This is a genomic window from Parasedimentitalea nitratireducens, assembly GCF_057444295.1.
The window spans coordinates 230,687-461,372 of sequence record NZ_JBYAXC010000002.1 but is presented as its reverse complement, the minus strand read 5'-3'; the positions used below and the strand labels follow the sequence as shown (position 1 = coordinate 461,372).

205 protein-coding genes and 2 tRNA genes (2 of these 207 cut by a window edge) are annotated in these 230,686 nt (G+C 53.0%); 106 read left to right on the top strand and 101 right to left on the bottom strand.

All coding sequences use genetic code 11. The features are described 5' to 3' along the window. Window positions 1-637, top strand: partial view of a helix-turn-helix domain-containing protein gene (locus AC2T28_RS07875; protein ID WP_486748425.1) — the 3' portion only. Its footprint begins 194 nt before the window's first position; the window shows 637 of its 831 coding nt (coding positions 195-831); its start codon lies off the left edge, out of view; it ends in the stop codon at window positions 635-637. 74 nt (window positions 638-711) lie between these two features. Here AC2T28_RS07875 and AC2T28_RS07870 read toward each other — a convergent pair whose 3' ends face one another. The 4 genes from AC2T28_RS07870 to AC2T28_RS07855 all read right to left on the bottom strand — a co-directional run bounded on the left by AC2T28_RS07870 (window position 712) and on the right by AC2T28_RS07855 (window position 4,299). After that, window positions 712-1,248 (bottom strand): bactofilin family protein, encoded by a 537-nt coding sequence (locus AC2T28_RS07870; protein ID WP_486748424.1) that lies wholly within the window; start codon window positions 1,246-1,248, stop codon window positions 712-714. Continuing rightward, entirely contained in the window at window positions 1,238-2,566 is a 1,329-nt protein-coding gene (locus tag AC2T28_RS07865; protein ID WP_486748423.1) for a DUF5930 domain-containing protein, read from the bottom strand. Before AC2T28_RS07865 ends, AC2T28_RS07870 begins: the two co-directional genes overlap by 11 nt. 202 nt (window positions 2,567-2,768) lie before the next feature. After that, window positions 2,769-3,611 carry a ferritin-like domain-containing protein gene (locus tag AC2T28_RS07860; RefSeq protein ID WP_486748422.1) on the bottom strand — a complete coding sequence of 281 codons (843 nt, stop codon included), beginning with the start codon at window positions 3,609-3,611 and terminating at the stop codon, window positions 2,769-2,771. A 223-nt stretch (window positions 3,612-3,834) separates the two neighbouring features. Beyond that, window positions 3,835-4,299 carry a peroxiredoxin gene (locus AC2T28_RS07855; RefSeq protein WP_486748421.1) on the bottom strand — a complete coding sequence of 155 codons (465 nt, stop codon included), beginning with the start codon at window positions 4,297-4,299 and terminating at the stop codon, window positions 3,835-3,837. Window positions 4,300-4,491: 192 nt separating this feature from the next. On the opposite strand from AC2T28_RS07855, the gene AC2T28_RS07850 reads away from it, so the two are divergent. The 5 genes from AC2T28_RS07850 (at window position 4,492) to AC2T28_RS07830 (ending at window position 11,831) form a co-directional block, all read left to right on the top strand. Beyond that, on the top strand, window positions 4,492-7,767 hold the full coding sequence (locus AC2T28_RS07850) for a YhdP family protein (RefSeq protein ID WP_486748420.1): 3,276 nt from the start codon (window positions 4,492-4,494) through the stop codon (window positions 7,765-7,767). Window positions 7,768-7,877: 110 nt separating this feature from the next. Further along, on the top strand, window positions 7,878-8,924 hold the full coding sequence (gene queA / locus AC2T28_RS07845) for a tRNA preQ1(34) S-adenosylmethionine ribosyltransferase-isomerase QueA (RefSeq protein ID WP_486748419.1): 1,047 nt from the start codon (window positions 7,878-7,880) through the stop codon (window positions 8,922-8,924). 63 nt (window positions 8,925-8,987) lie between these two features. Then, complete coding sequence (locus AC2T28_RS07840) at window positions 8,988-9,677, top strand: SDR family NAD(P)-dependent oxidoreductase (protein WP_486748418.1); 690 nt, start codon at window positions 8,988-8,990, stop codon at window positions 9,675-9,677. 163 nt (window positions 9,678-9,840) lie between these two features. Continuing rightward, window positions 9,841-11,115 (top strand): MFS transporter, encoded by a 1,275-nt coding sequence (locus tag AC2T28_RS07835; RefSeq protein WP_486748417.1) that lies wholly within the window; start codon window positions 9,841-9,843, stop codon window positions 11,113-11,115. A 137-nt stretch (window positions 11,116-11,252) separates the two neighbouring features. Continuing rightward, entirely contained in the window at window positions 11,253-11,831 is a 579-nt protein-coding gene (locus AC2T28_RS07830; RefSeq protein ID WP_486748416.1) for a DUF924 family protein, read from the top strand. A gap of 54 nt (window positions 11,832-11,885) precedes the next feature. Here the strand turns inward: AC2T28_RS07830 and AC2T28_RS07825 are convergent, their stop codons facing one another. After that, complete coding sequence (locus tag AC2T28_RS07825; protein ID WP_486748415.1) at window positions 11,886-12,302, bottom strand: hypothetical protein; 417 nt, start codon at window positions 12,300-12,302, stop codon at window positions 11,886-11,888. A gap of 196 nt (window positions 12,303-12,498) precedes the next feature. Between AC2T28_RS07825 and lpdA the strand changes: the two genes are divergently transcribed. From lpdA to uvrA, 4 genes are all read left to right on the top strand, one after another. Next, window positions 12,499-13,893: a dihydrolipoyl dehydrogenase gene (gene lpdA / locus AC2T28_RS07820; RefSeq protein WP_486748414.1), complete on the top strand. Its 1,395-nt coding sequence runs from the start codon at window positions 12,499-12,501 to the stop codon at window positions 13,891-13,893. 473 nt (window positions 13,894-14,366) lie between these two features. Then, window positions 14,367-14,555: a hypothetical protein gene (locus AC2T28_RS07815; protein WP_486748413.1), complete on the top strand. Its 189-nt coding sequence runs from the start codon at window positions 14,367-14,369 to the stop codon at window positions 14,553-14,555. Window positions 14,556-14,680: 125 nt separating this feature from the next. Next, window positions 14,681-15,844 (top strand): MFS transporter, encoded by a 1,164-nt coding sequence (locus AC2T28_RS07810; protein ID WP_486748412.1) that lies wholly within the window; start codon window positions 14,681-14,683, stop codon window positions 15,842-15,844. 81 nt (window positions 15,845-15,925) lie between these two features. Then, window positions 15,926-18,778, top strand: a complete 2,853-nt coding sequence (gene uvrA / locus AC2T28_RS07805; RefSeq protein ID WP_486748411.1) for an excinuclease ABC subunit UvrA — start codon at window positions 15,926-15,928, stop codon at window positions 18,776-18,778. A gap of 67 nt (window positions 18,779-18,845) precedes the next feature. Here the strand turns inward: uvrA and mmsB are convergent, their stop codons facing one another. Genes mmsB through AC2T28_RS07785 form a run of 4 tightly spaced genes read right to left on the bottom strand, consistent with a single transcriptional unit; the run spans window position 18,846 to window position 22,310 of the window. After that, window positions 18,846-19,718 (bottom strand): 3-hydroxyisobutyrate dehydrogenase, encoded by an 873-nt coding sequence (gene mmsB, locus AC2T28_RS07800; RefSeq protein ID WP_486748410.1) that lies wholly within the window; start codon window positions 19,716-19,718, stop codon window positions 18,846-18,848. 3 nt (window positions 19,719-19,721) lie between these two features. Further along, on the bottom strand, window positions 19,722-20,762 hold the full coding sequence (locus AC2T28_RS07795; protein WP_486748409.1) for an enoyl-CoA hydratase/isomerase family protein: 1,041 nt from the start codon (window positions 20,760-20,762) through the stop codon (window positions 19,722-19,724). Continuing rightward, a complete protein-coding gene (locus AC2T28_RS07790; RefSeq protein WP_486748408.1) occupies window positions 20,759-21,160 on the bottom strand; it encodes a hypothetical protein in 402 nt (133 codons plus the stop codon). The genes AC2T28_RS07795 and AC2T28_RS07790 overlap by 4 nt, the downstream gene beginning before the upstream one ends. A 10-nt stretch (window positions 21,161-21,170) precedes the next feature. Continuing rightward, window positions 21,171-22,310, bottom strand: a complete 1,140-nt coding sequence (locus AC2T28_RS07785) for an acyl-CoA dehydrogenase family protein (RefSeq protein WP_486748407.1) — start codon at window positions 22,308-22,310, stop codon at window positions 21,171-21,173. Window positions 22,311-22,739: 429 nt separating this feature from the next. Here AC2T28_RS07785 and AC2T28_RS07780 point away from each other — a divergent pair, with 429 nt between their 5' ends. Then, window positions 22,740-27,782 (top strand): Ig-like domain-containing protein, encoded by a 5,043-nt coding sequence (locus AC2T28_RS07780; protein WP_486748406.1) that lies wholly within the window; start codon window positions 22,740-22,742, stop codon window positions 27,780-27,782. A 742-nt stretch (window positions 27,783-28,524) separates the two neighbouring features. Here the strand turns inward: AC2T28_RS07780 and AC2T28_RS07775 are convergent. Both AC2T28_RS07775 and AC2T28_RS07770 read right to left on the bottom strand, forming a co-directional pair. Next, window positions 28,525-29,115 carry a hypothetical protein gene (locus AC2T28_RS07775; protein WP_486748405.1) on the bottom strand — a complete coding sequence of 197 codons (591 nt, stop codon included), beginning with the start codon at window positions 29,113-29,115 and terminating at the stop codon, window positions 28,525-28,527. A gap of 27 nt (window positions 29,116-29,142) precedes the next feature. Beyond that, entirely contained in the window at window positions 29,143-29,667 is a 525-nt protein-coding gene (locus AC2T28_RS07770; protein WP_486748404.1) for a phage tail tape measure protein, read from the bottom strand. 282 nt (window positions 29,668-29,949) lie between these two features. On the opposite strand from AC2T28_RS07770, the gene AC2T28_RS07765 reads away from it, so the two are divergent. From AC2T28_RS07765 to AC2T28_RS07755, 3 genes are all read left to right on the top strand, one after another. Further along, window positions 29,950-30,282, top strand: coding sequence for a hypothetical protein (locus AC2T28_RS07765; RefSeq protein WP_486748403.1), 333 nt, complete (start codon window positions 29,950-29,952; stop codon window positions 30,280-30,282). A gap of 291 nt (window positions 30,283-30,573) precedes the next feature. Next, window positions 30,574-30,852, top strand: a complete 279-nt coding sequence (locus AC2T28_RS07760; protein ID WP_486748402.1) for a hypothetical protein — start codon at window positions 30,574-30,576, stop codon at window positions 30,850-30,852. 185 nt (window positions 30,853-31,037) lie between these two features. After that, window positions 31,038-32,645 (top strand): VCBS domain-containing protein, encoded by a 1,608-nt coding sequence (locus AC2T28_RS07755; RefSeq protein ID WP_486748401.1) that lies wholly within the window; start codon window positions 31,038-31,040, stop codon window positions 32,643-32,645. Between the two features lie 980 nt (window positions 32,646-33,625). Here AC2T28_RS07755 and AC2T28_RS07750 read toward each other — a convergent pair. The 15 genes from AC2T28_RS07750 to AC2T28_RS07680 form a co-directional block, all read right to left on the bottom strand. Beyond that, window positions 33,626-34,321 carry an RraA family protein gene (locus tag AC2T28_RS07750; RefSeq protein ID WP_486748400.1) on the bottom strand — a complete coding sequence of 232 codons (696 nt, stop codon included), beginning with the start codon at window positions 34,319-34,321 and terminating at the stop codon, window positions 33,626-33,628. Beyond that, entirely contained in the window at window positions 34,318-35,013 is a 696-nt protein-coding gene (locus AC2T28_RS07745) for an alpha/beta fold hydrolase (protein ID WP_486748399.1), read from the bottom strand. The genes AC2T28_RS07750 and AC2T28_RS07745 overlap by 4 nt, the downstream gene beginning before the upstream one ends. Further along, window positions 35,010-36,128 carry a cobalamin-independent methionine synthase II family protein gene (locus AC2T28_RS07740; protein ID WP_486748398.1) on the bottom strand — a complete coding sequence of 373 codons (1,119 nt, stop codon included), beginning with the start codon at window positions 36,126-36,128 and terminating at the stop codon, window positions 35,010-35,012. The genes AC2T28_RS07745 and AC2T28_RS07740 overlap by 4 nt, the downstream gene beginning before the upstream one ends. Window positions 36,129-36,222: 94 nt before the next feature. Next, window positions 36,223-37,188 carry a cupin domain-containing protein gene (locus AC2T28_RS07735; protein WP_486748397.1) on the bottom strand — a complete coding sequence of 322 codons (966 nt, stop codon included), beginning with the start codon at window positions 37,186-37,188 and terminating at the stop codon, window positions 36,223-36,225. Between the two features lie 192 nt (window positions 37,189-37,380). Then, window positions 37,381-38,355 (bottom strand): nuclear transport factor 2 family protein, encoded by a 975-nt coding sequence (locus AC2T28_RS07730; protein ID WP_486748396.1) that lies wholly within the window; start codon window positions 38,353-38,355, stop codon window positions 37,381-37,383. Between the two features lie 5 nt (window positions 38,356-38,360). Further along, the gene (locus AC2T28_RS07725) at window positions 38,361-39,395 is read right to left on the bottom strand and encodes a LacI family DNA-binding transcriptional regulator (RefSeq protein ID WP_486748395.1); all 1,035 of its coding nucleotides are present in this window, start codon (window positions 39,393-39,395) and stop codon (window positions 38,361-38,363) included. Continuing rightward, the gene (locus tag AC2T28_RS07720; RefSeq protein ID WP_486748394.1) at window positions 39,395-40,159 is read right to left on the bottom strand and encodes an SDR family NAD(P)-dependent oxidoreductase; all 765 of its coding nucleotides are present in this window, start codon (window positions 40,157-40,159) and stop codon (window positions 39,395-39,397) included. Before AC2T28_RS07720 ends, AC2T28_RS07725 begins: the two co-directional genes overlap by 1 nt. Further along, window positions 40,159-41,211 (bottom strand): ester cyclase, encoded by a 1,053-nt coding sequence (locus AC2T28_RS07715; protein ID WP_486748393.1) that lies wholly within the window; start codon window positions 41,209-41,211, stop codon window positions 40,159-40,161. Before AC2T28_RS07715 ends, AC2T28_RS07720 begins: the two co-directional genes overlap by 1 nt. Beyond that, window positions 41,208-42,539 carry a histidinol dehydrogenase gene (gene hisD, locus AC2T28_RS07710; protein ID WP_486748392.1) on the bottom strand — a complete coding sequence of 444 codons (1,332 nt, stop codon included), beginning with the start codon at window positions 42,537-42,539 and terminating at the stop codon, window positions 41,208-41,210. The genes AC2T28_RS07715 and hisD overlap by 4 nt, the downstream gene beginning before the upstream one ends. Continuing rightward, window positions 42,536-43,081: an ester cyclase gene (locus AC2T28_RS07705; RefSeq protein ID WP_486748391.1), complete on the bottom strand. Its 546-nt coding sequence runs from the start codon at window positions 43,079-43,081 to the stop codon at window positions 42,536-42,538. The genes hisD and AC2T28_RS07705 overlap by 4 nt, the downstream gene beginning before the upstream one ends. A gap of 130 nt (window positions 43,082-43,211) precedes the next feature. Beyond that, window positions 43,212-44,234: an ester cyclase gene (locus AC2T28_RS07700; protein ID WP_486748390.1), complete on the bottom strand. Its 1,023-nt coding sequence runs from the start codon at window positions 44,232-44,234 to the stop codon at window positions 43,212-43,214. Then, on the bottom strand, window positions 44,231-45,112 hold the full coding sequence (locus AC2T28_RS07695) for a carbohydrate ABC transporter permease (protein ID WP_486748389.1): 882 nt from the start codon (window positions 45,110-45,112) through the stop codon (window positions 44,231-44,233). Before AC2T28_RS07695 ends, AC2T28_RS07700 begins: the two co-directional genes overlap by 4 nt. Before the next feature lie 10 nt (window positions 45,113-45,122). After that, window positions 45,123-46,154: a carbohydrate ABC transporter permease gene (locus tag AC2T28_RS07690; RefSeq protein WP_486748388.1), complete on the bottom strand. Its 1,032-nt coding sequence runs from the start codon at window positions 46,152-46,154 to the stop codon at window positions 45,123-45,125. A 74-nt stretch (window positions 46,155-46,228) separates the two neighbouring features. Beyond that, the gene (locus AC2T28_RS07685; RefSeq protein ID WP_486748387.1) at window positions 46,229-47,473 is read right to left on the bottom strand and encodes an ABC transporter substrate-binding protein; all 1,245 of its coding nucleotides are present in this window, start codon (window positions 47,471-47,473) and stop codon (window positions 46,229-46,231) included. An 89-nt stretch (window positions 47,474-47,562) separates the two neighbouring features. Further along, the gene (locus AC2T28_RS07680; RefSeq protein WP_486748386.1) at window positions 47,563-48,615 is read right to left on the bottom strand and encodes an ABC transporter ATP-binding protein; all 1,053 of its coding nucleotides are present in this window, start codon (window positions 48,613-48,615) and stop codon (window positions 47,563-47,565) included. A gap of 158 nt (window positions 48,616-48,773) precedes the next feature. Between AC2T28_RS07680 and AC2T28_RS07675 the strand changes: the two genes are divergently transcribed. Beyond that, a complete protein-coding gene (locus AC2T28_RS07675) occupies window positions 48,774-49,778 on the top strand; it encodes a nuclear transport factor 2 family protein (RefSeq protein WP_486748385.1) in 1,005 nt (334 codons plus the stop codon). Between the two features lie 557 nt (window positions 49,779-50,335). On the opposite strand, the gene metA is transcribed toward AC2T28_RS07675, so the two are convergent. From metA to guaA, 5 genes are all read right to left on the bottom strand, one after another. Next, complete coding sequence (metA, locus tag AC2T28_RS07670) at window positions 50,336-51,253, bottom strand: homoserine O-acetyltransferase MetA (RefSeq protein ID WP_486748384.1); 918 nt, start codon at window positions 51,251-51,253, stop codon at window positions 50,336-50,338. 43 nt (window positions 51,254-51,296) lie between these two features. Continuing rightward, window positions 51,297-52,172 (bottom strand): ATPase, encoded by an 876-nt coding sequence (locus tag AC2T28_RS07665; RefSeq protein WP_486748383.1) that lies wholly within the window; start codon window positions 52,170-52,172, stop codon window positions 51,297-51,299. A 142-nt stretch (window positions 52,173-52,314) separates the two neighbouring features. After that, complete coding sequence (locus AC2T28_RS07660; protein WP_486748382.1) at window positions 52,315-53,439, bottom strand: outer membrane protein transport protein; 1,125 nt, start codon at window positions 53,437-53,439, stop codon at window positions 52,315-52,317. 122 nt (window positions 53,440-53,561) lie between these two features. Next, window positions 53,562-54,449, bottom strand: a complete 888-nt coding sequence (locus AC2T28_RS07655; protein WP_486748381.1) for a DMT family transporter — start codon at window positions 54,447-54,449, stop codon at window positions 53,562-53,564. A gap of 164 nt (window positions 54,450-54,613) precedes the next feature. Then, window positions 54,614-56,176 carry a glutamine-hydrolyzing GMP synthase gene (guaA, locus tag AC2T28_RS07650; RefSeq protein WP_486748380.1) on the bottom strand — a complete coding sequence of 521 codons (1,563 nt, stop codon included), beginning with the start codon at window positions 56,174-56,176 and terminating at the stop codon, window positions 54,614-54,616. Between the two features lie 230 nt (window positions 56,177-56,406). Between guaA and AC2T28_RS07645 the strand changes: the two genes are divergently transcribed. Further along, window positions 56,407-57,951, top strand: a complete 1,545-nt coding sequence (locus AC2T28_RS07645; RefSeq protein WP_486748379.1) for a trimethylamine methyltransferase family protein — start codon at window positions 56,407-56,409, stop codon at window positions 57,949-57,951. 35 nt (window positions 57,952-57,986) lie between these two features. On the opposite strand, the gene AC2T28_RS07640 is transcribed toward AC2T28_RS07645, so the two are convergent. Next, window positions 57,987-58,322 (bottom strand): DUF6477 family protein, encoded by a 336-nt coding sequence (locus AC2T28_RS07640; protein WP_486748378.1) that lies wholly within the window; start codon window positions 58,320-58,322, stop codon window positions 57,987-57,989. Window positions 58,323-58,511: 189 nt separating this feature from the next. On the opposite strand from AC2T28_RS07640, the gene AC2T28_RS07635 reads away from it, so the two are divergent. Both AC2T28_RS07635 and AC2T28_RS07630 read left to right on the top strand, forming a co-directional pair. Next, window positions 58,512-59,627, top strand: a complete 1,116-nt coding sequence (locus AC2T28_RS07635; protein WP_486748377.1) for a DUF6456 domain-containing protein — start codon at window positions 58,512-58,514, stop codon at window positions 59,625-59,627. An 83-nt stretch (window positions 59,628-59,710) separates the two neighbouring features. After that, entirely contained in the window at window positions 59,711-60,676 is a 966-nt protein-coding gene (locus AC2T28_RS07630; protein ID WP_486748376.1) for a hydrogen peroxide-inducible genes activator, read from the top strand. A 7-nt stretch (window positions 60,677-60,683) separates the two neighbouring features. Here AC2T28_RS07630 and AC2T28_RS07625 read toward each other — a convergent pair whose 3' ends face one another. Then, complete coding sequence (locus AC2T28_RS07625) at window positions 60,684-61,232, bottom strand: redoxin family protein (RefSeq protein ID WP_486748375.1); 549 nt, start codon at window positions 61,230-61,232, stop codon at window positions 60,684-60,686. A gap of 284 nt (window positions 61,233-61,516) precedes the next feature. Between AC2T28_RS07625 and lipA the strand changes: the two genes are divergently transcribed. Further along, window positions 61,517-62,470, top strand: a complete 954-nt coding sequence (gene lipA, locus AC2T28_RS07620) for a lipoyl synthase (RefSeq protein ID WP_486748374.1) — start codon at window positions 61,517-61,519, stop codon at window positions 62,468-62,470. Beyond that, entirely contained in the window at window positions 62,467-63,612 is a 1,146-nt protein-coding gene (locus tag AC2T28_RS07615) for an amidohydrolase (protein ID WP_486748373.1), read from the top strand. The genes lipA and AC2T28_RS07615 overlap by 4 nt, the downstream gene beginning before the upstream one ends. Before the next feature lie 50 nt (window positions 63,613-63,662). Here the strand turns inward: AC2T28_RS07615 and hpt are convergent, their stop codons facing one another. After that, a complete protein-coding gene (gene hpt, locus AC2T28_RS07610) occupies window positions 63,663-64,211 on the bottom strand; it encodes a hypoxanthine phosphoribosyltransferase (RefSeq protein WP_486748372.1) in 549 nt (182 codons plus the stop codon). A 73-nt stretch (window positions 64,212-64,284) separates the two neighbouring features. Between hpt and AC2T28_RS07605 the strand changes: the two genes are divergently transcribed. Further along, window positions 64,285-64,731: a type II toxin-antitoxin system RatA family toxin gene (locus AC2T28_RS07605; protein ID WP_486748371.1), complete on the top strand. Its 447-nt coding sequence runs from the start codon at window positions 64,285-64,287 to the stop codon at window positions 64,729-64,731. Window positions 64,732-64,756: 25 nt separating this feature from the next. Then, the gene (locus AC2T28_RS07600; protein WP_486748370.1) at window positions 64,757-66,055 is read left to right on the top strand and encodes an MmgE/PrpD family protein; all 1,299 of its coding nucleotides are present in this window, start codon (window positions 64,757-64,759) and stop codon (window positions 66,053-66,055) included. Between the two features lie 154 nt (window positions 66,056-66,209). On the opposite strand, the gene AC2T28_RS07595 is transcribed toward AC2T28_RS07600, so the two are convergent. The 3 genes from AC2T28_RS07595 to AC2T28_RS07585 are packed head-to-tail and all read right to left on the bottom strand — an operon-like array spanning window position 66,210 to window position 68,322. After that, window positions 66,210-66,686 (bottom strand): CinA family protein, encoded by a 477-nt coding sequence (locus AC2T28_RS07595; RefSeq protein ID WP_486748953.1) that lies wholly within the window; start codon window positions 66,684-66,686, stop codon window positions 66,210-66,212. A 2-nt stretch (window positions 66,687-66,688) separates the two neighbouring features. Beyond that, window positions 66,689-67,189, bottom strand: a complete 501-nt coding sequence (locus tag AC2T28_RS07590; protein ID WP_486748369.1) for a phosphatidylglycerophosphatase A family protein — start codon at window positions 67,187-67,189, stop codon at window positions 66,689-66,691. Then, complete coding sequence (locus AC2T28_RS07585) at window positions 67,186-68,322, bottom strand: bifunctional 2-C-methyl-D-erythritol 4-phosphate cytidylyltransferase/2-C-methyl-D-erythritol 2,4-cyclodiphosphate synthase (protein WP_486748368.1); 1,137 nt, start codon at window positions 68,320-68,322, stop codon at window positions 67,186-67,188. Before AC2T28_RS07585 ends, AC2T28_RS07590 begins: the two co-directional genes overlap by 4 nt. A 181-nt stretch (window positions 68,323-68,503) precedes the next feature. Between AC2T28_RS07585 and dusB the strand changes: the two genes are divergently transcribed. From dusB to ntrX, 5 genes are all read left to right on the top strand, one after another. After that, a complete protein-coding gene (gene dusB / locus AC2T28_RS07580; protein ID WP_486748367.1) occupies window positions 68,504-69,490 on the top strand; it encodes a tRNA dihydrouridine synthase DusB in 987 nt (328 codons plus the stop codon). Next, window positions 69,487-70,563, top strand: coding sequence for a two-component system sensor histidine kinase NtrB (locus AC2T28_RS07575; protein WP_486748366.1), 1,077 nt, complete (start codon window positions 69,487-69,489; stop codon window positions 70,561-70,563). The genes dusB and AC2T28_RS07575 overlap by 4 nt, the downstream gene beginning before the upstream one ends. Before the next feature lie 7 nt (window positions 70,564-70,570). Continuing rightward, window positions 70,571-71,938: a response regulator gene (locus tag AC2T28_RS07570; protein WP_486748365.1), complete on the top strand. Its 1,368-nt coding sequence runs from the start codon at window positions 70,571-70,573 to the stop codon at window positions 71,936-71,938. A gap of 100 nt (window positions 71,939-72,038) precedes the next feature. After that, on the top strand, window positions 72,039-74,309 hold the full coding sequence (locus AC2T28_RS07565) for a sensor histidine kinase NtrY-like (RefSeq protein ID WP_486748952.1): 2,271 nt from the start codon (window positions 72,039-72,041) through the stop codon (window positions 74,307-74,309). Continuing rightward, window positions 74,306-75,715, top strand: coding sequence for a nitrogen assimilation response regulator NtrX (gene ntrX, locus AC2T28_RS07560; protein WP_486748364.1), 1,410 nt, complete (start codon window positions 74,306-74,308; stop codon window positions 75,713-75,715). Before AC2T28_RS07565 ends, ntrX begins: the two co-directional genes overlap by 4 nt. 21 nt (window positions 75,716-75,736) lie before the next feature. Here ntrX and AC2T28_RS07555 read toward each other — a convergent pair whose 3' ends face one another. Then, window positions 75,737-78,280: a caspase family protein gene (locus AC2T28_RS07555; RefSeq protein ID WP_486748363.1), complete on the bottom strand. Its 2,544-nt coding sequence runs from the start codon at window positions 78,278-78,280 to the stop codon at window positions 75,737-75,739. A 931-nt stretch (window positions 78,281-79,211) separates the two neighbouring features. Between AC2T28_RS07555 and trkA the strand changes: the two genes are divergently transcribed. The 4 genes from trkA (at window position 79,212) to hflX (ending at window position 83,768) form a co-directional block, all read left to right on the top strand. Next, window positions 79,212-80,588: a Trk system potassium transporter TrkA gene (gene trkA, locus AC2T28_RS07550; protein ID WP_486748362.1), complete on the top strand. Its 1,377-nt coding sequence runs from the start codon at window positions 79,212-79,214 to the stop codon at window positions 80,586-80,588. 79 nt (window positions 80,589-80,667) lie between these two features. After that, a complete protein-coding gene (locus tag AC2T28_RS07545; protein WP_486748361.1) occupies window positions 80,668-82,122 on the top strand; it encodes a TrkH family potassium uptake protein in 1,455 nt (484 codons plus the stop codon). Between the two features lie 135 nt (window positions 82,123-82,257). Beyond that, window positions 82,258-82,497, top strand: a complete 240-nt coding sequence (hfq, locus tag AC2T28_RS07540; protein WP_008204623.1) for an RNA chaperone Hfq — start codon at window positions 82,258-82,260, stop codon at window positions 82,495-82,497. Beyond that, complete coding sequence (gene hflX / locus AC2T28_RS07535) at window positions 82,497-83,768, top strand: GTPase HflX (protein WP_486748360.1); 1,272 nt, start codon at window positions 82,497-82,499, stop codon at window positions 83,766-83,768. Before hfq ends, hflX begins: the two co-directional genes overlap by 1 nt. Window positions 83,769-83,819: 51 nt before the next feature. Here the strand turns inward: hflX and AC2T28_RS07530 are convergent, their stop codons facing one another. Next, window positions 83,820-86,294, bottom strand: a complete 2,475-nt coding sequence (locus AC2T28_RS07530) for a penicillin acylase family protein (protein ID WP_486748359.1) — start codon at window positions 86,292-86,294, stop codon at window positions 83,820-83,822. Window positions 86,295-86,407: 113 nt separating this feature from the next. Between AC2T28_RS07530 and AC2T28_RS07525 the strand changes: the two genes are divergently transcribed. Then, window positions 86,408-87,280 carry an NAD(P)-dependent oxidoreductase gene (locus AC2T28_RS07525; protein WP_486748358.1) on the top strand — a complete coding sequence of 291 codons (873 nt, stop codon included), beginning with the start codon at window positions 86,408-86,410 and terminating at the stop codon, window positions 87,278-87,280. Between the two features lie 96 nt (window positions 87,281-87,376). Here the strand turns inward: AC2T28_RS07525 and AC2T28_RS07520 are convergent, their stop codons facing one another. Further along, window positions 87,377-87,952: a lipid-binding SYLF domain-containing protein gene (locus AC2T28_RS07520; protein ID WP_486748357.1), complete on the bottom strand. Its 576-nt coding sequence runs from the start codon at window positions 87,950-87,952 to the stop codon at window positions 87,377-87,379. Window positions 87,953-88,102: 150 nt separating this feature from the next. Continuing rightward, window positions 88,103-89,101: a porphobilinogen synthase gene (hemB, locus tag AC2T28_RS07515; RefSeq protein WP_486748356.1), complete on the bottom strand. Its 999-nt coding sequence runs from the start codon at window positions 89,099-89,101 to the stop codon at window positions 88,103-88,105. A 166-nt stretch (window positions 89,102-89,267) separates the two neighbouring features. Between hemB and AC2T28_RS07510 the strand changes: the two genes are divergently transcribed. Further along, complete coding sequence (locus tag AC2T28_RS07510) at window positions 89,268-89,789, top strand: component of SufBCD complex (RefSeq protein WP_486748355.1); 522 nt, start codon at window positions 89,268-89,270, stop codon at window positions 89,787-89,789. A 43-nt stretch (window positions 89,790-89,832) separates the two neighbouring features. Next, window positions 89,833-93,294 (top strand): transcription-repair coupling factor, encoded by a 3,462-nt coding sequence (gene mfd / locus AC2T28_RS07505; RefSeq protein WP_486748354.1) that lies wholly within the window; start codon window positions 89,833-89,835, stop codon window positions 93,292-93,294. An 11-nt stretch (window positions 93,295-93,305) separates the two neighbouring features. Here the strand turns inward: mfd and AC2T28_RS07500 are convergent, their stop codons facing one another. The 5 genes from AC2T28_RS07500 to AC2T28_RS07480 all read right to left on the bottom strand — a co-directional run bounded on the left by AC2T28_RS07500 (window position 93,306) and on the right by AC2T28_RS07480 (window position 99,298). Continuing rightward, window positions 93,306-93,983 (bottom strand): SH3 domain-containing protein, encoded by a 678-nt coding sequence (locus AC2T28_RS07500; RefSeq protein WP_486748353.1) that lies wholly within the window; start codon window positions 93,981-93,983, stop codon window positions 93,306-93,308. After that, window positions 93,980-95,641, bottom strand: coding sequence for a hypothetical protein (locus tag AC2T28_RS07495; protein ID WP_486748352.1), 1,662 nt, complete (start codon window positions 95,639-95,641; stop codon window positions 93,980-93,982). Before AC2T28_RS07495 ends, AC2T28_RS07500 begins: the two co-directional genes overlap by 4 nt. A gap of 68 nt (window positions 95,642-95,709) precedes the next feature. After that, window positions 95,710-96,933 carry an MFS transporter gene (locus AC2T28_RS07490; protein WP_486748351.1) on the bottom strand — a complete coding sequence of 408 codons (1,224 nt, stop codon included), beginning with the start codon at window positions 96,931-96,933 and terminating at the stop codon, window positions 95,710-95,712. Between the two features lie 191 nt (window positions 96,934-97,124). Then, window positions 97,125-97,784, bottom strand: coding sequence for a DsbA family oxidoreductase (locus AC2T28_RS07485; protein ID WP_486748350.1), 660 nt, complete (start codon window positions 97,782-97,784; stop codon window positions 97,125-97,127). Then, a complete protein-coding gene (locus AC2T28_RS07480) occupies window positions 97,781-99,298 on the bottom strand; it encodes a class I adenylate-forming enzyme family protein (protein ID WP_486748349.1) in 1,518 nt (505 codons plus the stop codon). Before AC2T28_RS07480 ends, AC2T28_RS07485 begins: the two co-directional genes overlap by 4 nt. Before the next feature lie 64 nt (window positions 99,299-99,362). Here AC2T28_RS07480 and AC2T28_RS07475 point away from each other — a divergent pair, with 64 nt between their 5' ends. Continuing rightward, on the top strand, window positions 99,363-99,986 hold the full coding sequence (locus tag AC2T28_RS07475) for a helix-turn-helix domain-containing protein (protein WP_486748951.1): 624 nt from the start codon (window positions 99,363-99,365) through the stop codon (window positions 99,984-99,986). Window positions 99,987-100,006: 20 nt separating this feature from the next. On the opposite strand, the gene AC2T28_RS07470 is transcribed toward AC2T28_RS07475, so the two are convergent. The 5 genes from AC2T28_RS07470 to AC2T28_RS07450 form a co-directional block, all read right to left on the bottom strand. Further along, window positions 100,007-100,228, bottom strand: coding sequence for a hypothetical protein (locus AC2T28_RS07470; protein ID WP_486748348.1), 222 nt, complete (start codon window positions 100,226-100,228; stop codon window positions 100,007-100,009). Between the two features lie 123 nt (window positions 100,229-100,351). After that, the gene (locus AC2T28_RS07465; RefSeq protein WP_486748347.1) at window positions 100,352-101,008 is read right to left on the bottom strand and encodes an aquaporin; all 657 of its coding nucleotides are present in this window, start codon (window positions 101,006-101,008) and stop codon (window positions 100,352-100,354) included. Next, window positions 101,005-101,481: an arsenate reductase ArsC gene (locus AC2T28_RS07460; protein WP_486748346.1), complete on the bottom strand. Its 477-nt coding sequence runs from the start codon at window positions 101,479-101,481 to the stop codon at window positions 101,005-101,007. The genes AC2T28_RS07465 and AC2T28_RS07460 overlap by 4 nt, the downstream gene beginning before the upstream one ends. Before the next feature lie 22 nt (window positions 101,482-101,503). Beyond that, on the bottom strand, window positions 101,504-102,337 hold the full coding sequence (locus AC2T28_RS07455; RefSeq protein WP_486748345.1) for an arsenate reductase/protein-tyrosine-phosphatase family protein: 834 nt from the start codon (window positions 102,335-102,337) through the stop codon (window positions 101,504-101,506). 51 nt (window positions 102,338-102,388) lie between these two features. Then, entirely contained in the window at window positions 102,389-104,206 is a 1,818-nt protein-coding gene (locus AC2T28_RS07450; RefSeq protein WP_486748344.1) for an extracellular solute-binding protein, read from the bottom strand. A 412-nt stretch (window positions 104,207-104,618) separates the two neighbouring features. Between AC2T28_RS07450 and AC2T28_RS07445 the strand changes: the two genes are divergently transcribed. Next, complete coding sequence (locus tag AC2T28_RS07445) at window positions 104,619-105,392, top strand: 3-hydroxybutyrate dehydrogenase (RefSeq protein WP_486748343.1); 774 nt, start codon at window positions 104,619-104,621, stop codon at window positions 105,390-105,392. A 39-nt stretch (window positions 105,393-105,431) separates the two neighbouring features. Here the strand turns inward: AC2T28_RS07445 and AC2T28_RS07440 are convergent, their stop codons facing one another. The 4 genes from AC2T28_RS07440 to AC2T28_RS07425 form a co-directional block, all read right to left on the bottom strand. Further along, window positions 105,432-106,124, bottom strand: a complete 693-nt coding sequence (locus tag AC2T28_RS07440) for a DUF502 domain-containing protein (protein WP_486748342.1) — start codon at window positions 106,122-106,124, stop codon at window positions 105,432-105,434. Window positions 106,125-106,199: 75 nt separating this feature from the next. Further along, window positions 106,200-107,114, bottom strand: a complete 915-nt coding sequence (locus AC2T28_RS07435; RefSeq protein WP_486748341.1) for a pseudouridine-5'-phosphate glycosidase — start codon at window positions 107,112-107,114, stop codon at window positions 106,200-106,202. Then, window positions 107,111-108,019, bottom strand: coding sequence for a PfkB family carbohydrate kinase (locus tag AC2T28_RS07430; RefSeq protein ID WP_486748340.1), 909 nt, complete (start codon window positions 108,017-108,019; stop codon window positions 107,111-107,113). Before AC2T28_RS07430 ends, AC2T28_RS07435 begins: the two co-directional genes overlap by 4 nt. A gap of 45 nt (window positions 108,020-108,064) precedes the next feature. After that, a complete protein-coding gene (locus tag AC2T28_RS07425; RefSeq protein WP_486748339.1) occupies window positions 108,065-108,829 on the bottom strand; it encodes a DUF4198 domain-containing protein in 765 nt (254 codons plus the stop codon). A gap of 46 nt (window positions 108,830-108,875) precedes the next feature. On the opposite strand from AC2T28_RS07425, the gene AC2T28_RS07420 reads away from it, so the two are divergent. Beyond that, on the top strand, window positions 108,876-110,021 hold the full coding sequence (locus AC2T28_RS07420) for a HupE/UreJ family protein (RefSeq protein WP_486748338.1): 1,146 nt from the start codon (window positions 108,876-108,878) through the stop codon (window positions 110,019-110,021). 8 nt (window positions 110,022-110,029) lie between these two features. Here the strand turns inward: AC2T28_RS07420 and AC2T28_RS07415 are convergent, their stop codons facing one another. After that, window positions 110,030-110,650, bottom strand: a complete 621-nt coding sequence (locus AC2T28_RS07415; protein ID WP_486748337.1) for a thiamine phosphate synthase — start codon at window positions 110,648-110,650, stop codon at window positions 110,030-110,032. A gap of 162 nt (window positions 110,651-110,812) precedes the next feature. Here AC2T28_RS07415 and AC2T28_RS07410 point away from each other — a divergent pair, with 162 nt between their 5' ends. From AC2T28_RS07410 to AC2T28_RS07400, 3 genes are read left to right on the top strand one after another with little or no spacing between them, the layout of a single operon-like run. Continuing rightward, complete coding sequence (locus AC2T28_RS07410) at window positions 110,813-111,562, top strand: RNA methyltransferase (protein WP_486748336.1); 750 nt, start codon at window positions 110,813-110,815, stop codon at window positions 111,560-111,562. Between the two features lie 60 nt (window positions 111,563-111,622). Next, window positions 111,623-112,768 carry a heme A synthase gene (gene ctaA / locus AC2T28_RS07405; RefSeq protein ID WP_486748335.1) on the top strand — a complete coding sequence of 382 codons (1,146 nt, stop codon included), beginning with the start codon at window positions 111,623-111,625 and terminating at the stop codon, window positions 112,766-112,768. A gap of 2 nt (window positions 112,769-112,770) precedes the next feature. After that, window positions 112,771-114,240 (top strand): carboxypeptidase M32, encoded by a 1,470-nt coding sequence (locus tag AC2T28_RS07400; RefSeq protein ID WP_486748334.1) that lies wholly within the window; start codon window positions 112,771-112,773, stop codon window positions 114,238-114,240. 378 nt (window positions 114,241-114,618) lie between these two features. Here AC2T28_RS07400 and gyrA read toward each other — a convergent pair whose 3' ends face one another. Further along, window positions 114,619-117,351, bottom strand: a complete 2,733-nt coding sequence (gene gyrA / locus AC2T28_RS07395; RefSeq protein ID WP_486748333.1) for a DNA gyrase subunit A — start codon at window positions 117,349-117,351, stop codon at window positions 114,619-114,621. Window positions 117,352-117,544: 193 nt separating this feature from the next. On the opposite strand from gyrA, the gene AC2T28_RS07390 reads away from it, so the two are divergent. The 10 genes from AC2T28_RS07390 to AC2T28_RS07345 all read left to right on the top strand — a co-directional run bounded on the left by AC2T28_RS07390 (window position 117,545) and on the right by AC2T28_RS07345 (window position 128,594). Continuing rightward, window positions 117,545-117,814 (top strand): usg protein, encoded by a 270-nt coding sequence (locus AC2T28_RS07390; RefSeq protein ID WP_486748332.1) that lies wholly within the window; start codon window positions 117,545-117,547, stop codon window positions 117,812-117,814. Window positions 117,815-118,008: 194 nt separating this feature from the next. Next, window positions 118,009-119,484 (top strand): glucose-6-phosphate dehydrogenase, encoded by a 1,476-nt coding sequence (zwf, locus tag AC2T28_RS07385; protein WP_486748331.1) that lies wholly within the window; start codon window positions 118,009-118,011, stop codon window positions 119,482-119,484. After that, entirely contained in the window at window positions 119,481-120,152 is a 672-nt protein-coding gene (gene pgl / locus AC2T28_RS07380; protein ID WP_486748330.1) for a 6-phosphogluconolactonase, read from the top strand. Before zwf ends, pgl begins: the two co-directional genes overlap by 4 nt. Before the next feature lie 273 nt (window positions 120,153-120,425). After that, the gene (locus AC2T28_RS07375; RefSeq protein ID WP_486748329.1) at window positions 120,426-121,031 is read left to right on the top strand and encodes a helix-turn-helix domain-containing protein; all 606 of its coding nucleotides are present in this window, start codon (window positions 120,426-120,428) and stop codon (window positions 121,029-121,031) included. Between the two features lie 320 nt (window positions 121,032-121,351). Then, a complete protein-coding gene (locus AC2T28_RS07370) occupies window positions 121,352-122,932 on the top strand; it encodes an ABC transporter substrate-binding protein (RefSeq protein ID WP_486748328.1) in 1,581 nt (526 codons plus the stop codon). 67 nt (window positions 122,933-122,999) lie between these two features. Next, window positions 123,000-123,941 carry an ABC transporter permease gene (locus AC2T28_RS07365; RefSeq protein WP_486748327.1) on the top strand — a complete coding sequence of 314 codons (942 nt, stop codon included), beginning with the start codon at window positions 123,000-123,002 and terminating at the stop codon, window positions 123,939-123,941. Next, window positions 123,938-124,807, top strand: a complete 870-nt coding sequence (locus AC2T28_RS07360; protein ID WP_486748326.1) for an ABC transporter permease — start codon at window positions 123,938-123,940, stop codon at window positions 124,805-124,807. The genes AC2T28_RS07365 and AC2T28_RS07360 overlap by 4 nt, the downstream gene beginning before the upstream one ends. Window positions 124,808-124,817: 10 nt before the next feature. Further along, on the top strand, window positions 124,818-125,810 hold the full coding sequence (locus tag AC2T28_RS07355) for an ABC transporter ATP-binding protein (RefSeq protein WP_486748325.1): 993 nt from the start codon (window positions 124,818-124,820) through the stop codon (window positions 125,808-125,810). Next, window positions 125,807-126,802: an ABC transporter ATP-binding protein gene (locus AC2T28_RS07350; protein ID WP_486748324.1), complete on the top strand. Its 996-nt coding sequence runs from the start codon at window positions 125,807-125,809 to the stop codon at window positions 126,800-126,802. Before AC2T28_RS07355 ends, AC2T28_RS07350 begins: the two co-directional genes overlap by 4 nt. Beyond that, window positions 126,795-128,594, top strand: a complete 1,800-nt coding sequence (locus tag AC2T28_RS07345; protein ID WP_486748323.1) for an aminopeptidase P family protein — start codon at window positions 126,795-126,797, stop codon at window positions 128,592-128,594. The genes AC2T28_RS07350 and AC2T28_RS07345 overlap by 8 nt, the downstream gene beginning before the upstream one ends. A gap of 139 nt (window positions 128,595-128,733) precedes the next feature. Here the strand turns inward: AC2T28_RS07345 and AC2T28_RS07340 are convergent. Both AC2T28_RS07340 and AC2T28_RS07335 read right to left on the bottom strand, forming a co-directional pair. After that, window positions 128,734-128,807 (bottom strand) — tRNA-Gly (locus tag AC2T28_RS07340). Window positions 128,808-128,868: 61 nt separating this feature from the next. Then, entirely contained in the window at window positions 128,869-130,911 is a 2,043-nt protein-coding gene (locus AC2T28_RS07335) for an ASKHA domain-containing protein (protein WP_486748322.1), read from the bottom strand. Between the two features lie 259 nt (window positions 130,912-131,170). Between AC2T28_RS07335 and guaB the strand changes: the two genes are divergently transcribed. The 3 genes from guaB to AC2T28_RS07320 all read left to right on the top strand — a co-directional run bounded on the left by guaB (window position 131,171) and on the right by AC2T28_RS07320 (window position 136,248). Further along, a complete protein-coding gene (guaB, locus tag AC2T28_RS07330) occupies window positions 131,171-132,619 on the top strand; it encodes an IMP dehydrogenase (RefSeq protein WP_486748321.1) in 1,449 nt (482 codons plus the stop codon). Window positions 132,620-132,670: 51 nt separating this feature from the next. Continuing rightward, window positions 132,671-133,849, top strand: a complete 1,179-nt coding sequence (locus AC2T28_RS07325; protein ID WP_486748320.1) for an RsmB/NOP family class I SAM-dependent RNA methyltransferase — start codon at window positions 132,671-132,673, stop codon at window positions 133,847-133,849. Window positions 133,850-133,941: 92 nt separating this feature from the next. After that, window positions 133,942-136,248, top strand: coding sequence for a hybrid sensor histidine kinase/response regulator (locus AC2T28_RS07320; RefSeq protein WP_486748319.1), 2,307 nt, complete (start codon window positions 133,942-133,944; stop codon window positions 136,246-136,248). 14 nt (window positions 136,249-136,262) lie between these two features. Here AC2T28_RS07320 and AC2T28_RS07315 read toward each other — a convergent pair whose 3' ends face one another. Further along, window positions 136,263-136,856, bottom strand: coding sequence for a gamma-glutamyl kinase (locus tag AC2T28_RS07315; RefSeq protein WP_486748318.1), 594 nt, complete (start codon window positions 136,854-136,856; stop codon window positions 136,263-136,265). Window positions 136,857-137,050: 194 nt separating this feature from the next. Here AC2T28_RS07315 and recA point away from each other — a divergent pair, with 194 nt between their 5' ends. The 3 genes from recA to AC2T28_RS07300 all read left to right on the top strand — a co-directional run bounded on the left by recA (window position 137,051) and on the right by AC2T28_RS07300 (window position 141,204). Next, window positions 137,051-138,112, top strand: coding sequence for a recombinase RecA (recA, locus tag AC2T28_RS07310; RefSeq protein ID WP_486748317.1), 1,062 nt, complete (start codon window positions 137,051-137,053; stop codon window positions 138,110-138,112). 147 nt (window positions 138,113-138,259) lie between these two features. Then, on the top strand, window positions 138,260-140,914 hold the full coding sequence (gene alaS / locus AC2T28_RS07305; RefSeq protein WP_486748316.1) for an alanine--tRNA ligase: 2,655 nt from the start codon (window positions 138,260-138,262) through the stop codon (window positions 140,912-140,914). 2 nt (window positions 140,915-140,916) lie between these two features. Continuing rightward, a complete protein-coding gene (locus tag AC2T28_RS07300) occupies window positions 140,917-141,204 on the top strand; it encodes a DUF1330 domain-containing protein (RefSeq protein WP_486748315.1) in 288 nt (95 codons plus the stop codon). 117 nt (window positions 141,205-141,321) lie between these two features. Here AC2T28_RS07300 and typA read toward each other — a convergent pair whose 3' ends face one another. After that, window positions 141,322-143,142, bottom strand: coding sequence for a translational GTPase TypA (gene typA / locus AC2T28_RS07295; protein ID WP_486748314.1), 1,821 nt, complete (start codon window positions 143,140-143,142; stop codon window positions 141,322-141,324). A gap of 123 nt (window positions 143,143-143,265) precedes the next feature. Beyond that, window positions 143,266-143,601: a DMT family transporter gene (locus AC2T28_RS07290; protein WP_486748313.1), complete on the bottom strand. Its 336-nt coding sequence runs from the start codon at window positions 143,599-143,601 to the stop codon at window positions 143,266-143,268. 264 nt (window positions 143,602-143,865) lie between these two features. Here AC2T28_RS07290 and AC2T28_RS07285 point away from each other — a divergent pair, with 264 nt between their 5' ends. Further along, a complete protein-coding gene (locus tag AC2T28_RS07285) occupies window positions 143,866-144,645 on the top strand; it encodes a class II glutamine amidotransferase (RefSeq protein WP_486748312.1) in 780 nt (259 codons plus the stop codon). On the opposite strand, the gene AC2T28_RS07280 is transcribed toward AC2T28_RS07285, so the two are convergent. The 4 genes from AC2T28_RS07280 to AC2T28_RS07265 form a co-directional block, all read right to left on the bottom strand. Continuing rightward, window positions 144,630-145,250, bottom strand: coding sequence for a TetR/AcrR family transcriptional regulator (locus AC2T28_RS07280; protein WP_486748311.1), 621 nt, complete (start codon window positions 145,248-145,250; stop codon window positions 144,630-144,632). The two genes, AC2T28_RS07285 and AC2T28_RS07280, sit on opposite strands and share 16 nt — an antisense overlap. Window positions 145,251-145,427: 177 nt before the next feature. Beyond that, on the bottom strand, window positions 145,428-146,582 hold the full coding sequence (locus AC2T28_RS07275; protein ID WP_486748310.1) for an HD domain-containing protein: 1,155 nt from the start codon (window positions 146,580-146,582) through the stop codon (window positions 145,428-145,430). After that, window positions 146,579-146,821: a hypothetical protein gene (locus AC2T28_RS07270; protein ID WP_486748309.1), complete on the bottom strand. Its 243-nt coding sequence runs from the start codon at window positions 146,819-146,821 to the stop codon at window positions 146,579-146,581. The genes AC2T28_RS07275 and AC2T28_RS07270 overlap by 4 nt, the downstream gene beginning before the upstream one ends. Continuing rightward, on the bottom strand, window positions 146,821-147,474 hold the full coding sequence (locus AC2T28_RS07265) for an alpha/beta hydrolase (RefSeq protein ID WP_486748308.1): 654 nt from the start codon (window positions 147,472-147,474) through the stop codon (window positions 146,821-146,823). Before AC2T28_RS07265 ends, AC2T28_RS07270 begins: the two co-directional genes overlap by 1 nt. 189 nt (window positions 147,475-147,663) lie before the next feature. Here AC2T28_RS07265 and iscR point away from each other — a divergent pair, with 189 nt between their 5' ends. The 9 genes from iscR (at window position 147,664) to AC2T28_RS07220 (ending at window position 155,497) form a co-directional block, all read left to right on the top strand. Continuing rightward, entirely contained in the window at window positions 147,664-148,125 is a 462-nt protein-coding gene (gene iscR, locus AC2T28_RS07260; RefSeq protein WP_486748307.1) for a Fe-S cluster assembly transcriptional regulator IscR, read from the top strand. Window positions 148,126-148,179: 54 nt separating this feature from the next. Then, window positions 148,180-149,229: a cysteine desulfurase family protein gene (locus AC2T28_RS07255; RefSeq protein WP_486748306.1), complete on the top strand. Its 1,050-nt coding sequence runs from the start codon at window positions 148,180-148,182 to the stop codon at window positions 149,227-149,229. A gap of 10 nt (window positions 149,230-149,239) precedes the next feature. After that, entirely contained in the window at window positions 149,240-150,763 is a 1,524-nt protein-coding gene (gene sufB, locus AC2T28_RS07250) for a Fe-S cluster assembly protein SufB (protein ID WP_486748305.1), read from the top strand. Window positions 150,764-150,793: 30 nt separating this feature from the next. Beyond that, window positions 150,794-151,108 (top strand): YbjQ family protein, encoded by a 315-nt coding sequence (locus AC2T28_RS07245; protein ID WP_486748304.1) that lies wholly within the window; start codon window positions 150,794-150,796, stop codon window positions 151,106-151,108. Window positions 151,109-151,175: 67 nt separating this feature from the next. Beyond that, a complete protein-coding gene (sufC, locus tag AC2T28_RS07240; RefSeq protein ID WP_486748303.1) occupies window positions 151,176-151,931 on the top strand; it encodes a Fe-S cluster assembly ATPase SufC in 756 nt (251 codons plus the stop codon). After that, a complete protein-coding gene (locus AC2T28_RS07235) occupies window positions 151,932-153,212 on the top strand; it encodes a SufB/SufD family protein (protein ID WP_486748302.1) in 1,281 nt (426 codons plus the stop codon). Further along, the gene (locus tag AC2T28_RS07230; protein ID WP_486748301.1) at window positions 153,212-153,697 is read left to right on the top strand and encodes a YIP1 family protein; all 486 of its coding nucleotides are present in this window, start codon (window positions 153,212-153,214) and stop codon (window positions 153,695-153,697) included. The genes AC2T28_RS07235 and AC2T28_RS07230 overlap by 1 nt, the downstream gene beginning before the upstream one ends. Beyond that, window positions 153,694-154,284: a YIP1 family protein gene (locus tag AC2T28_RS07225; protein WP_486748300.1), complete on the top strand. Its 591-nt coding sequence runs from the start codon at window positions 153,694-153,696 to the stop codon at window positions 154,282-154,284. Before AC2T28_RS07230 ends, AC2T28_RS07225 begins: the two co-directional genes overlap by 4 nt. After that, window positions 154,277-155,497 (top strand): cysteine desulfurase, encoded by a 1,221-nt coding sequence (locus AC2T28_RS07220; RefSeq protein ID WP_486748299.1) that lies wholly within the window; start codon window positions 154,277-154,279, stop codon window positions 155,495-155,497. The genes AC2T28_RS07225 and AC2T28_RS07220 overlap by 8 nt, the downstream gene beginning before the upstream one ends. 316 nt (window positions 155,498-155,813) lie before the next feature. Here the strand turns inward: AC2T28_RS07220 and AC2T28_RS07215 are convergent, their stop codons facing one another. Then, a complete protein-coding gene (locus tag AC2T28_RS07215) occupies window positions 155,814-156,662 on the bottom strand; it encodes a flagellin N-terminal helical domain-containing protein (protein ID WP_486748298.1) in 849 nt (282 codons plus the stop codon). Window positions 156,663-157,327: 665 nt separating this feature from the next. On the opposite strand from AC2T28_RS07215, the gene AC2T28_RS07210 reads away from it, so the two are divergent. Next, window positions 157,328-158,062, top strand: a complete 735-nt coding sequence (locus AC2T28_RS07210; protein ID WP_486748297.1) for an SDR family NAD(P)-dependent oxidoreductase — start codon at window positions 157,328-157,330, stop codon at window positions 158,060-158,062. Here AC2T28_RS07210 and AC2T28_RS07205 read toward each other — a convergent pair. Next, window positions 158,059-158,817 carry an N-acyl homoserine lactonase family protein gene (locus tag AC2T28_RS07205; protein ID WP_486748296.1) on the bottom strand — a complete coding sequence of 253 codons (759 nt, stop codon included), beginning with the start codon at window positions 158,815-158,817 and terminating at the stop codon, window positions 158,059-158,061. The genes AC2T28_RS07210 and AC2T28_RS07205 overlap by 4 nt on opposite strands. 40 nt (window positions 158,818-158,857) lie before the next feature. On the opposite strand from AC2T28_RS07205, the gene AC2T28_RS07200 reads away from it, so the two are divergent. After that, window positions 158,858-159,976, top strand: a complete 1,119-nt coding sequence (locus AC2T28_RS07200; RefSeq protein ID WP_486748295.1) for an aminotransferase class I/II-fold pyridoxal phosphate-dependent enzyme — start codon at window positions 158,858-158,860, stop codon at window positions 159,974-159,976. A 253-nt stretch (window positions 159,977-160,229) separates the two neighbouring features. After that, complete coding sequence (gene rpsU / locus AC2T28_RS07195) at window positions 160,230-160,436, top strand: 30S ribosomal protein S21 (RefSeq protein ID WP_164646362.1); 207 nt, start codon at window positions 160,230-160,232, stop codon at window positions 160,434-160,436. A 267-nt stretch (window positions 160,437-160,703) separates the two neighbouring features. On the opposite strand, the gene AC2T28_RS07190 is transcribed toward rpsU, so the two are convergent. Further along, window positions 160,704-161,579, bottom strand: a complete 876-nt coding sequence (locus AC2T28_RS07190) for a LysR family transcriptional regulator (RefSeq protein ID WP_486748294.1) — start codon at window positions 161,577-161,579, stop codon at window positions 160,704-160,706. Between the two features lie 110 nt (window positions 161,580-161,689). Between AC2T28_RS07190 and gstA the strand changes: the two genes are divergently transcribed. The 6 genes from gstA (at window position 161,690) to AC2T28_RS07160 (ending at window position 165,120) form a co-directional block, all read left to right on the top strand. Continuing rightward, a complete protein-coding gene (gene gstA, locus AC2T28_RS07185) occupies window positions 161,690-162,298 on the top strand; it encodes a glutathione transferase GstA (RefSeq protein WP_486748293.1) in 609 nt (202 codons plus the stop codon). Beyond that, entirely contained in the window at window positions 162,298-162,678 is a 381-nt protein-coding gene (locus tag AC2T28_RS07180) for a nuclear transport factor 2 family protein (RefSeq protein WP_486748292.1), read from the top strand. The genes gstA and AC2T28_RS07180 overlap by 1 nt, the downstream gene beginning before the upstream one ends. Window positions 162,679-162,681: 3 nt before the next feature. Next, window positions 162,682-162,903: a tautomerase family protein gene (locus AC2T28_RS07175; RefSeq protein WP_486748291.1), complete on the top strand. Its 222-nt coding sequence runs from the start codon at window positions 162,682-162,684 to the stop codon at window positions 162,901-162,903. Between the two features lie 424 nt (window positions 162,904-163,327). Next, on the top strand, window positions 163,328-163,873 hold the full coding sequence (locus AC2T28_RS07170; protein WP_486748290.1) for a YaeQ family protein: 546 nt from the start codon (window positions 163,328-163,330) through the stop codon (window positions 163,871-163,873). Window positions 163,874-164,715: 842 nt separating this feature from the next. After that, entirely contained in the window at window positions 164,716-164,868 is a 153-nt protein-coding gene (locus AC2T28_RS07165; protein WP_486748289.1) for a hypothetical protein, read from the top strand. Between the two features lie 96 nt (window positions 164,869-164,964). Then, a complete protein-coding gene (locus AC2T28_RS07160) occupies window positions 164,965-165,120 on the top strand; it encodes a hypothetical protein (protein WP_486748288.1) in 156 nt (51 codons plus the stop codon). A gap of 105 nt (window positions 165,121-165,225) precedes the next feature. On the opposite strand, the gene AC2T28_RS07155 is transcribed toward AC2T28_RS07160, so the two are convergent. After that, window positions 165,226-165,528, bottom strand: coding sequence for a hypothetical protein (locus AC2T28_RS07155; protein WP_486748287.1), 303 nt, complete (start codon window positions 165,526-165,528; stop codon window positions 165,226-165,228). 143 nt (window positions 165,529-165,671) lie between these two features. Here AC2T28_RS07155 and AC2T28_RS07150 point away from each other — a divergent pair, with 143 nt between their 5' ends. Both AC2T28_RS07150 and AC2T28_RS07145 read left to right on the top strand, forming a co-directional pair. After that, a complete protein-coding gene (locus AC2T28_RS07150; protein WP_486748286.1) occupies window positions 165,672-169,745 on the top strand; it encodes an ATP-binding protein in 4,074 nt (1,357 codons plus the stop codon). Between the two features lie 676 nt (window positions 169,746-170,421). After that, the gene (locus AC2T28_RS07145; RefSeq protein WP_486748285.1) at window positions 170,422-172,785 is read left to right on the top strand and encodes a calcium-binding protein; all 2,364 of its coding nucleotides are present in this window, start codon (window positions 170,422-170,424) and stop codon (window positions 172,783-172,785) included. Window positions 172,786-173,139: 354 nt separating this feature from the next. Here the strand turns inward: AC2T28_RS07145 and AC2T28_RS07140 are convergent, their stop codons facing one another. Then, window positions 173,140-173,301, bottom strand: coding sequence for a hypothetical protein (locus AC2T28_RS07140; protein ID WP_486748284.1), 162 nt, complete (start codon window positions 173,299-173,301; stop codon window positions 173,140-173,142). Window positions 173,302-173,689: 388 nt separating this feature from the next. Here AC2T28_RS07140 and AC2T28_RS07135 point away from each other — a divergent pair, with 388 nt between their 5' ends. Next, a complete protein-coding gene (locus tag AC2T28_RS07135; RefSeq protein ID WP_486748283.1) occupies window positions 173,690-174,313 on the top strand; it encodes a recombinase family protein in 624 nt (207 codons plus the stop codon). A 24-nt stretch (window positions 174,314-174,337) separates the two neighbouring features. Further along, window positions 174,338-174,724, top strand: coding sequence for a VOC family protein (locus tag AC2T28_RS07130; protein ID WP_486748282.1), 387 nt, complete (start codon window positions 174,338-174,340; stop codon window positions 174,722-174,724). Window positions 174,725-174,848: 124 nt separating this feature from the next. On the opposite strand, the gene AC2T28_RS07125 is transcribed toward AC2T28_RS07130, so the two are convergent. Both AC2T28_RS07125 and AC2T28_RS07120 read right to left on the bottom strand, forming a co-directional pair. Continuing rightward, window positions 174,849-175,754, bottom strand: coding sequence for a PD-(D/E)XK nuclease domain-containing protein (locus tag AC2T28_RS07125; protein ID WP_486748281.1), 906 nt, complete (start codon window positions 175,752-175,754; stop codon window positions 174,849-174,851). Between the two features lie 454 nt (window positions 175,755-176,208). Beyond that, on the bottom strand, window positions 176,209-176,997 hold the full coding sequence (locus AC2T28_RS07120) for an enoyl-CoA hydratase/isomerase family protein (protein ID WP_486748280.1): 789 nt from the start codon (window positions 176,995-176,997) through the stop codon (window positions 176,209-176,211). A gap of 288 nt (window positions 176,998-177,285) precedes the next feature. Here AC2T28_RS07120 and AC2T28_RS07115 point away from each other — a divergent pair, with 288 nt between their 5' ends. Continuing rightward, window positions 177,286-177,612, top strand: a complete 327-nt coding sequence (locus AC2T28_RS07115; RefSeq protein ID WP_486748279.1) for a DUF1330 domain-containing protein — start codon at window positions 177,286-177,288, stop codon at window positions 177,610-177,612. Window positions 177,613-178,113: 501 nt separating this feature from the next. After that, window positions 178,114-178,875 (top strand): hypothetical protein, encoded by a 762-nt coding sequence (locus AC2T28_RS07110; protein ID WP_486748278.1) that lies wholly within the window; start codon window positions 178,114-178,116, stop codon window positions 178,873-178,875. A 641-nt stretch (window positions 178,876-179,516) separates the two neighbouring features. On the opposite strand, the gene AC2T28_RS07105 is transcribed toward AC2T28_RS07110, so the two are convergent. The 5 genes from AC2T28_RS07105 to AC2T28_RS07085 form a co-directional block, all read right to left on the bottom strand. Beyond that, window positions 179,517-180,359 carry a tyrosine-type recombinase/integrase gene (locus AC2T28_RS07105; RefSeq protein WP_486748277.1) on the bottom strand — a complete coding sequence of 281 codons (843 nt, stop codon included), beginning with the start codon at window positions 180,357-180,359 and terminating at the stop codon, window positions 179,517-179,519. Beyond that, the gene (locus tag AC2T28_RS07100; protein WP_486748276.1) at window positions 180,356-180,919 is read right to left on the bottom strand and encodes a hypothetical protein; all 564 of its coding nucleotides are present in this window, start codon (window positions 180,917-180,919) and stop codon (window positions 180,356-180,358) included. Before AC2T28_RS07100 ends, AC2T28_RS07105 begins: the two co-directional genes overlap by 4 nt. Window positions 180,920-181,151: 232 nt before the next feature. Continuing rightward, the gene (locus tag AC2T28_RS07095) at window positions 181,152-181,364 is read right to left on the bottom strand and encodes a MerR family transcriptional regulator (protein WP_486748275.1); all 213 of its coding nucleotides are present in this window, start codon (window positions 181,362-181,364) and stop codon (window positions 181,152-181,154) included. A 92-nt stretch (window positions 181,365-181,456) separates the two neighbouring features. Further along, on the bottom strand, window positions 181,457-182,083 hold the full coding sequence (locus AC2T28_RS07090; RefSeq protein WP_486748274.1) for a hypothetical protein: 627 nt from the start codon (window positions 182,081-182,083) through the stop codon (window positions 181,457-181,459). Beyond that, window positions 182,064-183,299: a tyrosine-type recombinase/integrase gene (locus AC2T28_RS07085; protein ID WP_486748273.1), complete on the bottom strand. Its 1,236-nt coding sequence runs from the start codon at window positions 183,297-183,299 to the stop codon at window positions 182,064-182,066. Before AC2T28_RS07085 ends, AC2T28_RS07090 begins: the two co-directional genes overlap by 20 nt. A gap of 309 nt (window positions 183,300-183,608) precedes the next feature. On the opposite strand from AC2T28_RS07085, the gene AC2T28_RS07080 reads away from it, so the two are divergent. The 6 genes from AC2T28_RS07080 (at window position 183,609) to AC2T28_RS07055 (ending at window position 189,625) form a co-directional block, all read left to right on the top strand. Continuing rightward, the gene (locus AC2T28_RS07080; RefSeq protein ID WP_486748272.1) at window positions 183,609-184,892 is read left to right on the top strand and encodes a tyrosine-type recombinase/integrase; all 1,284 of its coding nucleotides are present in this window, start codon (window positions 183,609-183,611) and stop codon (window positions 184,890-184,892) included. Next, window positions 184,889-185,557, top strand: a complete 669-nt coding sequence (locus AC2T28_RS07075) for a hypothetical protein (protein ID WP_486748271.1) — start codon at window positions 184,889-184,891, stop codon at window positions 185,555-185,557. The genes AC2T28_RS07080 and AC2T28_RS07075 overlap by 4 nt, the downstream gene beginning before the upstream one ends. 583 nt (window positions 185,558-186,140) lie before the next feature. Continuing rightward, on the top strand, window positions 186,141-186,326 hold the full coding sequence (locus AC2T28_RS07070) for a helix-turn-helix transcriptional regulator (RefSeq protein WP_486748270.1): 186 nt from the start codon (window positions 186,141-186,143) through the stop codon (window positions 186,324-186,326). Then, window positions 186,326-186,817: a hypothetical protein gene (locus AC2T28_RS07065; protein ID WP_486748269.1), complete on the top strand. Its 492-nt coding sequence runs from the start codon at window positions 186,326-186,328 to the stop codon at window positions 186,815-186,817. Before AC2T28_RS07070 ends, AC2T28_RS07065 begins: the two co-directional genes overlap by 1 nt. After that, entirely contained in the window at window positions 186,817-187,983 is a 1,167-nt protein-coding gene (locus tag AC2T28_RS07060; protein ID WP_486748268.1) for an AAA family ATPase, read from the top strand. The genes AC2T28_RS07065 and AC2T28_RS07060 overlap by 1 nt, the downstream gene beginning before the upstream one ends. 427 nt (window positions 187,984-188,410) lie before the next feature. Further along, complete coding sequence (locus tag AC2T28_RS07055) at window positions 188,411-189,625, top strand: phage major capsid protein (RefSeq protein WP_486748267.1); 1,215 nt, start codon at window positions 188,411-188,413, stop codon at window positions 189,623-189,625. Window positions 189,626-190,911: 1,286 nt separating this feature from the next. Here AC2T28_RS07055 and AC2T28_RS07050 read toward each other — a convergent pair. The 5 genes from AC2T28_RS07050 to AC2T28_RS07030 form a co-directional block, all read right to left on the bottom strand. Next, complete coding sequence (locus AC2T28_RS07050) at window positions 190,912-191,847, bottom strand: adenylate/guanylate cyclase domain-containing protein (RefSeq protein ID WP_486748266.1); 936 nt, start codon at window positions 191,845-191,847, stop codon at window positions 190,912-190,914. Window positions 191,848-192,023: 176 nt separating this feature from the next. Beyond that, entirely contained in the window at window positions 192,024-192,737 is a 714-nt protein-coding gene (locus AC2T28_RS07045) for an adenylate/guanylate cyclase domain-containing protein (RefSeq protein ID WP_486748265.1), read from the bottom strand. Between the two features lie 4 nt (window positions 192,738-192,741). Then, window positions 192,742-193,635 carry a cyclic nucleotide-binding domain-containing protein gene (locus AC2T28_RS07040; RefSeq protein ID WP_486748264.1) on the bottom strand — a complete coding sequence of 298 codons (894 nt, stop codon included), beginning with the start codon at window positions 193,633-193,635 and terminating at the stop codon, window positions 192,742-192,744. A 672-nt stretch (window positions 193,636-194,307) separates the two neighbouring features. Continuing rightward, window positions 194,308-194,586, bottom strand: coding sequence for an acylphosphatase (locus AC2T28_RS07035; RefSeq protein WP_486748263.1), 279 nt, complete (start codon window positions 194,584-194,586; stop codon window positions 194,308-194,310). A 192-nt stretch (window positions 194,587-194,778) separates the two neighbouring features. Beyond that, window positions 194,779-194,868 (bottom strand) — tRNA-Ser (locus tag AC2T28_RS07030). Window positions 194,869-194,991: 123 nt separating this feature from the next. On the opposite strand from AC2T28_RS07030, the gene AC2T28_RS07025 reads away from it, so the two are divergent. From AC2T28_RS07025 to AC2T28_RS06995, 7 genes are all read left to right on the top strand, one after another. After that, entirely contained in the window at window positions 194,992-195,843 is an 852-nt protein-coding gene (locus AC2T28_RS07025; protein ID WP_486748262.1) for a DUF2059 domain-containing protein, read from the top strand. Window positions 195,844-196,042: 199 nt separating this feature from the next. Next, on the top strand, window positions 196,043-196,645 hold the full coding sequence (locus AC2T28_RS07020; RefSeq protein WP_486748261.1) for a 50S ribosomal protein L21: 603 nt from the start codon (window positions 196,043-196,045) through the stop codon (window positions 196,643-196,645). Between the two features lie 11 nt (window positions 196,646-196,656). Then, window positions 196,657-196,926, top strand: coding sequence for a 50S ribosomal protein L27 (gene rpmA / locus AC2T28_RS07015; protein WP_486748260.1), 270 nt, complete (start codon window positions 196,657-196,659; stop codon window positions 196,924-196,926). Between the two features lie 156 nt (window positions 196,927-197,082). Beyond that, the gene (locus AC2T28_RS07010; RefSeq protein WP_486748259.1) at window positions 197,083-197,619 is read left to right on the top strand and encodes a GNAT family N-acetyltransferase; all 537 of its coding nucleotides are present in this window, start codon (window positions 197,083-197,085) and stop codon (window positions 197,617-197,619) included. Window positions 197,620-197,746: 127 nt separating this feature from the next. Further along, entirely contained in the window at window positions 197,747-198,781 is a 1,035-nt protein-coding gene (gene obgE / locus AC2T28_RS07005; RefSeq protein WP_486748258.1) for a GTPase ObgE, read from the top strand. Next, complete coding sequence (gene proB / locus AC2T28_RS07000) at window positions 198,769-199,875, top strand: glutamate 5-kinase (RefSeq protein WP_486748257.1); 1,107 nt, start codon at window positions 198,769-198,771, stop codon at window positions 199,873-199,875. The genes obgE and proB overlap by 13 nt, the downstream gene beginning before the upstream one ends. A 75-nt stretch (window positions 199,876-199,950) precedes the next feature. Continuing rightward, window positions 199,951-201,216, top strand: a complete 1,266-nt coding sequence (locus AC2T28_RS06995; RefSeq protein ID WP_486748256.1) for a glutamate-5-semialdehyde dehydrogenase — start codon at window positions 199,951-199,953, stop codon at window positions 201,214-201,216. Between the two features lie 49 nt (window positions 201,217-201,265). Here AC2T28_RS06995 and AC2T28_RS06990 read toward each other — a convergent pair whose 3' ends face one another. Then, window positions 201,266-201,862: a histidine phosphotransferase family protein gene (locus AC2T28_RS06990; RefSeq protein ID WP_486748255.1), complete on the bottom strand. Its 597-nt coding sequence runs from the start codon at window positions 201,860-201,862 to the stop codon at window positions 201,266-201,268. A gap of 29 nt (window positions 201,863-201,891) precedes the next feature. On the opposite strand from AC2T28_RS06990, the gene AC2T28_RS06985 reads away from it, so the two are divergent. From AC2T28_RS06985 to tsf, 5 genes are all read left to right on the top strand, one after another. Then, entirely contained in the window at window positions 201,892-202,074 is a 183-nt protein-coding gene (locus tag AC2T28_RS06985; protein WP_486748254.1) for a DUF3553 domain-containing protein, read from the top strand. 110 nt (window positions 202,075-202,184) lie between these two features. Then, a complete protein-coding gene (gene olsB / locus AC2T28_RS06980) occupies window positions 202,185-202,946 on the top strand; it encodes an L-ornithine N(alpha)-acyltransferase (protein WP_486748253.1) in 762 nt (253 codons plus the stop codon). Then, entirely contained in the window at window positions 202,943-203,767 is an 825-nt protein-coding gene (olsA, locus tag AC2T28_RS06975; RefSeq protein ID WP_486748950.1) for a lyso-ornithine lipid O-acyltransferase, read from the top strand. Before olsB ends, olsA begins: the two co-directional genes overlap by 4 nt. Before the next feature lie 193 nt (window positions 203,768-203,960). Continuing rightward, a complete protein-coding gene (gene rpsB, locus AC2T28_RS06970; RefSeq protein ID WP_486748252.1) occupies window positions 203,961-204,728 on the top strand; it encodes a 30S ribosomal protein S2 in 768 nt (255 codons plus the stop codon). 78 nt (window positions 204,729-204,806) lie between these two features. Then, window positions 204,807-205,682 (top strand): translation elongation factor Ts, encoded by an 876-nt coding sequence (gene tsf, locus AC2T28_RS06965; protein ID WP_486748251.1) that lies wholly within the window; start codon window positions 204,807-204,809, stop codon window positions 205,680-205,682. A 404-nt stretch (window positions 205,683-206,086) separates the two neighbouring features. Here the strand turns inward: tsf and AC2T28_RS06960 are convergent, their stop codons facing one another. Beyond that, window positions 206,087-206,842, bottom strand: a complete 756-nt coding sequence (locus tag AC2T28_RS06960; protein WP_486748250.1) for an autoinducer binding domain-containing protein — start codon at window positions 206,840-206,842, stop codon at window positions 206,087-206,089. Beyond that, window positions 206,839-207,288, bottom strand: coding sequence for a type II 3-dehydroquinate dehydratase (gene aroQ, locus AC2T28_RS06955; RefSeq protein ID WP_486748249.1), 450 nt, complete (start codon window positions 207,286-207,288; stop codon window positions 206,839-206,841). The genes AC2T28_RS06960 and aroQ overlap by 4 nt, the downstream gene beginning before the upstream one ends. A gap of 401 nt (window positions 207,289-207,689) precedes the next feature. Here aroQ and AC2T28_RS06950 point away from each other — a divergent pair, with 401 nt between their 5' ends. From AC2T28_RS06950 to AC2T28_RS06940, 3 genes are all read left to right on the top strand, one after another. Further along, window positions 207,690-208,718: a phosphotransferase gene (locus AC2T28_RS06950; protein WP_486748248.1), complete on the top strand. Its 1,029-nt coding sequence runs from the start codon at window positions 207,690-207,692 to the stop codon at window positions 208,716-208,718. A 27-nt stretch (window positions 208,719-208,745) separates the two neighbouring features. Beyond that, window positions 208,746-209,960 carry a serine hydrolase domain-containing protein gene (locus AC2T28_RS06945; protein ID WP_486748949.1) on the top strand — a complete coding sequence of 405 codons (1,215 nt, stop codon included), beginning with the start codon at window positions 208,746-208,748 and terminating at the stop codon, window positions 209,958-209,960. Window positions 209,961-210,033: 73 nt separating this feature from the next. Then, window positions 210,034-210,897: an acyl-CoA thioesterase gene (locus AC2T28_RS06940; RefSeq protein ID WP_486748247.1), complete on the top strand. Its 864-nt coding sequence runs from the start codon at window positions 210,034-210,036 to the stop codon at window positions 210,895-210,897. Between the two features lie 491 nt (window positions 210,898-211,388). Here the strand turns inward: AC2T28_RS06940 and AC2T28_RS06935 are convergent, their stop codons facing one another. Further along, window positions 211,389-212,612 (bottom strand): acyl-CoA dehydrogenase, encoded by a 1,224-nt coding sequence (locus AC2T28_RS06935; protein WP_486748246.1) that lies wholly within the window; start codon window positions 212,610-212,612, stop codon window positions 211,389-211,391. Window positions 212,613-212,712: 100 nt separating this feature from the next. Between AC2T28_RS06935 and AC2T28_RS06930 the strand changes: the two genes are divergently transcribed. Next, complete coding sequence (locus AC2T28_RS06930; RefSeq protein ID WP_486748245.1) at window positions 212,713-213,624, top strand: LysR family transcriptional regulator; 912 nt, start codon at window positions 212,713-212,715, stop codon at window positions 213,622-213,624. A 29-nt stretch (window positions 213,625-213,653) separates the two neighbouring features. Here the strand turns inward: AC2T28_RS06930 and phoB are convergent, their stop codons facing one another. The 11 genes from phoB to AC2T28_RS06875 all read right to left on the bottom strand — a co-directional run bounded on the left by phoB (window position 213,654) and on the right by AC2T28_RS06875 (window position 224,404). Next, window positions 213,654-214,343, bottom strand: coding sequence for a phosphate regulon transcriptional regulator PhoB (phoB, locus tag AC2T28_RS06925; protein ID WP_486748244.1), 690 nt, complete (start codon window positions 214,341-214,343; stop codon window positions 213,654-213,656). Between the two features lie 2 nt (window positions 214,344-214,345). Continuing rightward, window positions 214,346-215,056 carry a phosphate signaling complex protein PhoU gene (phoU, locus tag AC2T28_RS06920; protein WP_486748243.1) on the bottom strand — a complete coding sequence of 237 codons (711 nt, stop codon included), beginning with the start codon at window positions 215,054-215,056 and terminating at the stop codon, window positions 214,346-214,348. Window positions 215,057-215,070: 14 nt separating this feature from the next. Continuing rightward, the gene (gene pstB / locus AC2T28_RS06915) at window positions 215,071-215,868 is read right to left on the bottom strand and encodes a phosphate ABC transporter ATP-binding protein PstB (RefSeq protein ID WP_486748242.1); all 798 of its coding nucleotides are present in this window, start codon (window positions 215,866-215,868) and stop codon (window positions 215,071-215,073) included. A gap of 13 nt (window positions 215,869-215,881) precedes the next feature. Then, window positions 215,882-217,210 carry a phosphate ABC transporter permease PstA gene (gene pstA, locus AC2T28_RS06910; RefSeq protein ID WP_486748241.1) on the bottom strand — a complete coding sequence of 443 codons (1,329 nt, stop codon included), beginning with the start codon at window positions 217,208-217,210 and terminating at the stop codon, window positions 215,882-215,884. Between the two features lie 8 nt (window positions 217,211-217,218). Continuing rightward, window positions 217,219-218,697: a phosphate ABC transporter permease subunit PstC gene (gene pstC, locus AC2T28_RS06905; protein ID WP_486748240.1), complete on the bottom strand. Its 1,479-nt coding sequence runs from the start codon at window positions 218,695-218,697 to the stop codon at window positions 217,219-217,221. Between the two features lie 88 nt (window positions 218,698-218,785). After that, window positions 218,786-219,841, bottom strand: coding sequence for a substrate-binding domain-containing protein (locus AC2T28_RS06900; RefSeq protein WP_486748239.1), 1,056 nt, complete (start codon window positions 219,839-219,841; stop codon window positions 218,786-218,788). A 215-nt stretch (window positions 219,842-220,056) separates the two neighbouring features. After that, window positions 220,057-221,094, bottom strand: a complete 1,038-nt coding sequence (locus AC2T28_RS06895) for a sensor histidine kinase (RefSeq protein WP_486748238.1) — start codon at window positions 221,092-221,094, stop codon at window positions 220,057-220,059. Between the two features lie 50 nt (window positions 221,095-221,144). Then, the gene (locus AC2T28_RS06890) at window positions 221,145-222,326 is read right to left on the bottom strand and encodes a trans-sulfuration enzyme family protein (RefSeq protein WP_486748237.1); all 1,182 of its coding nucleotides are present in this window, start codon (window positions 222,324-222,326) and stop codon (window positions 221,145-221,147) included. Between the two features lie 3 nt (window positions 222,327-222,329). Beyond that, entirely contained in the window at window positions 222,330-222,851 is a 522-nt protein-coding gene (locus AC2T28_RS06885; RefSeq protein WP_486748236.1) for a gamma carbonic anhydrase family protein, read from the bottom strand. Continuing rightward, window positions 222,848-223,489, bottom strand: a complete 642-nt coding sequence (gmk, locus tag AC2T28_RS06880) for a guanylate kinase (RefSeq protein ID WP_486748235.1) — start codon at window positions 223,487-223,489, stop codon at window positions 222,848-222,850. The genes AC2T28_RS06885 and gmk overlap by 4 nt, the downstream gene beginning before the upstream one ends. Before the next feature lie 18 nt (window positions 223,490-223,507). Then, window positions 223,508-224,404 carry a YicC/YloC family endoribonuclease gene (locus AC2T28_RS06875; RefSeq protein WP_486748234.1) on the bottom strand — a complete coding sequence of 299 codons (897 nt, stop codon included), beginning with the start codon at window positions 224,402-224,404 and terminating at the stop codon, window positions 223,508-223,510. A gap of 271 nt (window positions 224,405-224,675) precedes the next feature. On the opposite strand from AC2T28_RS06875, the gene AC2T28_RS06870 reads away from it, so the two are divergent. Next, window positions 224,676-225,485, top strand: a complete 810-nt coding sequence (locus AC2T28_RS06870; protein WP_486748233.1) for a PAS domain-containing protein — start codon at window positions 224,676-224,678, stop codon at window positions 225,483-225,485. A 190-nt stretch (window positions 225,486-225,675) separates the two neighbouring features. On the opposite strand, the gene AC2T28_RS06865 is transcribed toward AC2T28_RS06870, so the two are convergent. Beyond that, window positions 225,676-227,046 (bottom strand): class II 3-deoxy-7-phosphoheptulonate synthase, encoded by a 1,371-nt coding sequence (locus AC2T28_RS06865; RefSeq protein ID WP_486748232.1) that lies wholly within the window; start codon window positions 227,044-227,046, stop codon window positions 225,676-225,678. 179 nt (window positions 227,047-227,225) lie between these two features. Between AC2T28_RS06865 and AC2T28_RS06860 the strand changes: the two genes are divergently transcribed. Further along, complete coding sequence (locus AC2T28_RS06860; protein WP_486748231.1) at window positions 227,226-228,230, top strand: GlxA family transcriptional regulator; 1,005 nt, start codon at window positions 227,226-227,228, stop codon at window positions 228,228-228,230. A gap of 4 nt (window positions 228,231-228,234) precedes the next feature. On the opposite strand, the gene AC2T28_RS06855 is transcribed toward AC2T28_RS06860, so the two are convergent. Both AC2T28_RS06855 and AC2T28_RS06850 read right to left on the bottom strand, forming a co-directional pair. Then, the gene (locus AC2T28_RS06855) at window positions 228,235-228,645 is read right to left on the bottom strand and encodes a hypothetical protein (RefSeq protein WP_486748230.1); all 411 of its coding nucleotides are present in this window, start codon (window positions 228,643-228,645) and stop codon (window positions 228,235-228,237) included. Window positions 228,646-228,671: 26 nt separating this feature from the next. Continuing rightward, window positions 228,672-229,769 carry a PQQ-dependent sugar dehydrogenase gene (locus AC2T28_RS06850; RefSeq protein ID WP_486748229.1) on the bottom strand — a complete coding sequence of 366 codons (1,098 nt, stop codon included), beginning with the start codon at window positions 229,767-229,769 and terminating at the stop codon, window positions 228,672-228,674. 187 nt (window positions 229,770-229,956) lie between these two features. On the opposite strand from AC2T28_RS06850, the gene AC2T28_RS06845 reads away from it, so the two are divergent. After that, window positions 229,957-230,686: the 5' portion of an ABC transporter substrate-binding protein gene (locus tag AC2T28_RS06845; RefSeq protein WP_486748228.1), read on the top strand. It continues 464 nt past the right edge of the window; the window shows 730 of its 1,194 coding nt (coding positions 1-730); it begins with the start codon at window positions 229,957-229,959; the stop codon falls past the right edge of the window.

The window sequence follows — 230,686 nt, the reverse complement described above, 5'->3', positions numbered from 1 at the left end:
GGTGCGCGCGGGTTGGCCGGGGGCGTTGTGTGTGCTGCCCGAGGGGCACTCGTCAGAATGGGAGATCTCTGCGCCATTCCAGTTTGTGCATCTTTATGTGCCGGATGAGGCGCTGCGGGCGGCCTATGCGCGGACCCATGATCGCGATGCGCGGCTGCTGGATATGAGTGAGCGGACTTTTGCCACATCGGACGAAATTGGCCGTGCATTGCAGTCCCTAGCGGGGGCGGCGCAGTCCGAAGATGTACTGGCGGCGGATGAGGGATTCGCGGAACTAGTGGCCAGATTGCCGGATCATCAGGCGGGGCTAATGGGCGGACTTTCCCCCAAAGTGTTGCGCGATGTGGATGACTGGATAGAGGCCCATCTGGCTGAAGAGATCCGCCTGAAGGATCTGGCGAAATTGTCCGAGTTGTCCGAGTTTCATTTCCACCGCATGTTCAAGCTGTCGAGAGGGATGGCGCCGCATCGTTGGGTAATGCTGTGCCGGGTCTTGCGTGCAAAGATCCTGTTGCGAGATGTGCCAGTGGCCCAAGTGGCAGCTGCCTGTGGGTTTTCCAGCCAGAGCCATTTGACCCGCAGTTTTAAAGCGCAAATGGGGCTGACTCCGGGGCAATATTGCAAGGCAATTACCTGATACAAAAAAACGCCGCTGGATCTCTCCAGCGGCGTTTGAATTCTAAGAACAGATAAACCTGTTCTGCGTGGTGTTTAGCCTTCGGCTTTGGCCGGTGCGGGCTTGGCAGCTGGGGCAGCCGCTGGCCTGGCGGCTGGTGCCGCTGCGCGACCTGGGTTCAGGGGGTCGTCTTGACGCTGAACAGAGCCTTCGAAATGCGCACCGCTTTCGATTGCGATGGTCTTGTGGATGATGTCGCCTTCGACCCGTGCAGTCGATGTCAGACGCACCTTAAGACCACGCACACGACCTACGATTCGGCCATTGATGACCACATCGTCAGCGGTCACTTCGCCTTTGATTGTCGCAGATTCGCCAATGGTGAGCAGGTGGGCGCGGATATCGCCTTCGACTGTGCCTTCGACTTGAATGTCGCCGGAGGTCTTCATGTTGCCAGTGACGTGCAGGTCAGAGGACAGAATAGATGCCGGTGGCTTGGCCTTTGGTGCGCTGGCCTTGAAATCGCTTTTAGCCGGAGCAGCTGGGGCCGACGTCGGGGCCGTTGCTGCCGGATTTGCCGTAGCTTCTGGAGCCTTGGCGCCGGGTTCGTTGATTTTGCTTTTAGAAAACATTTCGTGCAGCCTTGATATAGATCATCGGGTTAACTGGGTTTCCATTGACCCGAACCTCGTAGTGGAGGTGGGTCCCGGTGGACCGTCCGGTGTTACCCATATCACTGATGTGATCCCCGCGCGAGACCCTTTGGCCGACGCGAACGCGGATATTCGAATTATGGGCGTATCGTGTTTCAATGCCAAAGGCATGTTGGATGGTGACGAGTTTGCCGTACCCCGATTGCCAGCCGGCCTGGGTGACAACACCATCGGCAGTGGCAAAAATATCGGTGCCAGAGCGACCGGCAAAATCAGAGCCCTTGTGCAGGCGTCGACCACCGGTTTTGGGGTCGCGGCGATAGCCATAGCCCGAGGTCTGGCGCACAAGCCCCAGATTGACCGGGGTGGCAAATGGCGCCTGCTGGGCGGCAATGCGATAGAGGTTCAACTGGTCCATCTGATTGAGCAACAGATTGGCACGCAACTCATCCGCAGTGGGTTCTTCACCGCGAGTGGACAGGGCTAAAGGGGTCAGCGGACCGCCCTGGCCGCTGTATCCGCGCCGCACCTGCTCCAGGATACGGTCGGTGGGCATTCCGGCAGAGCGGAACATCTTGTCGAGGGGTTCAACCGAGATCGCCATCGCCTCTTCGAGCTGGCGGAAAATCTGGTTGTTGCGTTCATCCATCAGCCGGATTTCTTTTTCCAGCGCGTCGCGTGCATCGAGGGCAGCCTGTGCGTCAGCCAGGATCTGATCCCGTTCCTGTGCGGTTTCTGCCAGAGCCGTTGCGACAAACTCGATTTGCTCAGGGGCCGCTGCGGATTGCGCATGGGCGTTCGGATCTGCGTCAGCCTGTTGCAGCTGGGTCAACTGATCGCGCGCGCTTTCGCGGTCTTGCATAGTTTCGCGCAGGGTTGCTTGGATCACCTCAATTCCGGTTTCCAACTCGCGGCGGCGGGTTTCGGACGCAAGAAGTTCGGACTGCATCAAGGAAATCTGAGCCAAAGCCGCATTAAAGCGACCCTGCGCGGCCAGAGCCTCGACTGCGCGATTGTCGCGCTCAACCGATAGTGCATTCAGGCGATCACGATAGGTTTGCTGATCCCGCTTGGCTTGCTCGCGAAAGTTGCCCGAGCCGATACCATCCATCAGTACAATGGCGGTGGCGACAATGCCCCAGGCCACAATGACACAGGTGCCAGCAACCGCAATAAGCTGCGTTTCTGGACGCAGGCGGATAAAGCGCGTGTCGGTGTCTGATTTCAGGAAAACGCGGCGCTCGGGAAAGCGGCGCTCGAGAAAGCTGTGAATTCGTATTGCCAGACGTGTGCGCACGCGCAGATCCTTGTCTCGTCCCAAGATAAAAGGTCCGTCGCCTGTGTGGCGTCAGCCCTTCGGTCGTCATGAATAGCCAGCCTGTGGCGATTGGGCAAGCCTGTTGACCAAACTCAGCCAAACGCAGCCGCAATTACACGGGAATAAGCGGTTTCCTGCCACATGGATTTTTACAGCCAAATCCACGGGTTGGCGGTTATCGCTAGGTGTTACCTGTATCCGGTTCGCGCTCTGTCAGGGGCCAGTAGAAGTCAGGCGGGATGCCAGCGTCGGCCCGTTTTTCTTCGTTGAATGGAGGTTTGAGGGTGCTGTGGAAGTAGCGGCGCACCAGCTTGTGAAAGATCTCTTTGGGATCGGCGTTTTCACGCCCGCACAGGAAATGGAACCACTTGCTGCCATAGGCGACATGGGCAACCTCTTCGGCATAGATCACTTCGAGCGCTTCGATCACCTGCGGCAGCTTGGCCTGTTTGAAAATATTGATCATGCCGGGGGTAACATCCAGCCCGCGGGCTTCAAGAACCATGGGAACAACCGCCAAGCGGCCCATTAGGTCCTCGGCGGTGTCTTCTGCCGCGCGCCACATGCCCGCGTGGGCGGGCAGGGCACCATAGTGGCTGCCCAGGCTTTCAAGGCAGTCACAGACCAGATTGAAGTGCTTGGATTCTTCGTCGGCGGATTTGACCCAGTCGTCGAAAAATCCCATTGGCATTGGCACATGAGAAAATCGAGCGATGATGTCCCAGTGCAGGTCTACGGCGTTTAGCTCGATATGAGCTACAGCATGCAGCAAGGCGATCCGGCCAGCCGGTGTCCCGGGTTTGCGCTTGGGGACATCCCGGGGTGACAGCAGTTCCGGGCGATCCGGCCGAGCAGGATGCATTGGTGGAGACGCGGTTCCAATCTCGATCGGCGCGCCAGATCCGGCGCGCGAGGCAAACCACTCGGCCGCATGGCGGCGTGACAGTGCGGTTTTTTCGTGCCCGTCGGCGGTGTTCAGAACTTCTGTGGCGCGCTTTGCAAGCGAAAGGTTGGTGTTGGTCATAGGTGTATTCCGGTGGTTTCAGCTCCGGCTTTCTTTGATTTCGACCGCTTTGTCCAGATCCCGACCGCGCCGCGCGTCTGCGCGGCGCCCGGCCCAACGGGAGCGGACTTAGAAAAAGTCCGCCGACGGGCGGGAGCTCCCGCGCCCACTGGGATCAGCAGAGCTGACCCCCGAATGGCCTTGGGCGTGGCGCTGAGCTTGCGCTCAGCGCGTGTGTGGCAAATTAGAGCGCTTGAACAGCGGCCAGGACGTCTTCGACATGACCGTCGACCTTGACCTTGCGCCAGATGCGGGCAATTCGGCCTTCGGCGTCGATCAGGAAGGTGGAGCGCTCGATGCCCCAGTGTTTCTTGCCGTACATGCTCTTTTCTTTCCACACGCCGTAGTCTTCGCAGGTGGTGTTGTCGGCGTCGGAAAGCAGCGGCGTGGTAAGGTTATGTTTGGCGACAAAATTGTCGTGTTTTTTTAGGCTATCCTTGGAGATGCCGAACACCAAAGCACCGGCATCAGCAAAAGCCTGCAACTGATTGGAAAATCCGATGGATTCCTTGGTGCAGCCCGGCGTATTATCACGAGGATAGAAAAACAGCACAAAGGGTTTGCCGCGCAAGCTTGCCAATGACACATCTTCTCCACCGCCATTTTGCGGTAAGCTGAAGTCGGGGGCTAAATCTGAGATATCGAGCATAAAACGTCTCCGTGGAATGGGCTGGGGACTGCCTGCCACAAAGCGGCGGGCGAAGGCAAAGGAAAAACTAGGATTACTGAGGTCAAGAAAATACCGGGTCCTGAGGCGGATCTAGACAGACCTGTCGCTGCGGACACAAAACCTTCCAAGCGCAGCTGGCGCAGGCGGATTCTGCGTGGCTGCATCTGGGTGGTGACACTGGTTTCTTTTGCGCTTGCGGGGCTGGTCTATTTTGGCATGGGGCGCAGGTTTGATGCGCCAGATTGGTTGCGGCAACGGGTCGAGGCCCGCATTGAGCGCAATCTGGCTGGCATGCAGGTCGAATTCGGCCAGATCTATTTTGTTGTCAATCAGGGCTGGCGCCCGCGGATTGGTCTGCGGGATGTCAGGCTGAGCAAGGCCGACGGGATCGAGGTAGCACAGCTTGCCGATGCGCAGGCCTCGTTGGCGATGCGGCCTTTGCTGAAGGGGGCTGTCCAGCCCAAGAATATTTCGCTGAGCGGGCTGTTTGCCACGCTGAGGCGTGAGGCTGACGGGGCGGTTGCACTGAGCCTGTCGGATGGCAATACCCCTTTGCGCCAAGCCTCTGGGCTGCCCCAATTGATTGAGCAGTTTGACAGCCTGTTGACCCGGCCAGAATTGGCAGCGCTGGTTGCTATCGAGACCGAGGCCTTGACGCTTCGATATGAGGATGCGCGGCAGGGGCGGCTTTGGACCTTGGATGGCGGCCATCTGCGGCTTGATCGCGAGGACCAAAAGGTCTCTATCTCTGGCGGGTTTTCTTTGCTGAGTGGGCGCAACTATGTGAGCTCGGTTGAGGCAAACTACACCTCGAAAATTGGCGATACGGCTGCGGAGTTTGGCGTACTGGTGAGCGATATCGCCAGCGAGGATATTGCGTCACAGGCGCCAGCATTGGGCTGGTTGCAGGCTCTGCGGGCGCCCATTTCGGGATCATTGCGCGGAGGTATCGACAGTGCTGGCCGGTTATTGCCGTTTTCTGCCAGTCTTCAGATTGATACGGGCGTTTTACAACCGACTGACAAGACCAAACCTATCCCGTTTCAAGGGGCCAGTAGCTATCTGAGTTTTAACCCCAAAACCCAAGTGTTGCGGTTTGATGAGTTGACCGTGAACAGCGGTTGGGCCGCCGGCACAATGGAAGGGCAGGCGCAGCTAACTGGGGTGGAAACTGGCAAGTTGACCGAACTTGTGGGGCAGTTGACCTTCTCGAATCTCTGGCTGAACCCCAAGGGCGTGTATAGCGAGCCATTGGAGTTGTCCGGGATTGCAGCGGATTTCAAGCTTGAGCTGGATCCGTTCCGGCTGCGGTTGGGTGAGATGCTGATCAAGGATGGCAATAGCAATATTCTGCTGAGCGGAGCCTTGCGTGCGGGTAAGATTGGTTGGGACTATGACCTGACAGGCCATGTTGACCAGGTGGATGCCGAGCGGGTGAAACAACTGTGGCCCGAAGCGGCACCGCCAAAACCACGCAAATGGGTGCGTGAAAACCTGTGGCAGGGAACCGGGCGGGACATCAACCTGGCCCTGCGCGGGCGCAATGGCGGCAAGCCCTTTGTTTACCTCGATCTTGGGTTTGAAGACGCGGTTGTAAAATTCCAGAAAAACCTGCCGCCTTTGCGAAATGCCTTTGGGCAGATGAGCATCTATGGAAACCGGCTGGTTTTGAAGGCGACTGCCGGAACGGTGACGGCGGACGTAGGCGGTGACATAGATGTCACCGGGACCTCCTTCATCATTGCTGACACAACCGTCAAACAAGGTGCGCCGGGTATTGCGCGGATCAAAGCCTCGGGGCCAGTGACGGCTGCTGTTTCTTTGCTGAACCGGCCGCCTTTGTCGGTGCTTAAGAACAGCAATCTGCCGGTTGAGCTTGCCGAGGGCGTGGTGCGCGTTGCGGGGAGCTTGTCGCTGCCGCTGCGTGAAAAAGTGCCTGTGGAAGAGATCGCCTATCACTATCAAGGCCAGATTGAGGGCGTAAGCAGCGCTGTGCTGGTGCCTGGTCATGAAATTGTAGCTGACAGATTGCGTTTGTCGGGTGATCAGGATGGGGTTGAGATTTCGGGCACCGGGCAATTGTCAGGCGTTCCAGTGACCGCCGGCTGGAAGATGGCACTGGGCAAAGATGTGGCAAAGGAAAGCCGGGTTGCCGGGCAAGTTGAGCTGTCACAGGGGGCGGTCGATGCGTTTAAACTGGGCCTGCCAAAGGGATCGATTAGTGGCCAGGCCGTCGGCGCGTTTACGGTTGACCTAGCGGCTGATCAACCGCCGCGTTTGGCGCTGCAATCTGATCTGGCTGGCGCTGGTTTGCGGATACCTTCGTTGGGGTGGGCCATTGGGGCCGACACCACCGGGAATTTAGAGCTTACTGCAGAATTGGGAGACGCAGCCCGGGTTGATCATTTTGAGCTGGTAGCGCCGGGCTTGTCTGCCAGTGGTGCCATAACCACAACTGCAGAAGGCGGGCTGCAGAGGGCTGCATTCAGCGATGTTAAAGTTGGCGGTTGGTTGCAGGGCTCGGCGGAACTTGTTGGACGGGGTGCAGGGGCACCGGCCGTTAATGTACTGGGCGGCGTTTTGGATATGCGCAAAATGCCGTTCTCGGGCTCAAGCGGCGCCGCAGGAAGTGGCGCCAGTGGGCCAATCAATCTGAAACTGGACCGGCTGCAGGTCACCGACAGCATCGCGCTTCGCCGTTTTAGTGGGCGATTTTCCACTTTGGGTGGCTTCAACGGTCAGTTTGAAGGGTTGTTGAACGGGCAGACCATAATCCGTGGCAACGTGGTTCCACAGGGGGGCGGTGTTGCAACCAGGATCCAATCGAATGATGCCGGAGGGGTGTTTCGTGCGGCAGGGGTATTGCGACATGGCCGAGGTGGTAGTTTTGATATGACGCTAACGCCCGCAAACAAGCCGGGTGAATACGATGGCAGCATCAAGGTTCTAAACACCCGGGTCAAAGACGCGCCAGCAATGGCAGCACTGGTCAACTCGCTAAGCCTGATTGGCTTGATTGACGAACTTGCCGGGCAGGGGATCCTATTCACCACGGTTGATGCGAAGTTTCGACTTGGGGCCTCCCATCTGATCGTTCACGAAAGCAGTGCGGTGGGACCCTCGATCGGGATTTCGATGGATGGGAATTACAATCTGGCGAATGGTGTGCTGAACATGCGCGGGGTGTTGTCACCGATCTATATGCTGAATGCGATTGGCCGTGTGTTTACCCGCAAAGGTGAAGGGCTGATTGGCTTTGCTTTTAAGCTGCGTGGAACAGCTGATGACCCTAATGTGCAGGTGAATCCGTTGTCTGGTTTGGCACCTGGCATGTTCCGCGAGATTTTCCGAGGACCTGCGCCACAAGTGCTCGGCCAAGAGCCTGCGCCGCGTACTTCTCCTGAATCGGAAGATGGTTCCCTTCAAAGCCGCAGCGAAGATCGGTAACGTCAAAAGGACGGCGGCAGAGATGTGCGTGTTTATCGATAGAATTTCGCTGGACGATGTTTGTTCAACGAGCATGGCCAAGTCGCCAAGAACATCTTATAGCGCGGGGCATGAAACTGAGTGATTTTGATTTTGAGCTGCCCGACAGCCTGATAGCCACCCGACCCGCCAGTCCGCGTAGTTCGGCGCGCATGTTGGTGGCCGAAGGCAATGCGATCCATGATGGAACCGTGACTGACCTGGTGGACTGGTTACGGCCGGGGGATCGGTTGGTGCTGAATGACACCAAGGTTATCCCGGCGCGGCTAAGCGGGCTACGGCATCGCGATAGTGCCCAAGGGCCGGTTGCGGCCAAGATCGAGGTGACACTTCTGGAGCCCCGCGCCGATGGCTGCTGGGGCGCGCTGTTGAAGCCGCTGAAGAAGATCAAGATCGGCGAGGATGTTGTGTTTTCAGACGGACTGAGCGCAACGCTTGAGGCGATCGAGGATGGCCAAGGGCAGTTGCGGTTTAATCTGACCGGCGATGATTTTGACGAGGCTTTGGCGCAGGCGGGGGCGATGCCCTTGCCACCTTATATCGCTGCGAAACGCGCGGCGGATGCGCAGGACAAAGAAGACTATCAGACTGTTTGGGCTAAAAATTCAGGCGCTGTTGCGGCACCAACTGCCAGTTTGCATTTTGATGATGCGTTACTGGCTGCGCTGGCCGCAAAAGGCGTTGAGTTCACCCATGTGACTTTGCACGTTGGGGCAGGGACATTTCTGCCGGTCAAGGTCGAGGATGTGACCACCCATAAGATGCACGCCGAATGGGGGCGGGTCAGCGAACAGGCCGCTGGTGAGATTGCCGCAACCAAAGCGGCGGGAGGGCGGGTGATTCCGGTTGGAACCACAGCCTTGCGTTTGATCGAGAGTGCGGCGCGTGGTGGCGACATTGCGCCTTGGGAAGGCGAGACGGATATCTTTATCTATCCCGGTTTTACCTTTCACGTCGCAGACGCGCTGATGACCAATTTCCACCTTCCAAAGTCCACCTTGTTGATGCTGGTTTCTGCCCTGATCGGGCAGGATCGGGTCAGGGCAATCTATGATCATGCGGTAAAAGACGGCTATCGGTTCTTTTCCTATGGCGATGCGTCGCTGTTGCTGCCCTAAGCGAGGGCACTTGCCGCGCAAGAGGAACCAGTGCAGGTTCACCCGCAAAAGGAGATTTGCGGAATGGGCGGAACAATTGTTGTTACTGGGGCCACCAGCGGCTTGGGGCTTGCTTTAATCAGCCAACTTAAAGATGCTGGCTATCAGCCTGTTCTGACGGGCCGAAATCACGGTAACGTGGACGAACTAGCCGCTGTGTTGGGAGTGCCGGGGTATCAGATGGATGTGGCGGATGCAGCATCCATACAGCACGTGAGCACCCAGATTATTGCAGAACTGGGGCCGGTGGACGGGCTGATCAACAACGCGGGTATTTGGCTGGAAGGCGACTTTGAAACTTACAGCCCTGAACAGATCCAGCAGGTTATGGATACCAACACCACAGGCACCATTCTAACCACGCATGCGTTTCTGCCTGAAATGCTGGAGCGGCAGGACGGGACCGTTATCAATACGGTTTCAACAGGCGCTTTGTATTGCCGCAAGCTGATCAGTGTGTATTCAGCCAGCAAATGGGCGATCCGTGGGTTCACCGGCTGTATGGAGGTTGAATGCGCGCCCAGAGGGGTACGGATGATGGGTTTTTATCCGGGCAAGATCAACAGCCAAATGTATGCGACGGCAGGGATTGAACGTGATCTAGAGATAGCCATGACGCCCGAGCAAGGCGCGGAGATGGTTGTGACCATGCTGCAGAATAAGGGCATGGTTTGGTCGCAGGTCTCGGGTCGCGCGATTTCGGATTACCAGTAACAATAAAGTATAGCGTGTTTGATTGCGTCGCTTTTGGTCCCTGAATGACGGAAAACTAACAGAACTGACGTTCGTTCTTGGCGACAAGCAGCCAACTGAGAGGCCGCAACCTGATTGGGTTGGGTCGGATGGTGCTGTCCCTAAATAAGAAGGAATGCCGGGGATGTTTCAGGTTTTGTCGAGCGCTTGGGCGTTGTTGCTTGGGATGGGGTTGCTGATGGTTGGAAACGGCCTTCAGGGGACCTTGCTTGGTGTACGCGGTGAAATCGAAGGGTTTACCACCCTTGAGATGTCTTTTGTGATGTCGGCGTATTTTGTCGGCTTTCTTGGCGGCTCAAAACTGGCGCCGGACCTGATTAAGCGGGTGGGGCACGTGCGGGTGTTTGCGGCGCTGGCTTCGTTTATTTCAGCCGTCATGATCCTGTACCCGGCGTTTACCCATCCGATGGCCTGGATTCTGGGGCGCGTCATCATCGGGTTCTGCTTTTCTGGGGTGTATGTCACCGCTGAAAGCTGGCTGAACAATGCGGCTGACAATCAAAACCGGGGCAAAGCGCTATCATTGTATATGATGGTGCAGATGGCCGGGATTGTTGGCGCGCAGGGCCTGCTGCTGGTGGGGGATCCGGCTGGCTACGAGACCTTTGTTATTGCCTCGGTGCTGGTGTCGATTTCATTTGCGCCCATTCTGTTGTCGATCTCTCCAACACCTGCCTTTGACACCGCCAAACCGATGACGCTGCGCCAGCTTGTCGACACATCCCCGCTGGGCTGTGTTGGGATGTTTTTGCTGGGCGGCGTGTTTTCGGCGCAGTTTGGTATGAGCGCGGTTTACGGTGCCGAGGCTGGGCTGAGCCTGCTGGAGATCTCGATCTTTGTGGCAACGTTTTATGTGGGGGCAACCCTGTTGCAATACCCACTGGGCTGGATTTCGGACCGGATGGACCGGCGTGTGCTTATTCTGGTCATTGCTGCGGTTGGCGCTGTTGGCGGCGTGATTGGCATGAAGTTCGGTTTGCAGTTTGAATTTCTTTTGGTCTCGGCGTTTTTGATCGGCGGTATGACCAGCCCGTTGTATTCACTGCTGATTGCGCACACCAATGACTATCTGGACCATGATGACATGGCAGCGGCCTCGGGTGGGCTGGTGTTCATTAACGGGCTGGGCGCTATTGCCGGGCCGGTTGTGACCGGTTGGTTGATGGGCGAGGGCGTGTTTGGCCCGCCGGGGTATTTCCTGTTCATGATCGTTTTGCTGGCCGCATTGGCAATCTATGCCGGTTACCGGACGACTCAGCGCGCTGCAATTCCACTGGAAGACACCGGAATCATGGCGCCGATGGTACCAACGGCGTCGCCGGTTTCGGTGGAGTTTGCGCAGGAATATGCCATCGAGACGGAGTTGGAAGAGCAGGAAACTGCCAGCGATTTAACATGATTGCGCTAACCCGCCCGAAAACTGCGCAAGATTTCACGAAATGTCACACCTGTTGCAATTTGTTATCTTAACAGGCTTGAAATAGGGGGGCAAAATCGACTGATGTTAAGGGACAGGCAAAAACTGGAGTATGACCCATGGTTGGTCCCGACGACGTTCTTAAGTTCTGGCTAGATGAGGCCGGACCCAAGAGCTGGTACATTCAAGACGAGGCGTTCGACGCAGAAATAAGCAAACGATTTCAGGAAACTTGGGAAGGGGCTTGCGAAGGCAAGTATTCGATGTGGCTTACTTACCCAAGCGGTGCGCTCGCCTATCTCATCCTAACCGATCAATTCCCACGCAATATGTTCCGCGGTAGCGGCAGGTCGTTTGCCTCGGACAAGATTGCGCTGGCGGCAGCCAAGGCTGCAATCAGCAAGAAGTGGGATATGCGGATTGATGAACCCGCGCGGCAGTTCTTTTACCTTCCACTGATGCATTCCGAAAACCTGTGTGACCAGGACCGATGTGTGCGGCTGATGAAGGAGCGGATGCCGGTTGAAGGGCCATCCAATCTATTGCATGCCCGTGCGCACCGCGAAGTGATCCGTTTGTTTGGTCGTTTCCCGTATCGCAACGATGCTTTGGACCGTAACAGCACTGCGCCCGAAATGGATTATGTGATGGCTGGTGGTTACGGCGAGACGGTTCGCACATTGCAAGCCGCCAGCTAAAGCTATTTCAGAGCAGCGTTTGATCTGCGCTGCTCTGCCCCCCGTTGTCTTGGGTTATTGTTCGGGGCTATTTGGGTTGGTCGCGGGTACGCAGCTTGTTAGCCGTGTGATTTGGCCCGCCAATTCGGCTGCGCCGGTTTGGGCTGCATCGTGGATGATGTCAGCAGGCAGTTGACGCAGCTCTGTCAGATCCTTTTGCAACGACATCAGGCGATGATTCAATGCGTCCAGCTTGGAAGAAACGGCAAGTTCTGGACGTGTCAGGATATCTGCGCGCAGGGCGACAACCTCATCCCGCAGATCTTTGACACGTTCCTGCATTGGAGTGATGTGAAACACTGCGTCGGTGACTTGCCCGGTCACGCCTTGAACTGAGGCCATCAGCTTCCAGCCCAGAAACAAGCAGAGCGCCAGCAACAGCAGGGTTGCGTTGATCATTGCCTTGAACAGGTCCAGGAGTGTTCTGATCATAAGATAGCCTTATAGTATAGCTTAGAAAAACGAGCTGGTGTCGATGTCTGGATGGTTTCAGAAACGAAACCAAAATGCTATTCGTATTTGTGACGAAGGCGGAGAACGGCCGTTGACATACTGAGTGATTGCGGCGCTTTGAAAATTAGTTTAATGGTGAACTAATTTTTAAATCCGCAGTGCTGAGGGAACAACAATGACGACCAAATCCTTTGATCTGATTGTTATCGGAGCCGGGCCAGGGGGCTATGTCGCCGCCATCCGTGGGGCTCAACTGGGGCTGAAAGTCGCCGTGGTCGAGCGAGAACATCTGGGTGGCATCTGCCTGAACTGGGGATGCATCCCGACCAAGGCGCTGCTGCGCAGTTCCGAAGTGTTTCATCTGATGCATCGGGCCAAGGAATTTGGTCTGAAAGCCGATAATATCGACTATGATATTGATGCGGTTGTAAAACGCTCACGCGGGGTGGCAAAGCAGCTGTCTGGCGGCGTGGCGCATCTGCTGAAGAAGAACAAAGTGACTGTTGTTATGGGCGCCGCAACCATCCCGGCCAAGGGCAAGGTTAGCGTTAAAACCGACAAAGGCACCGAAGAGCTGACTGCCAAGAATATCATTCTGGCAACAGGCGCGCGTGCGCGTGAATTGCCGGGGCTTGAGGCTGATGGCGATCTGGTCTGGACCTATAAGCACGCCTTGCAACCACCTAAGATGCCGAAGAAATTGCTGGTCATCGGATCCGGCGCAATCGGCATTGAATTTGCCAGCTTCTATAACACACTGGGGGCTGACACGACTGTGGTCGAGGTGATGGACCGGGTGCTGCCGGTTGAGGATGCCGAGATTTCGGCTTTTGCCAAAAAGGCGTTCAAAAAGCAGGGCATGAAGATCATGGAGAAAGCCATGGTCAAGCAGCTGGATCGCGGCAAGGGAACTGTTACCGCTCATATCGAGGTTGGTGGCAAGATCGAAAAGCAAGAGTTTGACACTGTGATCTCGGCCGTGGGCATTGTCGGCAATGTCGAAAACCTTGGGCTCGAGGCGCTGGGTGTCAAGATTGACCGCACCCATATTGTGACCGATCAGTTCTGCCGCACTGGCATCGATGGGCTTTATGCCATTGGCGATATCGCTGGCGCGCCCTGGCTGGCGCATAAGGCAAGCCACGAAGGTGTAATGGTTGCTGAATTGGTTGCTGGCAAACACGCGCATCCGGTTAAGCCCGAGAGCATCGCAGGTTGCACCTATTGTCATCCACAAGTTGCCAGCGTTGGCTATACCGAGGCCAAGGCCAAGGAACTGGGTTACGACATTAAGGTTGGCCGTTTCCCATTTGTCGGCAACGGCAAGGCGATTGCCCTGGGTGAGCCCGAGGGCATGATCAAAACAGTGTTTGACGCAAAAACCGGTGAGTTGCTGGGCGCACATATGATTGGGGCCGAGGTGACCGAACTGATCCAAGGCTATGTGGTGGGTCGCCAGTTGGAAACCACCGAGGAAGATCTGATGAACACAGTGTTTCCGCATCCTACTTTGTCAGAGATGATGCACGAAAGTGTGTTGGATGCGTTTGACCGCATGATCCACATGTGATGCGTTTGGAATAGGCGATTTGCGAAAGCCCGGTGCAGTTGTCTGCACCGGGCTTTTCATTTTGGCGTTGGCACAGGTATGTGCTGAGTTTGATTGTTGAAGGCCAGACGGCGTTCTGACTTTACCTTCTGATGGGCCCGGGGGCAAAGTCTTCCAAACCTGATTATTGCCCCTGTATTTTGAATTCAGCTAAGGACCGATATTCCCAGCCTATGCCGTATTGCGATGCAAAAATCGAGCCGCGGCAAAAACGAAAGCTTGGGACAAAACAGCTAAATGTAGCGGAATTTTCAGGGAAAAGGGGGGTATCGTGAAATTTGATCTGGTTTTGGCCAATCAGGTTTGGGGACATTTTGGTCGCCCTTATATGGCCACCAAGAATGTGCGTAAAATGATCCGCCTCGGGGCTTTTTAGGCTCGCCGTTCCGTTTCACGTAGCGCCCAAAGATTGTTCACGTTGGTCGGCCCAAGGATTGAAAAACCTTCTGATCGAGGCTGGCTTTGCCGAGGATTCGATTCGGACGCAGCAGTGGGGGAACCGCAATGCGGCACTGCGCAATCTCGAAGAGACCTGGCCGACACAATATGACGAGACAGCGGATTCACTGGAAAATGATCCGGCAATGCCTATCTGCGCCTGGGCCAATGCACAAATGGCCTGAAACAAAGTTGAACTTTATACTTTTCTGGTTTGATAGTAAGCGGTTCTCGGGAACCTTGCGCTGCTTGCGCCTGGTCCAGTTTATGAACCGCTGCCATATCTCTCGTGTAATTGCAGGCTTTGACTATGATACCTACTGAAAACACCCGTTGGGGCTTGGTCCTTGTGATCTGGGCGGCTGGCTTGGGGGCTGCGGCTCAATACGGCAAGATCAGTGTGATTTTTGACAGGATGGTGGAGCTGTATCCGTCTGCCGGGGATTCTCTGAGCTTTACGGTGTCATTGGTTGGATTGTTGGGCATCCTGCTGGGGGTTGTCGCAGGAATGTTTGTGGCCTCGTTTGGCTATCGTCGTACATTGGTCTGGGCGTTGTGGACTGGCGCTGCAATGTCGGCATTGCAGGCCTTGCATCTGCCGTTTTCAGCATTCCTGGCTACGCGTGTTGTTGAGGGGCTGTCTCACCTGGGTTTGGTTGTTGCAGGGCCGACATTGATTGCGCAGGTTAGCACCTTGAAATCACGTGGTTTAGCCATGACCGTGTGGAGCACCTTCTTTGGCGTGGCCTTTACCTTGTTGGCCTGGTTCGGGCTGCCAATTGTCGATGAGTTTGGGGTGCTTTCCCTATTTGTCGTCCACGCTGGGATCATGTCTGTGTTGGCGGTTGTTCTTGGGTTGGCCTTGCGCGACGTTCCGTCGCCTGCGCGACAGCCGGTGCCTAAAATTGCGGATCTCCCTGCGCTGCATTGGAAGATTTACCGCTCGCCTTGGATGGTGGCACCTGCGGCTGGGTGGTTGTTTTATACCTCGTGCTTCGTGGCAATTCTGACGGTGTTGCCGCCCTTTATCTCTGAGAATTGGCGGTCCTTTGTTTTGGGCGCCATGCCTTTGGCGAGCATCGCAGTGTCAATGACGCTGGGGGTGGTTTTACTCCGTTATCTTGCGGCGGTTCAGCTGGTTCAACTTGGATTTATAATCTGCGTTTTCAGTGCATTATGGTTGCTTGTTATACCTGGATTGCCGGTTGCCTGCATAATCTTGGCAGGGGCAATGGGGCTGGTGCAAGGGGGCAGTTTTGCGATGATACCGCAATTGAACGACACAGCTGCATCACGGGCTCAATCCAGCGGGGCGATGGCGCAGGCTGGTAATCTGGGCAACACGATTGGAACGCCCATCATGGTCACGGCATTGTCAACTGCGGGCTACACCGGATTTTTGGGAGTTGTCGCTGCATTGTTTTTTGCCGGTTTTATGGTGCACGCCGTGTTGGCAATACGTCGCCGGTTCTAAAATGTTCGCGTAACGTTCCCATTTTTACCTTGGAAAACGTTCAGCTTTTGCCTATGAGTAGGGCGACTTTTGGGGGGCACAATGGCCGAGCTGAAATCTATCGAAGTGCGCGGCGCACGCGAACACAATCTAAAGAACATCGACGTGGATATTCCGCGCGATCAGCTGGTGGTGATCACCGGCCTGTCGGGTTCGGGTAAGTCCAGCCTGGCCTTTGACACGATCTATGCCGAAGGACAGCGCCGCTATGTTGAATCTTTGAGTGCTTATGCCCGGCAATTCCTTGATATGATGGAAAAACCGGATGTTGACCATATCAGTGGTTTAAGCCCGGCGATTTCGATCGAACAGAAAACAACCAGCAAAAACCCTCGCTCTACCGTGGGGACCGTAACCGAGATTTACGACTATTTGCGCTTGTTGTTTGCCCGGGCTGGCACGCCTTATAGCCCGGCGACTGGACTGCCGATTGAGGCACAGCAGGTGCAGGACATGGTCGACCGGATCATGGCGCTGGAAGAGGGAACCCGAGGGTATTTGCTGGCGCCGATCGTGCGCGACCGTAAGGGCGAGTACAAAAAGGACTTTTTAGAGCTGCGCAAGCAGGGGTTTCAGCGGGTCAAGGTGGATGGTGAGTTCTATGAACTGGACGAGCCGCCAACTTTAGACAAGAAATACCGCCACGATATCGATGTTGTTGTTGACCGATTGGTGGTGCGCGAGGGGCTGGAAACCCGGCTTGCGGATAGCCTGCGTACTGCGCTTGATCTGGCCGATGGCATCGCCATTCTGGAAACCGCTGCGGATGAGCCAGAGCGGATTACGTTTTCTGAGAAATTTGCTTGTCCGGTCAGTGGTTTCACCATTTCCGAGATTGAGCCGCGGCTGTTTTCCTTTAACGCGCCATTTGGGGCCTGCCCAGAATGTGACGGCCTGGGGGTTGAGCTGTTCTTTGATGAACGGCTTGTTGTCCCAGATCAGACATTGAAGGTTTATGATGGGGCGCTAGCGCCTTGGCGCAAGGGCAAATCTCCGTATTTCCTGCAGACCATCGAGGCCATCGCCAAGCACTATGAGTTTGACAAGAACACGTCGTGGAAAAACCTGTCACCCAAGGTGCAAAATGTGTTCCTGCATGGCTCTGGCGACGAAGAGATTATGTTCCGTTATGATGAGGGTGGTCGGGTCTACCAGGTAGAGCGGGTATTCGAAGGTGTTATCCCAAATATGGAGCGGCGCTATCGTGAAACCGACTCGAACTGGATCCGCGAAGAGTTTGAACGCTATCAGAATAATCGCCCCTGTGGCTCCTGCGAGGGGTATCGACTGCGAGACGAGGCGCTGGCGGTTAAGATCGCTGGCATTCACGCCGGGCAGGTGGTGCAGATGTCGATCCGCGAGGCACTGGCCTGGATCGAAGATGTGCCCAATCATCTGAGTGTTCAAAAGCAGGAAATTGCCCGTGCAATTGTGAAGGAGATCCGAGAACGTCTTGGTTTCCTTAATAATGTTGGCCTTGAGTATCTGTCACTAAGCCGGAATTCCGGCACTCTGTCTGGTGGTGAAAGTCAGCGGATCCGTTTGGCCAGCCAGATTGGTTCGGGCCTGACTGGGGTTCTTTATGTTCTGGATGAACCGTCGATTGGCTTGCATCAGCGCGACAATGACCGGCTGTTGGGAACACTGAAGAACCTGCGCGACCAAGGCAACACGGTGATCGTGGTGGAGCACGATGAAGAGGCGATCCGCGAGGCGGATTATGTCTTTGATATTGGTCCGGGCGCGGGTGTGCACGGTGGGCAGGTGGTGAGCGAGGGCACACCAGCCGAGCTGATTGCCGATGCGGCATCCATAACCGGGCAGTATCTGGCCGGCACACGGGAGATTGCGGTTCCAGCCAAGCGGCGCAAGGGTAATAAGAAAAAGCTGAAGGTGGTCAAGGCCACTGGTAACAACCTGAAAAACGTGACAGCGGAATTTCCGCTGGGCAAGTTTGTCTGCGTGACCGGGGTGTCTGGCGGTGGTAAATCGACCCTGACGATTGAGACGTTGTTCAAGACAGCGTCGATGCGGTTGAACGGTGCGCGGCAGACGCCAGCGCCCTGTGAAACCATCAAGGGCTTGGAGCATCTTGATAAGGTGATCGATATCGATCAGCGGCCCATCGGGCGGACTCCGCGTTCGAATCCAGCAACTTACACCGGGGCCTTCACCCCGATCCGGGATTGGTTTGCTGGTCTACCTGAGTCTAAGACGCGCGGGTATAAGCCCGGGCGGTTCAGCTTCAACGTCAAGGGTGGGCGCTGTGAGGCTTGTCAGGGTGACGGGCTGATCAAGATCGAGATGCACTTTTTGCCCGATGTCTATGTCACCTGCGAGACTTGCCAAGGCGCGCGTTATAACCGCGAGACGCTTGAGATTAAGTTCAAGGGTAAATCAATTGCCGATGTGCTAGATATGACAGTTGAAGACGCACAGACCTTTTTCCAGGCGGTGCCACCGATCCGGGACAAGATGGATGCGTTGATGCGGGTTGGTCTTGGCTATATCAAGGTGGGCCAACAGGCGACGACCCTATCCGGTGGTGAAGCTCAACGCGTGAAGCTGTCGAAAGAGCTGGCCAAGCGATCAACCGGGCGTACGCTGTATATTCTGGACGAGCCAACCACGGGTTTGCATTTTGAAGATGTGCGTAAGCTGCTGGATGTGCTGCATGAATTGGTGGATCAGGGCAACTCGGTTGTGGTGATCGAACACAATCTGGACGTGGTGAAAACCGCTGACTGGATTATTGATATCGGCCCTGAGGGTGGTGATGGCGGTGGCGAAATCGTCGCGGCTGGAACTCCGGAAAAGGTGGCCGAGGAACCCCGCAGTCATACCGGGCACTATCTGAAAGACATGTTGAACCCCAAGAAGGTCGCAGCCGAATAAGGGCTCTTCGTTAGACTGCCAAACAACAGCTTGAAATGAAACGGGCCCCAGTGGGGCCCGTTTTCGTTTAACTGCGGCCACGTTTTTCAAATCTAGGCAACATGGCCGAGAAATCCATGCCCTGGCCGTCTTCGTTTTCAACAAACTGGCTGTAAAGTGCCTGGGCCATTTGACCCATTGGGGTGTCGGCATCAACACTTTCGGCGGCTTGCTGGGAAAGTCCCAAATCCTTAAGCATGAGCTCGGCTGCAAAACCGGGTTGATAGTCATTGTCTGCCGGAGACTGCGGGCCAACACCGGGCGCAGGGCAATACGCATTCATGGTCCAGCTGTAGCCAGAGGATGTGGAAACCACATCAAACATTTTCTGTCGATCCAGCCCCAGTTTGTCAGCCAAAGCAAAGGCTTCGCAGGTTGCAATCATGGTGACGCCAAGGATCATGTTGTTGCAGATCTTGGCAGCCTGACCTGCACCCGCATCGCCACAATGCACCGCCTTTTGACCCATGATATCGAACAGGGGCTCAGCCTTGGCAAAGGACTCGGCTGTGCCGCCTGCCATAAAGGTCAAAGTGCCAGCAGCAGCGCCACCGACACCGCCGGAAACCGGGGCATCGACAAACAGGCAACCCGCATTTGCGGCTTGTCCTGCAACAGCACGGGCTGAATCAACGTCGACAGTTGAACAATCAACCAATGCCGAGCCAGCAGCCATGGCGGGAATGATTTGATCAGCAACCGCGCGAAGGATCTGGCCGTTGGGGAGCATCGTAATGACGATATCTGCACCGGTTGCGGCCTCGGTACCAGATGCCGCCATTGTGACGCCATCGATGGCGACGTCGGCCATGTCGAAACCGATCACCTCGTGGCCAGCTTTGGCCAGGTTGGCCGCCATCGGGCCACCCATATTGCCCAGGCCGATAAATCCGATTTTCATGTGTTATTCCTCCTCAAATGTCAGTGCCTTTTCACGCAGCGGTTGGAGCATCTGGCCTGTGGCGCTGGCGGGGACGTTCATATCTTTGAATTGCCAATTTGGTTTGCGGTCTTTGTCGATGATCAGGGCGCGAATACCTTCGAGCAGGTCGCCATGCTCCATCGAGCGGTGCGTGAACCGGTATTCCATACCCAAGGCGCGACGCATCGTTAGAAAATCGTTGCGCAAACGATGTATCATCTCGACAGTGCAGGCCATGGACAGAGGAGAGTTACGGCCCATCGATTTAAGCGTGGCAGTGGCGAAGTCACTGTCCTCACCTTGCAAGGTCGTGAAGATATCGCCGAGGGTTTCGCCTGCAAAATGGCGATCAATATCTTCTTGCAGTGCCCGCAGCTTGCCCGGTGGCGGTTGGCTTGAGGCGGCATTCAGACACCCAATGTCACCATCGCTTTCAAGTGAAGAAATGAGGGCAGACCATTGATCTTCTGTTATAAAGAGATCTGCAAAACCGGCATAGATCGCGTCGTCTGCATCCATGCGCGTGGTGGTTAGCCCCAGGTATTCACCCAACCGTCCGGGTGCCAGAGACAACAGCAAAGAGCCACCGACATCTGGGATAAGGCCAATGCCAACTTCGGGCATCGAGATCTGGCTGCTCTCACCCACAATACGTTGGGTGCCGTGACAGCCAATGCCAACTCCGCCACCCATGGTAAAGCCCTGCAAAAAGCTAACCACTGGTTTGGGGTATTCAAAAATCCGGGCGTTCATCCTGTACTCGTCGCGCCAGAATTTGCGGCCGTATTCATAATCACCCTTGATGCCGGTCTCATACAGTTCGGTTATATCGCCACCGGCACAGAATGCTTTGTCACCCTGGGCGTCGATCACTACCAGTTCAACTGAGTCATTGCTGACCCAGTCTTTGAGCGCCGTATCGATGGCCATGCACATTTCATAGCTTAGTGCATTCAATGCCTTGGGTCGGGTTAGGGTGATGCGGCCAACCTTGCCGATGACGCGGATATTGATGTCGCTCATTGCTGGAGAGCCTTAGCTTGGAACAGGTTTTCCTCTGCTACTTCGAGTCGTCTTTGACATGCGTCCGTGCGTCCAAAAAGCGCGCCAACAGCTCGAAAATAACCTCCAAATAGTTTTGGAGATATGCTGACTAGTAGAGCCAAAGAGTAGAGTGAGACGATGCAAATAACACCAATGGCAACGGCAAAACCGATGGACCCAGATGGCGCTGCTCCGTCTAGTACCGTTAGCGCCCATACGTATGCTGGCGCTACGGGAAGAGTAAGCAACAAGAGAGTTGGGAAAATACTCCATATCAAAAAGAACATTCCAAAAAATGGGAGGTTAGTTGTTCTCTTTAAGAAGTTTATTTCGCGGCGAAGCACCCAAAGCTTGTAGGTTCTGAGAATGGTATTCATTTAGCAATCCTTATTGAGCCATCAGATGACGGGCAATAATCACTCTCATGATTTCGTTGGTACCTTCAAGTATTTGATGAACTCTCAGATCCCGAACGATTTTTTCAATGCCATAGTCGGCCAGATAGCCATAACCACCGTGCAGCTGGAGGCAGCCGTTGGCGACGTCAAAGGCCACATCCGTGACCATCAGCTTGGCCATGGCGCAGTGTTTGCTGGCATCATGCACCCCGGTGTCCAGTTTCCAGGCGGCCTGGCGCAGGAAGATGCGGGCCGCTTGAAGTTTGGTCTCATACTCGGCCAGACGGAACTGTAGACCTTGGAATTGGTCGATGCTCTGACCAAAGGCCTTGCGCTCAGACATGTATTGCAGGGTCAGGTTCAGTGCCTGTTGGGCGCCGCCAAGGGCGCCAGCCGATATGTTCAGGCGGCCTCCGTCGAGCCCGGCCATGGCATATGAGAAACCCTTGCCCTCGGTCCCGATCAAGTTTTCCGACGGGATTTTGCAATCGTCGAACTGCACCTGAGTAGTTGGCTGTGCCTTCCAGCCCATTTTGACTTCGAGCCCACCAAATGACAGACCAGCGGTTCCGTCTTCGATCACTACAGCCGAGATCCCCTTGGGGCCGTCGTCGCCGGTTCGCGCCATCGTGAGATAGGCGTCAGAGTAACCACCACCCGAGATAAACGCCTTGGTTCCGTTTAAGGTGTAGCCATCATTGGTGATTTCTGCGCGTGTTTTCAAGGCGGCAGCGTCCGAACCTGAACCTGGTTCGGTTAGGCAATAAGAGAACACTTTGGACATGCTGCATATATCGGGCAGCCATTTCTGTTTGGTCTCAGCGGACCCAAATTTGTCGATCATGCCGCCGCACATGTTGTGGATCGACAGGAACGAGCCAACAGCGGGGCAGGCCATGGCCAAGGCTTCGAAGACCAGCGTAGCATCCAGGCGTGTTAGCCCCGACCCGCCGTATTCTTCGGAGACATAAAGACCGCCGAATCCCAGCTCACCCACTTGTGGCCAAAGCTCTTTGGGAATGGTGCCGTCGCGTTCCCATGTTTGCGCATGCGGGGCTATCTGCTCTTGTCCGAATGCAAACGCCATATCGAAAATGGCAGCCTGTTCTTCGCTAAGTGCAAAATCCATGACGAGGTCTCCGGTGTTATCGAGCTGAGGCAGTTATATCGCGTGTGCGCGGGAATTGAACAAGTGTTTAGTTACTTGTCAATCGTTACAAGAGTTTTTCATGCGGTCATCACGGGGTGCTCGGTGCAGCTGTAGTGTCGCGGGTGTCGGGGGACTTCCTGATCTGCGAAGCTTTGGCGTGAACCACGCGCAATCATTCCATTCAACAATTCAGTGGATTGCCCCAACTCACTTAACGATGAGCCAACAGCGCTCTCTCACCAAATACCGATACTTGGATCCGTAAGTGCTGACGTCAGACAAATTCGAGCTAACCTTCTACCGAGTAAAACGGCAATGCGGTACTGATCATGCGCTGTGCTTGCTCAGAAGTGTGTTTTTAAAAAGTTATGTCCCGTTTGGGTTTTGGGGCGATGGGGGAGACGACAAATGAGCTTTGCAGGTGCCGCAGGGAATCTAAGTACTGCAATCGGATTGGCCGGCGAGGTGAACTCGCTGGTGACAACTGGCAACGTGAGCTTCATGGATGCCACCAATGGGGATATCCTAGGCGCCATCGCGGGCCTTGCCGCTGATATCAAGGAAGGCTTCGACGACATTACGGAAGTGGTGCAGCGCGGCAATTTGAATGATGGAATAGAATTGGCCCAAACGGTCATGGATGGGTTGTTGCGGCTGCAGGCAGGTGATACCGACGTCGAAATTGGCGATTTGAAGGTCAATGCAGACCTGGCGACCAACTCTGTTTACTCGGTTGTCGGTGAATTGCTGTCCCCGAATTTTGTTGTTTCCAATAATTTGTTTTACCAAACGGATGGCTCTGGGACGGCGGTAGACGGACTGAGCCCTGCGTTGATCATGGATCTGATGAATGCCGTAACTTATACCACGATGGTTCAGTTACAGGTGGCGGCTGCCTTTGACGATGGCGCCGTCGGGAAGGACATTTATTCCCAAAAACTGAACGACGCGGCGAATGCTATCCTGGCTGCCGAGTCGTATCTGCGTTACTCATACAGTGTGAATATAGAGGTCGAGTTTGCTCTCATTGATTGGAACGGAAGCAGTAGTCTTCGCGGCTATAACGTCAACGCTTCATCGCGGTTTGGCGGATCCACCCAGGCAGAGGTTGATGCGGCTGTTTATTTTGCTACGCGGAACCTAGTCTATACGGGAACAAACACCCTTCGCAGGGAAAAAGTAGAATACGAGCTGAGCTCTATCGACGCCTTATTTCCCCAGGACAGCATTTATAGCGAATGGATTGATAGGCTAAAGGCGTCAGAGCCTAGCGACCCTGATAGCACTGAATATCGGAACTGGCTTGCTGAATATCTCAACGTTGTTGTGCAAGAACAATTGATGCGTCGGTCTGGCATTACCAACGAAGATGGTAGTTTTACTTCTACTCTCGACCTCGCCAATAGGCTTGAAGGCACATCTCGTCAGTGGAGTGATGTTATTTCCTCGGGAATTCAACTTATTGGTGATGGCGATGACAATACTTTGTCCGGCTCAAACTCACAGGATTTTATAAGTGGCCTGAGCGGCGATGACACTCTTTATGGATTTGGTCAGGCTGATGTTCTCTACGGTGGGGATGGCGAGGACAAACTGTACGGCGGCGCCTCGGACGATGTACTAAGAGGCGAGGCGGATGACGATCATTTGGTTGGGGGCCAGCGCAACGATACGATCTACGGCGATGGCGGCGACGACACTATATATGGGGGGTCAGGTTATGGAAGCGCCACCGACGAAAGCGGCAACCCTACCTATGAAAACGTTGGCCAAGACACGATTTATGGCGGTGATGGCAATGATCGCATCTATTTGGACGATCCCTTTACCAGCAGCACTTTTGGCAATCCCGAGCAAGGCGACAGAGGTGAAGGCGGGGCTGGTAACGACACGATTATCGGCGGAATTACCGATGACACGCTGATCGGCGGAATTGACGATGACTGGTTGAACGGAGAGCGGGGCAACGACAGTCTTGATGGCGATGACGGCAACGATATGCTTCTGGCCGGCGAGGGGAACGACACCGTTAAAGGCGGCGACGGCAATGACACGCTGTATGGTGACTTTGGTGTCCATTACGAAGACGGTTCCTTTTTTGGTTACGATGCTGCCGCCGCCGGCAACGATGACCTTCTTGAGGGCGAGGACGGCAACGACTCAATCTACGGTCAGAGTGGATCCGACACTCTGAAAGGTGGCGAAGGTAACGACCTTTTGTCAGCCGAGGACGGTAACGACCTGCTCGAAGGCGGCTTGGGCGAGGATAGTCTGTATGGCGGCACCGGTGATGACTCTTTGGAGGGCGGCTCCAACAACGACCTTCTGATTGGCAACGAGGGCAGCGACACGCTGCGCGGCGACTCTGGTGAGGACACTCTTTATGGCGATCAAGAGGGCGACCTGTTGGACGGCGGGAGCGGCAATGACACGCTCTATGGCCAGGATGGCAACGATACCCTGTTGGGTGGGCTAGCAAACGACTTGCTCCTGGGCGGCAATGGGGCTGACTCGATGGAAGGGGGCGATGGCGAAGATAGTCTTCATGGCGAAGCGGGGGCTGATACTCTGCTTGGTGGTGCAGCGAATGACCTCCTCAAAGGGTGGGACGACAACGACTCTTTGTACGGTGAAGACGGAAACGATGAGGTTTATGGCGGCAACGGTGCCGACCTGTTGTCCGGTAGCGCCGGTGAAGACACGCTGTATGGTGAGGGCGGCAATGACACCCTGAATGGTGGGCTGGAAGCCGACTATCTGGATGGTGGCGATGGCGACGATGTTGTGGAGGGTATGGAAGGTGCAGACCACGCTATTGGTGGCATAGGCACAGATACCATCCTTGGCGGTGATGGGAATGACTTCCTCTTTGGTGATTTTGAACTGATCGAAGACGATCCTACCGCAGGCGCCGGTGACCTGCTGGACGGCGGTGCCGGTGAAGACTACCTGGACGGCGGCTTGGGGGGGGATACGCTGATTGGCGGCGAGGGTCACGACACCCTGCTCGGCTGGGGTGGCGCGGATTCCCTTGAGGGCGGTGAAGGCTCTGACCTTATTCTTGGCTTCGAAGACAACGACACGCTGATCGGCGGTGATGGCGCAGATTCCATGCGAGGCGGGCAGGGATCGGACTCGATTGTTGGTGGCAATGGTGATGACGAGTTGAAAGGCGATGGCAGCAGTCCCTCGGATACCGAAGGTGGCGATGATGTGATCGAAGGCGGGGCCGGCAACGACGTCCTCTATGGCGATTTCGGCGATGACACACTCAAAGGCGGCGCGGACAACGATACTCTGCATGGTGGGTATGGCGAAGACCTTCTGGAAGGTGGCACAGGTAACGACCGTTTCGTTGTTGCCAGCGGTACAGTTCTGTTTGCAGATCACATGGACGGCGGTGATGGCATAGATTCCATTGATCTAAGAGAGGTAGAGCTTGCCTATACCATCAGTCCGGCATTCATAGAGGGTGGCGGCAGCCAATCTGGCAGCATCACATTTGCGGCCACGGCAGATCGACCCGCCATTACTCAGACGTTCGAGAACATCGAAAAAATTCTTGAAGTCGGCGACACGGATCCCGAGGGGGATTTCCCAATTGCTGTTCGTGACAGCAATTATTTGGGGGATGAAGTAATAGTTGGTACCGATCTCACCTCGGTGGGGAATGTCTTGTCCAACGATACTGATCCCTATGCAGCACCCGGCGACGAACTGACAGTCACGGGTGCCCGCTTAGGCGAAGACATAACAGGAGGGGCGTTCACCGCCCTGACGACGTCACTTATCCTTACAGGCACCTACGGGTCGTTGCTGATCAACGCTGATGGCAGCTATACCTACAGTCTGGACATGAGCGACCCAGACACAATTGCTATCGACTACTTCGAAAACGACCGTTTCACCTACGAAGTTTCGGATGGGGATGGTCTGTCGGACACGGCCCAGATCGATATCAGAGTGGTGCGCATAGAAGATAGGCCAGACGTGGTTGTTAGCTTTAATGGAGACGACGCACCTGCGACAGAAGCGCTGGTCGTACCCGCTCCGGTCGTTGTAACCGACCCAGAACCTGCGTCGCCGTCCTCGACCACTGAGGTGGACGTCTTTTTGGAAATCAACGGTACAGAGGATCCCGAGGCCATAGATGGTACGGATGAAGCCGAGATGGTCAATGCGCTTGGTGGCGATGATACGATTACTTCGGGCGGAGGTGAGGACACCATAGATGGCGGTGATGGTATCGACTTGCTGACTTTTGCAGGTGTTGCGGACACCCCGGGCCGCACAGGTACGCAGTATCGTCTGGACATCGATATGGAAGCAAGCACGGCCACCAATCACGATGGGTCCGAAAACATCGTCGTCCTCAATGTCGAGAATATCACTGGCTCTAACTTTGCCGATCGGATCTTGGGGAATTCAGGTGATAATGTTCTGGACGGTGGTGCCGGTTCTGACAGCCTTGAAGGCGGCGCTGGCAGTGACACCCTGAATGGAGGCACCGGTGCAGACCAGATGTTGGGTGGTGCCGGGGACGACTACTTCTTCGTCGACAACGCGGGTGACACCGCAACTGAAAACGAAGGTGAAGGGAACGACTTTGTTCAGGCGAGTGTGTCGCACGTGTTAAGCGACCACGTCGAAAACCTGGAACTAACCAGCGCTGGGGATCTAAGCGGGACCGGCAACGATTTGAACAATTTGCTAACTGGCACTTCCGGGGCAAACACTTTGAATGGCATGGGTGGCGACGACACATTGAGTGGGGGAGATGGCAGTGATAAATTGCGCGGCGATAGCGGCAATGACACTCTGCTAGGCGGTGACGGCAACGACACTCTGAACGGTGGTGATGGCGATGACCTCATAGTCGGCGGCGAAACCGATGCGGACCTGCGCGACGTGGTCTATGGCGGTGCCGGGAATGATAGTATCGATGCTGGCTACGGCAATGATCTGATCTACGGTCAAGACGGCAACGACAGCATTGCCGGCGGCTACGGCGTCGACGAGCTGCAGGGCCAAGGTGGCGATGACGTGATCACCGGCTCGGCCTTCTCGGATTTGGTGTTTGGCGGTGATGGCAATGACTTTGTCAACGGCGGCTTTGGTCATGACCGGATCAATGGCGGTAGCGGCGCGGATAAGTTCTTCCATATTGGTGTCGAAGGTCACGGGTCAGACTGGATCCAGGACTATAACGCCGCCGAAGGCGATGTGCTGTTGTTTGGCAACGCCAGTGCGACTGCGGATGATTTCCAGATCAATCTTGCCCACACCGCCAATGACGAAGGCGAACGCTCGGGCGATGATGCTGTGTCAGAGGCTTTTGTCATCTACAAACCCACGGGTCAGATTATGTGGGCGCTGGTCGATGGCGCAGGCCAGGATGAGATCAATCTGAAGATTGGCGGTTCCAGCGAGATCTTCGACCTTTTGGCCTAGGAATGGGAGGCACCATTGATCGAGCTGTGGGGATCTTCGACTTGACCCTTCCAGTCAGCTTTGTCCAACAAAGAAGCGCCGAAATTACAAAGCGATCTGAGTTGGCAAGGGCCTTTTCCCAGATGTGATCATGGGTGCACGGTATAATGTTTACTAGGCGGCTGTCGTGGGCTTGGTGGTCTGATTTCTCAATTTCGGGTACAATGCAATTTGGCTCTAGTTTTGTCGCTCTTGTTCGAGACGCGCTTGGTTCAGCTGAAGCCTTCGTTTTATCGAATCTTCGTTCCAACAGCATTGTTCTCTGAAAACGCTAGATTGGAGCTTTCTGTGCGTCGTTCGAATGGTCGTTTTGGATTGGAACTGTTCCGAAAGTAGTCCCCATCTTGGATCGCAGATGGGTGTATCCTTTTCCAGGTTCACCCAAAACTGCTTCCCAGTTCCTGCCCGTAGAAATGAGTAGGCCTACGCTTTTATGGCTTTGATTTTTTTGAACTAATTCCTTTCTGGGAAGCCGTAAACAAACTGGGCGCAGGATTTCCTAGTTCGGACATCCGGAATTGCACAATTGGCATGGCTTCAAAATATGCGATATGGTTGACCAGCCCTATTTATATGGCTCTTAAGTCGACAGGTTAGTTTGCAAGAATGGGTGTCTCGATTTTGGCCATATGGCGTTAAAAGCCCGTTTTCAGCTGTATTGAAAGACAACCGTCAAACCCATCCACGACGCGGTCCAGCGTCTCTAACCCCATGTTAATAGGGTTCTATCCGGCTTCTTCCGCCATCTTCCGGTTACCGCAACAATAAGTGTCCAACAACAGCTGGTGCCCCAGCTCAGCCATTGTCCCTCGGTCGCGTCCATTGGCCCCAGCAGATTGGCGAACCACTGCCAGATCTCCTTGGCGTAGCCTATAATACCGTCCAGCATCGGCCCGGCCGGGCCCAATGCATCGCGAAACGACTGCCAAAAGCCAACAAAGAATGCCTGCAGGCCCGCCCAGTTGTTGTAGATCCAAACACGGGCCATCGCGATCCCAACCAACAGCGCACCGATGCCAGTGGCAATGCAGGCAAGGCGCAAGGCGATCATCGCCCCGCGGATCAATTTCATAGGGTTGAGCAGCGCCAACAAACCGGCTGCCAAGCGCGGCAACATCATCAGCATCCAGGACCCGGCCCGGAACACATGCAGCATGGGCAAAAGTGTGGAAAACAGCCCCCAGCGCAGCGCAATAGAGGCGACCTTGACCGCCAGCAATCCGGCGGTAAGGCGGAACAACATCGTGATCAGTTTCGGGTGGGATTCGGCCCATTCATTGGCTGTTCCAATCATTGGCTGAAGCGTCGCCAGCAGTTCGTTCTACTCAGGCAAAAGGATAGACCCGGCGGCAATGGCCAGGCCCTTTACATAGTTGCTGGTGATCTTCATGGCATTGGCCGTGGTGGCGGCTTGCTTTTGATATTGCTCCAGCATGGAACCGGCGTAGTCGGCAGGATCTTCAATCAGGCCAAAGGCGTCGCGCAACAGATCGACATTGATCAGAAGCGGTGCAATTGCCCTCTTGCTTTCCTCGCCAAATAACTGGCTGATAACGCCGCTCTGTTTGTACTCGGGCAGGTCAGCCAGGGCATGTACCACGTCCATGATTGCGCCTTGAGCGTCTTCGTGCATCCGTTTGGACAGTTCAACCGGATCAAAGCCCAGGGAATAGAGAACCGCATCCTGCCGTTTGGTGGTGGCCTCGCCTTTGCCCAGGGCGCCGAGGAAGTTCTTCATACCCGTTGGCGCATCCCCATGGCCACCGGGAGAGTTGTCCAACCGGGCCCGAGCAGGAGCGTGGTTGGATTGGGAGTGAGTTGGGCACGAGTTCATGGTACGACCCATTCGGACCGTGTTTCCAATCGCTTCTCTTGCCGACGAATTTCGAGGCGGCGAACCTCTTCTGAGTGCGTTAGTGCATCATCTAGAGCAGCAAGCTTGGGCTCCGTCGGGAAGAGAAAGTCACCGGCCGTGCAATGTTGGTAATAAGACGGCTCCAAACCCGCTGTCTTTGAGAGCTTTCGTTTAGAAACACCAACAGCTCGACGTCGAGTTTCGTACTGCTCCGTTAGAGTTTTCCACCTGTCGTATTGATAGGCTGCAGAGATAACAAGTTTGATAGATTTGATGGACGACTGGCGGATCAGAATGCGTGCTGAGTTGGCGGCAAGAGGAGTGAAGATCACTCACCTTTCCGAACAGCTGGGATACAGTCGCGACTACATTGGCCGAATGACGAAAAAGGGCAGTAATCCTGGTATCACTGATGTGATGAAGGTCTGCGAATCTGCGGAAATTTCGTTTGTTTATGTTTTTACTGGAAAGAGAGAAGATCCCACTTTTGAGGGGATTTTCAATGAGATGTCAAAGTTGGCACCTGCCGAACTCACCGCACTGAAAAATCACTTACAGGCGGGTCCTTTGGTTCCCGAACTGATCTCAGATACCGACAAAAAGTAATTGTTTCTCTAAGTTGTTCTGGGTTGAGTTTGAAGACCAAAGCAACCAGGTCAATAAATTTTCTTTCATTCATAATTGTGTGCCTATTTTTCTTGAAAAGTAGGCATCACTATACAGTTGTGAGAAATAGGCACGTTGGCGTTCCGTTTTCACCCAACGGCAACTCACAACACGGTGCGATCTTGGCCGCTCGGCAATCTGGAGGAGAAAGGACCTGCGTTGCGGTGCGGTCCAAGGGCAGTATTGTGTAGTAATTGACCTTTGCAAAATTGGCCCCCAGGACGCGCCGACATGTCGCGAACGGCCCACACCTGCCGTTCATCCGATGTTGCAGCGCTGCGGCGCAGTTTGCGTATTGCTGACATCCGCGAAAACCGCAGCATTTTGACCGAGCCACTGAAGCAAAGGGGTACAACTGCCATTCCGAAGAACCGCGCCCCACATCCTTCGGCTGAAAACTCAAGCCGCTGTAAATACTTCTATTCCAACTCCAAACAACCTAAATGCGCTTTAAAAATCGGTTTTGTTTCCAATTTAAGCATTTTTGAATCAACTTTTTTAACTCTGTAAACTATTTCATAGTTTGTTTGATGAAACATTTTTGTGCTGCACAACTGAGTACTGGAGATACCATCCCCGGTGCTGCTTTTGTGGTAACCTGGGGGGGCTACTTCACTTTCTGCATCGGTAAATGACGCCAACTTTTGACGGCGGCCTTTGTAGTGGACTGGTCTCGATAAATAGTAGGAATATTTATGTCAGTCCAATTTGGAAGCTTCTCTGACGATACAGTCACGGGTACAGACAGTAACGATCTGATTATAACATTCAGAGGTGAAGATCTGATTTTTGCCGGGGGTGGGAATGATCTTATCATCTCCGGTCGAGGCGACGACGAAATCCATGCCGGGGACGGCAATGACAGGGTTTTTGCCGGATCAGGTGAAGACACGGTTTTTGCCGGTGAAGGCAATGACAAGGTCTTTGCAGGATCAGGTGACGATCTGGTTTACGGCGAAGAAGGCAATGACAAGCTGTTTGGCAATTCCGGCAACGACTGGTTGGACGGCGGTAGCGGCAGTGACCTTTTGGTTGGCGGACGGGGTTTTGACACCGCCGCATACCAAGGTTCAATTCTTGATTATAACATCAGCAGCCATCGCAAGTACACTTGGGTCGAATCCCAAGACGGCTCTGGTGACAGAGATTTGGCCGTTGGTGTCGAGGCGCTCTATTTCGCCGGGGATGACTATACGCTCTATCTGGATGGTCGCAACAATGCGGTATTGGCGGGCGACGATACCGCCGCAACTGTGCAAGACGGCACAGTCTCCATCACAGCGGCGACCCTGTTGGCCAACGACACTGATTTTGACGGCGACGCGCTGTCGATTGTTGCCGTAGATGACAGTGCAACATCAGGCACCGTAACCCAGACATTTGGTGGCGATATCGACTACGCGACTGGTGATGCGTTCGATTTTCTGGGCGCTGGTGAAACAGCCACCGACAGCTTTGCCTACACGGCCAGTGACGGAAATGGCGGCGACACAGCGGCGACGGTGACTGTGACCGTGACCGGCGTGAACGATGCAGCGACATTTGGCGGAGACCTGTCTGGTGCGGCGACCGAGGACAGCGGCACCGTCGTCACCGGTACAGCCACCGTTGCAGATGTGGATCAAGGACAAGGCAGCATTGTCGCGTCCAGTGGCAACTCGACCTATGGCAGCTATTCCATCGGTACGGATGGTGTCTGGACCTATGCGCTGGATGATACCAATCCTACGGTGGATGTGCTGGGGGCCGGTGAACCGCTGACCGACAGCTTTATCTTCACCAGCGATGATGGCACCGAACAAACCGTCGATATCGCCATCACTGGGGCCGATGATGGGCCTGCGGCACCCGCGCACATCGATTTGAACAGTGGAACATCATTTACCGGTGTTACAGGCGTTGCGGAAAACTTTGTCTTCGACATCGGGGCCGTTCTATTCACAGCTTCATCCGTCGACATCTCAAATTTCACGATTGGCGAAGATCGCATGGTGTTCACCAACTTTGGGCCCGGTCTGTCAGCTTACCAGCAATCATTTCAGAGTAACCATGGAGCTCTCGATGCATATGATTCTGCTGGGGCGCTTTCTTTCGTTAGCTGGCTTTCCCTTGAATATTCTGAAATTTATTTTTCTGATGCCAGTGGCGGGCAAGAAGACGGCGCTTTCTTAGACAGCCTGATAAATTCAGGCGACTTCGATGCTACTGTCAACGGTGTTGTGCCGTTTGAAACGGTGGCGCTTGACGATCTTGCCAGTGATGACCTGTTCGTATTCTACGAAAACGATTTGATCCTCGCGTAAGAGGTGTTGATGGCGACCTGCACTGGCTTTTGAACAGTGCGGGTCGTTGCATTGACGTGGTCGCATTTGGATGGGCGCGATCCGGCGGTCCATAACGACCATCTCAATGCATTTTCGGCAATCGGCCCGTCAAGCCCATCCAATTGCCAGCTAAGATCGTCCAGTGCCGCCCCAGCGTCCAGATAAGAAGCCACGACAGGGCAATGTTCTGGTGCCTGCGCTTAAACCGGCTCATTGAGCCAACCCATGACCTGCGCTCTGACCAGCCCCTGCTGTGCAGCGCGAAAACGAGGCTTAACCGCCTGTTCAAGATCCGCTTACTGCATCAGCCGCGCACCTGCAGCGAATGACAGATTCCCGCCAGTAGTGCAAAAATTTTCAGAGCAGCAAATGGGAATATGGGCTCAAAGTGCGATTTCATATTCGGTCATGGACGAGCGCATGATATCATAGTTTCTCCTAAAATCGCTTGCTAGTTCCAGGCGCCCAAATCAACACGAATTTCGAATATCTGAGACGTTGCTGATGCGCGATAGCCATATTTATAGGGCTCTCAGGTATGTTTGAATAATTTGCAAAAATAGGTGTCCCGATATTGGTCAAACAACGTTAACGGCCCGTTTTATGCTGTTTTGAAGGGCACCCGTCAAACCTGTCTAGGATAAGGTCCACTGTCATTAAATCCCTTGTTTATAGGGTTCCATCCGGCTTCTTCCGCCATCTTCCGGTTACTGCAATAATAAGTGTCCAATAACAGTGGGGGGTCGTCAGTATGTGATTCCTAAATTATTTTGTCGTAAAACTGTCGAAATAATTGAGCGATGTCTTCCTTCGCTGCCTTACCTCAAACTATTAGAAAGCCATCAAGCCCAGCTTTCAAGCGCTTTCCTAGCCTCGACAATGCACGTATCCTCAAAGGATTTTGCGAACTTTGGGGTTCTTACCAGAAAGAACTGGGCGCGCGCCAGATTATGGAGATGTCAGGTCCTTGATTTTTCAAACTCGGTCCAAGCGCTTTGAAAGGATTGGAAATCGAAACCTTTTTTCACAGCAGCGTCCAATACAATGCGCTCGGTCTTAAGTAACTTGGTGATAGCGGCCTCCAGTTCTCCTAAGACTTCAACTGGAATGACCAAAGCGCCGTGTCGGTCAGCATGGACCAGATCGCCGGGATTTACAGTCAGATCGAACACGGTCACGGGTGTGTCGATCTCTTTGACGTGGACAAAGCCGTGGCTGGGGCCAATGGATCCGGCAACAACCGGGAACCCGTCGGGCAGATCGCCCAGATCGCGCATGACTCCGTTTGTCAGTGCACCAGACATGCCAAAGCCTTTGTGCACAGTGGTGTTGATTTCACCCCAGTAAGCGCCAATGCAGTAGGGATAATCGGTGTCCTCAATAACGGCGATCGACGGAGCAGGGCATTCGGCCATGTACTGGTAATAAGCCATTCGTCGGGAACGGATCACATCTGGGGCCTCGGTGGGTGGGGCGACAGCAGCGATTTTGGCAGTGCGTGCATAGCCGACAATGGCGGGTTCATCTGGGGCGGAGCAGAGCATGGTGCCGCGGGTAAAGGCATTAAATCCTCGTTTACCTTGAGCGACTTCTATGGCGTTGCAGACAGTCGGCGTGTCGACGCTGCGCAGGAGTTCAAGCAGAGAAGGTGTCATGTGTCCTCGAGCCAGCGGAGCAGGGCCGCCGTTGTGATTTCGGGTTGTTCAAGAGTGGGCAGGTGGCCCGCGCCGTCAATGATCTGCAAGCGGCTGTTGGGCAGCAGTTCGTGCATCATTTCATGACGCTCAACTGGGCAGAGCTTATCTTCACGTCCGCAAAGCACCAATGCAGGTCTTTCAAATTGCCGCAGGGTGTCGCATTGATCAGGACGGTCACGTAAGGCTATGGATTGATTTATAAAAATGTCCGGACCCTGGTCCGTGGCCATCGCCATGCAAAGGTCCAGGATTGCGCCTATGTTTGGGCCATCTGCGAGATAGTTCGGCTTCATCTCGTCGCGCATGATGCGGCGCAACTCTCCCTGTTTGGCGGCGGCGATCTGCGGCGCGCGGCGTTCTTGCACCTCGGGAAGTTCGGCCCGTGGGTTGGTGTCTAGCAGGGCGATGCGGTCGACGCGATCGGGCGCTTGTCGCAGCACCTCCATAGCGAGGATACCGCCCATGGACAGACCGGCCATGGCAAAGCGGGGCGGGGCATATTCCAAAATTTCTTCCGCCAACGCCTGCATCGTGTTGTGATTGCCAATTGGGGCTGTGATCAAGGGGATATGCCCCGACATGGCATTGATTTGCGGCTGAAATAGTCGTGCGTCGCACATCATTCCGGGGAGCAGAATCAAGGGAGTCATTTGACCAACGCTGCTCCCTCGGAGAGGGCGGACAGCTTGGCAAAGGCGATGGCGGGATCAATAGCGCCAAACCCGGCAAAGGTGCCAAAACCACAGTCGCTGCCAGCGATCACGCGGTCGGAACCGACAATTTGTGTAAACTGTTCAATGCGTTGCGCGACCAATTCGGGGTGCTCAACAAAATTGGTGGTGGTATCGACAACGCCGGGAACCAAAATCTTGTCGTCGGGGATTTCTGCTTTGCGATCGCGAAAGACGGTCCATTCGTGGGCGTGGCGCGGGTTCGAGGTTTCAAACAGTACATAGCGGGATTTGGTGGACATCAGGGTTGTGAATACCTTGTCCATCGGGATGTCACAGCAATGCGGGCCTTCGTAGTTGCCCCAGCAGATGTGGATGCGAACACGGTCTTGCGGCACGTTTTGCAAGGCGTGGTTCAGGGCCTCGACATGCATGTTGGCGACGTTCAGGAATTCGTCGTCGGACAGGTCGTTAAACAACATGTGACGCGACAGCGCCAGATCGGGGCAGTCCAGTTGTAGATCCAGACCAGCACCGACGATGGTTTCATACTCTTCCTTCATCGCGTCGGCCAAAGCGGCCAGATAGGCCTCTCGGTTTGGATAGAAATCATTTTGCAAAAACAGCGAGATAACACCGGGAGAGGCGGCATTCATGAAACCACGTTCGGCCCCATGTTCGGCCACTGCGGATTTCAGGTTGTTTATGTCTTTTTGCAGCTCGTCCTGCCCCTTGGATCGCACCTCGCCGGTGCACATGGGGCGGGCATACTGGGGTGTGCCGCCGCCGTCGGCAAGCCGTTTGAGAAAGCTGGGAAACATCTTTAGATCAGCAGGGGCGTTGCGCGGGCTGTCGCCGGAAAAACCGGTGTAGCGATCCTTGACGTATGTCGCATAAGAGATCTTGGAAGTTTCGCCATCGCTGACGATATCAATGCCCGCCTCGACCTGTTTGCGCACAGTTTCAGACACGGCCGAAGTCATGCAGGCATCAAATTTGGCTTGATCAAATTGCGTTTCATTTTCGCGGGCAAAAATGAAGTCGACGACGTCTTGGGTGCGGGGCAGTGAACCGACGTGGGTTGTTTTAACCAATTTTGATCTCCTCGTAATCAGGGGGTGATATGCGTGCACAGTATGTACACCCCCCGTGCACCGCCGCAGCGCAGCACGGGGAATGGTTGGTTCGTTAACCCAGCCAGGTTGCGCCAGCAGGATCATCCGTTGCGGTGATCCGGTACAGGCTGGATTCCCCTGTCATCGACGGTGTTAGCGCATAGGATTCACCGGGAAGGATCAGGCTGGTGTCGCCGGGGTTGATGACGCTTTCACCACCGTCCCAACGCAGTTTCCAATGACCGCGCATCGGCATCAGAACTGTGTGTTGATCCGAGGTGATCATCTCATCGTCGATGGAGCCACGGGTCAGGAAATCGATCTCGAAACCGGGGCGGTCTTTGAGCAGGGCATCGGGGCCAATCACCTTGGCGGGTTTCTTGCCTGCCAGCCCCATCAGATCCCAATACCGGGCCACATAACCCGGAATGACATCTTCAGCCGGGACTTCGGGGATGTCTTTCAACTGGTCTTCGGTCAACAGCGGCATCGGGTTGACGTTATGGGGCAAGGCGTCGCCCTTTTTGCTGTCGTACAGCACGCCGTTTTCACCAAGGATCAGCCCATGTGCCTGCGCGTCTTCGATGACCTGAGGCGCCCAAGTCACGCCGCCGCCAGCATCATCGCCACCCAGAATGGCCATGATCATACCATAGTCGGTGCCGATATTTTCAAACCCGCGGAAGATGCCGGTTGGGATGTTGAAGATATCACCCTCTTCGGCAACAAACTCACCCGCGGTGCCATAGCGGCCCCAGAAAAACCGCCAACGGCCCTTGAGCACAAAGAACACCTCGGCGGTGGTGTGGGTGTGCAGGCTGTTGCGGCACTTGGGGGGCTGGCCAGCAGCGCCGATGTTGAACCCGATCTTGTCGGACAGGTGAACATGCTGGTCCGGGCTTTCGGAAACGCCGCCACCAATGATGGTGAAGTTTTCCTTTTGGTCGCTGCCCGGTGTGTGGGCGTCAATAAAGGCAGTTTTGCAGGGCTTAAGGTCGCCGTAACGAACGATGCGGTCGGTGATGGATGAAGCTGTCATAGCAGTGGTCCTAAATGGGGTTGCAATCTGAGTGGGCCAGAGCCTGGCCCGGTTGGATCAGATCGCCTGCCCGGGCGGTCGCAGGTTCAGTCGCTGCGCGCGCAGACTTTGACGGTGCACATGATACCGCCGCAAAGCGGTGCTTTGGTGCAGGCCAGTGGCCAAAACCTGATATGACCGGGCAGGGTTCACTTATAGATTTCCAGATTGCAGCAGCAGTTGCTTCCAGACCGAGGTTTCATCGAAGATGGTGAATTCACGGCGCAGACCCCATGGGCCGAACTCGGCGTGGGAGATGCCCAACACATAGACGTCAGCGCCGGTTGGGGTGCCAAAAACGCCCCAGCCATCGTGTTTGCCATGCAGCGACCAACGGATCGCAGCGCGTGGTGGCATCATCGGATCGTCACGGCCGATCTGGTGCTCGATCTTGAACTTGGCATTTGGGAAAGAGGCGCGCAGGCCCATCCAGAAGCCATCAACCGAGGCAAAGGAATGACCAGTGACACCGCCGGGGTATTCGGTTTGAACGGCGCGGTCGTATTCCTGCTCAATTATGCCAAAATCGGCGTTCATGATACGGGTTAGAATATCGGCGTATTTCTGGCCCCATTCATTATCGTTGCCGTTGCCCTTGTAGGGACCTTCAATGTCATTGGCAGGGGTCAGGGGCTGCACGCAGTTTTCCGGACCACCTTCGCTGGTTATCAGGTTGGCGGCGTATTCCTGTGGATCCCAGCCCATCTGTCGAACAATAGCCCCCTGATCGCGGATCAGCCATTCGTCATCAATCGCATTGTTCTTCGCATGGCAGTCGGCCATGATCCGGTAGACCAGCTTTTTGCCAGTGGCCTTGCCATAGACTCCATCGCCGAGGTGCGTTGCTGTGGACAGCAGACGGTGCGAGCTGAGCATGCCGTCTTCGGGGGTGCCCGACCAAATCACGTCCTCACCCAGCAGGGTGCGGTCGGGGAATTCGGCCAGGGTGGCCATGGTGGCGCCGATCACATTCTGGTTGCCGGTGACAACCGACGCAGGCGAACGCACAACGATGTCTTCGCCATAGTAGTGATGTAGCGTGGCGATGCCGCGGTCTTCCCAGATTTCCTTGGTGATGCCGATGATGTAATCGGGGAAATCCTTGAATTTGGGATCGAAGCCTTGCATGGGTCTTATCCTTTAGGTGTCCAGCCTTCGGGCAGCCGTGCCGAACCGCGTACGATGAACGGTCCGTCTATGGCCACGCGTTTAGGGCTGGCGGTCTTGGGGTTATTGATGTGCTCCATCAGAGCAGAGACAGTTTCGGCAACCATCAGGTTTGCGCGTTGGCGCATGGTGGTCAGGTTGTAGGCGGGCCAGCTGGCGGGCGGGACATCGTCATACCCGATAACAGAGACATCTTCAGGGATGCGCAAGCCAAGTTCGAAGCGAATGACATCCATTACGGTTAGCGCCATGTGGTCATTGGCGACAAAGACCGCATCTGGTCGCTGGTCTGCGGGCACGTCGAACATTCTCCGCCCGGCATCACGGGCGCGTTCGGTGTGGAAATCACCAACTTCGCGGGCAAAGAGTTCGACACCGGCTTCTTGCAAGTACTCGCGAAATCCAGCCTCGCGGTCGCGCTGGGTCGAGGCCCCCTCCCACCCGGCGATGTAGCCGATGCGTTGGTGGTCTCCGGCGATCAGGAACTCGGCCACCTGACGCCCACCGGCGTGGTTGTCGGATGTGACCGACGAGATGCCTTCGATATCCTGTGACCGGTTGAACAGTACGATCGGAACCCCGGCCTGCTGGCAGCGGGTTGCGATATCCGATGACATCGCAACCGAGGCCATGACGATGCCATCGACCTGATAATCCAGGATTTCATCCATCACGTTGTCAATATTGCCAGCGGTCTGCGAGGCCATGAAAACCAGGACGTGATAGCCTTGTTCCTGCAGGGTGTTGGACAGAATTTCCAAGGCTTCGGGGTAGAAGTGGTTTTCCAAATAGGCAACCACCAGGCCGATGATACGGCTTTTGCCGGATACCATGGCGCGGGCCAGGATGTTGGGGCGATAGCCCAACTCGGTGGCGGCCTTGCGCACCTTGTCGGCAGTTTTTTTCGACACAGAGGCACCGGGGGTGAAGACACGGCTGACGGCGGACTGGCTGACGCCGGCCTTTTCGGCAACCTGGAGGGAGGTGATTTTTTCAGCCATCAGTCTGCTGTCCAACCTCCGTCGATCATCAGGGCGGTGCCTGTCACCATGGCCGAAGCGTCAGAGGCGAGGTATTGTACTGCGCCCATGATGTCTTCGACTTCGCCCACGCGGGGGAGTTTGATCTTGTCCATGATCCAGGCGGCACGTTCGGGGTTGTCGAACGTGGATTGGGTCAAGGGCGTGCGGATGAAAGTGGGGCAGATTGTGTTGATGCGGATGCTCTGTTTGCCCCACTCAACAGCCATGGATTTCACCATACCCTCGAGCCCGTGTTTTGTGGCGCAATAGACCGCGCGATCAACACCGCCGACTTGGCCCATCTGGCTGGAGATATGGATGATAGATCCCGGCTTGCCTGCCTTGACCATAGCCTTGGCTGCATAGGCGGATAGGAAGTAGGCCGAACGCAGGTTTACACTGACAACCGCGTCAAAGTCCTCGGGCGTTGTTTCGGTTGCGGGACCATGGCGGGCTAAACCTGCGGAATTGACGATGATGTCATAATTCCCGGTTTCGATGGTGGCCTGCAGGGCTTGTAGGTCGTTCTGATCCATCTGCTGGGCTTCAGCGCTCCAGCCTTTGGCCTGCATCGCTGCAACTGTATCAGCCAGGCGATCTGCCCCGCGTGCTGCACAGACCACATGGGCACCGGCATCAGCCAGCGCTACGGCACAGCCCTGACCGATGCCAGAGGAGGCTCCGGTTACAAGGGCTGTCTTGCCACTAAGGGTCAGTGAAGGGGGGCGGGGCAGGTCAGTCATCAGCTCATTCCATCAGGGATATCAATGCGCCCTATGTTGCGGGCTTTGTTGAACTCCCGCAAGCGGGCAAAGACATCAACACCCAGCTGGCGATAGGCATCCAGAATATCGACAAGTACCCAGTTTTCCCGGATTTTTCCGTTTTCCAACCGCCAGAAATCAAGCGAACGCATGGTGATCTTCTTGCCCGCAGGTGCGATCCCCAACCAGCCGTCATGGGTCACGGTCTGGACCATGTTTGGCCAACCGGTGACGGCGGCATATTCACCATCACCAAAGAAGTGATAAGTGATCTCGTCCAGATACTGACCGCGATCAGGCATGCCGCCCAGAAACGGGATCTGGTGCCAATTGCGGAACCCTGCAAACCCACGACCGGTGCCAATGCCGGAAGGGCCATACCAGTTCATGCGCTGGTGCCAGAACCGATCCATCTCCATCACTTCGGGGCCACCCTGGGTTGGGTGTTTCTTCAAGTGCTCGAGCATGTCGATGATGTGCTGGCAGGTGGCCGCGCCTTTCTCAACGTCATAAGGACCGGGCACAAACCCGTCCTGTGTTGCCGGTCCGGGCACATGCCATTCGTGCCCCAAGCTGGGTGACATCGGCCAGGCATTGGCCTGCATCATCACCTCTGGAATGTCCCAAAGGGCCTGAAACTCGACAACCTGACCATCGACTACACGAAAGAACTCGTGGAACCGCATGACCACCTGGTGCCCAGTGGGCGGGATATCCAACCATGGGCCGGTAAAGACACCGGTATAGTAACCACCGCAGCCGACCCAATCATTGCCGTGTTCATCCGGCCCAGCCATGACGATATAATCGCGGCGTTCCAGATCGGGCCAGGCGTTTTTCAGGTCGGCATAGGCGGTGTCGTAAAAGGCATCTCCACCAGTGCTGTCGCCAAAGGGATGACAGTGGTGGAAAATGGCATCCGGGGCGCTGATTTCGTTTAGAGCAGCGCGCACGGCTGTTTCGTCAAAATCGTACATCGCCGCGCGAAGAGGTGCGATCAGGGCTTTGTTTTCTGTGTGGACGTCACTCATTCTGCTGGTTCCCGATAAGCGGCGGCTTCGCCGTAGGGAACATTGACGCCACCGTAACGACGGACCCGAACGTTGCACTGCTCGGCGTGCCCGATAAAACCTTCGAGCATGCACAGACGCGAGCCATATTCGCCGATCAGTGTTGCGGCTTCGTCGGTTGTTACCTTTTGATAGCTGTGTGTTTTCAGGTACTTGCCAACCCAGAGACCACCAGTGTAGCGGCCGGCCTTTTTGGTCGGCAGGGTGTGGTTGGTGCCGATCACTTTGTCACCGTTGGACACATTTGTACGAGGACCAAGGAACAGCGCGCCATAGCACGTCATGTTCTCCAGGAACCAATCATCTCGATCCGTCATGACTTGAACGTGCTCGGAGGCGATATTATCGGCAACCTGCAGCATCTCGTCATAAGTGTCGCAGACGATGACCTCGCCGTAGTCTTCCCAACTGACTTTGGCGGTGCCAGCAGTGGGCAGAATGCCAAGAATGCGGTCAACTTCGGCAAGTGTGTCTTCGGCTAGCTTGCGACTGTTGGTCAGCAGAACACAGGGGCTGTTGTAGCCGTGTTCAGCCTGACCCAGCAGGTCGGTTGCACAAAGCTCAGCATCTGCAGCCGTTTCATCGGCAATCACCATGGTCTCAGTCGGGCCTGCAAACAGGTCGATGCCGACGCGGCCAAACAGCTGGCGTTTGGCTTCGGCAACATAGGCGTTGCCGGGGCCGACCAGCATGTGCACCGGATCGATGGTTTCAGTTCCCAGCGCCATGGCGCCGATGGCCTGAATGCCACCCATCACATAGATCTCATGCGCGCCGCCCAGATGCATAGCGGCAATGACAGCAGCATTGGGTTTGCCGTTGAACGGTGGGGTACAGGCGATGATGCGTGGAACGCCTGCAACCGTGGCCGTGGCCACCGACATATGCGCCGAGGCGACCATGGGGAACTTACCGCCCGGGATGTAACAACCAACCGATTGCACCGGGATATTCTTATGGCCCAGGATCACACCCGGCATGGTTTCCACTTCGATATCCAGCATCGAGTCCCGCTGCGCCTGGGCAAAATTACGGACCTGCTGTTGGGCAAACTTGATGTCGGCCAGTTCGCGATCTGTGAGCGAGGCGATCAGCTCGTCAATCTCGGCCTGGCTCAGCCGGAACGAGGCTGGTGAATAATTGTCAAACTTCTCGGACAGCTCGCGAACGGCTGCGTCACCACGGGTTTCGATGTCTTTCAAAGTTGCTTCGACCACCGCGCGGGTTTTGGCGTCATCTTCGGCCCGGTCTGCTTCGGGTTTGCCGCGTTTTAGGTATTCGATGGTCATGTGTCTTGTCCTTGGTTGGTCGGACGTGGAGCGGTTTTCTCTCCACGATCAAATGCTTCCCAGCCCTGGCCGTTGAACAGATCAACACCCAGCTGCGCGGCGACATGGGCGAAATCCACGTTCACCCAGTTGTCGACAATCTTGCCATCGACGACTTTCCAGAAATCCATATAGCGGATTTCAACCCGTTTTCCGGTGGGGGCGATGCCGAGGAATTCGCCTGTGTGGGTTGCTTCCTGACGGCCAAAGGCGGCGGCCCATTCACCCATGTACATGCGGGCTTCGTCGATGCAGGTTTTGTCGGAGAACGCGGCTTGGAACGGGCGCTGCCAGTTGTCCTGGAACTCCTGCAGGCCAGTTTTGGTGCCGCAACCTTGGTTGCCCATCCAGCGAAACCCATCCGAGAAGAATTCGCCGATGTCGTTGATGCGGTGATCATTCAGCCCGTCCACCATGTTTTCGATGACGGCACGGGTTTCTTCGGTCTTGCTGAGGTCGGTGTCGCGGGTCAGGACCGCTTGTTCGGGGCGAGAACCTTTCATGAGGTTATCCTTTTATGATGCCAAGAGATTTGATTGAGGGGGAGGGAGCATCCCACACTCAGAAAATCCCTTGGCATCCTGTTCAGCGCCGGGTGGCGCCCAACAGCGTTGTGGCGGGCAGAGTTGCTCATCACGCCGCCTTTCTACTGCCGCCTAGCGCGGCCATGCGGGCGAAAACATCGACACCCAGTTGACGATAAAGGTCGATGACATCGACCATGACCCAGCATTCGCGGACCAGACCATTTTCAACCCGCCAAAAATCTAGGCTGCACCGGGTTATGGTGCGGCCGGTCGGGGCGAGGCCCAGAAATCCATCACCGGAATGAACTGCTGTTCCAGATGGCCAACCCGTAAAGGCGACAAGGTTTTGATCTCCGAAAAACACTCCATCTTCGAGATGGCGGGTATTGTCCGAAAGACCTTCGCGGAAGCCTTTGAAAATGTTGTCGCGGATGCCGGTATGTCCGCGGGCGGTGCCAAGTCCGGTGGATCCGTACCAAAACGCTTGGTCATGCCAGTAGCCACCAAGCCCACGACCTGGGTTATCCGCATCACCTTGTTTCAGGTCGTTCAACATGTCCCAGACCAACTGAACAGAGGTATCTGACTTGTCTGCATCGAAGGGTAGGGAGCTGACGCCCTGACCATCAGCGGGTCCGGGGCACATCCATTCTACGCCCAGCTGTGGTGCCACTGGCCAAACACCTGCTTGAAGCATGACCTGAGCGATGTCCCAGAGGCCCTCCATCTCAACAACTTGATTGTCTTCGATGCGCAGGTACTCATGATAGCGCATGAATACAGGTTTTTCGGTGGCGGGAATATCCAACCATGGCATGGACATAGTGCCAATGAAATTGCCGCCAAGCCCAACCCAGTTCCCACTTTCACCGTCGCCCCAGCGTGGACCTGCAATGACGATGAAGTCACGTCGCTCGAGATCGAGCAGGGCGGTAAAAAGAGGCGCATAAACACGATCCCACAGGTCATTTGGCCCGGTCACATCCTGGTAAGGAAAGCAAAGGCGGATCTTTGCATCTGGGGCAAACAGCTCCAGGATCGCCTTTTTGACACGGGCCGCGTCGCAGCTTTGCAATGCATCCCGTAAGGGGGCAACCAGCGCTTTGTTATGATCGTGGACAGAAGTCATCCCTTCACCGCTCCGGCTGTCAGGCCGCTGACGATTTGGCGCTGGAAGAACAGGATCAGAATGAAAAGAGGAGCCGTTGCAGAGACAACAGAGGCCACAGCAAACATTACATTGCCCTGGACCTGTGTAGTGCCCAGGAAGCTGGCGATGGCCGGTACCATGGTTTCGTTCTCGGCACTAAGGAGCATCGAGGTTACGGCAAAGTCGTTATAGGCCAGCAAGAAGGAGAACAGGCCCGTGGTGACAACGCCGGGCCACATCACGGGGATGATCACGTGGCGGAAAGCTTGGAAACGGGTGCAGCCGTCGACCATGGCGCTTTCGTCCATGTCTTTGGGAATGTTGAGGAAGAACGAGTGCAGCATCCACAGGGTGAAAGGCTGGTTGATCGCCACCAGAACGATAATGGTGGTGGGCAAAAGGCCCCAGATGTTCCATTCAAAAAACGGCAGCATATAGCCTGAAACCAGTGTGATATGCGGCATGGCGCGAAACACCAGAGCGGCCATCAGGATCCAGAAAGCATAGCGGAAACCCGAGCGGGCCAATGCGTAGCCACCCAGCGTGCCGAAGGTGAGCGAGATCACCACGGTGAAGAAAACCACGATGCCAGTGTTGAGCACGTTGCGCCAGAATTCCTCTTGAACCCAAGCTCCGTGGTACCCTGCACCTGTGAAGGCGCTGCCGGTTTCTTTGATTGTATTGATGCCATAGAAGGCGTTGCGCCAATCTGCCTTGGAGAAGAAGTCGGATTGGACCTTGAACGATCCCCAGAGTGTCCAGAGGAAGGGGAAGGCTGCAATGATCAGCCAGATCGCCACCAGTGCAAAGGAGATTATGGTGAGCGGTGTAATGCGGTTTTGTGCTTTGATCGCCATGATCGCCTCCTTAGTGAGATTTACGGTTGAAGTCGCGCCAGGTGCGGATCAGCACAGGGGTCAGCAGGATGACAACGCCGATAACAGTCAGTATCGAGGTTGCACCGGCAGATCCGTAGAGCGGATTACCACTTTCGCGCAGGTCGTTGAAAATGATCCAGCTGAGCGACGTTGCATGGGCCTCGGCTGAGAAACTTACGATCGGTTCGAAGACGCGGAAATTGTCCATCAGCATCATTAGCGTCACAAAAGACATGAGCGGCGCCAGATGCGGCACGATCACATGGATCAAACTCTGCCACTTGCTTGCACCATCTATCTGGGCCGCTTCCATTGTATCCTCGGGGACGGTCTGAAGCCCGGCGTAAAAGGTGATGAAGCTGAACGGCAGCATGTGCCAGACGCCATAAACAATCAGCATGACCCAGGTGAGTGCAGTTGATGCCTTTAGGCTGAGTGAGGGGTCGTCAAAGATACGCTGCAATGTTGCACCGATGACGCCATCTGCATCGACCATCCAGTACAGGATCAGCGAGCCAACCAAAGGAGTCACCAGGAACGGCAGGAGTGATATGAAAATCGACGGTCCCTTGAGAAATTTTGGCAGGTTATTGACGCCGACTGCAATTGCCAGACCGAGCGCAATAACCATGGGTGTTACCACAGCCGTATAGGTCAAAGTAAAGATCAGGGCGCGGTAGAAGGGCAGGTTAAAAACCTGATCCCAGAACTCACCAAAAGTTTGTGTTATCCGCCAGGCCTCAGCCAGTTCCTGAAAGGCAAGGTGTGAGCGGTTTGTATATGTCGACAGCCCATTAAACTTGCCGAGCGGTTGCTCTTGCTGAAGCTTGGCTGTGGCTTCGAGGTCAATCGATGTTGTTGGCGTGCATCCAAATGGTCCGCAGCTTTCCGAGACAACAATGACTTGTTCATGCCCAACATGGAGCGACTGGATAAAGACCGAAACAATTGGCAACGCAATGAACAAGATCATCGCGGAGAGCGTCGGCAGGATAAACCAGAGAAATGTGCGATGCTTCATTGCAGTCGTCCCGGTCAAAAAACAAAAGGTGAGGAAGGGAGAGGGCCATGAGAGCCCTCTCTTTTTTTGATGGATTACTGGAGGAATCCAGCTTCTTTGGCAGCTGTGACATAGGCCGCTTCGACATCTGCCAAGGCCTGTTCAGCGCTTTCGGATCCTTTGAGGAAATCAGACAGTTCAGCGCCCAGTGCGCCATGCATGATGCCGATATAGGGGATCATTGGGTAAGGTTTGGCACCCCCCTGTGCGGTAGCGGCTACGCCCGCCGCAGCCGGACCCGGCTTGAAGCCGTCGAGCAGCCAAACTGCGTCGTCGTTGTGCGCGGCGACCATTTCCGGGTTCAACGCACTGACAAGGGCTGCAAAAGTAGCTTCGGCTTCTTCATCCGAGACGTTTGCCGCGATGGTGATGCCATCCCACCACAGGGTTGCTGAAGGAATCGAGCCGCCTGCAACGGTCGGCGCAGCAGCCAATACGGTGTTAGAGGTGATCTCTTTGGTAGAGCCTTCATCGTCCAGGATTGGATTGCCGCGTGATCCCCACATGATACCCAGCGAGGCCTCGCCAGCTTCCCAGGCGCCCTGTGTCTCGTTTGAGGCATAGGTCAGAATATCTGGGTTGGCATATTCCATCAGCGACTTCAGCATATTCAGTGTTGCAATGCCTTGTTCGTTGTTCACGTTGGGCTCGGCTGAACCCGGCTTGAACAGGTCACCACCATGGCCGAGATAGACCATGTTGAACATCTCACCGATGTTCCAACCCATCTTCATATTCATGGTTACGGGATAGTCCATGATACCAGCAGCACGGATTTTTTCGGCTGCTGTCAGGACTTCTTCGTAAGTGGCGGGGACAGCGCTGACACCAGCCTTTTCAAGAACGTCCTTACGGGCAAAGAGGTGCTGCGAGTTTGCCATGAAGGCAATGGCCATCACCTGGCCATCGATGGTGATCAGCTGGCTGGGTTTGATGTGATCGCCGTATTTTTCAACCAGATCGTTCAGCGGGCGGACAAGGCCATCGTTCATCAGCTGGGTCAGTGTCGAGTTGGCGACAATTACAGAGGTGTATTCCGCTGGGTTCGGTGTGAGTGCCGCGTTCATGATCTGACGCGCTTCGGTGGTGTGGTTTGGCTTGAATTCGGCCGCAGCTGTGCCGCAGTTGGCCTGAGCCGTGCCAACAACCGCATGAATTGCCGGAAAATCACTGGCGAGGATGCGGATGGATTGCCCTTCGGGGCCACAGCCAGCAGCGTATGCTGCCGAGCCCATCAATCCCATAAAGGCTGTTGTAGCGGCGATTTTTCTAAGAAACATGATGTTCTCCCTGTTTTCCTGAGTTTGGATGCACACTCCCCATGTGCTCCTTGAATGCCCCAAGGGTTTCGCTTGAGGGCTTGATGTGTTCAGGTCTTGATCCGCTCACCCGTTTGACCGTCAAACAGGTGGCAGATTTCTGGCGGCACAGTGATGGACACCATGTCACCAATCTCGGCGCGGAAGTTCTTGTCGGCTTTAACCGAGACAAGCGCCCCGCCAACACGGACCGAAATCATTGTGGCGTCGCCTAACAGCTCCATTGTGTAGATTGGCGCGTTGATCTGTCCGCTGCCATCTGATGCAAGGGACGCATCTTCGGCGCGAAAACCAAGTGTTAGCGGACCATCAGGGGCCGCCAGGCCGGTGATCTCGACAAGGTTGGTACGGAATGTGCCATTCGCGACGTCACCTTCCATGAGGTTCATCGCGGGGTTGCCAATAAAGCTGGCGACAAAGGTATTTGCTGGTGTGTCGTAGATGTCTGTTGGACTGCCAACCTGCTGAACCACACCCTTTTTCATAACCACAACACGGTCGGCCAAGGTCATGGCTTCGATTTGGTCGTGTGTCACATAGATTGTTGTAACGGCCAGCTCATGTGACAGGTTTTTGATCTGCGCTCGGGTTGAGACACGTAGCTTGGCGTCGAGGTTCGACAGAGGTTCGTCCATTAAGAAAACATTTGGTTCCCGCACAATGGCGCGCGCCAGTGCCACACGCTGGCGCTGACCGCCGGACAGTTCAGCAGGTTTGCGGTGCAGAAAATCGTCCAGTTCCACCATTGCGCTGGCGCGACGTACTTTCTGGTCGTGGGTAGAGGCGTCGACACCGCGGACCTTGAGAGGGAAGCGGATGTTTTCATAGACGTTCATGTTGGGATAAAGCGCGTAGCTTTGGAACACCATTGCGACATCCCGGTCTTTGGGTTCAAGATCGTTGACGGTTTTCCCGTCGATCAGGATTTCGCCCTCCGAGGCGTCCTCGAGCCCGGCGATCATACGCATCGTCGTCGTCTTGCCGCATCCTGATGGGCCAAGAAGAACAAGGAACTCTTTGTCGGCAATGGTCAGGTCAAAGTTCTCGACCCCAACAAAGGATCCCCAGCGCTTACCTACATTTCGCAGTTGAATTTCAGCCATTTGTCCCCCGATGGAATCAATTTGCATACGCATGCAAAAACGTTAACCGACAAAAGATACATCAGGCAAGACTTTTTTGCATACGTATGCAATTGTGACAGGGCGAGTGATTCATTTTCGGTGGAAAACACGCAAATTTTGAGAAAATCGGAAAACCTATGATCAGCTTTCAGACAGAAAAACAGGTGGTGTGCGACTTCTATTCATCGTTAGATGCCGCCAAAGGCGACGCACTCTTGGGTGTCATGCGCAATTATTGCTCGCCAGATTTATTATGGCGTGGGTTCCATCCCTTTGATGAAATACAAGGCCCCGAGGCTGTGGCAGCGCAATTTTGGGTCCCGCTTCGCCAAAGTCTGACAAGGCTGCAGCGTCGGATGGATGTCTTTATGGCCGGCACCAATATGTTTGGTGCTGATGACGGCGTCTGGGTGAGCTCGATGGGGCATTTGATGGGGCTGTTTGATCAGCCTTGGCTTGGCATTCAGCCCACCGGAAAAATGGCGTTTCTGCGTTACTGCGCCTTTCATAAGGTTGTGGATGGTAAAATTGCTGAAACAGCCATGTATTTTGATATTCCGCATCTGATGATGCAGGCTGGGTTACAACCCTTTCCGCCGCAGACCGCAGCGCATCTGGTGCAGCCGGGACCTGCGACGCACGATGGGTTGTTGTTTGAGAAGCAGCCGGTTGAGGAGGGCGAGAAAACCCTGGCTGCGATTAATGCGATGATATCGGACTTGGGCCAATGGGACAGTGAGTTGACGCTCGAGCAGGAGCTGGCGCAAACGTGGTGTGACGATATGATCTGGTGGGGGCCAGCAGGGATCGGAGCCACCTACACAATCGAGCGTTATGCCAAGCAGCACTCGGGCCCGTTCCGCGCTTCGTTTACGGAGCGATCCAAGACCAAACATATCTGCCGGATGGCCGAGGGCCACTATGGCGGGTTCTTTGGTTGGCCAAATTTCACAGCTGTGCCGTCGGGCGGGTTTATGGGAATGCCTGCAACGCAAAAGGCCGGAGAGTTTCGAGTGATCGATATCTATCGCCGCGCCGAGGGCAAGCTCGCTGAAAACTGGATCTTTATCGATCTGTTGCATTTCTGGAAGCAGCAGGGGGTAGATATCTTGGCCCGGATGGCAGTCGTTCCTAGAACATGAGACCAATAGAACCTGTGTCCCGGATTAGGTGATCACATCTTCCGGGGCGAAGATCGGCACTGGGTTTCGAAGAATTTTGGGGAAAATTTTGAAAATCATGGGGGCCATCAAGTCGTCAGGATAGTTTGTATGAATGAGTGACTCAATTCAGGCTATATGGCATTAGAAGCCCGTTTTTGACTGTATTGAACGACAATCTTCGAATCTTTTCAGGACACGGTCCACCGTTTCGCCCCTCACCATGTATATGGGGTTCTATCCGCCATCCTCCGGGCTCTTCCGGCTACTGCAATAACAAGTGTCCAACAACAGTGGTGTCTAGAAAACCGACCAGTCAATGCAGCTAACTCCATTGACTGATCTGTTTATTTACTTGGATTCAAAAGCCAGAAGACAGAGAATTTTGGGCAGCTTTTAGAACTGGAAAAAGGCGAGTTCATATGATCTGCGAGTTCAGAGCGAGTGCAGTTCATCCACGATGAAAGTTGGAGGTCTGCCGGTGCTAATAACAGGGAAATGTGGCGGCCTTAGGAAGTGTATTAAATTAAAACAGCGCGTTATCCGCCGATATCGTTCATATCATACGGCGTGGTTTGATAAATCTCGTTGATCCAGTTACCATACAAAAGATGTGCGTGGCTGCGCCAGCGGTTTTGTGGTTTTTGGCTGGGATCGTTATTGGGGTAATAGTTATTGGGGATATTGATCGGTGTACCCTCGGCCACGTCACGATCGTATTCCTGCTTTAGGCTGTCGCTGTCGTATTCGAAGTGGTTGAAAATATACAAGGCGCGATGTGAGGGATCCTCAATCAGGCAGGGCCCAACTTCGGAGCTGCCTAACAGTGTGCGAAGGGCTGGTTTAGAATCAACCTCGTCCTGGCGCATTTCTGTCCACCTGGAGACCGGAATAACAAAATCATCGGAAAACCCGCGCAAGTAGGGCGACGCTGGAAACAGGTTCTGTTGCCGGAAACAGCCAAAAGCCTTGTGTGGCAGAATGTGTTTGTCGACGCCGTGAAAATGGTTGATCATCGCCATCCCACCCCAGCACACCCCAAATGTTGAATGGACATTGCTCTGCGTCCATTCGAATACTTGTTTGATTTCAACCCAATAGGTGACTTCGTTAAAGTCAAGATGTTCAATTGGTGCGCCAGTGATGATCAGGCCGTCAAATTTTTGATCACGCACTTCTGAAAAGGGAAGGTAAAATTCGGCCATGTGCTCGGCAGCGGTATTGCGCGTGCGATGCTCGCTCATGCGGATAAGCGTCAGATCAATTTGCAGCGGCGTGGCGCCGATCAATCTAGAGAACTGGTTTTCCGTCTGGATTTTCTGGGGCATCAAATTCAGAAGCGCAATGCGAAGGGGGCGAATATCCTGACGCGCGGCCTGATCCGGAGATATCACCATGACGCCTTCGTCCGTGAGAACGTCGTAGGCGGGTAGGTCGGACGGAATTTTGATGGGCATATCTGCGTCTCTGGTTTGGGATCAGAAAGGGAATGTAAGTTGATCAGCTACTGGGCTCAAGGGCAGTATCAATCGCTTTTGCGATCAAATCCGTAAAGCTTTCCTGATCGCGGGCTGCGGAAATTTGATCCGCCGTAACGGTTACGCCCCAGTTTTTGGCCATTGCTGCATAGCGCGGTTGCCGGTGGTCCATAGCCTGACCAAAGGACCAGCGCAGAAACTCACTTGGATCAACTTCGTTGTCTTGGATCTTGTTTATATTTAAATATTTCTCCCAAGTGGTGGTGAGAAACTCTGGCTGATAAGACATTGGTTTAGGGGCGCGGTCAAAGCGGCGGACCAGTTCGGCCGTGTGCGCCTCGTCACCCTTGATCCAAACCATAAGGGTGTGTTTGGAAAGTTCAGACAAGATAGGGTCATTGGGATCCTCAGCATTGACCCACTCACAAATTGATCCGCCAGTGTCGCAGATGAAGTTGTTATACCCGTACAGCCGCTGTGCCCGGTCAATGAAATACTCGGTGTCGAGCAGCGCATGAATTTCGGCCATGCGAAACTGTTCCTGGCGACGACGGTATTCGTCAATTTCCAGGCCGGCCAAATGCGGGTTTCCAGGTTTTCCCAAATAGCTGGCCACGGGGGCCAGGTTTTCAAAACTTATATTGGAGCCAATATAGATCGAATCCGAAAGCAAGAGATCGCGTAGAAATGGCACCTTCATCGCTTCGGCTTTGGCATTGTCGGCGATGTACTCGCCCATATAGCGGGTGCCGATGCGGTAATCGATCGAATAGTGGAACCAATCACCTGCGTCACGCAACATGTTGCTGACATAGGTTTTCCCCAACCCGGACATGCCAAAAAACAGAACGCGCTTGTTTGGCGCGTCACGCCAGTTTTGAGCAGAAGTATAGAGCATCGTGGCTGGTATCCCTGTAGTCCATAGCCTTGCTAGCCAGTGCAGGGCGCAGGGTCAATCATTGGACGTTGAGATCCACGCAGAGAAACGCAAAACGCCCTGCGATGAACACAGGGCGTTTAAGGGATTAGTGTTTTATTACTTAGAAGTAGTAGCCAAACTTAACCCCAAAGCTCACAGCATCGTTTCCACTGAACGAAGAACGAGCGACATCTGGGGTGCCGGTTTCAGCAAAAGCGTCACCAAGATCGGTGTAGCGGATGCCGCCAGAAATCTTGTAGTTGTCCTTGCTGTATTGCAGGCCAAGCGAGATGCTTTTGAACCCGTTGGTTGGCGCAAGAGGCGACACCAGATTGTCGTCTTTTTCGGCTTCGTAGCCCAAGCTGATCGAGCCAACCAAGTTTTCATTGAAACGGCGCGCAAGCCCCAAAGTGTATGTCGTTGTATCTGTGAGGTCGATCAGGTCCACACCCGCGGCGGCGGGGCGCAACTTGGTTTTGCTGTGGTCTGCCCAACGTATGCCTGCAAGCAATAGGGTGTCTTTGGCGATCCCTGTTTGGAAATCGATATTTACCGACTGTGGAGTCTTGGTGGTGCTTTGCGAAGTTACGCCTGGCGCGATGTTCTCGGTGGTATCAAACTCGTGTTCAATTTCGGATTGATATGTGAGTGCAAACCTAAGTGCGATTTCAGGAATTTCGTATGCACCACCTGCAATCCAACCCACGGCGGCGTCGCGGTCTAGATTGACGCTATAGCCGTTCAACGGGCCATAAGCCAAGCCGCTTAACGTGATATTGCCATCAACCTGTTGATACCGCAGACCTCCGTGAACGCTGAAATTCTCGTTGAATTTGTACCGCAGGATACCGGTGATTGCATCGGAGTCGGCAAACGCCTGAGTTCCGCCCAGCATGACTGAACCAGGGGTAGTGGGGTTGGCATTGGCGGGAGCATAGCTGATATCCGAGCCCCAAGGTTGGTCGTAGATCAGCGAGAAAGACAGTTGATCGTTGATATTGTACTTCAGACCAGCGGCGATTTGATTGAAGCTTTGACCAACATTGCCGGATGGCGTTTGAGCAGGGTTGAGGGTGGCAACGTCTGTGCCGCTGAGTTCTGGTGAAGCGTGGCCAGCGGAAAACTCGATGTAATTACCATCTTCAAAGATGATTCCCATCGACTGGCCAGTTCGGTCCAGGCCGCCGGCTGATGCCGTCCCTGAAACAAGTGCAAGTGCAGCTGTCGTTATTAGATAGTTCTTCATGGTCCCTCCCCAACAGACTTTTGTCTGCTTTGTTATCGAGAGAAACTAGCCAAGGCATAAACCGCAGATCAATGTTGACCACGCGGAAGGCAATTTTCACACTTGAAAAATGGCAGTGGAGTTTAGGAGCGTGATGCCCGAGATGTTGTTTTGGCATCCATTATATTCAAGTAGTTAGCGGCAAATATGATAATTCCGCCACACAGCACCCAAAAATCCAAAGGCTCAGCATATAGCAGCATCCCCAATAGTGCGATGATTGGCAGGCGGGTGAAGTCGATTGGCATAACAACTGTCGCAGGCGCGAGAGCCAGGGCGTTGGTCAAACAGAAATGCGCCGTCAGACCAGCTAAACCGATCAGTACGAGCCATGGAGCGGTGGACAGATCGGGTAATGTAATGTCCCCATCATACCCGGATGCGATAAGTCCCATGACAAGCTGCATTGCTGTAAGCCAAAACAGGATTGATCCGATCTGTTCAACACGTGTGAGCCGTTTGGTCAGAATATTGGTCAATGCAAAGAAGAACGCCGAGCTGGCTGCAGTGATGATCCCGATGTTCATTGTTTCAGGGCTGGGTCGTGCAACAATAAGAATGCCAGCAAACCCTATAACCGCCGCCAGAACACGCACGCGGGTTAGGGCCTCGCCGAGAAGAAGGGGGGACAGAATGATTACCCACAATGGAGAGGTGAACTCCAAGGCAAAAACCTGGGCAAGCGGGATCAGAGTAACAGCATAGAACCAGAGGTTCTGACCGGTGAAATGCGCTAGGTTACGAACGAAGTGATCGCCAAGGCGTGCACTGCTGACCTGTGTCCAGCGTCCTGTGATGCTTAAGACTGTGGCCACAACAATGACACCGACAATGCTGCGGTACATCATGATTTCAAATGTATCGAGTGCAAAGCTAACCTCGCGCCCTGCGATGGCCATGACCGAAAAAGAGACAATAGTGCCGGTCATCCAAAGGGCGGCGCGACCAATCTGGATCTGCGAGTCTGACATCGGCTTTTCTTTCCTAGCGTCCTGCTTGGGCAAAAAGCTTCAAATTCAAGCGGGCGTCAAGCGATCATTTGTGGGCAATTGATCTGTAGTGCGGATGGGATTCTAACAAAAAATCCCCTCACAGCATGTGCTGAGAGGGGATGATTATCAAAATTCTCTGGGGATTATTCCCACTCGATTGTGCCCGGAGGCTTGGATGTGATGTCATAGGTGACGCGATTGATGCCTTTCACCTCGTTGATGATCCGGGTCGCGGTTTCGCCAAGGAAGTCATGACTAAACGGATAGTAATCCGCCGTCATGCCATCAACCGAGGTGACCGCGCGCAGTGCACAGGCAAAATCATAAGTGCGCCCATCGCCCATCACGCCAACTGTACGGACCGGTAGGATAGCTACGAAAGCCTGCCAGATGTCATCATATAGCCCGTGTTTGCGGATCTGGTCGATATACACCGCATCAGCTTCGCGCAGGATGTCCAGCTTTTCGCGGGTGATTTCACCGGGGCAGCGAATGGCAAGGCCGGGGCCAGGGAAGGGATGGCGGCCGATAAAGCTGGCTGGCAGTCCCAGTTCGCGACCCAGTGCGCGGACTTCGTCCTTGAACAGCTCGCGCAGGGGTTCAACCAGTTTCAGGCCCATTTTCTCGGGTAGGCCGCCAACATTGTGGTGGGATTTGATGGTGACCGAGGGACCGCCCGAGAAGGACACCGATTCAATCACATCTGGGTACAGGGTGCCCTGTGCCAGGAATTCAGCACCTTCGATGGTGTTGGCGTGCTTCTGGAAAACATCAATGAACAAACGCCCAATGATCTTGCGCTTGGTTTCTGGATCCGATTGGCCTTCCAGCTCACCAAGGAACAGTTCCTGCTCGTTGGCATGAATGAACTGCATGTTGTAATTATCACGGAACATCGAAACCACTTCGTCGGCTTCGCCCTTACGCAACAATCCATGGTCAACAAACACACAGGTCAGCTGGTCGCCAATCGCTTCGTGGATCAGCACCGCAGCAACCGAACTGTCGACGCCGCCGGAAAGACCGCAGATCACGTTTTTATCGCCGACCTGTGCGCGGATCGCGTCGATCATCTGTTCGCGGTAGGCGCCCATGGTCCAGTCGCCGGAGAAGCCTGCCAGTTTGACAAAGTTCTCATACAGCTTGGCGCCGTTAGGGGTGTGGTGCACTTCGGGGTGGAATTGTACCGCATAGAAATGACGCGAGGCATCGGCGGTAATGGCATAAGGCGCATTAGGCGATGTACCGTAGACCTCAAAACCCGGTGCGATTTTGCTGACGTGATCGCCATGCGACATCCAGACCTGCTCGTCGCCATCGGCGAACCAGCCATCAAGGATATCCAGCTTAGCATCAGACGGCGTGACATAGGCACGGCCAAATTCAGCTGTGCCGTGGCCACTTTCGACCTTGCCGCCCAGCTGCTCCATCATGGTCTGCTGACCATAACAAATGCCAAGGATCGGAACGCCATAGTCGAAAATCTCTTGCGGTGCGCGCGGTGAACCCTCTCGGGTTACACTGTCAGGCCCGCCCGAGAAGATCACAGCCTTGGGCGCCATTTCGCGCACAAAGTCCATAGTGACGTTCTGATAGGGGTGAATTTCGCAATAGACGTTCAGCTCACGCAGGCGGCGCGCAATAAGCTGCGTCACCTGGCTGCCGAAGTCGATGATGAGAAGGCGGTCATGGGATGTCTGGCTCATGTCCGGGCCATAGGCCAGGCGAGAGGATTTCGCAAGAGAAATTAATATTGTCTCGCGGTGTAAGGATTTGTTTTGTTAATTCCGATCGACGACAGAGGTAAAAGGTAGCGAAGGCGCGGGATGTTATGTGGAATGTCGCTTTTCAACGCCATAGGCCGTTATCTTTCGATGGCTGCCATCGGGGCTGGGCTACATAGGGGCAACAAAACGCCTGTGATGAAGGACTGAACATGGCTGAAGCAACTTCGCGCCGACGCGGACGGTCAGGTGGCGGTGCAGCCCGCCGCGCCGAACGCACTGCTGTCACTATAGAAACAGCTAAGTATATCGAACGAAACATCCCCAATTTCGAAGTCCTAAGCGAAGAGGCTTTGGATGTGATCGAAGCCAATGCCGAGACAGTTCTGGCCGAAGTCGGCGTGAACTTTGTCGACAATCCCGGTGCGTTGCAGCGCTGGCGAGATGCGGGTGCCGAAGTCGAAGGTGAGCGGGTTCGCATTCCGCGTGGCTTGGCGAAAAAACTGATGGCAACAGCTCCGTCAGAATTTACTCAACACGCACGAAATCCAGAAAAGTCGGTAGTGATTGGTGGCAAAAACCTAGTGTGTGCACCTGTTTACGGCCCTCCGTTTGTGCGGGACGCCGAAGGTGGCCGTCGCTATGCAACAATGGCGGATTTTGAAAAATTCGTGAAACTGTCGTACATGTCCAAATGGTTGCACCATTCGGGTGGCACCGTCTGTGAGCCCACAGATGTGCCGGTGAACAAGCGGCACTTGGATATGCTGTTGGCCCATATGACGTTGTCGGATAAGCCGTTTATGGGATCGGTAACAGATCCAAGTCGGGCGCAAGACAGTGTTGAGATGTGCGAAATCCTATTTGGGAAGGAGTTTGTGCAGAACAACACGGTGATGACGTCGCTGATCAACATCAATTCGCCGATGACATTTGATGATGTAATGATGGGCGCACTAGAGGTTTATGCGCAAAACAACCAGGCCTGCATTATTTCGCCGTTTATTGTAGGCGGTGCTATGGCGCCGGTTTCAGTTGCAGGGACGCTGACCCAGGTTCTCGCCGAAGTGATGGCCGGTATTGCCTATAGTCAGTTGATCCGCCCCGGAGCGCCGGTAATTTTTGGCGCTTTTGTCAGCTCGATCGACATGAACTCGGGTGCGCCAACTTTCGGAACCCCTGAAGCGTCATTGGTGACCTATGGCGCGGGACAACTGGCCCGCCGGTTTGGCCTGCCGTTTCGCTCTTCAGGTTCGTTCTGTGGTTCAAAACTTCCAGATGCCCAGGCCGCCTATGAAACAGCCAACAGTCTCAATATGGGGCTAATGTCTGGGGTGAACTTTATGCTGCACTCTTGCGGTTGGCTAGAGGGTGGACTGGTTGCGTCTTTTGAAAAATTCGTGATGGATGTTGACCAGTTGGGGGCTTTGCATGGCTTGGCCAAGGGGATCCCGATAGAAGAAGATGATCTTGCATTGGATGCGATCCGTGAAGTTGGTCCTGGTGGACACTATCTGGGCTGCGCCCATACACAGGCTAATTTCAAAACCGCGTTTTGGAAGTCGGATTTGTTGGATTATAAACCCTTTGAAACATGGGAAGAAGAGGGGGGGCGTGACACTCTGGCTCTTGCAAGTGAGAAGGTGGAGCACTTGGTTTCCAACTATCAAACCCCCAATTTGGATCCAGAAATCAGGGCAAAGCTTGTGGCTTATGTCGAGGCAAAGAAGTCCTCGATGGCGGATGCGTTTAGTTAGTATTCCTGACTGATAGTCAAAGACACTAAACGGTATTAATTCAGGCGGTTACTGCTCGCAGTTGCCGCCTTTTTTTGTTCCCCTTTGGTGCGATTGGTGGACAGCAGTTGGGCTTCTCCCATCAAGGCAATCAGGACTTCGATGTGACGCATAAGTGGGTAGCCTGGATCGTCAGCACAGCGACGGCGGTTTAACTGCTGTTCCATCTCGATCAATTCCAATAGGGCCAATGGCGTTTTGGGGAGTTGGGTAAACCCCAATAGTCTGGGAAGGTGGCGATGCCGGCAGTAGTCTTGCGCACCTATGCGGGCGGTGCGAATTAGAATTCGGGGTCGGCGAAGAGTGGATAAACGGCCAAGCAAGTCTTGCATCATCGGACCTTTCTGTGGGTGAATTACTCACAGGTAGCACAAGCTATGAGGGTGTTGCCGACTTGGTTTAATGGCGGGCGCTGTATTTATTACTAATTACCAATTAGAAACAATGATGCCAAAATATAAGTATTGTAGAAATGGTTTGGCAGGTCACTGCGCCCGTGGGGGTAAAATTGGGGGTAAGTGGTGTATGAATTGACCTGGCTGCCCGCTGCCGGGGTTTCAGAAATGCAAAAACAGCAAGTTTTACCGCTGCCCAAATGGGTTCCTTTAGAAGTTAGCCGATATCTAGATCACACCGAAGCAGGCCGGTCGATCCGACAATTGGCACGTTCAGCCGGGTGCCACCCATCAACTGTGTTGCGACAAGTCCGAAGAATTGAAACGAGACGGGATGATCCCCTGGTAGAGGGGGCTTTACGTAGCTTGGCATGCAATCACTACGCTGGATCTCATCACTTATCAGACCTAAACAGGGCGCGGAACGTGGCTTCAATCCATGACGCGGTGTTTGATCAGGATGCGGTTCGGATTCTTCACGGCTTGTGTCGTGCAGGTACTATTTTAGCTGTGGCCGAAGGCATGGACAAGGCAGTGGTTGTTCGAGAGGCAGATGCCATGATCGCCCGTAAAGCTGTTGTGGGGAGACCTCTTGCAGAGGCGCTAGCGTTACGAGATTGGATTAGCTGTACAAAGCCTTGCCGATTAAGCCGATATCACATCACTGCCTCTGGGCGAACCGAAGTCAGGGCCAAAATGGCTGAGGCTGAAAACATGGCACAGGTGAAACCAGAGGGTGGGTTCTTTGAAGCGCAAGCCGATTTTACGAATAAAAACAATTCTTTGTGTGCCAAATCGCAACAGCCGCGCCGGGTAAGATATGGGTTGGTTGAAAGCCCACTTGAAACATTGGCAAGGCTATTTGACCAGAACGGTCAACCCTTTTTGTCGCCTGAACAAGTCAGTGCAGGCGGACGTTTGAGGGAAGATTTTGAGTTGGCCCAGATTGGTGATCAGGTTGCGCAGGATCGAGACCAGTTCGAGAGGGAATGCGGTAAAGCAACGGATGGAAATAGCCTTACTACTGAGGCAAAGAAACGTGCGGTCCTGGCGCTAAATCATTTGGGTCCAGGACTAAGTGATATAGCGCTACGGTGTTGTTGCCATTTGGAGGGCTTGGAACAGGCTGAGCGACAGTTAGGCTGGTCTGCTCGTTCCGGAAAAATCGTGCTACGGATCGCCTTGCAGCAACTCTTGTACCATTATGAATCTCAGTCGAACGATGATGTTATGATTGGGTGAGAGTACGGAGAAATAGGCGGCGGAGAGTTCGATCCCTCGCAGAATTCTTTTGTGTTTTCCCCTTCGAATGATAGGTTTGCAGGATGAACTTTACCCTCCGGCAACTCAGCTATTTCAGGTCGTTGTGCCAACACCGTAACTTTGGCCGGGCGGCTGAGGCGTGTCATGTTTCTCAACCCGCGCTTTCGGTGCAAATTCGTGCTCTGGAAGACATCATGGGTGGGGTTTTGGTTGAACGACGCGCCCGCGATTTGGTTTTGACGCCACTGGGGCGGCAAGTCCTGGCCCAATCCGACACCATATTGACAGCTGCGCGTGATCTGGATCGTCTTGCGTGTGATCATGGCGCAGGGCAGCGCAGCTTGGCATTGGGCATTATCCCCACCTTAGCGCCCTATTTGCTTCCTGGTGTTTTGGCGGAACTGCGCGCGCAGGATCTGCAATTAACAGTGCAGGTGCGCGAAGCCAGAACGGAACGGCTGTTGGCAGAGCTACAAACTGGCGAATTGGACGCGGTCATTCTGGCGCTGCCAACCGGGGTGCCAAACTGTGTCGAAGTACCCTTATTTGACGACCGTTTTTTGCTTGCCGGGACTCCTGCCAGATTGTCAGCGCTTCAACAGGCTGGCGGTGTTGTTCATCCTCAGGATCTGAACCGTGAACAACTTATGTTGTTGGAAGATGGACATTGCCTTACGGATCAGGCTCTTGAGGTCTGTGGCATGTTACCGACATCGCCTGGGATCAATATGGGGGCGGGATCTTTGGCCACACTTTCTCGTTTGGTTGCAGCGGGTTTTGGATTGACATTGATGCCCGAACTGGCGGTAAAATCCGAATGTGCTGCTGCCACGGGACTAGAGGTACAACGGTTCCCAGACCCTCAACCGTCACGACAGATCGGTTTGGCCCGACGTTCAACAACATCTGGTACCGGCTGGTTTGACCCGTTGGCTGACATTATCAAGAATATCGGACAATCGATAGTTCTTGAGTGCAGAAACGAAATTGAGCCCGCCAATGGCGAGCTCAAAAAAGCTGATCGATGACCCGTGCTTAGGCAGCTGTTTCTTTCGCTGCGTCTGTTAGGTAGCTCAGCACAGTTTCGGGTGAGGAAACGCCATATGGATCGTCGCCGTGGTTGTCTTCCAGACCAGGCTCTTCAAACCAAGCTTCAACTTTACCGTTGGTCACAATAGCTGCATAGCGCCAGGAGCGGTTGCCAAAGCCAAGATTATCTTTGGACACCAACATACCAATTTTGCGAGTGAATTCTCCGGAGCCGTCAGGGATGACGTCGACGTTTTCTAGTTTTTGAGCCTCGGCCCATTTGTTCATAACAAAGCTGTCATTCACGGACATGCAGTAGATTGCATCGATACCCTGAGCGGCAAAATCGGCAAACCCGTTTTCAAAACCAGGCAACTGATAAGTCGAGCAGGTTGGAGTAAAGGCGCCGGGCAAGGAGAACAGAACAACCCGCTTACCTGCAAAGAAATCAGCGGTGGTTTTGTCTTCCCAGCGGAATGGATTTGGACCTTCGACAGCTTCGTCGCGTACACGAGTGTGGAAGGTTACGTTGGGAAGTTTTACGCCAGCTTGCATTGTGCGGGGCTCCTATAATGGGTGTTTTCGGCGCGAAGACTTAAAACGATTCTAATGTTGCCGCAACGAAAGATTGTCGCGGTGATGGATCCTGTAGTTTTTGATGGACCTCAAAGGGGGGAACGGCAGGCTGTTTACAATTTTCGCAAATTAATCCGCTTGTTCGGGTGTTCTTGCCGCATTTCTATGTGCCTGACGCAGAACTGCGTTGCAATTTTGGGCCTACTGATGCCATTGGACTGTGCTAGACATGTTTATCGACCAACGCCGCAAGGGATACCAGCGTGAGAGATCTTAAAATCCCCGAACAGCGCCACCCTGAAAAGGCGCATCGACCGGATAACAGCCAGCCCAAAAAGCCAAAATGGATTCGTGTAAAAGCGCCAGGTGGCAAGGCCTATGCCGAAACGCACAAAATCATGCGTGACAATGGCTTGGTGACTGTTTGTGAGGAAGCTGGATGCCCGAACGTAGGCGAGTGCTGGTCACAGGGTCACGCGACCATGATGATCATGGGCGAGGTTTGTACCCGTGCCTGTACCTTCTGCAATATCGCCACTGGTAAGCCGCCCGAGGATCTGGACGCCTTTGAGCCGGGGCGTGTTGCACATGCTGTTCAAAAGCTGGGCTTGAACCATGTTGTGGTCACTTCGGTTGATCGCGATGACATTACGGATGGTGGTGCAGATCACTTTGCACAGACTATCCGTGCCATCCGTCATCGCAGCCCAAAAACCACAATTGAAATCCTGACTCCGGATTTCATTAAATGCGACCCATCTGTGTTGGAAGTTGTGGTCGAAGCGCGACCCGATGTGTTCAACCACAATCTGGAAACCGTACCGGGCCTGTACCCTGAAGTACGCCCAGGTGCCCGGTATTTTCACTCACTGCGGCTGTTGCAACGGGTCAAAGAGCTGGATCCGTCGATGTTCACTAAGTCGGGCATTATGGTTGGATTGGGCGAAGACGAGCAATCTGTGCGTCAGGTGATGGATGACATGCGCGCTGCGGATATCGATTTTTTGACTATTGGTCAGTACTTGCAGCCCACTCCTAAACATCATGGCGTTGACCGGTTCGTCACACCGGAAGAGTTCGCATCTTATGAAAAAGCCGCTTATGGCAAGGGGTTCCTGATGGTGTCTTCGACGCCTTTGACCCGGTCGTCGTATCATGCGGGCGATGATTTTGCCCGGTTGCGCGATGCACGTCAGCAAAAGCTAGGCAAAGCTTGAGCCCCGATCATCTGGCGCAGCTGACTCAGTTGCGCCACGAGCTTCATAAGATCCCAGAAGTATCTGGTAACGAAGAAAAAACTTCGGATCTTATCGTCAGTTTTTTAAAAAACCACTCACCTGACCAAATACTCACTGGTCTGGGCGGGCACGGGGTCGCTGCGGTTTATACCGGAGCGGCAGATGGACCCACAGTGATGGTTCGCTGTGAGCTAGACGGGCTGCCGATCCACGAGATTTCCTCGCAGAGCTACCGGTCAACCCACCCTGGACGCGGACATTTGTGTGGCCACGATGGTCATATGGCTATGGTAGCTGGGGTGGCGATGCGGTTGGGTGAACAGCGCCCAAAATCTGGGCGCGTGGTTTTGTTGTTTCAGCCTGCCGAAGAAACAGGCAAGGGTGCTGCGGCTGTTTTGGCTGATCCGTGGTTCGAACAAATTCCTCCCGATTTTTCCTTTTCACTCCACAATTTACCCGGCCTGGCCAAGGGCCAAGTTGCCCTGTGCGAGGGGGCAGCCAACTGCGCGTCGCGCGGTATGCGGATAAGACTGATCGGTAAGACCTCGCATGCGGCGGCTCCGCAAGATGGTCTTTCGCCCGGTGGGGCGATTTCTGAGCTTATACCTACCTTGGCGAGTCTTGGGGCTGGTGGGGAACTAGGCGCTACCTATTCATTGGTGACTGTTACCCATTGTAAATTGGGGGAGGCAACTTTTGGTATCTCTCCAGGCGACGCCGAGGTCTGGGTTACACTGCGAACGGTATCCGATACCGCAATGGAGTACCTAGTTCTGCAAGCTGAGAATTTGGTTGCTAATGTTGCAGGCGCGATCGGGCTGAAAACTGATATTGAATATGATGATGTGTTTTCAGCCTCCACTAATCACACTGAAGCGGTTACTATACTTGTTAAGGCCTGCAAATCCGCTGGTTATGGGGTGAAGTTAAGGTCGAAACCGCAGCTTTGGTCCGAGGATTTTGGGCAGTTCAGCACAGTGTCAAAGACGGCAATGTTCTGGCTTGGATCGGGTGAATTCCAACCTCAGCTCCACAATCCTGACTATGATTTTCCAGACGAGATTCTGCCGGTTGGAACTGAGGTGTTTGTTCGGGCGATCAAGCAGATCCTTAATAGTTAGCGCCAGCTGGTGGCCAGCTACTGCCACCATTTCTTAACAAGTGGGTGCGCTTATTCACTCTCGTCAGTAAACCGTACTTTGCCGATGTGGGGCAAGTTGCGGTTGCGCTGCGCGTAGTCAATTCCATATCCAACAACAAATTCGTCCGGGATTTCGAACCCGATCCAATCGGATCTAAAATCCACTTCGCGTCGGCTTGGTTTATCAAGCAGAGCAATGGATTTCAGACGTTTTGGTTTGCGGCTTTGCAATAGCTTGGTAACGTGGTTCAGGGTGTGCCCTGTGTCAACGATGTCTTCGACAACCAGCACATCGCGCCCTTCAATTGCGCCACGCAAATCTTTGAGAATACGGACTTCTCTACTGCTTTCCATAGAGTCACCATAAGAGGAGGCCTCGAGAAAATCCACTTCTATCGGAAGATCCAGTTCACGAACTAGATCGGCGATAAAGACAAAGGAGCCACGCAACAGGCCAACAACAATGAGCTTGTCTGTATTTCCAAATTCGTCAGTAATTTCACTGCAGAGATCTTCGATCCGGGCCGCAATGGCCTTGGCGCTGATCATCACATCAATGACATATGGTTTCTGCGACATTGTTGCCCCCTTGATATTTCCGTCTTCATAGGACAATACGCGGCTCGAATACAGCAGGAATATCTTTACGTATATGCCCACACATTCAGAAACCCGCCACCTGCCTTTTACAGCGCAACAGATGTATGATCTGGTTGCGGATGTATCAGAGTACCCGAAATTCCTGCCATGGTGTTCTGCTGCCCGTATCCGGGGAAAATCGGAACTGTCTGATGTCACCATAATTGAAGCGGATTTGGTGATTTCATTCAAAGTGTTCCGTGAACGGTTTGGCAGTCGGGTTACACTATCTGCGGCTAATAAAACCATTGATACAGAGTATTTGGATGGTCCATTTCGTTTCATGAAGTCGAACTGGTCATTTGCCGAGGCGGAAGATGGTGGGTGCGAGATTTCTTTTTTTGTGGACTTCGAGTTCAAGAATGCGATTTTGCAGAGCATTATTGGTGTTGTCTTTAACGAGGCGATGCAGCGTATCGTAAGGGCATTTGAGCGCAGAGCAGCGGAGCTATATAGCTAAATTGCTCTCGGAAACGGGGTGAGAAATGGCTGACAACTTCACTGAAGAGCTAACTAATTTTCTGTCCGGCGATATTGCGCCCTCGCCATTGGCACAGGCTGTTGGGCGATTGTCTGCGTTAGATTGGTTGGCCTGTGGCGTAGCAGGCACCAGCGAGCCTGTTTCAAAAATTCTGCACTCAACCGCAATTTCCGAAGGTGGCAGCGCGCTAGCAGGCCTGTTTGGCGGCGGAGCAGCTCCAGCACGGATGGCAGCGCTGGTGAATGGGACCACTTCACATGCTCTTGATTACGACGACACCCACTTTGCACATATTGGCCACCCGTCTGTTGCGGTGTACTCAGCGGTTTTTTCGATAGGGCAGCTTCTAAACAAGACATTGCCCGAGGTTTTACAGGCGGCCTTGATTGGTATGGAGGTATCCATTCGGGTTGGGCTTTGGCTTGGCCGCAGTCACTATCAGGCTGGGTTTCACCAAACGGCAACGGCAGGAGCTTTTGGGGCGGGGGGCGCTGTTGCCTGGCTGATGGGGTTCAGCCCCAGCCAGATTACGCAAACGCTTGGACTGATCACCAGTCGTGCTTCTGGATTGAAGGCCCAGTTTGGAACCATGGGAAAACCCTATCATGCTGGATTGGCCGCAGCCACTGGTGTCGAAATGGCACAGCTAATTCAGGCTGGGTTTGAAGCTGACCCAAATGCTATGGACGGTGAATTTGGTTACGGTGCAACGCATCACGGTAGCGGGAACATCGACGCCGCCTTAGAAGGGCTGGGGCAGGTCTGGTTGTTTGAGACAGTGAGCCACAAGTTTCATGCCTGTTGCCATGGATTGCACGCCGCGTTGGAAGCTGGGCGGGAGCTTAAGTCAGATGGGCAGCACATTGCTGAACTGCATGTTCAGACCCATCCGCGTTGGATGTCTGTGTGCAATCAGCGTGCGCCCAACAGCGGGCTAGGTGCCAAGTTTTCCTATCGAACAGTGCTTGCAATGCAGGCGCTGGGATTGGACACGTCGCGGCTTGAAAGCTTCTCGGATGAGACTTGCGCAAGGTTGGATTTGCAAGAATTGAGAAAGAAAGTTTTTGTTTACGAGAATGCTTCGTTGAGCGAAACCGAAGCGGTTGTTACCTTGATGCGCGGTGACGGGACGCACCGAGAGGCAAGATATGATATTCAATCTAAACTTGAGTTATCAGCGCGAGAGCAGAGGGTCATTGCTAAGTCTCAATCGCTCATTGGAAAAGACAAAACCGAGCGTGCCTGGGCAATGTTGTACCAGGATGTCGCCTGCAAAGAATTCTCCAAATTGTTTAAAAATTAAGTTAATACCGGTACTTAAAGCCGATGCACTTAGTCTTTCTGATGTGCGATTTTGTAAGTACATCCGACGTAACTTTGACAGTTGATTTTCAAAACTGAAGATGGTTGCTCTAACTTTAAAGTACACATTGGCCAGCGGCCGATTTGTGCACTAATTATTTCATCCTGAGCAAAGCTTGTTGCAGTAAGCCTAGGGCATAGCTACAAGCCTCTGTCCGTACGTTTTGGCGACCAAGTGCGGTAAACTCGATAGTCTCGGTCGTAAGTTCCTGTACGCTACTAGCTAACCCAAAGCACACGCGACCTTCAGGCTTATGTTCAGATCCACCGGGGCCGGCAATACCGGTGATGGAAACCGCCAGAGTTGCCTTAGAGTTGCGCAAGGCGCCTTGGGCCATTTCCGCTGCGACCTCGGGGCTTACCGCGCCAAATCGGTCCAAAGTGTTTGAGGAAACACCCAGCATCTCCATCTTGGCGGCGTTGGAATAGGTTACAAACCCGCGGTCAAAAACCGCGGATGAGCCTGGTATTTCGGTGAGCGATGCAGCGACCAATCCACCGGTGCAGCTTTCGGCTGTGGCGATGAAAATGCCCGCAGCTTCGGCACGTTTTATCAGGTCGGTTAGGTCGATGGTCATAGCCCCAGCACCCCATGCCAAAATGCGGCCAAGGCCATCACGCCAATTGCAGCAAAGATGCCGGCAATGACATCGTCCAGCATCACCCCAAGCGCGTCTCCGCGGCGGTCGGCCCAGCCAACTGGGCCAGGTTTGATGATGTCAAAAAAGCGAAACAGGGCAAAGGCTGCAATCCAGCCCGGCCACATTGTCAGAAAATCAATGTCCATGGACCAGGCCGCGTAGCTAATCGGCATGAGAGCAATGAACTGACCGGCGACCTCGTCAATGACGATTTCCGATGGGTCGTGTTCGTCGGCGCCCAATGTCATGATCTTGGTTGCCCAAATGCCCCCAACTATAACAAGGACAGTTGCCACAGCTAAAAGAGGGAACCCGCCCGCTATGTGTAGCATCCAGGCAAGCGGTAAAGCAGCAAGTGAGCCCCAGGTTCCAGGGGCAGGGCGAAGATAACCGACGCCACCGACTGTGGCTATGAGTTGCGGAATGCGGTTCATCGCTTCACCAGGCTGGCTGTTGCCAAAGCGGCTATACCTTCGCTGCGCCCGGTAAATCCCAGTCGCTCGGATGTTGTTGCCTTAACGGAAACGCGATCTTCTTCTAAGGCCAGTATACGGGCAATCTCGCCTCGCATTTTAGCTGCATGCGGGCCGATTTTTGGGAATTCGCAAACCAATGTGCAGTCAACATTGCTAATTGCGAAGCCAAGATCTTGGGCCAATTCTGCGGCATGACGCAGGAAGATCTCGCTTGCGGCGCCTTTCCACTGGGGATCAGAGGGGGGGAAATGTTGGCCGATATCTCCGCGCGCCAAAGCGCCGTAGATTGCATCGGTGATGGCGTGCATCCCCACATCTGCATCAGAATGTCCCTGTAAACTCTTGTCGTGTGGTATTTCTATGCCGCACAGGGTGACATGGTCCCCCGGTCCAAACCTGTGTACGTCATATCCAATTCCCAGCCTGATATCCATTTTAGTTCCTAGATTTTTCTCTGCCCGGGCAAAGTCGCCTGGTGTGGTGATTTTGATATTTTCAGGCTCGCCTGCAATTATCTTTACATCTAATCCGGCGGCTCTTGCCACTTCAACATCATCAGCGGCACCACCGGGATGCGACAGATGAGCAGACAAGATAGCGTTGAAGTGAAATCCCTGCGGCGTTTGTGCTGCAAATAGACCTGTTCTGTCTTGTGTCCCGGTGACCTGGTCTTTGGCGCCAGTCCACAGGGCGTCGGTTACAGCAAGGGCTGGGGCTGCGGCTGGACACTCGTCAAGCGCGGTTACGACCTGGTTGATCAGACCCAAACTTATGCAGGGGCGCGCGACGTCGTGAATAAGAACTTTATCTACCTTTAGGTTTTCTAACGCTGCGAGACCATTCCGAACAGACCCAGACCGATCATTGCCGCCCGATGTCAGGATCAGATCTTCTTGCGATCCAAACGTTTGCCAGCCCAATTCGTCATCCGGCGACAAAACCAGCACGATGTAATCGACTTTGGCTTGCCTAAAGACGTCTATTGTCCATTCGGCGACCATTTTGCCTTTTAGGGTCCGCCATTGTTTTGGCGTCTCGCCACCAGCGCGAACGCCGCGTCCAGCAGCAACAATAAGGGCAGCAGTTGTCATCGGTCGCTCTCCAAGGGTTGTACTGCTGTTTATGGTTTGGTGCGAGGTGAGGCAATCAAACAGGTCGAGTTGCCTAAAATTTAGGCATGTGTTGATTTTTTGCGCTGAATATCCTGCGGTGAGATTGTGAATGAGGTCAGAGATCGTTTAATACGGGGGAAAACGCACAAGGATTAGGCAAGTGTCCTTTACTCTCGGATCAACATCGATGAGCCCGCCGATCGCGCTGGCTCCAATGGCGGGAATCACGGATCGCCCGTTTCGTGATCTGGTGCGCTCTTTTGGTGTGGGCCTTATGGTCAGTGAAATGGTTGCAAGCCAAGAGATGGTTCAGGCAAAACCCGGTGTTCGAGAGCGGGCAGAGCTGAGTGCAGATGTGGAAAATACCGCGGTGCAATTGGCGGGACGCGAGGCGCATTGGATGGCAGAGGCTGCGCGTCAGGTTGTGGATCGGGGCGCGCGTATCGTTGACATTAATATGGGCTGTCCTGCCAAGAAGGTTGTAAACGGCTATTCCGGATCTGCGCTGTTAAAAACGCCGGACCATGCCTTGCGCTTGATCGAGGCCGTTGTTGCAGCTGTAGATGTGCCCGTTACCTTGAAGACCCGGCTTGGCTGGGATGACTCCAATTTGAACGCAGCCGATGTAGCGTACCGTGCAGAAAATGCAGGTATTCAGATGGTGACCATTCATGGCCGCACGCGTTGTCAGTTTTACAAAGGCTCAGCCAATTGGCTGGCGATACATGCGGTAAAGCAAGCTGTTTCGATTCCGGTACTTGCAAATGGTGACATCGTTGATTTGCAGACCGCGCGTACTGCGTTGCATGAGTCCGGTGCCGAAGGCGTTATGGTTGGACGCGGCGCCCAAGGAAAGCCTTGGTTATTGGCGCAAGTGGCGCATGCTATATGGGATGCTAAAGCGCCTGTCATTCCCAGTAGTTCTGATTTTATTGACATGGTTTCAGGGCATTACAGTGCAATGCTAAGCTTTTATGGGCATGACCTGGGGCTTCGCGTGGCGCGCAAACACTTGGGCTGGTATATGGATACCGCCAACACAGACGGCCCAACGCGACGGGCTGTTCTAACGGAAAAGAACCCGGATCGTGTACTCAAATTGCTGCCTGAGGCCCTGGCCAATGGACCGGTAGAGGTGCAGCCATGATTGACAACGCATCCCTGTGGGCGTCACTGCCGATCCCAGCCTTTTTGATCGATGCTGCCGATTGCATTGTCGATGTAAATTCGGCCGGCGAGGGGTTTTTGAACGCTTCGCGCAAATCTGTATTAGGGCACCCAGTTTGGGACCAAATTGCAATCGACGCGCCAATCGAAGACGCTTTTGCACGGGCCAGGAACAGTGGCACGCCCCTGTTTGTCAACGACATTGACGTTGGCACTGGGGCACGTGCTCCTCTGCAGTGTGGGGTGAAAGTGTCGCCTGTTGTGGGGTATCCGGGGCAAATGTTGTTGTTGTTGTCGCCACGCGAGCTTGCCGGGCGAATGACCCGAACCCAATCGGCTAAATCGGCGGCTCAGTCAGCTATTGGCATGGCAGAAATGCTTGCGCATGAAATCAAAAATCCGCTTGCAGGTATCACGGGCGCTGCGCAACTTCTGAGCATGAATCTGCCCTCGGAAGACTTGGAGTTGACAGATCTGATCGTCGAAGAGTGCCGCCGTATTGTTAAACTGCTAGGGCAGGTCGAGCAGTTTGGCAATTTGTCAGAGCCCGACTTTCAACCAGTCAATTTACATGATGTGCTTGATCGCGCCCGCCGGTCTGCGCTGTTGGGTTTTGGGGCCCATATGACGATTGTCGAAGATTATGATCCATCACTCCCTCTGGCTTGGGGCGATGCAGACCAGTTGCTTCAGGTGGTTTTGAACCTTCTTAAGAATGCCTCGGAAGCCGCTGGAAACAATCACGGAACGATAAAAATCCGTTCGTTCTATGAGCACTCGTTTCGGCTGCGGCGAAGTGATGGAAGTGGCAAGACGCTGCCGCTGCAAATTGAAATTATAGACGATGGTCCGGGAATACCGCCAGGGATCTGCGAAGATATTTTTGACCCCTTTGTATCCGGGCGTGAAAACGGAACCGGGCTGGGCCTCGCGCTGGTCAGCAAAATCATTTCAGACCTAAACGGCTGGATTTCGGTGAGCTCAACACCCGGGCGGACCGTGTTCCGTCTGTCGCTGTCACGTGTTCCGCGCGACACCAAGACTGAGGAGTAAGAACACAATGGACGGTACAGTACTTGTCGCCGACGATGATCGCACAATCCGAACTGTTTTGACACAGGCGCTAACCCGTGCTGGATGTAAGGTGCATGCAACCTCGTCGTTGACCACGCTGATGCGCTGGGTGGCCGAAGGTAAAGGCGACGTTGTTATTTCTGACGTGGTCATGCCAGATGGTAATGGTTTGGAAATGTTGCCAAAAATTGCAAAGGACCGTCCGGGTTTGCCGGTCATTGTGATCTCGGCCCAAAACACCATCATGACTGCTATCAAGGCGGCAGAGGCCGAAGCCTATGATTATCTGCCTAAACCGTTTGATCTTCCAGATCTCATGAAGCGCACTGCCAAGGCATTGGCACAGAAGACAATTGGCGGAGCTAATTCCAAGACAAAGGCAGAAGACAGGCCAGATGACCTCCCGCTGGTTGGTCGAACCCCAGTTATGCAAACCCTGTATCAACTGATCGCACGGGTGATGAATACCGATTTGCCGCTGTTGATTACTGGCGAAAGCGGAACCGGCAAGTCGTTGATTTGCCGATCTATACACGATTTTTCTGACCGTCGAACTTTGCCGTTTGTATGCGCCACTTCGGCCGATTTGATCGCGCTAGAGGGTCCGGCTCGATTACTGGCAAAGGTCAAAGGCGGAACTTTGTTGATCGACGAACTTGTTGACCTTCCTGATGACGCGCAGGCGCGGCTTGTCCACATGATTGATGCGCCAGGGGAGTATCGGCCACGGTTTATGGCCACCAGTCAACAGGATTTAGACGCCGCAATGAAAGACGGCACCTTGCGCCAAGATCTTTACTATCGAATTTGTGGCACGGGTCTTCATGTCCCGGCGCTTCGCGAACGGGTCGAAGATATCGCGTTATTGGCTGAGCATTTTCTGGTTCGCACCGAAAATGAAGGCGCCGCGCACCGGTTCTTGAGCAGTGAATGCCTTGAAATGTTGCGGCACTACGCATGGCCGGGGAATGTGCGCCATCTTGAAAACGTTATTCGACGTCTAAGTTTAACTGCTCGAAATGAAGAAATAACAAAAAACGAGTTGGCGGCGGTTTTGGGGCCTCAGCCTGAGGTCGAACCTGCTTTAGGAGGGGGAGCCGATGAAAAGCTGTCCGAGACCATTGGTCGTCACTTGCAACGCTATTTTGATCTGCATGGCGATATTTTACCTCCACCGGGCCTGTATTCGCGCTTGCTGCGCGAAGTTGAGATTCCACTGATTGAGATGTCTCTGGTGGCCACGGGTGGGAACCAGGCAAAATGTGCTGACCTGCTGGGAATTAACCGCAATACACTCCGTAAGAAGATTACTGATTTGGATATACAAGTGACACGCCGCCGCAAACTGATGTAATATGGCCACATAGTCATGGTGTACCGGCGGTTTTGCTGGTAGAGTACACCAACATACAGTGGTTGACCTATTTGGTCATACATCAGAAAGAGGGCCGCCAGTGGCGCATAGGACGCAAATACGCTCGCCATATGGCCCATTTGCAACCTTGGATCGTTGGCGTAGAACCCGTCGCGCTCGGAATTTTAGCACACTAGGGCTGGTTGTCTTAGGCCCATTGCTGGCTGTTATCACATTTTTGATCTTGGGGCCTATTGGAGGCAGTGGAGCATCTCTAGGGCTGCGGCTTATTCTATTGGCCGATTTGGTCTATGTATTAGCGATTGCCGCATTGGTTTTGTCGCAGATTGGCCGCCTTATTGCAGCTAGGCGTGCAAAGTCGGCCGGGTCTCGTTTGCACTTGCGACTGATTGGTGCCTTTACCTTTTTGGCGCTGGTGCCAACTGTAACCGTTGCGGTTTTTGCGGGTTTGACTGTTAACGTCGGGCTAGAAGGCTGGTTTTCAGAACGTGTTCGACAGGTCGTTGGCAGTTCTTTGGCGGCAGCCGAAGCTTACGAGGCGCAGCAACGGGAGGACTTGTCCGATGATGCTGAGTCCTTAGCGCTGTTTTTGGACAGCCAGCGCGCTCAAAAATTTTTTATGGATGACGGTGACTTGCGACCGTTGCTGACCTTGGCTCAGTTGCGAACTCAACGCGGTTTACGAGAAGCCTTTATTATTGATGGCACCGGCGAGATCCGGGTGCGCGGTGAAAGATCGTATGAGTTTGATTTTGAAAAGCCCACGAGTAGAGATCTGACCGATGCCACGAACCAAGGCATTACGATTATTCAAGACTGGGACAACAATGAGTTCAGGGCTCTGGTTCGCTTGGATACCTTTGTTGACCGCTACTTATATGTAAGCCGTAATGTTGATGGCGAGCTGCTAAATTTGCTGGATGATACCAAAGAAACCGCGCTTCTTTATCAGCAGTTGGAGAGTGAGCGGGGGCGGTATCTTTTTGAATTTGGTCTCGTTTACTTGGGGTTTTCGGTGATTTTGATTCTGGCGGCCATGTGGCTGGGAATGTGGTTTGCTGAACGGTTGTCCCGGCCGGTGGGACGATTGACCGTTGCGGCCCAACGTGTGGGCGGAGGTGACCTAGATGTTCAGGTTCCAGAAGAACATGGAGATGACGAGATCGCCGACTTGGGTCGTTATTTCAACCACATGACCCGTGATCTTAAAGCTCAGCGGGAAACATTACTGGAAAACACGCGGCACATTGAGCGTCGTCGCCGACAATTTGATTCCGTGTTGTCATCGGTAACATCAGGCGTTGTTGGTTTGGATGATCAGGGGCGTGTGACTTTCGTGAATAGATCTGCCGAACGTCTGCTGGATTGGCACGAGGATCAGCAGTCGCTTGCACTTACAGTTGCGGTACCTGAATTTGGCCCTTTGTTTTCAGAATTGACCGACACTGGCAGAGATGTTGTTCAGAGCGAGGTAAAGGTGACGCGGCAAGGGCGTTTGGAAAACCTGTTGGTGCGGATGTCGCCAAGATTGTCTGAACATGGAATGTTGGAAGGATATGTTGTTGCCTTTGAAGATGTGACTGACCTCGTTAGTGCACAGCGTATGGCGGCATGGGGGGATGTCGCACGGCGCATTGCCCATGAAATCAAAAATCCGTTGACCCCAATTCAGTTGAGCGCCGAGCGTATTAAGCGAAAGTTCGCACCGAAACTTGGTGAGGTAAACAGTGATCTTCTGCAGTCCATGACGGATGTTATTATTCGCCAAACCAATGACTTGCGCCGAATTGTGGATGAGTTTTCAAAGTTTGCGAGAATGCCGGAACCAGAGCGACGCGAAGAGAACTTGGTTGAATTGGTTCAGGACGCTGTCTTGTTGCAGCAATCAGGTCAGCCAGATATTGAAATAACTCTTGAATCTGCGTCTAAAACTTTGCCAGCCGATCTGGATGGCACGATGATAAGCCAAGCGCTCAACAATTTGATAAAGAATGCGGGGGAAGCAATTGAAAGCTTCGAAAAGAAAAACGGTAAGAAGGTGCTTAATCCGCAAATTCGTGTAGCGGTGACAGATTGTGAAAACAGCTACGAGATTACAATTTCTGACAACGGCATTGGACTTCCGGAAGATCGCGCGCGCTTGTTTGAGCCCTATGTAACGACGCGTGACGAAGGAACAGGATTGGGTTTGCCCATTGTGAAGAAAATTATTGAAGAACATGGCGGTAGCCTCATTTTGGAAAATGCTCCGCTTTTTGATGATCAACAACATCAGGGCGCCATGGCGGTGATCCGGTTGCCAGCTTCGGCGCAAACCAACAAGTATACAAAGAAGGCAGGTCTGACATGAGTGACATTTTGGTTGTCGACGACGAACGTGATATTCGAGAACTGGTTTCGGATATTCTTGAAGACGAGGGATATGCGACCCGAAAGGCCGCGAACTCTGACGAGTGCATGGCTGCGCTGAATGATGAAGTGCCTTCCTTAATGATACTGGATATCTGGCTAAAAGACAGCCAGATGGACGGCATTGATATTCTAAAAGCTGTGAAACGTGACAACCCTAATGTGCCGGTTGTTATCATTTCTGGTCACGGAAATGTGGAGATCGCAGTCGCTGCGATCAAGCAGGGGGCGTACGATTTCATTGAAAAGCCCTTTAATATTGACCAGTTGATGGTGGTGATCCGACGCGCGATGGAAACATCAAGACTGCGTCGCGAGAATACGGATCTCAGGCGGTTAGACAGCGGAAGCGCCGAAATGATCGGCAATTCAGCTGTGTACCGTGCTATGGTTGGTCAACTGGACAAAGTTGTTAAATCCAACGGACGGGTAATGCTGAGCGGGGCCGCTGGCAGTGGTAAGGAAATTGCCGCGCGCTATGTCCACGCAAATTCCAACCGCGCATCTGCTCCCTTTATTACGGTAAGTTGTGCCAGCATCGATCCTGAGCGCATGGAAGAGACGCTGTTTGGCAAGGAAAGCGAGGACCGAGGCGTAGAGCCAGGCTTGCTAGAACAGGCCAACGGCGGGGTTGTTTATTTTGATGAAGTGGCAGACATGCCACTTTCCACCCAGGCCAAGATGCTGCGTGTGCTGGTAGACCAACAGTTTCAGCGGGTAGGTGGAAGCGACAAAGTCCGCGTTGATCTTCGCGTGATTTCGTCAACAAACAAAGATCTGGCTTTGGAAATCGCGTCAGATCGTTTCCGTGAAGAGTTGTATCATCGGTTGAATGTCGTTCCGATTGCTGTGCCGTCATTGGCAGAGCGTCGTGAGGACATTCCGTTACTTGCTGAACACTTCATTCGCTATTTTAATGAAAGCCAGGGGCTGCCGCTGAGAACGTTGAGTTCTGAATCCGTGGCGTTGATGCAAACGATGATTTGGCCAGGCAACGTACGCCAGCTAAAGAACCTTGTGGAACGCGTTCTAATTTTAGGTGAAAGCAGTGGTGAGATTGAAACCAAAGAACTGCCTCGCGAAGAAGAAGCGTCTGGTGAAGAGGGGCGTGTGGTGTTGTCCGGTGCCCTTGCCACATTACCGCTGCGGGAAGCGCGTGAGGCGTTTGAACGTGAGTATTTGCTGACTCAAATCAACCGGTTTGGTGGTAATATCAGCCGTACAGCTACGTTTGTTGGCATGGAACGCTCAGCTTTGCACCGCAAGCTGAAGTCTCTGGGTGTGGTTACGTCCAATAAGTCTGGTGCCCGGGTGGCTCATATTGATAGCGAGGAAACGCTTGCTTAAATATTTGGGATTGGGTGAAGGTTAGAACAGATCTTGGCGAATTGGGTTAAGCGCCCAGTGGATTAGAGCCGCATATTTTAGCCTGTCTAATGCAGAGCCTGAGTTTTGGTGTTCAACACCTGCTTTGGCCGCCGCGTTGGCCAGAGCGCGGCTAGACGCCGGGCCAAATTGGCCATCGATGGCTACCTGCTCTCCCAACTCGAGCAATATGGCTTGAGTTCCGGAATCTATCGAACTGTCTGATGTCTCTTGTAGTAGGCGCAAGGCTGCTTGGGACGCGTCTTCATTGTTGAGCGCAAGTGTTTTACCAACGCGCGCAATCACGGCATGGTCGGGGATGCGTGCCGAAAGACGGGTGCGCGCAATCCAAGCTCCATTGGCCCCGGCCCAGGCATCTCCGCGTGCAAGACCCATATCATTCCAGGCAAGGGCATCAACGGCGTCACTGTCAGGAAGATCGCCTTGCATAATCATGCGTGCAATTGCTGCTGGTGCCGTGGGATGGCCCAGTTCTGCAGCCTGCGCCAATAATCGTTTGGCAACGTTTGGGTCTTTTGAAAGCCCCGCTACGCCATCCCGGTGAACAAAACCCAGATTGGCAATGCCATAGATGTCACCGCGTTCAGCAGAGGCTTGCAAATAGGATAGGCCGCGTTTGGGCTGGGAGAGTTCTTTTGAACCCCATAAATAGAAAACGCCGAGCTCATTCAATGAATAGGTATGGCCCAGTTCAACGGCTCTGCTCAGAAGTTCAAAACCACGCGTTCTGTCATCAGAACTTTCTGTGCTGTGAAGAAGTCGCTTACCACGTGCGTGCATTGAAAACGGATCACCGGCCCTAATTCCTTTATCCCACAAGATGTTGGCTTGTTGCTGGTCAAAAGGAATTTCCGCTGTTTGCCGATCGATATTGGGCGCAATCATGAGATAGGCCAGCGCGTTATAGGCGCGGATATGGCCCAGATCGCTGGCTGTTTGAAACGATGCAAAGGCCTCGGACAGCCGTCCTTGTCCTTGATAGGATCGACCTAACTGATAGTGGAACCGGCCAATTTCGGGGGTTCTCTCGATGGCTTCGCGGCATGCGGTTTCAGCTGCCGCAAGATCGATTTCATTCGGAAACCGATACAGGCCGACCCCCTGCAGGTCGAGCAAATCACCGGCTTGGACATCGCAGGTGGACGCAACCATTTCGAGATCTAGTGTAATCTCCCGCTCAGCTTCTCCTTTGGCTAATCGCAGCACCATTTGATCACGCCGGTTGTTAATGGCAGAGCTCTCAGACGGTGTTTCTGTAAGAACGGGCGTGTAGCTGAGGCTCAGCGGGGTTTCTGGCGTGCTCTCGATTGACGAGACGCCAGACGTTGGGCGCTTGGCTATTGTGACTTCGGTTCCGGGCGCCAAATAGGGTTCAATTTCTGGTGCAAGCTCTAGGGAGCGACCAAGAGGAGCAGAAATTTTAAGTGTGTTTGGGATGTCTGCCAGCGAAACACCGCGTTGAGAAGTGTTGCTCAACGGGGGAATGTCGACCGATTGCCTGCTGGCGCGTACATAGAGTTTCTCAGTCAATGTGGAGCTTTCCCATGTGATCTGAGAACTGTTGGTGATTTCATAAACCTCCCCGCGCACTGCAGAAAGTACAGTGATTACATCGTCCTGTGGACTATTTGGAAACTGCCGAATAACCGAGGCCGTATAGGGGCTGTTGTCTCCTGGTTCACCATCCAAGGCGGTCGCACCAGGAGATGTTGAAAAGGCCACCAGTGTGTTTAACGGCGGGCGAAAAACATCAAAGCCTTCGCGGGCTTCGAACAGGTCGGCCCCAATGTCTGCAGTGAGTTTGATGTCGGGGACAGGGTTGTCCCGGCATGAGTCCAGCATCAGGATTTGACTGTTCGCCCTGCCGCCCAAAATCGCAGAGACCCGGTCTAACGTGACGGATTGAAACGGTAAATCGTGAATTTCAGTCAATGAGGCGTCGCTTGTCAGTAGATAATTTCGACGCCCTAATTGAATGCCGTGGCCTGCGTAGTAAAAGAAAACTTGCCCACCATGCCGTATGTTTAGGGCAGCTTGGCGTAACAGCAGTTCAAAACCGCGTTTGTCCAGGTCATATCCCTCGTAAACGGTGTAGCCAAAGTCCTTGAGCATTGCCGACACGGCCTGCGCATCTTTTAGTGTATTTGTTAAATCAGACACATGCGCATAGTTCTGAATGCCAACAACCACGGCAATTTCTGAAGACCCTATCGAGAAGGCTGGTTCAAAGGAGCGGGTTTCAGACGCTGTTGGCAAGGTTTCAGCGGTGGCAGCTATGCTAAAGCCAAATACCGCAGCTGTTATCAGTTCTGCTCTGAGCAATGAACGGGTTGGAGCGATGTCTAATTTCTTATCCCCAGCTTCCACCGCCGCCTCCGCCACCAGTGCCGCCACCGCCTCCGCCACCGCCTCCGCCGCCACCTCCGTCATCACCAGTGTCGCCGTCACCGGAACCGTTACCCTCTTCAGAACCGCCTCCTGTAGCAGCGCCAACACCAGAACCACTGCCAGTACCCGAGCTTGCACCTGTGTCTTCTGAACTTACGCCTAGATCTTCGCTGTCGCTTGTAAAAGACGCAGGTTCAGACCCGATTGTCAGGATAGGGGGGCATCCGCCAAGCAAAGCTGTTGTTGAGAGTAAGAAAAAAACAGTTGAAACACGCATGAGATATTCCCTCGCGATGTGTATTCGTTACCAAAACGCCAAACTAACGGGGCGGCTGACCCACACATCGACGGCAAGTCTTCCCAGAGACTTAGCCAGGGGAGACTTATAGAGCCACGGCTGCGCGCGGGTCAGTTAGTTTAGAAGTAGGGTGCAAATTGAATATGTCGCGAGAAGAACCGCACAATTCCCTTAAAAAAGGGAAGGCTTTCTACTTCGGTTCTACGATCAGAAAACTTCCATCTTTGTTGCGGACAGCACAGCTGGTTTCGCTCAAGTTCGGGAACCGCGTGGTTTGCCCAGGTCCTGCAGCTCTTTCGACCGCAGGTGTGCATATTTTCAGTTCAGTATACTGATATCCTTTGTTGGCCATGCAGTTTTGCGTAAGCCGTTGGCGTAGACCTAGATTAACATCAACCGTATAAATGTTGCCTTCGACCCAATAACCAGGCGTGAAATAGCAATCCGGTCCATTACAAATTTGACGCCCGGGGTAATACATCGGGGGGCTTTGACGGATTTCATTGGCTACAGGGGCGTCTTTTAGTGCCTTTGTTTCGCAGGTTAGGCTATCGGTCTGCATCCGTGACACCTCGGCGCCCGGTTTGTAGTATATCCGCAAGGGGGCACAGCCGACGACTGCCAGCGCAATGGTGAAAGCTAATGGTGCTTTGATGGATCTAATCATAGAATTACACAGCTCTCTCAAATTCAAAGTTACAATTGAATTGACCCAGTTCTAGGCTTCTGTCATTCAAAATAGCGGCAAAACGCGCCTAGGGGCATAATATTATGAAAGTCATCATCTGCGGCGCTGGTCAAGTTGGTTGGCAGATTGCCCGGCACTTATCCGGCGAACACAACGACGTAACTGTTGTTGACAATAATCCTGACCTAGTTCGCAGGGCAACCGATACTCTGGACGTGCAGGGGATTGCCGGGTTTGCATCCTACCCCGATGTGCTGGAGCGGGCAGGGGCCGCTGATGCGGATATGATCATCGCCGCGACCCACTCGGACGAGGTCAACATGGTGACCTGTCAGGTGGCACATTCTGTTTTTTCCATCCAGCGAAAGATCGCCCGATTGCGTTCGCAAAGCTATCTGGATGCGATTTATTCCGATCTGTACCGCCGGGATCATTTGCCAATTGATGTGGTGATCAGCCCTGAGCGCGAAGTAGCTGCTGCAGCAATGCAAAGGTTATCGGCGCCATCTGCCTTTGATACTGAAACATTCATGGACGGGAATGCCCAGATGTTGGGTATTACGATTGATGAGGATTGCCCGGTTGTGCACACACCTTTGCGGCAGCTTACCGATCTATTTTCGACACTACGCTCCATTGTGGTCGGTGTACGGCGCGAAGGCACATTATTTGCACCGGAACCTGGGGATCAGTTGTTTGTTGGCGACAACTGTTATGTGTTCACCCACATAGATGACGTTAGCCGCACCATGGAAGTTTTTGGAAAGACCGAGAAAAAACAAGATCGCGTCGTTATCGTTGGCGGTGGTAATGTTGGGCTAGAAGTCACCAAGGCCCTGGAAAAACGTACCGGTCGCACTCGCGCCAAAATGATCGAACGAGATCGTAAAAAGGCCGAACACGCCGCCGAGGCGCTGGAACGCACAATTGTTCTCAACGGGGATGGTCTGGATCGAGCCATCCTGTCCGAGGCGGGGATTGACCGGGCAGATGCCATGCTGGCGGTGACCGATGATGACAAGACAAACATGCTGGCCGCAGTCCGTGCCAAGGCCGAAGGCTGTGCATTGGCGATTGCTCTTATTAATGACCCAACTCTGGTGCCTTTGATGGCGCCGCTTGGAATTGATGCCTATATCAATCCGCGCTCAACAACGGTTAGTTCTATTTTGCGCCACATTCGCCACGGACGGGTGCGCCAAGTGTATTCGATTGGGGACGCCGAGGCTGAAGTGATTGAGGCGGAGGTGATGTCGACCTCTCCGATGGCAGGCAAAACAATCAAAGACATCGACTTTCCCGAAGGGGTGCTGGTTGGCGCTATCTATAAAGAGGGCGAAGTACTGCGCCCCAGTGGAAAGCTTAGAATTGAAGAGGGCGACATTGTCGCTTTGTTTGCGATGGCGGATGACGTGCCCGAGGTTGAGCGCCTGATGCAGGTCTCGATCGACTTCTTCTAGAATGGCGCAAACGTCAACCTCTCCTCGCATCCTTCGATTGCCTCTTTTCTTGCTGATTTGGGCAATTGCATCGCTATCCATGTGGCTGCCGGCCGCGCATGCACTGGTATTGGATGATCATCCCACATCGCAGAGTTTCTTCTACTCCAGCATTGTCGGGTTGATGCTGGTCACTTTCATAGGGCTATCGGTGAGCAATAGGGTGCCACGCTATGGAATGTTGGGGCAGCTCCTGTCGTTGCTGGCAACCTTTGCGGTTCTTCCGTTGTTTCTTGCGGTTCCAACCTATGATGCCTTGCAAAATACCAGCTACCTGAACGCCTACTTTGATATGGTGAGTGCGATTACGACCACCGGTGCCGATATTTTTGCCGACCCCACAAGACTCCCTCCAAGCCTCCATTTATGGAGGGCGCAGGTGGCCTGGATGGGAGGCCTGTTGATGTGGGTCGCAGCCTCGGCAGTGCTGGCCCCATTGTCGTTGGGCGGGTTTGAAGTCACCGCACGCGGAGAGCCGGGCCGGGGTGCTAAAACCCCAATTCACATGCAGCGCGGTGATCCACGGCGTCAGTTGGTTCTGGTCACCAAGACTTTGGTGCCAATTTATGTTGGCCTGACACTGGCTTTGTGGGTCTTACTGATGATGTCGGGTGAAAGAAGCCTGATTGGGCTAAGCCATGCAATGTCAGTGATGGCAACGTCGGGAATATCAGCCGTTGGCGGCGTAGAAAACGCCAATAGCGGGCTTGCCGGCGAAATGGTCATGTTCCTGTTCATGTTTTTTGCCTTGTCACGGCTGACCTTTTCAACTGATACGGCCACCTCAGGTCACGTGCGGCTGGACAGAGATCCAGAGTTTAGGATTGGCCTGATATTGGTTCTTGGCATTCCGTTGCTGTTGTTTTTGCGACATTGGGTTGCTGCATTTGAGGTGAGCGCCTCAGAAAACCTGACACAGGCACTCCGCTCGTTATGGGGGAGCATTTTTACGGTAATGTCCTTTCTCTCCACAACAGGTTTTGAAAGCGCTGACTGGGTTTCAGCGCAACGGTGGTCAGGACTGGAAACCCCTGGTTTGATCCTGCTTGGATTGGCACTTGTCGGTGGCGGAGTTGCAACAACCGCAGGAGGCGTCAAGTTGCTTCGTGTTTATGCGCTTTACCTCAACGGTTTACGCGAGATGGAGCGGCTGGTGCATCCGTCGTCAGTCAGCGGTGAAGGGGCAGGGAACAAGCGGTTACAAAAGAACGGAGCCTTTGTTGCCTGGGTCTTCTTTATGTTATTTGCGCTGACTTTGGCGGTCATCAGCATAAGCTTGGCGGCACTGGGAGCCGATTTTGAGCAGGCGCTGGTTCTGGCCATTGCCGCCTTGTCGACAACGGGGCCATTGATCAATGTCGCCGGAGATGCATCGATCTCGTTGGCATTGTTAGCACCTTCTGCCAAGCTGGTACTGTGCCTTGCGATGGTATTGGGGCGTCTCGAAACATTGGCCATCATCGCTTTATTGACGCCAAATCTATGGCGAAATTGACCCAATTAACTATGCAAGACAGCAACACCCACTGATTTATGGTTGGAAACATAGAATTTCTGTGTCCATACTTGGGAATAGCAAGAGTCGCGCTGATCCGCAGTGCGCAACAAGAAAAAAAGTGAGATCAAACTTATGGCTTCGGACAGACAGAACCTTCAGGACGCGTTCCTGAATCATGTGCGTAAAACAAAGGTTCCAGTAACAATTTTCCTGATCAATGGTGTGAAGCTGCAAGGTGTGATTACTTGGTTTGACAACTTCTGTGTTCTACTGCGCCGTGATGGCCAGTCACAGCTGGTTTATAAACATGCGATCTCTACCATCATGCCAGCTCAGCCGATCAGCCTTTATGAAGGTGAAGACGCCTCTTGATGGAGCATGACAAGGTTCAGACCCGCGCATGGGTTCTGCATCCGGATATAAAGTCAAATAGCGGACGTCGTCCGGCCGAACCTGCGTTGCAGGAAGGTGTGTCGCTGGCAGCGGCCCTCCCTGATCTCGATGTGATCGGATCAAATGTTGTGCGCTTGCCCAAGGCACACTCTGGCCAGCTGTTTGGATCCGGTAAAATTGAAGAGCTGGCTGCGGTCTTTAAGGCAAATGACATCGATCTGGTTTTGATCGACGGACCTGTTTCACCGGTACAGCAACGTAATCTTGAAAAATCCTGGGGCGTTAAGCTTCTCGACCGAACAGGGCTGATCCTCGAGATTTTCTCGGATCGGGCCCGCACCCGCGAAGGTGTCCTACAAGTTGAAATGGCTGCGCTGAGTTATCAGCGCACCCGATTGGTTCGGGCATGGACTCACCTAGAGCGTCAGCGGGGCGGTTTGGGTTTTGTTGGCGGACCTGGTGAAACCCAGATCGAGGCTGACCGACGTGCCATTGACGATCAACTTGTGCGTCTGCGTCGACAGCTTGAAAAAGTTGTCAAAACACGCTCGCTGCACCGTGAAGCACGCGCCAAAGTTCCGTATCCGATTGTAGCCTTGGTAGGGTATACCAACGCAGGCAAGTCCACTTTGTTCAACCGGTTGACCGGGGCCGAGGTCATGGTCAAGGATATGTTGTTTGCCACGCTCGATCCAACAATGCGTCGGGTTGAATTGGAAGACGGCCCTGAGATCATTCTATCGGATACGGTTGGGTTCATCTCAGATCTTCCAACCGAACTGGTTGCTTCATTTCGGGCAACTCTCGAAGAGGTGCTGGGCGCTGACTTGGTGGTCCACGTGCGTGACATCAGTCACGAAGACACAGTCAATCAGGCCGCAGATGTCGAGACCATCCTGAGTTCTTTGGGGGTCGACGAAGACCGCCCCCGGATTGAGGTCTGGAACAAGCTTGATCAGCTCTCTGATGAAGAAGCCGAGGCACGCAAGCAAAGAGCCGAGCGCGAAGAGGGTATCCATGCCATCTCAGCTCTGACCGGAGAAGGCTTGCCTGGGCTGTTGCAAGAGATAGCCGAGAAACTGCAGATCTTGCGCCATGAAGAGCTGCTTAGCCTTGAGTTTTCTCAGGGGAAACAGCGTGCCTGGTTGTTTCAGCAGGATATCGTTCAACGTGAAGAGCAAACCGAAACTGGGTTTGAGATTAGCGTTTTGTGGACAGATAGACAGAAATCTCAGTTCAAGGCGCTCTAAGCGCCTTGACTTCTGCAAGATGAACCTTCGTTTTCACCACAAGTAGCAACCTTATTGCAAAGGTTGAATGCGTGTGATGCCAACTGCGGCAGCCCTTGCTAGATCATTATCAAGAGACATTGGAATGTATTCACCACGTCTCCACAGTTGCGCCATGTCGTCGTAATAGCGCGATAGAAAATGTCCGGACTGTCCCGTTGATGCAATAAACACCGAGCTATCTGGGTCCGAAAAATCATAGACGCCACGATAGCCAGCAGAGTGCACGTTCTGGAACGGGTTTGGATCTTGGGCTGAACTGAGGCCGCGTTGCAGTGTATTGTCACCACCACTTGTGGATTGGCGAATATTCACAAACACTCTGAGCAGGGGAACACTTCCCAAAATTTCGTGATCTTGCGTGGCCTGGTGGGCATCGCCCCAGCGCAGGGATTCCAATGCGGAACCATAGCGCTCTTCTATCCAAAGCAACGCATCGTCCAGCGCAAGTTTTGCCATATCGCTGCAGGTCTCTTGTGGTGCACTTTGACGGACATCACACCAAGCAGCAGCACCATCAATGTTGCGATAGACCCGTTCAATAAAGAGCGGCTCAACATGTTTGAATTCAGAGGCCAGCGGCCCCAGTTCATCCGCAATCAGACGGGCCTGAAGAGCACGTAGCCAGGCCGCATAAATAAGCGGCTCGGGCATGTGTTCGTTCATTTCGCCATTCCACTGAGACAGCAAATCTAGGGCGATTTGTCGTTGACGTTCTGGTGTTCCATCTGGTGCTGCACCAGAGGTGAACCAAAGATCTGCTCCGATCAGTGGCAGCAGCGTCCGAGCTGTATAAGAGACAGTGTCCAGCTGCGCCTCGATAAAGCTATCGCGCGTATGAACCTGTCGTGTCTGCATAAGCTTTTGCCAGCGATGCACACGTTGTGTATCGCCCCAGCTATACGACAGGTGATTTGGAAACGGACGTTCCAGAACCTTGTTGTTGGTGTTGCCAAGGATACCACCACGCGGGCTTACAAACTGTGGATTGGATGCATAAGGCGCAGTCCCGATCCAGCGGTTTTCACGTCGCCAGCCTTGGCTGGGAAGACGCCCCAGGCTTTGGCTGTTGGCATCTCGCTGCGGAACTGCGCCGACCGTTTTCATTGCGATATCGGTTAGATCAGTGATCACTAGGTTTTGTGATGGCGCGATGTAACCTTCACCAGCCCGCAAGGCTTCCTGCACGTTTTGGCTACGCATCAATTTGATCGCAGCACTCATCGACGTGTCGGCAGAGCTCAGCGCAGTCCAGTTGAGGCTGGCGATATGGCCCGGTGGGGTAACGGATGAAAGCCCATAGAGCGATCCCGGTAGGACAGGCCCGTTTTCTGTCCAGCGCAGCGTAAGCGTAATTGGCGGCGCACCTTTGATCTCGATAATAGAGGGCCGGGATTTGAAACGCTTGTAACCGTTAGGCGTCAGATACTCTTCTACATTATCGGGATTGAGTTTTTCAATGAACAGGTCCTGATCATCCACATACGACGATGTAATGCCCCATCCCAGCTGATCAGATCTTCCTGCAATTACAGCGGGAATGCCTGGCAATGTTGCGCCTATGACGCCACCAGTCGCCAGCTCCATACGGGCAAGATACCAAAGCGACGGGGCTGTCAGCTTCATATGCGGATCGTTGGCCAAAAGGTTGCCGCCGGCCGCGGAACGGCTTTTTGCAGCGGCCCAAACATTTGACGCCCCGGCAAGTGCGCGCGGAGCAATAGGCGACAATGCATCAGCTGGCATCTGGTCGACTTGGGCGTAACGGGGCAGGCCGGGGAAAAGCAACGCATACTCTGGCAGGGCGGCAACGCCAGTACCCGGTGCATCTGGAAGGATATCTTGTAGTCGGGATGGATCATTCAGCATCAAAGTGGTTCGAGCACGCAGAACTTCCTCTTGGAGCTGCCCGGACTGTTTCAGCGCCATGAGCTTCATCAACGCGATGCTATCTGCTGGTTGCCAGGGGGCCACCGGGGTGTTGAACAGGAACATTTCCGGTGCTCCACGTCCTAGCGCACGTTCATTAATTTCACTTAGTCGGGCATTCACACCCGCTGAATACGCGGTCAGTGCGGCGATGGTGCCTGCATCCTGAGACTTCACAGATTGCTGAGCAAGACGATATAGATCGAGCCGTCTAAGCAATGTGTCGGTTTCAACAGTGCGCGGTCCAAAAACCTCGGAAAGCCGCCCTTGTACTGTGCGCCGCAACACAGTCATTTGCCAAAGACGGTCCTGTGCATGGGCGTAGCCGAGGCCAAAGTAGACATCCTCGTCGCTGGCTCCAAAACTGCCAAAAATATGGGGCACATTGGCGTTATCGCGTACAATCTCAATTGGAGCAGATACGCCTCGAAGTGCGATGTCCTTATCGTATGTCGGCAGAGACTGAGACGCCAAATAGTACGTAAGGCCAAGGCACAGAACCAAAAGAACAATTAATGATGCTGCAATTCGGATAAGCCAGCGGAAAAGGAGTCCCATGTTTGGTTTGTTCCTTGGGTATTGGTCGATCTGGCGTCGAAGGTGATTGAACCTTTCGACGCGGCTGCTAGGGTCGCGCCAACATAGGCTAAGTCGTATCAAGGGGAAAGCAGATGGCGAAAATAGCGTTTTTGGGTTTGGGAGTAATGGGTTACCCGATGGCTGGGCATCTTCAGGCCGCGGGGCATCAGGTGACTGTTTTCAACCGAACCGCTGCCAAGGCCGAAGCCTGGAGCCAGCAACACGGCGGCGCTTGGGCTGCAACGCCAAAGGAAGCTGCGGCAGATGCAGATTTTGTAATGGCCTGCGTTGGCAACGATGATGATCTGCGCGCTGTTTGTACGGGCGAAGACGGGGCTTTTGCTGGTATGAAGCCAGGCGCTGTTTTTGTTGATCACACAACTGTGTCGGCCAAAGTGACACGCGAGCTGTATGCCGTTGCCGGCGAGAGTGACATTTCGTTTGTAGATGCGCCGATTTCTGGCGGCCAGGCTGGGGCCGAAAACGGGGTTCTGTCGGTGATGTGCGGCGGTGATGAGGCTGCGTTTGATCTGTCCATGCCGGTCATGGATGCCTATGCCCGGATTTGTCGCCGCATTGGTGGCAGCGGCGCAGGGCAAATGACTAAGATGTGCAACCAAATTGCGATTGCGGGCTTAGTGCAAGGGCTAAGTGAAGCCCTGCATTTTGCAGAAAAAGCCGAATTAGATGGCCGGGCTGTGGTCGAGGTGATTAGTCAGGGCGCAGCCGGAAGCTGGCAGATGTCAAACCGGTATGAAACCATGATTGATGATGAGTTTGAACACGGGTTTGCTGTCGATTGGATGCGCAAAGATCTGGGCATCTGCCTTGATGCTGCTGATGAAACCGGAGCAAGCCTGCCGGTAACGGCGCTGGTGGATCAGTTCTACAAAGATGTGCAAAAGCAAGGAGGCGGTCGTTGGGATACGTCCAGCCTGCTTAAACGGCTTCGGTTGCTGGGCTGAGCAAACCGAACAATCGTGCGACTAGACGCGTTTGATCTGCCAAAAATGCAAAACGCGCCACAAACGGCGCGTTTTGATTTGTGTAAATGGATGTGCTTAGGGGATGATACGCGTATACTTGGAACCTTCCAAAGAGGCTCCAATTTGCAAACCAGCCTGGCCAAAGATCGCAGCTAGAATAGGCGATGTCAGCGTATTGGTATCTGTCGAGAGCGTATCGCCTTTGTCTTTGACTACATAGCCAACGTCAGCGCCAGCGGTCCAGCCCGAGGCGCGGCGGAAACCGCTCAGCGCATCTTCGGTCATGAAGAACAACACATGTGCGTATTGCTGTACGCCAATTTGCAAACCCGCATTACCTTTGACGGTGTTGTAGTAGTCCACCGTGACACCATCAATGCGCAGCGCACCCCGGCCATAACCGCCGCCAAACATAAACCCGGCTTCGGTCACCAGCGGCATGACCAACATTCCGGTCGACTTTTCTGACAGGGTGATTGTGTTGGGATAAAGGCTGTACATCTGGCTTAGTGTTGCATCAACACGTGCATCGATGGTGGCCGCACCACTGCTGCCAACGCCATTGCCACATGCGGCCGTCAGTCCGGTTGTCGCCAGGGCCCCCAAGCCGAAACCTCGACGGGTCATTTTTGATGTAAGAGTGCGTGTCATGAAATTCACTGCCTGTGTTTGCTCGATTGTGGCCGTTTGTTTCGGCTCTGACTGGGTTTATAAGAGGAAACGCGCTGATTGTCATCAGTATAGGCAATTTCATGCGCGGCATCTCGCTTGACACAAATTGGCCAAACCAAGTGATTGGGCTTAACCGTTCAGAAGTTTTGCAACATCTGGTGCGAAATAGGTGAGGACCCCGTCGCAGCCTGCGCGTTTGAATGCCATCAGGCTTTCCAACATTACCTTTTCACCGTCGATCCATCCGTTTTGCGCCGCGGCCTGGATCATCGAGTATTCACCAGAGACCTGATAGGCAAAGGTTGGAACACCAAAAGTCGATTTGACCCGATGACAGATGTCGAGATAGGCGATGCCAGGTTTGACCATAACCATGTCGGCCCCCTCGGCCAAGTCACGCTGGACCAGCCGCATGGCTTCGTCGCCGTTGGCCGGATCCATTTGATAAGTTTTCTTATCTCCGATTAGTGCACCTGATGCGCCAACTGCGTCGCGAAAGGGGCCGTAGAAGCCCGATGCATATTTGGCCGAATATGACAGGATCATCACATTAGTATGTCCAGCCGCTTCGAGTGCCTGTCGCATTGCGCTAATGCGGCCATCCATCATATCTGACGGGCCAATGATATCGGCTCCGGCTTCAGCTTGTGCCAGTGTCATCTTTACCAGAGCCTCAACAGTGGCATCATTCACAACTTCACCGTCCACCACGAACCCGTCATGGCCGTTGATATTGTAAGGATCCAAGGCGACATCTGTCATGACTGCGATATTAGGGGCGGCTTGCTTGATGGCGCGCACGGCACGGTTGGTCAGATTGTCAGGGTTCCAGGCTTCTGCGCAATCCTCTGTCTTCAAACTGGCATCGGTGTATGGGAATATGCAAATGGCCGGGATACCAAGCGCCTGTGCTTCAATTGCCGCCTCGGCAATCTTGTTGACTGACCGTCGAACCACGCCTGGCATCGACGGGATTGGTTCTTCGATACCCGAGCCATCGCGAACAAATACAGGCCAGATCAAATCGCCGACACTTAGTGTGTTTTCACGCACCAAATCCCGAATGGCCGCGGTGGCTCTGGTACGACGCAACCGGGCAGCGGGAAAAGAGGCAACAGTCGGCGACATTGGTTTTCTCCTGTAGATGACAGCATCTTGGCTTGCACAGTTTTGCAGCCAATCACAAGGGCACTTTTGTCATGAATTGGGAATATTCTCTATAGACCTTGTGCAGTTGGGCTGGGCAGTGGATATATGCCCCAACTAGACTTTGCGTGCAGCAAGGAGCACCGAATTGAACTTGATTGATACTTTGGTTGAGCTGATCGATCTGCGATCGTTCTCCAATCTTTGGTTTTGGATTGCTCTTGCTGTGGTGTGGTCTTCGGCCAGCCATTGGGTGCTGGGTGTTCCCATTGATATGGTCTATCGCGCTGGTCGTCTCGGTGGGCAGGCGCAATTGGATCTGGAAGATATCGTTCGGGTCAATGTGAACCGAATGCAATATATTGTTCAGGTCTCGGGTGTTTGGCTGTTGGGACTCGCCTGTTTTATTTTGTCGGGGCTGGCGGTTCTAGGCTTTTTCTACAACGTGGAATTTGCTCAGGCTGTATTTCTACTTATGTTTCCCATGAGCCTGGTTACGACTGTCAGCCTGTTTACGGCGAATACAATAATCCGGGATCATGTTTCCGGCACAGAGCTGCGCAAATCATTGACGCGGTGCAGGCTGTATATCCAGCTTATCGGTGCGGCAGCAATTTTTGTGACAGCACTTTGGGGCATGTATCAGAATCTAAAGTATGGTTTCCTTTGAACTGCTTAACCAGGCAATGACGACGAAATAGGAGACGAGCATAATGGCTCAGCGTGTTATCACCATGGGCGGCGCGCCCGAGGGGTTTGACGCCCGGTTGGTGCTGAATGAAGTCGAAAAAACCGATGCTCCTGTTATTCACGTGGCGCGTGATGACAAGCGCATGGAGGCTATGCGCGCTGCACTCGCCTTTTATGCGCCTGATGTTCCTGTGTTTGTCTTTCCGGGTTGGGATTGTCTGCCCTATGATCGGGTGTCTCCGAATGCGGATATCGCAGCTGCGCGGATGGCGACACTGGCGGCATTGGTCCACCAGATGCCGAAACGCTTTGTGCTGCTGACAACGCTTAATGCGGCCTCCCAACGGGTTCCGGCCCGAGGGGTTTTGCAAGAAGCGGCATTTTCAGCTCAGGTCGGGCGAAGGATTGACGAAAACGCGCTTCGCACCTTCCTGGTTCGTATGGGTTTTACCCAAAGCCCCACTGTTATGGAACCTGGCGACTACGCGATCCGTGGCGGCATTATCGATATCTATTCACCCGGTCAAACCGGGCCGATCCGGCTGGATCTCTTTGGTGATGTTCTGGATGGCGCCCGTCGTTTTGATCCGGCGTCTCAACGCACTGTTGAAAAGCTAGATCTGATTGAGCTGGCTCCGGTATCCGAGGTCATCCTGGACGAAGCGGCGATCACTCGGTTCCGGCAGAACTACCGGATTGAGTTTGGCGCGGCTGGCACCGATGACCCGCTGTACGAAGCCGTCAGTGCAGGCCGCAAGCATCAAGGGGTCGAACATTGGTTGCCGTTTTTCCACGAAAAGCTCGAAACTCTGTTTGATTACTTGCCCAATTCTACGGTGACATTGGATGATCAGGTCACACCGGCGCGGTTGTCGCGCTGGGATACCATCGAAGACCAATACGAAAACCGCAAATTGGCGATGCAGGCCAAGGGGCGGATGGACACGGTGTATAAACCCTGTCCTCCTGATTTGCTGTACCTAGACGACACTGCCTGGGAAGAGGCGCTTAGCGGTGAACAGCGTGTTATCCAACTGCTCCCATTGGCGCAGGCCAGCGGGCCGGGCGTTGTGGATGCTGGTGGGCGCATCGGGCGTAATTTCTCGCCCGAGCGGCAGCTGGAAAGTGTCAGTCTTTTTGGTTCGTTGGCAGATCATATTAAAGCGCGCTTGAAAGAGGGGCCTGTTGTTGTTGCCTCCTATTCGGAAGGTGCACGCGAACGATTGACGGGCTTAATCGAAGACGAAGGCCTTTCCGAAGTCATTCTAGCAGAAAACGGTACAAGGATTGGGAAAACGGGCTTGTACCTTGCTGTATGGGCGCTGGAAAATGGCTTTGTCACACCTGACATGACCGTGATAGCCGAGCAGGATGTGCTGGGTGATCGCTTGATCCGCGCGCCGCGTAAACGCCGCAAAGCCGAGAACTTCCTGACCGAAACCCAATCCCTGACGCCCGGCGATCTGGTTGTGCACGTAGATCACGGCATTGGTCGGTTTATGGGCTTGGAAGTAGTTACAGCAGCTGGCGCGGCACATGAGTGTATTTTGCTGCAGTACGCCGAAGAGGCAAAGCTGTACCTGCCGGTCGAAAATATCGAGCTGTTGTCCAAATACGGCCACGACGAGGGTTTGCTTGACCGTTTGGGTGGGGGTGCCTGGCAGGCTAAGAAGGCCAAACTAAAAGAGCGCATCAAGGAAATGGCCGACCGGTTGATCCGCGTAGCCGCTGAACGCGCGCTACGTAGGGCGCCGGTGTTGGATCCACCTCCGGGTAGCTGGGATGCCTTTTCAGCCCGTTTTCCTTACCAGGAAACCGATGACCAGCTGCGTGCGATATCCGATGTAATCGACGATCTGACGTCGGGCCTGCCGATGGACCGTTTGATTTGTGGCGATGTAGGTTTTGGTAAAACCGAAGTCGCAATGCGTGCCGCCTTTGTTGCGGCGATGTCGGGCTATCAAGTGGCCATCGTTGCTCCCACAACATTGCTTGCACGTCAGCACTATGCAAGTTTCGCCGAACGCTTCCGTGGCTTTCCGTTGGAAGTCAGGCAGTTGTCTCGCTTTGTTAGTGCAAAGGATGCTCAGAAAACCCGCGATGGCATTTCGCGCGGAACCGTCGACATTGTGATCGGCACTCATGCCTTGCTGGCCAAGGCGATCAGGTTCAACAGTCTGGGCCTTTTGATTATCGATGAAGAACAGCATTTTGGTGTCGGACACAAAGAGCGGCTAAAGCAGATGCGTAGTGATATTCATGTACTGACGCTCACTGCGACGCCAATCCCACGCACCTTGCAGCTCTCCTTGTCTGGCGTGCGGGATCTGTCGATCATCGGCACACCTCCGGTCGATCGTCTGGCCATCCGCACTTACGTTAGTGAGTTTGACGCTGTGACCATCCGCGAGGCGTTGCTGCGGGAACACTATCGTGGCGGCCAAAGTTTCTATGTGGTCCCGCGCGTGAGCGACCTGCCGGAAATCGAAGCGTTCTTGAAAGAGCAGATGCCAGAAGTCACCTATGTCATAGCCCACGGCCAGATGGCTGCTGGCGATCTGGATGAGCGCATGAATGCCTTTTATGATGGTAAATATGATGTGCTATTGGCGACCACAATTGTTGAGAGCGGGTTGGATATCCCAACCGCCAATACAATGGTGGTGCATCGGGCAGACATGTTTGGCTTGTCGCAGCTTTACCAAATCCGGGGACGTGTTGGTCGTTCCAAAACCCGTGCCTATGCCTATCTCACCACCAAACCCCGCGCCAAGCTAACGGCGACTGCTGAAAAGCGCCTGAGGGTGCTGGGCTCGCTCGACACGCTGGGCGCTGGCTTTACCTTGGCCTCGCAAGACCTTGATATCAGGGGCGCTGGCAACCTGCTGGGTGAGGAACAATCCGGCCAAATGCGCGATGTGGGGTACGAGCTGTACCAATCGATGCTGCAAGAGGCGATTGCCAAGATAAAAGCCGGTGAATTGGAAGGCCTGTCAGATAGCGACGACCAGTGGGCCCCGCAGATTAATCTTGGTGTTCCAGTTCTAATCCCAGAAAAATACGTGCCCGATCTGGATGTGCGTTTGGGCCTTTACCGTCGTCTGTCGTCGCTGACAACCAAAGTTGAACTCGAAGGCTTTGCCGCAGAACTGATTGACCGTTTTGGCAAACTCCCGAAAGAGGTCAACACGCTGATGTTGGTGGTGCGGATCAAAGCGATGTGCAAACGGGCAGGGATCGCCAAGCTGGACGGTGGTCCCAAGGGCGCGACCATTCAGTTCCACAACGACAAGTTTGCCTCGCCTACAGGGCTGGTTGAATTCATCCAGTCACAGGATGGCCTCGCCAAGGTCAAAGACAACAAGATCGTGGTACGCCGCGACTGGCGCAGTGATGGCGACAAGATCAAAGGTGCCTTTGCCATTGCCCGCGATCTGGCTGAAAAGGTCGTCGCCGCGAAAAAGAAAAAGAAGAAACCGGCCTGATTGGTCGGCTTCTAATCCCCTGCCACAAAGTTGCAAAGCTGCCAATCACCACTGTCCGATTTGATGAGGGACGCGCGGTAACCGACTATTGCCCAAAGAAAACCCTGGTGCATATAGCCGACACGCCCATCGCCCACACGTATTTCCTGATATTCGGATTCAGGATCAAAGTCTGAAACGGTTACCACCTCGTGGCTTAGCCAGCCCAATGGGCTCCCGTCGGAAGAGGGAGAGGCGCGCAGTGTAACGTCTGTGCCTGTTACAAAAAAAGCCTCAAAAACGTCTATGCTGTCGGGCAGGTCGAGTTGCCAGTGAAACGGCATCCAAAACTCATCCGCGCTTTCAAAATAGCCGGGCTGTTGCAGGGTTTTTTCAAGATCCTTCCAATAGGCCTCGCGCATGTCAGAGGCCTGGCTGCGGTATTCTTCGGACAGCATTTCTTCCGATAGTGCCAAATTTCGCCGAAACTCGTCATGTCCGCCGTTGCCTCCATGGCTAAGATAGATCTGGTCGCAGGAGGCTGCTATCACCGCCTCGGCATCCCTCTGGGCGATAGCGTCCAGCAGTTGAGCCCGAAACGCCACCAGTGATGGATCTCGTGAAGCCTGATCCATGGGTGTCAGCTTGATCCGCTGCGCTGCCAGCGGGGTGGCAAGGCAAAGCAATAAAAATGTGGTGATGCGTATCATGACTGTTCCTTCATTGCAGCCTGAGCGCAGGCGCATGAGGCGGCAACCCGATCAGCCCGTGCCAAAGCCTGATCCAACCGGTATTTTATATGAATGATTTCAATGCTTTCTTTGCGTGACTTCAGGCATTCATACAGCCCCTTAAGGCTCCAGACATTATCCGGGTGGATAGAGGCACGCGATAGGGTTCCGCCTAAACCCAGATCTTCGCGATAGACCTCTTCGGCCTCAGCCACGTGCCCCTGTTCGAACAAAAGCGCGCCCAGCGCGTGGCGGGTTGGCTGCATCCAGCCCCAAGGCTCGTCATAGGGTAGGTTATCGTCCAGCGCGACCGAGTGGCGCAGATGGGCATAGGCTACGTCATAGTTTTCTTTGCGATACTCAATCTCGCCGCGCAGCATTTCTGACGCAATTTCAATCAGATCCACCACGCGGTTATTGTGCATCAACCGGCTCTCAGGAATGCGCGCCTTGGCTGCCAGAAACAGTTGCTCCTCGGCTTCCGCCTCGGCTACTAGTCCGGTGGCCGCAAAGCCAATGGCGCGGGCATAATGGGTTGTGGCAGTCAAAGTACGGTACAGGTCCTGATCCTCAGGCAGCTCCAGCGCCATCGCCTCGTCCCAACGGCCAAAGCGGATCAGGATATGCGGCCCCATCGACATGTAGCTTTCAAAGTAGTCCGCCATCGGCGGGCTTTCGATCCGCAGCATTTCTTCGGGCACCGTGTCCCACATGCCTTGATTGGCGCGCAGGGCGGGTTCGATCTGGCCCAAGAACATCGCGCCATAGATGACAAAGTGGTAATCATGCTGCCGGTAGCCGGTGTAGATATTATAGGCGCCTTCACGCTGATAATACTTCAGATCTGCCTCAACCGCCTTTTCGTTCCAGTGCACCACATTTTTGTAATCGCCACACAGCACATCAATATGGCTGGGCATATGAACCAGGTGTCCGGCGTCTGGCACCAAAGTTCGCAAAACATCAGCCGCTTTCAGCGCTTTCTCGGGAGTTGGGGACATCTCCATCAGATGAACATAGAGATGGAGCAATCCGGGGTGGCTCATGGTTTTGGAAACATTGGCCATCGCCCATTCCAAAACCTCCTGCGCTTCTTTTGTTGCTGCGCCCTCGGCTGGTTGACCGGTCCTCAGGTCCCACATTTTCCACGGGGTCAGGTTCAACAGGCTTTCGGCATAGATGGTGCGCAAGTCCAGATGATCCGGACAGCAAGCAAAGGCAGCGCGCATGGCGTCGGCAAAATCATAATCCCAAGCATGCATATCCTCGATCAGATCTCGCTGCGGATAGCGCGCGCCTAAAGCTGTTATGAGCTCACGCTCCACCAATGTCAGCCCATCCAAGAGCGCGAGCGCCTGCTGCGCCGCGTCATAAGCCTTTGCCAGTGCTTTGGCGCGGCCTGATGTGTCATGTAACTCCCACGGCATGTTGTAGTTGGGGCCTGATGCATAGGCGACACCCCAGTGGGCCATGGCGCAGTCTGGGTCAAATTCCAACGCGCGTTGAAAGCAGACCACGGCCTCTTGGTGATTAAACCCGTAGGTCCAGTTCAGACCCCGGTCAAACCACAGCTGCGCATTGGTGGATTTGGTTGTGATGGGGCAGGAATAACTGCCCAGATCATAATAGTCGCTCATCTATATCCCTCTCCACCAATGCAGAGAGGGTAGAGTTTTCAATGCTCTCCAGCAAGAGAGTGCTTTGGCTATTCAGCCGGAAGCTGGGATTCGACACGGCCCATGTGCAGCATGGTCACAAAAGCCAGGCTGACCATGGTCAGAATGCCAATGCTGAGCGGCAACAGAGATCCGTCAAACAACAGCCCAATGGGTGCAGCTATTATCGCGGCAATGACTGTCGAGATTGCACCGATGACCGAGGCTGCCATTCCGGCAATATGCCCCATTGGCTCCATCGCCATGGCGTTCAAATTGCCCAGTGTCATACCCACCATGAAAAACAGGCTGGTTTGCCAGGCCACAAACAGGCCAAATTCAAAGGTTTCCGACAGGCCAGCGTTGATCAGAACAAGAACCGCGCCTGAAAACACGATCTGGCCGGCCAATGACCAGGTTACCATTCTGCGCATGCCAACTTTTACCACAACGGCCGCGTTGATTAGGCTGGCGCTACCAGACATCAGCGCCACAAAGCCAAACCAATACGGAAAGCTTTCACCACGGCCAAATACGATGTCATAGACCGGTTGGACCATTGTGAGCATGGTGAACAGTGCAGCCATGCAAAGGGTTTGCACTAGCATCGAAAGTCGCACCGTGGGATGTGCAAACATCTCGCGGACGGCCCCGATCATCAGTGGCATTTGGAAGGGGCGGCGGTTTTCCCGTGCCAGAGGTTCGGGTAGGCGGATGCCCATCCAAATCACCACGATGATAACAAACAAGGCAAAGGCGAGGAAAATTGCGCGCCATCCTGCAAAGGCTATAATTCCAACCCCAAGCATCGGCGCAAAGGCAGGCACCAGAGTGAAAATCATCATGGCAATCGACATGATGCGGGCCATTTCACGCCCTGAGTACAGATCGCGAACAATCGCCAATGCCACAACGCGCGGCCCGGCTGCTCCTAATCCCATGAGAACGCGTGAGATCAGCAGCAGTTCAAGCGAGGAACTAGCCCAAGCCACCGCAGCCGACAGTATATACAACGAAGCACCTGCCAGAATGATAGGTTTGCGGCCAAAGGCATCTGATAGTGGGCCTGTAAAAAACGTCCCAACTCCCATACCAAACACAAAGGATGTCAGGATCAGCTGGGCGCGGTTGATGTCATCGGGGCTAAGGGCAGCGCCAATTTCGGGCAATGCGGGCAGCATTGCATCGATAGAAAAGGCAATGGTGGCAAACATCATCGCAATCAGCGAGATGAACTCGGCCTTGGACATCGGATGGTCGACAGATTTGGACATTTTAACCTCGGGTGACACTTCAGGAGGATTCGGATGTCGGATCCAATCTGGGAGTCACGTCCGCTGGCGGTATCACAGAAAATGAGACGCAGCCAGACAGCATGCTGCACAGGGCTATGTGCATTGGTGCTGAACAAAGCAAGAAAGTGAAGCGCGCAAGTCTACTGACTAAGAAATTGCGCGCGCCGTGCTTAGTGGACAGCGGTGGGGGCAGGCTCAAGCTGTTCCATAATTTCAGTGATCACTTTTGCCCAAAGCTCGGGTGGTTGCGCGCCTGGAACGGCATGTTTGTTATCAACGATAAAGGTAGGAACAGAGGTCACACCCATTTCACGGCTGTGCGCATCGCGCGCTTTGACATCTTCGATGTCATTGTCGGTTTTCAGCAGTTTCTGCACCACAGCCGCGTCCATGCCGATGCCATCGGCGATATCACCAAGAACCTCGGCGTCCCCAATGTCACGACCATCAACAAAATAGGCTTTGAATAGGGCATCAACGGCTTCGGTTTGTTTCTGCTCAATGCCGGCCCAATGGATCAGACGATGGGCATTCAACGTGTTTGGTGTGCGCTTCATGCTTTCCAGATTGATGGTGAGCCCAGCGCCCTCGGCGTGCTCAACCACTGGCGCATAAGCCTTGATCGCGGCTTCCTTTCCGCCGAATTTTCCTTCCAGATATTCACGGCGATCCATGCCCTCGGTTGGCATATCAGGGTTCAGCTGAAACGGATGCCATTCGATCACAAAGGGATGGTCGGGAAACTGGGCCAGGGCCTTGTCCAGATTGGTTTTTCCAATGTAGCACCAGGGGCAGATCGGATCAGACAAGATGTCGAGTTTAACGGTCATTCTTTGGAAGCCTTGAAATAAGCGGGTAGGGCGCGACGGAGCAGTTTGCCATTGGCACCTTGCGGCAAAGCCTCAAGGTAAACATAGGCGCGGGGCTGCTTGTAACGTGCAAGTTTGCCATCGGCAAAATCTTGTAGCTCTTGTGTCTTCAACTCTTCGGGACCGGTGTAAAACGCGACGATTACATAGGTGTCAGCTTTGACTTCAACGGCTGCAGCGCCAACCTGGGTGATGCCGGGGTGCTGTGCCAACAGGCCTTCAATCTCGAGCGGTGACACCCGATATCCGCCGGCGTTCATCATGTCGTCGTCCCGGCCCAGATATGTGATTTGGCCATCTTCGGCCATACGCCCCAAGTCACCTGTTAGAAACCAATCCCCCTGAAAACGGGCATGGGTTTCTTGTGGGGCGTTTAAATAGCCCAGCATCAGGCCGGGATCATCGCGGTGAATTGCAATTATACCCGCCTGATCCAAGGACACCGGACCATCCGCACCTATAATTGCAACACGGCGGCCAGATTGCGGACATCCAAGGGATTGGCCAGTTGAGGGTTGTGACGGGCTAGACGAAATAAAGGTTGAACACTCTGACATGCCATAGGCTTCGTAGATCTGACGCCCGGTGGCCTGGGTCCAGTTCTGCTGTAGATTTTCCGACAGTTTTTCGCCAGCACTCAGACCGTGACGCAGGTCGGGCAAATCCATCTCTTCGCAAGACTGCAACATCTTACGGTAAACACCGGGCGCCGCCGCAAAAATAGTTGCGCGGTTCTGCTTCAGCAGCGCTGGTAAATTGGCCGGAGGCGTATCGGGCGCCGGGATTAGCGCGGTTGCGCCAATTGTCCAAGGGTCCATCAACCCTGTGCCCAATGTATAAGTCCAATTGAAAGCGCCGGCATGTAAAACGCGATCATCAGTGTGCAAGTCGTACCAATCCTTGACCATCATCTGTCTGGCCCAAATTGCACGATGAGCATGACCCACAGCACGCGGATTTCCGCTGGTGCCTGAGGTATACACGATATAGGCGAGCCGGTTGGGATCGCCATAAGTGTAATCGCATTGGGGAAACTCGCGCATGGCTTTTAATGAGTCGACCGTGATCTGATTTGAATGTTCAGCACAGGCCACGCTTTCATCGCGTAATATGGCAGCGGGTTGCAGTTCGGCGATGATCTTTTCGGTCTCGCGTGTGGTCAATTGCGACGAGGTTGGAACAGGCACTAGACCAGCGGCAATGGCTCCAAGATAGGCAATTGGAAATTCCACCGTATTCCCCAACCGCATCAGCACAATGTCACCCGGTGACAACCCAGCTTGCAGCAATCCTGTCCCGGTGCCGCGAACCGCAGCCTCGAGCTCTTGGTAGGTCCAGTTCTGTGCTTTGTCGTCGAACAAGACGGACAGCGCCAGTTTGTCGGGGTGTTGCGGCGCATAGCGCAAAACATGCGCGGCCAGATTAAACGGCGCAGGGCAGAGCGAAAACGGGCCTTGATCAAAAATAGACAACATGAAACGTGGCTATCGTGACTGGTGGTGCGTTGCAAGCTGGCGGCGTGGCTCTTATAGAGAGCGCATGACTGATCGAAATCCAAAATCACTGATTTCCATTGCCCGCAGTAGCGGTGACCAAGGCGAAGCGGAACCTTTGGATTTGGGGGTTCGGGTGCGTGAGTTGCGCAAGGCTCGCGACTGGACTTTGGAACATGCGGCCAATCAGGCCGGGTTGGCGCGTTCGACCCTGTCAAAGATCGAAAACGGTCAAATGTCCCCAACTTATGATGCACTTAAGAAACTGGCGACGGGGCTGGAAATATCCGTACCACAGCTCTTTACCCCACCTCGCAGTGGCCAGGTAAATGGACGGCTGTCTATCACCAAGACCGGTGAAGGCGCCGCGCACGCCACTGCAACTTATGAGCATGAATTGTTGGCAGACAGTCTATCGCGCAAGCAGATGTTGCCGTATCGGGCGCGTGTTCGGGCCCGTTCGATGGAAGAATTCGAAGGCTGGGTGCGCCACGATGGTGAAGAGTTTCTATATGTTCTAACCGGCGTGGTTCAACTGTACACGGAATACTATGAACCCATCGAAATGCGCCGCGGCGATAGCGCTTATTACGACGCTGCAATGGGGCACAATGTCGTATCTCTAAGTGACGAAGATGCTACGATCCTATGGGTCACATCGCTGGCTTGAGACCTGTTCGGGACTTCTAACTAGTCTTCGACTTCGCGTAGTAGCCCTTCCACATACAAAAAGTCTTCGACCTCTTCACGTGCCTCGGTAAGGGTCAGATGATGAGTTCGAGCAAGATGTTCCACAAAGGCTTCCCGGTCCTCCAGCAAAGTCGGCGCAAGGCTGGGCTTCAAATACGGAAACCTGGTTTTAATGCGTGGCAGGCTGGTATCCGAAACGGTGACAGAGCGCAAAACAGTCATAGCCAGTCCTCCAACCAGGCAAAATGGGTTTTACTTCGCAAATAGTGTACCTAAAAATCCAAACAAAAGATACCTCAACTCACGGGTCAAGGTATCTTGTTAAGACACTGATGGCCTATTTGGTCAGTTCTTAGCAAAAAGTCGGGTCAGTACTATATGTGCAATCCCAACAGCGATGACCTGCATCAGAATGAACATCGCGATGTGTCCGGGATAGATCCCAGCAAAGGTATCGGTGAAACCACGGGCGATAGTAACCGCAGGATTGGCGAAGCTGGTCGAGGAGGTGTACCAATAGGCTCCGGTTATGTAGAGACCTACCAGGGTTGGCACTGTCTCAGGGCGTGATCTTAGACCACCAAAAATGACAAACAGCAGTCCAAACGTTGCGATGATTTCAGATGCCCACTGGGCCGTGCCAGTTCGGTGCATCGTGGTCGAGCTTTGCAAGACTGTCATATCAAACATGAGATGACAGGCCCAGACACCCAAAATTCCGCCAAGGACTTGGACCAGGACATAGGGTGCCACCGCGGTCCATGGATGATCGCCTCGCAGGGCAAACGCCAATGTGACCGCAGGGTTAAAATGAGCGCCGGAAATTGGGCCGAGCGTGGTGATGATGACATAAAGCATGCATCCGGTTGCGATCGCATTGGCCAGTAGAGCAAGAGCAATATTATCCCCGGCCAGGTTCTGCGCCATGATCCCGGACCCAACAACGCCGATCAAAAGAAACGCGGTGCCAAGCCCTTCGGCCATCAGTTTTTGCGTCGTCATGTCATGGCTCCTATGCGCCGAAGTTCTTGTAAAAGCTCGTCGGGAGCTATGGTGTCTAGCGAAAGTTCCAAAAGCGCTTCAACCCTTTTTTCCAGTAGCGAAAAGGCTCGTTGGAACGCTGTTTCCTGATCTTGTTCAGATGCGTCACTTGGATCATCAATCGCCCAGTTGGCGCGCAAAGGTGAGCCAGGCCAGATTGGGCAGGTTTCATTGGCAGCTGCACTGCAAACAGTGATGACGAGATCCATCTGTGGAGCTCCGGGCACAGAAAACTCATTCCAACTTTTGGAACGTGTAGAAGACGTATCAAACCCAAGACTGTTCAACAGCGACAGGGATTGCGGGTGAACTTGCCCGGCCGGATTTGACCCAGCTGAATAGGCCGATACGCGCCCAGATCCTTTTTTGTTGAGAATGGACTCTAACAGGATCGAGCGCGCAGAGTTGCCCGTGCAAAGCACAAGTATATTCATGAGTAGATCTCTCATTGAAGGGTTAGTCTGAGCCATTCCACTGGCTAAGTTGATCGAGCTTGAGTTGCAGGTCCAGATGGCTGAGTTCATCAAATGGCAAGGCTGCAAAAGCCAGGATGCGGGGCATAAGAACGTTATAGGTGCGATCAATGGCCTGCTCTATGTCAGTTGGTGCAGATTTTGGGGGCAGGGGGTCTTCTATACCCCAGTGCGCACAAATCGGACGCCCCGACCATTTAGTGGGTTCTTGATTGGCAGCCCGGTCACATACGGTAATCACAAAATTCGGATCCAATGCGCTAGCTAGCGCAAGATCATCAACTGATTTCGAGTGTAATTGCTGTGCCTCAAACCCTTTCTCTGCCAAAAAGCCAAGTACTTTTGGATCAGGAGACTGGGCAGGATTGGTTCCAGCGGAATATGCGGTGAAACGTCCTGCCCCTATGTGGTTAAGTAATGCTTCGGCCATGATCGATCGGGCCGAGTTGCCGCTACATAAAAACAAAACCTTCAGGGGGTTGTCAGCCGAGGGGACAGGTGCCGTTGCGCGAGAGGACTGTAGGCAGACATCGGGTCGGTTCTGGCAGCATCCTTCGAGCAACTCATCAAACACCATTTGCAAAGCATCTGTATTGGCGCGGTATCGCAGCGACGTGCCTTGCCGTGTTTGGGTGACCAATCCCACTTGCTTTAATGCAGCAAGGTAGTTCGAGGCAGTATTGGCTTTGAGGTCGAGAACAGAAGCCAACTCACCCGCAGGTACGTCATCAGGATACCGACGCATCAACATGCGTAAAAGCGCAAGCCGTTTTGGGTGGGCGAGGGTTCCCAGTCGATCTGTGATGTCTATTTCCATAATTCGGGAATTATGGAAATAGATCATTCACGTCAACCGGAAAAGGTTGGTTTAGTCAGCTTGATACCACCAGACCGTTGGCATGAACTGCGGACGATCACCATAAAGCGGCAGGGTCTCTGGAAACCGCAGTTCCTTTGCATGGGCGATGCGGCTTTTGTCGAACTGCCAGATTGGAATGACATAACGCCCCGAGGTCAGGACCCGATCAAGCGCACGTACCGCAGACAGGAAATGTTCAGCACTGATTGCGTTCAACATCTCAGGGATCAACGCTTCGACGGCTGGACTATCAACCCCCATCAGATTGCGCGTACCGGGTTGAGTGACGCCCTTACGTCCCCAATACAAATACTGCTCGTTGCCTGGGCTAAGAGACAAGTCGCGGCGATACCGCGTCATATCAAAATCATATTCATTCTGACGCGCTACATATTGCGCGTTGTCAACGGTTTCTGTGGTGATGGTAATCCCCAGCCGTTCCAAAGCCCGCGCATAGATCTCGACTACGGTTTGCATTTCTCCGTCGCCTTGTTGCAAGAGCACGGCGAATTCAAAGGCATCACCTTTGTCATTTTGCAAAGTACCGTTCTGTACGGTCCAGCCCGCTTCGCCCAGTAGCTTTGTTGCTTTGCGAATGTTCTGTCGGTTGCGTTCGGTGCCATCACTGACAGGCAGGGCATATCCCTCAAGCGCGCCCGGCAACAGCGTATCGGAATAGGGCTCCAACAGCGTACGCACGCGTCCCTGGGCAGGACCTGATCTCATGCCCAACGAGGAATTGGAGTAGTAAGAGGTGATGCGTGGCTGTGTGCCGCCAGTTACTGTTCCGTTGATGTACTCAAAGTTGAAGGCAAGGATCAAAGCCTCGCGAACCCTCCAATCTTGGAAAATCGGCTTACGGGTGTTCATCGCCAGACCTGTGATGCCAGAGGGGCGCTGGTGGGGAATCTCGGATTTAATAACATCGCCATTCTGGACGGATGGGAAATTATAGCTGTTATCCCATTTTCCAGCGTTGTATTCCCGCACGGCCGTCAGCTCACCAACTTTGAACGCTTCAAATAAAACAGTCTGGTCGCCAAAGAACTCGATCCGCATTTCATCAAAGTTCTGCGTGCCGCGGCGAAACGGCAAGTCTTTGCCCCAGTAATCTGGATTGCGTCGCAGGCTCACATAGCGGCCGGGGTCAGAGCTATCGATGACATAGGCACCGGTGCCAATCGGTGCTTCCAATGGGCCACTGGCTTCAAAATCTTTACCGTCCCATTGACCTTTCTTCAGGATTGGCCGCAGCCCGGCCAGCAACGCCAGCTCTCTATCATCGGTATTAAAGGTAATGCGGACTTTGTGTTCGCCCGTTTGTTCAATGGTTTCAATCTTCGACCAAAACCCGCGGTATCGAAGATTCCCCTTGGTTCCGAGAGTTTCATATGACCAGATCACATCCTCTACGGTTACCGGGGATCCATCCGAAAATTTAGCTTCTGGCCTCAGTGTGAACTCAACCCACGATCGGTCGGCGGGAGTATCGATTGATTCGGCCAGCAATCCATACAACGAGAAAGGTTCGTCCCAGGATCTTCCCATCAGACTTTCATATCCCCAGAACCTGAGTTGCCAGGGAGAGGTGCCTTTTTGTACAAAAGGATTGAGCGTGTCGTAGCCACCGGTATTGCCAAATACCACGCGACCGCCCTTGGGGGCATCGGGGTTTGCATAAGGGAGTGATGAGAAATCCGGCGGCAACGCCGGTTGCCCATACATAGCAATGCCATGAGTCGATTCTGCGACAACAGAATTTGCGGTTACCAGCAGGGAGATACCTGCCAGCATTGAGGTCAATCTCGGGAAATAGTTTGATCGCATTTTGGCAACAATCCTGCTCTGCCCATATTTCGTTGAGTTATAACGCTACCTGTGCTTTTCCGTCTTTTCAAACTTTTAGCTTGGATATTCTCCATTTATTGGATATAACTGAGTCACTGCTCGATAGGTTTCTTGCCTGTATGAAACCTGCCTCAATAACTTGACGCCCGCTTCGCGCGGGCGTTTTTTTTATTTGTTGGGTTCATTTTGTCCGTTGCAAATATCGCCGTAGTGCGGGAATGCGCTGCTGTCGATACAACCCATTTAGATGAGTCGGCAATATCCCTATAATGCCCATTTCCCCGAAAATCTCTATGAAATATGGGTTCAAAGTGGAACATGCGTTTCCTTTGCAGGTGCGGCATGGCACAGTATTCGCTGACAAACGGGTTCAATTGAAGGGAAGAGGTTTATGTCTTTGCAGGGAAAAACAGCCGTGGTTACCGGATCAAATTCGGGAATCGGACTGGGTGTTGCTCGAGAATTGGCCCGGGCAGGAGCCCACATCGTTTTGAATTCCTTCTCTGACGCGCCAGAGAATCATGCACTTGCAGAAAGTCTTTCCAGCGAATTTGGCGTCAACGCGCGCTACGTTAAGGCCGATATGTCAGTTGGGCGTGAGTGCCGCGAGCTTATTAAAGCAGCGGGCGCCTGTGACATTCTGGTGAACAATGCTGGAATACAGCATGTGGCGCCGATTGATCAATTCCCGCAGGATAAGTGGGACGCAATCATCGCTATCAACTTAAACTCGGTTTTTCATACAACAGCAGCGGCCTTGCCAGTCATGAGAGAAGCGGGTTGGGGGCGTGTCGTCAATATTGCCTCGGCGCATGGATTGACGGCGTCGCCTTACAAATCGGCCTATGTTGCTGCAAAGCACGGTGTTGTTGGCATGTCAAAAGCCGTGGCTTTGGAAACGGCGCAGGACCCGATTACTTGTAATGCTGTGTGTCCTGGCTATGTTTTGACACCGCTGGTCGAAGCGCAAATCCCTGATACTATGGCCGAATATGGCATGGACCGGGAAACTGTGATCAAAGAGGTGATGCTGGCGCGCCAACCATCAAAAGAGTTTGCAACGGTCGAGCAGCTTGGTGGAACCGTAGCCTTCCTCTGCTCATCAGCTGCGGCTCAGATTACCGGAACTACGCTCAGCGTTGATGGCGGCTGGACCGCGCTGTAAAAGCTAGATACCAACCAGCTTCCCCCCGTACAAGATCGATTAGTCGGTGTCGCTATCGGTGGGGGGCTGTGTTGGATCTTTGGAGTTGGGGTAGACTAGCCCGGCTGAGATCACCAGCTTTGCCGCGTCTTCAACACTCATATCTAGCTCGATCACATCTTCTTCGGGCAGAAACAGCAAAAAGCCCGAAGTTGGGTTTGGCGTGGTGGGAATGAAGATACTTTTTAGGCGTCCATTAGGGTGGGTTCGTTCGTGAACTTCACCTTTGGCGGTGGTGGATACAAACCCAATGGCCCAGATGCCAGGGCGCGGATACTGGATCAGGCAGGCCTTTTCAAAACTTCGTTCAGTCTGCGCAAACACAGTTTCCGAGATCTGCTTGATACCTGAATAAATCGTACGAACGACTGGCATTCGTTCCACCAGGCTTTCGGCAAAGGAGATCATTGATCGACCCAGAATGCCCTTGGCAATCCAGCCGATCACGATGGTGAAAATCAAAAAGATTATCAGCCCGATGCCGCGAAGATTGATGCCGATGTATTTCTCAGGCAGGATTGTTGCCGGAACCAGTGGCAGAACAACGCTATCGACCCAGCCCATCACCGACCAAAGCAGCCAGACCGTCAGTCCGACCGGCGCAATAACAACGATACCGGTCAGGAATGAAGATCGGAGGCGGGCAAATAACCCAGGGCGGCGATGTGGTTCTTGATCAAATGGGGTTGTCATCAGTCTTTTCACTATTGGTTGTCTGCAACCTAGGAACTTTGCGCTGTTGCTGCAATGGCTCCCGTTTCGATGGGCTTAGTTTTGCAAAGTAACCAGCTCCTGGGCGATTTTGGCGGCCAATTTGGCATTGTTGCGCACAAGAGCGATATTTGCCGTAAGCGATTTTCCGTCGGTCAGCTCAAAGATCCGCTGCAACAGGAAAGGGGTCACCAATTTCCCTGAAACGCCCTGAGCATCGGCTTCGCTTTGCGCCTGTGCAATGATCGGGGCTAGAACTTCGGCTGCGATCTGGTCATTTTGCGGGATCGGGTTGGCGATCAACTGACCTCCAGGCAATCCCATAGCGGTGCGCAGCAGCTGTGCCTTGGCGATCTGCGCCGGTTCATCCATGCGTAAGGGAGCGGCATGTTCTGACTGGGCTGACCAAAACGCCGGAAAACTATCCTGCCCATAGGCAATCACCGGCACCCCTTGGGTTTCCAAAACTTCCAGTGTCTTGGGCACATCCAAAATCGCCTTGGCACCCGCAGCAACCACGGTCACCGGCGTCGCTGCCAGCTCCATCAGATCGGCTGAAATGTCAAAGCTCTGCTCGGCGCCTTTGTGAACGCCGCCAATGCCGCCTGTTGCAAAAACCTCGATGCCCGCCAGGCGCGCGGCGATCATGGTGGCCGCAACTGTTGTAGCGCCGGTCCCACCGGTGGCCATACAGGCCGCAAAATCGGCGCGTGACAGCTTGGCGACGCCTTTTGTCTGTCCCAGCGCTTGCAGCTGGTCTGCCTCAAGCCCAACATGCAATTTGCCGTCAATCACCGCCATTGTGGCTGGCGTGGCGCCAGCCTGGCGTATGTCGTCTTCGACCTGTGCGGCCACTTCGACATTTTGCGGGTAGGGCATGCCGTGGGTGATGATAGTGCTTTCCAGCGCCACGATGGCCGTGCCAGCGTCTTTGGCAGCTTGAACCTCTGCGGAAAATTGAATGTCGATCACAGTGGTGGTTCTCCTGAAACATAGGTGGCGGCTGCTTTTAAGGCAGAGGCCAGGGCAGTCTCGCGTGGCTCGCCACGCGCTTCGGCAGCGATGTGCGCTGCCATGAAAGTATCTCCGGCTCCGGTAACACGCGCAACAGTCACACGTGGGGGGACCAGGGTGATCGGGGCTTCCGGTCCGGCCTCGGTGGCAGACGCGCCACCATCTGTCACCAAAACCCGTGCAGCGCCGCGCTCCAACAAGGCAAGCGCTGCGGTTTGGCTGTCGGTGAACTCGGCCTGACACATCAGGCCGGCCTCTTCGAGGTTTACGTAAAGCGTGCCGCGACTGTGCGTCAGGAAAGGTCGCAACCGTTCCGCTTTGCCGGGTGAGGCCGGCGCGACCCGTAAATCGGCCTGCGCAAACGAAGGGTCACCGGCAATGTCGTCAAGCAGGGACAGGGTAAGGTTGCCATCCAGAGCGATAGCCCCGGAATAGGGTTGTTCCGTTGATCCAAGTGTGCCATCGCGCAACGGTTTCAGGATCTTGTCTCCTGCGGCTTCAAGCGAATGGGCATCAGCGATTGCCGCAATCAAACCATTTGCCCCTTCAACCGCCATATATCGGTCGGTTGGCAAGTCGTCTGAACGATAAAGATGGTTGGTGTTCAATCCAAGACGTGTGCAGGCGTTGACAAGCTCATTACCCTCATCATCACGTCCAACCGCGCTAAGCAGGGCAGGTGCCAGCCCAAAGCGCGCAAGGGTCATTGCAATATTCATCGCCACACCACCGGGGAGCCGTGTGATGCGTCCGGGCATATCCGATCCGCGCCGCATCTCAACAGGTGCGCGCCCAATAATGTCCCATAGAACAGAGCCGATACACAGAATGTCAGCGGTGGAAGAAGCAGGTGTGTGTGTCATGTGGCTGTTCTGCCCATTTTTGATAGCGCTCGCAAGTCGCAACACTCAGTTCGGGGTGGCAAATGTCATAGAGGCCCAAAGCGTTTCCCAAACGGCGTCGATATCAGCGGGAGCAGGGCGCAAAATCACGGCATCAAGCAAATAGGTATTGCCTGGTTTAACAGCCAGCCGCGCCACGCCTTGCGCATCCGTGACATAGCGGGACATAGACACCTCTCCCGTCGCCGAGCGTTCGTAAACTGTGATCCGTGCTTCCACGCGCGGTTGATCTAGATAAAACAATTGCACGCGAAGCCCTTTTGAGAGATCATCGGTATAGGGATTGGCCAATGCAACAATTTCGGCTTCCATACCATGCAAAAAATCGGCACCAAAACCGCCCCCAACCGAGACTAGCGTTTTTGCATGACGGCTGTACATTTCTGCAAAACCTTGGTTTGGCAGGTCTCGTTTTTGATGTAGTTCTTTTGTTTTTGCAAACCCCTTGAGGCGTGAAAAGGTCTCAAACTCTTCCCATCTCTCATATACGATAAGTTCAGGCTTGGTTTCGTGAAGTATCGTAAATAGACCAACGCTTGCATTGTCATGCGAAAATGCAGGGGTGTCTCCCATCCTTCCACGGTATTCTGTGGCTGTGGAGCTTTGCGAAAATGCAAAGCGATTTATGCGTTTGGGCAGGTACACAAGCTCAAAACCACCAAAGTTTTCGCCATTGCGAAGGCTTGCCACCACCGACGCCCCCCTTTCGACTTGATATTCCTGCGGTTCGATCCAAAACTCGTGCGAAACAGCGGGCAGGGTAAATGCCACAAAGCTGGCAAAAACAAAGACAAGACGACGGGGCAGACAAATGGGCATGGACACGACCTTAGTGAGGGTATGGAACAGGCTTGCAGGTATCACTGTTGTGTCAAGCCTGCTGCTTGTCACGTTGATGTCAGCGGCTCGCGCACATGAAGTCACCCCAACAATAGCGGATTTCCGCGTAGAGGACGGGCAAATTGCCTTGGACCTGCGGATGAATATCGAAGCCTTTGTTGCCGGCATCAATCTGGATGGGATGGACAACACCAACGATTCCGCTCTGGCAAATGACTACGACAGCCTGCGCGCACTTGATCAGGCCGAGCTGGAACCCATGGTGCGCCAGTTTGCCGAAGAGTGGCTTGAAACTGTAGAACTCTCTGCCGGGGGGCGTGTGGAACTCGAAGTGACCGAGATCATCATTCCAGAAGTTGGAGATGCCGAACTGCCCCGTGCCTCGTTTTTGTATCTGAATGGCATGATCCCCGAACATGCTCGCAGTCTGATGTTATACTGGCCCAAAGGCTCGGGCGGTGTGGTGCTCCGGCAGAACGGGGTTGAAGATCCTTATACTGGTTATCTGCAAGGCGGCGACACGTCGCGGGGCATTCCCCTGGCCGGTGGCGCAACCATGAGCGCTGGTGAGGCCTTTGTTGAATACGTGCCAGTTGGTTTTGAACACATTCTGCCATTGGGGCTGGATCACATCCTGTTTGTGCTTGGACTGTTCTTTCTCAGCTCTCGCTTGCGTCCACTGGTCTTGCAAATCAGCGTCTTCACTCTTGCCCACACCATCACGCTGGCGCTGGGTACGCTTCAGTTGGTGAAGGTCGCCCCTGCAATTGTCGAGCCGCTGATCGCGGCCTCCATTGTCTATGTTGCCGTCGAGAACGTATTCACCCGCCATCTCAGCCCTTGGCGACCCTTGGTGATCTTTGGCTTTGGCCTGCTGCATGGTCTGGGCTTTGCTTCGGTGCTGGGTGAGTTTGGTCTGCCACGCGACCAATTTGTGGCGGCGTTGGTTGGATTTAATGTTGGGGTCGAGCTGGGGCAGCTGACCGTAATCGCCATTGCTTTTGCAACTGTAGGCTTTTGGTTCCGCTCGCACCCAAAGTATCGCGGCAGAATTGCGATACCGGCCTCGATCACCATTGCGGCGATCGGGACCTATTGGTTTGTTGAAAGAGTGTTCCTGTAAATAAGGGCTTAGCCCATGGCGGCGGTCATCCGCTTGAGCGCTGCAACCGGATCGTCTTCGCGCCAAATCTCGTCACCAATGCCAAAGAAATCGGTGTATGGGGCCAGGGCGCGGATCAGATCGGTTGTCAGCCCGCCTTCGGCCACAACCGGGACTTCGATCATTTCTGACCACCATTGGAATAGCTCCGTTTCCGCGATGGCGCCATCCCCCAGACCGGACGATCCTACCGGGCCAAAGCTGACATAGTCAGCTCCCGCTTCAGCGGCCGACAGGCCCTCGTGGTTTGAGGCGCCGCAGAAGCTGCCAACAATTGCCTCGGTGCCCATAGCCTTGCGGGTTGAACGAACCGAGCGCGCAGAATCTGTCAAGTGCACGCCGTCTAGTCCCAGCCGTTCGGCCAGGATCTGATGGTCCGAGATCACAATGGCCACATCGCGCGCATGGGCAACTTCACGCAGGGCATCGCCGGCGCGGCTCAGAGTGCTTTCATCACGGCTCGCCAGATCCAGCCGAATGCAGGAAATCTCGGTTGCGTCCAAGACGCGGGCCAATTGATCGGGGAACTGACCCAGCTCAAAGCTAGGCGGGGTAACCAGATAAATCTGCGGCTGTTCTGGGCTTTCCATGGGTGCGGTCCTTGTGATGTCTTGCCGTTGTTTAGCGAATTCAGTCGCGTGCGCAAGTTTTATAGGCTGCCCATAAACTAATCGAGACCTGCCCAAAGTGCCAGATCTTGCTCTGGCGGCAAATGCAGACTAGATCAGGGCGACTTTTCAAGAGAGAGCAAGATGCCCAGCCAGACCCCACAGCCAGCCTTTGTTTTGGTGCGCCCCCAGATGGGCGAGAATATCGGCGCCGCCGCCCGTGCGATGTGGAATTTTGGTCTGGACCGAATGCGCGTTGTTGCCCCACGGGATGGCTGGCCTAACCAAAAAGCCGTGGCCATGGCATCCGGTGCGGGCCGTTTGCTGGACGAAGCGCGAGTGAGCCCGGATGTACCTGATGCACTGGCGGATTGCTCCTTTGTGTTTGCGACCACCGCGCGCCAGCGTGGGTTGACCAAACCGGTTTACAGCCCCGAGGCCGCGATGAAACTGGCCGCTGAAAAGATCGCGGCTGGTGAAAAAATTGCCGTGATGTTCGGCCCCGAACGTTCAGGCCTGGAAAATGAAGACATCGCCAAGGCCAACGCCATTATCTCCGTCCCCGTAAATCCGGCCTATGGATCGCTCAACCTGGGGCAGTGTGTGTTGCTCACCGCATATGAGTGGCAGCGCCAAGTGGCCGAGATCGAACACGAGACTGTGGACCTCGGTAAAGCCAAATGGGCCACCTCGCTTGAGGTGGAGAAACTGTCGGATCACTACGAGCAGAGGCTGGATGAGGCGGGCTTCTTTTACCCGCCCGAAAAAGCGCCAAACATGAAGACCAACCTGCGCAACCTCTGGAGCCGTATGATGATGACCAATGCGGATATTCAGATGTTGCATGGCATCATGCGTCAGATGGTGCGCTGGAAGCAAAACAACGAAGACTAACCATACTGGACCTCTGCCCATCAGGGCACTAGCGTGGCGACGAACTGAGACGAGGCAAGCATGAGCAAGCGTAATATTTTTGAAGAGGTCGAGGGCGAACGCACCGATACGCCCTCTGTGCAGCCGGGGATGATCGACCGCAACAGGGGTGGGGCCCGCAAGGCGATCCGCGCTTGGTTGATGGTTCTTTTTGCGCTGGTTGTCGCGATGATTGTGGTGGGTGGTTTGACCCGGCTAACCGATAGCGGCCTGTCGATCACTGAATGGCGTCCGCTCACCGGCGCAATACCTCCACTATCCGAAGCCGACTGGCAGGCCGAGTTCGACAAATACCAGCAGATCGACCAATGGCGTATCGAGAACCAGTGGATGCAGCTGGCCGACTTCAAACAGATTTATTGGTGGGAGTGGGGCCACCGTCAGCTGGGCCGTGTCATGGGGCTGATCTGGGCGATTGGCTTCTTTGGTTTTCTGGCGGCGCGTAAGATCCCAACCGGCTGGATGGGCAAGCTGGCATGGCCCGGCGTTCTGGGCGGCGTGCAAGGCGCGATTGGCTGGTGGATGGTTTCCTCGGGCATCACTCAGGGCGAGGGCGTGACCACAGTTGCCTCGTACCGGCTGGCGGTTCACCTAGGTCTGGCCTTTGTTATTCTTGGCTATATTGCCTGGTATATGATGGAGCTATCACGCGAGGACCGTGACTTGATGCAGGCGCGTCGAGGTCGGGAAGTTAAGCTTTTCAATCTCTCAACCGGCTTGCTGTACCTTGCGTTTTTGCAAATTATACTTGGTGCTCTGGTGGCTGGCATCGACGCGGGCCGCTCATATACAGATTGGCCAATGATGGGCGGACAGGTAATTCCGCAAGACCCGTTTCTGCTTGAACCTGCCTGGCGCAACTTCTTTGAAAACCCTGGCTTGGTTCAGTTTATCCACCGTATGTGCGGCTATCTATTAGTCGGTTTCGGCCTCACCGTTTGGATGCGTGGCCGACGAAGCGCACACCCAACAACGCAAAGGTCCTTTCATATCCTATTTGCAATTCTGCTAGGGCAGGTGGTCTTGGGCATTGTTACTGTTCTCTATGCTGCGCCCTGGGAAGTGGCCATCCAGCATCAGCTGCTGGCGGTGGTTCTGTGGTCCGCAATTCTGCGCGCCCGGTTCCTGTCAGCCTATCCAATACCAACCTCGATCAAGGATTCCTGAACATGAGTGCATATCAAGAACTGATGGCGTTTCAGCGCGACACCCAGGCTTTGGGCCAGGTGGCCGGGCGGCTTGGATGGGATCAGGAAACCATGATGCCACGCGGCGCCGCATCACAACGTGGCGAGGAAATGGCAGCCATTGAATCAGTGCTGCATGCCCGCCGGTCTGATCCGCGTGTGGGTGAGTGGCTCGACAAAGCTGAGGCACAAGATGAGACAGCCACCGCCCAGTTGCGCGAGATCCGCCGCGAGTATGAACGCACCCTAAAGGTGCCCGCTGATCTGGCCAAAAAACTGGCGCAGCTTACATCCGAGGCGCAGGGAAAATGGGCCGCAGCCCGCGAAGACGAAGACGTCGCCGCCTTCCTTCCAGTGCTGGAAGAAGTCGTAGCCCTGAAACGTGAAGAGGGCGCTGCTTTGGCAGCCGGCGGCAACATTTATGACGCCATGGTCGAAGACTATGAACCGGGCACAACCAGCGCTGAGATCGCCACGATCTTTGATGCCATGCGCCCAAGGCTTGTGGATCTGCGCGCCACTGTTCTGGACCAGCCAACCCCCAAGGGGCTGACCGGTAGTTTTGATGAAACCGCTCAGATGAAGCTGACCCGCAAGCTGGCGAAAAGCTTTGGCTATGACATGAACCACGGTCGTGTCGACAAGGCGGTGCACCCGTTTAGCTCGGGTTCTGGTTTGGACGTTCGGATCACCACTCGTACCAGCGCCAATGATCCATTCAACTGTTTCTACTCCACCATCCATGAGGTTGGTCACGCTTGTTATGAGCAGAACATCGACCGTGACCATTTGCTAACGCCGCTGGGTCGCGGGGTGTCGATGGGGGTACATGAAAGCCAAAGCCGGATCTATGAAAACCAACTGGGGCGCAGCCAAGCCTACACCAGCTGGTTGTATGAGCAGATGGTTGAGAGCTTTGGTGATATCGGCGTGTCAGACGCGGATGAGTTCTATGCGGCGGTGAACACCGTACACAACGGCTACATCCGGACCGAGGCAGACGAGGTCCAGTATAACCTTCACATCATGCTGCGCTTTGATCTGGAACGCGCCTTGATGACGGGGGATTTGCAGGTGGCGGATCTGGAAGCTGCTTGGAATGACCGTTTCAAAGCGGACTTTGGTTACGCTGTCGACAAGCCCTCGAACGGTTGCTTGCAAGATGTTCACTGGTCGGTTGGTCTGTTTGGGTACTTCCCAACTTACGCTCTGGGCAATGTCTATGCTGGCTGTCTGAATCAGGCTTTGCGCAAGGCTGTGCCTAGCCTGGCTATCCAGCTGGCGGGTGGTGAAACATCTGGTGCCACCAACTGGCTGCGTGAAAACTTGCAGCAGTATGGTTCGTTGCGCTCACCGCGCGAAACCATCTCTCATGCTGCCGGTATGGAGCCCACGCACGAACCGCTTCTGGACTATCTTGAAGCCAAGTTTGGCAAGATCTACGGCCTGTAATTTTATCAGCAGGTTGGTACCGAAAAGCGTCGCTCTAGTGGGTGGCGCTTTTTTAGTGCTCGGGTGTTGCGCTAGGGGCGTACGCTCTGTTCAGTCTATATTTCTATTTTAACCGCAGTCTAGTTCGCGATCATGATCACCGCCCGGCCTGACAAGCCCGGCACAGGTACAGGGCCCCCTTGTGAAAGGGGCGCTACACGGAATGCATTTACGCTCGGGGGATAAAGTCCCCGAGCTATCCCGCTTTGGCGACGTCGCCGCTAGTCACATTTAGGAAAAACTGCAAAGCCGCTGGCAATCGTAAGGTTTTCCAGCACAGAAAGTAAAAAGCCCGCCTCCATATGGAAGCGGGCCAACAGTGATGCGTTGTGCGGGCGGTTACTCTTCGACGCTGCCTTCTTCGTCTTCCTCGTCGCGTTGTTCAGCGATCCAGGCAACCGAGACAACCTCTTCGCCTTTGCCGGTGTTGAACACCCGAACCCCGCCGGCGCTGCGCGAGCGGAACGAGATGCCCTCGACCGGAACCCGGATCGACTGGCCCTTGGAGGTTGCCAGCATGATCTGGTCGGGCAGCTCAACAGGGAAGGTGGCAACAATTTCGTTGCCTTTCATTGCAGCAACACCCTGACCGCCACGACCACTGACGCGGTAGTCATGGGAAGATGTCAGGTTGCCAGCACCTGCCTTGTTGATGGTGACCAGCAGATCGTTGGCGGCCAGCATTTGCTGATACCGCTCTTCGGTCAGTGCTCCTTCGATCTCTTCTGTGGTCTCGTCTTCAGAAACTTCGCTGCCCAATTCCGAGCGGAACCGCTTGATGAAGGCACTGCGCTCGGTTGGCTCGGCATCAAAGTGACGGATCACCGACATCGAAACGACTTCGCCACCAGCACCAAGTTTGATGCCGCGAACACCAACAGAACTGCGACTGTTGAACACCCGCACATCCGAGGTTGGGAAACGAATGGCGCGACCGGCATTGGTGACCAGCATCACATCATCATCTTCGGAACAGATGCGGGCGTTGATCAGCTTGGTATCGGCGTGCTCGTCCTCGAACTTCATCGCAATCTTGCCGTTCGACTTCACATTTGTGAAGTCTGACAGCCGGTTACGACGTACAGTTCCAGCAGAAGTGGCAAATACAACCTGCAGATCGGCCCATTCCTTGTCGGGGCGGTCTACTGGCATGATTGCCGCAATGGAAACCCCGGTTGGGATCGGCAGAATGTTGACGATTGCCTTGCCCTTGCCGGTACGGCTGGACTGCGGCAGGCGCCAGGTCTTGAGCTTGTAGACCATGCCTTCGGTGGTAAAGAACAACAGCTGCGTATGGGTGTTGGCCACAAAGAGGGTGGTAATCACATCCTCTTCTTTGGTTTGCATCCCAGACACACCCTTGCCACCACGCTTTTGCGCACGGAAATCGGCCAGCGGGGTCCGCTTGATGTAGCCACCCGAGGTCACGGTCACAACCATGTCCTCACGCTCGATCAGATCCTCGTCGTCCATATCACCGGACCAGTCGACAATCTGGGTACGGCGCGGAACTGCAAACTGGTCACGAACCTCAGTCAGCTCATCTGAAATGATGCTCATGATCCTTTCGCGAGAGCCCAGGATCTCAAGGTATTCCTTGATTTTACCGGCCAGCTCTTCCAACTCATCAGTAACTTCTTTGACACCAATCTGGGTCAGACGTTGCAAGCGTAGTTCCAGAATGGCACGGGCCTGAGTTTCTGACAGGTTATAGGTGCCATCATCATTGGCGGTATGGGTCGGATCATCAATCAGCTTGATGTATTCCAAGATCGGCTGCGCCGGCCAGCGCCGGGTCATCAGCTTTTCGCGTGCCTCAGCTGCATCAGCAGACGAACGGATGCTTGCAACGATCTCGTCAATGTTGGTAACCGCTACGGCCAAACCACACAAAATGTGACTGCGTTCACGCGCTTTGCGCAGCAAGTAGGCTGTGCGGCGTGCAACCACGTCTTCGCGGAAATCGATAAACGAGGTCAGGAACCGACGCAAAGTTAGCGTTTCGGGGCGACCACCGTTCAGTGCCAGCATGTTGCAGCCAAAATAGGTCTGCATAGGCGAGAACCGGTAAAGCTGGTTCATCACCACTTCGGGTGTTGCATCTCGCTTCAGCTCGATCACAACGCGTACACCATTACGGTCAGATTCATCCTGAACGTGGGACACGCCCTCGATCTTTTTCTCGCGAACCTGCTCGGCGATCTTTTCGATCATTGCTGCCTTGTTCACCTGATAGGGGATCTCATCAACAACAATGGCATAGCGATCACGGCGGATCTCTTCGACACGGGTCTTGGCCCGAATGATGACCGATCCACGACCTTCCAAATAGGCTTTGCGCGCACCTGAACGGCCAAGCATAACCCCACCTGTTGGGAAATCAGGACCGGGAACATATTCGATCAGCTGTTCCGTGGTCAGATCAGGATCTTCAATCAAGGCCAGCGTTGCATCAACAACTTCGCCCAGATTGTGCGGCGGAATATTGGTGGCCATACCAACCGCAATACCGCCGGCACCATTGACCAGCATGTTCGGGAAGCGGGCAGGCAGAACCGTTGGTTCCTGATCCTTGCCGTCGTAGTTGTCTTGAAAATCAACGGTATCTTTGTCGATATCGGCCAGCACAAAGGCGGCCGGCTTGTCCATGCGGACCTCGGTGTAACGCATCGCAGCCGCGTTATCGCCGTCCATCGAACCAAAGTTACCTTGACCATCCAGCAACGGCAGCGACATCGAAAAGTCCTGGGCCATACGCACCAAGGCATCATAGATCGCGCTATCCCCATGCGGGTGATATTTACCCATCACATCGCCAACCGGACGCGCCGACTTGCGGTATGACTTGTCATGGGTGTTGCCGGTTTCGTGCATCGCATACAAAATGCGGCGGTGCACCGGTTTTAGCCCGTCCCGAAGGTCAGGAATGGCCCGGCTAACGATGACAGACATCGCATAGTCGAGATAAGAGGTCCGCATTTCGGATTCGATAGAAACGGTTGGTCCGTCGTAAATCGGCCGTTCAGGCGGTGTTTCATCCATATTTTCAGGAGTATCCGGCGTATCGCTCACGTGTGCTGCCCGTTGTTATTGATGGGTCTATATCTTGTGGATGCACCCTATCAGAGAGGGCATATGGGGCGCAAGCAAGCAGAGGTTTTGGAGGCGTTTTCGGGGGTAAATTTTGACCAACCAGTTGGATTTTAGGTAAATTAACGATTTTCGACCTACCATTGAAGAATAAGTCCAGAAACTGGAGGTCGAAGTGGAGCAGAGCGAAACTGAATTGATGCTAAAGGGCTATGGGCTGACTACGGCTGAGTTCACCTATCACATGCCTGATTACTGCCATGTCCTAAATACCTATGTTTGGCAGGACTATGACTTGATGCCGGATCATCCCAAGCTGTTTGAGTTTATAGAATTCTGGCAGCGCGAAATCGAAGGACCGCTACATTCCGTTCGGTTTTGCCATCGTAAAATGATCAGTCCGGGAGAGTGGCGCAATGTTAAAGGCATTCTGACACTACACTGACAAAACACTGCCTGGTTATAGATGGCCTAGATTTATCAAGCGGTTCTCAGGCCAGAGGAGCAGATTCTGACTGTTCCTTTCAGTGATGTCTCGACTATACTGCCTTCAACTTTCAATTGGCAGTTGGGAATGTTGATCTGATTTCCCATTGTCGCTCACCTGGCGCGTCATGACGCGATAAATGAGGGCATAATATGGTGTCTCGTGTCATTCCTGTGGACCAATTCGACTTGGTCATTTTTGGCGGCACAGGTGACTTGGCTCAGCGCAAAATCTTGCCTGCTCTGTTTCGCAGGTTCTGTGACGGCCAAATTCCAGATGGCGCACGTATCATTGCTGCGGCGCGGTCTGATCTTTCCTCTGATGCCTATTGCGCCATGGTGACAAAAGCGATCCGCGCCTACAACAACGGTGCAACTTTTGACGACACGACGCTTGATGATTTTCTACGCTGTATCAGCTACATACAGGTAGATGCCACCGGAGACGACGGGTGGGAACACCTAGCAGGTCTTCTTGCAAAGGACGCGTCAGATCGAATTTCGGTTTTCTATTTTTCCGTCGGCCCCAGTCTGTTTGGCCCACTGGCTGAGCGGCTTCATGCGCATGGTCTGACCAACGAAAAAACACGTATTGTTGTTGAAAAGCCGTTTGGACACGATCTGGAGACAGCTCGTACGCTAAACGCAACGCTTGCCACGCATTTCAGGGAAAACCAGATCTATCGAATAGATCATTATCTCGGCAAAGAAACGGTCCAAAACCTGATGGCGATCCGGTTTGGAAATATGCTGTTTGAACCCCTTTGGAACAGCCAATACGTTGACCACATTCAAATAACGGTTGCAGAAACAGTGGGCATTGAGGGACGAGAAGCCTATTATGACCGGGCAGGCGCAATGCGCGACATGGTGCAAAACCACCTGATGCAACTGTTGTGTTTGATTGCGATGGAACCGCCTGCAAAATTCGACCCAGATGCCGTTCGCGATGAAAAACTCAAAGTTATCCGCGCCTTGGATCCTGTTGAGCCACACCACATCGTACGGGGACAATACCAAGCCTGTCAGCGCGGTGAGCTGGAGCACTCTACTTATCGCGAGACGGTGGGCAATCCGCGATCAACCACGGAAAGCTATGTCGCGTTAAAGGCGCATATCAGCAATTGGCGATGGGCTGGCACACCCTTTTATCTGCGCACGGGCAAACGGCTGGTGTCTCGGTCGTCTATTATCAATGTGTTTTTTAAGGATGCGCCACATTCGATTTTTGGCGAAGAGGCCGGCCGTCATGCCAATATGTTGTCGATCCGGTTGCAGCCAAATGAAGGCATCACGTTGACGGTGACAATCAAAGAGCCGGGGCAGGGTGGTATGAGGCTTATGGATGTGCCGCTGGATATGACTTTTGCAGAGGCTTTGGCGGGCAAAGGTGGGCATCCACCGGATGCTTATGAGCGCCTTATTATTGATGTCATCCGGGGCAATCAGACCTTGTTTATGCGCGGCGACGAAGTCGAAGCAGCCTGGGCTTGGACAGACCCGATTATTGCTGGCTGGCATACGCGTGGGGACGTGCCCAAACCCTATGACAGTGGCAGCACTGGACCCGACGATGCAGATTTGTTGATGCGGCGAGATTTACGTGAATGGCGAGGTATTAACCCATGAAAATAATAGAATATCCTGATCGAGACCTGCTGGCCATCGATGTTGCCAACCGCTTGGCTGGGGATCTGGAAACCCACTTGCTTAGTCATGGCTCGGCTTCATTTGCTGTGGCCGGCGGAACCACGCCTGAGCCCATTTTTAGTGCTTTATGCGCAGCGGATATCGAGTGGTCTCGCATTCGGGTTATGGCCACAGACGAACGATGGGTCGACAGTTCAAGCGCGCGCTCAAACGCGAAGCTGATCCGTGACAGCCTGTTGGTTGAGCGCGCATCAGCGGCGACATTCTTACCCTTCTATACTACAGATAAAGAACCCGAAGAGGCGCTGCCAGAGCTTGAGAAGCGTGTTGGTGATGAATTGCCCCTGTCGGTGCTTTTGCTGGGAATGGGCGCTGATATGCATACAGCGTCGTTATTTCCGGGTGTAGAGGGGTTAGAGGCTGCGCTTGCATCAACTGCACCAGCTTTGGCGATTATGCGGCCTGACAGCCAACCGGAATCTCGTATTAGTCTGACCGCGCGAGTTTTGGATGCGGCGATATCCAAACATCTGGTGATCTATGGCAAAGAGAAGCGCGAAGCACTTGATCGGGCGATGATTTTACCACCCGAGCAGGCCCCGATTCAGGCGGTGTTATCAGAAACGGTGGTGCATTGGTCGCCCTAAGGCCGCCAGCTCAAGTCGATATGTCCAGGGAATCGCTAACGTATGGGTTTGGCGCTTGTTTCTGTACTCGAAGCTCTAATGTTGCTATACTTTTACTTTTAGGGGCTACATGTTTTTGTACTATACATCCAATTTCTGGCCGATAAGTTTAAGGAAAAGATGTTGCCGCCTTAGTTCATAATAATGTCGTCGTTTCCGGCTTTTATGGTGGTTTATTTGCAGTTACTCACGGCGGGCTCATAGCCATTGTGATGTAAGCCGAGGGAGATACAGATGGATGATGGACTGAAGAAGCAGTCAAAGCGAAGTCAGAAGCCGAAACCCACCAATTTGGGTAACGCTATCCGGCATCGTAGAAAGGCGTTGAAAAAGACGCTGATGGATGTTGCTGCCGAAACAGACCTCACCACTGGATTCATCTCGCAAGTGGAGCGCGGTATAAGCGCGCCTTCGTTGTCGTCCTTCATGGCGATCGCTGCGTCTTTGCAGACCAGCATTGATCAATTGCTGAGCGTTCCCGAGGAGTTTTGTGAGTTTTTGCCAAAGGAAAAGCGGCAGAAATACACCTTGGGGACGGCGGGTCGGCTGTATGAAAAGATTGGCCCCGGCTTTCACGGCTCATTGTTGTATTCTTCGATAATTCACCGGCCTGCTGGGCATATCTCAGAGAAAATGCAGCACGATGGCGAAGTGTTTTGCTATCTTATGTCGGGCGAAGTTGAATACTATCTTGAAGACTCTGTTTATGTGATGAAAGCGGGCGACTGTATTCATCACAACACCGAAAAGGTTCATTTCTCGAAGGTGCTGGGTGAAAAAGAATCCGTTGAGCTGTGGGTCAGTACAACTCCGCCAAGCAGCACCCCAAGTGGTGGCTAGCTATTAGCTCGAATCATCTGTTCCGACACATTTGGTCGGTCAGATTAGATGTTGAGCGTACCGGAGTTTAAAGTTGGAATTGTGAGCGACTAAACGCAATCGGCTGAAAGCGGTGAACCCGTAAGGGTTCCGCGAAAAGTTTGGAAAGTTGCTATTGTCGCCTGATTTCAACCGAGTAGCGGCGCTAGCCTGGCCTCAACCAGCTGGCGCCAGGATCAATTCTCGTGGCCAACATAAATTACTAAAAAAAATGTTAGTGAGGCTAAAATAATTTCTCTATAGTTCGAAAATATTAATAACCGTCTAGGGAGGATGGAACTATGAAGAGAACGATTGCTGCGGCAATTGCTGCACTGATGATGACGGTGCCGGCCTATGCGCAAGAGCGTGGTGGCACATTGAATTTTGCACGTTACGACGGCTCAAAACTTATTGACCCGATTTATGCTGACCGGAACCCAGACATCTGGATGGTTGGCAGCCTGTTTGACACCCTGCTGCGCCCAAGCGCCGATGGTAACTCGGTTGCAGCTGGCCTGGCTGAAGCCCACAGCGTTTCGGCTGATGGTCTGTCCATCTCGCTGACACTGCGCGAAGGTCTGAAATTCTCAGACGGCGCTGCGATGACTGGCGACGATGTGATCTTCTCGTTGGATCGTGCCCGTAACGGCGACCTGAGCCCATGGGCTGGTTTGCTTGGCTCGATAGACACGGTCACTGCTGAAGGCCGTGAGATTTCGATTGCTTTGAAGAACCCAGATCCGACCATTCTGTCGATGCTGGCCACGTTCAATACTGCGATTGTTTCCAAGGCAGTATTCGACGCAGCTGAAGGCGCAACTGACCAGGAAAAATCGGCAGCGATTTTTGCCTCTTCAAGCGCAGGCGTGGGCTCGGGCCCATTCTTCCTAAGCGGATTTGAGCATGGCTCCTCCATGAGCTTCACTGCCAACCCCAACTATTGGAAAGAAGGCGCCGACGGCAAATCCCTGCCTTATGTTGACGGTGTTGAGTTCCAGATCATTCCGGACGATGCGACACGGATCCTGAAACTGCAGGCTGGTGAAGTTGATGCGGCTGAGTTCATTCCATTCTCGCGCGTATCCGAGCTGGACGCCGATCCTAACATCAACATGAACCTTTATCCGTCTACACGGATCATCTATTCGCCAATCAACACACGTGAAACTCGTGCAGATGGCAGCGCGAACCCACTGTCTGATGCGCGTGTTCGTCAGGCGCTGAACTACGCAACTGACAAAGACGCGATGATTGGTCTGGTTCTGCAGGGCGCTGGCTCTGCAATGACGTCGCCTCTGATGGCTGCTGCTACTCAGCTGTCCGCTGATCTTGGCCCACTTTATGGCTATGACATGGAGAAGGCACAGGCGCTGATCGCCGAGGCAGGTGTTGAGTCAGGCACCGAGATCACCTTTACCACTTTGGCGGGTTCCGCTGATGACAGCACCATCTTTGCTTTGCTGCAGCAGATGTGGTCACCACTGGGCATCAAGCTGAATGTCGAGCAGGTTGACGGCGCAACACGTGGCTCCAAGAACCGTTCTGGTGAATTTGACATCCATACCTATGGTTGGGTGAACGATGTGAACGATCCAAGCCAAGTTGTTGGCTGGTTGGGCCACACGCCAGTTGCAAACGCTGTTGGTACCGGCTGGGAGAATGCCAAGTTCAACGAGCTGTTTGAGGCCTCGGCTACCGAGATCGACCCTGACAAGCGTATGGGCCAGTATGCTGAAATGCAGAAGATCTATGCTGCTGAAGCACCTCTGCTGTTCATGTATGAAACACCGTTCGCTGTTGCAGTTTCCACATCCGTAGAAGGCTATGTGCAAACGCCCCTGGGCAACAACATCTTCGAAGAAGCTACTGTTTCTCGCTAAGATTTAAGGTGTCAGCCTGCGCTGCCGGTCTTCGGATCGGCAGCGCAGCAAACTCTAGGAGGCCGGAATGGCCAGCATCCAATACATTCTCAAACGACTACTCTTGATGATTCCGACTTTTCTGTTGGTCATGATCATCATCTTTCTGCTGGTGCGGCTCCTGCCTGGAGATCCGGCGATTGCCCTTGCTGGTGACAAGGCTTCAAACGCAGATCTAGAAGCTCTCCGTGATCGTCTGGGGCTGAAGGATCCAATGCTGGTTCAGTTCTGGCTGTTCGTTACAAATACAATCCAAGGGGATCTGGGGCGGTCTATTCTGGTTCGTGCACCCGTGGTTGATGTGATCTTCCAGCGGCTGCCGACAACAGGGTTCCTTGCGCTTTTTGCTGTGTCTTTGTCGCTGCTGATTGCCGGGCCGCTGGCCTTTGTGGCAGCGCTCAACCGCGGTAAATGGCAGGACACGGTGATCCGCTCGGTGTTTCAGGTAGGGCTGTCGATGCCGGTTTTTTACATCGGTTTGATCCTACTGACCTTTCTGGCGGCACAACTGCGCTGGTTTCCCGTGGGCGGCAGTGGAGATGGCTTCTTTGGGCAGCTTTACTACCTTTTCCTGCCGTCGGTGACCGTCGCGCTTTACACATCCGCGATCATCATGCGCAATTTGCGGGCGTCAATCATTGAGGTATTGGATGCGGAGTATGTGCAGTTTGCCCGCGCCAAGGGGCTGCCCAACCGGTTGATCCTGGGGCGGCATGTGTTGCGAAACGCGCTGATCTCTACGATTACGCTGTTGGGGTTGTCGATTGGCAGCCTAATGAGCGGCACCTTGGTGACCGAAACGGTGTTTGCAGTGCCGGGCCTTGGGCGGCTGATGCTGGAGGCGATTCATGCGCGGGACTATCCGCTAATTCAAGGGCTGACGCTGACTTTTGCCATTCTGGTGTCGATTGTCTTTCTGCTGACCGATCTGTTCCAAAACCTGGTTGATCCAAGGATGCGCCTGTCATGACTGATGCAACATTGAACGCTACGGCCGAGCCAAGCAAACCGCAAAAGAGCAGAGTGCAAATTGCCCTAAGCAAGCCAGGGTTTCTGGTGGGTGTCTTTATCATAACCGTATCAATCCTGCTGGCCATTTTTCCAGGTTTCTTCGCGCCTTATGATCCAAACACCATCAACTATACGGCAGTAAAGCAGCCGCCCAGCTGGACGCACCCCTTTGGCACAGACATGTTGGGGCGAGATAGCTTTTCCCGCGTGATCTGGGCCTATACGGTCAACATGCAGATGGCCATTCTGGCAACGATCTTTGCCTTGACCATTGGCGTCATTGTTGGCGCGCTGGTTGGCTATTATCGCGGCATTGCCGACATCATTTTTGGCCGGATTGTTGATGCGATTATTGCCTTTCCGTTTCTGGTTCTGGTGATTGCCGTTGTTTCGGTGCTGGGGCCTGGGCTGAAAAACATGTATATCGCGATGACCATGGTGGGCTGGGTGTATTATGCCCGCCTGACCCGAGCCGAGATCATTGCGCAGATGAGCAATGATTATGCGGCCTCGGGTGTGGTCATGGGATATTCGAACCTCCGGATTATTTTCCGCCACCTGCTGCCGAACGCCATCACGCCAGTGACTGTTTACTGGATGACCGATATGGCGCTGGCAATCCTGCTAGGGTCCTCGCTTGGTTACCTGGGTTTGGGCGCGCAGCCGCCACAGGCCGAGTGGGGTGTGATGATCGCAGAAGGGCGCAACTTTATCACCACGGCCTGGTGGTTAAGTCTGATGCCCGGTGTGGCGATTGTGATAACCGGCCTTGGTTTCTCGCTGGTTGGCGATGGGTTGGCTGACTTAATGCGTCCGCGTGGTTGAGGAAATGGATATGACTGACAAAAAGCCAATTCTTGAGGTCAACAATCTGTGTACCACGTTCCTACGTGGCGGCGTGATGTTGCCAGCTGTGCGCGATGTTTCATTGTCGGTAGGTAAAGGCGAGGTGCTGGGCCTGGTGGGGGAAAGTGGGTCGGGCAAAAGCGTGACGCTGCGGTCAATCCTTGGTCTGTCGCGCCGGTATGGCGATGTCACTGGCGAAATCCGCTGGATGGGCGAGGATATCTCGGGGTATTCCGAGGGGAAAATGCAGCGCATTCGCGGCCGCGACATTGCGATGATTTTCCAAGAGCCGATGACTTCGCTTAACCCATTGCTCACAGTTGGCCTGCAGCTGACAGAAACCCTGCAAGCACATACAACACTTAATCGAACTGAGCGCCGCAAGCGTGCGATCGAGATGCTGGATCATGTTGGTATTCCTTCTGCTGCCTCGCGTCTAAGCGATTATCCGCACCAGTTTTCCGGAGGTATGCGCCAAAGGGTGATGATTGCCATTGCTTTGGCGGCCAGCCCTAAGCTGCTGTTGGCAGACGAGCCTACAACGGCGCTGGATGTGACCATCCAGGCGCAGATCCTGGACCTGATCCTGTCATTGGCCAAGGAATTGGAAATGGGTGTGGTTTTGGTGACCCACGATCTGGGGGTTGTTGCGCAGACCTGTGATAACGTGGCCGTGATGTACGCCGGCAGAATTGTAGAGCAGGGCGCTGTGCGCCAGGTTTTGCGCGACCCTTGCCACCCGTACACCGTAGGGCTTATGCGGTCGGTGCCGCAAGATGTGCCGCCGCGTACGCAGCTATACTCGGTTCCAGGGACGCCACCAAGCCTTGAAAATCTTCCCGTCGGGTGCGCTTTTGCTGCGCGTTGCCAATGCGTTACCGAGGCTTGTTTAATCAGCCGACCACCGCTTTCACCGCTTTCAAGCGAGCGACTGACGGCGTGTCTTAATCCTGTCACTGCAAAACAGGGAGATGCGGCATGACGCAGCCTGTAATGGAAATCCGCGATATTGGGCTGGAGTTCAATATCTCGCGTTCAGTGTTGGATGTTGTGCGTCGACGCCCTGGCAAAGTTGTCAATGCTTTGAATGGGGTTAGCCTGGATCTTCACAAGGGGGAAACCCTTGGTGTTGTTGGTGAATCTGGCTGCGGAAAGTCCACGCTAGCGCGGTGTATTGTGCGGCTGTACGAGCCGCAACGAGGATCAATCCGTTATCTGGATCAAGATATCTTCTCTGAGAACTCGCAAAAAGATCGCAGCTATAACCGCCGTGTTCAGATGATGTTTCAGGATCCCTATTCATCACTGAATCCGCGCATGACAACTGACCGGATCCTGACCGAGGCGCTGAGTGTTCACAAGATGCGACCGGAAGAAGAGATCCCTGGCCGGGTTTCGGAACTTCTCGAACTGGTGCGGTTGCCTCAGGATGCAGCAGAGAAATTGCCGCATGAGTTCTCTGGCGGTCAGCGGCAGCGGATTGCGATTGCGCGAGCGCTGGCCGTTGAGCCGGAAGTGTTGATTGCGGATGAGCTGGTGTCGGCATTGGACGTGTCGGTTCAGGCGCAGGTCGTCAATCTCTTGCTCGAATTGCAAGAGAGGTTAAATCTGACAATTCTCTTCGTTGCCCATGACTTACGTCTTGTTCGTCATGTATCAAGCCGGGTTGCCGTGATCTATTTGGGCCGGATTGTCGAGATTGGAGACAGCGAAACACTGTTTTCAAATCCCTCGCATCCATATTCGCAGGCTTTGCTAAGTGCGGCGCCTTCGTTGAACCCCGATGACAAAGGGTCAGCTATCCATTTGCAAGGGGAATTGCCTTCTCCACTGAACTTGCCGTCGGGTTGCCCCTTTCATGTGCGATGCCGGCACGTCACAAGCAAATGCAAAAGCGATGTCCCATCACTACGTGCCTTGCCAGGTCGCGGCGAGGTCGCCTGTCACAATGTCGAAGAGATCAACAATGCCTGATACCCAACATCAGAGCAAAGCCCAGATCGTTGCTGCGCTGCGCGATGAAATGCAGTCACGCGGGCTGGATGCTCTGATTGTGCCGCGGTTTGATGCCCATCAGGGTGAATATGTCGCGCCGCATGATCAGCGATTGAAGTTTGTAACAGGCTTTTCAGGCTCGGCTGGCATGTCGATCGTAACACCGGAAACCGTGGCGGTTTTTGTTGATGGGCGTTACACAGTTCAGATTGCAAACGAGTGCAGCGGACCTTTATTTACGCATTACCATTTTTTCGATGAGGCGCCTGATATCTGGCTTGGACAAGTCGCGCAGCCAGGCTGGCGGATTGGGTTTGATCCAATGCACCTGCCACCCAGTTGGTATGATCGTTTCAACCAAGGCTGTTTGGCGTCCGACAGCGAGCTTGTCCCCCAACCGACGAACCCCGTTGATACAATTTGGTATGATCAGCCTGCGGCACCGATGCGGAATATCTCATCATTTCCTATGCAGTTTGCAGGAAAAAGCAGTGGTGATAAGAATGTAGCCCTGCAGGCGCATCTGAAGGATGAAGGCGCGCAGTTCCATGTGGAAACGCAACCCGACAATATTGCCTGGTTTTTGAATGTTCGGGGCAGGGATGTTAATTTCAACCCGATGCCGCATTCGTTCATGCTGGTCAGCGAAAGCGGTGATGTCACCTGGTGCGTAGAGGAAAGCAAGTTCGAAGCGGATTTGCGGAGCAGCTTGCCACCACATGTTTCCGTTGTGCGGTATGACCAGTTCCTAGCGACCCTTAGGGCGCGGGTAGAACCGGGTGATACGGTTTTGATCGATCCTGATTTTACCCCAGTGGCTGCACGGCTCGTTCTTGAGGTTCAGGGCGCAGAGATACGATCTAAGGGGTCTATTCTGACGCTTATGAAAGCGGAGAAAAACCCGACCGAGCTGGAGGGCATGCGAGGTTGCCACCTGAGCGATGGGATCGCTGTCACAAAATTCAGCGCTTGGCTTGCACGTGAAGTTCCAGAGCGGGCCGCCAATGGGGTACCGGTTACAGAGCGAGAAGCCGAAGATAAGGTGTTGGAATTCCGACAAGAACAACACGGGTTTATCTCGGAAAGCTTTAATACAATTTCGGCTGCGGCTGGCAATGCGGCTATGTGTCACTATGCGACAACCCCGGCACAGAATGCTCAAATCCTGCCTGAAAAGCCTTACCTCCTGGACAGTGGCGGGCAGTATGAAAACGGCACCACTGACATCACCCGCAGCTTTGCGTTTGGATCTCTTCCTGAGGGGTATAGCCGGGCCTATACAGCTGTTTTCAAAGCTTTCCACAGCCTAGCGACATTGCGCTTTCCCAAGGGCACACAGGGGCATCACATTGATGCGGTTTGCCGTCGGCCGTTGTGGGACTTGGGGTTGGATTATGATCACGGAACCGGGCATGGGGTCGGCCACTGTCTGTCAGTTCACGAACAGCCGCAACGTATTGGTAAGGCTTACAATCCGGTTGATCTCAAACCTGGAATGGTGATGTCGATTGAGCCGGGGTATTACGAGGCCGAACGATTTGGTATTCGGATAGAAAACCTGTTTGAAGTGATTGAGGCCGAGGATGGTTTCCTTGAGTTTCGCAATATCACCTTTGTACCGATCCAAACTGATATGATGGATTTTGAAGAGCTGACACCTCAAGAGTTAAGTTGGTTGAAAGCCTATAACGTCGAGGTCTCGCAAAAGGTTTCACCGTTCCTATCCGTAGACGAACAAAACTGGCTGGATGAGGTCTGTGCGAGCATCTAAGATCCAGTAACGCCAGCAAGAGCCGCCGGGACGGAACCTGGCGGTTTTTCAGTGACTTAGTTTCGTAAGTTAATTTAGCTAGAGTAGATGCCAGCAATACGATCATCAACAAATTCACAATGTGAATTACTGTGGTTGCTGGAGCGGGTAACGAGAATCGAACTCGTAACTTAAGCTTGGGAAGCTCGCGTGATACCTTTTCACCATACCCGCTTGGTCTAAAGAATGGGTAGTCACGCACTTTGCAGGCGTCAATCCCCATTCTTCAGATTGATCAGCTGCGGCGACGTCTGCGGCGACGACCGCCAGCTTCATCTCCACCGCCGGTGTTAAAGTTCACCTCTGGCAGTGAAACATTGCTGCGCAAAATTTGGAACGGCTCCACAGCGTTTGGAATGGCCGAGGCATTGACGAAGTGCTCCTGAAACCGAGTTTCAACTGCCGTTTCGATCTTCTCGATCTGGCGAACGGTTTCTTCGATTTCGCTTCTAGCCTTGGTGTTGAGCAGGGCGATGCGGGCACCGGTCCCGGCGGCGTTGCCCGCCGAGGTGATGCGATTAAGAGGGCAATCCGGGATCATACCCAAAACAACCGCATGTTTGGGAGAGATATGCGCGCCAAAAGCACCGGCCAGAACGACGCGGTCGACTTGATCAACGCCGAACTTGTCCATCAACAGGCGTGCACCTGAGTAGAGCGCCGCCTTGGCCATCTGGATGGCGCGGATGTCGGGATTGGTCACAGTGATCACTGGCCCGCCATCAGCAGAGCTATCCCAAACCATATAGGAGTTGGTACGCCCATCTGCGATACAGCGCGGGGTTCCGGTTTGCTCTGCAGAACCGATGAGGCCCGAGGCATCCAGCAGGCCAGCCAGCCGCATTTCTGCAATAGCCTCGATAATGCCCGAGCCGCAGATTCCGGTGACGCCTGTGGTGGCGATAGCATCAGCAAAGCCATCCTCGTCGGACCAGATGTCGGACCCGATCACTTGAAAGCGCGGCTCCTTTGTTTCTGGGTTAATCTCGATCCGCTCAATCGCGCCAGGTGCGGCGCGCTGACCTGAACTGATTTGCGCGCCTTCAAAGGCGGGACCGGTCGGCGAGGAGCAGGCGAGGACCTTATCCGTGTTGCCCAACAAGATCTCGGCATTGGTGCCCACATCAACTACAAGCGTTAAGTCGTTGGCTTTGTTAGGAGCTTCGGAGAGTGCAACGGCGGCAGCATCTGCGCCAACATGTCCGGCGATACAAGGGAGAAGATAAACGCGGGCGGCCGGGTGAATGTCCAGATCAAGATCGCTGGACTGTAGAGCAAGCGCATTTGAGGTGGCTAGGGCAAATGGAGCCTGACCAAGTTCAAAGGGATCGATACCAAGGAAAAGGTGATGCATGACCGGATTACAGACAAAGACGGCGTCGACGATCAGCTTTTTGTCGATCTCGGCCTCGGATGCGACTTGGTCGAACAGGGTATTCATACCCTCGCGGACAGCGCGGGTCATCTCCTGGTCACCGCCCTTATTCATCATCGAGTAGGAAACCCGGCTCATCAGATCTTCGCCAAATCTAATTTGCGGATTCATAAGACCAGATGAAGCAACCACTTCTCCACTTTGCAGATCACAAAGGTGGGCAGCGATTGTGGTTGAGCCCAGATCGACCGCAAGGCCGTAGATTGTACCCTCGTAGAACCCAGGCCAGACATGCATGATTTTTGGCGGATGGTTTTCGTCACCAAGGTGCACCGCAGCGGTGACTTTCCAATCTCCCTTGCGCAAAATTGGCTGTACCGATTGCAGAATTTGCATGTCCGTTTTGACATTTTGCAAATCCCACTGGGTTTCAAGCGCTTCGATCAGTCGTTCCATATCACCCGAAGGCTTGTGCATGTCGGGCTGTTCGACCTCGACATAGAACAGTCGGGTTGACGGGTTCATCTCGATGTCACGTGCCTCGGCGCGTTTGCGTACGACCTGACGATGGACCTGACTTTCGGGTGGTACATCGATCACAATGTCGCTTTGAACAGTGGCCTGGCATCCCAGTCGGCGGCCGGTGGTCAACCCGCGTTTGTCGTCATATCGCTGTTCAACTGCGTTCCATTCGCTGAGTGCGGTTTGTTCAACCGTCACGCCGTGCTTGGGGAACTCACCATATGAGGGGGTGATTTGGCATTTTGAACAAATACCACGCCCACCGCAGACGGAATCCAGATCAACTCCGAGTTGCCGCGCTGCGGTCAAAACCGGTGTGCCAACAGGGAAGTGCCCGCGCTTGCCTGAGGGGGTGAATACGACGAGAGGATCGGTGCTCATGCGCGTGCTTTCGAATTTTGCTGTTGAACGGACAATATTCTATTTCGCGATGAACAAAAGCCGGGTGACGGCATTTTCAGGTCTTGCAGCGGCATTTTGTGTGAAAAGATGTAAGTGAAATGTTGAGTTAGGCTCATATCTTGAGGGGGACTGATATATTCCATGAGTAAGGTGGATAATTTGGGGGTTTCCTCTTTCCACTGTAGGGTTTCCATGCCATAGGGTGGCCGTCAAACGGGGCTATGCATGGGGATATGAAATGCAGATTCGTGAGGCATTTACCTTTGATGATGTTCTTTTGGTGCCGGCGGCATCGAGCGTGCTGCCAAGCACAGCTGATACGCGCACTTTTGTAACGAAATCTATTGGTTTGAACATTCCGCTGCTGAGTTCGGCAATGGACACAGTGACCGAGGCCCGGATGGCGATTGCCATGGCGCAGGCTGGCGGTATGGGCGTGATCCACAAGAACCTGGACGCAGAAGAGCAAGCCAAGCAGGTACGCCGCGTTAAACGGTTTGAGAGCGGGATCGTATATAATCCGATTACTTTGACCGCGGATCAAACGCTAGCGGATGCCAAGGCGTTACAGGAACGTTATCGTGTCACCGGTTTTCCTGTGGTGAACGAACAGGGGCGTGTTGTGGGCATCGTGACCAACCGTGATATGCGGTTTGCCTCGGATGATAGCACTCCTGTTTCTGTGATGATGTCCTCGGACAATCTGGCACTGCTGCAAGAACCTGCCGATCTGGCTGAGGCGAAATCCCTGATGGAGGCGCGCCGTATCGAGAAGCTGCTGGTCACTGATGGTGAAGGTAAGCTGACGGGATTGTTGACCCTTAAGGACATCGAACAGGCGGTTTTGAACCCTTCAGCCTGTAAAGATGATCTGGGGCGTCTTCGTGTTGCTGCTGCAAGCTCGGTAGGTGACTCTGGATTTGAACGAACTGAGGCATTGATTGATGCCGGCGCGGATATTGTCGTGATCGACACTGCACATGGCCATTCCGAGGGCGTGATCGAGGCGGTGAAACGCGCCAAGGCGCTGTCGAGCAGTGTTCAGATCATTGCTGGTAACGTTGCAACCGGTGCTGCAACCAAAGCGCTGATTGAAGCTGGGGCTGACGCTGTCAAAGTTGGCATCGGTCCTGGATCGATCTGTACGACGCGTATGGTTGCCGGTGTTGGGGTTCCACAGCTGACTGCGATCATTGACTGCGCTACGGCCGCTGGTGATGTGCCGGTGATTGCGGATGGTGGCATCAAATTCTCGGGCGATTTTGCCAAGGCAATTGCAGCTGGTGCGTCTTGTGCCATGGTTGGATCGATGATTGCTGGTACTGATGAAAGCCCGGGCGAAGTGATCCTGTATCAGGGCCGGTCGTTCAAATCGTATCGCGGAATGGGCAGCATGGGCGCTATGGCGCGTGGGTCTGCGGATCGCTATTTTCAGAAAGACGCCGCAAGCGACAAGCTGGTTCCCGAAGGCATTGAAGGCCAGGTGCCCTACAAAGGCTCAGCCGGGACAGTTATTCACCAACTGGTTGGTGGGCTTCGCGCCGCGATGGGGTATACTGGCTGTGCAACAGTTGCAGACATGCGCAAGAACTGTGAGTTTGTGCGGATCACCGGCGCAGGCCTGAAGGAAAGCCATGTGCATGACGTTCAGATCACCCGCGAAAGCCCTAACTATCGGGTCGGTTGACCCTTTGGAAGCGTATATTATGACTGCTAATGAAAATATGAGGGAAGTGGGATGACCCCCGCTGCCCGTTTACAGGCCGCCATCGAAATTCTGGATCAGATTTTGGATGGTGACGCTGCAGAAAAAGCGCTGACCGGTTGGGCCAGGCGTAGTCGCTATGCCGGCTCCAAGGATCGCGCTGCAGTTCGGGATCACGTCTTTACGGCATTGCGCTGTAAACGCTCACACGCGGCTTTGGGCGGTGCCTATACTGGACGCGGCCTGATTTTGGGAGCACTGCGTGAGCAGGATCTGAACAGCGACGATTTTTTCAACGGTGAAGGTTATGGACCTCAGCCACTCGCCGAAGAGGAAGGCTTGAATAGACGAACGCCTGTATCAGAGGCTGAGCGTTTGGATATTCCGGATTGGCTTTGGCCTCAGTTTTCGTCAAGTCTGGGTGATGATACCGCCGACGCTGCATTAGCCTTGCGTCAACGCGCGCCTGTGCATTTGCGGGTCAATACGCTTCGGTCAGATATGGCGGCAGCGGTTGAGGCCCTGGCCGAGGATGGGGTTACCTGCACCGCACATCCGGCAACTCCGGGTGCGCTTGAAGTGGTTGAGGGCGCGCGTCGTATTCGAAATTCGGATGCCTATCTTTCAGGATCCGTAGAGCTGCAAGACGCCGCCAGTCAGGCCGTTGTTGAGGCATTGCCCTTAGCGGATGGCATGCGAGTGCTCGATTACTGTGCAGGTGGTGGCGGTAAAAGCTTGGCGATGGCGGCGCGTGCAAAGATCTCTTTGTTTGCCCATGATACTGCGCCGCGTCGCATGAACGACTTGCCACTGCGGGCTGAACGGGCAGGGGCCAACGTAGCTCTGATTAGTCCCGAGGAATTGCCTCGCCAAGCGGCTTTTGACCTGGTTTTGTGTGATGCGCCTTGTTCGGGGTCTGGATCGTGGCGTCGCTCACCCGAAGGCAAATGGAGTCTGAGTGTCGGCCAATTGGCAGACCTGCAGGAAACGCAGGCTTCAATTCTTGACTGCGCATCAGACCTAGTGATGTCAGGTGGGGTCTTGGCCTATGCAACCTGTTCGATTTTAGATGATGAAAATAGCAATCAGGTCCAAGGCTTTATCCATCGCTCTAAAGGTTGGAAGCTGTTGTCTGAACACTCTTGGCCGGTGCAAAATGGAACAGATGGGTTTTATGTCGCCATATTGACGCGTGATATGACCGATTGTTAGGTATTTATAGGTTAAGGCGGTATATTGTTAACGCCGCCTTAACCTTATCTGCTTCGATATGAGCAGCAATGTATCCAGCGAATGGAGCCGTAATGATCGGTCGCCAAAATTCTCCTGTACCAGAGCTGCGTGTTTCGCCGCCCGAAAATGCACGCTTAGCCGCTACTGTGCTTTTGGCTGTTATGATGTGTTCGGCATCCTGGGTGTTTGGCTGGCCAGATTGGGTTGAACGTGGGTTAATTGCGGTTGGGCTAACGTTGGTGGCCGTGGCCGCGATGATGGCTGCACAGGCACGAATTCGCCTGCGCGCGCGCGCCATGGCAACGGAACTGCTAACGGGATTTATCGAAAAAGACGCAAGCCCCAGTTTTGTCGCAGATGAAGACGGTTTTGTTCATGCGTGTAATGCCGCCGCTGAAAAACGTTTTTCAGATGCCGACAAAGAGACATTGGCTGGGACCCTGCGTGCTGTATTGGCCAATCCGTCGGCTGTACTGTTTCGTTTGCAAAGCCGCGCCCGGGCCGAAGGCGCTGCACAAGAAGACGTTATTACCCGCCGTGGCCACGTTCGGCTGGCAGTACACCAGATGCATGGTGGCAGCTTTTTGTGGCGTGTCGAAGATATCGTTGACAAAAACAGTTCGGGAAGAAGCGCGGAGAGCATTCCAATCCCGATGATGACGGTTGGGCGTACTGGCGCAGTTTTGTTCATGAACGAAGCTGCGCGCGCACTCATTGGTGGGCGGGCCAAGTCGTTGGACCGGCTGTTTGTCGACCTGCCAGTGCGGACCGGACAGATCAACACCTTGACCACGTCCAATGGGCCAATTCAGGCGCTTGTGGTTGAAAATTCACGCACCCAGGGACGCAACGAGCTGTATTTCCTGGAAACTGACAGTGCTGATGTTTCGGACAGTGGCACCAGTTTTGAAAACCTGCCGGTACCGTTTTTGAAGGTTGCCCCCAGCGGTGAAGTTCTTTCGGTCAACAAACTAGCACTTGGGTTGTTGGGTGTTGCCAATTGCAACGATATGAAACTGGGCCAGCTCATGGAGGGCCTTGGGCGGCCAATGTCCGATTGGCTGCGTGACACGGCCGAAGGTCTAGCACCGAACAAATCAGAATTTCTGCGTCTTTCACGTCGTGACAAAGAAGTGTTTGTTCAGGTCACGCTGAGCCGGGCGGTGGAAGATGGCACAACGGTTTTGATTGCAGTTTTGAATGACGCAACTGAGCTTAAAACGCTGGAAGCCCAATTTGTGCAAAGCCAGAAGATGCAGGCGATTGGTCAGCTGGCTGGCGGTGTTGCGCATGATTTTAACAATCTTTTGACGGCCATTTCTGGGCACTGCGACCTATTGCTACTGCGCCATGATCAGGGCGATCAGGATTATGGGGATCTGATCCAGATCCATGAAAACGCCAACCGGGCTGCTGCTCTGGTGAGTCAGCTGTTGGCATTTTCACGTAAGCAAACACTGTTGCCCGAGGTTCTGGACCTCCGTGATACACTGTCTGACTTGACCCATCTGTTAAACCGGTTGGTTGGAGAGAAGGTTACGCTGACCCTGAGCCATGATCCGGTTATGAAGTCCATTCGTGCGGACAAGCGTCAGCTTGAGCAGGTGTTGATGAACTTGGTTGTAAACGCGCGTGATGCCATGCCTCAGGGCGGGGAAATCCGCATTGAAACCGAGGTGGTGTCATTGGATCGCCCCCTGGAGCGCAATCGCGCCAGTGTTCCGGCCGGTGATTGGGTCACTGTTAAAGTACTCGATGAAGGTGAAGGGATCGACCCTGACAAACTTCAGAAGGTGTTTGAGCCATTTTACACAACCAAACGTACTGGCGAGGGCACTGGGCTTGGCCTATCTACGGCCTATGGCATTATCAAACAAACCGGCGGTTACATCTTTGTTGACTCGATCAAGGGGGCCGGAACCGAATTCACACTCTACTTCCCCGTTCATGTCGCGCTAGCCGCGTCGGCCAAAGCCGTTAAACCCAAGACAGAAGACAGCGCAGCCAAACATGGCGAAGGTGTGGTGTTGCTGGTTGAAGATGAAGCACCTGTGCGTGCCTTTGCCTCCCGCGCCTTGCGGCTGCGTGGCTATACGGTATTGGAAGCTGAATCCGCCGAGGATGCGCTGCGCACCCTGGAAGACCCAGGACTGAACGTCGATGTCTTTGTTACTGATGTAGTGATGCCAGGCATGGACGGCCCTAGCTGGGTGCGTGAAGCGTTGAAAACACGCCCTGACACCCGTGTTGTGTTTGTTTCCGGCTATGCAGAAGGCGCGTTTGGTGAATCTGAGCCGAATGTTCCGAACTCGGTCTTCCTCCCCAAACCCTTCTCTTTGAACCAGCTTACTGACACTGTGCACGAGCAACTTAACTAATTGGTGTGCCGCCGTTAGGTTATGCTGTCGTACAAAGTGAACTCTGCTGCGCATTTGCGGCGCAATACGGCTTCGGTTTTGGCTGATAACGGCAGCTCCAGTGTTGGGCTGACATTTTTTTGCTCTAGCACAATGGTGGTGTCCAGGCGTTCTTGCAGAAATCCGATGAGCTTGGCTTGGTTTTCATATTGGAACAAATGCGTCACCGCGCAACCATTTGGCTGGGCTTTAAGGAAGTTGGCCTGACTGCCAACATTGGCAAAATCTGGTTTGTCACCTTTGCAATATGCTCGGACGAAGTCGTCAAATGTTACACCATGGGTGGCATTACTTTTGCCGCTGGCAAAGGGGCGCTGGCGGTATCTATACCAGCTTCCCAGCCAACTGATTGGCTCTCTCATCACCGCAATCAACTCCATTTCTGCATTGCAGACCTTTTGGAACATGGGTCGAACCCAGCGATTATAGCGGTATACCGGCGCATGTTTTAGTTCTGGTGGATTTGAAATCACCATGTCAGCACGATCTCGCAAGGCGGACTGATATGCCGTGGTTCCCGTTTTTGGAACTGAAAGTAGAACAAGGCGTTCTTTGAAAAATACCAGCATATTAATACGGGTTCCAGCGAGTTGAGCGTTTGGTTAATGTTTGTAAACCACTCTTTAACAGTATTGAGGAACAGTAAAGGAGGGAAGATTTCATTTGCAATGTTCTCGTTTTAACCCCATAAGGAACAAAAGTCGAACAAAGCAGTGATTGCCGCCCGCTTAAGGGTGTGACACATAGAGAAGGACAAAGGGAAATGGCGGATCTTTTGACCATGAAAGACAAGAAAAGCGGCGACAAGCAAAAAGCGCTGGATAGTGCTCTGGCGCAAATTGAACGGCAGTTTGGCAAGGGCTCGATCATGAAGCTCGGCGACGGTGCCATTCAAGAGATCGAGGCCAGCTCGACTGGCTCTCTGGGGTTGGACATCGCGCTTGGCATTGGCGGTTTGCCGATGGGGCGTATTATTGAAATCTATGGCCCGGAAAGTTCGGGTAAAACCACTTTGACCCTTCACTGCGTAGCTGAGCAGCAGAAAAAGGGGGGCGTTTGTGCCTTTGTGGATGCCGAGCACGCGCTGGACCCGCAATACGCGGCCAAGCTGGGAGTTGACCTGGATGAGTTACTGATTTCGCAGCCCGACACCGGTGAACAGGCACTGGAAATTACCGATACATTGGTGCGTTCTGGCGCCGTGAATATGGTGGTTGTCGACTCGGTTGCGGCATTGACCCCAAAGTCGGAACTTGAAGGAGACATGGGTGACAGCAGCGTTGGTGTACAGGCTCGTTTGATGAGCCAGGCTATGCGCAAGCTGACTGGCTCGATCAGCAAGTCCAAGTGTATGGTTATCTTTATCAACCAGATCCGGATGAAAATTGGTGTGATGTTTGGCTCACCAGAAACCACAACCGGTGGTAACGCATTGAAATTCTACTCGTCCGTGCGTTTGGATATTCGCCGGATTGGCGCGCTGAAGGACCGTGACGAAATCGTTGGCAACGCCACTCGGGTGAAAGTTGTTAAAAACAAAGTAGCGCCTCCGTTCAAACAGGTTGAGTTTGACATTATGTATGGTGAAGGCATTTCCAAGATGGGTGAGCTGCTGGATCTGGGCGTGACAGCTGGAGTGGTCAATAAATCCGGCTCTTGGTTCAGCTATGGTGATGAGCGCATTGGTCAGGGCCGTGAAAACGCCAAGAACTATCTGCGTGAACATTCCCATATCGCCATTGATATCGAGGATAAGATCCGCGCCGCCCATGGGCTTGAGTTTGACCGCCCAGAAACAGGCGATGACGACATTCTTGAAGCCTGAGCTAAAGAATAAACATGTTTTAGAGGGGCGCGGCACATGCTGCGCCCTTTTTCCTTTGGCTTTGTCTGTCAGCAACTGTGGACAGTATTGAGCGCGACAGTTACATCTTCTCAGAACGCTGTCCAAAGCCCGTCACGAGATAAAAACATGCCAACTCTGAACGACATCCGATCCACTTTTCTGAGCTACTTTGCCAAACAAGGTCACGAAGTTGTTGCCTCCAGCCCGCTGGTGCCGCGCAATGACCCGACACTGATGTTTGTCAACTCGGGCATGGTGCAGTTCAAGAACCTGTTCACGGGCGTGGAAACACGCGATTACCAACGCGCAACCACATCGCAAAAATGTGTACGCGCCGGGGGCAAGCACAATGATCTTGATAACGTTGGTTATACCGCGCGCCATCATACGTTCTTTGAAATGCTCGGGAACTTCTCCTTTGGCGACTATTTCAAAGAAGAGGCGATCACCTATGCGTGGGAGCTGATCACCAAAGAATTTGGCATCGACAAGAGCCGCCTTCTGACCACCGTCTATCATACTGATGATGAGGCGTTTGAGATCTGGAAAAAGCTCGGTGTGCCCGAAGATCGCATCATCCGGATCGCGACATCAGACAATTTCTGGCAGATGGGCCCCACCGGCCCCTGTGGCCCATGCACCGAAATCTTCTATGACCACGGTGATCACATTCCCGGTGGCCCTCCGGGCAGCCCGGATGAGGATGGTGATCGGTTTATCGAGATCTGGAACGTTGTGTTCATGCAAAATGAGCAGTTCGAAGACGGATCGATGAAGGCATTGGATATGCAGTCGATCGACACCGGCATGGGGCTGGAACGTATCGGCGCATTGTTGCAGGGCAGCCATGACAACTATGACACTGATCTGTTCAAAACTCTGATCGAAGCCTCGGCCAACGTGACCTCGGTTGACCCGTACGGCGACCAAAATGTGCATCACCGTGTCATTGCTGACCACCTGCGCTCGACGTCTTTCTTGATTGCTGACGGTGTGATGCCCTCTAATGATGGCCGGGGCTATGTTTTGCGCCGGATCATGCGTCGCGCAATGCGTCATGCGCACCTGCTGGGGGCCAAAGATCCTGTGATGCACCAACTGGTACCAACTCTGGTCCAGCAGATGGGCGCTGCCTTTCCTGAACTGGGGCAGGCGCAATCCTTGATCACGGAAACCCTGAAACAGGAAGAAACACGCTTCAAGCAGACCCTGGAGCGCGGTTTGAAGCTTCTGGATGATGAGTTGGGATCACTTGAAACCGGTGCGCCTTTGCCCGGCGCTGCGGCGTTCAAACTGTATGATACCTTTGGATTCCCATTGGATCTGACACAGGACGCCCTGCGAGAAAAAGGCCGTGAGGTTGATAGCGATGGGTTTGACAACGCCATGGCTGAGCAAAAAGCCAAGGCCCGCGCAGCCTGGACCGGCTCGGGTGAAGCTGCTGACAGTACCATCTGGTTCGATATAGCAGAAGAGCACGGAACAACAGATTTCCTGGGCTACGACAACGAGGTGGCCGAAGGACAAATCGCTGCTCTGGTTCAGGATGGGGAAATTGTTAAGACTGCTACGAAAGGTGAGGCTGTTCAAATCATTCTGAACCAAAGCCCGTTTTATGCTGAATCCGGCGGTCAAGTTGGCGATAGCGGTGTGATCAAAACCGAGGGTGGGCTAGCCAAGGTTACCACCACCCGGAAGACCGCAGGTGTGTTTATTCATATCGCAGACGTCATCGAAGGTTCGATTGATGCGGGTACTTCTGCACAGCTAGAGGTCGATCACGCGCGCCGCTCGGCCATTCGTGCAAATCACTCGGCCACACACCTGCTGCACGAGGCCCTTCGGGATGCACTGGGCGATCATGTTGCTCAGCGTGGATCCTTGAATGCTGATGACCGCCTGCGGTTTGATTTCAGCCACTCTCAGGCTCTATCTGCCGATGAGCTGTTCAAAGTTGCAACTGATGTAAATGCCTTTATCCGCCAAAACAGCGTTGTCGAGACACGTATCATGACACCTGATGATGCGCGCGAGATTGGTGCGCAGGCCTTGTTTGGTGAGAAATACGGCGACGAGGTGCGCGTTGTATCCATGGGGCAGGCGGACACGGGCAAAGGCCGTGATGGCAATACTTACTCAATCGAGTTGTGCGGCGGTACACATGTCAAGCAGACCGGTGATATCGGAACCTTTGTGCTGCTGGGCGATAGTGCGTCATCGTCGGGTGTTCGCCGGATTGAAGCCCTAACCGGCGAAGCTGCCTTTGCGCACCTGGAGCGCGAAGCCAATCGAATGGGCGCTGTTGCAACGGCTCTGAAGGCTCAGCCGGATGATGTGTTGGACCGTCTTAAGCAGATGATGGACGAGCGTAAGAGCCTGCAGAACGAAGTTGCCCAGTTGCGTCGTGAACTTGCCATGGCCGGTGGTTCGGGGCAGGTCGGCAGCGAAGCCAAAGACGTGAACGGCGTTTCCTTCCTGGCACAGGTTTTGACCGGAGTGTCCGGCCGCGATCTTCCGGCGCTGATTGACGAACACAAAGAGCGCATGGGTTCTGGTGCGGTTCTTCTGATTGCAGATACCGGTGGTAAAGTCGCTGTTGCTGCGGGTGTGACAAAGGATCTGACCGAGAAACTGTCCGCGGTTGATCTGGTCAAGGCTGCTGTGGTTGAGCTTGGCGGCAAGGGCGGCGGTGGTCGTCCGGATATGGCCCAGGGCGGTGCCAAGGATGTAACGAATTCAGATGCGGCAATCAAAGCTGCCGAAAACTTGTTGGGAGAGTAAAGATGGGCGCACTTTGGATTGCACATGTTACCGTGACCGATGCGAATGCCTATGGCAAATATGCAGAGCTGGCTGGCCCTGCTATTGCCAAGCATGGCGGTTCGTTCATTGCCCGAGGTGGCAAGTTTGTACAGCTAGAAGGTAAGGAGCGGCCACGCAATGTTGTGGCCAAGTTCCCCAGCGTGGATGCAGCGGTTGAGTGCTATCACAGCCCTGAATATCAGGAGGCGTTGAGCCATGCGCGCGACGCGTCTGAGCGTGAATTGATGGTTGTTGAAACCAGCGAATAAAAACTGCACATTAAGCTGCCGTTTGCAAAAATATATGGGCGCCGGGTAATTCCAGCGCCCATTTCTTTTGTTAGACATAAAAAGAAAGGGCACCACATTGGGCGCCCTTTGCGTTTTTTAGCCTGCAGCGCGGGCTGCACGCTTGCGTTCGTGTGGGTCTAGGTGACGCTTGCGCAGACGGATCGCGTTAGGAGTAACCTCAACCAGCTCGTCGTTGTCGATATAGGCAATTGCCTCTTCCAGCGACAGGATCACTGGCGTTGTCAGGCGAACAGCCTCGTCTGTGCCAGACGCACGAACGTTGGTCAGCTTCTTACCCTTGAGAGGGTTCACTTCCAGATCGTTTTCGCGGCTGTGCTCACCAATGATCATGCCCTGATAAACGTCGGCTTGTGCGCCAATCATCATCTTGCCACGCTCTTCGAGGTTCCACAGCGCAAAGGCTACGGATTGGCCGTTCTCCATCGAGATCAGAACACCAGCCCGACGGCCAGGAATGGATCCCTTGTGTGGAGTCCAACCGTGGAACACGCGGTTCAACACGCCAGTTCCGCGGGTGTCGGTTAGGAACTCACCGTGATAGCCGATCAAGCCACGCGATGGCACGTGGGCGATGATGCGGGTCTTACCAGCACCGGCAGGCTTCATCTCGGTCAGTTCACCCTTACGGTTGCCGGTGATTTTTTCGATCACGGCACCTGAGTACTCGTCATCTACATCGATGGTAACCTCTTCGACCGGCTCCATTTTCACGCCATCTTCGTCGCGGAACAGAACCTGTGGGCGAGAGATCGACAGTTCGAACCCTTCACGACGCATGTTCTCAATCAAAACACCCATCTGAAGTTCGCCACGACCCGCAACCTCAAAAGCATCGCCACCTGGCGTGTCAGAGATTTTGATCGCAACGTTGGTTTCGGCCTCTTTCATCAAACGGTCACGGATAACGCGTGACTGAACTTTTTTGCCATCGCGGCCAGCCAGCGGGCTGTCGTTGATGCCAAAAGTAACCGTGATGGTTGGCGGATCAATTGGCTGAGCGGGCAGGGGCACGTCGATGCTGGGGTTGACCAGTGAGTCAGCCACTGTTGCTTTGGTCATGCCTGCAACGGAAACGATGTCACCGGCAACAGCCTCGTCGATTGGCGCCTGGGCCAGTCCACGGAACGCCAGAATTTTGGTGCAACGGAAGTTTTCAATCAAGTCGCCTTCACGGGTCAGCGCCTTCAAAGTATCTCCAACTTTCAGGGTACCTGTCTCAACACGACCGGTCAGGACACGACCGATGAACGGATCATTGCCAAGAGTGGTGGCCAACATCTGAAATGGCTCGTCCTTACGCTCAAACTGAGCAGGCGACGGAACATGGTCAACGATCAAGTCGAACATCGCAGACAGATCTTTACGCGGACCGTCCAGCTCCATGTCAGCCCAGCCAGAACGGCCCGAGGCATACATAGTTGGGAAGTCCAGCTGCTCATCGTTGGCGCCAAGGTTGGCAAACAGGTCAAAACATTCGTCCAGCGCACGATCAGGCTCGCCATCTGGCTTGTCGACCTTGTTGACAACAACGATTGGATTCAGGCCCAAGGCCAGCGCCTTGGATGTTACAAACTTGGTCTGAGGCATCGGGCCTTCGGCTGCATCGACCAGCAGAACAACACCATCAACCATCGACAGGATCCGTTCAACCTCGCCACCAAAGTCAGCGTGACCTGGGGTGTCGACGATGTTGATCCGGGTGCCTTTCCATTCCACAGAAGTGGCCTTGGCAAGGATGGTAATGCCGCGTTCGCGTTCCAGATCGTTGCTATCCATGGCGCGCTCGGCCACGGCCTGGTTTTCGCGGAAAACACCGGATTGTTTTAGCAGCTCGTCCACCAGGGTGGTTTTGCCGTGGTCCACGTGGGCAATGATCGCAATGTTGCGCAGTTCCATGAATTCAGCCTTTGTAAGGGAGTTGCAGCGCCCATAGCCTGATCCCCGACCAAAGGCCAGAGAAAATGTATGTCTGCAGCATCTATACCGCTGAGTCTGATGTTTTACGGATGCGGATACGGGTTAGTGACCCGAGGCGTTGGAATACAAATGTATGATCAAAATGCCCGCAACGATAAACGTCATTCCAATAACGGCTGGCAGATCCAGGTTTTGCCCAAATACCACGTAGCCGATGGCCGCAATCATAACGATGCCGAGGCCAGACCAAATTGCATAGACAATCCCAACAGGCATATAGCGCAGCGTTAACCCCATCATGTAGAAGGAAAATCCGTAGGCAAACAGCACGATCAACGATGGAAGCAGTCGCGAAAATTGCTGGCTGGCCTGCAAAGCTGTTGTTCCGATTGTTTCGGCGGCGACAGCGACAATCAGGTATACATACTGTATTGGCATTGAATTCCTTCCCCTTTGAAGCTGAAGCGCTAGCGCCGTCATGAGCTGTGGGTTCTATCGGGTATTTTGATCGCTGACGCCGTTCTGGAAACGGCAGAAGATGTCGCGGCGCGACCAAAGGCATATAGTCTGCTTTCAGGAATGAACAACAGCCTGTGCGCTGGTACACTCGACCGAAGGGAAATTGAAGTATAGTAGTCGCAGTACTGTTAGGGTGGTGGCTTGAAGTGTTCTTGCTTCTCCGTTGTTTGAAAAGGAAAACTCATGTGTCGCTGGGCAGCCTATACCGGAGATCCTATTTATCTTGAGGACATTATTTCCCGCCCGGGGCATTCTCTGATTGCACAAAGCCAAGAGGCGTCGGAATGTAAGACATCGACCAATGGGGATGGATTTGGTGTTGCCTGGTATGACAACCGACCACATCCTGGTCAGTATCGTGATGTTTACCCCGCCTGGTCAGATCCAAATTTGAAATCCGTTGCGCATCATGTTCGCTCGGGCATGTTTTTAGCCCATGTCCGGGCTTCGACAGGATCGGCAATTAGCCGAAACAACTGCCACCCATTTACGGCCGGAAACTGGAGTTTCATGCACAACGGACAAGCAGGTGGCTTTGAAGATTTCCGAAAAGATGCGGATATGTGTGTCCCCTGCGACCAGTACCACCACCGCAAAGGCGCCACAGACAGTGAAGTCCTTTTCTTGATTGCGATGGGTGAAGGGCTGGAGGAAGATCCCAAGGGGGCCCTGGAACGCGCAGTGGCGAGGATTGAAGCTTTGTCACGAACCCATGGCACTACACCACACATGCGGCTTTCGGTGGCCATGTCGGACGGTAAACGGCTGTTTGCAGCGCGATATTCCTCGGACCACATCGCTCCATCTGTCTATTACCGCTGGAGTGAAAGCCGACAGGGATGGGCTGTGGTTTCCGAGCCTTTGGAGCCAGATGAAAGCGGATGGAAAGCGCTGGCGCCGGGCCAATTTTTGGAGCTGAGCGACAAGGGAGCCAAGTTGGCTGATTTTCAGCCCGTTCTTTGATTGTCTATTCTTTCCAATAGCATAACTGCCAAAGCTTTTGCGTCCTGAGCCGCATTTTTACTTTGGCGAACATGTGCTTCTGTAATTGCGCCTTCTTTCAAAATCATCAATTTACGCGTTAGGTCTGGTGAATCGCTATATCCAGCAGTTTCCAGAAGTCTTTCAATATGTTCGGACAGAAGAAGTTTGTGCTCGGCGCATTGTCTTCGGATTGCGTGGTTTGGGTTCTGAAACTCTGACGCGGCTTTGATGAAGGTGCAACCAAGGAAATCTTGGTCGGCAAGCCACTCTTCAAGCACATCAAATAGCGCCAACACCTGCCCTTTGGGGGTGTCAGACAGCTCTTCCAGGCGCCTTAGAACCATGTTCCGAAACAGCTCATCCCTGAGCCGAAGGGCCGCCAAGGTTAGTTCGTCCTTTGTTTTGAAATGCTTGTACATCGATGTTTTGGAAATTCCGGTCTCCTTGACAAGCATATCCATGCCCGTGGCGTGAAATCCATTCCTGTAAAAAACGTCCAGAGCCTTTTGGATCAATTCATCCCGTTTGTTCCCGCGCATACTAATACCCATTTTAAAATCAAAACTGCCAGTTACAGTCTTCAACTAGGGCGTTTGTGTGAGAGAACAAGAAAAAAAGAGAACCGATCGGTTCACAGTTAAATCAGAGTTGACGAATTCGTACAATAACTCACGATTGCAAACGCGATGGCTAGGAATTTTTCTAATCATTTAAGCTAGATAGCCAAACCTTTTCGTGTTCAGAAAAGGTTGGACCGCTGGTCAGGTATTCTGTTGAAACCACGGTTTTATGCGCGCGTGCACATGTTGCCAAACATCCGGTGCACCGCGGTTGACTTTAATGCCGACACGGTCCTCGACTTGTCGCAGAGTGACTTTGTATTTCATCCAACTTGTACCGCCACTTAATAGGTTGAGAAGCACAGGTTGAACCCGATCTATCGACTTTGCAAAAACTGCATCGTTGCTCTCGGCGGCTTCAAACTCGTCCCACAGATCCCGAAATGCAGATGACTGAGTTTCAGGTAGAAGCCCAAACAAACGGTCGGCTGCCAGTGCTTCTTTGGCGGCGATGGCTTCGAAGTCGATCTGTGCATGGATTGGCGCATCGCCGGCGTCTATTTCGACAATGTCGTGCAAAAGAAGCATTTGCAGACAACGATCAACATCGATCTTGTTGATCGAATGTTCAGCCAGTACCCAGGCAAAAAGCATGATGTGCCAACTGTGCTCGGCTGAGTTCTCGTAGCGTGATCCGTCACTCAATTCAGTTGCTCGAAGAACTTTCTTTAAGTCGTCAGATTCGTTCAGAAAACCTAATCGACTTACAAGCGGAGTACAGTCAACTGAGTTTGATTGCCCAAGCAAATAGTGAGCGTGGAAGAAAGCTTCGGGCAACTCGGTTTCTAGTGAAGCCGCGCGACCGCCATTCAGATTTTCACGGACAATTTGGACGTGGTCTGCAATGGGCGCAGCCCCACAGAGTGTTTGGAAGATAGGCTGGCTACGATCTAGCTGTTTGGCAAACTGAGCGTCTTTGCTCTGTGATGCTTCGAACTCCTGCCACAGAGAGAGCATTTCGACAGCTTGGTCATCAGGGAGCAGACCAAATATACGCGCAGCGGCAGCCTGTTCGGCCTGTGCTACGGCATCCCAATCGGTATCTTCGTGGATAGGGTGGTCACCCACATCAATCTCAACCAGATCATGTAGCAAAAGCATTTTGATCACACGAGAGATCTGCACGCCGGGCTTTGCAAGAGGCGCCAGAACCAGGGCATAAAGCGCTAAATGCCAACTGTGTTCGGCTGAGTTTTCGCACCGCGAGCAATCTACAATCAGATTTGCACGCTCGATCTTTCGCAGTTTTTCGGCTTCGAGAAGGAATTCGAACTGCGCATCCAGGCGGGTATTCACGGTTGTTGCTTACCTTCGGCAGCGGCCTGTGCTTCGGCCACTTTTTCATTCAGAAATTTACGGGCAACACGTTCAGCAAGACGAACGCGCATTTCGGTTAGAAATGCCTCTTCGAGTGTTTGGGAGGAAGCAGCCAAAACGCTGCTTACCTCCATAAACAAACGATCTTGGCCGGTGGCGTCCTGCACCTTCATGGTGTCGTCGGCCAGTTTTTCGGCAAGTCGTTCAAGTGTGCCCATTAGCGTGTATTCTCGGTCAGGCGGCGCTTCACGTAATCGGACACATTCCCAATCATGTTATCCATGTGAGGCTCTTGGAAGAAGTGATCAGCCCCTTCGATTTCCTGGTGCGTAATGGTGATACCTTTTTGCTCGTGCAGCTTGTTCACCAGATTCACGGTATCCGCTGGTGGTGCAACACGGTCAGAGGTGCCATTGATGATCAAACCCGAAGACGGGCAGGGCGCCAGGAACGAGAAGTCATACATATTGGCCGGGGGAGAAACCGAAATAAATCCAGTGATTTCCGGGCGGCGCATCAGCAGCTGCATACCAATCCAAGACCCAAATGAGAATCCAGCAACCCAACAGTGCTTGGAATTGTTGTTCATGGACTGCAGGTAATCAAGCGCCGAAGCAGCATCAGATAGCTCACCAATACCTTGGTCGTATTCACCTTGGCTGCGGCCAACACCACGGAAGTTAAAGCGTAAAACGGTGAAACCCATGTTGTAAAACGCATAGTGGAGGTTATAGACCACCTTGTTGTTCATGGTACCGCCAAATTGCGGATGCGGGTGCAACACAATGGCAATTGGAGCGTCACGTTCTTTTTGCGGATGATAGCGGCCTTCGAGGCGGCCTTCGGGTCCGGGAAAAATGACCTCAGGCATGGGTGGGTGGATCCTACTCTTATTTGCGGGAAGTGCATTAAGGCAATCTTGACGAATTCCCTAGGGCACCTTAGAACGGTTCTAAATGTGGGCGCGGTCCAAAACCTTGCACCATCAGGCTGAGATACGCACTGATGCGGTAAAGGTCAATGTTTTCGCTGTCCCCAAGCTGGTTGGAGTGTAACAAACATGAAGCTTTCGACAAAAGGCCGCTATGCCATGGTTGCTTTGGCCGATATCGCTCTGCAGCCAGAAGGGCAATTGGTGGTGCTGGGTGATATCTCGAAACGACAAGATATTTCGCTCCCTTATTTAGAGCAGCTTTTTGTCAAGCTTCGTCGTGCTGAGCTGGTGTGTTCTGTCCGCGGACCTGGTGGCGGGTATAGGCTTGCAAAAGCGGCTTCTGAAATTCGCGTGGTAGACATCTTGTCAGCTGTGGACGAAACGGTAGATGCCATGCATAAGGGCGCGGGCGCTTCTGGTGCTGCTTCGGGCAGTCGCGCCCAATCACTGACCAATAGGCTCTGGGAGGGGCTGAGCGCACATGTGTATGTGTACCTGCATCAGACCAGACTTTCAGATGTTGTCAAAAACGACCTGGCGCCTTGTCCCGCAGTGCCCAACCTTTTCTCGGTTGTAGACGCAGAATGATCTACCTTTCTGCCAGTTACGCGCCTGACGCAGTTCGCTTGGAAAGATGCATCCATGACTAGGGTTTATCTGGACCATAATGCGACAGCGTTGCTGCGCCCAGAATCTAGACAGGCGATGATTGCTGCAATGGAGGTTTGCGGTAATCCCTCGTCGGTGCATGCTGAAGGCCGCGCCGCAAAAGCTGTTGTTGAGAGGGCGCGGGCGCAGATCGCAAATGCCTTTGGTGCCGATGGTGCGGATATTGTGTTCACATCGGGCTCAACCGAAGGCGCGTCACTTGCCTGTGGCAATCGTGACTTGGTTGGAGCTTCTGTTGAGCATGATGCCGTAAGGTGTTGTATTAGCGAAGATTTGAACGTCGACGCCGATGGTCTTGTTACTGTCTTGGATCCAGAAGTCTCGACACTTCAACTGGCCAACTCGGAAACTGGGATCATTCAGTTGTTGCCTGCCGGGTTAGCGGTTACAGACGCAACGCAGGCTTTTGGAAAGCTGCCGGTGGCGTTTAATTGGATGGGTGCCGAAATCGCGCTTATCTCGGCGCATAAACTGGGTGGCCCCAAAGGCATTGGTGCAGTGATCCTGAAACGCGGAACGCATCTTGAGGCCCAGATTAAGGGCGGTGGCCAGGAAATGGGACGCCGGTCAGGAACTGAAAATGTCATTGGAATCGCGGGGTTCGGAGCTGCTGCTGAAGCTGCAGCCCGTGATCTGGCAAATGGGGTTTGGGAAAAGGTCGCAGAGCTGCGTGATCTGCTTGAGCAAGCTCTTGAAGCTGGGACGCAAAACACCATTTTCGTGGGAGCTTCGGCCAAGCGGTTGACTAATACGTCGTGTTTCGCAACGCCTGGCTGGAAAGGTGAAACCCAGGTGATGCAAATGGACTTGGCTGGCTTTGCCGTCAGCGCAGGCTCAGCTTGTTCAAGCGGCAAGGTAAAGGCCAGCTCTGTGCTGACCGCCATGGGATACGACGAGAACATTGCTCAGAGTGCGCTACGCGTGTCGCTGGGCCCCGAAACAACCGAAAGCGATGTTCTGCGATTTGCAGAGACATGGCTGGCGAAAGAAAAGAACTATCGCGCTCGTGGAGCGCGCACTTAGGAGACGTAAAATGGCCGCATTGGACCAGACACAAGTAAAAGAAGGTGTTGACCAGGAGACCGTCGACGCCGTGCGCGAAGTTGGCGGTGCCTATAAATACGGTTGGGAAACCGATATTGAGATGGAGTATGCGCCCAAAGGCCTTACTCCGGATATCGTTCGCCTAATTTCCGAAAAGAACGAAGAGCCGCAGTGGATGACTGACTGGCGTCTTGAGGCCTATGAGCGTTGGCTACAAAAGGAAGAGCCGACCTGGGCAATGGTCGACTATCCTGAAATAGATTTTCAGGACCAATATTACTATGCACGTCCCAAATCGATGGAAGTGAAGCCCAAGTCGCTGGATGAGGTAGACCCAAAGCTGCTTGCTACTTACGAAAAGCTTGGCATCCCGCTGAAAGAACAAATGATTTTGGCTGGCGTCGAAGGCGCTGAAAATGTTCCTGCTGAAGGTCGCAAAGTTGCTGTTGATGCCGTGTTTGACTCGGTATCACTTGGCACAACCTTCCAGGATGAGCTGAAAGCAGCAGGCGTAATTTTCTGTTCGATCTCCGAGGCAATCCGGGAACATCCTGAACTGGTCAAAAAATACCTTGGGTCAGTTGTTCCGGTTTCCGACAACTTCTATGCCACACTGAACTCGGCCGTGTTTTCGGATGGTTCGTTTGTTTATGTTCCGCCTGGTGTTCGCTGCCCGATGGAGCTGTCGACCTATTTCCGCATCAACGCCGAAAACACCGGCCAGTTTGAGCGTACCCTGATTATCGCCGACAAAGGCTCCTACGTTTCCTATCTCGAAGGCTGTACTGCGCCAGCGCGTGATATCGCCCAGCTGCACGCCGCTGTAGTCGAAATCATTATCGAAGAAGACGCCGAGGTTAAGTACTCGACCGTTCAGAACTGGTATCCGGGCGATGAGAACGGCAAAGGCGGGATCTACAACTTTGTGACCAAACGTGCCGACTGTCGCGGGGACCGCTCCAAAGTGATGTGGACACAGGTGGAAACAGGCTCGGCCGTGACCTGGAAATATCCGTCGTGCATTCTGCGTGGTGAGGAAAGCCAGGGCGAGTTCTACTCGATCGCAATTGCCAATAACATGCAGCAGGCCGATACCGGCACCAAGATGGTTCATCTGGGCAAGAACACCAAGTCACGCATTGTGTCTAAGGGTATCAGTGCCGGTAAGGCGCAGAATACATATCGCGGGTTGGTTTCGATGCACAAGAAAGCCAAGGACGCCCGTAACTACACGCAATGTGACAGCTTGTTGATCGGCGACAAATGTGGGGCCCACACGGTGCCTTATATCGAAGTCAAGAACAACTCCGCCCGGGTTGAACACGAGGCAACCACATCCAAGGTGGATGATGATCAGCTTTTCTATTGCCGTTCGCGCGGGATGGACGAGGAAGAGGCTGTTGCATTGGTCGTGAACGGGTTCTGTAAGGATGTGTTGCAGGCGCTGCCCATGGAGTTTGCGATGGAAGCCCAGCAGCTGGTAGCGATCAGCCTGGAAGGCTCGGTTGGCTAAGTCATGAGTCCCTGGGACAAGGATAAAAGTATGATCGTAACCACAACCAATTCTGTCGAAGGACATAAGATTGCTGAATACAAAGGCATTGTGGTCGGTGAGGCCATTATGGGTGCCAATGTGGTTCGTGATTTCTTTGCCTCGGTTACTGACATCGTTGGTGGCCGTTCAGGAGCCTATGAAAGCAAGCTGCAGGACGCGCGCGTAACAGCGTTGGCCGAGCTTGAAGAACGCGCCCGTGAGATTGGTGCCAACGCAGTTGTTGGTGTGGATCTGGATTACGAAGTCATCGCTGACTCCATGCTTATGGTTTCAGCAAGCGGCACTGCGGTGCGGCTCGGATAATTTATCGGGTTGAACGCCCGAATGCAATAACGAGGCGTGACGCCTCCCCGAATGTGAGACGAGAAAAATGCTAAAAATCAACAACCTGCACGTCCAACTTGAAGACGAAGACAAGCAGATCCTTAAAGGTGTGAACCTAGAAGTCGAAGCGGGCAAAGTCCATGCGATCATGGGTCCCAATGGCTCGGGTAAGTCAACTCTGTCCTATGTCTTGTCCGGCAAGGGCGGTTACGAGGTAACTGAGGGTTCGGCGACATTGGGCGACGAAGACCTTTTGGATCTTGAAACCGAAGAACGCGCCGCTGCTGGCCTGTTCCTGGCATTCCAATATCCGGTTGAAATTCCCGGTGTTGGCAACATGACCTTCCTGCGTACCGCTGTTAATGCACAGCGCAAGGCACGTGGCGAAGAAGAGATGAGTGCCGCAGATTTCCTGAAGGAAGTGCGCTCCACTGCCAAATCTCTCAAGATCGACGCCGACATGCTGAAGCGCCCGGTTAACGTTGGCTTCTCGGGTGGTGAAAAGAAGCGCAATGAAATTCTGCAAATGGCAATGCTGCAGCCAAAAATGTGCATTCTGGATGAAACCGATTCAGGCTTGGACGTTGATGCCATGAAACTGGTGGCCGAAGGCGTAAATGCGCTGCGCGACGAAAACCGTGGCTTCCTGGTGATCACCCACTATCAACGCCTGCTGGACCACATCAAGCCAGACGTCGTGCACATCATGGCGAATGGCCGTATCGTCAAATCGGGCGGTCCAGAGCTGGCACTGGAAGTAGAAAACAACGGCTATGCCGACATTCTGGCCGAGGTGGAATAAATGGCTCTGCCCGAATTAAAGCAAACTGCTACCGAGGCAAGATTGGCAGCGCTTTCCATGCCTGAAAGTGACTGTTTGGAAAAGGCGCGTCGCGCTGCCTTGTCACGTGTTCAAACACTCGGCTTACCGGGGCGTCGCGACGAATACTGGAAATACACACGTCCAGATTCTTTGGTCCAGACAGACGCGCCTAGCGCTGAAGTGTTCCAACATGGCGAAGCGCCGATGTTCGACGAATTTGATCGCTTGAAAATTGTGTTTGTCGATGGTGTGTTTGATCCAGAAACCTCTGATCCGTTGGAGCTGGAGGGCGTTGAGATTGATCACCTGGCCGAAGTGGATGGCAAAGATATACACTGGGCCAAGGACTTGTACGGCGTTCTTGAAGCGCGCGGGCAAAACCCCGTTGCACGGCCTTTGGCAGCACTCAATTCGGCCTTTGCCAAAGAAGGTGTTGTCATCCGGGTGACTGGGAAGCCGAGCAAACCGATCAGTCTTGTTTACGTTCACAACTCCGAAAACTCGGATGCACTGTTGCATCATGTCATTCGCGTTGAAGCTGGGGCCGAGGCAACCATTCTGGAGAATGGCCCGGCTGCATCCAGGCTGAATAAATGCAGCGAAATTGACATTGCCGATGGCGGTTCCTTGCATCTGGTCTGCGCTCAAGGGCGCGATCATGAACGTCGTGCTGTAACCCATATGTTTGCGCGTCTTGGCAAAGAATCCACGCTGAAAAGCTTCACCCTTACGGTGAATGGCGTGCTGACCCGCAACGAAGCCATTATTGAAATTATGGGCGACGATGCATTTGCCCATGTGGCCGGCGCTTGTGTCGGAGATGGCGACTTCCACCATGATGATACTGTCTTCATCACCCATGACGCCGTGAATTGCGAAAGCCGACAGGTATTCAAGAAAGTATTGCGCAACGGCGCAACTGGCGTGTTTCAGGGTAAGATTCTGGTCAAACCAGATGCCCAGAAAACAGATGGTTACCAGATTAGCCAAGCACTTATGCTAGACGATGATAGTCAGTTCCTGGCCAAACCAGAGTTGGAAATCTACGCTGATGATGTCGCGTGTTCTCACGGTTCAACCTCGGGTGCAATCGACGAAGAGGCTCTTTTCTACCTGAGATCTCGCGGTGTACCCGTTGGCGAGGCGACCGATCTTTTGACACTGGCTTTCCTTGCTGAAGCGGTGGACGAAATTGAGGATCAAGAGATTGCCGCAAACATCGTGAATAGGTTGGAAAACTGGTTGTTGCGACGCCGCTAATGCCAGTTACATCTGATATTATCCAAACCTACAGAAGGCCGCGTCAGGTTATGACGCGGCTGCTGGCCGTGGGGGTTCGTGAAGATCGCGCTCTGATCATTCTTATGACCGGATGTGTGCTGGCGTTTGTATCCCAGATGCCCAAATTGGCGCGCGAAGCGTTTCTTACTGGGCAAGAGCTAAACATGATGCTGGGCGGCGCGCTGTTTGGCTGGATTTTTATAGCGCCACTACTGCTCTATTGTTTGTCCTGGCTATCACATCTTACAGTGCGCTTGATTGGGGGCCAAGGTGATAGTTTTGGTGCAAGACTTGCCTTGTTTTGGGCCCTATTGGCAGCCAGCCCATTGTTTCTCCTGAATGGGTTAACTGCAGGGTTTGTGGGACCCGGACCCGCGTTGACACTTGTTGGCGCCGCTTGGTTGATTTGCTTTCTTTGGTTCTGGGTGTCAGGACTGCGTCAAGCGTATTGGGCAAAACAATGATAGCCATTTTGCAACCACTTGTAATGTTGACCGTTACGGCGCCTGTACGCGCTGCGCAAATGTTACTGGCCAATCGGCTTCCAAGTAATGTGTTGTGGATCGGTTTGGCTTTGGCAGTAGTTTTGAATGCGATCATTTATACCGTGCAGGAAATCGTGTTTCCATTGCCGGCAGATGTCGTGTTACCCAAGCTGCCTCCGCTGGTATATTTTGCAGTAATGCTTGCGCTGCAAGTTGTATTTGTCCACGCCTTGACTGCGACCGGCCGATGGCTGGGCGGGCAGGGGCAAGTCCAGGATATCTTGGTTCTGGTTGTTTGGCTTCAACTTCTGCAGGTGCTGGTACAGGTCGTAATGATCGTACTGTTGTTTCTAATCGCGCCCGCTTTTGTTGGATTGTTGAACCTGGCAATCAGTATCTTCGGCATCTACATTTTGACCAACTTCATCAAGGAAGCACATCGGTTTGCTTCGGCTTGGCGAGCGTTTGGTGTTTTGTTAATGGCAAGTGTAATCATTGCTCTTGCACTCTCGTTCTTTCTTGGCCTTGCGGGGCCTTCTTTGCTGGGATTTTCCGCCAATGTATGACCTGGACAGAATTCGCGCTGATTTTCCAATCCTCTCAAGAGAGGTAAATGGAAAGCCGTTGGTTTATCTGGACAATGGAGCCTCTGCTCAAAAACCGCAGGTGGTTATTGATGCCGTAACGCGAGCTTACGCAGAGGAATATTCTAACGTTCACAGAGGCCTGCATTACCTTTCTAATCTCGCCACTGAAAAGTACGAAGCCGTTCGTGATACGATTGCGAAGTTTCTGAACGCCAGTGACGAAAACACTATCGTCCTGAACTCGGGTACAACCGAGGGGATCAATCTTGTTGCCTATGGCTGGGCCATGCCGCGTATGGAAGCCGGGGACGAGATTATTCTGAGCGTCATGGAGCATCACGCCAATATTGTTCCTTGGCATTTTCTCCGCGAGCGTCAAGGCGTGGTGTTGAAGTGGGTGGATACCGCCTCTGACGGGAGTCTGGACCCTCAGGCCGTCATTGATGCCATTGGTCCGAAAACCAAACTTATCGCAGTTACTCAGTGTTCGAATGTTCTGGGAACGGTCGTCGACGTAAAGGCTATTACACAGGGTGCGCATGCGCAGGGCGTGCCCGTGCTAGTGGATGGCTCCCAGGGTTCGGTCCATATGCCGGTAGATGTTGATGATCTTGGCTGCGACTTTTATGCGATCACTGGTCACAAGCTTTATGGACCGTCCGGTTCAGGCGCGATCTATATTCGCCCGGAACGCATGGCTGAAATGCGCCCTTTCATTGGCGGCGGCGATATGATCAAGGAAGTTTCCAAGGAACAAGTGCTCTATAACGATCCTCCGATGAAATTCGAAGCGGGGACACCGGGTATTGTTCAAACCATTGGCTTTGGTGTTGCGCTTGAATACATGATGGAACTGGGGATGGATAACATTGCCGCACATGAAGCTCAGCTACGGGACTATGCCCAGCAACGGTTCACTGGCCTGAACTGGTTGAATGTCCAGGGGCAAGCTCCTGGCAAAGCAGCCATATTCAGCTTGACCATTGACGGCGCCGCTCATGCCCATGACATCTCGACTATCTTGGACAAGAAAGGTGTCGCTGTGAGGGCAGGGCACCATTGTGCCGGACCATTGATGAACCATCTCGGTGTATCTGCAACCTGCCGGGCTTCATTTGGGCTCTACAATACCAAGGAAGAAGTCGACACCCTTGTGGAAGCCTTGGAACTCGCTCACGAACTTTTTGCCTGAGCGTCGTAATAATCAAGCTGCCCTTAGAGCCTCTGTTATTAAAAGGGGGAAAAGGGCAGTTTGACACGCCTAGGGGTAAGGTTTCAGGTCTAGATGAAGCCTTGGAGTCCTGAAACTAAACATATCAGTACACCTCTATTCTATACCGTACTAATCTGTACGGGCCAAGCTTTGCTATGCGGCAGGGTGCTGGCCTAAGCTGCCGGTTTGACCTGCTTTACCTGGGGAACACGTTTTGTATGTTCCTAATATCACTGGCCTGAATAATTCTATGACTTAGTAAACCGGGGCGCCGAAACGCCCCGGACTGCATCAGTTAGCGGAATAGCGTCATGAGCGACTGTGGCGCACCATTGGCAATCGACAGCGACTGTACAGCCAGTTGCTGCTGTGTCTGCAAGGCCTTCAGACGGGCCGATGCCTCTTCCATGTTGGTGTCAGTCATCGAGCTGATACCCATCTTCATGGCGTCAGACAGTTTAGAGACAAATTCACCCTGGTCCTTCAAGCGCGCAGTGTCGGAACCCAGCTGAGCAGCGCCATCGATTGCAGTGGACAGGAAGGCGTCGATTTCACCCAGAGCGGTCGCAGCAGTAGTGCTGTCGGTGATCCCTGTCAAGTCGGATGCCAGGTCGATATTTGCTTCAAAATCAACAGTTGCAACTGTGATCTCGGTCGCTGTTGGCGTACCTGTTGCGCCAATGCGGTCAAGCGAAGCCAGCACGCCTACGCTGGTTGCGCCAGCACCGTCAACGTCTGTTGCCAGCAGGTTTGCTCCGTTAAACTGAGCAGCGCTGATGATGGCAGCAACCTGTTCGCTCTTCTTGGTAATGTCATTCTGGATCTTAGCGTGGTCAACGTTTTCCGATTGAGCTGACACAATCAGCTCTTTGATTTCGGTTAGTTTTTCCACGATTTGTTCAGCACCGGCTGAGGCAACAGACACAGTAGCCTCACCTACGGCCAGTGTTTCCGAGATAGCATTGAACCCGGCAACATCAGATTCCATTGTTTTGGAAATTGCCCAAACAGCAGCGTTGTCACTGGCGGTTCCAACCCTTTTACCAGTTGAGATCTGGTTCTGAGACTCGTTCAGGTCACTGTTGACCGAAGACAGCGTCTGCAGAGCAACCATTGCGCCGTTGTTTGTAAGAATGCTGGTCATTGTTAGTACTCCAAGTAGTCATATTTGAGGATTTACCCCAAGTTGCATCCAGTCTTTTGACTGAGTTTCGGAGTCGTTCTGACTATACAGAGGGCTGTTTGCCGCTGTGTCACCATGTCGTTCGGTGCAGGGACTTTCTAGCATGACGGCACCCGGAAGGTCCTAACCTGGAACCCGTGATTAGATCGGATCCTCGGTGTATTTTTCCGCTTCACACCTTGACGGGATTGGCGGTCAGCCCGCCTAAGTTGCACTGTACAATTTCAGGCAGGATGAGCCTTAAGCCAATTTCGCTTGCCGGTAATGCGGCGCTGAAAAGTTTGGAAAATCTGCGAATCAAAGACGAGACCCGAAACGGTTGTTGTGCGAAATACGATGCTACCCTGGCTAGAATAGATCTTTAAAATTTGATCCTGTTTCGGCTTCAGCCAGCTAAATAACCTATTCAGAACCCCTCGCATTCGCTTCTGAATGGTGATGATTAAAGTCTTGCTTTAACACTTTTGGCGGCCTTCCCAGTCCGTTCCCACCATTTTCGGGCACTTTCGGCTAGTCCTTGAGGACGCTATGTACGCTATTCCGCCACCTGGCCTGCTGTACAAACGGGATGTGCAAGTCTAGCGTTCTCCGTAAATTTGCAAAAATATGTTGGGGTAGAGATCATCATGCCAGGCAAGATTGCGGTTGTTACAGGAGCAGGTGGCGGAATGGGGCGCGCGATTTGCCTCAAGCTGGTGCAAGACGGGCTGACCGTGGTCGGACTGGATGTATCCGCTAAAAGTCTCGAAGAAAGCTCGACATCCATTGGAGATGGTTTTCACGGTTTAACTGTTGACCTGACTGATGCCACCGCAGTTGCCGAGGCATTTGCCAGCATCAAGTCCCAGCACGGCGGAGTGGATGCATTGGTCAATAATGCTGGAACCTGCCTGATGTCCGACTTCCCGGATATCCCGGCGCAGGAGCTCATCAGTCAAATGGCGATAAACTTCAATTCGGCGTTTTATTGTTGCCAGCAAGCGGTTCCCTTAATGATGGACCGTCCCGGCGTTCGCAAAATCGTCAATATCTCGTCCAATGGGGCCTATAACTTTGACGTTTTTGATCCACCACATTACCGCGCCAGTAAAGCCGCGATGGACACTTTGACCAAAGATCTTGCACGGCGGTATGCGGCAGAGAAAATCGCCGTAAATTCGATTGCTCCTGCCATGACCACGACGCCGTTGTTCGATGTGTTGACCGATGAGGTACTACAGCAGGCAATTTCGGCGATGCCACACGGGCGCGCGATGGACCCGGCTGAAATTGCCAATTGGGTTTCTTTTCTGATCTCATCTGCCGGGAATATCTCCAGCGGCAACATCATCATTCTCAACCAAGGGCGGGATGTGCGTTAGGTGTAAGCTTCGGGCGATTTCTTCAGTTTTGGCCATTGCTCGGGCGAATGCCCATAGATCACAAACGCGCCAGTTTCTTTAGCCAGGTTCATCAAGCGATCTGCGCTGGCAATGGCTTTTGCCTCGTCCCAGGACCCGGCAAACTTCTCGTCTATTTCAGCGGGGCGCGAGATTGCATCGCTGGTCAGCAAAACCATCCCGGTTTCCGGCAAATCCAGCAATAGCGCCAACTGGCCTGGCGCATGGCCCGGAGAGGTGAGGACACGAAACCCAGGGCTAACCTCAACGTCGTCTTCGATCACCAGATACTCCTGCTCTGGCCATTCAAGCGGCTGGACATCCCCCCAGTAAAGTGGTCTGGGCAAACGCCGCTCAGCGCCTGATACCAAAATTGGAGCCTTTGGAAAATCACCAAGACCACCAACATGGTCAATATGGGTGTGTGTCAGAACATGCAGATCAATTTGATCCGGTTGGATCCCGGCGAGGGCAAGTTGGGCTGCAGGCATATTGGCCATCCCACACTGCAGAACTTCACCAAACTCATACAGCCTGTCCTGTTCTGTGGCTGCGGCTTTGTCCTCTGCATATTTTTGCGGAAACCCGGTATCGACCAGAATGGACTCACCTGCGTCTGTCTGAATCAGAAAGCCGCAAATCCCAATAACTCTGTTGTTTGCATGCACCTTGAACAGCCCGTAGTCCAGAACATGCAACGAGATCGGCCGCCCTTTCAAAAAACCATTGGCTTGCATAACATCCCCTCATAGCTGCTCCAACCATCGCGGGTCCCCAATGAAAGTCAAGATTCATACCCTGTTCCAGTATCTGCTTGATACAACCGAGACCGATCCAGAAGCCTTTATTGGGTTCTCGCTGGCCGAGTCGCCAAAACTGGGTGATTTTCTGGATGATCTTGACCCTGAAATGTCCCTCGATTGGAGTCTCAAGTCTTTCCGGGGCCTGCCATCTCTGCGCCAGCGTGTCATTGATCAGGCTGGTTTGGCCAAGATGTGTACAGCCGATGATGTGTTAATTACCGCTGGCGCGGCTGAAGCCAATTACCTGGCGTTCATGCAGCTTGTCGGCGCCGGCGATGAGGTTGTCACAGAAACACCTGGATGGCCGCAGGTAGAAGTTTTGGCTAAGGCCAGACAGGCCACGGTCAAACTGGTTGAAAGAGATGAGGCCGAAGGCTGGGCTTTACCGCTGGATCAGCTAAAAACGCTGGTCACCGAGAAAACCAAGCTGATTTTTCTAACCAACCCAAATAACCCAACCGGCAAATTGTTGAGCACAGAAGACCTGCAGCGAATTGCGGAGATTGCGGACAACGTCGGTGCTTGGCTGATCGTTGACGAGGTCTATGCCGGGTTGGAGTGGACTACCGACAGAGCCCCGTCGATTGCGGGCATCTATGAGCGCGGCATTACCACTGGAAGCGTGTCCAAGGCCTTGGGGTTACAGGGGCTGCGCACTGGCTGGCTAATTTGCCGCGACAAAAATATGGTGATGGATGCGATTGTCCTGCGGGAAAACAGCAGTGAAATTATGAATGTCATGGGGGAAGTGATCGCTGAAGTTGCCCTACGCCCAGATCGACTAAGCCAAGCGTTGGCCAAGGCGCGACGTGATAGCATCGCTACGCTTGAGTTCTTGGACACATACATCACCGCCGAGCCAAAACTGTCTTGGCACCGGCCCGAGGCCGGACTGATTGGTTTGGCACGACTGGCAGAGGGAATAGATAGTGACATCTTTGCAAAACGCCTGCTGGCTGACCCATACAAAACATTTTTACTGCCTGGAAGTGCGTACGGGCTGTCAAACCACATTCGACTAGGAGTTGGCGGCGGAGCCTCTGCAAATTTGGATGTTGGGCTTACCCGGATGTCACAACTGTTAGCCGAATGAGGCGCCAAGCGGCCATTTGCCGCGCACAGCGCAAGGTCAGTTTAGAGCTATTCGTGACAGTTGCGGGCGAGGGACGTGGTCTTAGAGCTGCATCTACGTGTTGGAGTAGCCATTCGTGCAATACTATGTTTCAGCGAATAGGTGGTACCTCTCCATGTGTGAAACAGAAGACTAGACAAAGCAATATCACTTTGCTATTGGGCGGGTTCCTGCAAATCATTGCAACTCTATCTAGAAAGGTGGTGAAAACCACATGCAGGTAAGTGTTCGCGACAACAATGTCGATCAAGCTCTCCGGGTGCTCAAGAAGAAGCTCCAGAAAGAAGGCGTTTTTCGCGAAATGAAGCTCAAGCAACATTTCGAGAAACCGTCCGAGAAAAACGCGCGCCAGAAAGCTGAAGCTATCCGCCGTGCCCGTAAGCTCGCACGCAAAAAGTTAGAGCGCGAAGGAACGATGTAATCATTCCTAGTGCTGTAAGAAGAGAACCCCGTTGTCTGATGGCAACGGGGTTTTTTTGTGTCGTCAGACATTTATTGCAAAAGGTTAGCCTTAGATATCAAACCCCTAAACTGGCCATCAATGCAAAGTCTCAGACAGGCCGCCAAATTTTATACTGGGCCGCGTTGAGTGGTTATGGAGCCTTGGAGCTCAGTGATTGCTAGAGCGTTGAGAGCGCTTTATGCGAATTTGATGCTAAGGGCTGCTCAGACGCGGGTAGGCTGGATATCAAAACTTTCCGATTTTGTCCCAGAGTTCCGAGGCGACGATACCCGGAGGCTGATCCCTTCGCCGTATTTTAAAAATGACAGTATGGCGCACAGGAAACCCCTCGAGGTTCAGTGGCAGTAAGTCAGAAGAATCTCGTTCTTCGACTGTCATGTGATCGGGCAAGCCTCCCCAGCCCAATCCAGCCATAATCACTTTTTTCTTGGCGCTGAGATCCGAAACGGTCCATTTGCGCCCGCCCGGCAACAGATCGCGGCTTTGCACATGCGTCTCTCCACCGGTTCCTGCGGTGATAACCTGTACATATCCCTGTATCTCTGAGACAGAAATTGCGCGTGTGCTGGAAGGCAGCTTCAGGCCGGGGCTAGCCACAGGGCGTATCGTCACCTCTGAAACGGGTTCTGCCTCAACTTCATCCAGCGGCACCCCGTCAAGTGAGGCAAGGGCAATATCCGCCTTACCCTCCATCAACCTGGCAACTGGACCACCCATCATTTCCATTCCCAACCGTATATGGGTTGCGGGATGGCGTTGCCCAATAGCGGCCAAAACGGATAACAGCGGGTCGAGATTCATCGTCGCAGTCACTGCAAGGCTTATCTCTGGCTCCTCTCGCGCGCGCAAACGGGCGGCTGTTGATCTCAGATCCTGCATCTGGCGCAGAACGCGGGATGCTTCGCGATAAATGATCTCACCTGCAGAGGTAAGCGAAGGCCGGTACGTTGCGCGGCTGAATAGCTCTACTTCAAGTTCATCTTCAAGCAGGCGGATTGCATGGCTGACGGCCGATTGCGACTTGTTCAGGCGTTCAGCAGCGCCGCGAAAGGTACCAGTAGAGACGATTGCCTCCAGTGCGATGAGTTGGTCGTGCTTCATTAAGCTGTCCAGATGATCTATTTTTCTAATCGTTATGCTGATTATACAATATTATCAATTCACCATTCCTGAGTTTAGCCATGGGCCATCACTTATCACAGGAGCAACCCATGAAACTATATTACAAACCCGGCGCCTGCTCGTTGGCCAGCCATATCGCGCTGCACGAAATTGGCCATGCGCTGGAAATCGAAGCCGTGGATACCAAGGCAGGTCGGACTGAAAGCGGTGCTGATTATCGTGTGATCAACCCCAACGGCTATGTTCCAGCTCTGAAATTGGATGACGGATCAGTGCTCACCGAAGGTCCAGCAATTCTGCAGTATATCTCTGACAGAAATCCTGAGGCAGGCCTAGCACCAGCTGTGGGGACGTTGGACCGTGCCCGGATGCAGGAGCAGCTTAACTGGATCGGGACTGAATTGCACAAGGCGTTTGGCCCACTGTTCCGAGATGGCACATCCGAAGCAGGCAAGGAAGACGCGCGATTAGATGTGGCGGGAAAATTCGATCAAATCGAAGCCCAACTGGAAGACGGTCGTGAGTGGCTAGTATCTGGCCAGTTTTCAGTGGCCGACGCCTATCTTTTTGTGGTGTCCAACTGGGCAAACTTTACCGGCATCGACATTGCCCGGTGGCCACATCTGGCTGCCTTCGTGAACCGTGCGGCGTCAAGGTCGTCGGCTCAGGTGGCGATGCGGGCTGAGGGGCTGATCTAATGACATCATCTGACTACAAAAACGTCAGTGAGCTGATGGAGGCCTATTTCGAGGGGCTCCATCAAGCTGACAGTTCTTTGCTGCGTACCGTTTTTCACCCTCAGCTGTCTTACGTTTGCGCGACCGAAGGGGATGAACTGTATCTGGATCTTGAGACCTATATGAAACGCGTAGACGAGCGTGAACCACCGGCCAAACGCGGCGATCCACGGGAAGAAGACGTGCTGGAAATTGCGTTTCCTGGAGGAGGGCTGGCGAATGTCACAGCGCGTATGACCATGATGGGCCGCGATTTTCTGGATGTTCTTACCCTTGTTCACGACGGTGCAGGTTGGCGTATCGTGACCAAAGTTTTCTCTTATGTTCCGCGAAAGGACTAACCAATGCCATATGTTAATATCAAGGTGACACGCGAGGGCGGTCCTGATGGCGCAGGCCCGAGCGCTGATCAGAAAACACAGCTGATCGCAGGGGTATCCGATCTCTTGCACAGGGTTTTGGGCAAGAACCCAGCGACGACTTTTGTCGTGATCAATGAGGTCGCTCTGGAAGATTGGGGTATCGGCGGATTGCCGGTCCATGAGTACCGGAAACAGGTACAATGAAAACCAAGCCGACGGAAGAATAGGGGAACATCGGGTTGGGTACCCAGGCGATGATGGTATTCGTTAGAGGCGGCACTTGCCAGTGCCGCCTTCATAGTTTGGCGAGAGCGAACAGTTTCGCAAGTTTCAGTGCGGCTTACTGACTTCTGCAAACTGAATGTTGGTACAATTGGCACTGGGAAGGACGCAGGAAACCGGAGTTTTACCTCCCTTCAACCATGCCCCGCGAGATGTCGCGCGATTGTGGAGCGATCAGCGAAACGAGTTGGACCATGGAATTTGAGCGCGTACAACACAGCGTATGACAAGATCATCCGCGGCAATGCCAATCAACCAGGTCCTATTTTTCAGTGCGTTTTAATCTGCTTTCACAAAGTCAGCAGACGTACTAGGAACCCCTATCTTCGCTATTCCGGGACAGATCATGGCGCAAAAATCCACCATCTATAAAGTTGAACTTTCCGTATCTGATATGGATCGTCACTATTATGAGGTCCATAAACTGACTGTTGCCAAACATCCTTCGGAGACGGATGAACGGCTGATGGTGCGTCTTCTCGCGTTTGCACTGAATGCCCATGAACAATTGGAACTCACCAAGGGCCTGTCAACGGATGACGAGCCTGACATCTGGCAGAAAAGCCTAAGTGGCGAGCTTGAGTTGTGGGTGGCGTTGGGACTTCCCAGCGAGAAGATTGTTCGTCAATCCTGTGGCAAAGCAAAAGATGTTATTGTCTATAGTTATGGCAGGACGGCTGATGTGTGGTGGGACAAAATCAAAAACAGCACCACCCGGTTTGATAATCTTGAGGTCGTCAACTTCTCAGAGACGGCTACCCAAGACTTGGGAAATCTTGCAAATCGCTCAATGAAGCTGCAGGTCAATATTCAGGACGGTGATGTGATGGTCAGTGTTGGTGATAGCATCGTTTACGTGACCCCGGCCAAATGGAAAAATACTGATCATTGATCATCGAGCAGTTCACAATGTGCATAAGAGCTCAGTCTGTAGAATGCCGGGTCGCTGGCTGATTGGTAGCTGTGCAAACGGACCTGAACAATCGACAGAGAAGTCGTGGCGAGCGCGGGCACTCGCAGCAACGAAACCGCTTAAAGCAGTCTGTTCTGATCAGCCGAAAAGTGTGACGGCGGAGAGACAGTCCGTCAAGTAAATTGCATAAACAATTGCTTTATAGTGATTAAAATTAGTAGTGAGAAGTGTATACCACAAAAAGTACCACGACAGAATTGTGGATCACCTGCTTCGGTCCCAAATCTCCTCTAAAATAATCTCCTTCTGTCGGTAGGTTCGGACCAGCGCGTGCGCGGAAAAAGCTTCAAGCAGCTCCATGCTTCAGCACGCTATTCATTGACGGCGGCGTGAGAGCAAACAGAGTTGCATATTGGGTCGTCACTCAAAAGCACTTGAAAACACCCTCATGATCTGGTTCCAACACTAATGGGTTCCGCCGTCGCGATGTTCCTCGTTCGTCCTAAACCTGAAGCGCTTTGTAATAGGACACATCGTTCACCCCTTAATGATAAAATGTGTTTACCAGAAATTTCCTACCATCGACCTGAAGATCGGATGTCTGGGGCGCGAAGGTTTATGATCGAAAAGTGCGGCCACTCAAACTCCACCTTTGCGGCACATGTAGGGAATTCGGGCACACCCAGTTCTGGAAATTCTTGCGTTTCAAGTAGAGTTGCCACGAAGTCAGCACGTCAGTTCGATACCCTTCGAAATACTCTGCAATCTATAGAGGGTCGCAATCGCAGCTGTCTCCTTTGCCGCACAATTTTCCCGCCGATTTGCTCAGACCTTACTCCAGCTACACCGGCCCGTTGCCAGAGGATGAGGGCCAGCTATCTGACGCCCTGATTGCCGAGGCCGAAGGGCGGCAATGTGCAAACGACAGGCTGTGCTTAATTGGTGAAATTCAAAACGGCGTCGGCCGCAAATGATCCCGTAACCGGCCCGCCACGCACCGGAACCTGCGCACCATCCTTAGCCCCCCAACGAGACTGATCCTTGCAACTGCTCTGGCGGGCTTTCTTGCTGTGCCTGCCACTGCGCAACAGAACCGCAAGTGGGCGCCGCGCGAGGCTGTGGTTGAACGACTGGCCAATACGTATGGCGAAGTCCGTCGAAGCATTGGGCTGGGCGATCAGGGGATGGTGATCGAGACGTTTGCCTCTGCTGACACTGGCATCTGAACCACTACACCCCCAAATGGGCTTACCTGTCTGGTGGCATCTGGCCAATCGTGGGAACAACTTAGCGAGGCGTTACCGGCACAAGGGAATGACGCCTGACCGGGGTCAGTTGGACAGCAGCCCGGCCAGATATGCGGCCAGCAACTCGCTGTTCAGGATTGAATAGGTGATCCAGAACCAAAACGCGTCTCGCACTGTGATTGGTCGATCAAGCATATTGGCTCCGGGGTTTGTTGGACTCATCCCAGCAATGTCGGCTAACCGCCATTTCGCGACCTTGGTGCGCAGCGCAGCATCCGTCACATAGGGCGGATACCAGCCATTCGCTGCAATTTGCGCTGAAGGCAGCAATGTTCCGTAATCTGACTTTGAAAATTCGAGTGAGTGCAAGATCCGTGTTTTTAGCATCTCTTACAAACCTCAATGTGAGATGGTTTTGTGTCCATGCACAGCTATCGAAAATGGCAATTTTCCAATCGGTTTGACCGTCCGAACGCATTTGACCAATAGCTGGAAGGAACTATTTTGAATACTTGAGCCGGAGGCCGCAAATGTTTGACAGCACCCTATTGAATCGTTTTGGGCTATTGGCATTACGACGAAAATCCGTTCAGATCTCTTCAGTTTTAGTTGTGCTGTTTGCTGCGATCACAGGATTTTCCACACCAAAAGCATCTGCGCAGGCGGTGGAAACGCCAGAATTTGTATTGGATTCTGGTTCAGTTACAGCCGGAGGGTTCGAAGACAGCGACGGCATTCTTTGGTTTGCGACGGCGAATGGCGCATTGCGATATGACTATAGAAACGCGAAGTACTTCAACACCAAAGGATCGGCGTTCATCTCTCGGGTTGGAACGATAGCAGAAGATCAACAGGGACGGATTTGGTTTGGGCGTAGCGCTGGTGGCGTGGTTGTTTATGATAAATCTGACAACTCGTTTGTTACATATCAGCATGACCCAGCAGACCCTGACAGCCTGAGTTCCGACACTATGAACTGGGTGCCGAGACTGATCGCTACGCGTTCTGACGGGTCCGTTTGGGTGGGAACAAACAACGGCCTCAATGTAATGAAGGGAGCCAGTGATGGCTTCAGTCATTACTATCACGATCCATCGGACCCTCACTCGCTTGCTGGGAATGACATCTGGGGTCTACATATCGACAAAAAAGACCGTATCTGGGTGGCAACACGCTCGGGGCTTAGTCGCCTTGATCCGGGAAAGGACAGTTTTGTAAACTATACCCATGATCCAGCGGACCCCGCGAGTCTGCCATCAGACCAAGTCAATAGTGTCGCCGGAGGTCGCTACGGCGAGATCTGGCTAGGAACGGAACAGGGCCTAAGCCGACTAGATGTCAGCAGCGGAGAATTCAAGAACTACCGCCATGATCCTGACAATCCATCGGGGATTTCGCGCGACCATGTTCTGACTGTCACGGTCGATAGTCAGGGGCGCCTTTGGCTAGGCCGATTGTTTTCCGTTGCTGCTGGTGTCGAAATGTTTGACCCCGCAACGGAGAAATTTCATGTAATACTGCGCAACCCGAATGCCACATCACCGGACACCACCGAGATGATCTTATCGGTGTTTGAAACCGGCGATGGTACGATTTGGTTGCCCTACAACACTGGCCCAATCTATCGGATTTTTCCGGATCGGTCGATCTGGACCGCCCGCTTTGAAAATGAGGGCCTACCTGAAAAGCACCTAGAACCAGTGTTGGCGGTTAGTGAAGATAGCTCAGGCGGCGTTTGGGTTGGCGGCGTCGGCGGGCTCAAGCACTACAACAAGGAAACCAAAAGCTATTCGCGCTGGCAGCCTGTCTCGGACCTTTCTGAAAATCCCAGTCCTTCTCTGGCTTTGAACGAAGTGAACACAATTCTGCAGGCCGCTGAAGAAAGGCTTTGGATCGGCGAAGTTGATTCCAGTTTTCTGCTGATTGATATCCCTTCTCGGACTGTCCTGAGACGGCTGAAATCACCGCAATCGGCATTTGGAACCTGGGGCGGGGTCTATGACCCGAGCAACCCGGAAGTCATTTGGTTTGGATCGCAAACAAGTGGCTTAGGCCGGGTCGACACAGCAAACGGGGACTACCAGTTTTTCAACAGTTCTTCGAACACGGAAGCCGGGATCACGGCAGCATTCGTCTCTCGGGTTGCTGTCTCCCAGGGCGGAACCTTTTGGCTCTCTACTTGGGGGCAAGGTTTGCTAAAATTCGATGGCGAAAAGGTCATTGCATCCTATCTTCACGACCCCGATGACCCGACATCGATCGGTAGTTCCAATGTGTCAGAAGTCGAGCTGGGTCCGCAGGGGCAGCTTTGGGTTGCCACCATTGAAGGCGGCTTGAATGTTTTTGATGAATCCACCGGCACATTTGAACGAATGGGGCGAGAGTCTGGCCTCACGACCAATACAATCTTTGCAATCGAGACCGACAAAAAGGGTTTTCTCTGGTTGGTGACTAACGCAGGCGTTTTTCAGTTCGAGCCAATCAGCAGGCGCGTTGTCGCCAGTTATGGCCAGAAAGATGCGCTACCAAGCGATGTTTTTCTAAGTTGGCCTGGTGGAACATACATGACCAGCAGCCAGGATCTTATGCTTGGCACGCTGTCGGGAATGGGCGTGATTTCTATTCCATTGCTATTGGATGAGGGCGCGCAACCCCGTGTAATATTCACATCACTGACGCAAGGTGGTGTGGACTTGCCACTTAATACCGCAGTTGAAAGCACCCAAGCGGTCGAAATTCATTGGCCCAATACGGATTTCGAGTTTGAAGCATCAGTCGTCGGACTGGCTGGGCATGCACATCGCGATATCCGCTACAAGCTTGAGAACTTTACAAAGGACTGGTTTGTCGCCGACAGCGCGTCACTTGGTAGGTACAGCAGGGTTCCTGGAGGGCAGTATACCTTGCTTGTTCAAGGCCGGGTCGGGGATGGTCCCTGGAGTGAAAGTACCAGTCTTGCAATTACTGTTCACCCACCATTCTGGCAAGAAACCTGGTTTCAAGGAATTGTTGTGCTCTTCCTGTTGGGGTCCTTGCTTGGTTTCACGGCGTGGCGATTGAATATCGCCAGACGACTTGTCAATGCTGCAGAGGCTCTGCGCGATAGCGAAGAGCGACTACGTTTACTTACGAACTCTGTTCCTATCCTGATTGCATATGTGGACTCGAACAGGCGTTACCAATTCAACAACAAAGTATATGAAAATTGGTTTGGGAATAGGCAAAGCGATCTCAAGGGCCTGCACGTCAAAACCGTAATCGGTGACGCAGCTTATGAGGTGATCAAAGAACACATGGATCTGGCATTTTCTGGTGAGCAAGTTGTTTATGAGTCCACGGTACCATTCAAAGATGGTGGCAGGCGTAGTGTTCATAGCACCTATGTGCCAGATTTCGCCAGCGATGGCTCTGTTCTGGGGCTGTATGTTTTAGTTGAAGACATCACCGACGCAAAAGCAGCGGAAGAACATCTGCGGCAGGCCCAAAAAATGGAAGCTGTCGGTCAATTGACGGGCGGCTTAGCCCATGACTTCAACAATCTGTTGGCCATTATTCTTGGGCTAGCTGAAGAGATGCAGTCCCAAGGTGCTTTCGACAAGGACCTGTTGGCCGATATCATTCGCACATCAGATCGAGGTGCTGAACTGACGCATCGTTTACTTGCGTTCTCGCGGCAACAATCGCTGTCAACGCAACCTATCGACCTTACTGCTTTGATAAACGGGATGTCAGATTTACTCACACGATCTCTTGGCGAAACGATCTCGATAAAATTCCCGGAGTCTTCGAACCTTTGGTCGGCGGCTGCCGACCCCAGCCGGGTCGAAGACGCTCTTCTTAACCTTGCGATAAACGCCCGGCATGCAATGCCCGATGGTGGCACTCTCACCATCGAATGCTATAATACCAGCTTGGATGAAGACTATGTGGCTAAAAATCCTGACGCAGCAAAGGGTGAGTTTGTGGTGCTGGCTGTTTCTGACAGCGGCACCGGAATGACAAAAGAAGTGCAAGAGAGAGCATTCGAGCCTTTCTACACGACTAAAGAGGTCGGTCAGGGATCCGGTTTAGGGCTATCAATGATCTATGGCTTTGCTAAGCAATCCGGAGGACATGTCAGCATTTACAGTGAGCTGGGCCAAGGAACTACAATTAAACTTTACTTGCCTCGAGATCACTCGCTCGCGGTAAAACCAAGCAAAGAAAGCATTGTCGAAACGCCACTCGGCAGCAATGAGCCTGTTTTACTAATTGAAGATGACCCCATGGTACGAGAGCTTACAAACAGGATGCTAGGTAGGTTAGGATATCAGGTAACCAGCGTAGATGGGACAGCCGCTGCTCGTGAAGTTCTAGGAACTGGAAAGCAGTTTGATCTGCTGTTATCGGATGTGGTACTTCCAGGTGGCATGAGCGGACCGGAATTTGCGGAGGAAGCTAAAATTCGATTCCCGAACCTGAAGATTATTTTTATGTCCGGCTACTCGGCGGAAGCGGCCAAAGATTCTGGCTTTCTTGGCGCTGGTGATGTGTTGTTGACCAAACCTTTCAAACGGCATCAAATCGCAGTTGCGATGCAAAAAGCAATTACATGTGCAAAGTGACTACAAGTTTCATGTGCTACGCAAGTTCAGAAGTGCACCAACTGAGTTGGTGTACTATGCGGATTGATCCAAAGACTTTTTAGAACGAGCATTGGTTGTTCTTTATGAAAGCTGAATCTGGACCCTAACCAGCCATTCGCCGCGGCTACCCCGAATGGCTGCTTTGGGCTTATTCTGTTGAAAAACTCCCTTACAAAAAAGCTCTACCAAAATTTGGAACAGCTGTTTCTTGAGCGCGCGTCTGGTAAATAATGTTCGCAAATTTACGTTTCAGCGGGACGATATTCCGCTGAAACGTGCCAGTAAGCCAAATGCCGAGTTTTTCAACAGAGTAGGCCGTTCGCTGCCGTTCGATCAACATCAGTGAATGACAGCAAGGCCCCGCATAGCTGCCATATGACAGGGGTTAGGTGGACGATTTCTTTTATTGAGAGAAATTCTCTGTCGTTTATTTAGCAATATGAAAGCAACTGTTTAAATCAACTGGAAGTGGGAGCGTAGTTAAAGAGATAGCGATTGTCACCGTATAAAAAAAGAAACAGCAGGTTTGACCTGTTGGCCTAAAAACGAACAGAAAAAGCCGCCGTTCCACTTCAGGTTGGCGTTCTAATCGTAATATTGACAGAACTTGTTATACTAATCATTCTATAGTTGTTTTCTACTTGTAGGATTTTTCATGTCGTTCTGGCCTTCTGAATCCCTGTCGTTTTCTGTAGATGAACCTCTTGGGCAGCCTCGGTTATCTGAAATTACGCAGGCAAGTGGCGGCGACTTTTTAGACATTCATGTTTCATCGCCCATTGTCTGGTCTGACCCTTCCCAAGCTGAACACCCTGTTGTTGCGCAAAGGTTTAATCCGGATGGCAGCTCTGATGGGGCACACAGCATTTTGCAGGGGGTGGGTACCGCCCCTGAGGAAATCCGAGTTGTTGAGCTGACAGATGGTGGTTGGCTGGTCACAGCCGCGTTGTTTGGGGATCCAGAAGTCTTCCCGCCCCGTATGGCGGTTCAGGTGCTTGCGGCTGACGGTCAACCGGACGGCCCACCTGTTGTGTTCACCAATTCAATCGCTGACTATCATCGCCCGTTGCCTGAGGACACCATACGTATACTCGCAGATCCGGAAATTTTTGCCTCATCGGGGTCTGGGTTACTTGGCGATATCGCCCTTTGGGAGATGTTGCCACGTCCGGACGGCACCGTCCTGGTGGTTTCGCCCCATACTTCAGGCAGCACGAATGAAATTGTCCTTCAACACTATGATAACACTGGCAGCCCCGTCGGCGCGCGCCAACAACTTCCGGTGGAACTTGCAGCAAGGAACATAGAACTTACCCCCTCGGGTGACGGGGACGTCCTGATCAGTTGGGGGAGCGGAGACGGCAATCAGGTAGAATTTGCGACATATACACAAGAGGGCACGCTGACGTCACTCCCAATCAGCGATCCGGTCGGGAACAGGGGGGCCATAAGTTTTGATGACACTGGAAGTATTATCCTTGCATGGCGGGATACAATTCATGGTGACTATTCCACTTCGTATACCAACTGGGTGCAATTTGGCAGCACCGAGGGCTTTGCCGAACCAATTCACCTTGTGTCTGACCTCGAAGGGGCAGCAGGTGCGCCATACAGCGTTGAAACCTTAGACACGGATCTCTATCTGCACATCTCTTCTGGAGGGGGTATCATCCTGGATTCCGAAGGGTGGACATACGGTCGAATGTCTCTGTTTACTGGTGGGAATGCCTTTGGTGCCGTTTTGACATCGACTGGTGACTTGATGACTTGGATTAGCCCCGGTGGGGACGAGGAAACGCCACGCCAATTCCAAGTCTTCGATATGCCGGAAATTCAGAATGGAACAGATGGGAATGACACGTTTTCCTTAACCGCTTCTGGTTTTGTGCGCGCCGGAGATGGGGATGATCTTGTGCTAGGATCTGACACGGCGGACATTCTGGATGGTGGTGCAGGCCATGACACGCTCTTTGGTGGTGGTGGCGATGACATCCTGCGGTTTGGTCAGGAAACGGGGTATGGCGATGGTGGCGAAGGCAACGACCTAGTGCACCTGGACCTGTTTGAACGGATGTACACCCAAGGGGAACAACCTGATGCGCTGGTCTACGCTGACCTGTTCACTCTGGATCCGGACGGTACCCTGCATCTGCAGTACGGCGATGCCGATCTGATTTTTCGCCAAATTGAAGACTTTAGTTTTAATGGCTTTACCGCCAGCTATGGGAGCATTGTCAGAAGCTTTTTCAACGGTCCGGATCAAGAATACACGGTCATTGGATATGACAGTGCAGCGCTTTACGGGACAGGGCCTGGCGATGACCGGTTGATTGGCACCGCCTATGATGACCGACTGTATCTGGGCGACGGCAATGATCAGGCGTTTGGTGGTCTGGGCCGCGACGAGTTGAATGGTGGTGAAGGCGATGACTACTTGCATGGTTCGAACGCGCTCAGCAATCCAGAGGGGGACCTGAGCGACACAATCTATGCCGGGGCGGGCAATGACACTTTGATTGGTGGCTATGGCAACGATCTCCTGTATGGTCAGGATGGTAATGACGTCCTAGAAGGCGGGTTTGGAGCCGATTTCCTGGCTGGCCAAGATGGCAATGATGTTATTAGCGGAGGCGCATTGTCCGATCTAGTTTTTGGCAATGCAGGCGAGGATTTCGTCAACGGCGGCTTTGGCCATGACCGTGTTAACGGCGGCGCAGGCGCGGATAGGTTTTTCCACCTCGGCATCTTTGATCATGGTTCGGATTGGCTGCAGGACTATAATGCGGCCGAAGGGGATGTACTGCTCTTTGGCAATTCCAGTGTCAGCGCTGATGATTTCCAGGTCAACTTGGCCCATTCCGGCGAGGACCTCAACTCCCGTGCAGGCGATAGCTCCATCGCAGAGGCTTTTGTGATTTATCGTCCTACCGGCCAGATTATCTGGGCTCTGGTGGATGGCGCAGGACAGGATGAGATCAACCTGAGGATCGGTGGTGAAGTGTTTGACTTGCTGGCCTGAGCGAAAAAATCAAATTTCGCATCTGTTAAGTCCCGGCCAGTTGGTTCGGGCGTTAGGTGGACAAGCTACAATTTCCTTGCGATTGCGCTATTATTGCTGAACCACAGGGCGACTGGTTTAGGGGCTTGGCTATGTGGGATGGCATCAAGGGGTACCTTTTTCTAATTCTGGTCATACTCGTAATCGTGCCGTTTTATGAGTTCTTCGTTGCTTCATTTTGGCTCAGTGTTCGGTATTTTTTCGAGTTGTTGCTTGGGATTAGGTAGTCTCCAAATCTGGTATCTATGACTCTCTTAGGTGGGGTTTGTTGGATTGGTTAGTCGGGCGCGCCAAGCGTGAAATTCAGCGCCGATTTCAAGCAGTCAAACGCGCGCGACAACGTATTTTTTTCCCTTCGCGGTAAACAAATACGTTGTCGCGCGCGCCAGCATTGATGCGGAAGAGGTCACTCCCCCGCATGATTTCGTAGGTGTAGGTTGTCGAATGGCCAGGATGGGTCACTGCTGTGATTTTCATTCTGTTGATCCTTTCGGCGGGCGGTTGTTGGATAGATGGGCGGTAAGTTTTTGTTGTAATAATAGTTACAATAAAAATGATAATAAAAATTACAACAAAAAAGTGTTGTAATTTTTATTGCAACAGAAAGTCTATGCGGAGTAAGTGAGAGGCGAATGAATGTTGAGGGGCCCATGGGGCGACCACCTAAGAATCCAGCGCAGAAGCGGCACAACCGCATTGTTCTTCTCTTCACGGACGGAGAACTTGAAGAGATTCAGGATCATATCGCAAAACACGGTTACGACGGGAACAATGATCTCGGTCGTGAAGCGGTGCTAGGATTGATCCGGTCCAACAAACAGTCCAACAATTCGAGCGACGAGTAAGTCGCCAAGTAGAAAAAGCAGTGACAGAATCCACAAATTTCAAGGTGGGCTACGCCCGCGTTTCAACCGTTGACCAAAACCTAGACATGCAGATTTCAGCCCTGAAACAGTATGGCATCCCTGATGATCTGATTTTCACCGATAAGATGAGCGGAGCCAGTCAGAAGCGCCCTGGCTTGGAATTGGCAGTTCGTGCCGCCAGCCGGTGCGGTGGTGAGTTTGTTGTTTGGAAGTTAGACCGGCTGGGCCGAACCATGCGCGGCATCATCAAGACGATGCATGATTTCGAGCGGGATGATGTGCGCCTTTTCAGCCTGACCGAGCGTTTTGACCTTAGCAGCCCTATGGGCAAGGGCATGTTCCACATCATGGCAGCATTAGCGCAAATGGAACGCGACCTGATTAGAGAGCGCACCATGGCAGGGCTGAAAGCGGCGCGCGAGCGTGGCTCGTTACACGGTAGACCGCAAACGATGACACCTGAAAGAGTGGCCAAGGCAACCGAAATGGTGTTGGCTGGTGCAAAGCCAGGGCAGGTGTTGCCCGTGTTGCAGGCTATGCCTGGGCCCAACATAGGACGGTCCCGCGTTTATCAGTGGGTGAAAGATTTTAATGAGCTGTCGTCAGAAGGCCTGGCGGCGTAATCCAATTAAGGAGCAAGTGAGCTGATGTCCGAAGGTAATATTCCGGAAGGTTATTGTTCGGTTACGCCGTATTTTACCGTGGAAGATGCTGACAGGCTGATTGAATTTGCAAAGGATGTGTTTGGCGCGACGTTGATACGTGAAAATCGATTTGATGATAACCGTATACAGCACGCAAGGATTCAAATCGGTAACTCGATAGTCATGTTGAACGCTAGTTCAGAAGACTATTCTTGCAACGTTTCTCAGATGCATTTGTACGTCTCCGATGTCGATGCGACCTACCAGGAGGCGTTAAGGCACGGGGCAGTTTCATTGATGAAGCCCAACCTTCGACCACATGGCGATCGAATGGCTGGCTTCAATGATCCGTGTGGCAATATTTGGTGGATCGCTACCCATCAGGGTTGAGATTGAAAATCCAACAAAGGAGGCTCAGGAGAACTGCAGACGCACACTGCAAGCTTCCGAAATACACCACTAGCCCGCTTGTAACGACCGAAAAGCTCGGTCGAGCGAACGAAATGGATGTATTTTACCGGCGCACAGCGATCCGAACCTCGTCTAGTCCGTCAACATTGCGAGTGAGATCATCCTCAAATCCCTTGGGGTTCTCTACCTTCTGCGTTGGATCGTAGACGAACACGAAGAGCCGGTCGCACTTCGCGTCCTTGCCATATAGGAGAAAGTCGTCGGCAATCTGTTTTCGCAGATCTTTGCCCCCCAAGCCAGGGCGCGTGCATTTGTATTCGACTACGATCCGCTCGGGTTTCAGGAGGGTGTCCGCTCGCCCTGATCCCCCTGCGACGGAAGGCGTTGGCTCTTCTGGCCGGACGTCTAGGAAGGGCACGGTGAGAAGCATTTGGAAGAGATACTGAACATCATACTCGTCATTGATCTCGACGGGCTGACGCCCTTTCCGGCGTTTTTTCATGCGGGCAACGACATCGGGAAAACGGTTCGCGATCTCTTGGACCCGTTCCATGGGGGAAGGCGCAGCGGCACTGAACCCTGCCGCTCGGTCACCTGGCAGTCCTTTGGCGGCGTCTTCGAGTTGTCTGAGCGTCTCTTCAACAGCCGACAGCGTATCCTTCACGTGGTCGTGTGTGATTAGGACGGTATACGCGGCCTTTTCGCCCATGATCCCTTGCAGCTCATCCCTTGCCTGCACGAGCCAGTTGTATAGGGTCTGAAGGGCACCGGTGAGTGCCGCTGGCGAGCCAAAGTCTTCGGGGATACGGCAAGACAGGAAGTGTTCGTCCGTGTAGTGCCATAGGAACATCGCCAGTTCATGGGTCTTATCGGCGCCCAAACCATTCCCACCCTTTCGAGGGTGCGATTGGGTCGCCGCTTCTTGGAAATCGTCTATATTAGCGCGAATGAAGGTTTGCATGTAGTTGCCCGCTTCTTGGGAGTGGGCTAGGAAATTGGTTCTGCTCATAAATTCTTCCCAATAAAGCACTACACACCGAAAATAGGCCTCCGGTGCCATCAAAATAATGACAACAACCTCCGTCTAAAACCCGCGTTCCAAAATATGGTCGACAATTGCGCGGCGTGTCAGACAACCAAAGTCATTGAAAACCTCGTGTCACAAACCCTAGAAAAAATCCACATTGATTTTTAGTGTAATGGCGCCCCTCATAGAGTTGGCATCGATGCAGAGTGAAGCATCGAGTGAATTGGGCTCTATGCGGACAGCGCACGTTTGCAGTATCCGGGTAGGATGAGTCCAACAAAGGAGACCTTGATGCGCAGCGCGGCGAAGGTCAGGTCCGAGCCCACTTTGACCGATGCTGCGTGACGCATGAATGGCCGGTTACGCGCGCCTTGTATCTAGATCAGGCGTTGCAGCCATTGGGTAACAAGTCATCAAGATCACAGCAATGGTCTCATTATTCACCAGTGAAGTTTGGCTTCCGTCTTTCTAAAAAAGCGCGAATACCTTCGTCTGCATCATTGCTGTCTTGCGCGAGCGCAAATTGATCGTGGTCTGCTTGGCTGGCCACTCCAGCCAAGGCATTGGCGTAAGCATTGATGCTTTGCTTGCACATACGGACCGCAACTGGAGGCAAGGATGCCGCGAGCGTTGCCAAGTCCATTGATTTCTCCAATGTGGTGCCGTCTTTAGAAAGCCAATCAGCCAACCCCCAATCCAAGGCCCGCTGTGCCGGACATTTTTCTGCTAGAATGATAAGCCTTTTGGCCTTTGCCGGGCCGACTAGATTGGTAATCCGCGGCACAGACCCCCAGGATATATTCAATCCGCGTTCGATTTCTGGCACATACAGTCCAGCGCTCTCGCCCATAACACGCAAATCGGTTGCGACGCTGAGTGCTACACCACCACCGACGCACCAGCCTTCGATGGCAGAGATTGTCAGCGCCTGCACATTTTCCCAAGCCTGACACATCCGTTTGCCTGTTGTAACGGCTTCGCGACGCTCAGCCAATCCGGCGTCTCGCAGCTTCTGTGTTTCAGGGTCACTCAGATCAAAACCCATGGAGAAATTATCAGACCGGCCCGTCAAAATAACTGCTGATGTCTGATGATCACCCTCAAAACTGCGCGCTACTTCTGTAAGCTCCGACATAAGATCATAGGAAAGCGGATTTGCGGGTTTGCCCCGATCAAATGACACAATTGAGATGGCGACCTGGCGTTCAATTCTAACGTATTTCATGGGGTTGCTGTTGCTCCATTTTTAGACGCACGACAAAACCTAGGTTCAAATCTCTGAGAAGAAAAGCGGTCTGATTATTTAGTCTAAAGCAGACGTAGGCGTAATTGCAGCGAAAGCTCACTTTGTCCGCACCTCGGACCTCTGTTGTCCAAACCGCGTAGGTCCGCTTAGGGTAGGGCGTCCAACAAAGGAGGCACGCCTAGAGACTGATTAGCGGGCCTTGCCAATGCGTATGATCTGCCCATAGTCAGTCTGTTTTGAATGACCGAAAACTAGGGGCGCATCAACATGGCCGGATATGTTCTTCATCACTACAACATCATCGATAGATCGCGGGTTGGCGAGCTTGGCCCAATGTCGCTTCCTATCGTTGAAAAGTATGGAGCTGAGATATTAATCTCCAGTCCGGTCAAGCCACTAAAGGGCGCAACGGCTTATTCCAATATGGTGGTCTACAAGTTTGAGAGCTTTGCTGCCGCTTTGGAATTCTATCATTCACCTGAGATGGCGGAGTTTGCCATTCTTCGCGATAAAATTATCGATGGTTTCGCGACAGTGATGCCCGGTCACTCAGAGACAGAGGATGTTTTGAAATCGGGCTACTTTCAGAGTTAGTTTCAATGCAGCCGACTCCAAGAAATCTGAGAATAGTCCAACAAAGGAGCGCAGCGTTTCGTTTTTGAAGTTACTTGAGAGCGGATGTGGAGGACAATTCGAACATCCGCTCTCAACTCGACCTTTCACACGCACTTAATATTACCAGTATTGAGCACGTTTATCAGTGAGGGTACTTACTTTTTAGACCTACGGAATAGAAGCTAATCAAAGTTGAATTGATGGACCGATTACTCGCCTGACGTAGGGTCAACCCAGAGAAAAGCGGAGTGCGGTCCGCCTAGGGGAGTTATACTTACCCATAGCGGACCGCCGCCACGTGAGTGTTGAAGGGGTAAGAATAAGGTAGGCGGCTGTTTCATGCTGTCCAACAAAGGAGACTTTCGCGCCATTTGCGGCGAAGGTCAGGAGTGAGCCCAACTTGCAATAATGCTGCGTTGCGGCCAAGGTCTGCTATGCCGAAATCCATTTGATACAACTATAGTCAGCGCGATAAGAAACATGACAGTATTCCCTGAAGTTAAACCACACACCGCCCTGATTGGAGCTGGTGTTATCGCACTTGGCTTTATCCCAATCCCATTGACTGACCCTGTTTTGCCAAGGGCAACATGGCTCGAATATTGTATCAGCGTGTTGCCTATACTACCGTTTTTCATTCTTGCGCTCCGCTCACTTAGTCAGCGCCAAATACCTGCGGTACTAGCTATCGTGCTAGCCTTGGCGATCGTTGCGGTTGGTGGGCTGCTAACGTTTATTCTGATGGCTCTTTCTGGTGGGGGAACAGAAATGACTGTCATGCATGGAACCGCTCTCACAATAGCGATCGGCACAACTATTCTGCTGGCTTCAGCATGCGGACAAATGGCAAAATGGATCGCCTGCGGTCTATTCCTGTTCCCAGTCTTCGTAGGTTTGTGGTCACTGGCGATGGTTCCAGTCGCCTATGCAAAAGCCTCGGAAATAGCAGCCGAACGGGCATTTTGCATTGCTGAGCACAGCCCAGTCGAAAGAGAACTGACATCACTCCTCGGGCTTCGAGGTCTTTCTTTCTACACAACTCTGTCAGGCTACAAACTCGGGGATTCCTGGTATTTTCACGGGCTTCTTTTGATTAATGCAGGTGTCGACGTAGAAGTGTACAACTGGTCGCCCCGCAACATGAGCTTTCACCGACTAGAAAAGCCTCGATTAATGATCGCCAGTCCACTTAAAGCATGCCAACCGCGTGCAAACTTTCTGCAACACCTCACGCTGATCTAATCCGCTAGGTAAACGAAGGAAATGAAGCGAACCTTGCATTGAGTGTACCCAGCGTCAGCGATGTCCGCACCTCGGAACTCTGTTGTCCAAGCCGCGTAGGTCCGCTTAGGATAGCGCGTCCAACAAAGGAGAGTTGAACGCCTGCAGGTTGACGTAAGCAGCTTAAGGGATAGTTGGTTTAACAGGAAATCGTCTGCAAATTGGGCTGCCATGCTCCGGAACGGATGCCAACAACAGTCAAGCCGAATAACTACTAGTCGATGATTTTGTGGATCCAGGGAGGTTGCCGGATGAATCTGGGCCTAGCTGTGTATTGGTTCGTATCGGGTTTAATTTGGGCACAGTGCGTGATTTTTGATTATGCCAAGGGTGCACTTGCGGCAATTCAAGAGGTTTGGATGTTAGGCGCCGTTCGTCGCAGTCAACTCCAATGGCGGCTATGCGAAGATATCATCATTTGCAAAGTTGGCTACGGCTAGAGATAAGATCGGGCTGATCCGGTCCATTACTGATTACTACCCACTGGCTTCGACTGCGGTGCTATTTCCTCAGAGCTGATCTCGCAAGGAAGCGCGAACCGGTCTGGGCGCGCGATTGGTGGCTGAACAACGGTTTTAGTACCCATATCCAAAACGCGTCCCTCATTCCCAGCCAACCTTCACCAGCAACTCGTCCATCAGCGCAATTTTTTGCAAGTCGGTCATTTTGCGCCGTGCAGTCCCGGTTTCCTCCTTGCTCTGAACAATTTCTTCAAACAGGGAGAAGCGCTCCGCCTCGGGGAGCTTGCCATAGTGGATCTCAGTGATCTGTGTGCTGTCGTGACCCATGTTTTCGGACCAGGCCTTGCGCTGTAACTGGATGAGCGAGCGACGATCGCGTTCTGCGGCGAGCGTGTCCTTGACCGAGTGGGGGTTAAACTTGACCTCCGTATTGCGACAGGCGAGGGCGAAGGCTTTTGCCACGGCGTCTTTGGAAGCCATCGGTTCAATCGGAGCGCGCTCTAGGTCCTTCAAATAGGAGCCTCTCTTCAATTCGGGAAGGCTGGGGAACAGCGCGTCTTCCCCCCGCAGCCCAATGTACTGCATGTGGTCTACCCAATCAGCCACGGCGGCGACAAACACTTTGGCGATCGGGAACCAGTTGATCCTGAGACTTTTGCCGTTTTTGGTGCGGGAGGTGGTGGCATCCTGAATGATCTGGCGCCGCGCGCGATCAAAGTGGTCGAGTCGCAAAGATGTAATGGTATCCGCACGCAGCGCCCCAAGGTAGGCAATGGAGAACATCGCCCGGGCCCTTCTGTCCGCCAGGCTCAGCACTGGCATGCTCCGCAAAAGCTCTTCTGCCTCTTGCAGGGAGGCATAGGCCTTCTCCCCCTTTGGCATCGCCTTGGCATAGGCCGCCTTCGGCAGCCGAATGTAGCTCGGCAAGTCGGTTGGCAAGCGTTTATAGCCGTTCTGTTTGATCAACCACTCAAGAAAACTCATGATCTGAGAGGCCTGATGCGAGGCAGTGGATCTTGATTTTTGCCTTCTCCCTTTGTCACTAGCGCCTCTTTCAGGGCGCTGCGCACGCGATCCACGTCCCGGACCGTGAGCCGGTCGAACGGTTTCCCTTCCAAAGCCTCCTCCATGAATCTGATTGCCGAGAGGTGCTGATCCACCGTCTGCTCCACAAGCCGGCCAGCATGAACCTGCCAATCATAGACAATGCGGTCATTTACAGCCCACCAGCGCGGGCCATCCGTTTCCGCGCTAATCCCAACACCACCGGGATCTCGCCCAATTCCTTCGTGTAACGAGTCTACGGTGGTAATGGGATCGCGCAACTGTTCAAACACCGCCAAATCGGCCTCAGAAACGAACTTCCTGACATGGCAACCACACTCCGAACACTGACCAAATGCCATGTTGGAGCAGTTGGACATTTGGTTGATAGCAAGGCTGCCTAGCTCCGGAAACACCGCTGATTTGCAGCCTGTGCACTTGAACTCCCCTGGATTCAGCCGCGTGCGCAGTCGCTCATGGCGAGCCTTGTGGAATGCCATCACCAGACCGCCACGGAACACCTATGGACGCTTGTAATCAGAAGGTCGCAAGCCAGCTTTTCGCCAGTTTGAGATCGTGTTGGCTCCCACTGCATAAGCACGCTGCAAGTCCTCGTTCGAATAGACGCGGTTCTTCTTCAACCGAATGCCTTTATAGGACCGGCTCATGTGGCGCAGCCAATCACGCGGGATAGGGCACGCAGGAGTTTGGAGGGGGCCGCAAACAGGGGCATCACCTTGCGCCTTTATGAGACGGATCGATACGATTTGCGGCAAGCCAGGTGTTCAAATCAGTGCCGCGATAAATCACCTTGCGGCCGATCTTGTAATAAGCGGGTCCCACCCCCTTGTGGCGCCATTGAGCCAGCTTGTCACGGTCCCCCAAGAGCTCGAGTTCGGGATCTCCCAAGACATAGCAACGTTCATTTTCAAATAGGTTCGGCACGGTTGGGTTTCCTTTCGCTGATTTGAATGCCAGCGAATTAAGTGAACCTTACCTAGTGGGTGTGGCAGTCCCCGATCTGCAAATCTGGGACTCTAACGCCCTGATATGTATAAAAAAGAAATCTGTGCCTCCGGATCTACATAGGGTGAAGAGGTGCCGTTGGGGCAGTTCGAGCTGAGCCCAGCGCGAAACTTCTCAGAGAGATGAAGCACGTGCCACGTCGTACTAGGATGACCTGCGCAGTAGTCCATCGCCATGCCCAGGTGGACGACACCACGATAGGTGCTCCAGATCTTGCGCAAAACGTCGAGGTCCCGCGCGCGGCCAATCCCGTTTTGCTTCGTGTAGTCCCGTGTCTGCTCAAGCAAGCCGCCTTTTACCTGCACCCCCTGGAACCTCTTGGCCTGAATGCTGTCCCACACACGCTTGCCGATGTATTCGGCAACATTGAGCTTGCGTTCATTATTTTTCTCGTAACGCCGGGCAATCCCTTGGAAGTTATGCGCGGCGTCATAGCGTCCTTGCGCAGTTTCAGCGGCCCATTGAACGAATTGTGGGTGCGAAGACTTGCCGACTGGGAAGTTTTCCAAGCCGAGGCTCACAACTTCGTGGCGCATGATATCAATGGCTCTAACTCGGTCCGCTTCCGTTGGTTCGCTGAGCGCCATACGGAACAGCCCGAGGCATTCAAACTCGGGTTCATTCAGTGGAACTTGCATGCACCTGCCCTTTATTGTTCTTGGATGTGACAAATTGCGACCAATCGTTCATCAATGAACGGCGTTTTTCCAGCAGATCGGACCGCGCATAAGCCCGCTCCACATCGGAGCCGACCGTATGCGCCAGGCTCTTCTCGGCCACCTCGCGCGGCGCATTGGCCACTTCTGCTGCCCAATCGCGGAAGGTGGAACGGAACCCGTGCACTGTCACCGCCTCCACCTTCATCCGGCGCAGAAGCATCAACATCGACATGTTGGAAAGCGGTTGGTGGCGTTTTTGCCCTTCGAACACAAATTTGGAGCCCATGGCTTTTAGCGGTTCGATAATTGCAAGCATTTCATCGGTCAATGGCACCCTGTGGTCTTCGCCGGTTTTCATCCGTACTGCCGGGCAAATCCACAGACGGTTTTCCAGATCCAACTCCGACCAGCGCAAGCCCAACACTTCACCGGTTCGTGACCCGGTCAGGCAGGTAAACATCAGCGCCTTGGCGGACATCGCCTTCTTGGTTTGAAGGTCTGCAAAGAACTCTGGCACGTCCTGCCAGCGCATTGCTTCATGGTGTTTGGGCTTGGCTCTGACCTTGGGCAGTACCTGCGCGTCTTTTATAGCTGTGACTGGATTTTCGCCGGAACGGAAACCTTTCGATCTGGCGACATCCAGAACAATCTTGATGCGTTGCGCTAGGCGCCGCGCGGTCTCATGCTTCTCTGTCCAGATTGGTGACAGGCACATCAGCACCTCAGGCTGGCCGATGCTGTCTACCGGCATGCGGCCTATCTTGGGAAAGGCATAGTCCCGCAGAGTGTTGATCCATTGAGCCCCGTGCTTGGCGTTTTTCCATGTAGGGATGCGATCGATATGGACCTGTTGGGCTACTTCTTTGAAGGTGGGCACCTCCTCACACGCATTGAACCTAGGGTTCAGCCCCTGCTTTGCCATACGCCGATATTCCAGCGCTCGCTCCCGTGCCTGGTTCAGGGTTACGATGTCCGCGCCACCCAAACCGAAGTCTGTCCGCAGCGGTGCGCCTTTTTTGTTTTTCTGCCCCTTGACCACCACCCGAACAATCCAGCGCCGAGCCCCCGACGGATCGACAACCAGATAGAGCCCGTTGCCGTCGCCATGACGCCCAGCGCCAAGGTTTTCCACTAGCTTCTTGGTCAGTTTACCAGACAGAGCCCTCGCACTTATACCACATTTTATACCACTCAAGGTGCTAGATTAGACATAATCGAAAGAAACTCAAGCCAGTCAAGCATGAGCAGCAAGTCAAAAAAAACAAAAGAAAAAGGCCGCTTTGTGCGGCCCATTCAAATTGAAGAGAAATGGTAGATGGCGGAGAGACAGGCCGCCTTAATACAGCATCATGCAGTAGCAGGATGTCACATATTTCGTTTATTAACAGACAGTAAGGCAAAATCCGTGACAATTTCCGTTGCAATGTGTAGCACGCAATGTCAAACTTTTAGGCAGGTATGAAGGCCAGTACGAGAATTCCCTATATACAGATGGAATATCGCTATGCCCAAGAAAGCCAAAGAGTTAACGCCGCTGGACGTAAAACGTCTATGCCATCCAGGTGTTGGTCGCAATGTCACCTTCGCAGTCGGCGGAGTTTCTGGTCTCCTTCTGCAGATCACTCCTTCCGGCGCACGCTCTTGGATACTGCGATACACGATCAATTCAAACAGAAGAAACTTGGGGCTTGGGGGGTATCCCGACGTGTCTCTTGGAGCTGCCCGGCAAAGGGCCCGCGAGGCGCGTGAAATGATCTGGCAGGGCATTGATCCTGTTGAGCATCGAAAGTCGGAGGTGGCCGCTGTCAAAGCTGCTCAGATGCGTGGCCTGACTTTCCAAGATGCTATGGAGCAGTTTTTGATCGGAAAACTCCAGGAATTTGACAACACAAAGCATCGCAAACAGTGGCGGGCGACCTTAGACACTTATGCGGTTCCAGTGGTCGGTGAAATGCCCGTGGCAGACATAGACGTTGCAGACGTGCTTCACATTCTAAAGCCAATCTGGCTTAAGAAAACCGAAACCGCGTCGAGGTTGCGCGGGCGTGTCGAGGCCGTCTTGGCATGGGCCGCGGTAGCAGGGCACCGTGACGGCGACAATCCGGCACGATGGAAAGGCAATCTGGATGCGGTTCTGCCAAAACCCGCAAAAGTGCGCAAACTTGTGCATCACCCCGCGCTAGCCCTCACTGACGCCCCTAACTGGTTCGCCGATCTGCAGTCGCGGGTGGGTTTTGCGACAAGGGCTTTGGAATTTATGGCCTTGACCGCTGCTAGGTCCGGCGAAATCCGAGGTGCTACTTGGGAAGAAATCGACTTTGATGCCAGACTTTGGACTATTCCCGCCGAACGGATGAAAGCACGATCCGAACACAGAGTTCCGCTGACAGAGAGTGCCGGTGGCCTGCTGAGCAGCCTAGAGCGCCGCTTAGACAGCCAATTCGTGTTTCCAGCGGTAAGAGGCGGGATGCTATCCGATGCGGCTCTATCGGCCTGCATGAAGCGCATCCACGCAGCGCGGCAGGATGGCTACTTAGATCAGCGCTCGGGTCGCCCCGCCGTCCCTCATGGGCTGCGCAGCACGTTTCGAGATTGGGCGGCTGAACGAACAGAGTACCCCCGAGACATGGCTGAAATTGCATTGGCTCATAGGGTCGGAACGGACGTTGAGCGAGCGTACCGGCGCGGTGACATGTTAGAAAAAAGACGGACCATGATGGCCGAGTGGGGGTGCTTCCTTAGCGAGAAAGCTACGGTCGAGATTGTTCAGATGAGAGATGCGCGATGACAGTCCTAGAGGTTCTTAAGAGACATTTCCCCGACAGGGTATTCGACGAAATCGAGGTTTTACTGATTGAGCAGCACCTCGAAAACGTTCCCAAACAAAAAGTCGCCAACCTTGAGGATCAGCAACGCCACGTCGAAGAGTTGGAGAAGTGCTTGAGCGCGGCCTTCACCCACTTTAGCGCCCTTCACCCAACCGTTGCTGAAGCAGTCGGACTTCAGTTTAAGGCAAATACAGCTAAACGTGCCGAGGCCGGGCTTCTCGGATGGCCGCTTATGAAACCTCTCGATAATGGCGCAGTGCCAACCCCGCTGTCGACGGTCTTCCAAGCCCTGATTTGGAGTCTTACTGGCAACGAAGCCGCAGGGTTGCCAACATGTGGGTCGAAGCAACCGAGCGCAATTGACGCCGGATTTGACCAGATCGATGACTTGCGGCGCCTGACGGGCAAAGCTTCGAGCGAAGAGACGTGGGAAAAGGTCGCGTTTTATCATGGGGCCGTCAGAACTTGGGAAGACCTTAGCGGCGAGAAGCTTTTGCGACACTCAAAGGCCTTCATGCACTTTTTGCAGGACCTAATTTTTGCAATGGATAGATCTTGGGATGCAGATGCCGTGCAGCGGGCTGCGGTGCGGAAGAGGCCAAATGACGATCCCCCATCTACTTAACCAAGTGACTGTTGCGCTATTGCTTGTAATGTATGATTATATCGACCCAACAACCGGTGCGCATTTAAAGAGTACCGCTGGGGGTACTCTTTCACGCTAAGAGGCTGCCAATGAAGCGGTTGACAAAACGCTTGAGAAAAAGCCTGCCTAATCCACTACCGGGCAATCCGGCGGATGGGGCAAGTTCTTGAACAAATCGAGCCGGGGAAAACCGGGCCGAAGAGGAATTTAGGGGGGGCTGCCCCCCTAAATTATCCCGCATGCAAGCGGTGGAACAGGTTGGTCCAGATTCTTGACCTAATCGAACCAGCAAGGGGCGCACATCGAAAAAAGGTGCCCGACCACCTTTCTTCACGCAAAATGGCTGCGGAGCAGGTGGCAACAGAAAGTATGGAGATTTCAAAAAGGCCACCACCGGCCTTTTTGATCGTGAGATTGCTGCCAAAGACGCGGCACAAAAAGCGCGTCTCCATGAGAAGGCTGCAGAAGTTGACACAAACCAGGCAAATTTCCTGAGTTTGTGGAGAGTTTTTCCCTCCGATGTGTGAATATTGGGAAGCACCTTTAACAATGGGTGCTACCAATGCTTGATACGTATCTTTCCGACACCGACCTCGCCAAACGCTACGGCGTTGCCCGCCAGACGGTCTGGCGCTGGCATCGCGAGCGCGCTGACTTCCCACGCGCCATCTCTTTGTCTCCCGGCTGCACACGCTGGAAGCTCTCTCATGTCGCGGCATGGGAAAGCTCAAAGGCGGAGGCTGGCTAATGGATAAGGACAAACAAAACGCCGCCCCCACGGCCATGGGTGACGGCGCTTCTAGCAAAGATAAAGCCGGTAAGCTTCTAGAGGATTATAGCCAAAAACCGACCCGTTCGAAAGTGGTTCTGTTTGCCAAGACGCCCCACAAGCAGGCCATTTTGAAGATTGGCTGTGCGCTGGTTCTTGACGCGCCCTACGCGTGGAACAAAACGAGCGAATGCTTGTCTCTTTGCCTGAGCGAAAAGGAACGCGCCAACCTAGCCTGTTGCGCCCTGAAGACGTTGCCTCGCGATATCATCGAGGAGGTCGCACTAAAAGTGCTTGGCCCCGCCGGAGGCCCTCTGCCAACTTTCATCTCGTTGAGCGACGATGCAAACTTTTGGGCAACCATGGCGACCGTACCCGAACTGGAAGCTTACTTCATTGCCTCGTACAAACACCTGCCACGCTATCGCCAGATCAAGGTTTTGTCCCTGCTGAACAAAGAGGTGGCGTAATGATTGTCATCCCGAATTTCGGTCGCCAGTCTTCCAACACCAAACCCAAGACAAAACTCCGCCTTCCCAGTAATTTCGAATGGTGTGATCCTGCGACCATTCCACCGCGCGACTGGCTGTACGGGCACCACCTGATCCGCAAACAAGTGTCGGTCACCGTGGCCGCTGGCGGTGTTGGCAAGTCTTCCCTCACAAATGTTGAAGGACTGGCAATGGCCTCCGGGCGCAAGCTCTTAGGGGAACGCGTATATGCTCCTCTTCGCGTTTGGATTTACAATTTGGAGGATCCGCGTGACGAGCTTAACCGCCGCATCATCGCAGCAATGCAGCACCACCGCATAAAACCTGACGACATTGCTGAACGCCTGTTTGTAGATAGTGGTCGCGAACGTCCCTTGTGTACCGCAATTCAGACACGCAACGGCGTCGAAATACTGCGCCCGGCTATGGCTGCACTGGCTCAAGAAATCCGTGCCCGCAAAATAGACGTTGTAATCATCGACCCTTTTGTCTCCTCCCATCAAGTCGGAGAAAATGACAACGGGGCCATCGACTTGGTGGCTAAGGAATGGGCTCGTCTGGCTGATGAATGCAATTGCGCCATTGAACTGGTTCATCACAGCCGCAAGACCAACGGTGAAGCAGCTACCAGCGAAAGCGGACGTGGTGCAAGTTCTCTGCTGGCCGCAGCACGTTCTGGCCGCGTGCTCAACAAGATGGGTGACAAGTTAAAAGCAGAGATTGGGTTGAAGGATGATCCCGCCACCTATTTCTCAGTAGACCGTGACAAGGCAAACCTTGCACCGGCTGGAAAGCGCGTATGGATCAAGATGGCAACGGTTCGCTTGGCAAACGGTGATAGCGTGGGCGTAGCCGAACCTTGGTCAAAGCCGGGTACTTTTGATGGCTTCACCGGCAAAGATCTGCTGCAGGTTCAACAGGCCATTGAAGGTAAACAGCTCCGCTTTTCCGAGCAAGCAAACGAAGATTGGGCTGGTGTCAAAATCGCTGACGTTTTGAGCCTGGATCCCATAACTGACAAAAAGCGCATCCAAAAAATGATCACCGCCTGGATCCAAACCGGCGCGTTGAAAAAGGGGAAGAAGGTAGGTCCGAACCGCAAGGATGTCGTGACGCTGGAAGTTGGCGAATGGGCCAGCATTTAACCTGCGCCACCACCCAAAAAAGCGGGGTGGCGCAGGGTGGCGCAGTGGCGCAAAAGTACACCTCCAACAGCAGCGCTACCCTATAGCCCCCTTTAGGGGGGCTTAGGGGTGGCGCGCTGGGGGCACTCAAAGCAAACTTGAGTTTCTAATGGAATGCGTAGCGCACCTATCGCACCTAATACCTCAAAATAATCGCCATGTTCCAAACTGTTACAGACTATGACTTTGGAGCTTTGCAACAAAAATGCTAGTGTGAGTACAGAAGGTTGCATGCCGTACACTGCTTCCTTCTCCTGTTTCCTGAGCACGCGCGACGCTGCAGACGGAAGCAAGGCCCGGCTTAAGGTCGAGGCGAAGCGCACGCGAGACGCTGCGTCCAAAACCACCAAAATCTTGGAAGCCTTTCGGCAACGATGGAGCGTGCGAAATGACTGTGCATTATAACCTTAAAAAGCAACGCGGCATTCAAATGGTGCAAGCATCACCCGGCAGCAAGACCCCAGCCGCAATTTTATCTGAAATGCAGACTGCATTTGAGGACTTCAAATCCAAACGCAATGAAGAAATCAGCGATTTGCATGAAGCCATCACTCACACCAATTCCCAAATTGCGGCTCTGCAAGTTGGCGGCGTAGTGCCTGTCAAACCGGACACACAGGAGGTTGGCACCGCACTTCGCTCCTTCATTCAGAATGGGGACGGCGCGCCTCTGTCTGAGCTGGCACGTCGCGTGCAAGCGGGCTTGTCCACTGACAGTGATCCAGGCGGCGGCTACACGGTCATTCCGCAGCTTGGCGAAAACATGAACCAGCGCGTCCATGAGATTTCCCCGATGCGGCAGCTTGCGCGTATCGTGACTGTTTCCTCTGATGCCTACGAAGAACTGAACGATCTGGACGAGGCAAGTGGCGGTTGGGTTGGTGAACGCGAGGCTCGCCCTGACACTGACAATCCAAATCTGGGCAAACTGATCGTTCAGATTCACGAAATCTATGCGATGCCAAAACTTACGCAAAAACTACTGGATGACAGCGTGATCGACCTTGGCGGTTGGATCACCGAGAAGTGCGCCGGGCTTTTTGCACGCCAAGAAGGAAGCGCCTTCATCTCAGGCGACGGCGTTCTCAAGCCACGCGGCCTATTGACCTACCCCACCACTGATGAGGAGGACGGCACCCGCGACTGGGGAACCCTGCAGCATATCAACACCGGCTCCTCTGGCAGCTTTGGCTCAACATCTGATGGTGTGGACACGCTAATCGACGCCACCTATGCGATCAAAAGCCCGTATCGTCAAAATGCCTCGTGGCTGCTGAACCGTAAGACCGCTGCTGTGGTGCGCAAAATGAAGGACGCTGATGGCAACCTAATCTGGTCCCAAGGGCTCGCTGCTGGACAGCCTGACCGCCTTCTGGGGTTCCCTGTGGTGCTTGATGAGGAAATGCCAGACATAGCCGCTAACTCACTCAGCATTGCGTTTGGTGACTTCGAGAAGGGCTACCTCATCGCGGACCGCCACGGGTTACGCCTCTTGCGCGATCAGTACACCGACAAACCCAATGTACGCTTCTACACCTACAAACGCGTGGGTGGCGGCGTGGCAAACTTCGAGGCCATCAAATTCGTGCGCTTTAGCACGTAAACTACCGAGATAGTGACGGGTCGCACTTGCGTGTTTCACCGGCCCGCTACTAGCCCGAGCATGAAGATGTGACGGGCACTGGGGAGGGCCGATTACAGCGTCGCGGTCCTCCCTTTTGCATAAGCGGGGGGGGTAGCGAAATGTCTGGCCCTGTAACCACGTTCACCGGTAGGGGAGGTTTCCCTTGCCAAACCCAATTCAGGATTTTCAGACATGCCACGACGCCGCACTCCCCTCGCCAAGGCGCATCTTACCGGCGCGGCGGCAAAGCACCCAGAGCGCTACAACAAGCGCGCAGAGCCCGCCACATGCGGCCCCATAGGTGATTCCCCACGCTGGCTCACGGAACAGGAGCGCCAGATGTGGCAGGCTTTCGCATGGGAAATGCCATGGCTTGCGGCCTCTGACCGGGCCGCGCTGGGCTCAGCCTGTGTCCTGCGTGCAAGAATGGAGGCACGCGAAACCGCTACCGCTGCAGAATTCAGGGAATTCAGGATGGTATTGACAACGCTGGGAGGCACACCGACTAGCCGGAGCAGCGTCGCAGAGACCCTAAGCGATCTGGCGGGAGATGAAGGCGAGACGGACTTAGCGCAGAAATATTTCACTTAACACGAGACTATCAAAGCGTCTTTTGATCAATGAGCAGGCGACTAGTCAATTATGGTCATATGGCAACTTTAAACCCATGGCGGAACATTGCTTCCGCCCCATTATCTTTCTTGCGATACGAATGATGCTAGATGAAGAAATCCACTTGCAAGAGAGAACGAAGACCGAAGCAGAACTGAAGAAGAAAATTACGGAAACGCGATCTAAGCTTGGCTAAGACGCCGAACAACTTTTCACAGAGGTTTCGGCACTAGGCAAGCCAATGTAGAACAGCATAGTTGAATTGTTCAATGGCGAAATGCGGGATGAATGCCTAAACGAACACCTGTTCAACAGACTGCACTATACCCATAATCGGATTGCGACATAGAGTGAAGATTTCGACCACAACTGCCCAGATTCATGCCTCTCCGGCATGATGACTTGGGAGTATGCAATTCGGTTGAGGGAAGACAATCTGAACAGAGATAGCTAAACTGAACAGAGCTAACTAAAAACGGGGCCTCAAAGGGGGTAGGTGAACATGTATGGCAAGAAGGTTCTGTTTAACTTGGCTTACATGCCATTGGAGCGGCAGGATAAGCCTAATCGACAAAATAGCAGCCTGGATGTCACCGATTGTGTAAATAGGAGACTTTTGTAAACGTTAGTTTCGGACAACAACAGGTTACAAATCATCGAATCCGATAGACCTGATATCCCGGCAGACCCACACTTTTTCCATCAAATGCGACCTCCTTGGCGCGTTCAAGCCATCCCACATGAACCAACTCATACAAGCAGCGGCCTATACGAAATTCGCTTTGTTTACAGGTCTCTTCAATCTTAACTGCTCGGTTGAGAGCATCGCTTGCAATGTCGAGGGATGAATAGCCTGTCGTAGGAATAGAGATTTTCTGAACAAAGGCTTCACCATAATCTGCACCGATCCTAACCTCGAGTGTCGGCAATCCAGCTTTGAGAAGTGCTGGGTTAATGGATACGTGAAGTAATTCGAGAATGCATAACCCCATATCAACGATTGCATCGCAGAGGTTTGTAAACGAAGGATGATCAATGTAAGCGATGAACCCATCTCCCTTAGTTTTAAGGATTGCCCCATTGAACTGCCCAACTACTGTTCCCAGTTCCCTAAGAAAGACTTCGTAGGCTAGATCAAACGATTTTTTTTCTTTCTTGCGAAGAGCCGTTGCTCCACAAATATCTACCGATAAAAAACCGAGCTGTCTCTCACGTCCGTCCGAAGGCATCTCGTAATGAGCAACCGCTTTTTCTTCCGGTGGGAAGTATCGCCCGTCCGAGAACTCATTATTTAAAGCGGTTAGACGTTTGTCAGCATAAGTTTCTATTGAGCCTATTGAAGAGGATAAAGCGTAACTCGGAAGGTTGGGGCGAAAAGCATCGACCATTGTACCTAAGTCGAACATCAGCTTGAGGTATTTGTCCAGATACAGTATTTCCCCGCCTTTTTCGATTGTGTCGTAACGACGTGGGTCTGGCTGCATACTAATTTCTGCGACACCCGTACCCTCGTCAAAATTGAGGACTTCGGTTTTGAAATCGAAACGCAATGGCCTACGATCAAGATCTTTTTGCGCACTAAATTCCATTCTGTATAACTATCTGCCTGAGGCTGTCATAAACTGATATTCATCAATTACTTCATTAACAACAATGAGAGCATTTAAAAATGAGATAGATAGAGCTGACTGAACACATGCGCAGCGCCTGCTTTTCTTTATACTTGGAAAATATCCTTGTGGAATTCTTAGAAATGGCATTTTTCTCAAGGTTTTTTCCAGTGGTTTGACTTGTAAACTGTTTCCGTTTCCCCGGCGAAACTAAATGTCGAAGCGGTCCAGAGGCTTTTTCCCTCATTATCGTACTTTGCATGATCAAGCAGCTTGTTGTGAACCCTACTCGAAATGAAAGTGTGATTTGGAGTTTCTCTTATATCAGACAACTTAGCTGAAAAGCTGGCCGCTTTCCCGATCCAGATAAGATCGTTATTGTCTCGAATGCCCGAACGAACCGCGCGAACTTCACCCTCATCGATTCCAGAGCAGTTCCGAATTTCTATATCATTGTCCCGGATCGATTTGAATTTTTTTGAGGCAGTTGGCTGAATGATCTTTCGAACAGCCCAGTGGATTTCACGTCCGCACATCGATGCATTTGAGTTTTTCTGGCCGCCCATGAACACTCCCATGACCCGGTCTCCGTCAAAACTTCTTATAGCACCGCCGTGCTTGATAATTAATCTAGTCGCGCAATCAAGAAATGCGCGAATGATCTTCGCGGTTGTTCCCCATGGACAAGTTTTTGAAAGCAATGCCGAGCCAGCCAGATCCGAGTACAAGAATGTTGCTTCAATTTTAACGGCCCCATCTTTCAGAGTTACATCCGTCGAATTGGGGACAACACGCCCATCTCTCGGCTGGAATTTCGTGTCGAAAAGTGTTCCCACACGTTCTTTTAAAAATTCTTCGTTAGTCGCCATATAACTAATTTCTTTCCCTTTTTTCCATGTACGCGCAAATTAAGAGTACAACCAAAAACGACGCGGCTTTTACTAGGGACGTTTTCCAATCATCCGCCCCTCCGCTGGGTGTTACAGTGACTTGGAGGCTCCCAAATCCTTGTTCAGCTTTAAATGAAAGAAACCTGTCAAACGTGGACGTTCCGATCAGGGCCAAAAGAACCAGGCCGAAGCTTCTACGCCAAAAGAAGGCAGGGTTGTGCAACAGAGTAAACAAAAATACCAAGATGCCAGAGCCTACTGACAATAGCAATCGTGCCTCAAACGTCCACGAATAAATGGGCAAAAAGAGCCAGCAAACGATGGCAACTGCAAATCCTATTCCAGCCGAAACTGCGTACCAGAGTATAGAGTTACTTTCTTTTGCTACTGTTGTTGCAACGAGGCTTTCACGATGTCGCGCTGACATTTCATGCTGCATAAGGTCTTTAAAGCGTTGATTGGTGGACCATTCCTGATTAAAGGCATTTCCGGGCACCTTCAGGGCTGCCATTTCAGAGCTTCGGACGACAACTGTCGCAGACCTCTTGTTGCCAAGGTCGATAGCCGCCATTTCACCAACTTGATTAGGAGCTTCACGGATGGATCTTTTTCTAGACCCAATCACAATATCGACCCCTCCAGAAAGCAGAAAGTAAACGTCGTTGTCGAGATAATCTTGTCGGATGATTTCGTCACCTTTCCGAAAGAATACTAGCTGCCCTTCAGAAAAAAAGCGTTCAGCAACCCCATGATCCCCATTTATTGCTGGGTTCTTTTCCAGGGTTTTCTTAGCGCGTTTGATTCCGTCTTGCCCTGAAAACATTTGAGGAAGAGTTACCTTTCCACCGAATCCGACACGTCGAAGAAGTTTGTGCATCAAATACATTATTCCACCTAATTTTTTAGAAGCACTGCCCTTAGCCCCTCTGTACGGAGCTATATTCATCCAACTTCCCAACAGATCAGACTACAGTCAAAACTCACTTTCCCTAGTGTTGCTGCACACACCATATAGTTGAACCTGCTGCGTTTAGTAAATACCCGTACAACGCCAAATGTCCTTGTGTGTGAAAGGCTTGGCTTTCAGCCGGACTGGCTTTGCCCGTTTCTCGAACGACTGGTCGGCCTACACATAGGCCTGCCAGTCTGAGTCTATTCGCCATTAGAACCGTGAGACGGAGTACAGGACAGATCTGATCTGATCTGAAACTGCGCACGAAGTCGGGCTGTTGTCCTATTGTTGCCGGGGGCAAGTTGGGATGTCAGGGATCGCCTGCTCTTCGAACCCCTGACCATGTACATTAGTCACTTTGGCTGGAACCGGCCCTTAATCACTTAATAGACGAAGAACTGTTGAGGGCTGGAAGCACAAGCTGAACTGGTCCGAGTGAAGGCATGGGAATTCCGCGTAGCTGACCTCTAAAGTATAACAACCGAACTGTTGGTCTATGTCGAACAACGCTTTTTTTCTGACGAAGAACTGTGTTGGTAGTGCCCATAAAGTGTCAGAAACTAGCGTCAAAAATGACCTACTTCCCTCAGCAGCAATCTACTGGGTGATCTGGAAGCCAATGAACTCAGAAGCGGAATCAACCTCCTCAGTGCTGACATGGGTGACACCTGCGGCAGGTGGGCCTTGGTTCAAGGCATGCACCATTGCTGCTACTTCGATAGCCGGTCCAACAAGCAAAGCAAGGACGGCCCCGTCAGGCTCGTTACGGACCCAGCCTGAAAGACCATGTTGTTGCGCCTTTGACTGCGTCCATGCGCGGAAAGCCACACGTTGAACACGTCCTGTGATCCGAGCTTTGATAGCAATATCAGACATCCGAGAAAATCCTCTCTGTCATGGAGAAAACACTGTAGTACGCGTTTTGGCCCAGAACAGCCCCCTCTTTGCCGCTAAAAAGGTTGGGCATGAGCTGACTCGAAATTCAGCCTTAGTTTTAGGCGGGCTGTTTGGCAGGTAGGTAAGCGAACGGTATAATTTCCGTTTATTTTCAATTAATTGTCGGTGTGATGGCGGAGAGACAGGGATTCGAACCCTGGGAACCCGTGAAGGCTCAACGGTTTTCGAGACCGCCCCGTTCGACCACTCCGGCACCTCTCCGCGGGGGTCTGGTGAGGCAGCGTTTAAGGGGGTTGGCAGGAGGGTGCAAGAGGCTTTTCACAGTTAAGTCAAGAAAGTCCATTTTTCATTGTTTTGACCTTCAATCAGCTTAAGTGTTTAAGCATGAAAAATTTTACAACTCACACCGCCAGCCTTGTGCTCAGACTGTTAACCCTTGTTCTTATGGTTTTTTTAAGCACGGCGCAGACGCGGGCCGCAGATCGTGAACAGATTGAAGAGTTCCTGAAAGTCACAGGTTTTGATGTGGCATTGGACAGCATTGCACTGTCGGCGGGGAGTGCTCCTGACATGCTGGGGGTGGAGCCAGGCGAATTTGGTGAAGCCTGGGTTCGTTTATCGCAACAAGTATTTGATACTGAGGTGATGCATGAACTGGCGTTAGAGATCCTAGAGGAAACGCTCGAGGAAAAAGCCCTAAGTCATGTTGCTGGGTTCTATGCCAGCGAGCTTGGCCAGCGTTTGGTTTCTGCCGAAAATGCCGCTCATATGGTTGAGGAAGATGACGTCATACAACAAGCTGGACGGCGCATAATTTCAAATCTTGTTCGTGATGGTTCGGAACGGTTGTCAATTTTAAAGCGGATGGGAAGTGCTGTTGACGCAGCCGATACAGGTGTCAGAGCCGTGCAGCAAATTCAGCTGCGGTTTTTGATGGCCGCAAGTACTGCTGGTGTCATTGAACTTCAACTGGACACTGAGGGGCTGGAAGCGCTTTTGAAAGAGCAAGAGGGCGATATGCGCCTTGCCATGCAAGCCTCGGCGTTGGCTGGGTCGGCCTACACGTACCAGATGTTTTCAGATCGAGAACTTTCAGAGTATGTTGACGCACTTGAACAGCCGTTAATGCAGACCGTTTATGAGCTGTTGAATGCGGTACAGTATGAAATTACTGCGAACCGATTTGAGCTTTTGGCATCCAGGCTATCTGAGCTTGCGATAGGTCAGGATATTTAACAATAACTGTTGCCGAAATTGGATTGCGTATGGGCTTGACAGAGCATGTCGACTGACGCATAAGCCCGCATCCCGGCTCGGAATCTCTGTGCCGGGTTCATTACGTAATCCGTCCCTAAAGGGACGCGCAGTTCGAGGTGGCTTAGGCCGAAACGCCCGATAAGGGGACCACAGAACGCGGTTGAAAAAGGAAAGACGCATGTTTGCGGTCCTCAAGACTGGCGGCAAGCAGTACAAAGTTCAAGCGGGCGATATCCTCCGCGTTGAAAAATTGGCTGCAGATGCTGGCGAAACAATTCAGTTCAACGACATCCTGATGCTGGGCGGCGACGCTCCGGTTGTGGGTGCTCCCTTTGTTGAAGACGCTGCTGTTCAGGCAGAAGTTGTCGATCAAATCAAAGGCGAAAAGCTGATCCATTTCGTCAAGCGCCGTCGTAAGCACTCTTCGAAGCGTACCAAAGGTCACCGTCAAAAGCTGACCCTCGTCAAGATCACTGAGATCCTGGCTTCGGGCGCTGACAAATCTGGTGTTAAAGTTGCTACCGGTAAGGGCGATGCGCCTGCTGCTGCCAAAGCTGCTCCGGCTGCTAAAGCAAAAGCACCTGCTGCTGCCGCTGCTGGTTCAGACGATCTGACACAGTTGACTGGTGTAGGCCCTGCCGCCGCCAAGAAACTGGAAGCAGCTGGTCTGACTAGCTTTGCTCAGGTTGCTGCATTGTCAGCAGATGATATTGCTGCTATCGATGCAATCAAAGTGAAGCCCGAATGGGTTGAGCAAGCCAAAGATTTGGCTAAAGGCTAAGGAGAGACAGAATGGCACATAAAAAAGCTGGTGGTTCCTCCCGTAACGGCCGCGACTCTGCTGGTCGCCGCCTTGGCGTGAAACTGTACGGTGGCCAATCGGCCATCTCGGGTAACATCATCGTTCGTCAGCGCGGCACCAAGTTTTGGCCGGGCGAAGGCGTAGGCATGGGCAAAGATCACACAATCTTTGCTACATCCGAAGGCGCTGTTACCTTCCACAAGGGCCTGAAAGGCCGCACCTTTATTTCGGTTCTGCCAGTGGCGGAGGCCGCTGAATAAACCGAACCCACAAGGTTAACAAAAATTTGGGGGATCGGTGATAAGCCGGTCCCTCTTTCTGTTGTCGCATAAGGCTTGATTAAACGTATCTCTCGCCTGACGCGTTTGGACGCTGTTGTCCGTTGAACTAGTACCGATTGAACGAGGAATATCTGAATGAGCCTGGATCAAATAATTACACAACCGGTCATTGAAGCTGAGCGTTTTGTGCTGCGTCCGCTGAAAGCGTCGGATGTTGGGCTGATTTCACATTATACTTCTGAAAAGCGCGTTGCGCGGATGACAAGCTCCATTCCGCATCCACTGCCACCCGGGGCGACCGAGGCCTATGTTAAACGTGCTCTTGCAGACGAGCGCGACGAAGACATTTGGGCCATCGATGGAACCCGTGACGGCGGTGCTGAATTAAAAGGTGTGATCGGGCTAAAGCGAATGGACCGAAATCAATCAGAAGCTGGGTTCTGGATCGCCCCAGCGTTTTGGAATGCTGGTTTTGCATCCGAGGCCTTGAAGGCTCTTGTTGATGCCAACCCACTTGGCAATGCTACGATGTTCGCATCTGTTTTTCAGGACAATCCTGCGTCAGCGCGGGTTTTGATCCATTGCGGCTTTGAATACCTTGGTGACGCCGAGACTTATTCGGTTTCTCGTGATGCCAACGTACCAACATGGACTTATAGTCGAAAACTGTGATTGGCGCGCCGTTGATGATGCGTTAAGGCAAGCGGTAAACAGGGCAGGGGCGAGGTACGCTCCTGTCAGATTACCTTGATACAATTACGCCTGAGCCCTTGTTAGGCTTGCGCGAGAAGGAGCAGTCATGAAATTCCTCGATCTGGCAAAGGTCTACATCCGGTCCGGCGGCGGCGGCAATGGCTGCATCAGTTTCCGGCGCGAGAAGTACATGGAATATGGCGGCCCGGATGGTGGCGATGGCGGCAAGGGTGGTTCGGTCTGGATTGAAGTTGTCGATGGACTAAACACACTGATCGATTTCCGTTTCCAGCAACACTTTTTTGCAAAAAATGGTCAAGGTGGAATGGGCCGCCAACGTACTGGTAAAGATGGCGAAAGCATCGTTTTACGTGTACCTGTTGGCACTGAGATTTTGGATGAAGATCAGGAAACAGTCATTGCGGACCTGACCGAGGTTGGTCAACGGATTGAACTTGCCAAAGGTGGTAACGGTGGTTTTGGTAACCTGCATTTTAAGAGTGCGACCAATCAGGCGCCTCGGCGATCCAATCCGGGGCAAGAAGGCGTTGAGCGGACCATTTGGCTGCGTCTAAAGCTGATTGCTGATGCTGGTCTACTCGGGCTTCCCAATGCCGGAAAATCAACATTTCTGGCGGCAAGTTCTAACGCTCGGCCAAAAATTGCGGACTACCCGTTCACCACACTCCACCCCAACCTTGGGGTTGTAGGCGTTGATAACGCTGAATTTGTTATTGCTGACATTCCTGGCCTGATTGCCGGCGCGCACGAAGGCCGCGGCATTGGCGACCGTTTTCTAGGCCATGTAGAGCGTTGCTCGGTTTTGCTGCATCTGGTGGATGGTACATCTGAAACCATTGCCGAAGATTACCACACGATTGTCGGTGAGTTGGAAGCCTATGGTGGTGAGCTTGCCACTAAAGCCCGAATTACGGCCTTGAACAAGATTGACGCATTGGACGATGAGGAGCGTGCTGCCGCACTGGAGGAACTTGAGGCAGCCGTTGGGGGACCAGTTTTCTTGATGTCAGGGGTGAGCAAAGAAGGCCTGCCCGAGGTTCTGCGGGCGGTGCGCGCAGAGATCGATGAGGATCGCATTCGTCAACGGCCTGCTGAGGAGGCAGCGTCTTGGCAACCGTAAGCGCTGCCAAGCGTGTAGTTGTCAAAATTGGCTCTGCCTTATTGGTAGATCGAGAAACTGGCGAACTCCGTACTGACTGGCTTCACTCTCTCGCCCAAGATGTAGCCTGGCTCAAAGAGCTGGGAAAAGATGTTGTACTGGTTTCCTCGGGCTCAATCGCGCTTGGGCGCGAGGTGTTGTCACTTTCCAGGGCCGAGCTTCCGCTTGAGCAATCTCAGGCCGCTGCTGCAGTTGGACAAATCCGTTTGGCACGTGCCTATGAACAGGCGCTGGACCCTTATGACATCAAAACTGCGCAGGTTTTGGTCACATTGGAAGACAGCGAAAATCGACGCCGTTATCTAAATTCCCGTGCAACGCTTGAAACCCTGCTTGGCATGGGCGTGGTTCCGATCGTCAATGAAAACGATACCATCGCTACGGATGAAATTCGGTACGGCGACAACGATCGGCTGGCCTCGCAGGTTGCGGTTACCGTTGGCGCAGATTGCCTGGTTTTGCTGTCAGATGTTGACGGGTTCTATAACGCCAACCCTGCGCTCGACCCAAATGCCGTTCGGTATGAGACCATTAGTGAAATCACCCCCGAGATCGAAGCTATGGCCGGCGACGGCGTGTCCGGTCTCTCTAAAGGTGGAATGATCACCAAGCTTCTGGCTGCCAAGGTCGCAACCGCGGCTGGTTGTGCGATGGCAATCACTGAAGGTTCCACTATGAACCCTTTGAAAAGCCTTGAAAACGGGTCATCCTGCACCTGGTTTACGGCACAAACTGATCCTCAGGCGGCACGTAAACGATGGATTGCCGCAATGAAGTCGCGTGGGGAGGTTGTTGTTGATGTCGGCGCCGCAAAGGCCCTTCGGTCTGGAAAAAGCTTGCTGCCGGCCGGTGTCACACATGTGGAGGGCAATTTTGGCCGCGGTGACCCGCTGGCCATTGTTAGCCCGGATGGCCACAAATTGGGGCAGGGGCTTAGCCGCTATACGGCGGCGGAAGCACGTGCAATTTTGGGACGTCAATCGCATGAAATTGAGGCAACGCTGGGATACCCTGGTCGCGCAGCTCTAATTCATCGCGACGATATGGCGCTCTGATCCTTTTTCTTGCTAATAAACACGCGCCAACTTCACGAAAGACTTGGCGCAGTGACCGGCAAAGGTTTGAGACACATGAAAGATACGAATAACATTCCCGCATTGATGGCAGATATTGGTGCTCGCGCAAAAGCCGCATCACAACAGCTGTCCACTGCGCCATCCAAGAGCAAACAGGATGCTCTTATTGCTGCCGCTCAGGCAGTTTGGGCTCGACGTTCGGAAATTATAGAAGCCAACGCCCTAGACCTCGATTTTGGTCGAAATAAGGGCCTGTCTGATGCGATGATGGACCGGTTGATGCTGGATGAAACCCGCATCCAAGGCATTGTTGATGGGCTAAGCGCCGTGGCTTTGCAGGATGACCCTGTAGGTCAGGTTCTGGAAGACTGGGACCAGCCATCGGGTCTGAACATACAACGCGTATGCACTCCGCTAGGCGTAATCGGCGTAATCTACGAAAGTCGGCCAAACGTCACCGCAGATGCCGGCGCGTTGTGTCTGAAATCTGGAAATGCGGTCATTTTGCGCGGCGGTTCCGAGAGTTTCCATTCAAGCCAGGCCATCCACAATTGCCTTGTCGAAGGGCTCAAATCTGCCGGTTTGCCTGCGGATAGTATTCAACTGGTTCCCACCCGCGACCGTGACGCCGTCAAGCAGCTGCTGACAATGACCGAATTTGTGGACGTGATTGTACCGCGTGGCGGTAAGGGACTGGTTGGACTTGTACAGCGTGAAGCTAGGGTGCCAGTGTTTGCGCATCTCGAAGGCATTGTGCACATCTATATCGACAAGGATGCCGATGCGCAAAAAGCGCTGGATGTGGTGCTGAATGCAAAGACCCGACGCACTGGTATCTGTGGTGCTGCTGAATGCCTTTTGATCCACAAAGACATTGCTGACACCGTAGGCAAAGATATCTTATCTGCCCTTGCTACAGCCGGCGTGGAAATTCTTGCGGAACCGGGGCTTGCAGGGCCTGAGGGCATGAAGACAGCAACCAAGGATGATTGGGGCCGTGAATTTCTGGACATGATCATTGCGGCTAAGCAAGTTGACAGTATTGATGAGGCTGTTTCTCATATCCGCCAATACCACTCACAACATACTGACTGCATTATCACTGAAGATCAGGCCGCGGCTCAGCAGTTCTTTGCAGAGCTGGACAGTGCCATTTTAATGCACAATGCATCAACGCAGTTTGCCGATGGTGGTGAATTTGGGATGGGGGCTGAGATTGGAATTGCCACTGGCAAAATGCATGCCCGCGGCCCGGTTGGCGCCGCCCAGCTAACCAGTTTCAAATACTTGGTCCGAGGCAACGGGACCGTTCGGAGCTAAAGAAAAGGCGCCGGAACAGTGTTCTGGCGCCTTATATCATTTGGTCAGATTAAAAGCTGATCGTGATCTTGTCTAAGCTTTGCTCAACACGCACGGTGCGGCCCATTGCCTTGGCAGACTCTGGCAGCAACGCAAATTGTACCAATGCTGGTGTGATCGTAGCCGTAGAATGGCCCCCGCTGACCCGAGCCCAAAGATCATCATCTATCTTGAGCTTGGTTGCTTCGCCAATAACTGTCCAGCTGCCGTCGGTGCAAAAAACCTTGACTGTTCCGCCAAACGGCATGGCGGTTTCCATGCATTGCAAAGCCAAAAACGCAAGGCGAACTTCGCGCCGGTTGCAGGGGTCTAGCGGGGTCCATTGAAATTGATGGCGCCCACCCTTGCTCATGTCATCAAGGACAGAAACGGTCTCGGCTCGGCTCAGTTGCTGGTCGCCTGCGCTGCCATAGGCAACACGAAAGAAACGAATGCGAGCGTTTGCGTTGCCAACACTGTCTGAAATCAATTCAAGCTCAGGCCCACCCAAGTCGCCGGACATTCCAAGCAACTCCAGTCCATTGTTGATTGCGCCTATCGGACTGATTAAGTCATGACAGATCCGAGACCCTATCAAAGCCGCCAAATTGACGTTATCTACACCCATGTCTTTCCTCCGAATTGGGCCAGTCCTTCATGAGTGACCTCAATGCAATTCTTGCGCCGGGAATGTTTGTCCGGCACCCAGACCATCCCGAATGGGGGCTGGGACAAGTTCAATCCAACGTTGGTGGCAAAATCACCGTCAATTTCCGCGATCATGGCAAATTGGTGATCGATGGATCCCGTATCGCCTTGGTCCCCGTCTTTGATCTTTGAAAACGGTTGATGAAGGGTTAACGGTTTACGTTGATTTTTCTTAAATATTGGCGCGTTCATCGCAAAACAGCACACTAGCACGCAACCCCGAAAAGTGACATTTTTCAACGATGCAAGACAACTCCTCTCAATTTACGGTCAAGATTTCGGAAACAGGCGAAGAATTGCGTGCAGCACAGGCTCTTCGCTATCAAGTTTTTGTAAAAGAGCTTGGTGGGGCAGGGGATCTCATTGATCATGAAGCGCAACTTGAGCGCGATCAGCTCGATGAGTTCTGCGATCATATGCTTATTATCGACACCTCTTCTGAAAAAGTGGTTGGGGTATATCGGTTGCTTCGTGAAGATCAGGCCCAAAAAGCCGGAAGTTTCTATACTGAATCCGAATACGACCTCACGGCACTGAGAAACAGCGGGCGAAAGCTTCTGGAACTAGGGCGTTCGTGTCTTCATCCCGACTACCGTGGCGGCACCGCAATGTTCCATTTGTGGAGTGGGCTAGCGGACTATGTAGAGGTCCACGAGGTTGAAATACTGTTTGGTGTTGCAAGTTTTCATGGAACTGAAGTTCAGAAGCTCGCAAACTCGTTGTCGATGCTGTTCAACAATCATCTCGCTCCAGCAGAAATCCGAGTGAGGGCTAAGAACTACCAGTCCATGGATCTCGTCCCAAAGGACCTGTTGGATCGGCGTCAAGCAATGCTAGAAATGCCATCCCTGATTAAAGCCTATCTTCGGTTGGGTGGAGTTGTGGGGGACGGTGCCTATATTGATCACGACTTCAACACGACTGATGTTTGCCTGGTTCTGGACGCGGCAAAGTTAAATGCAAGTCAGCGCCGAATTTACTCAAATGGACGAATGCAGAAATGACGACCAGCTGGCAAAGTGAAGACGCTCCAGACCCAATAAGGTACACTGCACCTGGGGTGGTGTTGGCGCTTTTTCGGGGTATAGCACTGGCGTGTTTAGTGTTTGGGGGCCTGTTGCTGCTGCTCATTGTGCGACTGCTTGAACGCCCGATCTTTGGAATGCGACGACCAATAACTCCGTTCATTACCCAGTTTGTTTGCCGATACGCGTTTGTCGTATTGGGGATTGGGTTCAAAAGCACCGGCGAGTTGATGACGCAGCGTGGCGCCGTGGTGGCAAACCATTCGTCTTGGCTCGATATTTTTGCACTCAACGCACGAAAACGGATCTATTTCGTTTCAAAGGCCGAGGTCGCGAAGTGGCCAGTAATTGGCTGGCTAGCTCGCGCAACTGGAACCGTGTTTATTGAGCGAAACCGCAAGAAGGCTAAAGAGCAAACTCAACTGTTTCAAAAGCGGCTGAAAGCAGATCATAAGCTACTGTTCTTCCCCGAAGGAACATCCACCGACGGACTGCGTGTTTTGTCATTTAAAACAACACTGTTTGCGGCATTCTTTGACGTGTCACTTCATGATTTCATGTGGGTGCAACCTGTCTCAGTGATATACCATGCTCCAAGAGGTGAGCCAGGTCGCTATTACGGCTGGTGGGGCGACATGCTCTTTGGCCCGCACTTGCTAAAAACTCTGGCGGCCACACGTCAGGGCAGTGTGGAATTGGTCTACCACTCTCCGGTGCGTGTTTCCGACTTCCGGGATCGAAAAACACTGGCAAAGTATTGCGAGGAAAAGGTGCGTGAAGGTCATGATCTGGCGCGTTGATCGTTCACTTTAAGAGAAGGCAAAGGGGGTGTCTTTTGCTCTTGCACCGTCTGCAATCCTGACTTATACGCGCGACATTCAAACCCGCAGGCGGGGTTTGGTCAGATCAGGGGAGAAATCCCTGATGGACCGCCGGTTGGAGCATCCGCTCTAAAACCCCCGCCGAGGATAAAACCGGAAAGGTAATACGAATATGGCTCTTCCTGAGTTCACTCTGCGTCAGCTGCTCGAAGCTGGTGTTCACTTTGGTCACCAGACACAGCGCTGGAACCCTCGCATGGGTCCGTACATCTACGGCGCACGCAACGGCATCCATATCATGGATCTGACACAGACTGTTCCAATGCTGGACCAGGCTCTGCAGGCGATCCACGACACCGTAGCCAAGGGCGGCCGCGTTCTGTTCGTTGGCACCAAGCGTCAGGCATCGACCCCAATCGCCGAAGCTGCTGAGAAATCTGCTCAGTATTTCATGAACCACCGCTGGTTGGGCGGTACATTGACCAACTGGAAAACTGTTTCCCAGTCGATCAAACGTCTAAAAGACATCGACGAGAAGATGGCTGTTGGCGCCGAAGGCCTGACCAAAAAAGAGCGTCTGGGCATGGAACGTGACCAGTCCAAGCTGCAAGCTTCTTTGGGCGGCATCAGCGAGATGGGCGGTGTGCCTGATCTGCTGTTCGTGATCGATGTTAAAAAAGAAGCACTGGCCATCGCCGAAGCCAACAAACTGGGCATCCCAGTTGTTGCAATCGTCGACACCAACTGCTCGCCTGATGGCGTAGACTACATCATCCCAGGCAACGATGACGCATCGCGCGCAATCTCGCTGTACTGTGACCTGGCAGCTCGCGCTGCTCTGGAAGGCATGTCGACTCAGCTGGGCGCCGCTGGCGTTGACCTGGGCGAGTTCGAAGAAGGCCTGACAGAAGAAGTTCCGGCTGAAGGCGCCGAAGCTTAATCTGCCTGTCACAGGTTTTACACATGGGGCAGGGTATGACCTGCCCCAAATCCGTTTTGATTTGAGGAGAGCCAAAAGATGGCAATCACAGCAGCACTCGTGAAAGAACTGCGCGACTCGACCGGCGCAGGCATGATGGACGCCAAGAAGGCGCTGACAGAAAACAATGGCGACATGGAAGCCGCCGTTGATTGGCTGCGCACCAAGGGCCTGGCCAAAGCTGCCAAGAAATCCGGCCGTACAGCTGCCGAAGGTCTGGTTGCAGTCAAGGTTGACGGTGGCAAGGGCGTTGCCGTTGAAGTGAACTCGGAAACCGACTTTGTTGGTAAGAACGCCGAATTCCAGGAAATGGTTGGCGGTATTGCCAAGGTTGCATTGGGTGTAAACGATGTTGAAGCGCTGAAATCAGCTGATATGGGCGGCCGGACTGTTGCAGAAGTTGTAACAGCTAAAGTTGCAACCGTTGGTGAGAACATGTCGGTTCGCCGCATGTCTGCTCTGGAAGGCGAAACTGTCGTTTCTTATGTCCACAACTCGGTTGTACCTGGCATGGGTAAAATCGGAGTTCTGGTTGCGCTGAACGGCGGCGACGATGCTCTGGGCAAACAGATTGCGATGCACATTGCCGCTGTTAACCCAGCCGCACTGAGCGAAGCTGATCTTGATGCTTCTGTTGTTGAAAAAGAAAAGCAAGTTCAGATGGACATCGCACGTGAATCTGGCAAGCCAGAAGCCGTGATCGAAAAGATGATCATCGGTCGGATGAAGAAATTCATCGGTGAATCGACATTGCTGAACCAGGCTTTTGTTGTGAACCCTGACCTGACTGTTGAAGCGGCTGCGAAAGAAGCTGGCGCGACAATCACAGGCTTTGTTCGTCTGGAAGTCGGCGAAGGCATCGAAGTTGTCAAAGAAGATTTTGCAGCTGAGGTTGCGAAGGTTTCCCAAGGCTAATACGCTTTTTGTAATGCGTTGTTATGACTTTGACCCGTTCCTATCTGGAGCGGGTCTTTTCATTTTGGCGGGGATATCTGCTCAAACAAAAAAAACGGAGCCGCATTTTCGCAGCTCCGTTTTCCTTTTGAAAGGAGTCCCTCTAGATGGGGATGGAAGGATCCCTTCTTAGGCTTTCGAACCGGTGCTGACTATACGCACCGGTTCAAAAAAATCAGGTTGAGCTAGAACTAAATAAAACCGCTTTCTCCCGAATGTCCCTTTGGCCAAAGCCACCACTCACGGAACAACCATAGAATGCGTTCAAACACGTTTACGTGGTAGTATTGAATACCTTACCTTTTCATTCCGCGCAAAATCAGCGTTGCGCTAAAATAATTTGAAGTCATGAATATCCTGTGATTTCAGGCCTCCATGACAAACATCTGGTTCTGAAGTGCGGCCTTCAACACTGCCTGTGCAGTGGTTTCGACACACAGTGCATCACGGGCCAAACGTAGGTGTTTCTCAACAGTGGCAGCCGTAAGGCCCATCAGGATTGCTATGTCCTGAGTGGTCTTGCCGTCACCAACCCATTGCAAAGCCTCACGCTGTCGCTTGGTTAGGCCACGGTTCGGCGGTGAATAGGGCAGGGAGAGGATTTTCAAGTGAGTGATGTTGTTAATGAGAACAATGTCATCCCCATGTTCAGACCACATTTCATCCAACTCGTACTGGCTGCAGCCTCGACGTCCGGCAAGCGATATGGCGCCTTTGAAACGATTAGAGATCGAATGAAAGCTAATTGTGTATCCGGCGGTCATCCCCATACGGACATTAAAGTCGATGACTTTCTTACCTTCATCACTCAGCTGCTGATTGGCCATCATCTCTTGGACCTGGCGCCAGCTGCACGCCCCCTCATTTTGCAGAGCCCATTGCGTCATAGGGGCATGAAAATAGAGCCCAGTATGCATAAAACCATTTAGGTATTCGCTGCAGTGGTTTGAAAGAATAACAAAATCATCTGGATCGCCTAAAGACGTTTCAGTTTTATATCGGGTATACCCATAAATCAGGCGCTCAAGACCGTATTGGGCCATCTGATCGACATGCCCAACCCACAACTCCTCCAAGCTGCGAGAACTCGCCACAAAATGCAGGTATTCCGTCAGCTTCATGTCTGCTCGCGCTCGTCCAGATGAGCACTTAATGCATCAATTGCAAGTAGGTAGCTCTTGGCTCCAAACCCGCAAATAACGCCAACAGCGACTTTAGAAATATACGATGTTTTTCGGAATTCTTCACGTGCATGGATGTTGGACAGATGAACCTCCACACATGGAAGCTCAACCGAAGCCAGGGCGTCCATCAAAGCAATCGAAGTATGCGTGTAAGCGCCTGCATTCAGAACTATTCCCTGATGGGTTCCCTTGGCAGCATGAATTGCATCAATCATCGAACCTTCATGGTTGGATTGATGAAAGGCCACTTCGATCCCTCGCGACTTAGCATAGCATGTGCATTTATTCTCTATCATTTCAAGAGTTTCAGCACCATATACCTCGGGTTGCCGAGTGCCCAGAAGGTTAAGGTTTGGCCCGTTTAAAACCAGAATACTGCGCATTTCGGATGGTTCCCTAGTTTTCTTTTGAAAGCACTATGACAGCCCACGCACCAAGACGAAAGGGAAGTTGTGAAATAACACTGGACTACAAACCTGAATTGAATCTTATGGCCAAATTGCAAAGCAAAATACGAATTGCATGCACAACGTTTTAGAATCTGCACCATGGGAAAATTCGATTCTATGCAGAACCCGTTTGGTCACTGTGAACCGCGACACTACAGAGAAATTAGGCATCTTGGTTTTCAACATTTGAATTGCTCTGAGATATAGAAACCAATGCCACCCATGCAGTCGTTATTGCTCAATAAACTTGCCTGCACCTGTCCGTTTTGCTTGTAACTTTACAAAGTAAATTGGCAGCATATTCTTCAATAAAACTTCAAGCCGAGGAGCTGGGCATGAGTGGGGACGAAAAAACTTTGGATCTGGCTGCGGTAGATTTGTATCTTAGAACTCACCTGAATGAGTTCAGCGGCCTCATCAGTGCAACAAAGTTTGAAACAGGCCAGTCCAATCCAACTTTCCTGATTAAGTCGCAAGTAAAGAACTATGTTCTGCGCCGCAAACCACCCGGAGTATTGTTAAAGTCGGCTCATGCTGTCGACAGGGAGTTCCGTGTTCAACGAGCGCTAGAGGACTCCCAGGTGCCAGTTCCTAAGATGTATTTGTTTTGTGATGACACCGACATCATAGGATCTCCCTTTTATGTCATGGAGCATCTCCCCGGGAAAAACTATGTTGAACCCACGCTAAAAGGATTAACCAACGAGGACCGGTCATCCGTATTTGATGAGATGGGTAAAGTTCTAGCGGCGCTACATAGTGTTGATGTGGACGCAGCTGGGCTCAGTGATTTTGGCGCCGCCGGAAACTACTTCGAACGACAGCTAAAGCGTTGGACCAAACAATATCGGGCCAGTGAAACACAGACCTATGCAGAAATGGATGAACTGATTAGCGCGTTGCAATCCTCATTGCCAGCTGATGATGGACAAAGCGGGCTCGTTCATGGCGACTTTAGAATAGACAACTTGATTTTTGATACCTCCCATCCGCGTTGCCTGGCGGTGCTTGACTGGGAGCTGTCAACCATAGGCCACCCATATGCCGATCTAGCTGGCGTCATAATGCAATGGCAGATGCCGCCAGGACTTGAGGGCAGGGGGCTGTCTGGGGTTGATCGACAGGCGCTTGGGCTGCCTTCAGATCAGGATTTTATCGACAGCTACTGCCGCCGCCGAGGGCTACCGGGAATAGATAACTTTGGGTTCTATCTTGCATTTAGCTTTTTCCGGATGGCCAGTATCCTTCAGGGCGTGATGAAAAGGGCAATTGATGGCAATGCTTCCAATCCCGAACATGCACTGCGGCTTGGTGGTTATGTTCCCTTATTTGCTAAAAACGGGTTGAAGTCACTTTCAAAGTGACCTGAAGGCAGGGGAGGTTACAACATGATGAAATTGAAGCATGTAAGCAGCATTAAGAAATGGCAGCATAATTATGTAATAACAAGAAAATTACCTGGAAGCTCCATCCTGATAAAACAAAGTGGGCGAGAGCTTCTCTTTACAGCCGTTGGTCTGCGAAACATCGAAGCGAACCTACCGTATACTCGAGATACCGTGGTTCGGCTGTATTCGATGACCAAACCAATCACATCTGCTGCAATCATGATCCTGGTTGAACGCGGACTAATTAGTCTCGATGCGCCTGTTTCGAACTTTATTCCTGAATTTTCTCAGGTGAGAACTCTCGTACCAGGTGCAGTCTCGATCAAAAATACGACGCAATCGGATCCACCAACAGTGCGGCAGCTGCTAACCCATACAGGCGGGTTCAGCTATCCCTTTAATACCGGCGTATTACCCTCAGCCATGGCACAGGAAGATTTGACATTTGGGCCAGGTATCACAAACCTGTCGGATCTTGCAACCCATTCAGCAAGCTATCCATTGGCGTTCGAACCAGGAAAACGTTGGGAATACTCTATTGGAATAGATATCTTAGGCCGCGTTATCGAAGTTGCGACACAGCAATGTCTTGCTGACTTCTTTACTACAGAAATCTTCGAACCATTAGGAATGACGGAAACAGGATTTCGCGTATCTTCTTGCTCGGGAAATCGGTTTGCCTCCTTATACAGCCCGCTAGATGGCCCAGTGACGTCCCTGGGCCCAGCTACGGCAACTGACGATACTTTACGCCTAGTTGACGAATTTAGGACGTCGCCATTTCGTGACACCAACATGATGTCAGGTGGAGGTGGATTGGTCGGAACCATAGATGACTACATGAAGTTTTGTGAAATGCTCCGGCTTGGTGGCACGTTTAACAACCAGACCATCCTAAAGCCAGAAACCATAGATTTCATGATGACCAACCAGTTGGACGGCGACATTGCATCAATGGGACCAACTAGCTTTGCCGAGCAACCCATGGAGGGCATGGGATTTGGCATCGGCGGAGCAGTTCTATTGGATCCAAAACGCGCGCAAGTAGCGGGATCTGTTGGAGATTTTAGCTGGGGTGGCATGGCATCTACGTTTTTTTGGATTGATCGTAAGAACCATTTTAGCGTGGTGTTTTTCACGCAACTGTCGCCGTCTAGTTCGTACCCAGCACGCGCAGAGTTAAAGGCATTGGTACAAAAATCCGTTTTGGACCTTTAATCATGTAAATGCTCGTGTCACCATAGTTTGTGCGTTTGCACGATACTGAAACTACAATAACAAGGCGTTTTAAATGTCTGATGCAGCAGCGACTTTGCTAAACTTGCTTGATCTCGAAACACTGGACAGAAACCTATACCGCGGCATCGGATCAGGTGGTGAAACTCCAACCCGGATCTATGGTGGCCAAGTCATTGCGCAGGCCCTGACAGCCGCATATGCGACTGTACCAGACCGTTTGTGCCACTCCTTACATGCGTATTTCATTCGGCCGGGTGATCCCTCAAGACCAGTAATCTATAATGTAGACCCGTCGCGGGATGGTGGCAGTTTTACAACCCGTCGCGTTGTTGCCATGCAGAACGGTAAGCAGATTCTAAACCTTGCCGCGTCATTTCACATCAATGAGGAGGGCTGGTCTCACCAGCATTCCATCCCAGAAGTACCAGGTCCCGACAACCTAATGTCGCGTGCCGCTCATCACAAAGCAAACGTGCATCGTATTGCAGAAAATTTGAAAGCAGACTTCATCCGCGAGCGCCCATTTGAGATTCGAGAAGTTGAGCCAAGAGACCCATTGGAACCTGTGGGAACAAGTGATGAAAATCAAATGTGGATTAGGATGAAAGCCGCCAAAGGCGCAGGTCCGCAATTGCAGCACATATTGATGGCCTATGCATCAGATTTTGGATTGCTAGGTTCGGCGCTTCGACCACATGGTTTGACCTGGTATAAGGAGAAGGCCATGACCGCCAGCTTAGATCATTCGATGTGGTTCCATGCTCCAGTAAATTTTGAAAACTGGCACTTGTACACAATGGATTCTCCGTTTGCTGGCAGTGGCCGTGGATTTAACCGAGGCGCTATTTACACCCAAGACGGACAGCTTGTGGCGAGTGTTGCACAGGAAGGATTGATGCGACCTTTGAAGCCGTAGATTTGTGGATTTCAACACCCAGATGTAATACGCAGTCAACTAAGCCTGTATTTTACATAATACCGATTATAAGATTCCGCGCACTGCGCTTGTACACGCCACCTCCCAAAGCGTTCCAATTTCAAAACACGGATCTAAGAAACGATCTCCTGCCGAGAGCACCCAACCAAATTTGCGCTGTACACCGTTGGTGGATGCCTACGTTCTCGCAGACGAAGTGGCCGAACACGCAGTTCTATTGTGCAAATTCAAAGCTATTAGATGAACAGAATTCTGAAACAGCTAGACGAACAGAATATGCATTCCAATCACTGAAAAATGCAGTAGCTGGCAAAAGTACAGAGCAGATGGTGAAATTTGCCGCCCATCTTGCAAAACTGAGACCGCTAGACGCTGCATATTCACAAAGTGATCTTGCGAATATGCAGCACTTAGCTGATATGAAACGGCCCTATTTCAGAAAGAAAACGGCTTTAGAGAGAAAAACTGCCTTAGAAAAAGGCCTGCAATCCAGTCTGTGCACGCCCCAGAATTAGTGCGTGAACGTCATGTGTTCCCTCATAGGTGTTCACCGTTTCAAGGTTCATCATGTGACGGATGACGCCAAATTCCAACGAAATTCCGTTACCGCCGTGCATGTCACGTGCATGGCGCGCAATCTCAAGTGCCTTGCCACAGTTGTTACGTTTGACGATTGAAATCATCTCGGGCGCGGCATTGGCTTCATCCATTAGACGTCCAACTTGCAACGAAGCTTGAAGCCCCAGCGTAATCTCAGTTTGCATGTTGGCGAGCTTTAGTTGGAACAGCTGTGTCTGCGCCAGAGGACGATTAAACTGATGACGGTCCAGGCCGTATTGGCGCGCAGCGTGCCAGCAGGCTTCGGCGGCCCCCATCGCGCCCCAGCTGATGCCATAGCGAGCTCGGTTCAAACAGCCAAACGGTCCCTTTAGTCCCTCAACGTTCGGAAGCAAGGCGTCTTCGCCAACTTCGACGCCGTCCATGACGATTTCACCAGTAATGGACGCCCTCAAAGACATCTTGTTTTCTATCTTGGGAGCGCTCAGACCTTTCATGCCTTTTTCCAGAATGAACCCTCGGATCTTGCCGCCGTGTTCTTCTGATTTTGCCCAAACGACAAAAACGTCAGCAATGGGTGAATTGGAAATCCACATCTTGGATCCCGTAAGCTTGTATCCGGTGGCAGTTCGCTCGGCCCGGGTTTTCATGCCTGCGGGATCTGAACCTGCGTCAGGTTCGGTCAAACCAAAGCAGCCGATGAACTCGCCCGAAGACAATTTGGGCAGATACTTCTGGCGCTGCTCCTCGCTGCCATAGGCGTAAATCGGGTACATGACCAAAGAGCTTTGTACCGACATCATCGACCGATAGCCAGAATCGACTCGCTCCACTTCGCGCGCGACCAGCCCATAGGTCACATAACCGCTACCCAGCCCGCCGTACTCTTCGGGGATCGTTGTTCCCAAAAGCCCCATTTCGCCCATTTCCCGAAAAATTGCGGGATCGCATTCTTCATTGGCATATGCACTTTTAACGCGAGGCTGCAGCTTCTCTTGAGCATAGGACTTTGCCGAGGCCATGATCATCCGCTCGTCTTCGCTCAGTTGATTTTCCAGGCGCAGTGGATCTGCCCAATCAAAACTTCCCAGATCAGGCTTATCTTTCGCGCGAAGTGTGGGTTTAGTATCAGTCATCGGCTTTGTCCTTGAACGTAACTCTCTGTCCAGACTTTAACCCCGACACTAGTCAAAAAACAGCGAGACTTTCACATCAATCCATGAGTAAAATACATACATGTTGACACCGCGACGTTTTCTTCCCTCAATCTCATCTCTTCGCGCGCTCGAGGCGCTAGATCGCTTGGGTTCCGCTTCAGCAGTTGCTGATGAGCTTTCCTTGACCCAAAGTGCCGTTAGTCGTCAACTGCAAGCTTTAGAACGACAACTTGGCACGGACTTAATTCTTAGAGATAAAAAACGACTTTCTTTAACGTCGGACGCACAGGAGTATTGTGCAGAAATTCGGCAAGCTCTGGGTCAAATTGCTCAGTCAACCCTACGCCTTCAAACTGCACCTATGATAGGTACGCTAAGCTTGGCCATTCTGCCAACATTTGGCATGCGTTGGCTTATGCCACGATTGCCTGAGTTTTCTAGAAAGCACCCCGAAGTCACAATAAATATGGCGACCCGCTTACAGGCCTTTAACTTTACCAGTGAACCCTTTGATGCAGCGTTGCATTTTGGAACTGCCGACTGGCCAAGCACACGATCTCTGTTGTTAAAGAACGAGCAGGTAATACCGGTTTGTTCGCCAGAGTTGCTGGCAAGCTTTAGCGTGAAAAGGCCAGAGGAAATTCTTGAGCTTCCATTGTTGCACATTCAAACTCGCCCACAAGCGTGGAAAAACTGGTTTGAGGGTCAAGGAGTTCGAATTGAGCGCACCTTAACAGGTACGATGTATGACCAATTCGCAACCATGACTCAGGCAGCGCTCCACGGTCTCGGCGTAGCGCTCTTGCCAGACTACTTGGTAGAACAAGACCTGGCGACCGGACGCCTGATTGCTTTGAATGATGTCCCGGTAGAAACCACTGGTTCCTATTACCTGATCTGGCCCGAATCAAAAAACCACCACAAAGCGCTTGAGAAGTTTCGCGAATGGCTTGAAGAGCATACAGAGCCAGAAAACCTCCTTCCGCGCTAAAACATATTCCATTTCAAAACATTACGGTATTAACCTAATGCATACCCTGCCCCGCGTACGGTACGCAATGGATCGGCACCACCGTGTAGACACAGCGCTTTTCTCAGCCGACCAATGTGAACATCGACGGTCCGCGTGTCGACGTAAATATCACGCCCCCAAACCCTATCCAAAAGTTGTTCACGACTCCAAACACGCCCTGGCTTTTCCATAAATGCGGACAGGAGCCGGAATTCGGTCGGCCCAAGCTTCAGCTGTTTATTTGCGCGGCTAACCCTATGGGTGTCAGTATCCAGAACGATATCGTCATACTCTAGCTTAATGCCTGCAGTCGACGGCCTGACCCGCCGCAATTGACTTCGCACACGCGCCATCAGTTCAGCAACGGAATACGGCTTTTCTACATAGTCGTCTGCCCCAGTTTCCAAACCTCGGATTTTGTCGATCTCTTCAGTGCGAGCAGACAGCATAATTATTGGAATATCACGGGTTTCTGGCCGCATCTTCAAGCGTCTGCAAACCTCAATTCCGCTAACGTTTGGCATCATCCAGTCCAAAACGATGAGGTCAGGTTGCTCCTCTTCCACCACGACCAGCGCGTCTTCGCCATCCTCGGCCTTTACAACACGCAATCCTTCGGCCTCGAGATTGTAGGCTAGGACTTCTCGCTGCGCCATTTCGTCTTCGACAACCAGTACAGTTGGCTGATCAATGGACATACTTAAAGCTCCAAAACGCTGGTGGAAGTTGTATCGGCCTTGATGCGGTTGTCATCTGGCCGCTCACCAGTGACCAAATAGATCACCTGCTCTGCAATTGCAGTTACATGATCGCCCATACGCTCAGTATTCTTGGCGATAAAGTGTAAATGCATGCATGGGGTTATGTTTCTTGGGTCTTCCATCATGAACGTCAAAAGCTCTCGGAACAGGGCATTGTACATCTGATCGATGTCGCGATCCCGAACAATCACATCAGCGGCCAATTCAGCATCTCGCTGAATATAGGCATCAAGCGCGTCTTTTAACATGCGCTCAACCTCCTGGGCCATACGGCGAAGCGCAGATGTACTATCCTGTACAGTTGGCCCCTGTGCGAGAACAACGGTACGCTTGGCCATATTCTTAGCATAATCACCAATACGTTCCAGATTTCCCGAAATTTTCATCACCGAGAGAACCAGGCGTAGATCCCCGGCTGCAGGTGATCGTAAAGCAATCAAACGGGCGGCGTCTTCGTTGATATGCTCCTCCAGTTGATCAATGGCTCGATCACTGGATCGAACACGCAATGCAAGTTCTTCATCACTGGTTTCCAAAGCCTGGGCTGCCTGGATAATAGCGGCCTCAACCAGGCCACCCATTTTCATGATCCGTGCCTGGATGGTTTCCAGATCCCGGTCAAATGCGGATGCTATATGGTGCTCTTCCATGTTTTTTCCTCGGGTCAGCCAATACGGCCAGTAATGTAGCTTTCGGTGCGTGGATCATTTGGGTTTGTGAAAATCTGACCTGTTTCACCGAACTCGACTAGGTTTCCAAGGTGAAAGAAAGCAGTTTTCTGGCTCACCCGTGCGGCTTGTTGCATGGAGTGTGTCACAATCACGACCGAATACCGCTTGCGCAAATCATCAATAAGCTCTTCGACTTGTGCAGTTGCGATTGGGTCCAATGCAGAACAAGGTTCGTCCATCAACAGCACTTCAGGTTCAGTAGCGATAGCGCGCGCGATACATAAACGTTGTTGCTGCCCGCCTGACAATCCAGTGCCCGGCGATTTTAGCCGGTCTTTTACTTCGTCCCAAATGGCAGCCCGGCGCAGTGCTTTTTCAACGATCACATCGAGCTCCGCCTTTGTATTGAATAACCCGTGAATTTTCGGACCATAAGCGACATTATCGTAGATCGATTTTGGAAAGGGATTAGGTTTTTGAAACACCATTCCCACCTTGGCACGCAGCTGAACCGGATCAACCCGCTTGTCGTAAATATCCTCACCATCCAATAGGATTTCTCCATTAATTTTACAGGTTTGAATCGTGTCATTCATCCGGTTCAAACAACGCAGAAAGGTGGATTTTCCGCAACCAGACGGCCCGATAAACGCAGTTACCGTTTTGTCTGCGATCTCAACATCTACATCCTTGATGGCTTGTGTTTCGCCATAATGAACCTGTACATTGCGGGCCTGCATTTTGATGTTCGTCGTATCCACATTATGCGCTGTAAGCGTCATGTCGTTCATCTGATAAACCTTTCTACCAGCGGCGTTCAAAGCGTCGGCGCAAGATCACCGCAACCGTATTCATAGTGACTAGAAAGATCAGCAGCAGAATAATTCCACCCCATGCTCTTTCGTAGAATGCTGGGTCTGCGCGCTTGGCCCATTCATAGATCTGGGCCGGCATCGCCGAATTTGGGGACAAAAGCCCCGAAGCTATACCGTCGGGAGCGTTTGAGGCGACAAAGCCAACCATGCCGATCAATAAAAGCGGCGCAGTTTCGCCCAAAGCCTGTGCTAGCCCGATAATCGTTCCGGTCAGGATCCCGGGTGCAGCCAAGGGCAAGACGTGGTGAAACACTCCCTGCATGCGCGAGGCACCCAATCCCAATGCAGCGTCGCGAACGCTTGGAGGAACCGCACTGAGCGCTGCACGTGTGGATATGATGATGGTTGGTAGCGTCATTAATGTTAAGACCAAGCCACCCACCAATGGAGCGGACATCGGCAGATGCATATAGTTGATAAACACTGCAAGTCCCAGGATACCAAACACAATTGATGGCACCGCTGCTAGATTGGCGATGTTGACTTCGATAATGTCTGTAATCCAGTTCTTTGGCGCGAACTCTTCAAGATAAATCGAGGCCCCTACGCCAATTGGTAGCGCCAGCGCCAATACAACAAACATCATCGAAAGCGAGCCAAGCATCGCAACTCCTATACCAGCTGCTTCTGGTCGCTGGTCAGAGGCATCAGCGCCGGTTATGAAATCGATATTGAATGTCTTCTCGATCACACCTGCAGCAACAAAAGCATCTACAAGGTCCAGCTGCTCAGGTGAAATACTCTTGTCATTTGCAATATTGTTTCGATGCACTCGCCCTTTGAGATATCCATCAACTCGACTAGAAGTCAGAAAACGGAATTCTACCGTATTGCCAATGCTTTCAGGTGTGGAAATAACGTATTCCCGAAGTTGCGCTGCGGCTCCTTTGGACAGCAAACCAACCAGCAGCTTGGCGTTCAAGCTGCTCTCAAGTTCATGCTCATCGACCATGGAGCTCACGGCAGCCTTGATCAACGGTACATAGCCAAAGGTCGAAACCTTCTTGATGTTTTCCAGGTTCCGAGTACCGGTCTTGTCGAGTTTCTCCTCCAGAAGCTCCACCTGAAGGGTGATAAAGGTCTGCTGGAACGCCCCTGCCCCTTTGCTGACGATTGTTACAACCAAGACCATCAAAATTAGAAGACTACCCGCAATAGCGGCGACCCCATACAATTTGAAGCGACGTTCGGCGGCGCTACGTCTGCGTAGGCCTGGCGTCCGATTAAATAGCGAGCCGTTGCGGGTGTTTTTATCCATTATGCTCATCAGTCATACTGCTCTCGGTAGGTCCGCACGATGTACAGTGCCAGAATGTTGAGCCCAAGCGTCAGCACAAAAAGTGATAGGCCCAAGGCAAAGGCAACCAGTGTTTCCGGGCTGGAAAAATCGGTATCTCCTGTCAATTGGCTGACGATCCGTGTGGTGATAGTTGTCATAGAATCCAATGGGTTAACTGAGAACTTTGCAATCGCCCCTGCCCCCATAACCACAATCATAGTTTCTCCAACAGCGCGTGATGTCGCAAGCAAAATGGCCCCAACAATGCCGGGCAATGCGGCCGGAAGCACCACGTTTCGAACGGTTTCTGATTTGGTCGCCCCCAGGCCCAAGGAACCGTCGCGCAATGACTGCGGGACTGCGTTTATTATGTCGTCCGACAGGGATGAAACAAAAGGAATAAGCATGAGCCCCATAACCAGGCCGGCGGTCAGCACCGACGTAGTCCCGCCCATCCAATCCAAGCCCAAAAGCCCCTGATCACCCTTGCCGAACAGTTTCACCAACATGGGGCCAACAGTGAGCAGCGCAAATAAGCCGTAAACGATGGTTGGTATACCGGCCAATACCTCTAGCAAAGGTTTGGCAACCGAACGCGCCGTCGCACTGGCATATTCAGACAGGTAAATCGCCGAATACAGGCCAATGGGCACCGCAACGATCAGCGCAATCATAGAGATGTACAGAGTTCCCCATATCAATGGCAGTATCGATAGTTGACTGTCTCCACGGAAGTTTGGGGCCCAAATTCCTCCTAAGAAGAAGTCTCGCCAACTGTGCAGGCCAAAAAAGTTAACCGTCTCGAACAACATCGAAAAAACGATACCGAACGTGGTTAATATCGCTATCACAGCGGTCAGTATCAGCAGGGCCATTAGGCCACGCTCAATAGTATTCCGAGCACGGTAGGTCTTTTCAGATTGCCCATAGGATCTCGCAAATCCAAAGGCTGCAACAAGCCCAGCAACCAGTGTCAGCATCACCTGACCATTGAGGGACATATTGCGATAGGTTTGTACAGCAGCAATGGTTTCAGGCCGCAGTTCAGAGCTTACAGCAATACCAAGTGCCCCTAATCGGCTTGTAAGATCGGAAGAGTTTGAGCTAAGGTGTCGAATTTCGTTAGCGGTTATAAGACCTTGTCCCAGCGCAATATCCAGACCATCGGCTACTCTACGAACATCATTTAGTTCGTTGTTAATTCTGGGGTTTCCCTCGGACACTTCCAATGAAAATAGTGCCTCAACACGCACGTCGATCAGCATCGGTTGAAGTGGCAACCACAAGGCAAGGACTGCCAAAGCTGGAAGCAAAGTCATGAGTGCGACGTTGATTCCGTAATAAGATGGTAGCGAGTGTAACTTCCTGATCTCTCCGCCTGCTGAAGCCAAAGCTCGGTTGCGCCCAAGAAAAAAGCTGGCGGTGGAAAACAGGATCAGACAGGTTATCAGCCAGTACGTTGGCATTTTCGGCTCCATGTCGGTGTAAGGCAAGTTTTCGTCAACTGCATTGGGACGAGCAAAACGCCCCAACGCTTTGTCAATTCTTCGAAAGTTAGGAGCTTCCGCCCAAAACAGTTTCTTCAGAAACGGTGTCTTGAGTGTTTTCTAGTTCGGGATCAGCAACCAACCCGTACTCAGAAAGTGGGCCATCAGGTCCTGCTACTTCGTCGGCTACGAAAAACTCGGTGTATTCTTTTAGGCCCGGGATTACGCCGATGTGCGCTTTCTTGACATAGAAATACAGTGGGCGAGAAACGGGGTATTCACCGGTTGCAATGCTCTCGGTCGACGGGACCACACCAGACATAGTCGCAACCTGCAGCTTGTTGGTGTTGTTTTCATAGAACGCCAGACCAAACACGCCGATGCCATCTTTGTTGCCCTCAATGCGCGCCAGCGTTTCAGTGTAGTCCCCATCAATGTCAACGGCGACGCCGTCGGTACGGAGGGCAATACAGGCTTTTTCAGCGGCTTTCTTCTTGGCTTTCGGCGTTTCACCCTCGGCAGCGCCTAAAAGAACGTCATAGGCTCCAGTTGCTTCGCAGCCAGCCAGAACAACTTTATCTTCAAACACTTCCCGTGTTCCGTGTTTAGTACCAGGAACAAAGGCCTGCAGGGGTTGAGCTGGGAAGTTGGGGTTTACGTCTGCCCAAGTCTTGGCTGTGTTGGCCACCATTTCACCATCCACCAGGATTTGGTCGGACAGGGCAAGGAACCAATCCGTTGGGGTAAATTCAAAACCTGCCCCCTTCACATCGCTGGCGAATACAATTCCATCGTAGCCAATACGCACTTCGATAATGTCAGTTACGCCATTCTCAGCACACTTGGCGATTTCTTTGTCTTTAATTCTGCGCGACGCATTAGCAACATCAATTGTGTTTTCGCCGACACCCTCACAGAAGCGCTTTAATCCAGCAGAAGACCCGCCAGATTCAACAACGGGGGTTGGAAAATCAAAATTCTCGCCAAAGGCCTCAGCGACGATCGAAGCATATGGCAAAACAGTAGACGAACCGGCGACCTGTACTTGGTCGCGCGCAGATGCGATGGTGGCTGAAGCAGCCAAAATTGCGAGTGCGGATGCTGTCTGATTTACAAAGGACATTGTGTTTCCTTGAGTAAGGTTTCTGTCGGCCATCCCCTGATGACCGTGCTTCAGTTCCTACGTGCGTTGTATTTGAGTTTTGTGACAGCGATGTAACGTCTGCATGACAACCCGGGTCATGTGCAGAAAAAAACTACACTTTGGACCGGACAGGCAAATGCAAGTAACAACCTTGGGCTAAATACAGCGTTGCTGTGTGCAGGATCGTTGGTGATTTAGACGGGTAACAGCACAGTAAACGTTGAACCCAGCCCGAGTTCACTGTCGACACGCATGCGGCCGCGGTGCCGATTTATGATATGTTTGACAATCGCCAACCCCAAGCCTGTTCCGCCTTGCTCGCGAGAGCGATGGCCGTCGGCCCGGTAAAAGCGTTCAGTCAAACGTGGAAGATGATGGGCAGCAATTCCTGGACCGTTATCAATGACCTGAATTTGCACAGCACGCGAGCGCAGCGCCGGTTCTCGTTCTAATACTGATACTTTGACTGTGACCTGATCACCGCCGTATTTGATAGCGTTCTCAATGAGATTGGTGAAAACCTGTTGCAGCTGATCAGGATCACCGTTGATAATAATGGGCTGCGCCGCTTCGATCTCGAGGTTCACCGATGTATTTTTTGCAAGTGTTCCCAGCGACTTGATAGTCGAAGTTATCTGATCTCCTAAATCTACCTTGTCTTTGGGACGGACGCGCTCGCCACTTTCCACCCGATTCAAAGTAAGGAGCTCTCCAACCAGTCGATTCATACGGCTGGCTTCGCTATGCATAATAGACAAGAATTTTTCGCGGGCCACTTCATCGTTTTTTGCGGCACCTCTCAGCGTGTCAATAAACCCGATAAGTGCTGTGAGAGGGGTTCGCAGCTCGTGACTTACATTTGCAACAAAGTCACGCCGCATCTGATTGGCTTGTTCGCGATCCGTAATATTTGCAAAGCACAAAAGAACTGCTCCGGCATTATTGTAGCCAATACCGGGAACAAATTTTAAAGTGACTTCGTACGAAGAATTCTGAACACCAGCATTAGCAAGATGCACGGCCCGTTGCGGTTTTTGATTTTTGAGACACGTCTCGATCGCATTAGAGACCTTTGGTTGCCGAAGAAATGTAGCGAAATTTCGGCCCAGAACTTCCATCCCCAAAAGCACAACGCCGTCACGATTTACACCTATGCAGCGTTCTGTCTGGTCAACCAGCACTGCGGGTAACGGGAACGCATCTAACAACCTGTTGATCACTTGCTGTGACATCGTTCCCTCTTACACTCCTAGCTCTCTGCCAACTTAGCGTTTGAATGTAACTAGGACATGGCAGCAGCAACTGCGCGAGAAAACACGGCTTTCAGCTGCTCAGGTTCTTCGAGACCAACCGATACACGAAAGAACCCCTCACTTAGCCCCAAAACTGCACGTTCATCAGTGGATAGCGCACGATGCGAAGATGAAGCTGGATGAGACAGTGTGGTGCCGACGTCACCCAGCGTGGGCGCAAAATTCAGCTCTTCGGCTTCGCGGGCAAAGGCGTTAGCTGCCGCCCGTCCCCCCTCAAGCTCAAAACTAACCATATTGCACCCATTAGCGCCAAGCATCTGCGCTGCCTTGGCATGATCAGGATGGTCGCTGCGCAAAGGGTACAATACACGCCTAACCCCGGGCAAAGTGGCCAGATGATCTGCCAACACGGCCGCAGTGGCCTGTGCTCGATCAAATCTCAGTTCAAACGACAGCATGCCACGTTCGGCCAACCAGCAGTCAAACGGACTGGGTGTCATCCCTGTGGTAATTGAAAAGACACGCATCTGCTCGTTAAGGCTAGGATCCTTTGCAACCGCGTACCCCAACATTACATCCGAGTGTCCGGCAAGCAGCTTTGTGATCGAGTGCACAACGACATCAGCGCCGTGCTCAAACGGTTGAAACCCGCGTGGAGTGGTAAAGGTGTTATCGACGACCAGCAAAATACCATAGTTCTTGCACAAAGCGGAAAGTGCAGAAATGTCGGCCACACCCAAGGTTGGATTTGAAACAACTTCAACCAGTACCATCTTGGTTTCAGGTCGAATTTGTAACTGCACTTGTTCCGGATCCGCAATATCAACAAGGCTTGTCGCTATGCCCAGGCGCGGCAGGTCATCTTTCATCAAACGAAGTGAACGACCGTACAGCTGATTGGCACCGATCACATGATCCCCGGCTTTTAGCAGCCCCAATAACACAGCCGAAACCGCAGCCATGCCTGAACTGCAGACCACTCCTCCAGAAACGCCCTCCATCGCATCAAGACGTTTGGCAACAACATCAGCGTTCGGATGACCTTCGCGAGAATAGGTATAGCCATGCACCCTGCCCTCGTATTGATCATCCAGAGCATCAGGCGTTTCGCTGGCATAGACAACCGATGGACTAAGTGGTGTGACGACAGGTTTACTGGCACTGAACGGCAAAGGATCAGGGCGCATCAACGAACCGCGGGTGTTTCTCATCACTCAAACCTCTTTCAGATCGGACCGGAAACGGCGCATGTTGTCCTGATAGTGCAACGCGCTCTGTGTCAGACTTTTCTCAAGTTCGGCATCAACGGTTCTTATCACTTTGCCTGGCGATCCCATTACCAGGGAGTTGTCTGGAATAACCTTGTTCTCGGTTATCAGGGCCCCTGCCCCAATTAGGCAGTTCTTACCGATTTTGGCACCATTCAAAACAATGGCCCCCATGCCGATTAACGTGTTGTCGCCAATAGTACAGCCATGCAGCATCACCTTATGGCCGATCGTACAATTTGTGCCGATAATCAGCGGATAACCTGCATCAATATGCATGACACAGTTTTCCTGAACGTTGGATCCCTGCCCTACGCGAATTTCTTCGTGATCCGCGCGAATTGTACAACCAAACCAAACGGAAGCGCCCTGCTCAATCACGACCTTACCGATCAAGTTTGCATCAGCAGCGATCCAGCTGTCTTCGTGAATGTCTGGCCTATGATCACCAAGGGCGTAAATTGTCATGACTGCTCCTCAAACTCGGCCTGCAGCTTGCGAACGTGATCTGTAAGGCTTGGCTGTTGAATACGACGCAGCCGGGTAGCTGTAATAATTGTCTTCAAACGTTCCTCGGTCACATCCAGATCGTCATTGATCAGAACATGATCATAGCCATCCCAGTGCGAGATCTCGTCCCAGCTTTTCATCATACGTCGCGAAATAGTTTCGGCATCGTCCTGTCCGCGCGTTTCCAGACGCCGACGTAATTCGGTGATCGACGGAGGAAGCAGAAAAATGGACAACGTATGTTGGCCCAACACCGAATTTCGGATCTGCTGGGCGCCCTGCCAATCGATATCAAACAATACGTCTTCGCCGGACTCGATGGCAGCTTTAACTGGCCCCTTGGGGGAGCCGTAGAAATTACCAAACACGTGCGCATGTTCCAGCATGTCACCCTGGGCTACTGCAGCTTTAAAATCGTGCTCGGATGTAAAGCGATAGTCCTCACCATCTACTTCTCCACTTCGCGGCGCACGAGTTGTTGCAGAGACCGAAAAGCGAATACTTGGATCCCAAGCACGCAGTCGCTTGGCCAGAGTAGATTTTCCCGCACCCGATGGTGACGACAGGATAATGAGTAGGCCACGCCGGTTGTCCATGCGAGCTCTCCTTTGTGCTTATTCGACGTTTTGGACTTGTTCGCGCATCTGATCGATGAGCGCTTTGAGTTCGAGACCCGTAGCTGTCAGTTCGCTATTTTGCGACTTGGAGCAAAGAGTATTGGTTTCCCGATTGAACTCTTGCATCAGAAAATCAAATTTTCGTCCCACTGCCCCGCCTTCGCTCAGAAGTTTCCGAGCCGCCGCGACATGGGCACCCAAACGGTCAATCTCTTCTGTAACATCTGCCTTGACCGCAAGGAGCGCCAATTCCTGCGCCAAACGCGCTGGATCAACACCATCGGTATTTTCTAAAATTCTATCTAGATTGCTTTGCAAATTGGCGGCCACCAGGGGCCTGCGTGCCTCAGCCTGCTGCGCCGAAACAGCTGTCAACCGCTCAACATCGGCCAGCTGATTGGTTAATATTTCGTCCAACTGCCGCCCTTCGTCTTCACGCATTTGAACGAAATCTGCCACAAGACTTTTGAATTCCTTAACAAGCTGCTTAACAATTGGGGCAGGATCATCGCTACTGCTTGCCTGCTCAAGAACACCTCTTAACGAGAGTAAATCAGCCGCATTGATCGGTGTGAAACTAACATCTGCTTCGGTTGCGGCTGCTTCAACTTCTCTGATGGCTTTTAGAACACCACCAAGAACCTGATGGTTCAATACCAGCTGCCCATCACCACTTTCAGTGCGTGAAACGCGCAGCGTTAGCGATACGTTTCCGCGGGATAAAGCCTTGCTAAGTTGGGCTCTTAGCTGAGTTTCCAACCCTTCAAGCCAATCGGGTACACGTAACCGAAGGTCTAACCCCTTTGCATTGACCGAGCGGATTTCCCAACTCCAGCTATGAACGCCAAACGTTCCTTGGGAAGAGGCAAAACCAGTCATTGATCGCAAAGTCATGTCCCCGGCTCCTTTTTGCTATCTGTAAACTCAGCTTTGCACCTAAAGCTATGGGCGCAAACTTCACAAGACCAGAAGCTGGCATGTGGCTTCAAAAATGGTTAATATGAAGATCTCAGACTTGTTAACCATTGATTTAGTATTTGGTCCAAATTTGAGTTATTTTGTGTCATCTTAACTCCAGAGTAACCATTCCGGTACTAGTCAATAAGAGCAAGTTTGCTCCGAATGTCACGGGAATGAATATCGGAAGCAGACGGAGGGATTGGATATGTTTTTTGGTAGCCAAAAGGGTTCAGGTCAAAATATTGATCAGGACAAGGTAATTTCAATGGATCGGTTCCGCAGCAGCAACTCTCTGTCTCCTATCCGCCAGGCCGAGGCTTACTGGACTGCGTTGCGTCAAGGACACGATGTTCCCAACAGATCTCAGATTGACCCACGCGGTCTAGAAAACATTCTTAGCCAAACCTTCGTACTTGAGCGCATTGCGCCAGGAATTGCACGGTTTCGCTTGGCTGGCCAAAAACTGAATGAAATGGCTGGTATGGAAGTTCGGGGAATGCCGCTTACCGCATTCTTCACGCCAACAGCTCGTAAGCAAGTCAGCGCAGCACTTGAGCATATGTTTGATGAGCCTGCTATTGTTGAGCTTACATTGACAACAGAGGCTACTCGCAATCGCCCGTCGCAAGAAGCGCGCATGCTGTTGTTGCCTTTGCGCAGTGACTTGGGTGACGTAAGTCGTGCGCTGGGTGTGTTTGTTTCTGAAGGAAATCCAACAAAGACCTCTCAACGGTTTAATGTTGCAGCAACTGAGATCAGACCTGCCGCCGTACTTCCCAAAGGCACCACAAATCCTTTGCCAAACAAACAAAGTAACAAAGAAAACGTGGGCTTCGCCGAAACCCAAGCCCGGTTTGGAGAAGAACGCACCGTGATGGACGAGGCCAGAGCTCTTGTAGAAGCCAGCCGCCAGAAAATGAATGACGCGCGTGAAACTCTGAACAAAGTCGACAGCAAACCAAAGAGCAAATCTGACCGGGCGTCACATCTTAGGCTGGTCGTTAGCCGGGATTGATCTAATCGCGGAAACCTGTTAACAATTGGTTATTGCTTCAAGTTGCTGGTCATAGCCTTGAAACATGGACGCCCTGCGGAGAATCCCGGGGCGTTTTTTTGTGTCTGGTCCAGCAGACATTCCCTATCAGCTTCCCCATAAAAAACCCGACACTACGGCCGGGTTTTTCTGTTTGTATGTTGGTCTGACGTTATCCCGCCTGACGGTCCTGCCGGTTTTCACGCAGATCCGAAAGTTCCTCGGCCACCAAAAACGCCAGTTCCAGAGATTGGCTGGCATTTAGCCGTGGATCGCAAGCTGTGTGATAACGCGCACTCAGATCTTCATCCGTAACTGCTCGTACACCACCTGTGCATTCGGTAACGTCTTGGCCTGTCATCTCAAAATGTACACCACCCGGCACTGTACCTTCGGCACTATGAACCGCAAAGAAGTCACGAACTTCACGCAGAACACTGTCAAACGGACGTGTCTTATAGCCAGACGAAGACTTAATGGTGTTGCCGTGCATTGGATCACAAACCCAAGTTACATTTGCACCTTCTTCTTGCACCGCTTTAACCAGGCGGGGCAGATGCTCACCAACTTTGCCTGCACCAAAGCGGGCGATAAGTGTGAGCTTACCTTCTTCGTTTTCCGGGTTCAGCTTTGAAATCAGAACCTTGAGATCTTCTGCAGTGGTTGTCGGTCCACATTTGAGACCGATCGGGTTCAAGACACCGCGACAGAATTCAACATGCGCGCCGTCTGGCTGACGTGTCCGGTCGCCGATCCAAATCATATGCCCGGAACCAGCTAGCCATTTGCCTGAAGTCGAATCCAGACGAGTCAGTGCTTCTTCATACTCCAGAAGAAGACCTTCGTGACTGGTGTAGAAATCCACGGATTGCAGCGTATGCGCAGTATCCTGTGTCACGCCAGCAGCCTTCATGAAATCAAGCGTATCGGTAATCCGGCTGGCCAGAGTGCGGTATTTTTCAACCTTCTCAGATTCTGTAAAGCCCAGTGTCCAAGCATGCACTTGGTTTACATCGGCATAGCCGCCAGTTGAAAACGCCCGAAGCAGGTTCAACGTTGCCGCAGCCTGAGTGTAGGCTTGTAACATCTTGTTTGGGTTGGGAATTCTGGCTTCTGAAGTGAAGGCCAGCTCGTTGATAATATCACCGCGGTAGCTGGGCAGTTCCACGCCATCAATGGTTTCAGTCGGCGCACTTCGCGGCTTGGCAAACTGCCCTGCCATACGGCCAACTTTGACAACTGGTACTTTTGCACCATATGTCAAAACCATCGCCATTTGCAGCATCACCTTAAAGGTGTCGCGGATTGCATCAGCGCTAAATTGTTCAAAGCTCTCGGCACAATCACCACCCTGCAGCAAAAAGGCTTCACCGCGTCCTGCGGCTCCCAAATGCTGTTTCAGGCGTCGCGCTTCACCGGCAAAGACCAAGGGAGGATAATTTGAAAGCTGCGCCTCAATGCCCGTTAGGGCATCAGCGTTTATATAGTCGGGCATCTGAACCCGCGGTTTGGCGCGCCAGTTCGATTTTTGCCACTCACTCATAGCTTTTCTCCACATCAGTAGTCTCAAATTTCAGGAGTCCCTCTATACAAGCGCATCGACGATGTGACCAGTTCGGAAATGCAGCCACTTGACGACGGTGCAAAGCTATGATCACGGTTAAAAAATACACCCTTGGGCTGACAATCCTTGGTGTCCCCAATGATTAAGGATTCGCGCGCATGCAAGAGCAACGCCAGCTTGTCGAAGTCGACGGAACACCGGATCGACCTCACCGGTTTGTCTTTGTTTTAATGGACAAATTCACGATGCTTTGCTTCTCAGCAGCGCTGGAAAGCCTTCGCATTGCCAACCGCATGAGTGGTAAAGAACTATACTCTTGGGTCCTTGCCGGAGAAGGCGGGGAACAAGTGACCTGTTCGGCGGGGACAACTTTTCAAGTCGACATCGACTTTGAAGAGCTCCAACGCGACGACACGATTCTGCTGTGTAGTGGAATCGAAGTACAATATTCGACAACTAAAAAGCTGCTGGCGTGGATTCGTCGAGAATCACGTAAAGGTCTTATGGTTGGAGGGCTTTGCACCGCGGCTTACACCCTTGCACGTGCCGGCCTATTGGACGGAAAAAAAGCGACAATCCATTGGGAAAACGCCGACAGCTTTGCCGAAGAATTTGATGATGTAGAACTTACCAAATCAGTTTTTGTCTTAGATGGTAAGCGCATGACCACGGCTGGCGGTACCGCTTCTATTGATCTGATGCTAAAGCTGATCGCCAATGATCATGGAGAAGAGTTGGCCAATGCAGTTGCTGACCAGTTAATCTATTCCTCAATCCGGACAGACCAAGACAGCCAACGTTTGTCGGTGCCAACTCGTATCGGCGTGAGGCATCCGAAATTGGCAAAAGTCATCCAAATGATGGAAGCCAATATAGAAGAGCCCATTAGCCCATCGATCCTGGCAAAAGATGTAGGCATGTCAACGCGTCAGCTCGAACGCCTATTTCGCCGTTACTTGAACCGGTCTCCCAAGCGGTACTACATGGAACTAAGGTTGCAGAAAGCCCGCAACCTTTTGATGCAAACAGATATGAGCGTGATCAATGTAGCCTTGGCTTGCGGTTTTGCCTCACCGTCGCACTTTTCCAAGTGCTACCGGTCTCACTATAACACGACGCCTTACCGCGAGCGTGGCAGCATAGCTTCGAAACAGATGACCTAAACAATCAAAACTTGCTGAAGATTACATCGGAGTTGGTGTTCAGGTTGAACTTGAGCACCACTAAATCATCGTCCCTTTGATGCAGAAAAGCATAGAAAAACACGTAACTTAGCCCGGTCCAATACACGCGGGCTTCCTGTGAAAACCCCAACCCAAGATCAACAGTTTTGATAACAGCAACATCTGTAAAGTTCTTGGGCATCACGGATTTCATCTGCCGTTCTAACGCCTTCAGCTCTTCCTTGGTCAGCTCATCTCTACCTCCAAGTTGGAGTATTAATGTCTGGAACTCTCTCGACATAACGTGAGCATTGACGAAGCTTTCATAAGCTCCATAGTCCTTGAAAATTGAATCTTTCGCTGCGGCGAGCTCCGGCAGAACAACAAGTACAATGGCCAAGAGTAAGTGTTTCATGGATCTTCACCTCTTTAACGTGAGCGTCAATGGGCTGGTGTGATCTTGTAGATGGAGCCATTTGACTGTGAAGCAAACCAAATGCTTCCATCAGGTGCTTCGACCACATCACGGACGCGCCCGGTCTCAGGACCGGTCAAACGCTCTCTCTCTTGTAATTGTGATCCAGACAGTCTGGAAATTAAGTCAAACTTCAACGAGCCAACAAAAAAATTGCCTTTCCAATCAGGCCAGAGCTTACCCGAGTATATCATCATACCAGATGGGGCAATCGATGGGTCCCAGTACCATTGGGGTTGCTTCATACCTGGCTTAGCGCCCCCCTCCCCAATTTTGGCCCCTGAATAATGGCGCCCGTATGAGATAACCGGCCAGCCATAGTTTGCCCCCTTTTGGACCCGGTTAATTTCATCTCCGCCTTTGGCTCCATGCTCAACCGCCCAGATGTTTCCACGTAAATCCATCGCAAGACCCTGCGGGTTTCGATGCCCAAAAGACCAGATTTCTGGTAACGCACTCTGATCATTAACAAATGGATTGGTTGAGGGTACTGACCCATCTCTACTGAGGTGAACTATTGATCCCTGATGAAGTGACCGGTCCTGAGCGCTGTCAGGGTCGCCACGTTCCCCTAGTGTTAGAAAGAGTGAACCATCTCTTGCTTCGATCACGCGCGACCCAAAATGTTTGGATGATCTCGAACCGGCATTCATTTCGAAAATCACCTGCACTTTTTGCAAGCGACTGAAGTCTTTTGTGAGCTGCCCAACCGCAAGAGCTGTTCCAGAGCCTCGTCGCATGGGTTTTGAAAAAGTAAGGAAAATCTGCCGACTTTGGCCAAAATCACGCGGCACCATAACATCCAGCAGACCACCCTGCCCTCGCGAAACAACACGTGGTGTCCCCTTGATACGCTGCTTTTTATCTCCCTTAACGTAGAACAAATCGCCACTGCGCTCGCTAACTAAAAAACCACCTTCGGGTATAAACGCAATAGCCCACGGAACGTCGAAACCATCGGCCATTTTAGTCAAGTTGAGCTGGCCCTGACTGCTGCTAAGGGTTTGTGCATACAAGGGAACTGACACAAAACACGCAATCAAAAGACAAATAAGATTTCTCATAACCAAAGCCCCCAACCACACGCCACTCAGTGTAAGAGAATAGAACTCACTTGCTAGCCCTTTGCGCAGAATTGCCGCTCTGACAACTCTACAAAAGATAAACGAAAGGTTGAGGGGACTTTTCTTTTTTGACTCGCTTGCCTAGGGTCCAATTCGAACAGTCATGTTCCAACAATGGGAGATATCAATGAAAAAGTTTCTTATGGCCTCTGCCGCAGTCGCTCTGACCGCAGGCACCGCATTTGCTGGTGGCCACGCAAAAGAAGTTAAAATGGGCATTCTTTTTGGCTTTACTGGTCCAATTGAATCGCTGGCCCCTGCAATGGGCGCTGGTGCAGAACTGGCCATGGCCGAAGTCACAAAATCCGGCGCTCTGCTGGATGCCGCAACTGTAACACCAATGCGCGCTGACACTGGCTGCATCGACAACGGCCTGTCGACTGCAAACGCTGAAAAAATGCTGGCCGATGGCGTTAGTGCTATCATCGGTGGTGACTGCTCGGGCGTAACCGGTGCGATCTTGCAAAACGTTGCAATTCCAAACGGCATGGTCATGATCTCACCATCCGCCACGTCTCCTGGTCTGTCGACCATGGAAGACAACGGCCTGTTCTTCCGTACAGCGCCATCTGATGCACGTGAAGGTCAGGTTATGGCTGATGTCCTGATGGACCGCGGCGTAAAGTCGATCGCTCTGACATATACCAACAACGACTATGGTAAGGGTCTGGCTGACGCGATCAAAACATCGTTCGAAGCTGTAGGTGGCGAAGTGACCATTTCTGCCGCACACGAAGATGGCAAAGGCGACTACTCTGCCGAAGTTGGCGCACTGGCATCTGCTGGTGGCGACATCCTGGTGGTTGCTGGTTACCTTGACCAAGGTGGCTTGGGCATTATCCAGTCGTCGCTGGACA

Coding starts and splice junctions, on each gene's coding strand:
- AC2T28_RS07870 (WP_486748424.1), bottom strand. CDS start 1,248: ATGTTTTCTAAAAGCAAAATCAACGAACCCGGCGCCAAGGCTCCAGAA.
- AC2T28_RS07860 (WP_486748422.1), bottom strand. CDS start 3,611: ATGACCAACACCAACCTTTCGCTTGCAAAGCGCGCCACAGAAGTTCTG.
- AC2T28_RS07855 (WP_486748421.1), bottom strand. CDS start 4,299: ATGCTCGATATCTCAGATTTAGCCCCCGACTTCAGCTTACCGCAAAAT.
- queA (WP_486748419.1), top strand. CDS start 7,878: ATGAAACTGAGTGATTTTGATTTTGAGCTGCCCGACAGCCTGATAGCC.
- AC2T28_RS07840 (WP_486748418.1), top strand. CDS start 8,988: ATGGGCGGAACAATTGTTGTTACTGGGGCCACCAGCGGCTTGGGGCTT.
- AC2T28_RS07835 (WP_486748417.1), top strand. CDS start 9,841: ATGTTTCAGGTTTTGTCGAGCGCTTGGGCGTTGTTGCTTGGGATGGGG.
- AC2T28_RS07830 (WP_486748416.1), top strand. CDS start 11,253: ATGGTTGGTCCCGACGACGTTCTTAAGTTCTGGCTAGATGAGGCCGGA.
- AC2T28_RS07825 (WP_486748415.1), bottom strand. CDS start 12,302: ATGATCAGAACACTCCTGGACCTGTTCAAGGCAATGATCAACGCAACC.
- lpdA (WP_486748414.1), top strand. CDS start 12,499: ATGACGACCAAATCCTTTGATCTGATTGTTATCGGAGCCGGGCCAGGG.
- AC2T28_RS07810 (WP_486748412.1), top strand. CDS start 14,681: ATGATACCTACTGAAAACACCCGTTGGGGCTTGGTCCTTGTGATCTGG.
- uvrA (WP_486748411.1), top strand. CDS start 15,926: ATGGCCGAGCTGAAATCTATCGAAGTGCGCGGCGCACGCGAACACAAT.
- mmsB (WP_486748410.1), bottom strand. CDS start 19,718: ATGAAAATCGGATTTATCGGCCTGGGCAATATGGGTGGCCCGATGGCG.
- AC2T28_RS07795 (WP_486748409.1), bottom strand. CDS start 20,762: ATGAGCGACATCAATATCCGCGTCATCGGCAAGGTTGGCCGCATCACC.
- AC2T28_RS07790 (WP_486748408.1), bottom strand. CDS start 21,160: ATGAATACCATTCTCAGAACCTACAAGCTTTGGGTGCTTCGCCGCGAA.
- AC2T28_RS07785 (WP_486748407.1), bottom strand. CDS start 22,310: ATGGATTTTGCACTTAGCGAAGAACAGGCTGCCATTTTCGATATGGCG.
- AC2T28_RS07780 (WP_486748406.1), top strand. CDS start 22,740: ATGAGCTTTGCAGGTGCCGCAGGGAATCTAAGTACTGCAATCGGATTG.
- AC2T28_RS07775 (WP_486748405.1), bottom strand. CDS start 29,115: ATGATTGGAACAGCCAATGAATGGGCCGAATCCCACCCGAAACTGATC.
- AC2T28_RS07770 (WP_486748404.1), bottom strand. CDS start 29,667: ATGGGTCGTACCATGAACTCGTGCCCAACTCACTCCCAATCCAACCAC.
- AC2T28_RS07765 (WP_486748403.1), top strand. CDS start 29,950: ATGGACGACTGGCGGATCAGAATGCGTGCTGAGTTGGCGGCAAGAGGA.
- AC2T28_RS07760 (WP_486748402.1), top strand. CDS start 30,574: ATGTCGCGAACGGCCCACACCTGCCGTTCATCCGATGTTGCAGCGCTG.
- AC2T28_RS07755 (WP_486748401.1), top strand. CDS start 31,038: ATGTCAGTCCAATTTGGAAGCTTCTCTGACGATACAGTCACGGGTACA.
- AC2T28_RS07750 (WP_486748400.1), bottom strand. CDS start 34,321: ATGACACCTTCTCTGCTTGAACTCCTGCGCAGCGTCGACACGCCGACT.
- AC2T28_RS07745 (WP_486748399.1), bottom strand. CDS start 35,013: ATGACTCCCTTGATTCTGCTCCCCGGAATGATGTGCGACGCACGACTA.
- AC2T28_RS07735 (WP_486748397.1), bottom strand. CDS start 37,188: ATGACAGCTTCATCCATCACCGACCGCATCGTTCGTTACGGCGACCTT.
- AC2T28_RS07730 (WP_486748396.1), bottom strand. CDS start 38,355: ATGCAAGGCTTCGATCCCAAATTCAAGGATTTCCCCGATTACATCATC.
- AC2T28_RS07725 (WP_486748395.1), bottom strand. CDS start 39,395: ATGGCTGAAAAAATCACCTCCCTCCAGGTTGCCGAAAAGGCCGGCGTC.
- AC2T28_RS07720 (WP_486748394.1), bottom strand. CDS start 40,159: ATGACTGACCTGCCCCGCCCCCCTTCACTGACCCTTAGTGGCAAGACA.
- AC2T28_RS07715 (WP_486748393.1), bottom strand. CDS start 41,211: ATGAGTGACGTCCACACAGAAAACAAAGCCCTGATCGCACCTCTTCGC.
- hisD (WP_486748392.1), bottom strand. CDS start 42,539: ATGACCATCGAATACCTAAAACGCGGCAAACCCGAAGCAGACCGGGCC.
- AC2T28_RS07705 (WP_486748391.1), bottom strand. CDS start 43,081: ATGAAAGGTTCTCGCCCCGAACAAGCGGTCCTGACCCGCGACACCGAC.
- AC2T28_RS07700 (WP_486748390.1), bottom strand. CDS start 44,234: ATGACTTCTGTCCACGATCATAACAAAGCGCTGGTTGCCCCCTTACGG.
- AC2T28_RS07695 (WP_486748389.1), bottom strand. CDS start 45,112: ATGGCGATCAAAGCACAAAACCGCATTACACCGCTCACCATAATCTCC.
- AC2T28_RS07690 (WP_486748388.1), bottom strand. CDS start 46,154: ATGAAGCATCGCACATTTCTCTGGTTTATCCTGCCGACGCTCTCCGCG.
- AC2T28_RS07685 (WP_486748387.1), bottom strand. CDS start 47,473: ATGTTTCTTAGAAAAATCGCCGCTACAACAGCCTTTATGGGATTGATG.
- AC2T28_RS07680 (WP_486748386.1), bottom strand. CDS start 48,615: ATGGCTGAAATTCAACTGCGAAATGTAGGTAAGCGCTGGGGATCCTTT.
- AC2T28_RS07675 (WP_486748385.1), top strand. CDS start 48,774: ATGATCAGCTTTCAGACAGAAAAACAGGTGGTGTGCGACTTCTATTCA.
- metA (WP_486748384.1), bottom strand. CDS start 51,253: ATGCCCATCAAAATTCCGTCCGACCTACCCGCCTACGACGTTCTCACG.
- AC2T28_RS07665 (WP_486748383.1), bottom strand. CDS start 52,172: ATGCTCTATACTTCTGCTCAAAACTGGCGTGACGCGCCAAACAAGCGC.
- AC2T28_RS07660 (WP_486748382.1), bottom strand. CDS start 53,439: ATGAAGAACTATCTAATAACGACAGCTGCACTTGCACTTGTTTCAGGG.
- AC2T28_RS07655 (WP_486748381.1), bottom strand. CDS start 54,449: ATGTCAGACTCGCAGATCCAGATTGGTCGCGCCGCCCTTTGGATGACC.
- guaA (WP_486748380.1), bottom strand. CDS start 56,176: ATGAGCCAGACATCCCATGACCGCCTTCTCATCATCGACTTCGGCAGC.
- AC2T28_RS07645 (WP_486748379.1), top strand. CDS start 56,407: ATGGCTGAAGCAACTTCGCGCCGACGCGGACGGTCAGGTGGCGGTGCA.
- AC2T28_RS07640 (WP_486748378.1), bottom strand. CDS start 58,322: ATGCAAGACTTGCTTGGCCGTTTATCCACTCTTCGCCGACCCCGAATT.
- AC2T28_RS07630 (WP_486748376.1), top strand. CDS start 59,711: ATGAACTTTACCCTCCGGCAACTCAGCTATTTCAGGTCGTTGTGCCAA.
- AC2T28_RS07625 (WP_486748375.1), bottom strand. CDS start 61,232: ATGCAAGCTGGCGTAAAACTTCCCAACGTAACCTTCCACACTCGTGTA.
- hpt (WP_486748372.1), bottom strand. CDS start 64,211: ATGTCGCAGAAACCATATGTCATTGATGTGATGATCAGCGCCAAGGCC.
- AC2T28_RS07605 (WP_486748371.1), top strand. CDS start 64,285: ATGCCCACACATTCAGAAACCCGCCACCTGCCTTTTACAGCGCAACAG.
- AC2T28_RS07600 (WP_486748370.1), top strand. CDS start 64,757: ATGGCTGACAACTTCACTGAAGAGCTAACTAATTTTCTGTCCGGCGAT.
- AC2T28_RS07590 (WP_486748369.1), bottom strand. CDS start 67,189: ATGAACCGCATTCCGCAACTCATAGCCACAGTCGGTGGCGTCGGTTAT.
- AC2T28_RS07585 (WP_486748368.1), bottom strand. CDS start 68,322: ATGACAACTGCTGCCCTTATTGTTGCTGCTGGACGCGGCGTTCGCGCT.
- AC2T28_RS07575 (WP_486748366.1), top strand. CDS start 69,487: ATGATTGACAACGCATCCCTGTGGGCGTCACTGCCGATCCCAGCCTTT.
- AC2T28_RS07570 (WP_486748365.1), top strand. CDS start 70,571: ATGGACGGTACAGTACTTGTCGCCGACGATGATCGCACAATCCGAACT.
- ntrX (WP_486748364.1), top strand. CDS start 74,306: ATGAGTGACATTTTGGTTGTCGACGACGAACGTGATATTCGAGAACTG.
- trkA (WP_486748362.1), top strand. CDS start 79,212: ATGAAAGTCATCATCTGCGGCGCTGGTCAAGTTGGTTGGCAGATTGCC.
- AC2T28_RS07545 (WP_486748361.1), top strand. CDS start 80,668: ATGTGGCTGCCGGCCGCGCATGCACTGGTATTGGATGATCATCCCACA.
- hfq (WP_008204623.1), top strand. CDS start 82,258: ATGGCTTCGGACAGACAGAACCTTCAGGACGCGTTCCTGAATCATGTG.
- hflX (WP_486748360.1), top strand. CDS start 82,497: ATGGAGCATGACAAGGTTCAGACCCGCGCATGGGTTCTGCATCCGGAT.
- AC2T28_RS07530 (WP_486748359.1), bottom strand. CDS start 86,294: ATGGGACTCCTTTTCCGCTGGCTTATCCGAATTGCAGCATCATTAATT.
- AC2T28_RS07525 (WP_486748358.1), top strand. CDS start 86,408: ATGGCGAAAATAGCGTTTTTGGGTTTGGGAGTAATGGGTTACCCGATG.
- AC2T28_RS07520 (WP_486748357.1), bottom strand. CDS start 87,952: ATGACACGCACTCTTACATCAAAAATGACCCGTCGAGGTTTCGGCTTG.
- hemB (WP_486748356.1), bottom strand. CDS start 89,101: ATGTCGCCGACTGTTGCCTCTTTTCCCGCTGCCCGGTTGCGTCGTACC.
- mfd (WP_486748354.1), top strand. CDS start 89,833: ATGGCTCAGCGTGTTATCACCATGGGCGGCGCGCCCGAGGGGTTTGAC.
- AC2T28_RS07500 (WP_486748353.1), bottom strand. CDS start 93,983: ATGATACGCATCACCACATTTTTATTGCTTTGCCTTGCCACCCCGCTG.
- AC2T28_RS07495 (WP_486748352.1), bottom strand. CDS start 95,641: ATGAGCGACTATTATGATCTGGGCAGTTATTCCTGCCCCATCACAACC.
- AC2T28_RS07490 (WP_486748351.1), bottom strand. CDS start 96,933: ATGTCCAAATCTGTCGACCATCCGATGTCCAAGGCCGAGTTCATCTCG.
- AC2T28_RS07485 (WP_486748350.1), bottom strand. CDS start 97,784: ATGACCGTTAAACTCGACATCTTGTCTGATCCGATCTGCCCCTGGTGC.
- AC2T28_RS07480 (WP_486748349.1), bottom strand. CDS start 99,298: ATGTTGTCTATTTTTGATCAAGGCCCGTTTTCGCTCTGCCCTGCGCCG.
- AC2T28_RS07475 (WP_486748951.1), top strand. CDS start 99,363: ATGACTGATCGAAATCCAAAATCACTGATTTCCATTGCCCGCAGTAGC.
- AC2T28_RS07470 (WP_486748348.1), bottom strand. CDS start 100,228: ATGACTGTTTTGCGCTCTGTCACCGTTTCGGATACCAGCCTGCCACGC.
- AC2T28_RS07465 (WP_486748347.1), bottom strand. CDS start 101,008: ATGACGACGCAAAAACTGATGGCCGAAGGGCTTGGCACCGCGTTTCTT.
- AC2T28_RS07460 (WP_486748346.1), bottom strand. CDS start 101,481: ATGAATATACTTGTGCTTTGCACGGGCAACTCTGCGCGCTCGATCCTG.
- AC2T28_RS07455 (WP_486748345.1), bottom strand. CDS start 102,337: ATGGAAATAGACATCACAGATCGACTGGGAACCCTCGCCCACCCAAAA.
- AC2T28_RS07450 (WP_486748344.1), bottom strand. CDS start 104,206: ATGCGATCAAACTATTTCCCGAGATTGACCTCAATGCTGGCAGGTATC.
- AC2T28_RS07445 (WP_486748343.1), top strand. CDS start 104,619: ATGTCTTTGCAGGGAAAAACAGCCGTGGTTACCGGATCAAATTCGGGA.
- AC2T28_RS07440 (WP_486748342.1), bottom strand. CDS start 106,124: ATGACAACCCCATTTGATCAAGAACCACATCGCCGCCCTGGGTTATTT.
- AC2T28_RS07430 (WP_486748340.1), bottom strand. CDS start 108,019: ATGACACACACACCTGCTTCTTCCACCGCTGACATTCTGTGTATCGGC.
- AC2T28_RS07420 (WP_486748338.1), top strand. CDS start 108,876: ATGGACACGACCTTAGTGAGGGTATGGAACAGGCTTGCAGGTATCACT.
- AC2T28_RS07415 (WP_486748337.1), bottom strand. CDS start 110,650: ATGGAAAGCCCAGAACAGCCGCAGATTTATCTGGTTACCCCGCCTAGC.
- AC2T28_RS07410 (WP_486748336.1), top strand. CDS start 110,813: ATGCCCAGCCAGACCCCACAGCCAGCCTTTGTTTTGGTGCGCCCCCAG.
- ctaA (WP_486748335.1), top strand. CDS start 111,623: ATGAGCAAGCGTAATATTTTTGAAGAGGTCGAGGGCGAACGCACCGAT.
- AC2T28_RS07400 (WP_486748334.1), top strand. CDS start 112,771: ATGAGTGCATATCAAGAACTGATGGCGTTTCAGCGCGACACCCAGGCT.
- zwf (WP_486748331.1), top strand. CDS start 118,009: ATGGTGTCTCGTGTCATTCCTGTGGACCAATTCGACTTGGTCATTTTT.
- pgl (WP_486748330.1), top strand. CDS start 119,481: ATGAAAATAATAGAATATCCTGATCGAGACCTGCTGGCCATCGATGTT.
- AC2T28_RS07375 (WP_486748329.1), top strand. CDS start 120,426: ATGGATGATGGACTGAAGAAGCAGTCAAAGCGAAGTCAGAAGCCGAAA.
- AC2T28_RS07370 (WP_486748328.1), top strand. CDS start 121,352: ATGAAGAGAACGATTGCTGCGGCAATTGCTGCACTGATGATGACGGTG.
- AC2T28_RS07365 (WP_486748327.1), top strand. CDS start 123,000: ATGGCCAGCATCCAATACATTCTCAAACGACTACTCTTGATGATTCCG.
- AC2T28_RS07360 (WP_486748326.1), top strand. CDS start 123,938: ATGACTGATGCAACATTGAACGCTACGGCCGAGCCAAGCAAACCGCAA.
- AC2T28_RS07355 (WP_486748325.1), top strand. CDS start 124,818: ATGACTGACAAAAAGCCAATTCTTGAGGTCAACAATCTGTGTACCACG.
- AC2T28_RS07350 (WP_486748324.1), top strand. CDS start 125,807: ATGACGCAGCCTGTAATGGAAATCCGCGATATTGGGCTGGAGTTCAAT.
- AC2T28_RS07345 (WP_486748323.1), top strand. CDS start 126,795: ATGCCTGATACCCAACATCAGAGCAAAGCCCAGATCGTTGCTGCGCTG.
- AC2T28_RS07335 (WP_486748322.1), bottom strand. CDS start 130,911: ATGAGCACCGATCCTCTCGTCGTATTCACCCCCTCAGGCAAGCGCGGG.
- guaB (WP_486748321.1), top strand. CDS start 131,171: ATGCAGATTCGTGAGGCATTTACCTTTGATGATGTTCTTTTGGTGCCG.
- AC2T28_RS07325 (WP_486748320.1), top strand. CDS start 132,671: ATGACCCCCGCTGCCCGTTTACAGGCCGCCATCGAAATTCTGGATCAG.
- AC2T28_RS07320 (WP_486748319.1), top strand. CDS start 133,942: ATGATCGGTCGCCAAAATTCTCCTGTACCAGAGCTGCGTGTTTCGCCG.
- AC2T28_RS07315 (WP_486748318.1), bottom strand. CDS start 136,856: ATGCTGGTATTTTTCAAAGAACGCCTTGTTCTACTTTCAGTTCCAAAA.
- recA (WP_486748317.1), top strand. CDS start 137,051: ATGGCGGATCTTTTGACCATGAAAGACAAGAAAAGCGGCGACAAGCAA.
- alaS (WP_486748316.1), top strand. CDS start 138,260: ATGCCAACTCTGAACGACATCCGATCCACTTTTCTGAGCTACTTTGCC.
- AC2T28_RS07300 (WP_486748315.1), top strand. CDS start 140,917: ATGGGCGCACTTTGGATTGCACATGTTACCGTGACCGATGCGAATGCC.
- typA (WP_486748314.1), bottom strand. CDS start 143,142: ATGGAACTGCGCAACATTGCGATCATTGCCCACGTGGACCACGGCAAA.
- AC2T28_RS07290 (WP_486748313.1), bottom strand. CDS start 143,601: ATGCCAATACAGTATGTATACCTGATTGTCGCTGTCGCCGCCGAAACA.
- AC2T28_RS07285 (WP_486748312.1), top strand. CDS start 143,866: ATGTGTCGCTGGGCAGCCTATACCGGAGATCCTATTTATCTTGAGGAC.
- AC2T28_RS07270 (WP_486748309.1), bottom strand. CDS start 146,821: ATGGGCACACTTGAACGACTTGCCGAAAAACTGGCCGACGACACCATG.
- AC2T28_RS07265 (WP_486748308.1), bottom strand. CDS start 147,474: ATGCCTGAGGTCATTTTTCCCGGACCCGAAGGCCGCCTCGAAGGCCGC.
- iscR (WP_486748307.1), top strand. CDS start 147,664: ATGAAGCTTTCGACAAAAGGCCGCTATGCCATGGTTGCTTTGGCCGAT.
- AC2T28_RS07255 (WP_486748306.1), top strand. CDS start 148,180: ATGACTAGGGTTTATCTGGACCATAATGCGACAGCGTTGCTGCGCCCA.
- sufB (WP_486748305.1), top strand. CDS start 149,240: ATGGCCGCATTGGACCAGACACAAGTAAAAGAAGGTGTTGACCAGGAG.
- AC2T28_RS07245 (WP_486748304.1), top strand. CDS start 150,794: ATGATCGTAACCACAACCAATTCTGTCGAAGGACATAAGATTGCTGAA.
- sufC (WP_486748303.1), top strand. CDS start 151,176: ATGCTAAAAATCAACAACCTGCACGTCCAACTTGAAGACGAAGACAAG.
- AC2T28_RS07235 (WP_486748302.1), top strand. CDS start 151,932: ATGGCTCTGCCCGAATTAAAGCAAACTGCTACCGAGGCAAGATTGGCA.
- AC2T28_RS07230 (WP_486748301.1), top strand. CDS start 153,212: ATGCCAGTTACATCTGATATTATCCAAACCTACAGAAGGCCGCGTCAG.
- AC2T28_RS07225 (WP_486748300.1), top strand. CDS start 153,694: ATGATAGCCATTTTGCAACCACTTGTAATGTTGACCGTTACGGCGCCT.
- AC2T28_RS07220 (WP_486748299.1), top strand. CDS start 154,277: ATGTATGACCTGGACAGAATTCGCGCTGATTTTCCAATCCTCTCAAGA.
- AC2T28_RS07215 (WP_486748298.1), bottom strand. CDS start 156,662: ATGACCAGCATTCTTACAAACAACGGCGCAATGGTTGCTCTGCAGACG.
- AC2T28_RS07210 (WP_486748297.1), top strand. CDS start 157,328: ATGCCAGGCAAGATTGCGGTTGTTACAGGAGCAGGTGGCGGAATGGGG.
- AC2T28_RS07205 (WP_486748296.1), bottom strand. CDS start 158,817: ATGCAAGCCAATGGTTTTTTGAAAGGGCGGCCGATCTCGTTGCATGTT.
- AC2T28_RS07200 (WP_486748295.1), top strand. CDS start 158,858: ATGAAAGTCAAGATTCATACCCTGTTCCAGTATCTGCTTGATACAACC.
- rpsU (WP_164646362.1), top strand. CDS start 160,230: ATGCAGGTAAGTGTTCGCGACAACAATGTCGATCAAGCTCTCCGGGTG.
- AC2T28_RS07190 (WP_486748294.1), bottom strand. CDS start 161,579: ATGAAGCACGACCAACTCATCGCACTGGAGGCAATCGTCTCTACTGGT.
- gstA (WP_486748293.1), top strand. CDS start 161,690: ATGAAACTATATTACAAACCCGGCGCCTGCTCGTTGGCCAGCCATATC.
- AC2T28_RS07180 (WP_486748292.1), top strand. CDS start 162,298: ATGACATCATCTGACTACAAAAACGTCAGTGAGCTGATGGAGGCCTAT.
- AC2T28_RS07175 (WP_486748291.1), top strand. CDS start 162,682: ATGCCATATGTTAATATCAAGGTGACACGCGAGGGCGGTCCTGATGGC.
- AC2T28_RS07170 (WP_486748290.1), top strand. CDS start 163,328: ATGGCGCAAAAATCCACCATCTATAAAGTTGAACTTTCCGTATCTGAT.
- AC2T28_RS07155 (WP_486748287.1), bottom strand. CDS start 165,528: ATGCTAAAAACACGGATCTTGCACTCACTCGAATTTTCAAAGTCAGAT.
- AC2T28_RS07150 (WP_486748286.1), top strand. CDS start 165,672: ATGTTTGACAGCACCCTATTGAATCGTTTTGGGCTATTGGCATTACGA.
- AC2T28_RS07145 (WP_486748285.1), top strand. CDS start 170,422: ATGTCGTTCTGGCCTTCTGAATCCCTGTCGTTTTCTGTAGATGAACCT.
- AC2T28_RS07140 (WP_486748284.1), bottom strand. CDS start 173,301: ATGAAAATCACAGCAGTGACCCATCCTGGCCATTCGACAACCTACACC.
- AC2T28_RS07130 (WP_486748282.1), top strand. CDS start 174,338: ATGTCCGAAGGTAATATTCCGGAAGGTTATTGTTCGGTTACGCCGTAT.
- AC2T28_RS07125 (WP_486748281.1), bottom strand. CDS start 175,754: ATGAGCAGAACCAATTTCCTAGCCCACTCCCAAGAAGCGGGCAACTAC.
- AC2T28_RS07120 (WP_486748280.1), bottom strand. CDS start 176,997: ATGAAATACGTTAGAATTGAACGCCAGGTCGCCATCTCAATTGTGTCA.
- AC2T28_RS07115 (WP_486748279.1), top strand. CDS start 177,286: ATGGCCGGATATGTTCTTCATCACTACAACATCATCGATAGATCGCGG.
- AC2T28_RS07110 (WP_486748278.1), top strand. CDS start 178,114: ATGACAGTATTCCCTGAAGTTAAACCACACACCGCCCTGATTGGAGCT.
- AC2T28_RS07105 (WP_486748277.1), bottom strand. CDS start 180,359: ATGAGTTTTCTTGAGTGGTTGATCAAACAGAACGGCTATAAACGCTTG.
- AC2T28_RS07100 (WP_486748276.1), bottom strand. CDS start 180,919: ATGGCATTCCACAAGGCTCGCCATGAGCGACTGCGCACGCGGCTGAAT.
- AC2T28_RS07090 (WP_486748274.1), bottom strand. CDS start 182,083: ATGCAAGTTCCACTGAATGAACCCGAGTTTGAATGCCTCGGGCTGTTC.
- AC2T28_RS07080 (WP_486748272.1), top strand. CDS start 183,609: ATGCCCAAGAAAGCCAAAGAGTTAACGCCGCTGGACGTAAAACGTCTA.
- AC2T28_RS07075 (WP_486748271.1), top strand. CDS start 184,889: ATGACAGTCCTAGAGGTTCTTAAGAGACATTTCCCCGACAGGGTATTC.
- AC2T28_RS07070 (WP_486748270.1), top strand. CDS start 186,141: ATGCTTGATACGTATCTTTCCGACACCGACCTCGCCAAACGCTACGGC.
- AC2T28_RS07065 (WP_486748269.1), top strand. CDS start 186,326: ATGGATAAGGACAAACAAAACGCCGCCCCCACGGCCATGGGTGACGGC.
- AC2T28_RS07060 (WP_486748268.1), top strand. CDS start 186,817: ATGATTGTCATCCCGAATTTCGGTCGCCAGTCTTCCAACACCAAACCC.
- AC2T28_RS07055 (WP_486748267.1), top strand. CDS start 188,411: ATGACTGTGCATTATAACCTTAAAAAGCAACGCGGCATTCAAATGGTG.
- AC2T28_RS07050 (WP_486748266.1), bottom strand. CDS start 191,847: ATGGAATTTAGTGCGCAAAAAGATCTTGATCGTAGGCCATTGCGTTTC.
- AC2T28_RS07045 (WP_486748265.1), bottom strand. CDS start 192,737: ATGGCGACTAACGAAGAATTTTTAAAAGAACGTGTGGGAACACTTTTC.
- AC2T28_RS07040 (WP_486748264.1), bottom strand. CDS start 193,635: ATGCACAAACTTCTTCGACGTGTCGGATTCGGTGGAAAGGTAACTCTT.
- AC2T28_RS07035 (WP_486748263.1), bottom strand. CDS start 194,586: ATGTCTGATATTGCTATCAAAGCTCGGATCACAGGACGTGTTCAACGT.
- AC2T28_RS07025 (WP_486748262.1), top strand. CDS start 194,992: ATGAAAAATTTTACAACTCACACCGCCAGCCTTGTGCTCAGACTGTTA.
- AC2T28_RS07020 (WP_486748261.1), top strand. CDS start 196,043: ATGTTTGCGGTCCTCAAGACTGGCGGCAAGCAGTACAAAGTTCAAGCG.
- rpmA (WP_486748260.1), top strand. CDS start 196,657: ATGGCACATAAAAAAGCTGGTGGTTCCTCCCGTAACGGCCGCGACTCT.
- AC2T28_RS07010 (WP_486748259.1), top strand. CDS start 197,083: ATGAGCCTGGATCAAATAATTACACAACCGGTCATTGAAGCTGAGCGT.
- obgE (WP_486748258.1), top strand. CDS start 197,747: ATGAAATTCCTCGATCTGGCAAAGGTCTACATCCGGTCCGGCGGCGGC.
- AC2T28_RS06995 (WP_486748256.1), top strand. CDS start 199,951: ATGAAAGATACGAATAACATTCCCGCATTGATGGCAGATATTGGTGCT.
- AC2T28_RS06990 (WP_486748255.1), bottom strand. CDS start 201,862: ATGGGTGTAGATAACGTCAATTTGGCGGCTTTGATAGGGTCTCGGATC.
- AC2T28_RS06985 (WP_486748254.1), top strand. CDS start 201,892: ATGAGTGACCTCAATGCAATTCTTGCGCCGGGAATGTTTGTCCGGCAC.
- olsB (WP_486748253.1), top strand. CDS start 202,185: ATGCAAGACAACTCCTCTCAATTTACGGTCAAGATTTCGGAAACAGGC.
- olsA (WP_486748950.1), top strand. CDS start 202,943: ATGACGACCAGCTGGCAAAGTGAAGACGCTCCAGACCCAATAAGGTAC.
- rpsB (WP_486748252.1), top strand. CDS start 203,961: ATGGCTCTTCCTGAGTTCACTCTGCGTCAGCTGCTCGAAGCTGGTGTT.
- tsf (WP_486748251.1), top strand. CDS start 204,807: ATGGCAATCACAGCAGCACTCGTGAAAGAACTGCGCGACTCGACCGGC.
- AC2T28_RS06960 (WP_486748250.1), bottom strand. CDS start 206,842: ATGAAGCTGACGGAATACCTGCATTTTGTGGCGAGTTCTCGCAGCTTG.
- aroQ (WP_486748249.1), bottom strand. CDS start 207,288: ATGCGCAGTATTCTGGTTTTAAACGGGCCAAACCTTAACCTTCTGGGC.
- AC2T28_RS06950 (WP_486748248.1), top strand. CDS start 207,690: ATGAGTGGGGACGAAAAAACTTTGGATCTGGCTGCGGTAGATTTGTAT.
- AC2T28_RS06945 (WP_486748949.1), top strand. CDS start 208,746: ATGAAATTGAAGCATGTAAGCAGCATTAAGAAATGGCAGCATAATTAT.
- AC2T28_RS06940 (WP_486748247.1), top strand. CDS start 210,034: ATGTCTGATGCAGCAGCGACTTTGCTAAACTTGCTTGATCTCGAAACA.
- AC2T28_RS06935 (WP_486748246.1), bottom strand. CDS start 212,612: ATGACTGATACTAAACCCACACTTCGCGCGAAAGATAAGCCTGATCTG.
- AC2T28_RS06930 (WP_486748245.1), top strand. CDS start 212,713: ATGTTGACACCGCGACGTTTTCTTCCCTCAATCTCATCTCTTCGCGCG.
- phoB (WP_486748244.1), bottom strand. CDS start 214,343: ATGTCCATTGATCAGCCAACTGTACTGGTTGTCGAAGACGAAATGGCG.
- phoU (WP_486748243.1), bottom strand. CDS start 215,056: ATGGAAGAGCACCATATAGCATCCGCATTTGACCGGGATCTGGAAACC.
- pstB (WP_486748242.1), bottom strand. CDS start 215,868: ATGAACGACATGACGCTTACAGCGCATAATGTGGATACGACGAACATC.
- pstA (WP_486748241.1), bottom strand. CDS start 217,210: ATGGATAAAAACACCCGCAACGGCTCGCTATTTAATCGGACGCCAGGC.
- pstC (WP_486748240.1), bottom strand. CDS start 218,697: ATGCCAACGTACTGGCTGATAACCTGTCTGATCCTGTTTTCCACCGCC.
- AC2T28_RS06900 (WP_486748239.1), bottom strand. CDS start 219,841: ATGTCCTTTGTAAATCAGACAGCATCCGCACTCGCAATTTTGGCTGCT.
- AC2T28_RS06895 (WP_486748238.1), bottom strand. CDS start 221,094: ATGTCACAGCAAGTGATCAACAGGTTGTTAGATGCGTTCCCGTTACCC.
- AC2T28_RS06890 (WP_486748237.1), bottom strand. CDS start 222,326: ATGAGAAACACCCGCGGTTCGTTGATGCGCCCTGATCCTTTGCCGTTC.
- AC2T28_RS06885 (WP_486748236.1), bottom strand. CDS start 222,851: ATGACAATTTACGCCCTTGGTGATCATAGGCCAGACATTCACGAAGAC.
- gmk (WP_486748235.1), bottom strand. CDS start 223,489: ATGGACAACCGGCGTGGCCTACTCATTATCCTGTCGTCACCATCGGGT.
- AC2T28_RS06875 (WP_486748234.1), bottom strand. CDS start 224,404: ATGACTTTGCGATCAATGACTGGTTTTGCCTCTTCCCAAGGAACGTTT.
- AC2T28_RS06870 (WP_486748233.1), top strand. CDS start 224,676: ATGTTTTTTGGTAGCCAAAAGGGTTCAGGTCAAAATATTGATCAGGAC.
- AC2T28_RS06865 (WP_486748232.1), bottom strand. CDS start 227,046: ATGAGTGAGTGGCAAAAATCGAACTGGCGCGCCAAACCGCGGGTTCAG.
- AC2T28_RS06860 (WP_486748231.1), top strand. CDS start 227,226: ATGCAAGAGCAACGCCAGCTTGTCGAAGTCGACGGAACACCGGATCGA.
- AC2T28_RS06855 (WP_486748230.1), bottom strand. CDS start 228,645: ATGAAACACTTACTCTTGGCCATTGTACTTGTTGTTCTGCCGGAGCTC.
- AC2T28_RS06850 (WP_486748229.1), bottom strand. CDS start 229,769: ATGAGAAATCTTATTTGTCTTTTGATTGCGTGTTTTGTGTCAGTTCCC.